The 163,375-nt window shown below is 57.8% G+C and carries 147 protein-coding genes, 4 tRNA genes and 4 pseudogenes (1 of these 155 cut by a window edge); 74 read left to right on the top strand and 81 right to left on the bottom strand.

The window, feature by feature from the left end:
* Window positions 1–499 precede the first annotated feature (499 nt).
* Both iolB and ACOI6Z_RS21100 read right to left on the bottom strand, forming a co-directional pair.
* Window positions 500–1,309, bottom strand: a complete 810-nt coding sequence (gene iolB / locus ACOI6Z_RS21105) for a 5-deoxy-glucuronate isomerase (protein WP_023291777.1) — start codon at window positions 1,307–1,309, stop codon at window positions 500–502.
* A gap of 18 nt (window positions 1,310–1,327) precedes the next feature.
* Entirely contained in the window at window positions 1,328–2,833 is a 1,506-nt protein-coding gene (locus ACOI6Z_RS21100; protein WP_023291776.1) for a CoA-acylating methylmalonate-semialdehyde dehydrogenase, read from the bottom strand.
* Window positions 2,834–3,184: 351 nt separating this feature from the next.
* On the opposite strand from ACOI6Z_RS21100, the gene ACOI6Z_RS21095 reads away from it, so the two are divergent.
* Both ACOI6Z_RS21095 and ACOI6Z_RS21090 read left to right on the top strand, forming a co-directional pair.
* The gene (locus ACOI6Z_RS21095; protein WP_044525212.1) at window positions 3,185–4,006 is read left to right on the top strand and encodes a TIM barrel protein; all 822 of its coding nucleotides are present in this window, start codon (window positions 3,185–3,187) and stop codon (window positions 4,004–4,006) included.
* Window positions 4,007–4,103: 97 nt separating this feature from the next.
* Window positions 4,104–5,606, top strand: a complete 1,503-nt coding sequence (locus tag ACOI6Z_RS21090) for a helicase HerA-like C-terminal domain-containing protein (protein WP_048336515.1) — start codon at window positions 4,104–4,106, stop codon at window positions 5,604–5,606.
* Between the two features lie 50 nt (window positions 5,607–5,656).
* Here ACOI6Z_RS21090 and lptG read toward each other — a convergent pair whose 3' ends face one another.
* Window positions 5,657–6,739, bottom strand: a complete 1,083-nt coding sequence (lptG, locus tag ACOI6Z_RS21085; RefSeq protein WP_002886956.1) for an LPS export ABC transporter permease LptG — start codon at window positions 6,737–6,739, stop codon at window positions 5,657–5,659.
* On the bottom strand, window positions 6,739–7,836 hold the full coding sequence (gene lptF / locus ACOI6Z_RS21080) for an LPS export ABC transporter permease LptF (RefSeq protein WP_023291773.1): 1,098 nt from the start codon (window positions 7,834–7,836) through the stop codon (window positions 6,739–6,741). Before lptF ends, lptG begins: the two co-directional genes overlap by 1 nt.
* Before the next feature lie 389 nt (window positions 7,837–8,225).
* On the opposite strand from lptF, the gene pepA reads away from it, so the two are divergent.
* The 4 genes from pepA (at window position 8,226) to ACOI6Z_RS21060 (ending at window position 13,781) form a co-directional block, all read left to right on the top strand.
* Window positions 8,226–9,737, top strand: a complete 1,512-nt coding sequence (gene pepA, locus ACOI6Z_RS21075; RefSeq protein ID WP_004206531.1) for a leucyl aminopeptidase — start codon at window positions 8,226–8,228, stop codon at window positions 9,735–9,737.
* 121 nt (window positions 9,738–9,858) lie between these two features.
* Window positions 9,859–10,302, top strand: coding sequence for a DNA polymerase III subunit chi (gene holC / locus ACOI6Z_RS21070; RefSeq protein ID WP_048296514.1), 444 nt, complete (start codon window positions 9,859–9,861; stop codon window positions 10,300–10,302).
* Window positions 10,302–13,157, top strand: a complete 2,856-nt coding sequence (locus tag ACOI6Z_RS21065; RefSeq protein ID WP_048336514.1) for a valine--tRNA ligase — start codon at window positions 10,302–10,304, stop codon at window positions 13,155–13,157. The genes holC and ACOI6Z_RS21065 overlap by 1 nt, the downstream gene beginning before the upstream one ends.
* A 120-nt stretch (window positions 13,158–13,277) precedes the next feature.
* A complete protein-coding gene (locus tag ACOI6Z_RS21060; protein WP_064155459.1) occupies window positions 13,278–13,781 on the top strand; it encodes a GNAT family N-acetyltransferase in 504 nt (167 codons plus the stop codon).
* Between the two features lie 283 nt (window positions 13,782–14,064).
* Here ACOI6Z_RS21060 and miaE read toward each other — a convergent pair whose 3' ends face one another.
* Together miaE and rraB are read right to left on the bottom strand one after the other, a co-directional pair.
* Window positions 14,065–14,829: a tRNA isopentenyl-2-thiomethyl-A-37 hydroxylase MiaE gene (gene miaE / locus ACOI6Z_RS21055; RefSeq protein ID WP_065812802.1), complete on the bottom strand. Its 765-nt coding sequence runs from the start codon at window positions 14,827–14,829 to the stop codon at window positions 14,065–14,067.
* A gap of 58 nt (window positions 14,830–14,887) precedes the next feature.
* Window positions 14,888–15,310, bottom strand: a complete 423-nt coding sequence (gene rraB, locus ACOI6Z_RS21050) for a ribonuclease E inhibitor RraB (RefSeq protein WP_023291768.1) — start codon at window positions 15,308–15,310, stop codon at window positions 14,888–14,890.
* A 98-nt stretch (window positions 15,311–15,408) separates the two neighbouring features.
* Here rraB and argL point away from each other — a divergent pair, with 98 nt between their 5' ends.
* Window positions 15,409–15,504 (top strand): putative translational regulatory protein ArgL, encoded by a 96-nt coding sequence (gene argL, locus ACOI6Z_RS21045; protein ID WP_370736902.1) that lies wholly within the window; start codon window positions 15,409–15,411, stop codon window positions 15,502–15,504.
* Window positions 15,474–16,478, top strand: coding sequence for an ornithine carbamoyltransferase (argF, locus tag ACOI6Z_RS21040; protein ID WP_032454662.1), 1,005 nt, complete (start codon window positions 15,474–15,476; stop codon window positions 16,476–16,478). Before argL ends, argF begins: the two co-directional genes overlap by 31 nt.
* A gap of 69 nt (window positions 16,479–16,547) precedes the next feature.
* On the opposite strand, the gene ACOI6Z_RS21035 is transcribed toward argF, so the two are convergent.
* Complete coding sequence (locus ACOI6Z_RS21035) at window positions 16,548–17,000, bottom strand: YhcH/YjgK/YiaL family protein (protein WP_049013635.1); 453 nt, start codon at window positions 16,998–17,000, stop codon at window positions 16,548–16,550.
* Between the two features lie 194 nt (window positions 17,001–17,194).
* Here ACOI6Z_RS21035 and ACOI6Z_RS21030 point away from each other — a divergent pair, with 194 nt between their 5' ends.
* The 4 genes from ACOI6Z_RS21030 (at window position 17,195) to ridA (ending at window position 19,284) form a co-directional block, all read left to right on the top strand.
* On the top strand, window positions 17,195–17,299 hold the full coding sequence (locus tag ACOI6Z_RS21030) for a pyrBI operon leader peptide (protein WP_002886930.1): 105 nt from the start codon (window positions 17,195–17,197) through the stop codon (window positions 17,297–17,299).
* Between the two features lie 35 nt (window positions 17,300–17,334).
* Window positions 17,335–18,270, top strand: a complete 936-nt coding sequence (pyrB, locus tag ACOI6Z_RS21025; protein WP_004206522.1) for an aspartate carbamoyltransferase — start codon at window positions 17,335–17,337, stop codon at window positions 18,268–18,270.
* 13 nt (window positions 18,271–18,283) lie between these two features.
* Window positions 18,284–18,745 carry an aspartate carbamoyltransferase regulatory subunit gene (gene pyrI / locus ACOI6Z_RS21020; protein ID WP_002886927.1) on the top strand — a complete coding sequence of 154 codons (462 nt, stop codon included), beginning with the start codon at window positions 18,284–18,286 and terminating at the stop codon, window positions 18,743–18,745.
* A gap of 152 nt (window positions 18,746–18,897) precedes the next feature.
* On the top strand, window positions 18,898–19,284 hold the full coding sequence (gene ridA / locus ACOI6Z_RS21015; RefSeq protein WP_002886926.1) for a 2-iminobutanoate/2-iminopropanoate deaminase: 387 nt from the start codon (window positions 18,898–18,900) through the stop codon (window positions 19,282–19,284).
* A 73-nt stretch (window positions 19,285–19,357) separates the two neighbouring features.
* On the opposite strand, the gene mgtA is transcribed toward ridA, so the two are convergent.
* Window positions 19,358–22,066, bottom strand: a complete 2,709-nt coding sequence (gene mgtA / locus ACOI6Z_RS21010; protein ID WP_023291764.1) for a magnesium-translocating P-type ATPase — start codon at window positions 22,064–22,066, stop codon at window positions 19,358–19,360.
* 145 nt (window positions 22,067–22,211) lie between these two features.
* Window positions 22,212–22,265 (bottom strand): mgtA regulatory leader peptide MgtL, encoded by a 54-nt coding sequence (gene mgtL / locus ACOI6Z_RS21005; protein ID WP_219340445.1) that lies wholly within the window; start codon window positions 22,263–22,265, stop codon window positions 22,212–22,214.
* Between the two features lie 180 nt (window positions 22,266–22,445).
* Here mgtL and treR point away from each other — a divergent pair, with 180 nt between their 5' ends.
* The 5 genes from treR to nrdG all read left to right on the top strand — a co-directional run bounded on the left by treR (window position 22,446) and on the right by nrdG (window position 30,033).
* Entirely contained in the window at window positions 22,446–23,393 is a 948-nt protein-coding gene (treR, locus tag ACOI6Z_RS21000; RefSeq protein WP_065812801.1) for a trehalose operon repressor TreR, read from the top strand.
* Window positions 23,394–23,523: 130 nt separating this feature from the next.
* Window positions 23,524–24,942 (top strand): PTS trehalose transporter subunit IIBC, encoded by a 1,419-nt coding sequence (gene treB / locus ACOI6Z_RS20995; protein WP_023291762.1) that lies wholly within the window; start codon window positions 23,524–23,526, stop codon window positions 24,940–24,942.
* Between the two features lie 51 nt (window positions 24,943–24,993).
* The gene (gene treC / locus ACOI6Z_RS20990) at window positions 24,994–26,649 is read left to right on the top strand and encodes an alpha,alpha-phosphotrehalase (protein ID WP_044525203.1); all 1,656 of its coding nucleotides are present in this window, start codon (window positions 24,994–24,996) and stop codon (window positions 26,647–26,649) included.
* A gap of 385 nt (window positions 26,650–27,034) precedes the next feature.
* A complete protein-coding gene (gene nrdD / locus ACOI6Z_RS20985; protein ID WP_004206513.1) occupies window positions 27,035–29,173 on the top strand; it encodes an anaerobic ribonucleoside-triphosphate reductase in 2,139 nt (712 codons plus the stop codon).
* Between the two features lie 395 nt (window positions 29,174–29,568).
* Entirely contained in the window at window positions 29,569–30,033 is a 465-nt protein-coding gene (gene nrdG, locus ACOI6Z_RS20980) for an anaerobic ribonucleoside-triphosphate reductase-activating protein (RefSeq protein ID WP_012969085.1), read from the top strand.
* A 3-nt stretch (window positions 30,034–30,036) separates the two neighbouring features.
* Here nrdG and ACOI6Z_RS20975 read toward each other — a convergent pair.
* The 14 genes and pseudogenes from ACOI6Z_RS20975 to pmbA all read right to left on the bottom strand — a co-directional run bounded on the left by ACOI6Z_RS20975 (window position 30,037) and on the right by pmbA (window position 41,403).
* Window positions 30,037–30,321: pseudogene (locus ACOI6Z_RS20975) on the bottom strand (type II toxin-antitoxin system RelE family toxin).
* On the bottom strand, window positions 30,311–30,553 hold the full coding sequence (locus ACOI6Z_RS20970) for a type II toxin-antitoxin system RelB/DinJ family antitoxin (RefSeq protein ID WP_023291757.1): 243 nt from the start codon (window positions 30,551–30,553) through the stop codon (window positions 30,311–30,313). The pseudogene ACOI6Z_RS20975 and the gene ACOI6Z_RS20970 overlap by 11 nt, the downstream one beginning before the upstream one ends.
* Window positions 30,554–30,630: 77 nt before the next feature.
* Complete coding sequence (locus tag ACOI6Z_RS20965) at window positions 30,631–32,541, bottom strand: BglG family transcription antiterminator (protein WP_065812800.1); 1,911 nt, start codon at window positions 32,539–32,541, stop codon at window positions 30,631–30,633.
* A gap of 22 nt (window positions 32,542–32,563) precedes the next feature.
* On the bottom strand, window positions 32,564–33,718 hold the full coding sequence (locus ACOI6Z_RS20960; protein ID WP_065812799.1) for a lactonase family protein: 1,155 nt from the start codon (window positions 33,716–33,718) through the stop codon (window positions 32,564–32,566).
* Window positions 33,719–33,784: 66 nt separating this feature from the next.
* Window positions 33,785–34,525 (bottom strand): 2-dehydro-3-deoxy-phosphogluconate aldolase, encoded by a 741-nt coding sequence (dagF, locus tag ACOI6Z_RS20955; RefSeq protein ID WP_065812798.1) that lies wholly within the window; start codon window positions 34,523–34,525, stop codon window positions 33,785–33,787.
* Window positions 34,522–35,640, bottom strand: a complete 1,119-nt coding sequence (locus ACOI6Z_RS20950) for a DgaE family pyridoxal phosphate-dependent ammonia lyase (RefSeq protein WP_032454655.1) — start codon at window positions 35,638–35,640, stop codon at window positions 34,522–34,524. The genes dagF and ACOI6Z_RS20950 overlap by 4 nt, the downstream gene beginning before the upstream one ends.
* Window positions 35,624–36,757, bottom strand: coding sequence for an amidohydrolase/deacetylase family metallohydrolase (locus ACOI6Z_RS20945; protein ID WP_049013642.1), 1,134 nt, complete (start codon window positions 36,755–36,757; stop codon window positions 35,624–35,626). Before ACOI6Z_RS20945 ends, ACOI6Z_RS20950 begins: the two co-directional genes overlap by 17 nt.
* A 112-nt stretch (window positions 36,758–36,869) precedes the next feature.
* Window positions 36,870–37,514, bottom strand: coding sequence for a DUF4310 family protein (locus tag ACOI6Z_RS20940; protein ID WP_004206504.1), 645 nt, complete (start codon window positions 37,512–37,514; stop codon window positions 36,870–36,872).
* 13 nt (window positions 37,515–37,527) lie between these two features.
* Window positions 37,528–38,304: a DUF4311 domain-containing protein gene (locus tag ACOI6Z_RS20935; RefSeq protein ID WP_002886897.1), complete on the bottom strand. Its 777-nt coding sequence runs from the start codon at window positions 38,302–38,304 to the stop codon at window positions 37,528–37,530.
* A gap of 21 nt (window positions 38,305–38,325) precedes the next feature.
* Window positions 38,326–38,625 (bottom strand): DUF4312 family protein, encoded by a 300-nt coding sequence (locus ACOI6Z_RS20930; protein ID WP_004206503.1) that lies wholly within the window; start codon window positions 38,623–38,625, stop codon window positions 38,326–38,328.
* Window positions 38,626–38,627: 2 nt separating this feature from the next.
* Window positions 38,628–38,990: an SFCGS family glycine-rich protein gene (locus ACOI6Z_RS20925; protein ID WP_032454653.1), complete on the bottom strand. Its 363-nt coding sequence runs from the start codon at window positions 38,988–38,990 to the stop codon at window positions 38,628–38,630.
* 10 nt (window positions 38,991–39,000) lie between these two features.
* The gene (locus ACOI6Z_RS20920) at window positions 39,001–39,339 is read right to left on the bottom strand and encodes a PRD domain-containing protein (RefSeq protein WP_004206500.1); all 339 of its coding nucleotides are present in this window, start codon (window positions 39,337–39,339) and stop codon (window positions 39,001–39,003) included.
* Between the two features lie 288 nt (window positions 39,340–39,627).
* A complete protein-coding gene (gene cybC / locus ACOI6Z_RS20915) occupies window positions 39,628–40,014 on the bottom strand; it encodes a cytochrome b562 (protein ID WP_002886893.1) in 387 nt (128 codons plus the stop codon).
* A gap of 36 nt (window positions 40,015–40,050) precedes the next feature.
* Window positions 40,051–41,403 carry a metalloprotease PmbA gene (gene pmbA, locus ACOI6Z_RS20910; RefSeq protein WP_065812797.1) on the bottom strand — a complete coding sequence of 451 codons (1,353 nt, stop codon included), beginning with the start codon at window positions 41,401–41,403 and terminating at the stop codon, window positions 40,051–40,053.
* 95 nt (window positions 41,404–41,498) lie between these two features.
* On the opposite strand from pmbA, the gene yjgA reads away from it, so the two are divergent.
* Both yjgA and ACOI6Z_RS20900 read left to right on the top strand, forming a co-directional pair.
* A complete protein-coding gene (yjgA, locus tag ACOI6Z_RS20905) occupies window positions 41,499–42,050 on the top strand; it encodes a ribosome biogenesis factor YjgA (protein WP_004206498.1) in 552 nt (183 codons plus the stop codon).
* Between the two features lie 512 nt (window positions 42,051–42,562).
* The gene (locus tag ACOI6Z_RS20900; RefSeq protein ID WP_023291750.1) at window positions 42,563–43,771 is read left to right on the top strand and encodes an aldose 1-epimerase family protein; all 1,209 of its coding nucleotides are present in this window, start codon (window positions 42,563–42,565) and stop codon (window positions 43,769–43,771) included.
* A gap of 42 nt (window positions 43,772–43,813) precedes the next feature.
* On the opposite strand, the pseudogene ACOI6Z_RS20895 reads toward ACOI6Z_RS20900, so the two are convergent.
* Both ACOI6Z_RS20895 and mpl read right to left on the bottom strand, forming a co-directional pair.
* Window positions 43,814–44,105: pseudogene (locus tag ACOI6Z_RS20895) on the bottom strand (hypothetical protein).
* 66 nt (window positions 44,106–44,171) lie between these two features.
* Window positions 44,172–45,545, bottom strand: a complete 1,374-nt coding sequence (gene mpl, locus ACOI6Z_RS20890) for a UDP-N-acetylmuramate:L-alanyl-gamma-D-glutamyl-meso-diaminopimelate ligase (protein ID WP_065812796.1) — start codon at window positions 45,543–45,545, stop codon at window positions 44,172–44,174.
* 175 nt (window positions 45,546–45,720) lie between these two features.
* Between mpl and fbp the strand changes: the two genes are divergently transcribed.
* Complete coding sequence (fbp, locus tag ACOI6Z_RS20885; RefSeq protein ID WP_004206493.1) at window positions 45,721–46,719, top strand: class 1 fructose-bisphosphatase; 999 nt, start codon at window positions 45,721–45,723, stop codon at window positions 46,717–46,719.
* 44 nt (window positions 46,720–46,763) lie between these two features.
* Here the strand turns inward: fbp and yjfF are convergent, their stop codons facing one another.
* The 4 genes from yjfF to ytfQ all read right to left on the bottom strand — a co-directional run bounded on the left by yjfF (window position 46,764) and on the right by ytfQ (window position 51,367).
* A complete protein-coding gene (gene yjfF / locus ACOI6Z_RS20880) occupies window positions 46,764–47,762 on the bottom strand; it encodes a galactofuranose ABC transporter, permease protein YjfF (RefSeq protein WP_002886825.1) in 999 nt (332 codons plus the stop codon).
* Window positions 47,749–48,774, bottom strand: coding sequence for a galactofuranose ABC transporter, ATP-binding protein YtfT (ytfT, locus tag ACOI6Z_RS20875; RefSeq protein ID WP_023291747.1), 1,026 nt, complete (start codon window positions 48,772–48,774; stop codon window positions 47,749–47,751). The genes yjfF and ytfT overlap by 14 nt, the downstream gene beginning before the upstream one ends.
* 10 nt (window positions 48,775–48,784) lie before the next feature.
* On the bottom strand, window positions 48,785–50,287 hold the full coding sequence (gene ytfR, locus ACOI6Z_RS20870) for a galactofuranose ABC transporter, ATP-binding protein YtfR (protein WP_008807146.1): 1,503 nt from the start codon (window positions 50,285–50,287) through the stop codon (window positions 48,785–48,787).
* Between the two features lie 123 nt (window positions 50,288–50,410).
* A complete protein-coding gene (gene ytfQ, locus ACOI6Z_RS20865) occupies window positions 50,411–51,367 on the bottom strand; it encodes a galactofuranose ABC transporter, galactofuranose-binding protein YtfQ (RefSeq protein ID WP_002886769.1) in 957 nt (318 codons plus the stop codon).
* 403 nt (window positions 51,368–51,770) lie between these two features.
* Between ytfQ and ppa the strand changes: the two genes are divergently transcribed.
* Together ppa and ACOI6Z_RS20855 are read left to right on the top strand one after the other, a co-directional pair.
* The gene (ppa, locus tag ACOI6Z_RS20860) at window positions 51,771–52,301 is read left to right on the top strand and encodes an inorganic diphosphatase (protein ID WP_002886766.1); all 531 of its coding nucleotides are present in this window, start codon (window positions 51,771–51,773) and stop codon (window positions 52,299–52,301) included.
* A 74-nt stretch (window positions 52,302–52,375) separates the two neighbouring features.
* The gene (locus ACOI6Z_RS20855; RefSeq protein ID WP_065812793.1) at window positions 52,376–53,563 is read left to right on the top strand and encodes a hypothetical protein; all 1,188 of its coding nucleotides are present in this window, start codon (window positions 52,376–52,378) and stop codon (window positions 53,561–53,563) included.
* 144 nt (window positions 53,564–53,707) lie between these two features.
* Here ACOI6Z_RS20855 and ACOI6Z_RS20850 read toward each other — a convergent pair whose 3' ends face one another.
* The 3 genes from ACOI6Z_RS20850 to tamA are packed head-to-tail and all read right to left on the bottom strand — an operon-like array spanning window position 53,708 to window position 59,561.
* Entirely contained in the window at window positions 53,708–54,052 is a 345-nt protein-coding gene (locus ACOI6Z_RS20850; RefSeq protein ID WP_002886724.1) for a gamma-glutamylcyclotransferase family protein, read from the bottom strand.
* A gap of 2 nt (window positions 54,053–54,054) precedes the next feature.
* Window positions 54,055–57,831 (bottom strand): autotransporter assembly complex protein TamB, encoded by a 3,777-nt coding sequence (gene tamB, locus ACOI6Z_RS20845; RefSeq protein WP_048296487.1) that lies wholly within the window; start codon window positions 57,829–57,831, stop codon window positions 54,055–54,057.
* Window positions 57,828–59,561, bottom strand: a complete 1,734-nt coding sequence (gene tamA / locus ACOI6Z_RS20840) for an autotransporter assembly complex protein TamA (protein WP_023291743.1) — start codon at window positions 59,559–59,561, stop codon at window positions 57,828–57,830. The genes tamB and tamA overlap by 4 nt, the downstream gene beginning before the upstream one ends.
* Before the next feature lie 209 nt (window positions 59,562–59,770).
* Between tamA and msrA the strand changes: the two genes are divergently transcribed.
* The 5 genes from msrA (at window position 59,771) to araC (ending at window position 66,291) form a co-directional block, all read left to right on the top strand.
* Complete coding sequence (msrA, locus tag ACOI6Z_RS20835; RefSeq protein ID WP_002886721.1) at window positions 59,771–60,409, top strand: peptide-methionine (S)-S-oxide reductase MsrA; 639 nt, start codon at window positions 59,771–59,773, stop codon at window positions 60,407–60,409.
* Between the two features lie 180 nt (window positions 60,410–60,589).
* Window positions 60,590–61,927 (top strand): hemolysin family protein, encoded by a 1,338-nt coding sequence (locus ACOI6Z_RS20830; protein WP_023291742.1) that lies wholly within the window; start codon window positions 60,590–60,592, stop codon window positions 61,925–61,927.
* Window positions 61,928–62,127: 200 nt separating this feature from the next.
* Window positions 62,128–63,360: an oligosaccharide MFS transporter gene (locus ACOI6Z_RS20825; RefSeq protein WP_032454642.1), complete on the top strand. Its 1,233-nt coding sequence runs from the start codon at window positions 62,128–62,130 to the stop codon at window positions 63,358–63,360.
* A gap of 18 nt (window positions 63,361–63,378) precedes the next feature.
* Window positions 63,379–65,388, top strand: coding sequence for a beta-galactosidase (locus tag ACOI6Z_RS20820; protein ID WP_117129309.1), 2,010 nt, complete (start codon window positions 63,379–63,381; stop codon window positions 65,386–65,388).
* A 30-nt stretch (window positions 65,389–65,418) separates the two neighbouring features.
* A complete protein-coding gene (gene araC, locus ACOI6Z_RS20815) occupies window positions 65,419–66,291 on the top strand; it encodes an arabinose operon transcriptional regulator AraC (RefSeq protein ID WP_023291739.1) in 873 nt (290 codons plus the stop codon).
* A gap of 61 nt (window positions 66,292–66,352) precedes the next feature.
* Here araC and ACOI6Z_RS20810 read toward each other — a convergent pair whose 3' ends face one another.
* Window positions 66,353–66,559, bottom strand: coding sequence for a DUF1107 domain-containing protein (locus tag ACOI6Z_RS20810; RefSeq protein ID WP_002886707.1), 207 nt, complete (start codon window positions 66,557–66,559; stop codon window positions 66,353–66,355).
* A gap of 323 nt (window positions 66,560–66,882) precedes the next feature.
* Between ACOI6Z_RS20810 and ACOI6Z_RS20805 the strand changes: the two genes are divergently transcribed.
* A complete protein-coding gene (locus ACOI6Z_RS20805; protein ID WP_023291738.1) occupies window positions 66,883–67,440 on the top strand; it encodes a YtfJ family protein in 558 nt (185 codons plus the stop codon).
* Here ACOI6Z_RS20805 and cysQ read toward each other — a convergent pair.
* Window positions 67,430–68,173, bottom strand: a complete 744-nt coding sequence (cysQ, locus tag ACOI6Z_RS20800) for a 3'(2'),5'-bisphosphate nucleotidase CysQ (protein ID WP_023291737.1) — start codon at window positions 68,171–68,173, stop codon at window positions 67,430–67,432. The genes ACOI6Z_RS20805 and cysQ overlap by 11 nt on opposite strands.
* A 192-nt stretch (window positions 68,174–68,365) precedes the next feature.
* Between cysQ and ACOI6Z_RS20795 the strand changes: the two genes are divergently transcribed.
* On the top strand, window positions 68,366–70,270 hold the full coding sequence (locus tag ACOI6Z_RS20795) for a bifunctional 2',3'-cyclic-nucleotide 2'-phosphodiesterase/3'-nucleotidase (protein ID WP_420687511.1): 1,905 nt from the start codon (window positions 68,366–68,368) through the stop codon (window positions 70,268–70,270).
* A 128-nt stretch (window positions 70,271–70,398) separates the two neighbouring features.
* Here the strand turns inward: ACOI6Z_RS20795 and ACOI6Z_RS20790 are convergent, their stop codons facing one another.
* Window positions 70,399–70,770, bottom strand: coding sequence for a winged helix-turn-helix transcriptional regulator (locus ACOI6Z_RS20790; protein WP_087824825.1), 372 nt, complete (start codon window positions 70,768–70,770; stop codon window positions 70,399–70,401).
* Window positions 70,771–70,860: 90 nt separating this feature from the next.
* Between ACOI6Z_RS20790 and ACOI6Z_RS20785 the strand changes: the two genes are divergently transcribed.
* From ACOI6Z_RS20785 to ytfE, 4 genes are all read left to right on the top strand, one after another.
* Entirely contained in the window at window positions 70,861–71,709 is an 849-nt protein-coding gene (locus tag ACOI6Z_RS20785) for an SDR family oxidoreductase (protein WP_087824826.1), read from the top strand.
* Window positions 71,710–71,787: 78 nt separating this feature from the next.
* Complete coding sequence (locus tag ACOI6Z_RS20780; protein WP_023291733.1) at window positions 71,788–72,612, top strand: AraC family transcriptional regulator; 825 nt, start codon at window positions 71,788–71,790, stop codon at window positions 72,610–72,612.
* Window positions 72,613–72,687: 75 nt separating this feature from the next.
* The gene (locus ACOI6Z_RS20775; protein ID WP_420687512.1) at window positions 72,688–73,659 is read left to right on the top strand and encodes a DMT family transporter; all 972 of its coding nucleotides are present in this window, start codon (window positions 72,688–72,690) and stop codon (window positions 73,657–73,659) included.
* 82 nt (window positions 73,660–73,741) lie between these two features.
* Entirely contained in the window at window positions 73,742–74,404 is a 663-nt protein-coding gene (gene ytfE / locus ACOI6Z_RS20770) for an iron-sulfur cluster repair protein YtfE (RefSeq protein ID WP_032454637.1), read from the top strand.
* Window positions 74,405–74,508: 104 nt separating this feature from the next.
* Here ytfE and cycA read toward each other — a convergent pair whose 3' ends face one another.
* Together cycA and fklB are read right to left on the bottom strand one after the other, a co-directional pair.
* Entirely contained in the window at window positions 74,509–75,912 is a 1,404-nt protein-coding gene (gene cycA, locus ACOI6Z_RS20765) for a D-serine/D-alanine/glycine transporter (RefSeq protein ID WP_023291730.1), read from the bottom strand.
* 305 nt (window positions 75,913–76,217) lie between these two features.
* A complete protein-coding gene (fklB, locus tag ACOI6Z_RS20760) occupies window positions 76,218–76,838 on the bottom strand; it encodes an FKBP-type peptidyl-prolyl cis-trans isomerase (protein WP_002886687.1) in 621 nt (206 codons plus the stop codon).
* Between the two features lie 219 nt (window positions 76,839–77,057).
* Here fklB and ACOI6Z_RS20755 point away from each other — a divergent pair, with 219 nt between their 5' ends.
* Window positions 77,058–77,732 carry a LysM-like peptidoglycan-binding domain-containing protein gene (locus ACOI6Z_RS20755; RefSeq protein ID WP_023291729.1) on the top strand — a complete coding sequence of 225 codons (675 nt, stop codon included), beginning with the start codon at window positions 77,058–77,060 and terminating at the stop codon, window positions 77,730–77,732.
* 108 nt (window positions 77,733–77,840) lie between these two features.
* On the opposite strand, the gene rplI is transcribed toward ACOI6Z_RS20755, so the two are convergent.
* The 4 genes from rplI to rpsF are packed head-to-tail and all read right to left on the bottom strand — an operon-like array spanning window position 77,841 to window position 79,279.
* Window positions 77,841–78,290, bottom strand: a complete 450-nt coding sequence (gene rplI, locus ACOI6Z_RS20750) for a 50S ribosomal protein L9 (RefSeq protein WP_004206464.1) — start codon at window positions 78,288–78,290, stop codon at window positions 77,841–77,843.
* 41 nt (window positions 78,291–78,331) lie between these two features.
* Window positions 78,332–78,559: a 30S ribosomal protein S18 gene (gene rpsR, locus ACOI6Z_RS20745; RefSeq protein WP_000135199.1), complete on the bottom strand. Its 228-nt coding sequence runs from the start codon at window positions 78,557–78,559 to the stop codon at window positions 78,332–78,334.
* 4 nt (window positions 78,560–78,563) lie between these two features.
* A complete protein-coding gene (gene priB, locus ACOI6Z_RS20740; protein ID WP_002885722.1) occupies window positions 78,564–78,878 on the bottom strand; it encodes a primosomal replication protein N in 315 nt (104 codons plus the stop codon).
* A gap of 5 nt (window positions 78,879–78,883) precedes the next feature.
* Window positions 78,884–79,279 (bottom strand): 30S ribosomal protein S6, encoded by a 396-nt coding sequence (gene rpsF, locus ACOI6Z_RS20735; protein ID WP_008807174.1) that lies wholly within the window; start codon window positions 79,277–79,279, stop codon window positions 78,884–78,886.
* Window positions 79,280–79,620: 341 nt separating this feature from the next.
* Between rpsF and ACOI6Z_RS20730 the strand changes: the two genes are divergently transcribed.
* Window positions 79,621–79,896: a DUF1471 domain-containing protein gene (locus ACOI6Z_RS20730; RefSeq protein WP_004206463.1), complete on the top strand. Its 276-nt coding sequence runs from the start codon at window positions 79,621–79,623 to the stop codon at window positions 79,894–79,896.
* Window positions 79,897–80,045: 149 nt separating this feature from the next.
* Window positions 80,046–81,239, top strand: a complete 1,194-nt coding sequence (locus tag ACOI6Z_RS20725; protein ID WP_049014180.1) for an MFS transporter — start codon at window positions 80,046–80,048, stop codon at window positions 81,237–81,239.
* 62 nt (window positions 81,240–81,301) lie between these two features.
* Here ACOI6Z_RS20725 and ACOI6Z_RS20720 read toward each other — a convergent pair.
* Window positions 81,302–81,787: pseudogene (locus ACOI6Z_RS20720) on the bottom strand (L-ribulose-5-phosphate 4-epimerase); the annotation flags it as partial.
* A 10-nt stretch (window positions 81,788–81,797) separates the two neighbouring features.
* Window positions 81,798–82,514 carry an esterase gene (gene yjfP / locus ACOI6Z_RS20715; RefSeq protein ID WP_023291719.1) on the bottom strand — a complete coding sequence of 239 codons (717 nt, stop codon included), beginning with the start codon at window positions 82,512–82,514 and terminating at the stop codon, window positions 81,798–81,800.
* Between the two features lie 209 nt (window positions 82,515–82,723).
* Between yjfP and bsmA the strand changes: the two genes are divergently transcribed.
* Together bsmA and yjfN are read left to right on the top strand one after the other, a co-directional pair.
* Window positions 82,724–83,032 carry a biofilm peroxide resistance protein BsmA gene (bsmA, locus tag ACOI6Z_RS20710; protein WP_023291718.1) on the top strand — a complete coding sequence of 103 codons (309 nt, stop codon included), beginning with the start codon at window positions 82,724–82,726 and terminating at the stop codon, window positions 83,030–83,032.
* 137 nt (window positions 83,033–83,169) lie between these two features.
* Complete coding sequence (gene yjfN, locus ACOI6Z_RS20705; RefSeq protein WP_004206450.1) at window positions 83,170–83,445, top strand: DUF1471 family protease activator YjfN; 276 nt, start codon at window positions 83,170–83,172, stop codon at window positions 83,443–83,445.
* Here the strand turns inward: yjfN and ACOI6Z_RS20700 are convergent.
* From ACOI6Z_RS20700 to ACOI6Z_RS20675, 6 genes are all read right to left on the bottom strand, one after another.
* Window positions 83,436–85,073 carry an isovaleryl-CoA dehydrogenase gene (locus ACOI6Z_RS20700; RefSeq protein ID WP_023291717.1) on the bottom strand — a complete coding sequence of 546 codons (1,638 nt, stop codon included), beginning with the start codon at window positions 85,071–85,073 and terminating at the stop codon, window positions 83,436–83,438. The genes yjfN and ACOI6Z_RS20700 overlap by 10 nt on opposite strands.
* 124 nt (window positions 85,074–85,197) lie before the next feature.
* Window positions 85,198–85,929, bottom strand: coding sequence for a 23S rRNA (guanosine(2251)-2'-O)-methyltransferase RlmB (gene rlmB / locus ACOI6Z_RS20695; protein WP_002885669.1), 732 nt, complete (start codon window positions 85,927–85,929; stop codon window positions 85,198–85,200).
* A gap of 79 nt (window positions 85,930–86,008) precedes the next feature.
* Window positions 86,009–88,447 (bottom strand): ribonuclease R, encoded by a 2,439-nt coding sequence (gene rnr, locus ACOI6Z_RS20690; RefSeq protein ID WP_023291716.1) that lies wholly within the window; start codon window positions 88,445–88,447, stop codon window positions 86,009–86,011.
* Between the two features lie 36 nt (window positions 88,448–88,483).
* A complete protein-coding gene (nsrR, locus tag ACOI6Z_RS20685) occupies window positions 88,484–88,909 on the bottom strand; it encodes a nitric oxide-sensing transcriptional repressor NsrR (RefSeq protein ID WP_002885667.1) in 426 nt (141 codons plus the stop codon).
* Between the two features lie 150 nt (window positions 88,910–89,059).
* Window positions 89,060–90,358, bottom strand: a complete 1,299-nt coding sequence (locus ACOI6Z_RS20680; RefSeq protein WP_012543110.1) for an adenylosuccinate synthase — start codon at window positions 90,356–90,358, stop codon at window positions 89,060–89,062.
* A gap of 102 nt (window positions 90,359–90,460) precedes the next feature.
* Window positions 90,461–90,658: a DUF2065 domain-containing protein gene (locus ACOI6Z_RS20675; protein WP_002885664.1), complete on the bottom strand. Its 198-nt coding sequence runs from the start codon at window positions 90,656–90,658 to the stop codon at window positions 90,461–90,463.
* A 223-nt stretch (window positions 90,659–90,881) separates the two neighbouring features.
* Here ACOI6Z_RS20675 and ACOI6Z_RS20670 point away from each other — a divergent pair, with 223 nt between their 5' ends.
* Complete coding sequence (locus ACOI6Z_RS20670) at window positions 90,882–91,172, top strand: hypothetical protein (RefSeq protein WP_117129308.1); 291 nt, start codon at window positions 90,882–90,884, stop codon at window positions 91,170–91,172.
* Between the two features lie 83 nt (window positions 91,173–91,255).
* On the opposite strand, the gene hflC is transcribed toward ACOI6Z_RS20670, so the two are convergent.
* The 9 genes from hflC to nnr form a co-directional block, all read right to left on the bottom strand.
* The gene (gene hflC, locus ACOI6Z_RS20665; RefSeq protein ID WP_004192484.1) at window positions 91,256–92,260 is read right to left on the bottom strand and encodes a protease modulator HflC; all 1,005 of its coding nucleotides are present in this window, start codon (window positions 92,258–92,260) and stop codon (window positions 91,256–91,258) included.
* Between the two features lie 2 nt (window positions 92,261–92,262).
* Entirely contained in the window at window positions 92,263–93,525 is a 1,263-nt protein-coding gene (gene hflK, locus ACOI6Z_RS20660) for an FtsH protease activity modulator HflK (protein ID WP_004206443.1), read from the bottom strand.
* A 65-nt stretch (window positions 93,526–93,590) separates the two neighbouring features.
* Complete coding sequence (gene hflX, locus ACOI6Z_RS20655; RefSeq protein WP_004146725.1) at window positions 93,591–94,871, bottom strand: ribosome rescue GTPase HflX; 1,281 nt, start codon at window positions 94,869–94,871, stop codon at window positions 93,591–93,593.
* Between the two features lie 75 nt (window positions 94,872–94,946).
* Window positions 94,947–95,255, bottom strand: a complete 309-nt coding sequence (hfq, locus tag ACOI6Z_RS20650; RefSeq protein ID WP_002885659.1) for an RNA chaperone Hfq — start codon at window positions 95,253–95,255, stop codon at window positions 94,947–94,949.
* A gap of 92 nt (window positions 95,256–95,347) precedes the next feature.
* Window positions 95,348–96,298 (bottom strand): tRNA (adenosine(37)-N6)-dimethylallyltransferase MiaA, encoded by a 951-nt coding sequence (gene miaA, locus ACOI6Z_RS20645; RefSeq protein ID WP_004206442.1) that lies wholly within the window; start codon window positions 96,296–96,298, stop codon window positions 95,348–95,350.
* A complete protein-coding gene (gene mutL / locus ACOI6Z_RS20640) occupies window positions 96,291–98,150 on the bottom strand; it encodes a DNA mismatch repair endonuclease MutL (protein ID WP_064155439.1) in 1,860 nt (619 codons plus the stop codon). Before mutL ends, miaA begins: the two co-directional genes overlap by 8 nt.
* A 10-nt stretch (window positions 98,151–98,160) precedes the next feature.
* A complete protein-coding gene (gene amiB, locus ACOI6Z_RS20635) occupies window positions 98,161–99,519 on the bottom strand; it encodes an N-acetylmuramoyl-L-alanine amidase AmiB (protein ID WP_117129307.1) in 1,359 nt (452 codons plus the stop codon).
* Window positions 99,520–99,535: 16 nt separating this feature from the next.
* Window positions 99,536–99,997, bottom strand: coding sequence for a tRNA (adenosine(37)-N6)-threonylcarbamoyltransferase complex ATPase subunit type 1 TsaE (gene tsaE, locus ACOI6Z_RS20630; protein WP_032454629.1), 462 nt, complete (start codon window positions 99,995–99,997; stop codon window positions 99,536–99,538).
* Window positions 99,990–101,501, bottom strand: a complete 1,512-nt coding sequence (nnr, locus tag ACOI6Z_RS20625) for a bifunctional ADP-dependent NAD(P)H-hydrate dehydratase/NAD(P)H-hydrate epimerase (protein ID WP_181939588.1) — start codon at window positions 101,499–101,501, stop codon at window positions 99,990–99,992. Before nnr ends, tsaE begins: the two co-directional genes overlap by 8 nt.
* A 13-nt stretch (window positions 101,502–101,514) precedes the next feature.
* On the opposite strand from nnr, the gene queG reads away from it, so the two are divergent.
* A complete protein-coding gene (gene queG / locus ACOI6Z_RS20620) occupies window positions 101,515–102,654 on the top strand; it encodes a tRNA epoxyqueuosine(34) reductase QueG (RefSeq protein WP_032454627.1) in 1,140 nt (379 codons plus the stop codon).
* Window positions 102,655–102,924: 270 nt separating this feature from the next.
* Here the strand turns inward: queG and ACOI6Z_RS20615 are convergent.
* From ACOI6Z_RS20615 to ACOI6Z_RS20605, 3 genes are all read right to left on the bottom strand, one after another.
* Window positions 102,925–103,000: transfer RNA gene (locus ACOI6Z_RS20615), tRNA-Gly, on the bottom strand.
* A 72-nt stretch (window positions 103,001–103,072) separates the two neighbouring features.
* Window positions 103,073–103,148 (bottom strand) — tRNA-Gly (locus ACOI6Z_RS20610).
* Between the two features lie 68 nt (window positions 103,149–103,216).
* Window positions 103,217–103,292: transfer RNA gene (locus ACOI6Z_RS20605), tRNA-Gly, on the bottom strand.
* Window positions 103,293–103,586: 294 nt separating this feature from the next.
* Here ACOI6Z_RS20605 and ACOI6Z_RS20600 point away from each other — a divergent pair.
* On the top strand, window positions 103,587–104,318 hold the full coding sequence (locus ACOI6Z_RS20600) for a transporter substrate-binding domain-containing protein (protein WP_004206436.1): 732 nt from the start codon (window positions 103,587–103,589) through the stop codon (window positions 104,316–104,318).
* A gap of 43 nt (window positions 104,319–104,361) precedes the next feature.
* Here ACOI6Z_RS20600 and orn read toward each other — a convergent pair whose 3' ends face one another.
* The gene (gene orn / locus ACOI6Z_RS20595) at window positions 104,362–104,907 is read right to left on the bottom strand and encodes an oligoribonuclease (RefSeq protein ID WP_420687510.1); all 546 of its coding nucleotides are present in this window, start codon (window positions 104,905–104,907) and stop codon (window positions 104,362–104,364) included.
* A 94-nt stretch (window positions 104,908–105,001) separates the two neighbouring features.
* On the opposite strand from orn, the gene rsgA reads away from it, so the two are divergent.
* The 3 genes from rsgA to mscM all read left to right on the top strand — a co-directional run bounded on the left by rsgA (window position 105,002) and on the right by mscM (window position 110,539).
* Window positions 105,002–106,063 carry a small ribosomal subunit biogenesis GTPase RsgA gene (rsgA, locus tag ACOI6Z_RS20590; protein ID WP_023291707.1) on the top strand — a complete coding sequence of 354 codons (1,062 nt, stop codon included), beginning with the start codon at window positions 105,002–105,004 and terminating at the stop codon, window positions 106,061–106,063.
* A gap of 160 nt (window positions 106,064–106,223) precedes the next feature.
* Window positions 106,224–107,186, top strand: coding sequence for an archaetidylserine decarboxylase (gene asd, locus ACOI6Z_RS20585; RefSeq protein WP_117129306.1), 963 nt, complete (start codon window positions 106,224–106,226; stop codon window positions 107,184–107,186).
* A 23-nt stretch (window positions 107,187–107,209) separates the two neighbouring features.
* Window positions 107,210–110,539: a miniconductance mechanosensitive channel MscM gene (gene mscM, locus ACOI6Z_RS20580; protein ID WP_017900929.1), complete on the top strand. Its 3,330-nt coding sequence runs from the start codon at window positions 107,210–107,212 to the stop codon at window positions 110,537–110,539.
* Between the two features lie 37 nt (window positions 110,540–110,576).
* Here mscM and yjeM read toward each other — a convergent pair.
* Together yjeM and epmA are read right to left on the bottom strand one after the other, a co-directional pair.
* Window positions 110,577–112,078: pseudogene (gene yjeM, locus ACOI6Z_RS20575) on the bottom strand (glutamate/gamma-aminobutyrate family transporter YjeM).
* A gap of 187 nt (window positions 112,079–112,265) precedes the next feature.
* Window positions 112,266–113,243, bottom strand: coding sequence for an elongation factor P--(R)-beta-lysine ligase (gene epmA, locus ACOI6Z_RS20570; RefSeq protein WP_004206428.1), 978 nt, complete (start codon window positions 113,241–113,243; stop codon window positions 112,266–112,268).
* 274 nt (window positions 113,244–113,517) lie between these two features.
* Here epmA and frdA point away from each other — a divergent pair, with 274 nt between their 5' ends.
* From frdA to ACOI6Z_RS20545, 5 genes are all read left to right on the top strand, one after another.
* Window positions 113,518–115,308 (top strand): fumarate reductase (quinol) flavoprotein subunit, encoded by a 1,791-nt coding sequence (frdA, locus tag ACOI6Z_RS20565; protein WP_032454622.1) that lies wholly within the window; start codon window positions 113,518–113,520, stop codon window positions 115,306–115,308.
* Window positions 115,301–116,035 (top strand): fumarate reductase iron-sulfur protein, encoded by a 735-nt coding sequence (gene frdB / locus ACOI6Z_RS20560; RefSeq protein ID WP_048289693.1) that lies wholly within the window; start codon window positions 115,301–115,303, stop codon window positions 116,033–116,035. Before frdA ends, frdB begins: the two co-directional genes overlap by 8 nt.
* A 10-nt stretch (window positions 116,036–116,045) precedes the next feature.
* Window positions 116,046–116,441, top strand: a complete 396-nt coding sequence (gene frdC / locus ACOI6Z_RS20555; protein ID WP_002885530.1) for a fumarate reductase subunit FrdC — start codon at window positions 116,046–116,048, stop codon at window positions 116,439–116,441.
* A 10-nt stretch (window positions 116,442–116,451) separates the two neighbouring features.
* Window positions 116,452–116,811, top strand: a complete 360-nt coding sequence (gene frdD / locus ACOI6Z_RS20550) for a fumarate reductase subunit FrdD (protein WP_002885526.1) — start codon at window positions 116,452–116,454, stop codon at window positions 116,809–116,811.
* 113 nt (window positions 116,812–116,924) lie between these two features.
* A complete protein-coding gene (locus tag ACOI6Z_RS20545) occupies window positions 116,925–117,458 on the top strand; it encodes a lipocalin family protein (RefSeq protein ID WP_117129305.1) in 534 nt (177 codons plus the stop codon).
* Here the strand turns inward: ACOI6Z_RS20545 and sugE are convergent.
* The 4 genes from sugE to efp all read right to left on the bottom strand — a co-directional run bounded on the left by sugE (window position 117,455) and on the right by efp (window position 118,991).
* The gene (sugE, locus tag ACOI6Z_RS20540) at window positions 117,455–117,772 is read right to left on the bottom strand and encodes a quaternary ammonium compound efflux SMR transporter SugE (RefSeq protein ID WP_004206425.1); all 318 of its coding nucleotides are present in this window, start codon (window positions 117,770–117,772) and stop codon (window positions 117,455–117,457) included. The two genes, ACOI6Z_RS20545 and sugE, sit on opposite strands and share 4 nt — an antisense overlap.
* A gap of 143 nt (window positions 117,773–117,915) precedes the next feature.
* Window positions 117,916–118,062, bottom strand: coding sequence for a lipoprotein toxin entericidin B (gene ecnB, locus ACOI6Z_RS20535; RefSeq protein ID WP_004206423.1), 147 nt, complete (start codon window positions 118,060–118,062; stop codon window positions 117,916–117,918).
* Window positions 118,063–118,219: 157 nt separating this feature from the next.
* The gene (locus tag ACOI6Z_RS20530; protein WP_004206422.1) at window positions 118,220–118,351 is read right to left on the bottom strand and encodes an entericidin A/B family lipoprotein; all 132 of its coding nucleotides are present in this window, start codon (window positions 118,349–118,351) and stop codon (window positions 118,220–118,222) included.
* Between the two features lie 73 nt (window positions 118,352–118,424).
* A complete protein-coding gene (efp, locus tag ACOI6Z_RS20525; protein ID WP_004206421.1) occupies window positions 118,425–118,991 on the bottom strand; it encodes an elongation factor P in 567 nt (188 codons plus the stop codon).
* A gap of 41 nt (window positions 118,992–119,032) precedes the next feature.
* Between efp and epmB the strand changes: the two genes are divergently transcribed.
* Window positions 119,033–120,061 (top strand): EF-P beta-lysylation protein EpmB, encoded by a 1,029-nt coding sequence (gene epmB / locus ACOI6Z_RS20520; protein ID WP_117129304.1) that lies wholly within the window; start codon window positions 119,033–119,035, stop codon window positions 120,059–120,061.
* A 129-nt stretch (window positions 120,062–120,190) separates the two neighbouring features.
* On the opposite strand, the gene ACOI6Z_RS20515 is transcribed toward epmB, so the two are convergent.
* A complete protein-coding gene (locus ACOI6Z_RS20515; protein ID WP_044525214.1) occupies window positions 120,191–120,835 on the bottom strand; it encodes a winged helix-turn-helix domain-containing protein in 645 nt (214 codons plus the stop codon).
* Window positions 120,836–121,311: 476 nt separating this feature from the next.
* Here ACOI6Z_RS20515 and ACOI6Z_RS20510 point away from each other — a divergent pair, with 476 nt between their 5' ends.
* The 8 genes from ACOI6Z_RS20510 to yjeJ all read left to right on the top strand — a co-directional run bounded on the left by ACOI6Z_RS20510 (window position 121,312) and on the right by yjeJ (window position 131,301).
* Complete coding sequence (locus ACOI6Z_RS20510; RefSeq protein WP_004206418.1) at window positions 121,312–121,872, top strand: fimbrial protein; 561 nt, start codon at window positions 121,312–121,314, stop codon at window positions 121,870–121,872.
* A gap of 58 nt (window positions 121,873–121,930) precedes the next feature.
* Window positions 121,931–122,617, top strand: coding sequence for a molecular chaperone (locus tag ACOI6Z_RS20505; protein WP_004206417.1), 687 nt, complete (start codon window positions 121,931–121,933; stop codon window positions 122,615–122,617).
* A gap of 35 nt (window positions 122,618–122,652) precedes the next feature.
* Entirely contained in the window at window positions 122,653–125,196 is a 2,544-nt protein-coding gene (locus tag ACOI6Z_RS20500) for a fimbria/pilus outer membrane usher protein (protein WP_048296461.1), read from the top strand.
* 23 nt (window positions 125,197–125,219) lie between these two features.
* Complete coding sequence (locus tag ACOI6Z_RS20495) at window positions 125,220–126,236, top strand: fimbrial protein (RefSeq protein ID WP_048296460.1); 1,017 nt, start codon at window positions 125,220–125,222, stop codon at window positions 126,234–126,236.
* 333 nt (window positions 126,237–126,569) lie between these two features.
* Window positions 126,570–126,920: a hypothetical protein gene (locus ACOI6Z_RS20490; RefSeq protein ID WP_044525178.1), complete on the top strand. Its 351-nt coding sequence runs from the start codon at window positions 126,570–126,572 to the stop codon at window positions 126,918–126,920.
* A 100-nt stretch (window positions 126,921–127,020) separates the two neighbouring features.
* The gene (locus tag ACOI6Z_RS20485) at window positions 127,021–128,307 is read left to right on the top strand and encodes an HlyD family secretion protein (RefSeq protein ID WP_044525177.1); all 1,287 of its coding nucleotides are present in this window, start codon (window positions 127,021–127,023) and stop codon (window positions 128,305–128,307) included.
* Window positions 128,300–130,423: a peptidase domain-containing ABC transporter gene (locus tag ACOI6Z_RS20480; protein WP_048296459.1), complete on the top strand. Its 2,124-nt coding sequence runs from the start codon at window positions 128,300–128,302 to the stop codon at window positions 130,421–130,423. The genes ACOI6Z_RS20485 and ACOI6Z_RS20480 overlap by 8 nt, the downstream gene beginning before the upstream one ends.
* 14 nt (window positions 130,424–130,437) lie before the next feature.
* Window positions 130,438–131,301 (top strand): YjeJ family protein, encoded by an 864-nt coding sequence (gene yjeJ, locus ACOI6Z_RS20475; RefSeq protein ID WP_044525175.1) that lies wholly within the window; start codon window positions 130,438–130,440, stop codon window positions 131,299–131,301.
* 54 nt (window positions 131,302–131,355) lie between these two features.
* On the opposite strand, the gene ACOI6Z_RS20470 is transcribed toward yjeJ, so the two are convergent.
* The 3 genes from ACOI6Z_RS20470 to ACOI6Z_RS20460 form a co-directional block, all read right to left on the bottom strand.
* Window positions 131,356–131,709 (bottom strand): DUF4156 domain-containing protein, encoded by a 354-nt coding sequence (locus tag ACOI6Z_RS20470; protein ID WP_044525174.1) that lies wholly within the window; start codon window positions 131,707–131,709, stop codon window positions 131,356–131,358.
* A 259-nt stretch (window positions 131,710–131,968) separates the two neighbouring features.
* On the bottom strand, window positions 131,969–133,615 hold the full coding sequence (gene groL / locus ACOI6Z_RS20465; RefSeq protein ID WP_025712596.1) for a chaperonin GroEL: 1,647 nt from the start codon (window positions 133,613–133,615) through the stop codon (window positions 131,969–131,971).
* Between the two features lie 37 nt (window positions 133,616–133,652).
* Complete coding sequence (locus ACOI6Z_RS20460) at window positions 133,653–133,946, bottom strand: co-chaperone GroES (protein WP_004152420.1); 294 nt, start codon at window positions 133,944–133,946, stop codon at window positions 133,653–133,655.
* A gap of 233 nt (window positions 133,947–134,179) precedes the next feature.
* Here ACOI6Z_RS20460 and yjeH point away from each other — a divergent pair, with 233 nt between their 5' ends.
* Window positions 134,180–135,430, top strand: a complete 1,251-nt coding sequence (gene yjeH, locus ACOI6Z_RS20455; RefSeq protein ID WP_064155431.1) for an L-methionine/branched-chain amino acid transporter — start codon at window positions 134,180–134,182, stop codon at window positions 135,428–135,430.
* Window positions 135,431–135,480: 50 nt separating this feature from the next.
* On the opposite strand, the gene ACOI6Z_RS20450 is transcribed toward yjeH, so the two are convergent.
* Window positions 135,481–135,957, bottom strand: a complete 477-nt coding sequence (locus ACOI6Z_RS20450) for an FxsA family protein (RefSeq protein ID WP_023291691.1) — start codon at window positions 135,955–135,957, stop codon at window positions 135,481–135,483.
* A gap of 337 nt (window positions 135,958–136,294) precedes the next feature.
* Between ACOI6Z_RS20450 and aspA the strand changes: the two genes are divergently transcribed.
* The 7 genes from aspA (at window position 136,295) to ACOI6Z_RS20415 (ending at window position 144,294) form a co-directional block, all read left to right on the top strand.
* A complete protein-coding gene (aspA, locus tag ACOI6Z_RS20445; RefSeq protein ID WP_004177762.1) occupies window positions 136,295–137,731 on the top strand; it encodes an aspartate ammonia-lyase in 1,437 nt (478 codons plus the stop codon).
* Window positions 137,732–137,845: 114 nt separating this feature from the next.
* Complete coding sequence (locus tag ACOI6Z_RS20440) at window positions 137,846–139,147, top strand: anaerobic C4-dicarboxylate transporter (RefSeq protein WP_023291690.1); 1,302 nt, start codon at window positions 137,846–137,848, stop codon at window positions 139,145–139,147.
* A 94-nt stretch (window positions 139,148–139,241) separates the two neighbouring features.
* Window positions 139,242–139,565 (top strand): divalent cation tolerance protein CutA, encoded by a 324-nt coding sequence (cutA, locus tag ACOI6Z_RS20435; protein ID WP_004206404.1) that lies wholly within the window; start codon window positions 139,242–139,244, stop codon window positions 139,563–139,565.
* Window positions 139,541–141,337, top strand: coding sequence for a protein-disulfide reductase DsbD (locus tag ACOI6Z_RS20430; RefSeq protein WP_065813297.1), 1,797 nt, complete (start codon window positions 139,541–139,543; stop codon window positions 141,335–141,337). The genes cutA and ACOI6Z_RS20430 overlap by 25 nt, the downstream gene beginning before the upstream one ends.
* A gap of 35 nt (window positions 141,338–141,372) precedes the next feature.
* Window positions 141,373–141,948 carry a transcriptional regulator gene (locus ACOI6Z_RS20425; RefSeq protein WP_032429251.1) on the top strand — a complete coding sequence of 192 codons (576 nt, stop codon included), beginning with the start codon at window positions 141,373–141,375 and terminating at the stop codon, window positions 141,946–141,948.
* Window positions 141,949–142,015: 67 nt separating this feature from the next.
* Window positions 142,016–144,103, top strand: a complete 2,088-nt coding sequence (locus ACOI6Z_RS20420) for a DUF1176 domain-containing protein (RefSeq protein ID WP_117129303.1) — start codon at window positions 142,016–142,018, stop codon at window positions 144,101–144,103.
* A 115-nt stretch (window positions 144,104–144,218) separates the two neighbouring features.
* Window positions 144,219–144,294, top strand: a tRNA-Phe gene (locus ACOI6Z_RS20415).
* A 643-nt stretch (window positions 144,295–144,937) separates the two neighbouring features.
* On the opposite strand, the gene ACOI6Z_RS20410 is transcribed toward ACOI6Z_RS20415, so the two are convergent.
* Window positions 144,938–145,228, bottom strand: a complete 291-nt coding sequence (locus ACOI6Z_RS20410) for a PerC family transcriptional regulator (protein ID WP_004153693.1) — start codon at window positions 145,226–145,228, stop codon at window positions 144,938–144,940.
* Window positions 145,229–145,539: 311 nt separating this feature from the next.
* Entirely contained in the window at window positions 145,540–146,106 is a 567-nt protein-coding gene (locus tag ACOI6Z_RS20405) for a helix-turn-helix transcriptional regulator (protein ID WP_065813075.1), read from the bottom strand.
* Between the two features lie 633 nt (window positions 146,107–146,739).
* On the opposite strand from ACOI6Z_RS20405, the gene pgaA reads away from it, so the two are divergent.
* Genes pgaA through pgaD form a run of 4 tightly spaced genes read left to right on the top strand, consistent with a single transcriptional unit; the run spans window position 146,740 to window position 152,978 of the window.
* Window positions 146,740–149,187, top strand: a complete 2,448-nt coding sequence (gene pgaA, locus ACOI6Z_RS20400; protein WP_074423666.1) for a poly-beta-1,6 N-acetyl-D-glucosamine export porin PgaA — start codon at window positions 146,740–146,742, stop codon at window positions 149,185–149,187.
* 8 nt (window positions 149,188–149,195) lie between these two features.
* Entirely contained in the window at window positions 149,196–151,211 is a 2,016-nt protein-coding gene (gene pgaB / locus ACOI6Z_RS20395; protein ID WP_065813076.1) for a poly-beta-1,6-N-acetyl-D-glucosamine N-deacetylase PgaB, read from the top strand.
* Complete coding sequence (gene pgaC / locus ACOI6Z_RS20390; protein ID WP_004206396.1) at window positions 151,204–152,535, top strand: poly-beta-1,6-N-acetyl-D-glucosamine synthase; 1,332 nt, start codon at window positions 151,204–151,206, stop codon at window positions 152,533–152,535. The genes pgaB and pgaC overlap by 8 nt, the downstream gene beginning before the upstream one ends.
* Window positions 152,532–152,978: a poly-beta-1,6-N-acetyl-D-glucosamine biosynthesis protein PgaD gene (gene pgaD, locus ACOI6Z_RS20385; protein WP_023291681.1), complete on the top strand. Its 447-nt coding sequence runs from the start codon at window positions 152,532–152,534 to the stop codon at window positions 152,976–152,978. Before pgaC ends, pgaD begins: the two co-directional genes overlap by 4 nt.
* 47 nt (window positions 152,979–153,025) lie before the next feature.
* On the opposite strand, the gene ACOI6Z_RS20380 is transcribed toward pgaD, so the two are convergent.
* Window positions 153,026–153,811 (bottom strand): DsbA family protein, encoded by a 786-nt coding sequence (locus ACOI6Z_RS20380; RefSeq protein WP_065813064.1) that lies wholly within the window; start codon window positions 153,809–153,811, stop codon window positions 153,026–153,028.
* 225 nt (window positions 153,812–154,036) lie between these two features.
* Between ACOI6Z_RS20380 and ACOI6Z_RS20375 the strand changes: the two genes are divergently transcribed.
* The 3 genes from ACOI6Z_RS20375 to cbpM all read left to right on the top strand — a co-directional run bounded on the left by ACOI6Z_RS20375 (window position 154,037) and on the right by cbpM (window position 156,088).
* Window positions 154,037–154,720, top strand: a complete 684-nt coding sequence (locus ACOI6Z_RS20375; RefSeq protein ID WP_065813065.1) for a TerC family protein — start codon at window positions 154,037–154,039, stop codon at window positions 154,718–154,720.
* A gap of 145 nt (window positions 154,721–154,865) precedes the next feature.
* Window positions 154,866–155,783, top strand: coding sequence for a curved DNA-binding protein (gene cbpA, locus ACOI6Z_RS20370; RefSeq protein ID WP_065813066.1), 918 nt, complete (start codon window positions 154,866–154,868; stop codon window positions 155,781–155,783).
* Complete coding sequence (cbpM, locus tag ACOI6Z_RS20365; RefSeq protein ID WP_020481009.1) at window positions 155,783–156,088, top strand: chaperone modulator CbpM; 306 nt, start codon at window positions 155,783–155,785, stop codon at window positions 156,086–156,088. Before cbpA ends, cbpM begins: the two co-directional genes overlap by 1 nt.
* Before the next feature lie 394 nt (window positions 156,089–156,482).
* Here cbpM and ACOI6Z_RS20360 read toward each other — a convergent pair whose 3' ends face one another.
* From ACOI6Z_RS20360 to ACOI6Z_RS20345, 4 genes are all read right to left on the bottom strand, one after another.
* Window positions 156,483–156,854 (bottom strand): plasmid partitioning/stability family protein, encoded by a 372-nt coding sequence (locus ACOI6Z_RS20360; protein ID WP_017900087.1) that lies wholly within the window; start codon window positions 156,852–156,854, stop codon window positions 156,483–156,485.
* A gap of 9 nt (window positions 156,855–156,863) precedes the next feature.
* Window positions 156,864–157,820 carry a plasmid segregation protein ParM domain-containing protein gene (gene parM, locus ACOI6Z_RS20355; protein WP_032454592.1) on the bottom strand — a complete coding sequence of 319 codons (957 nt, stop codon included), beginning with the start codon at window positions 157,818–157,820 and terminating at the stop codon, window positions 156,864–156,866.
* Between the two features lie 274 nt (window positions 157,821–158,094).
* Complete coding sequence (melB, locus tag ACOI6Z_RS20350; RefSeq protein WP_044525156.1) at window positions 158,095–159,510, bottom strand: melibiose:sodium transporter MelB; 1,416 nt, start codon at window positions 159,508–159,510, stop codon at window positions 158,095–158,097.
* Between the two features lie 93 nt (window positions 159,511–159,603).
* Window positions 159,604–160,956 (bottom strand): alpha-glucosidase/alpha-galactosidase, encoded by a 1,353-nt coding sequence (locus ACOI6Z_RS20345; protein WP_023291675.1) that lies wholly within the window; start codon window positions 160,954–160,956, stop codon window positions 159,604–159,606.
* 239 nt (window positions 160,957–161,195) lie between these two features.
* Between ACOI6Z_RS20345 and melR the strand changes: the two genes are divergently transcribed.
* A complete protein-coding gene (gene melR, locus ACOI6Z_RS20340; protein ID WP_004206385.1) occupies window positions 161,196–162,134 on the top strand; it encodes a transcriptional regulator MelR in 939 nt (312 codons plus the stop codon).
* Window positions 162,135–162,183: 49 nt separating this feature from the next.
* Here melR and proP read toward each other — a convergent pair whose 3' ends face one another.
* Window positions 162,184–163,375 carry the 3' portion of a glycine betaine/L-proline transporter ProP gene (proP, locus tag ACOI6Z_RS20335; protein ID WP_023291673.1) on the bottom strand. Its footprint extends 311 nt past the window's final position, so the window shows 1,192 of its 1,503 coding nt (coding positions 312–1,503); the start codon falls outside the window, past its right edge; it ends in the stop codon at window positions 162,184–162,186.

Here is a 163,375-nt window from a genome sequence, read left to right as displayed (position 1 = left end):
GATTTTGAGGCCGTCAGCACCGGCAGTTTCAGTCGCGCAAGTGGGTAAATCAAGGACAGGTCGCACGACCCCTCCAGGCCGGGTCAGGCGCAGCCGCCACCCGGCATAAAAGCGGCTCCGTACCCGCTGTCATCGCCCGGTGGCGCTGCGCTTACCGGGCCTACGAGGTATGAGCCTGTGAGAGGGCCCCGTAGGCCGGATAAGCGTGGCGCCATCCTGCATAAATACGGCGACGGTGTTTGCGGTGTCCTGCCCGGAGGCGCTGCGCTTGCCGGGCCTACGAGGTATGAGCCTGTGAGAGGACCCCGTAGGCCGGATAAGCGTAGCGCCATCCGGCACGGCCACGGGTACGGTGCCTGACTGCCCGGCGACGCTGCGCTTGCCGGGCCTGGGAGTGGGATTCCGCGGAGCCTTTCGCGAAAAAAAACCCGCAGCCCATAGACAAGAAGGCCGGTTAGCATCGCTAACCGGCCTTTTTTATCGGCGTCTGCGCGTCACGTTAGTCGTGGCGCGGATATTCCGGGGTGTTGATCCAGGCGTGGTCCTCTTCCCAGGTGAACAGCCATTTCCGATCCGGCCCGGCCATGACGTTCAGATAGTAGCTGTCGTAACCGGCAATCGCCGCCACCGGATGGTAACCGCGCGGCACCATCACCACATCGTGGTTATAGGGCGCCATGCAGGCGTCCAGGCTGCGGTCGTCGGTGTAGACCCGCTGGAAGGCAAAGCCCTGCGGCGGATCGAAGCGGTGATAGTAGGTCTCTTCCAGCTGCGTCTCTTTGCCCGGCTGGGCGGTATCGTGCTTATGCGACGGCCACGAGCTGGTGGCCCCTTCGTCGGTGTAGACCTCGACCACCAGCAGGCAATCCGCCTCGGCGCTGTCCGGCAGAATATTATGCACCCGGCGCTGGTTGCGCCCTTTCCCGCGGTGCTCCACGCCGACGTCTTCCGGCCGAATCAGGCGTGCCGGGAAGCTGCCTTTGCCCGGCGCGCTGCACACCGCCAGCTCCAGATCGGAATCGGCGGTCACCTCGACCCGATCCTGCGGCGGCACGTATACCGACCACGGCGGGGTACGTTCAAACGGCGACATCCGTTTACCGAGATTCGGGAAATCGGCCTGCTGCGTTTTCACCGACGCCAGGCCAGCGACCAGCACCAGGCACAGCTCGCGATCGCCGCTCTCCAGCGTCACAGTCTGCCCTTTTTTCAACATCCAGACATCGAAGCCGATATAGCGCCAACCGGCGCTTTGCGGCGTAATATGCTGGATCTGTCCCTCTTTTCGCGATTTAGCCAGTAACGACATGGCGCTCTCCTTCGCCGATTAACCTAACGTCGGCATGCTGAATTCAGATACGGTCTGCTGCCCTGCCGGCCAGCGTACGGTGGCGGTCTTCATGCGCGTGTAGAAGCGCACGCCGTCCGGCCCGTGGACGTTCAGCGCGCCAAACACTGAGCGCTTCCAGCCGCCGAAGCTGTGGAACGCCATCGGCACCGGGACCGGCACGTTCACCCCGACCATCCCCGCCTGCACGTCGTGGACGAATTCACGCGCGGTGTGGCCGTTGCTGGTGAAGACGGCGCTGCCGTTGCCAAACTCGTGGCTGTTGACCAGTTCGAGGGCGCTGTCATAGTCCGCCGCGCGCACAATCCCCAGCACCGGGCCAAAGATCTCTTCGCGCCAGATGGTCATCTCCGGGGTGACGTGATCGAACAGGGTGCCGCCGATATAATAGCCCGCGTCGTAGCCCGGCACGCGCAGTTTGCGGCCATCGACCACCAGTTTTGCCCCTTCGCTTTCGCCTTTATCAATATAGCCGAGCACTTTTTTCTGGTGAGTATCAGACACCACCGGCCCCATCTCGTTCTCTTCCTGGCCGCGCATGCAGCCCGGGCCCACTTTCAGCGCTTCCACCAGCGGCTTCAGGCGAGCGATCAGTTTGTCGGCGGTTTCATCTCCCACCGCCACCACCACCGGCAGCGCCATGCAGCGCTCGCCTGCGGAACCGAAGGCGCCGCCCATAATGGCGTTAACGGTGGCGTCGAGATCAGCATCCGGCATCACTATCGCGTGGTTTTTGGCGGCGCCGAAGGCCTGCACGCGCTTGCCGTGGGCGCTGGCGGTCTTATAGATATACTCCGCCACGCCGGAGGAGCCGACGAAGCTCACCGCCGCAATGCGTGGGTCAGTGTACAGCTGCTCGGCATCTTCATTGCTGCAGTGCACGACGTTAAACACGCCGTCCGGCAGACCGGCCTCTTTCAACAGCTCTGCCAGACGCACGGCGGCCGTTGGCGCCAGCGCCGGCGGCTTGAGGACGAAGCTGTTGCCGCAGGCCAGCGCCAGCGGGAACATCCACATCGGCACCATCGCCGGGAAGTTGAACGGGGTGATCCCGGCCACCACGCCCAGCGGCTGCATCAACGAGTAGCTGTCGACGCCGGTGCCGACGTCAGAGGAGTATTCGCCTTTAATCAGGTGCGGGATCCCGCAGGCGAATTCGACCACTTCCATGCCGCGGGTCAGCTCGCCCAGCGCATCCGACCACACTTTGCCGTGCTCGCTGACGATGATCCCCGCCAGCTCTTCCACGTGCTGCTCCAGCAACATTTTAAAGTTGAACAGCACGCGGGCGCGGCGCAGCGGCGTGGTGCGAGACCAGCTGTCAAACGCATCGCGAGCAACCTGAATCGCCTCAGAGACTTCCTGCGCGGTCGATACCGTGACTTCGCGCACCGCTTTGCCCGTCGCCGGATCGTACACCGGCATCGTTTCGTTGCTGCTGCTGATAACGGTTTTCCCGCCAATAAAGTTTCCTGTGATCGTCATGTTCTCGCCTCATAGTGAAGAGGGCCAGCGCACGCCGGCCCGTCGCTGATTCTGCTGTGCTATAACCGTAGTAAAATGAAATTTATATTTCAACATTGTTGTGAAATGAAATTTCATTTTGGTGATAACAGTCGCATTTTGCGCTCACGCATCGCTTACGCGCTTCCCCCATCGAGCCGCGCCGCCTCGCGATACCTGGCTCCCGGTCCCGGTCGCTCCCGCCGCGGCAGCCGGGAATATTTTGCGAGGCAGCTCAAACAATCATCATTTTCATTCTTGCTTATTTTGGAATAAACGTTTTGACTGTTAGCCAATTGAACGAACCCAACCCTCTTCCGTCAGGAGTGTCCTATGGCCATCGCAATGCAACGTTTTTGTATTAACCGCAAAATCGCGCCAGCGCTCAGCATTGAAGCGTTTTTCCGTCTGGTGAACCGTCTGGGCCTGAATAAAGTCGAGCTGCGCAACGATTTACCCAGCGGGAAAGTGACCGACGATCTGAGCCATCAGCAGGTGCGCGAGCTGGCGGCGCGTTACCACATCGAGATCCTGACGATTAACGCGGTCTATCCCTTTAACCGCCGTAGCGAAGAGGTGCGGCAGCTGACCGAGTCGCTGCTGAAAGAGGCCCAGGCCATCGGCGCTAAATCGCTGGTGCTCTGCCCGCTCAACGACGGCAGCGAGGTGCCGGCCAGCGACACTCTGAGCGCCCTGCGCGACCTGGCGCCGCTGTTCGCCTTCTACGGCATCCACGGCCTGGTGGAGCCGCTGGGCTTCCCGCAAAGCTCACTGCGATCGGCGCACCAGGCGCAGACGCTGATCCATGACGCCCGCGTGCCGTTTAAGCTGCTGATCGACACCTTCCATCACCATCTCTACCCGCAGGCGGCGGACGAGTTCAGCCAGGTGGAGGTGGCGGATATCGGTCTGGTGCACCTCTCCGGGGTGGACGATACCCGTCCGCGCGAGCAGCTCACCGATGCCGAGCGCATCATGCTGACGCCGCAGGATCGCCTCGGCACCTGCGAGCAGGTTAAAGCGCTGGAAGCCCGCGGCTATCAGGGGGTATACGCTTTTGAACCCTTCGCTCCCGAGCTGGCGCAGTGGAGCGAAGCGGATATCGAGCGCGAAATTGAGCAGAGCATTGCGCTTATCCAACGCCACTGCGCCTGAGGCCTCTCGCGACAGCGTGCGCGGCGCGTGACGATTTCCCCAACGCCGGACGACGAGGTTGCCTATAATCGTCGCAGGATAAATGGAGGAATCGATCATGAGCTCACCCCTGTTGATTGCGCGCACGCTGGATAACGCGCTCTATTTGCTGCCCGCGATGGCCAACCGCCATGGGCTGATCACCGGTGCGACCGGCACCGGTAAAACCGTCACCCTGCAAAAGCTGGCTGAGTCGTTCTCGGAAATTGGCGTGCCGGTATTTATGGCGGACGTTAAGGGCGACCTGACCGGCATTGCCGCCGCGGGGCAGAGCTCAGAGAAACTGCAGGCGCGGCTGGAGAAGATCGGCGTCAGCGACTGGGAGCCGCACGCCAACCCGGTGGTACTCTGGGATATCTTTGGCGAGAAGGGCCACCCGGTGCGGGCGACGGTCTCCGATCTTGGCCCCCTGCTGCTGGCGCGCCTGCTCAATCTCAATGAGGTGCAGAGCGGCGTGCTGAACATTATTTTCCGCATCGCGGACGACCGCGGTCTGCTGCTGCTTGACTTCAAAGACCTCCGCGCCATCACCCAGTTTATCGGCGACAACGCCAAATCTTTCCAGAACCAGTATGGCAATATCAGCAGCGCCTCGGTCGGCGCCATCCAGCGCGGACTGTTGACCCTGGAGCAACAGGGCGCCGGGCACTTCTTCGGCGAGCCGATGCTGGATATTGCCGACTGGATGCGCGTCGATGCCAGCGGCAAAGGGATAATCAATATCCTCAGCGCCGAAAAGCTCTACCAGATGCCGAAGCTCTACGCCGCCAGCCTGCTGTGGATGCTCTCCGAGCTGTACGAGCGTCTGCCGGAGGCGGGCGATCTCGACAAGCCCAAACTGGTGTTCTTCTTCGATGAGGCGCATCTGCTGTTCAACGACGCGCCGCAGGTGCTGCTGGATAAAATCGAACAGGTGATCCGTCTTATTCGCTCCAAGGGCGTCGGCGTCTATTTTGTCTCGCAGAACCCGGCGGATATACCCGACGCCGTGCTCGGCCAGCTGGGCAACCGCGTACAGCACGCGCTGCGCGCCTTTACGCCGAAGGATCAGAAAGCGGTGAAAACCGCCGCCCAGACCATGCGCGCCAACCCGGCCTTCAGTACCGAGCAGGCGATCCAGGAGCTGGGCACCGGCGAGGCGCTGATCTCCTTCCTCGATGAGAAAGGCAGCCCCTCGGTGGTCGAGCGGGCGATGGTTATCGCCCCCTGCTCGCGAATGGGGCCGGTCAGCGATGATGAGCGCAATGGCCTGCTGAATCACTCGCCGCTGTACGGCAAGTATGAAGAAGAGGTGGACCGCGAGTCGGCCTTCGAAATGCTGCAGCAAGGGGTGCAGGTCACTACCGAGCAGCAGTCGGCTCCGCCGGCGAAGGGTCAGCAGAGCGGGGATGACGATGGGCTGCTCGGCGGCCTGAAAGATATCCTGTTCGGCAGCACCGGCCCGCGCGGCGGCAAACGCGACGGTATCGTGCAGACCGCGGCGAAAAGCGCGGTTCGCCAGGTCACCAATCAGATCGTCCGCGGCATGCTGGGCAGTCTGCTGGGCGGCCGCAAGCGCTAAAAAAAAGCCCCCTCATCGTTGAGGGGGCTTACGTTCCGTAGCCGAGACCGCTAGGCCTTGCGCATCATCAGCCAGAGGCTTATCAGGAAGAAGCTGGCGCTTGGCAACAGGGCGCCGATGATCGGCGGTATGCCGTACACCAGGGTCAGCGGGCCGAAAATCTGATCCAGCACGTAGAAGATAAAGCCGAAGCTAATCCCGGTCACCACCCTGACGCCCATCGGCACGCTACGCAGCGGGCCAAAGATAAACGACAGCGCCATCAGCATCATCACCGCCACCGACAGCGGCTGGAAGATTTTGCTCCACATATTGAGCTGGTAGCGTCCCGGATCCTGGCCGCTGGACTTCAGGTATTTCACATAGTTGTGCAGCCCGCTGATCGACAGCGCGTCCGGATCCAGGGCTACCACGCCGAGCTTGTCCGGCGTCAGGTTGGTTTTCCAGGTGCCGCTCACCATCTGCGACCCGGTCACCTGCTTCGGATCGGTCAGATCGGATTCATCCACCTGCGACAGGCGCCACACTTTATTCTCGCTATCGAATTTTGCCGAGGCGGCATAGCGCACCGACTGTAAACGACGCTCCGGGTTGAAGGCATAAATGCTGACGCCCCCCAGCTCATCGTTACCTTTTACCCGTTCGATATAGACAAAGTTATGGCCATCTTTCGCCCACAGCCCCTGCTGGGTGGAAAGCAGCGAACCGCCGTACATCTGCTGGGCGCGGTAGTTGCGCGCCATCTGTTCGCCCTGCGGCGCCACCCACTCGCCGATCGCCATGGTCAACAGCACCAGCGGGATCGCGGTTTTCATCACCGCCAGCGCCACCTGCAGCCGGGTGAAACCGGACGCCTGCATCACCACCAGCTCGCTGCGCTGGGCCAGCATCCCCAGCCCCAGCAGCGCGCCAAGCAGCGCCGCCATGGGGAAGAAGATCTGGATGTCTTTCGGCACGCTGAGGATGGTGTAGAGGCCAGCGCCCAGCGCATCGTAACTACCCTGCCCGGACTTTTTCAGCTGATCGACAAACTTGATAATGCCGGAGAGCGACACCAGCATGAACAGGGTCATCATGATGGTGTTGAAAATCGTCTTACCGATATAACGGTCAAGTACGCCAAACGCCTGCATCAGGCCGCTCCTTTATTAAAACGGGCGCGGAAGCGGCGCATCGGCACCGTGTCCCACAGGTTTAACAGCACCGCCAGCGCAAAATAGAGCAGGTTAATCGCCCACATCCAGATAGCCGGGTCCATTTTGCCTTTGCCGCCGTTCGACTTAATCGAGGTCTGCAGCAGGAAGAACACCAGGTAGAGCAGCATCGCCGGCAGCATCGACAGCACGCGGCCCTGGCGCGGGTTGACCACGCTGAGCGGCACCACCATCAGCGCCATAATGAAGACGGTCGCCACCAGCGTGAAGCGCCAGTGCAGTTCGGCGCGCGCACGATCGGTGTGGGTCTGCCACAGGGTGCGCATATCCATCTGTTCGGTGTCGTCCGGATCGGCGGCCACCGCCTGGTGGCCGATAATGGCCTGATAGTTATTGAAGTCGGTGATGCGGAAGTCGCGCAGCATCGCGGTGCCTTCAAAGCGGGTGCCCTTATTGAGGGTCACCACCTGCGAACCGTCTTTCTGCTGCGACAGCTCGCCGGAATCCGCCACCACCACGGAGGGGCGCGCGTTGCCTTTCGGGCGCAGCTGGGCAAGGAAGACGTCATGGAAGCGGTTGCCGTTCACGCTCTCGATAAACATGACCGCGTTACCATCGCTGGCCTGCTGGAACTGGCCCTGGGCCAGCGCGGCCATGCCGGGGTTGGCCTTGGCTTCCGCCAGCACTTCATCCTGATGGCGCGACGACCAGGGCCCTGCCCACATCACGTTGACCGCCGCCACCGCGCCGGTGAACAGCGCGAGGATCATCGCCGCCTTGATCAATACGGCTTTACTCAGGCCGCAGGCGTGCATCACCGTAATTTCGCTTTCGGTGTACAGCTTGCCGAGGGTCATCAGCAGGCCAAGGAACAGACTTAACGGCAGGATAAGCTGCGCCATCTCCGGGATGCCGAGCCCCAGCAGCGAGAGCACCAGATTGGTTGGGATATCGCCATCCACCGCAGCGCCGAGGATCCTGACTAATTTCTGGCAAAAGAAAATCAGTAACAGGATGAATAGGATCGCCAACTGGCTTTTCAGCGTCTCACGAACCAGATATCTTATGATTATCACTATAAATACGCCCGTAAAAACCCGTTTTAGTGCAGGAAAATTGCTTGTTTCATGGCTTAAACGTCATTTATTCTCTTTGGTCGTCGAAAACGTCGCTAAGATTAAATGACTCATCGGTTCTGCATGTCAGGATCTTTTCTGACGAACCCAGGCCTTATTAACGTTAAGATTAACACGAAGTCACCGCAACAGCGGACATGAGTTACGAAAGCTTGCAATTATATACTCAATGGATTTCGAGTTGTAAGAAGGCAGCAGGGCTGTGGCCCCTGGCGCGCACAATGTGCCACGTCAGGGTAAGCAGGCGCAGCCGGCGCATCTGCAACTTGAAAGGCGACGAGTATAGCCGTAGCCACCACTGTTGTCTTTAAGATTCAGGAGCATAGTGCATGGAGTTCAGTGTAAAAAGCGGTAGCCCGGAGAAGCAGCGGAGCGCCTGTATCGTGGTCGGCGTCTTTGAACCACGTCGCCTCTCCCCCATCGCCGAACAACTCGATAAAATCAGCGACGGCTACATCAGCGCCCTGCTGCGTCGCGGCGAGCTGGAAGGCAAACCTGGCCAGACGTTATTGCTGCACCATGTGCCGAACATTCTGTCTGAGCGCATTCTGCTGATTGGCTGCGGCAAAGAGCGCGAACTGGATGAGCGTCAGTACAAGCAGGTCATCCAGAAAACCATCAATACCCTGAATGATACTGGTTCAATGGAGGCAGTCTGCTTCCTGACCGAGCTGCACGTCAAGGGTCGTAACAACTACTGGAAAGTTCGCCAGGCGGTGGAAACCGCCAAAGAGACGCTGTACAGCTTCGACCAGCTGAAGACCAACAAAAGCGAGCCGCGTCGCCCGCTGCGTAAAATGGTCTTTAACGTGCCGACCCGTCGCGAGCTGACCAGCGGCGAACGCGCCATTCAGCACGGGCTGGCGATTGCCGCCGGCATCAAAGCGGCGAAAGATCTCGGCAACATGCCGCCGAACATCTGTAACGCCGCCTATCTGGCCTCCCAGGCGCGCCAGCTGGCCGATACCTATAGCAAAAACGTTATCACCCGGGTGATCGGCGAACAGCAGATGCGCGAGCTGGGAATGAACGCCTACCTCGCCGTCGGCAACGGTTCGCAGAACGAGTCGCTGATGTCGGTCATCGAGTATAAAGGCAACCCGTCGGAAGACGCGCGCCCTATCGTGCTGGTCGGTAAAGGCCTGACCTTCGATTCCGGCGGTATCTCCATCAAGCCGGCCGAAGGCATGGACGAGATGAAGTACGACATGTGCGGCGCCGCGGCGGTGTACGGCGTGATGCGGATGGTTGCTGAGCTGCAGCTGCCGCTGAACGTGATCGGCGTGCTGGCGGGCTGTGAAAACATGCCTGGCGGTCGCGCTTATCGCCCGGGCGATGTTCTGACCACCATGTCCGGCCAGACGGTGGAAGTGCTCAACACCGACGCCGAAGGCCGTCTGGTGCTGTGCGACGTGCTGACCTACGTTGAGCGCTTCGAGCCGGAAGCGGTTATCGATGTCGCGACGCTGACCGGCGCCTGCGTGATTGCCCTCGGCCATCACATCACCGGCCTGATGTCGAACCATAACCCGCTGGCCCATGAGCTGATCGGCGCCTCTGAACTGGCGGGCGACCGCGCATGGCGTCTGCCGCTGGCCGACGAGTTCCAGGATCAGCTGGAATCCAACTTTGCCGATATGGCGAATATTGGCGGCCGTCCTGGCGGCGCGATCACCGCAGGCTGCTTCCTGTCGCGCTTCACCCGCAAGTACAACTGGGCGCACCTCGACATCGCCGGCACCGCCTGGCGCTCCGGTAAGGCCAAAGGCGCCACCGGTCGTCCGGTCGCGCTGCTGTCGCAGTTCCTGCTCAATCGCGCGGGTTTTAACGGCGAAGAGTGATTGCCGTCTGATGCCCGGTGGCGCTACGCTTACCGGGCCTACGGAAAGATGCCGTTTGTAAGCCGGGTAAGCGTAGCGCCGCCCGGCTTTACATTTAAATCCACAACAAGAAGCCCCATATATGAAAAACGCAACGTTCTATCTTCTGGACAACGAAGACACCGTCGAAGGCCTGAGCGCCGTCGAGCAGCTGGTGTGTGACATTGCCGCAGAACGTTGGCGCAACGGCAAGCGCGTCCTGATCGCCTGTGAAGATGAGCAGCAGGCGATTCGTCTCGATGAGGCGCTGTGGTCGCGACCACCGGAGAGCTTTGTGCCGCACAATCTGGCGGGCGAAGGCCCGCGAGGCGGCGCGCCGGTAGAGATTGCCTGGCCGCAAAAGCGCAACAGCAGCCCGCGGGACATTCTTATCAGCCTGCGGCTTAACTTTGCAGATTTTGCCACCGCTTTCACAGAAGTGATAGACTTTGTCCCTTACGAAGAAAATCTGAAACAACTGGCGCGCGAACGCTATAAGGCGTACCGCATGGCTGGTTTCAACCTGAACACGGCAACCTGGAAATAATGGAAAAGACATACAACCCACAAGATATCGAACAGCCGCTTTACGAGCACTGGGAAAAGCAGGGCTATTTCAAACCGAATGGTGATGAAAGCCAGGAGAGCTTCTGCATCATGATCCCGCCGCCGAACGTCACCGGCAGTTTGCATATGGGTCATGCCTTCCAGCAAACCATCATGGATACCATGATTCGCTACCAGCGCATGCAGGGCAAAAACACCCTGTGGCAGGCGGGGACCGACCACGCGGGTATCGCTACCCAGATGGTGGTTGAGCGTAAGATTGCCGCTGAAGAAGGGAAAACCCGTCACGACTACGGCCGCGATGCCTTTATCGACAAAATCTGGCAGTGGAAAGCGGAATCCGGCGGCACCATTACCCGTCAGATGCGCCGTCTCGGCAACTCCGTTGACTGGGAGCGCGAGCGCTTCACCATGGACGAAGGCCTTTCCAATGCCGTGAAAGAAGTCTTCGTTCGCCTGTACAAGGAAGACCTGATCTACCGCGGCAAACGCCTGGTTAACTGGGACCCGAAACTGCGCACCGCCATTTCCGACCTCGAAGTGGAAAACCGCGAATCGAAAGGCTCCATGTGGCATATCCGCTACCCGCTGGCCGATGGCGCGAAAACCGCTGACGGTAAAGACTACCTGGTGGTCGCCACCACCCGTCCGGAAACCCTGCTGGGCGATACCGGCGTGGCAGTTAACCCGGAAGATCCGCGTTACAAAGATCTGATTGGCAAATTCGTGGTGCTGCCGCTGGTTAACCGCCGCATCCCGATCGTGGGCGACGAACACGCCGACATGGAGAAAGGCACCGGCTGCGTGAAGATCACCCCGGCGCACGACTTTAACGACTACGAAGTGGGTCGTCGTCACCAGCTGCCGATGATCAACATCCTGACCTTTGACGGCGACATCCGCGAAAGCGCGGAAGTGTACGACACCAAAGGCAATGAATCCGACGTCTACTCCAGCGAGATCCCGGCGGAGTTTCAGAAACTGGAACGCTTCGCGGCGCGTAAAGCCGTCGTTGCGGCGGTTGACGCCCTCGGCCTGCTGGAAGAAATTAAACCGCACGACCTGACCGTCCCTTACGGCGACCGCGGCGGCGTGGTTATCGAACCGATGCTGACCGACCAGTGGTACGTGCGCGCGGACGTGCTGGCCAAGCCGGCGGTGGAAGCCGTTGAAAACGGCGACATTCAGTTCGTGCCGAAGCAGTACGAAAACATGTACTTCTCCTGGATGCGCGACATTCAGGACTGGTGTATCTCCCGTCAGCTGTGGTGGGGTCACCGCATCCCGGCATGGTATGACAACGACGGCAACGTTTACGTGGGCCGCACCGAAGACGAAGTACGCCAGGAAAATAACCTCGGCGCCGACGTGGCGCTGCGCCAGGACGAAGACGTGCTGGATACCTGGTTCTCCTCCGCGCTGTGGACCTTCTCCACTCTCGGCTGGCCGGAAAACACCGACGCCCTGCGTCAGTTCCACCCGACCAGCGTGATGGTGTCCGGCTTCGACATCATCTTCTTCTGGATCGCCCGCATGATCATGATGACCATGCACTTCATCAAAGATGAAAACGGTAAACCGCAGGTGCCGTTTAAGACCGTCTACATGACCGGTCTGATCCGCGATGACGAAGGCCAGAAGATGTCCAAATCCAAGGGTAACGTTATCGACCCGCTGGATATGGTTGACGGCATCACCCTGCCGGAGCTGCTGGAGAAACGTACCGGCAACATGATGCAGCCGCAGCTGGCGGAGAAAATCCGTAAGCGCACCGAGAAACAGTTCCCGAACGGCATCGAGCCGCACGGCACCGACGCCCTGCGCTTCACCCTGGCGGCGCTGGCCTCTACCGGCCGCGACATCAACTGGGATATGAAGCGTCTGGAAGGTTACCGTAACTTCTGTAACAAACTGTGGAACGCCAGCCGCTTCGTGCTGATGAACACCGAAGATCAGGATTGCGGCTTCAACGGCGGTGAAAGGGTGCTCTCTCTGGCCGACCGCTGGATCCTCGCGGAATTCAACCACACCGTCAAAGCGTATCGCGAAGCGCTGGATAACTTCCGCTTCGATATCGCCGCCGGCATCCTGTACGAGTTCACCTGGAACCAGTTCTGCGACTGGTACCTGGAACTGACCAAGCCGGTGATGAACGGCGGCAGCGAAGCGGAACTGCGCGGCACTCGCCATACGCTGGTGACCGTGCTGGAAGGTCTGCTGCGCCTGGCGCATCCGATCATTCCGTTCATCACCGAGACCATCTGGCAGCGCGTGAAGGTCATCTGCGGGATCACCGCCGACACCATCATGCTGCAGCCGTTCCCGCAGTATGATGCCTCTCAGGTGGATGACGCGGCGCTGGCCGACACCGAATGGCTGAAGCAGGCGATCGTCGCCGTACGTAACATCCGTGCGGAAATGAACATCGCCCCGGGCAAACCGCTGGAACTGCTGCTGCGCGGCTGCAGCAAAGAGGCCGAGCGTCGCGTGAACGACAACCGCAGCTTCCTGCTGAATCTGGCGCGTCTGGAAAGCATTACCGTGCTGCCTGCCGATGATAAAGGTCCGGTCTCCGTGACCAAGATCGTCGACGGCGCCGAGCTGCTGATCCCAATGGCGGGCCTCATCAACAAAGAAGATGAGCTGGCGCGTCTGGCGAAAGAAGTGGCCAAAATCGAAGGCGAGATTAGCCGCATCGAAAGCAAGCTGGCTAACGAAGGCTTTGTCGCCCGCGCGCCGGAAGCGGTGATCGCCAAAGAGCGCGAGAAGCTGGAAGGCTACGCGGAAGCGAAAGCGAAGCTGATTGAGCAGCAGGCGGTGATCGCCGCGCTGTAATCCTCCCGCCCCTTGCCACCCGGCAAGGGGCGTTTTTTATGAAACATCCTCGCTTGCGCTCTCCCCTGCCGCGATGTTATTAACATCATCATTCGTCTTTTTTGGGTAGTGAGTCATTGTATGAATACGAGCGTCCCCGCGGCGACATTGCTGCGTCGCATCACGGTGGCAGACAATCCCGCCATCGCCAGGGTCATCCGCCAGGTATCCGCAGAATATGGCCTGACCGCCGATAAAGGCTATACGGTCGCCGACCCGAATCTCGATGAGCTGTATGAGCTGTACAGCCAGCCAGGCTCGGCCTATTGGGTGGTGGAGAAAGAGGGAGAAGTGGTTGGCGGCGGCGGCGTCGCGCCGCTCGCCTGCAGCGAGCCGGATATCTGCGAGCTGCAGAAAATGTATTTCATGACCAGCGCCCGCGGCCAGGGGCTGGCGAAGAAGCTGGCGCTGCTGGCGCTGGACTACGCCCGCGAGCAAGGGTTTAAACGCTGCTATCTGGAAACCACCGCCTTCCTGACGGAGGCGATCGGCTTATATGAGCATCTTGGCTTCGAACATATTGACGGTCCGCTGGGCTGCACCGGCCACGTGGACTGCGAAGTGCGGATGTTGAAAATGCTGTAACGCCTCGATATCGCAGGCGTCCCCGGTAGCGCTACGCTTACCGGGGCTACAGTTCGGTAGCCCGGCTAAGCGTAGCGCGAGCCGGGGCATGTCCCGGATGGCACCGCTTGCACCTTACCCGTGCTCGCGGTGCCGTTTTTTTGTCGGGTGGCGGCTAACGCCTTACCCGACCTACGGCCCGTACCATGGCGAGCTGAAGCTCTCAACGCTATCTCTCCCCCCATGGCTACTGAGACTGCCGGCGTGAGTGGCGACCGGGGCGACGGGAGCCGAACAGCGTGGGCTACGCCGCCGCCGGCACGCCGCTGTGAAAGCGGAACTCGGCCTCCGGACGGAGGATCAGCGCCGCTTCCGCCTCGCCGAGCTGGCGGACCCGTTCGCTGATATCTTCTCCGGCAATCTTCTGCGCCAGATCCAGGTAGTCCTGATAGTGACGCGCTTCCGAGCGCAGCAGCGACAGATAGAACTTCTGCAGATCGTCGTCCAGCCACGGCGCCAGCGCCGCAAAGCGCTCGCAGGAGCGGGCCTCGATATAGGCGCCGCAGATAAGCTTATCGATCAGCATCACCGGCTCATGTGAGCGCACCTCCCGTCGCATGCCGCGGGCATAGTTGCTGGCGGTGATTTTGACGTAGGGGATATCGTGCGCCAGCATCATCTCCCGCACCTGCCAGAAATGATGCAGCTCCTCTTTAATCAGCAAAATCATGCTGTCCAGCAGCTGACGGCCCCACGGGTCGTCGGTCTGCGGCATGGCGCTTTTGTTGATCCGTTTATGCAGGGCGACAAAATCCGGCTCCGGCCCCCGGCGGTAGGTGAAGTCTTCATACGGCTTCAGGCAGGCCAGCAGCTCGTCGGCGTCGGCTTTATCCGCGACGTAGCGACGCACCAGCAGCATGGCGTTCTGCGCCGCTTTCAGTTCGCACACCATATGGTCGGTCAGCAGCAGCGGCAGGTTTTCCGGCTTGCGGGCTTCGTCAATCCACGCCTGCGGCGTCGGGCAGTGCAGGAAGTTGATAATCGGGGAGAGTATCTGCGGGTAATCCATGGAAGTTCCTTGCTATACGGCGGCTGGCGCCGCCGTATCCATCTACATCATCTGCGACTTAGTGACGAACACCATCGTCGTCTTCATCGACAAAATCTTCGTCATCCTCGCCGTCTTCTTCGCCGTTCGGGTCCTCATAGTAGGTGCCCCAACCGTCATACTCGACGTCAAATTTTTCTGCCAGCGTCATCAGCTGTTCCACCTGGGCATCGATCAGTTCTGCGTTCAGGGCGCATTCGCTCAGGATATCGCAGCAGATGACCACTTCACCCTCTTCCACTTCCAGCTCTTCGGGCTCGGTCACTTCGTAGCCCAGCTTAAACGCTTCCACCGCCACTTTCTCCAGGGTTTCGAAATCGTCTGCAGAGAGGTGATGCTCAATCGTGTACAGTGCGTCCGGATCGCTGCCATCTTCCAGCAGCTCTTCGATAATCAGACGCGTCTCTTCACGCTGTTCTTCCAGGTGTTCCGGGTTTGCCATGGCTCGTTCCTCATAATGTGCGGCAGTTATCCCTATTGTCACATACCGCCGTCATTGCCTCCACTTCTCAGTGAAAGATTTCGATCACAGACTTGCAAATGAATATTCATACATATAAATTGAATTTTAATTCAATTAGTGGCCTATGCCAGGTGAGGGAACCATGTCTGCGTTTTACCAGAAGCATTTTTTAAAGTTACTCGATTTTACGCCTGCAGAAATCACCGCCCTGCTCGAGCTGGCGGCAAAGCTGAAAGCCGATAAGAAAAACGGTATCGAAGTCCAGAAACTGGCAGGGAAAAACATCGCGCTCATCTTCGAAAAAGACTCAACCCGTACACGATGCTCTTTCGAAGTTGCCGCATACGATCAGGGCGCCCGCGTGACCTACCTGGGGCCCAGCGGCAGCCAGATTGGCCATAAAGAGTCGATCAAGGACACCGCCCGCGTGCTCGGACGGATGTACGACGGCATTCAGTACCGCGGCCACGGCCAGGAAGTGGTGGAGACCCTGGCGCAATACGCCGGCGTGCCAGTGTGGAACGGCCTCACCAACGAGTTCCACCCTACCCAGCTGCTGGCGGACCTGCTGACCATGAAAGAGCACCTGCCGGGCAAAGCCTTTAACCAGATGACGCTGGTCTACGCCGGCGACGCGCGCAACAACATGGGCAATTCGATGCTGGAAGCCGCGGCGCTGACCGGTCTGGATCTGCGCCTGGTGGCGCCCTCGGCCTGCTGGCCGGAGGCCGCGCTGGTGGAAACCTGTACCGCGCTGGCGAAACAGCAGGGCGGCAACATCACCCTGACGGAAGATATCGCCGCGGGGGTGCAAGGCGCCGATTTTATCTATACCGACGTCTGGGTCTCAATGGGCGAGGCGAAGGAAAAATGGGCCGAACGTATCGCCCTGCTGCGCGACTATCAGGTTAACAGTGCGATGCTGGCGCTGACCGGCAACCCGCAGGTCAAATTCCTCCACTGCCTGCCAGCGTTCCATGATGACCAGACCACGCTGGGCAAACAGATGGCTGCCGAATACGGCCTGCACGGCGGCATGGAGGTGACTGACGAGGTGTTTGAGTCGGCGGCAAGCGTGGTCTTCGACCAGGCGGAAAACCGGATGCACACCATCAAAGCGGTGATGGTGGCGACGCTGAGCAAATAGTCCTTCGCTCGCCGTCAAATCCCGGATCGCTCGGCGCGTATCCGGGATACCGCTCGTCAGGGCGCTTTGTCACGCCATCAGCATCTTCACCACCGCTTTGCGCACCTTCGCCGGGGCGCCCACGGCGCACAGCGGTTTATGCACTTCGCCGGGATAAAACACCACAAAGTCCCCTGCGTTAAGGATCACCGTTTGCTCCTGCGCCCCCTCCGCCAGGAAAGCGATGTCTTTCTCCGCCAGCCAGTCGGTCTGCGGCTCTCCTGCCGGCAGGGTGCTGAAGGTCATCCCCTCGCTGCCGCGGAGCACAATCTGGATATCGAGATAGCGGGCATGATATTCCGCGCGACGCGCGGCCTGCGGCTCGGTGGTGTCTTCGGAAATCAGATAAAACAGGTTGTTGCCGTCGATATCATGTTTACCCAGCGGCGTCGCCTCGCTGACATGGGCGATAACGTGTTCGATAGCCTCGCGCAGCGCGGCAGGCAGCCATGGCTGCAGATGGTGGATATTGCCAATAATCATCGCTTACCTCAAATATAAAACAACATTTCATTTTTGCGTTTTATACCCCCATCGTCGCTGCCATACCAGTGCAGTTTCACGGTTCTTTGCGCTGGCGCACTTTTCTGCAGGCAAACGATTACCTGTTTGTGAATGAATCGCTTGATCGTCATAACGGTCTGCGTATAATGCCAGTCGTTTTGCCGGGAGGAAGCATGGCCAATTGCGTACGACATTCTGTCTTAGCGCGTCTCAATGCAGACGCTGGCCTGCCGTTTTTCTTTCCGTTGCTCATTGGATTCCCGAAGCCCCTTATTTAAGGGGCTTTTTTTTGCCCAGGCGTCAGGAGATAAGCATGGCTAACCCGTTATATCAAAAACATATCATTTCCATAAACGATCTCAGCCGCGAAGACCTCGAACTGGTGCTGGCGACGGCGGCAAAGCTGAAAGCTAATCCACAACCCGAGCTGCTGAAGCATAAGGTTATCGCCAGCTGTTTCTTTGAAGCCTCGACCCGCACCCGCCTCTCTTTTGAAACCTCGATGCACCGCCTGGGGGCCAGCGTGGTCGGCTTCTCCGACAGCGCCAACACCTCGCTGGGCAAAAAAGGGGAAACGCTGGCGGATACCATCTCCGTCATCAGCACCTACGTTGACGCCATCGTGATGCGTCATCCGCAGGAGGGCGCCGCCCGTCTGGCGACCGAATTCTCCGGCGGCGTGCCGGTACTGAACGCCGGCGACGGCGCCAACCAGCACCCGACCCAGACCCTGCTCGACCTGTTCACCATTCAGGAGACCCAGGGCCGCCTCGAAAACCTCAACGTGGCGATGGTCGGCGATCTGAAGTATGGCCGTACCGTCCACTCCCTGACCCAGGCGCTGGCCAAATTCAGCGGCAACCGCTTCTACTTTATCGCCCCGGACGCGCTGGCCATGCCGCAGTACATCCTCGATATGCTGGATGAAAAAGGTATCGCCTGGAGCCTGCATAGCGCCATCGACGACGTGATGGCGGAAGTGGATATTCTCTACATGACCCGCGTGCAGAAAGAGCGTCTGGATCCGTCGGAATACGCCAACGTCAAAGCGCAGTTCGTCCTGCGCGCCGCCGACCTCGAAGGGGCGCGCGCCAATATGAAGGTGCTGCACCCGCTGCCGCGCATTGACGAAATCACCACCGATGTCGATAAAACGCCGCACGCCTGGTACTTCCAGCAGGCCGGTAACGGCATCTTCGCCCGCCAGGCGTTACTGGCACTGGTACTGAATAGCGAGCTGGCACTGTAAGGGGAAATGAGAGATGACACACGACAATAAACTGCAGGTAGAAGCGATCAAACGCGGCACCGTGATCGACCACATTCCGGCGCAGGTCGGCTTTAAGCTGCTCACCCTGTTCAAACTGACCGAAACCGACCAGCGCATCACCATCGGCCTGAACCTGCCCTCCGGCGAGATGGGCCGCAAGGATTTGATTAAAATCGAGAACACCTTCCTGACCGACGAGCAGGTTAACCAGCTGTCGCTGTACGCCCCGCAGGCGACGGTAAACCGCATTGATGATTACGAAGTGGTGGGCAAATCCCGCCCGAGCCTGCCGGATCGCATCGACAGCGTGCTGGTCTGCCCGAACAGCAACTGTATCAGCCACGCCGAACCGGTTTCTTCCAGTTTTGCAGTAAAAAAACGCGCTGATGACATCGCACTCAAATGTAAATACTGCGAAAAAGAGTTTTCTCATTATGTGGTGCTGGCCAACTAAATGCGGTTGGTATTGGTGGTAGGCCTCCCTATAATGGCTACCACCCTACGCTTCGTCCTTCAGGCGGCGTCTGCGCCGGCGGCACAGCGCTTACCGCCTGGCGGCCACCTGAATGATTTTGCGTAACATTACTCAGTTCATCTGGAGATAACATGAGCAAAACTATTGCGACGGAAAATGCACCAGCAGCGATTGGCCCCTACGTTCAGGGCGTTGACCTGGGCAGCATGATCATCACCTCTGGCCAGATCCCGGTCGACCCGAAAACCGGCAGCGTTCCGGAAGACGTATCCGCGCAGGCGCGCCAGTCGCTGAACAACGTGAAAGCCATCGTTGAAGCCGCAGGCCTCACCGTCGGCGATATCGTCAAGACCACCGTTTTCGTCAAAGATCTCAACGATTTCGCTACCGTTAACGCCACATACGAAGCGTTCTTCACCGAGCACAACGCCACCTTCCCGGCGCGCTCCTGCGTTGAAGTGGCGCGTCTGCCGAAAGACGTGAAGATCGAGATCGAAGCCATCGCTGTGCGCCGCTGATCGCGAACCCCGGCATGAAAAAAGGCAGCCCGCAGGCTGCCTTTTTTACGGGGGTCATCCGCAAACCTTCCCCTCACTGCCAGCCGTAGCGGCGGCTGTAGAAGCCTTTGACCGTTTGGGTCAGCACCATATAGCCCGCCAGGATCGCCACCAGCCATGGGAAGTAGCTCAGCGGCAGGGCCTGCAGCTGCAGATAGCCCGCCAGCGGCGAGAACGGCAGCGCGATCCCCACCGCCATCACCACCAGGGTCATGGCGAACAGCGGCCAGGCGGCGCGGCTCTGGACGAACGGAATGCGCCGGGTGCGGATCATGTGCACGATCAGCGTTTGCGATAGCAGCCCTTCAATAAACCAGCCGGACTGGAACAGGGTCTGCATCTCCACGGTATTGGCGTGGAACACCCACCACATCAGGCCGAAGGTGAGGATATCGAAAATCGAGCTGATCGGGCCGAAGAAGACCATAAAGCGTCCGAGGTCGGCCGGGTTCCAGCGCTGCGGCTTGCGGATCTGTTCATCGTCCACATTATCGAACGGGATCGCCACCTGGGAGACATCGTACAGCAGGTTCTGAATCAACAGGTGCAGCGGCAGCATCGGCAGAAACGGCAGGAAGGCGCTGGCCACCAGCACGCTGAAGACATTGCCGAAGTTGGAGCTGGCGGTCATTTTGATGTACTTAAGCATGTTGGCGAAAGTGCGGCGGCCTTCGATCACCCCCTCCTCCAGCACCATCAGGCTTTTCTCCAGCAGAATGATATCCGCCGCCTCGCGGGCGATATCCACCGCGCCGTCGACCGAGATGCCGATGTCCGCCGCGCGCAGCGCCGGGGCGTCGTTGATGCCGTCGCCCATAAAGCCCACCACGTGGCCTTCGCGTTTCAGCAGCGTCACGATGCGCTCCTTATGCAGCGGCGCCAGGCGGGCGAAGAGCGTGGTGCGTTTCGCCAGCGCCGCCAGCTCGTCGTCGCTCATAGCTTCAATCTGGCTGCCAATCACCACTTCGCCGGCATCCAGCCCCACTTCATGGCACACCTTCGCCGCCACCAGCTCGCTGTCGCCGGTGAGGATCTTCACCGTGATGCCGCTGGCTTTTAACGCTTTCAGCGCCGGGGCGGTGGTCTCTTTCGGCGGATCGAGGAAGGCGATGTAGCCTTCAAGGATCAGGTCCGACTCATCGGCGCGCTGGTAGTCGCCTTCGCGGGCCGGCAGGTACTTGGTCGCCACCGCCACCACCCGCAGCCCCTGTCGGTTGAGGGTGTCAGTGACCCGGCGGATGCGGCGCAGCATGGTGTCGTCCAGCGGCACGATATCGCCGTTGTAGCGCACCTGGGTTGAGACGTTGAGGATCTCCTGCAGCGCCCCTTTGCAGATCAGCTGATGCGCGGCGTCCTCCTCTTTCACCACCACCGACATGCGGCGGCGTTCGAAATCGAAGGGGATCTCATCCACTTTCTGCCAGCGCGCCGCCAGCCCGCGGGCGGCCTCCAGCTCAACGCCCTCCAGCACCGCGGTGTCGAGCAGATTTTTCAACCCGGTCTGGTAGTGGCTGTTCAGCCAGGCGGCATGCAGTACGCGCTCGCTGACCTTGCCGGAGACGTCGGTATGGTTCTCCAGCACAATCTTATCCTGAGTCAGGGTGCCGGTTTTATCGGTGCAGAGGATGTCCATCGCGCCAAAGTTCTGAATGGCGTCGAGGTGCTTCACGATGACCTTTTGCTTCGACAGCTTTACCGCCCCGCGCGCCAGCGTCGAGGTGACGATCATCGGCAGCATCTCCGGCGTCAGGCCGACCGCCACCGACAGCGCGAACAGCGCCGCCTCCCACCAGTCGCCTTTGGTGTAGCCATTGATCAGCAGCACCACCGGGGCCATCACCAGCATAAAGCGGATCAGCAGCATACTCACCCGGCTGATGCCTTTCTGGAAGGCGTTCGGCTCGCTCTCCTGCTCGCTGACGCGGCCGGCCAGTTGACCAAACCAGGTGTGGCCGCCGGTGGCGAAGACGATGGCCTGCGCCGAGCCGCTCACCACGTTGGTGCCCATAAAGCACAGGGTGTCGCACTCCAGCGGGTTCTGCTGCAGCGGATCGCGGCTGCGGGCCACTTTCTCCACCGGCAGCGATTCGCCGGTCAGCGAGGCCTGGGCGACGAACAGATCCCGCGCCTGCAGGATACGCAGGTCCGCCGGGATCATGTCCCCCGCCGACAGCCGGATGATGTCGCCCGGCACCAGCTGGTCGATAGGCAGCTCCAGCCAGCGGCTCTCCCCCTGCTCGTTGACCACCCGCAGCACGGTGGCGGTATTGCTCACCATCGCCTTCAGCGCATCCGCCGCTTTGGTCGAGCGCGCCTCCTGGATGAAGTTGAGCAGCGTCGAGATCCCCACCATCAGGGCGATCACCCCGGCGGCGAACAGATCTTCGGTGGAATAGGAGACGATGCCGAGCACCGTCAGCAGCAGATTGAACGGGTTGCGGTAGCAGGTCCACAGATGCACCCACCACGGCGAGGGCTTCTGCGCCGGGATCTGGTTGTCGCCGTGTTTAAGGATTTTCGCCGCCACTTCGCCTTCATTGAGCCCTTCAGGGTGGCTGTCAAAGGCGCGCCAGATCTCCTGGTCGTCCATCGCCGCCACGTCCAGGCACTGTTTGCCCAGCGACTCAGGAATGGGGCCGCTCGCCAGATGGCGGGCGTCCGGCAGCGGATCGCGCTGGACTAAACGGCGTGGCAGATGGCGGCTAAGCTGTGCGAACAGCTGCCGGGTATAATTTTTCAGCATAAACAGTCCCTCCGCGCTCGCGCAAGCGAACGCAGCGTTGCCGACGGGCGTAGCAAAACCTACCTGTCAGGCATGTTATTTTTATGGCAGGGACATCAAGGACGTCACTGCTTTACGCTTTCCGGTAAAGCAGTGTTAAACAGGCTTACCGGAAAGAAAGGTTGCTCCATCGAGGATGAGGAGTGGGATCGGGGTCCATAACTATCTCCGGTAAGTGAATTTAAACGGCGCGGATTATAGCGCCCTCGTTGAGGATTGTGTGGCAATAATGGCGATGATAAACCCGCGCAACTAAACCGAACGTAAACCAGACTTTGCTCATTGCGGTTTGGTTGAGTAGCATTAGGCTCACTTCTACCCACCCTGACGAGAATTCCGCATGCAGAACCGGCTGACCATCAAAGATATCGCGCGCTTAAGCGGCGTAGGGAAATCAACGGTATCCCGCGTCCTCAACAACGAGAGCGGGGTCAGCGAACGGACCCGCGAGCGCGTCGAAGCGGTGATGCAGCAGCACGGTTTCTCGCCCTCCCGCTCCGCCCGCGCCATGCGCGGCCAGAGCGATAAAGTGGTGGCGATTATCGTCACCCGTCTCGATTCGCTGTCGGAAAACCTCGCCGTGCAGACCATGCTGCCCGCCTTTTATGAGCAGGGTTACGACCCGATTATGATGGAGAGTCAGTTCTCCCCTGGGCTGGTGGAGGAGCATCTCGGCATGCTCGCCCGGCGTAATATTGACGGCGTGGTGCTGTTCGGTTTTACCGGCATCGACGAGGCGATGCTCGCTCCCTGGCGCGACACCCTGGTGCTGATGGCCCGCGACGCCCCCGGCTTCGCCTCGGTGTGCTATGACGACGAGGGGGCCATCACGCTGCTGATGCAGCGGCTCTACGAGCGCGGACATCGCCACATCAGCTTCCTTGGCGTACCGCACAGCGACGTCACCACCGGCGAACGCCGCCATCGCGCCTACCTCGCCTTCTGTAAAAAGCATCGCCTGACGCCCACCGCCGCCCTGCCGGGGCTGGGCATGAAGCAGGGGTATGACACCGTCGCCAGCGTGCTGACGGCCGAGACCAGCGCCCTGGTGTGCGCCACCGATACCCTCGCCCTCGGCGCCAGCAAATATCTCCAGCAGCAGGGCCGCGATGCGCTGCAGCTCGCCAGCGTCGGCAGCACGCCGCTGATGAAGTTTCTCCACCCGGAAATATTGACCGTCGATCCTGGCTATGCCGAGTCCGGACGCCGGGCCGCCCGGCAGCTGATCGAGCAGATCGCCGGCAGCGTCGATCCCCGCCAGATCGTCATTCCCGCCGCCCTCAATTAATCTCGTTCGGGCGATTTATGTGATCGTCGCCGGGTTTCGGGAACGTTCCCATTTTGCAAATCAAGCGGAACGGTTAGGATGCCCTCAAGGTAAAAACGGCATCTCTCCCCTCTGTTTTTGAGGCTTCATCATGAGCAAAGTAAACCAGCAGGACATCGATAAACTGATCGAACTGGTGGGCGGGCGCGGCAATATCGCCACCGTCAGCCACTGTATTACCCGTTTGCGCTTTGTGCTGAACGACCCGGCCATCGCCAGACCAAAAGAGATTGAGCAGCTGCGCATGGTGAAGGGATGCTTCACTAACGCCGGTCAGTTCCAGGTGGTCATCGGCACCGAGGTGGGTGATTACTACAAGGCCCTGCTGGCGACCACCGGTCAGACTTCCGCCGATAAAGAGCAGGTCAAACAGGCCGCGCGGCAAAATATGAAGTGGCATGAACAGCTGATCTCGCACTTCGCCGAGATCTTCTTCCCGCTGCTGCCGGCGCTGATCAGCGGCGGTCTGATCCTCGGTTTCCGCAACGTCATCGGCGACTTACCCATGAGCAACGGCCAGACGCTGGCCCAGATGCACCCGTCGCTGAAAACCATCTATGACTTCCTGTGGCTGATTGGCGAGGCGATCTTCTTCTATCTGCCGGTGGGGATCTGCTGGTCGGCGGTGAAGAAGATGGGCGGTACGCCGATCCTTGGGATCGTCCTGGGCGTGACCCTGGTGTCTCCGCAGCTGATGAACGCCTATCTCCTCGGCCAGCAGGTGCCGGAGGTGTGGAACTTCGGCCTGTTTACCATTGCTAAAGTCGGCTACCAGGCGCAGGTCATCCCGGCCCTGCTGGCGGGCCTGACCTTAGGCTTTATCGAGACGCGCCTCAAGCGCATTGTGCCTGACTACCTCTACCTGGTCATTGTGCCGGTCTGCTCGCTGATCCTCGCGGTATTCCTCGCGCACGCCATTATCGGTCCGTTCGGCCGCCTGATCGGCGACGGCGTGGCCTTCGCAGTGCGCCATCTGTTAACCGGCAGCTTCGCGCCGATCGGCGCCGCGCTGTTTGGCTTCCTCTACGCGCCTCTGGTGATTACCGGCGTCCATCAGACCACCCTCGCCATCGATATGCAGATGATCCAGAGCATGGGCGGGACCCCGGTGTGGCCGCTGATTGCGCTGTCCAACATTGCCCAGGCGTCGGCGGTGGTCGGCATCATCATCGCCAGCCGCAAGCAGAATGAACGTGAAATCTCGGTACCGGCGGCGATCTCCGCCTATCTCGGGGTCACCGAGCCGGCAATGTACGGTATCAACCTGAAGTACCGCTTCCCGATGCTGTGCGCGATGATCGGCTCCGGCCTCGCCGGCCTGCTGTGCGGCCTGAACGGCGTGCTGGCGAACGGCATCGGCGTCGGCGGCCTGCCGGGGATCCTCTCCATCCAGCCGAGCTACTGGCAGGTGTACGCCATGGCGATGGCCATCGCGGTGGTGGTGCCGATTATCCTCACCACCGTGGTGTATCAGCGCAAGTACCGTCAGGGCACCTTGCAGATTGTCTAACTTCTTCTTTCGGGGCGCCTTTGGCGCCCCTCGTTGCAGCAGGAAAGTACTATGAATCATCTCCCCCACTGGTGGCAAAACGGCGTTATTTATCAAATCTATCCGAAGAGTTTTCAGGATACCACCGGCAGCGGCACCGGCGACCTGCGCGGCGTCACCTCCCGCCTCGACTATCTGCAAAAGCTTGGGGTCGACGCCATCTGGCTGACGCCGTTCTACGTTTCACCGCAGGTGGATAACGGCTACGACGTGGCAAACTACACCGCCATCGATCCCTCCTACGGCACGATGGCCGATTTTGACGCCCTGGTGGCGGAAGCGAAGGCCCGCGGGATCCGCATCGTGCTGGATATGGTGCTGAACCATACCTCGACCGAACACGAGTGGTTCCGTCAGTCGCTGAATAAGGAGAGCCCCTACCGTCAGTTCTATATCTGGCGCGACGGCGAACCGGACGCCCTGCCGAACAACTGGCGCTCCAAGTTTGGCGGCAACGCCTGGCAGTGGCATGCCGACAGCGGTCAGTATTATCTGCACCTGTTCGCCATTGAGCAGGCGGATCTCAACTGGGAGAACCCGGCGGTGCGCGCCGAGCTGAAAAAGGTCTGCGAATTCTGGGCCGACCGCGGCGTCGACGGCCTGCGCCTCGACGTGGTTAACCTGATCTCGAAAGATCAGGCCTTTCCCTGCGATGCGGACGGGGATGGCCGCCGCTTCTACACCGACGGCCCGCGGGTGCATGAGTTCCTGCAGGAGATGAGCCGCGATGTCTTCACGCCGCGTCATCTGATGACCGTCGGCGAGATGTCTTCCACCTCGCTGGAACACTGCCAGCAGTACGCCGCGCTGGACGGCCGCGAGCTGTCGATGACCTTTAACTTCCACCATTTAAAAGTCGATTATCCCGGTGGGGAGAAGTGGACCCTCGCCCGCCCGGACTATGTGGCGCTGAAGGCGCTGTTCCGCCACTGGCAGCAGGGGATGCACAACCGGGCGTGGAACGCGCTGTTCTGGTGTAATCACGATCAGCCGCGCATCGTCTCGCGCTTTGGCGACGAAGGCGAGTACCGGGTGCCGGCGGCGAAGATGCTGGCGATGGTGCTGCACGGCATGCAGGGCACGCCCTATATTTATCAGGGCGAAGAGATCGGTATGACCAATCCGCACTTCAACAGCATCAGCGATTATCGCGACGTCGAGAGCCACAATATGTTTATCGAACGTGCGGCGCAGGGGCAAAGTCCGGACGAACTGCTGGCGATCCTTGCCAGCAAGTCGCGCGACAACAGCCGCACGCCGATGCCGTGGCATGGTGGCGAGAACGGTGGCTTTAGCGATGGCGAACCGTGGATCGGCCTTGGCGATAACTACCGGGAGATCAACGTCGAGGCGGCGCTGGCGGACCCTGATTCGGTGTTTTATGCCTATCAGCAGCTGATTACGCTGCGTAAAACCCTGCCGCTGCTGACCTGGGGCGATTATCAGGATCTCCTGCCTGACCATCCGTCGCTGTGGTGCTATCGCCGTCAGTGGCAGGGACAAACGCTGGTGGTCGCCGCCAACCTGAGCCGCGACCTGCAGGCCTGGCAGCCTGAGGACGCCCCGGGCGAGTGGAAGATGATCATCAGCAACTATGCCGAGACCACGCCCCGCCCAACCGGGCTGACGCTGCGGCCGTTCGAAGCGGTATGGTGGCTGCAGGCGTAAGGTGTCCCCTGCCCTCCCGAAATGAGAAGGTCATGCCTGGCGCCGGTGGCGAACGCCAGGCATTTTTGCTTATTTTCCAGCCAGATAAATTTACATTTATCGCCAGCGCCCATCATCCGTACTCTCACCTTTTTACCTTGTTCTGGGTCAATAAAATCGCAAACATCTTTGATGCAAATCACTACATATAGAACTTAAAATGCGTCCCGGCCCTACATGTTGTATTAATCGTCTATTATGTCACCATATCTTGTCGATGTCTGGCGGTGATGAGATGTGGATAAAACGGGCCGGATCTGAAGGCAAACAGCACGAGCCGTAGCGTACAGCGCCTTCGGGATAACCTCCGCCTCTGTGGATAACCTGTTCTATATATGGAGTGATCATGACACCGCATGTGATGAAACGTGATGGCTGTAAAGTGCCGTTCAAGTCAGAGCGCATTCAGGAAGCAATTCTGCGTGCAGCTAAAGCAGCGGGAGTCGATGACGCAGACTATTGCGCCACCGTCGCAGAAGTCGTTAGCCAACAAATGCAGGGCCGCGCCCAGGTCGACATCAACGAGATCCAGACCGCGGTGGAAAACCAGCTGATGTCCGGCCCCTATAAGCAGCTGGCGCGCGCCTACATTGAGTATCGCCATGACCGCGATAGCCAGCGTGAGAAGCGCGGCCGCCTCAATCAGGAGATCCGCGGCCTCGTCGAGCAGACCAACTCCGCGCTGCTCAACGAAAACGCCAACAAGGACAGTAAAGTCATCCCGACCCAGCGCGACCTGCTGGCCGGTATCGTCGCCAAGCACTACGCCCGGCAGCACCTGCTGCCTCACGATGTGGTGATGGCCCACGAACGCGGCATGATCCACTATCATGACCTCGATTACTCGCCCTTCTTCCCGATGTTTAACTGCATGCTGATCGACCTGAAAGGCATGCTGACCCAGGGCTTTAAGATGGGCAACGCGGAGATCGAGCCGCCGAAATCTATCTCTACCGCCACGGCGGTGACCGCGCAGATCATCGCCCAGGTCGCCAGCCATATTTACGGCGGCACCACCATCAACCGTATCGATGAAGTGCTGGCGCCGTTCGTCAGCGAAAGCTTTAACAAGCATCGTAAAATCGCCGAAGAGTGGCAGATCCCGGATGCCGAAGGCTATGCCCGCGCCCGTACCGAAAAAGAGTGCTACGACGCCTTCCAGTCGCTGGAGTATGAGGTTAACACGCTGCATACCGCCAACGGCCAGACGCCGTTCGTCACCTTCGGGTTCGGTCTCGGCACCAGCTGGGAATCGCGGCTGATCCAGCAGTCGATTCTGCGCAACCGCATTGCCGGCCTCGGTAAAAACCGTAAGACCGCGGTGTTCCCGAAACTGGTGTTCGCGATCCGTGACGGCCTGAACCATAAGTTCGGCGACCCGAACTACGACATCAAACAGCTGGCGCTGGAGTGCGCCAGCAAGCGCATGTACCCGGATATCCTCAACTACGACCAGGTGGTGAAGGTTACCGGGTCGTTCAAAACGCCGATGGGCTGCCGCAGCTTCCTCGGGGTGTGGGAAAACGAGAACGGCGAGCAGGTGCACGATGGGCGCAATAACCTCGGCGTCATCAGCCTCAACCTGCCGCGCATCGCCTTGGAAGCGAAAGGCGACGAAGCCGCCTTCTGGGCGCTGCTGGACGAGCGCCTGCAGCTGGCGCGCAAAGCGCTGATGACCCGCATTGCCCGCCTGGAAGGGGTAAAAGCGCGCGTGGCGCCGATCCTCTATATGGAAGGGGCCTGCGGCGTGCGGCTGAAAGCCGACGACGACGTCTCCGAGATCTTTAAAAACGGCCGGGCGTCGATTTCGCTGGGCTATATCGGTATCCATGAAACTATCAATGCGCTGTACGGCAACCAGCATATGTACGACAGCGAGGCGCTGCGCGAGAAGGGTGTGGCCATCGTCCAGCGCCTGCGCGACGCCGTCGATTTGTGGAAAGAAGAGACCGGCTACGGCTTTAGCCTGTACAGCACGCCGAGCGAAAACCTGTGCGACCGCTTCTGCCGTCTCGACACCGCCGAGTTTGGCGTGGTGGAGGGCGTGACCGACAAAGGTTACTACACCAACAGCTTCCACCTCGACGTGGAGAAGAAGGTCAACCCGTACGACAAGATCGATTTTGAAGCGCCGTATCCGCCGCTGGCTAACGGGGGCTTCATTTGCTACGGCGAATACCCAAACATCCAGCACAACCTGAAGGCGCTGGAAGACGTATGGGATTACAGCTATCAGCATGTGCCGTACTACGGCACTAACACGCCGATCGATGAGTGCTACGAGTGCGGTTTCACCGGCGAGTTCGAGTGCACCAGCAAGGGCTTTACCTGCCCGAAATGCGGTAACCACGACGCCTCCCGCGTTTCCGTTACCCGCCGGGTGTGCGGCTACCTCGGCAGTCCGGACGCGCGTCCGTTCAACGCCGGCAAGCAGGAAGAAGTGAAGCGCCGCGTGAAGCACCTGGGCAACGGGCAGATCGGTTAATTCCAGCTGGTTTAGCCCCTCCCCCTCTCCCCAACGGGGAGAGGGAACCGGCCCCGTAGCCGTTTGGCCACTAAGGCGCCGTTCCCGGATCGCGGCGCAAAGCGCCTTATCCGGGCTACAACCGCGTATGCGGCTTTTCGTAGCCCGGGCGAGCGCAGCGACGCCGGGAGCCGTTCCCTTTACAAATGCACAGCACCTCCGTTTTCGCAAAGCCATTAGCGTCAGAGCAAGGCGGCAAACGAGGGAATCCCAAACAGCCAGGTGGGTTTCCTCAAATCAGTTGGCGTTGTAGCAAGGCGGCAAACGAGTAAGTCCCGGGGAGCTTACTGGAGTAAGTGACCCGGGCGAGCGAGCGCAGCCAACGCCGCTACATCGGCAAATGAGAAGAGGAAACAATGAATTACCATCAGTACTACCCGGTAGATATTGTCAACGGCCCCGGCACCCGCTGCACCCTGTTTGTCTCTGGCTGCGTCCATGAGTGCCCCGGCTGCTACAACAAAAGCACCTGGCGGGTGAACTCCGGCATGCCGTTTACCGCCGAGATGGCCGACCGCATCATTGCCGATCTCAACGATACCCGCATCAAACGCCAGGGGATTTCACTCTCCGGCGGCGATCCGCTGCATCCGCAGAACGTCGCGGAGATCCTCAAACTGGTTCAGCGCGTGCGTGCCGAATGCCCCGGCAAAGATATCTGGGTCTGGACCGGCTATAAACTGGATGAGCTGAATGAGGCGCAGATGCAGGTGGTGAACCTGATCAACGTGCTGGTCGACGGTAAGTTTGTGCAGGATTTAAAAGACCCGGCGCTGATCTGGCGCGGCAGCAGCAACCAGGTGGTACATCATTTGCGATAGCGTTTAGAGCCGTTTATTCGCCTGATGATAAACGGCCGCTTTCTCTCTTTTGCCAATGGCAATAACGTAAACCACCACCACACTATCCCGTACTTGATACACCAACCGATAACCTGACGCCTTAAGCTTGATTTTGTAGCAATCCGGTAAATCACTCAGACTGGCCGATGCAATTCGCGGATTCTGCACAACCTGCTGGAGCTTATTTTTGAACTGTTTTTTGATCGTCTCGCCAAGCTTCTGCTATTCGCGCCAGGCACGCGGATCAAACGCCAGTTCATAGGTCATCCAGACTCACCTTCACCTCCGGCTGCGGGTTTTCCAGCCGCTCGCGGACGGTGCGTAATAATGCCGCTTCGCTATCGCTGATAGTCATACTTTTCACTGGCATGCGGCCATTTTCCGCAATGTATTGAAACAGCAGGCGCACCGCCTCCGTTGGCGTCATATCGAGTTTCTCCAGCACGGCATAAGCCTCTTTTTTGAGTTTATCGTCCAGTCGAACGTTGAGCGTGGCCATTATGCCTCCAGAAAGGGATATTTTGTAATGCATTATAGCATTACATTTGCATTACACTCGAATCTGGAAAACGCCTCTCAAAACCGGCTGACGCACTCCATCGCCACCGTTTTAAACTCATCGAAGCTGCGGGTCGCGGCGAGGCGGCTCATGGCGCGCTCGCGCAGGAAAGTCACGAAAATATCGTAGATCGCCATCGCCTCTTCATACTCGCGCTTGCTGATAGCGAGCAGGAAGATGATATGGGCGGTTTCGTCACCCCAGGCGATGCCCTGCGGGGCAATGACGGTATAGACCACCGTCTTTTTCGCCAGTAGCCCCAGGGAGTGCGGCAGCGCAATGCCATCGCCGAGCATGGTGCTGACAATCGCTTCACGCTCCACCACCGAAGCATGAAACTCGGCGTCAACAAAGCCTTCTTCCAGCAGCTGCTGGCACAGCTCGGCGAACAGCGTTTGCTGATCCATCGGCGTATCGACCACCCGGAAGTGGGCGGCATCGAAGTACTTATTCAGCATCCATGGACGGGTACGGTCCACCAGCACCAGCTTGCCGATCTGATCCAGTTGATAGTCAGTGGGGAACGGCGCGATGGTCACTACCGGCTTGTCTTTTTCGCTGATCCGCACCGTGGAGATAACAAAATCCGCCTCGATCGCGTCCCGCTGTTCGTATTCGCGCTGGGAAATGGTGGCGGCGATCTCCAGCTGCGGATATTTGCGCTGCAGGATCGCCTCGATCATCCGCACCATCGCATTGCTGGTATCGCACACCAGCAGCACCTGCGGCTGACGCTGGTAGCCGATGTTGTAGTGGCGCTCCAGCCCGACGCCGATATGCAGCACCAGAAAGCCGATTTCGTTTTCGCTGATGGTGTACGGAGTATATTTGCCCCAGCTGGAGACCGCGGCGAGGGTCATATCCCAGGCCATCGGGTAGTGCTGTTTGATGTTATCCAGCAGCGGATTAGGGATCATGATCTGGTAGCGTACGCGGGTGATCATGGTCTTTATGTGGGTCAGCAGATCGGCGTGCAGCTGGGCATCGTCCAGCAGGTTGTAGTTATACTGGCTGTTGATGTAGCGCAGGATGTAGTTGACCAGCGCTTCATCATCGTCGGCGCTGATGGTTTCGGGGTCCACGTCCTGTACCTGACGGGCGGCGATATGCACGCACAGCCACTCTTCTTCCGCGGGCGATAAAGGTTTACCGGCCAGCCGCTGCAGTTCGCCCGCCAGATCGCGCACGGCATCGCGGACGTTCTGCGCCACATCTTCAGCACTAAAATCCGCCAGCGGGTAGCCTTCGCTGACGCGACGCACCACCACCGCCCCGTACAGGCAGATAAAGCGCTCGCCGACGTCGGTGAGACGAATATGGTGGCGCGTGAGCGTCTCCTGCAGCACCGGCTCCAGCAGCGCAGGCACCTCCTCTGCAAAGGCCTCGGCGCCGATCGGCGGCGCAATACTGCCCTGCTGGGTTAGCTCCCACAGCAGGTCGGTGAGGCAGGCGCGAACCGATACCTCGCTACCGAACAGCTTCATGCCGTGGCGCGGGCGGGTTTCAAGGGTTAGCTGATAGCGCTGGAAGCGCTCGCGCACCTCGACCATATCATTTTGCAGCGTGGCGCGGCTGACGAACCACTCATCCGCCAGGTCTTCCAGCTTGATCGAGAATGCCGACGTCAGAAAACGCACCAGCAGGAAAGTGATGCGATCCTGGGCGGTACGCGGGACATGCTGCGCCTTCGGCGCCGTCTCCTCCAGCGCCTGAAAGCTCGCCGGGTTATCAATTTTCAGCTGATAACCGCTGCCGCGGTTAAGGATAAACTGCGCGCCATACTGCGCCAGTAGCGCATTCAGGGCGGTAATATCGGCGCGCACGGTACGGGTGGAAACCGACAGGCGTTGCGCCAGCTCATCCTGCGGCAGCGTTTCATTCCGCAGCAGGGTGAAGAGTTGCGCTAAGCGTTGGTTGGGAAATCGCATGTCAGTTCCTTGTGGTTACGGCTCAGGGTTGGGCGGAAATCACCATCTGCGATGGACTGCCGACCGGCGTGTAGTCTGAGACAAAGGTCAATTTGCCATCCTTCGGCGCCACGCTGAAGCGGGTAATATTATCGCTACGCTGGTTCATGACGTACAGCCACTGCCCCTGATTATCCAGGGTCAGCGTGCGGGGGTAATCTCCGCGCGTCCAGATATCCTCCTGGTGGCGCAGGCGGCCGTCGGCCTGCACCGTAAAGTGGGCGATGCTGTTATGCAGACGATTGGCGACGTACAGCTGTTTGCCGTCGTTGCTCAGCGCCAGGCCGGCGGCAAAGCTGGTGCCCTTATACTCTTTCGGCAGCGCGGAGACGGTTTTGCCTTCGCGCAGCAGGCCGCTTTGCTGATCCAGATGATAGAAGGTCAGCGTCGACGCTTCCTCGTTAATCAGCCACAGACCGTCGCCCTTTGGCGTGAAGACGAAGTGGCGCGGGCCGGCTCCCGGCGACGAGGCGGCGATAAACGGCGGATCGTTCGGCGTCAGCTTGCCGCTGGCGCTATCCAGCCGATACTGATAGATCCGATCCAGCCCCAGATCGGTGGAGTAAACAAATCTCCCGCTGGGATCGGCGGCGATCATATGGGCGTGCGGGCCATTGTGATCGCTGATGGCGAAGCTGCCCTCGACGGCCGCCGCCGGGCGTTCGGCGCCTGCCGGGCCTTCATCCTGATGCCTGTCCACCGCCTCACCCAGGCTACCATCCTCTTTCACCGGTAGCACGGCGATGCTGCCGCTGACGTAGTTGGCCACCAGCAGCTGTTTACCGTTCGGCGTCAGGGAGAGATAAACCGGACCGGCGCCGCCGGAGGCGACCTGATTGAGTGCGGTCAGCTCGCCGTTCTTCTCAATGCGCCACGCCTGCACCACGCCTTTCTCCACTTCGCTGGCGGCATACAGCGTCTTGCCATCGCGCGAGACGGTCAGCTGCGCGGCGTTCGGCAACGAGCTCACCAGCGTCCTGTCACGTAGCGCGCCGGTTTGGCTATCAACGGTAAAGCGGTACAGACCTTCGCCATTGGGATTATAGGTGCCTACCCAGGCATAGTGAGTTTGCGCGGCGCCGGCGGCGGCGGCAAACAGGGACAGTGAAGCGACAAGCAGATGACGAGCGACAGGCATAGCAACTCCTTGATGGTTCAGTGGGATAAGCTGCCCCTCACCCTTTGAGGGCGAGGGGCAAGGGCACTACTTCACTAACTGTTTGGTCATCTCCAGCAGCTGGCGAACATCGGCCGGGCGGGTGTTGCCGCTGGCCTTATCGATAATCGAGCTGTAGATATGCGGGATGATTTTGCTCACCCCGGCATCGAGGGCGATCTTCAGGATCGCGCTGTAGTTTTCCAGATCGATACCGCCGGTCGGCTCCAGCCAGAAATCGTGCGCGGCGCAGGCTTTGGCCACCGCGTCGAACTCGTCGCGGTGCTTCAGGCCGCCCATCGGGAAGTATTTGATGGAGCTGCCGCCCATATCTTTTAACAGCGCGATGGCGGTTTCCAGCGGCACAATCCCATCCGCCGCGCTGCTGCTCAGCGGGCCGGTGGAGATCTTCACCATACCCGGGGTGCCGGTGGGCGAGACCAGGCCGTTGACCACCGTTTCGTTCTGCCCGAGCAGCGCGCGGCTGGTGGCCACGCCGGTGAAGACCTGATTGACGTGCTGCGGCTGCACCTGGCGCGAAATCTCGCTTACCATCGCCGACTGATTCGGATCCCCTGCGCCCAGCCCGACGGAGAGGGCGTTATCAATCAGCTTCGCGTAGTCGCGCATATCGGCCACCGCGCTGGCGACGTCCGGGTAGTTTTTGGAGAGCACGCCGACCAGGACATGACCTTCCGCCGCGTCGTAGATTTCCCGGGCGTTGTCTTTGCTACCCGCCAGGACGTTCAGGCACACGCGGTCACGGTAAAAGTTTGGGGTCAGTTTCATGCTTGTTTCTCCTTGTTCAGAACTTCCGCGATACGGCGGGCGACTACCGCCAGCTGCTGGGCGTCAACGCTGCGGACATCGGCTTCGATAATGCCTTCATTCGCTTTATAGCCGCGGAAGTAGATGGCGTATTCGCCCTGCTTCAGCGCGTTAACCAGATCGCCGGTCTTCACGCCGGTCACCGCTTCGTCGAATTTGATTTCGGCGCGGGCGATATCGCGGCCGGCGCTGTCCCATACCACGCGGGCAGTGACGCCGTTGAGGGTATTGAGCTGTTCGATAAACGGCGTCATCTTCGCCACCATCTCTTCACCGCTCTCTTTGCTTGCCGTCAGGTAGTGTTCAATGGCGCAGGTCAGGCCGAGGATCCCCTCTTTACCCACTTTCATCGCCCGGCCAATCCCCATCGACTGGCGTTTAACCCACTCGACGTACTGCGTTTTGCCGATCACCAGCCCGCTGGTCGGCCCTTCAATCGCTTTCGCGCCGCTGTAGATCACCAGGTCGGCGCCCATGCGGTAGTAGCCCTGCAGATCTTCCTCCGCCGCCGCGTCGACGATCAGCGGTAAATGATGCTGACGCGCCACTTCCGCGGCCTGCGCCACGTTGAGCATGCTTTTCTGCACGCAGTGGTGGGATTTGATGTAGAGGATCGCCGCGGTGCGCGGGGTGATCGCCGCCGCCAGCTGTTCGGCAGAGCATTCGTTGGCGTAGCCCGCTTCCACCAGCCTGCCGCCGCCCAGCGCCACCATGGTGCCGACCGGCGCGCCGAAGTTGACGTTGTGGCCCTTCGGCAGGACGATTTCGTTATGCTCTATCGGCGTGACGTGCAGGTTCTCCAGCAGCCAGTCGCTGTCTTTCACCAGCACCGCCGCCACCGACTGGGCAATCCCTGCCGAGGCGCAGGAGACCACGGTCGCCCCTTCCACGTCCAACAGCCTGGCGATGTACTCGCCGGTTTTATTCACCAGATCTTTCATTTCAAAGTACTGGTTCATGCCGGCCATCGCGGCGTCCACCACTTCCGGACGCGGCGTGGAAACGCCCAGCGCCGTCATCCGGCCGGAAGTGTTAATAACTTGTTTTAAATGGTATTTTTCAAAAATCGAAGGCATGTTCCGCGCTCCCTTGTTCGGTCAGATAGCCTTTGCCCGCGCGGATCGCGGCCAGCGGCACCAGAATGTTGTCTGCCTGGAGGCTCTCTTTTTCGGCATCCACCAGCAGCGTTGGCTGGCGCTCCAGGCGAAATAGCGTGAGATCGGCGTCGAAACCCACTTCCAGCCGCCCTTTATGCGACAGGCGCAGCCCCTCGGCAGCGCTGACGGTCACGCAGGCAATCACCTGCGGCAGGGTCATGCCAATGGCGAGAAATTTCGACATCACCAGCGCCAGCGAACGCACCGGGCCGTCGATGCGGTTACGGCAGTAAATATCCGAGCTGATGGTGTGCGGCAGAATGCCCAGCGCAATCGCCCGGCGCGCCACTTCAAAGCTGAAGCTGGCGGTACCGTGGCCGACGTCGAGGCGCACGCCGCGCTGCAGGGCGCGAGTAATCGAACTGCGCAGTTCGCCGGCAGGATTCAGAATGCGGTTCGGTTTGCCGTTATAGCAGTGGGTAATGATGTCGCCGCGGCTCAGCAGATCGGCGATTTCATCGAGGTTCGGCGGATTGTTGCCAATGTGCACCATCAGCGGCAGATCGCCGTTTTCCTGCTGAATCGCCTTGGCGCGCGCCAGCGGCGTAATGCCGTTTTCTCCCACCACGCTGCTGCTCATCCGCGCCTTCAGACCAACGATAAAATCGGGATGACGCTGCACCGCCTGCTTCACCGCCTCGGCGTCAATATTGGTCATATTGGCCAGTTCATTCTGGGCAATCAGCCCGACGCGGGAGATATTGAGCAGGGCATAGACTTCCGTCGCCGCTTTACGGGTCAGTTGATAGAACTCATCGACATCGTCGGCGCCGGTGCTGCCGGCATCAATCACGGTGGTGACGCCGGTGGCGATACCGACGCTGTCCGGCTCATCGTGATAAATTGGCGAATTCGGGTAGCAGTGAACGTGGGAGTCAATCCAGCCGGCGCTGACGTAGCTGTTGCCCTGCAGATCGAGGGTTTTGCGGGAGGGCGCGCTAATCTCGCCCAGCGCCGCGATTTTCCCGTCCTGAATGGCGATATCAGTCAGGGTATCGTCGACGAGGCGCGCGCGGCGCAGGAGTAAATCAAACATAGCTATCTCCTGATGAAAGTGTGAATCTGTTGCCGGATGGCGACGTACCGCCTTATCCGGCCTACCAATCGCGCTGACGTGTAGGCCCGATAAGCGCCGCGCCATCGGGCGATTAGCTAATCGCCACCGGGAAAATGGAGCCGAGGATCATCGCGCCGAGGATGGCGCCGCCGGTGATCGGTTTCTGCCAGATGTAGAACAGCAGGGCGCCAACCAGCGAGCCGATCCCGATAGGAATCGAGGCGGTCATTGCGCTGAGGATGATCAAGGGGCCGAGGAAGCGGCCGGAGGCATTACCGGCCCCCATCATCACGTCGGCGCCGTAGGTAGAGTCGCTCTGGTTGATGGTGAACTTACGCGCCAGAATGATGATGTAGCCCACCGCCAGGCCGAGGATCAGGCCGGTTGCCAGCGAGGCGGCGAAGTTCGCCACCGGGAAGACAAAGCCCGCGCCGAGCAGCAGCGCCGGGACGCCAAGACCGATCCCGGTCTGAATAGCGCCGCCGATATCGAGGATCCCCACCAGCGACCCTTCGATGATGCGGGCGAACAGGAAGCTGGCGCCAAACGCCGCCACCGCGCCGTAAACGCCGGTATCAATCCCCGACTTCAGCATCGCCACGAAGGCGACTTCGTTAAAGGCGCCGATGCCGTACAGGTAGTACATGTGGGTCCCGGCGAAGACGCCGGAGGAGAGCAGGCCAACGAAGATCGGGAACGACCAGTCGGCATACCAAAAACCTTTATTCTGTTCCATTATCAGGCTCCCGTTACTTGCCGCTGAGTGAGTTGTGGATCATGTCCAGCCAGTTCGGCACGGTCAGATGGAAGGATTCGATCATCTTCATGTCGAAGCCGCGGAAGAAGCCGCTGAGGACGAACAGGGCGACAATGGCCACCATCATCACTTTGGTGACCCGGTTCCAGCCGCTCTCTTCAACGCCTTTGCCGATCAGGATGCCCAGCACCAGCCCCGGTACGGCGTTGCCCATAATCAGCTGCGCCGCGCCGCCGAAGATAGTCGCCCAGAAGCCTGATTTTTTACCGGCGTCGATCGCCGCCAGCCAGAAGATCACCGGCATCACGGTGTTCACCAGCAGGTTTGCCGCCGGCACCAGTACCTTAACCGCGGTCACCTGCAGCGCTTCCGGTACGGACGAGGCGGTGAGGTTAAGGAAGGCGACGACGATCATGCCGATGATGCCGCAGGAGATGGCCATTTTTTTCGGATCGTGCAGCGTTTCGCCGACGTTACGATTTTTCAGCATCAGCGCCGCCGCGCCCCAGTTGGGGATAATGCGGTGGTCAACATCCTGGGTGAAGGAGCCTGCTGCAACGGAAGAGGCCCAGGCGTTAAAGAAGAAACCGAGGCCAAAGGAGAAGTGGGAAGCCGGATCGCCCTCACAGGAGTTCAGCTCGCCCAGGGTTCGAAACGCCCCCATCCCCTGGGTGGTAGGGGCATGAAACATGCGTGCCGCTCCGGCGCCCACGCCGACGCCGACCAGGCCGCCGATGATAAGCGATTTTATTAATATTATCAGGAACATAGTCAGACCCTTTGCTAACAATCAGGTTTGCGTGACGAAATCCACTTTATCGAGATCGATGGCGGTCACGTTGACGGTGACGTCCAGCTCCACGCTGTAGGTCCGTCGTTCACGGCGCAAAAAGAAAAACAGGAAGGCCTCTTTTCGTACCGCTTCGCGCGCATGAACAACCGTCACGTCCTGTGGCTCAATACGCAGCAGAATGTGCGATGACGTTTTCATCACCGCAGCCTGCACATGGTTCAGGGCATCGGCGAAGGCCCGTGATTTGCTTTCGCCTTTGCCGGCAACCCTCACCGTGGTGGTGAATTGCTCTTTCATACTTATGCGCCGTATTTCTTTTTCCAGGCCTCTACCAGCCGCTCGCCCAGCTCTTCTTTATCCATAAAGCCGAAGCCCAGCACGTTGCAGCCTTCGTTGATGGCGGTGACGCCCTCTTCCACGGAACGCATGCCGTATTTCGCTTTGTAGCCGTGTTTGGTCTGGGCGGTGATGGCGCCGGCGCCGCCGCTGCCGCAGAAGGAGATGCCGAAGGTGGCGTTTTCCGCTTTCATCATGTCGCCAAGCTTCATGTCGGCAGCAACGCCAGGGACGACAACTGCACGTGCGCCGGCTTTCTCTGCGCCTGCGGCGACTTTTTGGCCTTTACCCAGACGGTCGCCAATAACTACGGTGATTTGTTCCATGTTTTGCTCCTTACAGGTTTTCTTTTGCGACTTCGAAATGGACGGAGAGCAGCCAGGCCTCTTCATCAGGCAGGTTGCCGAACTGCGCGACCACTTCGCGGGCCAACGTCATTGAATCTGGTGAAATCTCTTCGAACAGGCTGGCATCCACTTCCGGCAGCGGTTCCCCGCTGATTGACCGGTGGGCCATCGCCCGCACGTGGGAGGTCAGCATTTGCTCCTGAACGTCGTTAGGGACGATGCCGTGACGGCTTAACAGGGCAAAAACCTGCTGCAGCATCTTGTCAGCCAGGCGTTCGGTCTGCGCTGCCTGCTCCCCTACGTCGTGTATTACCGCTCCGTTATTCACTTCTGATACCCCGCTGATGTCTCTAGGAATCAAAGTAGCGCCGGGGGATGGGAGTTTGTAGCGAGTTGTTTTCCACTTCGAAGTGGAAAGGGAGACGGCAGGCGTGATCGACCCCACACATTCACTGGAAAAATGAAAAAACAGCAATTATGGCGTGAGACGTATCACAACAATGCGCGTGAATGCGCAGCCCGCGGCTGCGGAAAGGCCGGAAAAAGAGATCGAAAAGTGTGATATCGGTAGGCTTTCAGGCGGGAGACATCGGCTGATGCCTCCCGAAAACGGCAGTTAGCGGTACTTCTTATGGTAGGTGTTGCGGGTGGTTTTAAACTCCTCCGCGGCGGCCTGCGCCTCTTTCACCTTGCCTTCATTCGCCAGCTTCAGCGCGCCGTCGATCTGGCCGATCAGAATATCCAGACCGTGACGGTAATCTTTCATCTCAGCGCTGTCGGCCGCTTTGCCTTCCAGCTTCGGCGGCGTCTCTTTCTGGGCATCAACCGCGGCGGTACGCATCTTATTCAGCGCCGCTTTCAGCTCGCCGGCGTCGGAGGTTTTCTGTACCACTTGCAGATTTTCTGCCAGAGTGTCCATGTCTTCGCCCAGGTCGGCAAAGGCCGAGGCTGAACCGAGCGCAAAAGCAGAGACAGCCAGCATCGCTAACAGTTTTTTACGCATTGCTCACTTCCTTTTTATTATTTAAGCAAACAGGTGTTATTGCCCGGCGATTTTCATCTCCGGCAGCAGCACAGAACCGCACTGAATGTTGCTGCGCGTTTCAATATCATCGCTGATGGTCACGATATTACGCCACATTTCTTTCAGATTTCCTGCAATGGTGATCTCACTGACAGGATATTGAATTTCGCCATTTTCTACCCAGAAGCCGGATGCGCCGCGTGAGTAGTCGCCAGTGACGCCACTGACACCCTGCCCCATCAGTTCGGTAACCACAAGACCGGTGCCCATCTCTTTAAGCATCTTTGCAAAACTCAGGCCGCGGCCGTTGATGCGCCAGTTATGGATGCCGCCGGCGTGGCCGGTGCTTTTCATCCCCAGCTTGCGGGCGGAGTAGTTGGTCAGCAGCCACTGGGTCAGCACGCCGTCTTTGACGATATCGCGACGCTCGGTGCGCACGCCTTCGCTGTCGAACGGCGTGGAGGCCAGTCCTTTACGCAGGTGCGGATGCTCTTCAATGGTCAGCCACTCCGGCAAAATTTGTTTGCCCAGCGAATCGAGCAGGAAGGTGGATTTGCGGTATACCGAACCACCGGCAATCGCTCCGACCAGGTGGCCAAACAGCCCGGTCGCCACTTCATTGGCGAAAATCACCGGCGCCTTCATGGTCGACAGCTTACGCGGCGCGAGGCGCGACAGGGTGCGGCGGGCGCACTCTTCCCCGACCCATTCCGGGGACTGCAGATCCTCGATCGCCCGGCCAATGGTATAGGCGTAGTCGCGTTCCATGTCGCCGTCATCTTCCGCGATCACGCAGCTGGAAAGGGAGTGGCGAGTCGAACAGTAGCTCTGCAGCATGCCATGGCTGTTGCCGAACACTTTGATGCCGTAGTGGCTGTTAAAGCTGCCGCCTTCGGTGTTGGTGATGCGTTTATCGGCCTTCAGCGCCGCTTGCTCTGCGCGGGCGGCCAGTTCGATGGCCTCATCCGGGGAGACCTCCGCCGGGTGGAACAGGTCCAGATCCGGGGCGTCAAAGGCCAGCAGCTCTTTATCCGCCACGCCGGCGAAGGGATCCGGGGAGGTGTAGCGGGCGATATCCAGCGCCGCCTGCACGGTGCGGGCGATGGCGTCCGGGCTGAGATCGGTGGAAGAGGCGCTGCCCTTGCGGTTCTGGTGGTAAACCGTGATGCCTAATGCCCCATCGCTATTGAATTCTACATTCTCCACTTCGCCATAGCGGGTGCTGACGCCGATGCCCGTTGTCTTGCTGACGGAGACTTCCGCGCCATCGGATTTACCTGCCGCCAGTTCCAGCGCCGTGGTCACGGCCTCTTCCAGCGTCTTACGTTGCTGGGCAACTTGAGAGATCACTTTCATTGCTAATGCCATAATGTAAGAAGGAGTTAACTGAAGTCTAACAGAGAACCGTTTTTCAGTGCGCGCCTTAACTGGTAACATTAGCCTCTTTTTTTAAGGAGCCTGAGATGACAAAGCAGCCCGAAGACTGGCTCGACGACGTTCCCGGTGATGATATCGAGGATGAAGACGATGAAATTATCTGGGTCAGTAAGAGTGAAATTAAGCGCGACGCGGAAGAACTGAAGCGTCTTGGCGCGGAACTCGTTGACCTGGGGAAAAACGCGCTGGATAAAATTCCGCTGGATACTGACCTGCGCGACGCCATCGAACTCGCCCAGCGAATCAAAAAAGAGGGTCGCCGCCGCCAGCTGCAGCTTATCGGTAAGATGCTGCGCAATCGCGATGTCGATCCGATTCGTCAGGCGCTGGATAAGCTGAAAAACCGCCACAACCAGCAGGTTGCGCTGTTCCACAAGCTGGAGCAGATCCGTGACCGACTGATTGACGACGGGGATGACGCCGTAGCTGAAGTGCTGAACCTGTGGCCAGATGCTGACCGTCAGCAGCTGCGTTCCCTGATCCGCAATGCGAAGAAAGAGAAAGAAGGCAACAAACCGCCGAAATCCGCGCGCCTGATCTTCCAGTATCTGCGCGAACTGGCGGAAAACGAAGGCTAATTCCCGCCGCTTTTGCCGCACAAGTCACCCGGATGGCGGCGCGCTGCGCCTTATCCGGGCTACTCCGCTTTGTCTGGTGGGTGGCTAACGCCTTATCCGGCCTACGGAAGGCTGCTGAACCTGAGTTATCAAACAGTTGTTCAACTCCGCAGGCCCGCGCAAGCGCCGCGCCGCCGGGCAGGCTGTATCCGGCCCACCTTCCCCTTCTTCAACGCAAGCATCGCGCCAGCAGGGGGTTCCCCGCTGCCTCCCCTGAACCCCCAAGTCCACACAACGAGACTGTCGTTTATTGCCTTCTCTAAAGCTGAATCGTTAAAGCTAAAAGCAATGCAGATCACATCTTGTGGTGATAATTAAGCATGGTTTATCACAATAATACGACGCCTATCGCATTTAACATCTTAAAAACGGCCACTTTCTCACCAGGTGAGGCGCTTCACATTTTAATCACCCCCATGCCGGTAGATTTCACACGTCAATGACACAATCGATTCAGCAAAAAGGGAATAAAAATGAAAAAGACACTGGTTCTGACGGCTATCGCTCTGCTGGTTTCTGGCTCCGCCGCGGCAAAAACATGGGTGCTGACGAATGCTGAAGAAGGCATGGATAAGGGAAACTGGCAGATCGGCAGCGATCAGCTGAAGGTGAAAGACCATGCGTTCAGCATTGAGCAGAAAGTCCTGCACGGCGGCAAGCAGGAAGGCAGCAAAATCCTCACCATTCGCAGTAAAGACGGCCTGACCATCACCCTCAGCCCGACGCGCGGCATGAACTTGCTGCGAGTGGAAGGCTTCGGCAGCCGGATGGGTTGGGATTCGCCGGTCAAAGAGGTTGTTAACCCGGCCTTTATCAACCTGGAGAGTCGCAACGGGCTCGGCTGGCTGGAAGGGTTCAACGAAATGATGGTCCGCTGCGGCTACGAGTGGACCGGCCATCCGGTGACTGCGGACGGGCAAATTTATACCCTGCACGGCAAGGCAGGCAACACGCCGGCCTCTCTGGTGGAGGTAGAGGTGGCCGACAGCGCGCCGTATGAAATTCGCGTCCGCGGGCTGGTGAAAGAGAGCACCTTCAAAAAAGCCGATCTGCAAACCATGACTGAGCTGCGCTATATCCCGGGCAGCAACAGCTTCAGCCTGCACGATGTCTTAACCAATCACGCCGACTATCCGCATGATTACCAGATCATCTACCACAGCAACTTCGGCACCCCGATCCTGGAAGAAGGCGCGCGTTTCCTCGCCCCGATGTCCAGCATCAGCCCGTTCAATGATTACGCTAAGAGCGGATTAAAAACCTGGCAAACCTATCAGGGGCCGACCAAAGACTTTGACGAGATGGTGTTTAATATTCAGCCGCTGGCCGATGAAAATCACCAGACGCTGGCCGCCGTGGTCAACAAAGCGGGCGATAAAGGAGCCTCCATTCAGTTCGACACCCGCCAGCTGCCGGTCCTGACGCTGTGGAAAAACACCGACACCGTCAAACAGGGCTATGTCACCGGTATCGAGCCGGGGACCAGCTACGCCTATCCGGTGACCATTGAACGCGAGCAAAAACGCGTAAAACAGCTGCAGCCGGGCGCCAGCGCGCAGTTTGATCTGACCTACACCCTGCTGCATGACAGTGCCCAGGTGGCCGCCGTCGAGCAGAAAATCGCGCAGATTCAGGGCGACAATAAAGTGGCGGAGAACGACACGCCGATCGCCAAAGAGTAAAAATACCCCAGCCGAACGCCCGGAGCGGTCCGCCGCGCCGGGCTACGCCCGCCCCATCACCTCGCGCCCGAGATCCCGGGCAAACTGCTGATACTGTCGCTCATCGATCGGCTGCGGGTAGCTCAGCACCAGCAGTTCATGATCCGCGATGCCCTGATGATAGGTCGGATGACGATGCGCCCAGGGGTTAGCGTGGAATCCCATCGACTGATAAAAGCGCAGCCGTTTATGGGCGATCTCGCTGCTCGTGCCAAGGAAAGGCGCGCGCGTAGAGCGCGTCCAGCATGGCGAAATGGGGCGAGTCGGTAGAAAGTACGCTTTCGCGGGTAAGCATCACACCATCCCTGTTGGTAAAAACAAAACTGCCCTCACGCGGAGGGCAGTGACCGGAGGCGGGACGTTACTCTGTCGCGGCCGCTTTTTGCGCCAGTTTATCCAGCAGCTTTTGATGAATGCCGCCGAAGCCGCCGTTGCTCATCACCAGGATATGGTCGCCAGGATGGGCGGTTTTGACCACCATCTCCGCCAGGGTATCGACGTCGGCGCTCCAGTGAGCCGGCTGGACGCAGGCTTCCGCCACTTCCGCCACCTGCCACGGGATATGCTGCGGCTGCAGGAGGAACACCTCATCGGCGCGGCCAAGAGACGGCGCCAGATCGTCTTTGCAGACGCCCATTTTCATGGTGTTAGAGCGCGGCTCCAGCACGGCGAGAATGCGCGCGGTGCCGCCCACTTTGCCGCGCAGCGCCTGCAGCGTAGCGAGGATGGCCGTCGGATGATGAGCGAAATCGTCATACACGGTGACGCCGTTGGCTTCGCCGCGCAGCTCCAGGCGACGGCGGGCGTTGATAAAGCTGCCCAGCGCGTTCGCGGCATCCGCCGGCAGTACCCCGACGTGACGCGCCGCGGCAATGGCCATCAGGCCGTTATGCATATTATGCTCGCCGACCAGCGCCCACTTCACCTCGCCGACCTTTTCACCGTCGAACAGCACTTCCCACTGCGAGGCGTCAGCGTTCAGCTTCTTCGCCTGCCAGTGGCCCTGCTCGCCCACCAGCTCCTGCTCGCTCCAGCAACCCATCGCCATCACCTGCTTCAGGTTGATGTCGTTCTCCGGCAGGATAATTTTGCCTTTGCCCGGCACGATGCGCACCAGATGGTGGAACTGCTTCTGAATCGCCTTCAGGTCGTCAAAGATATCCGCGTGGTCGAACTCAAGGTTGTTGAGGATCAGCGTCCGCGGGGAGTAGTGAACAAATTTTGAGCGCTTGTCGAAGAAGGCGCAGTCGTATTCATCCGCTTCAATGACGAAGAACGGGCTGTCGCCCAGGCGCGCAGAGACGTCAAAATTGCCCGGCACGCCGCCGATCACGAAGCCCGGCTGGTAACCGCAGGCTTCAAGGATCCAGGTCGCCATGCCGGCGGTGGTGGTTTTGCCGTGGGTCCCGGCGACGGCCAGCACCCAGCGATCGCGCAGCACGAAGTCGTGCAGCCACTGCGGGCCGGACATATAGGGAATATTGTTTTCCAGCACCGCTTCAACGCACGGGTTGCCGCGAGTCATGGCGTTACCGATGATCACCAGATCCGGCCGGGGCTCCAGCTGGCTGGGGTCATAGCCCTGAATTAAATCAATCCCCTGGTTTTCCAGCAGGGTGCTCATCGGCGGATAGACGTTAGCATCCGACCCCGTTACCTCATGACCGAGGGAGCGCGCCAGCATGGCCAGGCCCCCCATAAACGTGCCACAGATTCCTAAAATATGAATGCGCATTCGTCATTTCCTTCTCTTATCCGGGGCACATTTTACCCATATCCCGGGCCCTGGCGAAATGCATTTCAGGCGAATCTGTATTTTGCTGGCGCGATTCACTAGTGCGCACTTTTTTGATTCTTTGTTAAGATTGTTGCGTTCGTTTTACTCAACATAAAAATGCAGGGAACGAGTTATGAAAACGTTAGGTGAGTTTATTGTTGAAAAGCAGCACGAGTTCTCCCACGCCACCGGTGAGCTGACTGCTTTGTTGTCAGCAATAAAGTTGGGCGCCAAGATCATCCACCGCGATATCAACAAGGCCGGTCTGGTCGATATCCTGGGTGCCAGCGGTGCTGAAAACGTTCAGGGCGAGGTGCAGCAAAAACTCGATCTGTTCGCGAATGAAAAATTAAAAGCCGCACTGCGAGCACGCGATATTGTTGCCGGGATCGCCTCTGAAGAAGAAGATGAGATTGTCGTCTTCGAAGGGTGTGAACACGCCAAATACGTTGTGCTGATGGACCCTCTGGATGGCTCCTCTAACATCGACGTTAACGTCTCTGTTGGTACGATCTTCTCTATCTACCGCCGCGTGACGCCTGTTGGCACGCCGGTGACAGAAGAAGATTTCCTGCAGCCGGGCAACAAACAGGTGGCAGCGGGCTATGTGGTCTATGGCTCTTCGACGATGCTGGTGTATACCACCGGCTGCGGCGTCCACGCCTTCACCTACGACCCGTCCCTCGGCGTCTTCTGTCTGTGCCAGGAGCGCATGCGCTTCCCGGAGAAGGGCAATACCTACTCCATTAACGAAGGCAACTACATCAAATTCCCGCAGGGCGTGAAGAAGTACATTAAGTACTGCCAGGAAGAGGACAAAGCGACTCAGCGTCCCTATACCTCACGCTATATCGGCTCGCTGGTGGCGGACTTCCACCGCAACCTGCTGAAAGGCGGCATCTACCTCTATCCAAGCACCGCCAGCCACCCGGACGGCAAGCTGCGCCTGCTGTATGAATGCAACCCGATGGCCTTCCTCGCCGAACAGGCGGGCGGTAAGGCCAGCGATGGTAAAGAGCGTATTCTGGATATTGTTCCGGAAAGCCTGCACCAGCGCCGCTCCTTCTTCGTCGGCAACAACCACATGGTGGAAGACGTCGAGAACTTTATTAAGTCGTTCCCGGACGCCTAAGCGCCCTGCCCGCTCCTCCCGCGCCTGCGGGAGGAGCCTCTCTTTTAGCGACTCCCCGCCCCGCTCACCCGCGTGACCGCCGCATTCTGCCGGTTTTCCCACAGCACGGTCAGCCCACGCTGCAGCGCGATAAAGATAAACAGCAAAATGCCGATGGCGATTTTGGTCCACCATGAGCTGAGGGTGCCGTCGAAGTTGATGTAGGTCTGAATCAGCCCCTGGATCGCCACCCCGAACAGGGTTCCCAGCACAGTGCCGACGCCGCCGCTAAGCAGCGTGCCGCCGATCACCACCGAGGCAATGGCGTCCAGCTCCACGCCGACGCCCGCCAGCGCATAGCCCGCCTGGGTATAAATGGAAAAGACGATCCCGGCCAGCGTCGCCAGCCCGGTGGAGAGCATATAGATACGGATCGTGGCGCTGCGGGTGGAAATCCCCATTAAATTCGCCGACGTCGCGTTGCCGCCAATGGCATACACCTGGTTGCCGAAGCGGGTGCGGTGGGCGACAAAAATACCGGCCACCACCACCAGCAGCATCAGCAGCCCCATGGCGCTGAGGCGTCCGCCGCCGGGAATGGTCCATGCCAGCCCGGACAGGGTGTCGTACACCGGGTGGTTAATCGGAATCGACTCCTCTGACACCAGATAGCTCACGCCGCGCAGGAAGAACATGCCGGCGAGGGTGATGATAAAGGCCGGGATCTTCAGGGCGTCAATCAGCAGCCCCATAAACGCGCCGAAGGCGCAGCCCATCACCAGCACCAGCGGAAACGCCACCAGCGGTGATATTCCCCAAAAGCCAATCGCTTTGGCGAGAAAGACGCCGGTAAAGGCGATCACCGACCCGACAGACAGATCGATCCCGCCGGAGAGGATCACGAAGGTCATGCCCACGGCGATGATCCCGAGGAAGGCGTTATCCGTCAGGATATTGCAGATCACCCGCGTCGAGGCAAAGCCGGGGAATTGCGTCAGGCAGTAGAGATAGCCCAGCACAAACACCGCGAGGGTGATCATCAACGGTAAATTACGTTTTATCATGGCCGCGTACCCCTTTCAGTAAACCGATAAAGCGCGGCGACTGGACAATCAGTACGCACAGCACCACCACCGCTTTCACCACCTGGTTGAGCTCCGGCGGGAAGCCGGAGAGCAAAATCCCGGTGTTCATTCCCTGGATAATCAGCGCCCCCACCACCGACAGCAGCAGGTTGAAGCGCCCGCCCATCAGCGAAGCGCCGCCGATGACCACCGCCAGAATGGCGTCCAGCTCAAGCCATAGCCCGGCGTTATTGGCATCCGCGCCGCGGATGTCCGCCGCCACGATGATCCCGGCGATCGCCGCGCAGACGCCGCTCAGGACATAGGCCAGCATCACCACGATGCGGGTATTGACGCCGGCGTTTTTCGCCGCGCGGATATTGATCCCTACCGCTTCGATAAACATGCCCAGCGCCGTTTTGCGGGTAAACAGCCAGAACAGCAGCAGGGTCGCGGCGGCGATGATCACCGGCGTCGGAAACAGGAGGAACGATCCGCTGCCAAGCCACGCCAGCGCCGGGGAATCAAAGGTGACGATCTGCCCGGCGGTGATCAACTGCGCCACCCCGCGTCCGGCCACCATCAGGATCAGCGTCGCCACAAAGGGCTGGATCTTAAGGACCGCCACGAGAATGCCGTTCCACAGCCCGGCCAGCGCGCCCGCCGCCAGCGAGGCCAGCAGCACCACCGGCAGGCTGTGACCGGCGACGGTCATCGAGGCGGCCGTCGCGCCGGCTATCGCCATCACCGCCCCCACCGACAGGTCGATGCCGCCGGTGGCGATCACCAGCGTCATGCCGATGGCCAGCAGCGCCACCGGGGCGGCGCGGTTGAGAATATCGATTGGGCTGCCAAACAGGCGGCCATCCTGGAGCACCACCTGATAAAAATGGGGCGCCACCAGGCTGTCGACCAGCAGAACCAGCAGCAGGGCAATGATCTGCGGGGTGCCCTTCGGCCAGGTGAAGCGTCGCTTCTCCGGGCCGGTTTGCGAAAGAGATCGAGGCATCATGGGTTACTCCTTATGCCGCAATTGCGTTCATGATCGCCGGTACAGAGAGCTCGGCGAGCGGGATCTCGGCCACCTGCCGGCGATCGCGCATGATAATGACCCGATCGGCGTAACCCACCAGCTCCTCCAGTTCAGAGGAGATGACCAGCAGCGCCAGGCCATCGGCGCAGAGGGTTTCAATCAGGCGAATGATTTCCGCATGGGCGCCGACGTCGATGCCGCGGGTCGGCTCATCGAGGATCAGGAACTGCGGTTTGGTCAGCAGCCAGCGCGAAAGCAGCACCTTCTGCTGGTTGCCGCCGGAGAGAAACTCGATCGGCTGCTCCGCGCTGGGGGTGCGGATCCCCAGCTGGCGAATAAAGCGCTCGGCGATCTCGTTCTGTTCGCGCCGGGGTATCGGCCGCAGCCAGCCGCGCTGCGCCTGCAGAGCGAGGACGATATTTTCCCGCACCGAGGCGGCGGCGATAATGCCGTCGGTTTTGCGATCCTCCGGACAGAAGCCGATCCCGAGGCAGGAGGCCTGATGCGGAGAACGCAGGGTTTGCGGTTTGCCTTTGATCCACGCCTTCCCGCTGTCCGCCGTTTTAATACCGAAGATCACCTCGGCGGTTTCCGTGCGGCCGGAACCCAACAGGCCGGCGAGGCCAACGATTTCGCCCGGACGCACCTGCAGGTCGAACGGGGCGATGGTGCCTTTTTTACCGTAGCCTTCAAATGCCGCCACCGGCTTATCGCTCAGCAGGGTTCGGCCCGCCCGCTGCAGGGCGTTGTGGTCCAGTTCGCGGCCCAGCATCATTTTCACCAGCTCAATCTGCGGCAGTTCGCGGGTCTCGCGGCAGCCGACGAAGCTGCCGTTGCGCAGCACGGTAATGCGGTCGCTGACCGCATAGACCTGGTCGAGAAAATGGGTGACGAAGATCAGGCTGACGCCGTTATCCCTGAGCTGGCGCATCAGGGTAAACAGCATCTCCACCTCCTGGGTATCGAGGCTGGCGGTGGGCTCGTCGAGGATCAGCACCTTGGCCGACAGGTCGATGGCCCGGCAGATAGCGACGATCTGCTGCATCGCCACTGAAAAGCGGTTCAGCGGCTCGCGCACATCGAGGGAAAAGCCGTAGGAGGCCATCAGCGCCGTCGCCCTGGCCTCCATCTCTTTCCGCCGCAGCAGGCCAAACCGCCGCGGCTCACGGCCGATGAACAGGTTATCCGCCACCGACATATTGGGCAGCAGGTTCACTTCCTGGTAGACAGTGCCGATCCCCAGCTGCTGGGCATGGGCGGTATTTTTCGGGGAAATGGCCTGGCCTTCCAGCCAGATAGTGCCGCGATCGGCATGGTAAACGCCGGTAAGCGCTTTGATCAGCGTCGATTTCCCGGCGCCGTTTTCGCCCAACAGGGCCATGATTTCGCCGCGCCGCAGGCTAAAGTTGACGTTATCCAGCGCCTTAACGCCGGGGAAGAATTTACTGAGTCCTTCGGTGCGAAGGATCTCCTGGTGTGCCTCGGCGCTCATAATCGATATCACCTTCAAATGATGTCAGGTTGCCCCGGTTCGCGCTGTGCTTGCCGGGGTTGCTGGAACGCTGCCTGTTACCCTCTCCGGCTGAGGAGAGGGGCGGGATGAGGGGCTATCCACTCAGTAGCCCATATTTTTCTTCTTCTCTAACTCTTCTTTCGCCGTATCCGGCAGATACAGCGTCGATTTGGTAATGGTCAGCTTCTCCGGCAGGGTGCCGTCTTTTTTGTATTTCTCCAGCGCATCAAACGCCGGGCCGGCCATATTTGGCGTCAGCTCGACGCTGGCGTTGGCTTCGCCGGCGATCATCGCTTTATAGATATCCGGCACGCCGTCGATGGAGCCGGTCAGAATATCTTTGCCCGGCTTCAGGCCAGCTTCTTTAATGGCCTGGATGGCGCCGATGGCCATATCGTCGTTATGAGCGAATACCATGCAGATGTTTTTGCCGTTATTCTCAGCCTTGATAAAGCTCTCCATAACCTCTTTCCCTTTGCTGCGGGTGAAGTCGCCGGACTGAGAGCGGATGATTTTGATATTCGACGCTTTGGCGATGGCGTCAGCGAAGCCTTTCTTACGGTCGATGGCCACGCTGGCCCCGACGGTGCCCTGCAGTTCCACGACGTTACACGGCTTACCGTCGACGGTTTTCACCAGCCAGTCGCCAATCAGTTGACCTTCCAGCACGTTGTTGGCGGTCACGGTGGTCATGTAGAGATCTTTATCTTTCACATCAATAGAACGGTCGAGGAGGAAGACCGGGATTTTGGCCTCTTTCGCCTCTTTCAGCACCGGCTCCCAGCCGGTAGCCACCACCGGCGCAATGAAGATCGCGTCTACCCCCTGGGCGATAAAGGAGCGCACCGCTTTGATCTGGTTTTCCTGTTTTTGCTGACCATCGGCGATCTTCAGCGTGATACCGCGCTTGGCGGCTTCCTCTTTCGCGACGCTGGTTTCTGCCGCACGCCAGCCGGATTCAGAACCGACCTGCGAAAAACCTACGGTTAGCGGGGCAGCTATCGCCATAGACGACATAGCTGCGGAAACTGCTGTGACAAGAAGTAAGCGCTTCCACATAAGGGTATCCTCGTAGGGTTATTGTTGGTTAAAGTCTCACCTGCGGACAAACTATAGACAATCGGTGATGTAACTGAATGCGTTACATCACACTTCAAAAAAGTAAATGAGATGTTAATGACGGCCCCATTGCCCAGCGGAGAGCCGATAAGGCTTCGCAGGGAGCGCGGCTGTTGCGGTTTATGACGTTTTTTTAAGCGGTTTGATAAATCAATCACATGCAATGAAAACGGTTACATAAATTTATTCATGATGTGGCTATGTTTATGGATTTTCATGCCATTATTGCGCGCAAAATTCAGAGCACTCCACGGCGAGATCGGGAAAAAGAAGCGAAGACATTCGATGTGAGTTGGCTATAATACCGAGCACTTGTTTGCCATACATTTTAAAGGAAACAGACATGAGCTTACTCAACGTACCTGCGGGCAAAGATCTGCCGGAAGACATCTACGTCGTGATCGAGATCCCGGCGAACGCAGATCCCATCAAATACGAAGTCGACAAAGAGAGCGGTGCACTGTTCGTTGACCGTTTCATGTCCACTGCGATGTTCTATCCGTGCAACTACGGCTACATCAACCACACCCTGTCTCTGGACGGCGACCCGGTTGACGTGTTGGTCCCGACCCCGTACCCGCTGCAGCCGGGCTCCGTGATCCGCTGCCGTCCGGTTGGCGTTCTGAAGATGACCGACGAATCCGGTGAAGATGCGAAACTGGTTGCGGTACCGCACACCAAGCTGAGCAAAGAATACGATCACATCAACGATGTGAACGACCTGCCGGAACTGCTGAAAGCCCAGATCACTCACTTCTTTGAGCACTACAAAGATCTGGAAAAAGGCAAGTGGGTTAAAGTCGACGGTTGGGACAACGCAGAAGCGGCGAAAGCTGAAATCGTTGCCTCTTTCGAGCGCGCTAAGCAGAAGTAATTCTGTCTCAGGCAGGGTCATACCCTGCCTGATTGCGGCACGGATAGCCGCGATAACACCATGGAGGGTGTCCCGTGAAAAGCGTTCGCTATTTCACTCTTAACTTTTCTGGCTTCACAACCGCCGCCTCTGAAAAACAGGGGTATCTGCGCCTTATCGCCGGCGACCATGTCTTTTATACCGATAAACGCTATTTTAACGCCCCCTCGCTTTTTGACCGCCTGAAGACCCATCAGCCTCTGTATCTCGGCGCCCGCCGCCTGGACAACGGCAGTTACTGGATCCACTGGCTCAGCGATGGCGAAACGCTCCTTGAGCCCAGTCAACGCGTCAAGCGCTGGGCCCGGCCGCTGCTAATTATCAGCCTGCTGACGCTCATCGTCTCCCTTATTCCGCTCCTGGTGGGCGCCTCAGAATGGGCAAAATTCGGCTGCGGCATTATCGCGGTACTGGCCTTCATCGCGCTGTTAACCGGGCTCTGCGAGCGACTGTTCCACCCGGCGCTAAAACGGCACCCCGCCATGCGCGATCTGCTGGCGAAGATGGCGCAGGCCCGCCGCCGCGACTTTTCTTTTTGCCAGCCGCTACCCGCAACGCCGCGGGCCGTCCGCCGGTCGGCGATGCCTTTTACGCATGCCCTGCCGGAACGCTATGCGGTTAAGACAGACATCATCACCGATACCCACTTTAAGAAGTGGTATGCGGGCAATCCTACGCGGGAATATCACGGCCTCGGGATACAATGCGGTTCCCTGCCGCTGGCCTTCTGGTGGCAGGCTGGCTGCGCTAATTTCGCGCTGCATCCTGTTCTCTATCGTCGTCAGCCACCGTTTCTTGCCACTGGCGATCGTATCGTCGCCGTATACGAGCGCGACAGCCGGGCGATCCATGCGCTATACAATGCCAGCGACGGCGCGGCTTATGTAAAAAACCATCCGCTCTATCCTGGACGCAGACAGCTGTCGCTGCTTTATTACCTGTTTTACGGCCTAGCGCTGGTGATGTATCTGCTATTTCTCGGGGTAGAAATCATCAGCGCCCTTCAGTCAGGCCGACGCGTCTGGTGGCAGGTTCAGGATTCACTGGACATGCTGTCCTTATTGTTACTCTGCTTTGGCGGGATACTGGCGGTACTGGAGCTGATTGGCCCAACGGCCTGGTTATTGTCACACCGGGTGGCTGACTGGCTGAAGCTGCGATCGGCGATGCGGCGTTACCTGCGGGAGGCAGCCCCCCAAACCACGCCCGAGGAGGTCATGTAATGTTCAGCACCCCAACACGACGATTATTATTCCTCGCGCTGACGACGCTGGCTTCCACGATGTGGCTGGCGAGAGATTATCTGCCGCTCTGGTAAGAGGCGGGCGCAGAAAAAACAACGCCACCCGAAGGTGGCGCTGTCGTGGTTAATACTGGTCGCGATCCAACCAGTTGCCGTTCGCTATCAACGTACAACCCTCAACGGAACGTTGATAGACATACATCCATGCGCTGCCGTAAGGCGTCTGAATCAGGTGGCGCGCATACTCGCCCCCCTTGGTGCGGAGCGCATCCAGTTCGGCCAGCGTCGATGCATCAATACGATAAACTTCACCATGTACTGTGCCTTCGCCGGGCACCGCGCCTGGATAGTGGCCCAGGCTGTACAGCTGATAATCGTCGACACTATGAGCGCCCAGCCACTGGGCGTTGGTCATCCAGTGGCTGTTGCCTTGTTTGCGTCGTAAACTGCCGTAAACAAATATTCGCATTGCTAAAACTCAAACTGATAGAGCAAATCGAGCGCCTGGTCGATGCCAGACACCGCTTCCACATATAGCTTAGGCATCAGGCGATAACGTAAAGTCAGCGTCGCCAGGGAATCGAAGATACCGACCCCGTATTTTACCTGCAGACCCGGCAGTACATAGCCGCTGACCACCACCTGGGAAGAGTCGCCTACCCCTTCGGTGTCCAACGCCAAATTGCTTACGCCAAACGTCTCGCCGATTTTACCCACAACCTGACCACTTTGTGCAACCCCCATACCAATAAGCATTGAGGTCATCGCGGCGCTATCGCTCTGTCCGCTGCTCAAACCCTGGCCGCGCAGCAGATAAGACAGCGCTTCCTGCTGGGACATAACCGGGTCGGAGAAGATCTCCGCTTTCGGCTGATCGGCGGAGCCGGTGACGCGAACGCCAGCGATCACGTCGTCTTCGGTGGCATCCGGGTTACGAATCGCTTCGATATTCAGCAACGGCTGATCCGGCGGACCGGAGAACAGCAGCTCCCCTTTGCGCACAATCAAATCCTGGCCATAGGCGTGGAAGCGGCCGTCCGGAATATTGATCTGCCCGTTGAGTCCCAGCCCCTGCTTGTCCTGCGCCACTTTCAGATCGCCGGTCAGACGCGCTTTCAGACCGAAGGCTTCCAGACGAACGTTGTTGCCGACGTGGATCGTCAGGTTGCTGTTGATCGGGATCCCGGCGCTCTGCTGCTTAATCGGCTTGAGGTTTTTGTCGAGCATCACTTCGTCCGACGACACGCCGACCGCGCTCTCCGGCACCTCGTTGACCACGATCCGCGCCCAGGGCACATCCACCTTGCCATCGAGGTTGAACAGGCTTGGAGTGGCGGTAAACACCACGTCCGGCGATACATCGAGACGGACCATCGGCGGCACGGTGATCCGCACCCGGCTGCCTTTCGCCGCAATCTGCGCCCGCCAGTTATCGATCTGCGTCCAGTCGGCGTTCCCGCTAAGGGCGATTTGCCCCTGACGGGTGTTCACCGTCCCCTGCAGGGTCGAGCGCGTACCGTTGAAGTTCATCGCCAGCTGGCTCGGCTGCATATCAAACGGCATAAAGTTGCCGTCGATATCCACCCCGCTTAGCTGCATCTGGCCGAACAGCTGCGGACTTTTCACGTTGCCGCCCAGGCGCAGACGGGCGTTGAGCCGTCCCTCCGCCTTTTCACCGCGGGCGAAAATCGGGTTGATCATCGCCAGCGAGAAGTTGCTGATATTGACGTTGCCGCCGAGATTACGCCGCCCCTGCGGGTCGGTGACCTGCACCTGCCCATCCAGCTGGCCATTGTTGGTCAGGCGGATAAGCCAGCCCAGCTCCGCGCGATTGTTGTGCAGATCGGCGCTGAGGTTCAGCGTATCGAACGCCACCGGCAGCGGGGCGTCATTGACCACCTGGGTCACTTTGACGTTGCGCCCGCTGAGGGTCACTTTGCCCTGCGGCAGCCCCTCTTTGGTGGTGTCCCAGCTGACATCGGCATTACCGGTAAACACGCCGCTGGCCTGGGTCGCCTCCGGCATAAACGGCTTAAGCATCGCCAGGTCGAAGCGGTTGAGATTCACCCGCGCCCGCCCGCTGGCGCCCGCGTCAATGGTCTCAGGCACGCAGAGTTCGGCGTTAGGGTTGGTCCAGCAGTGTGGCCCGATGCTGATTTTCTGCTCCTGGTTACGGTAGTCCAGCGCAATACTGCGCGTCAGCGCTACTGGCCCCACCGGCGTCTGGAAGCGGGTATCGCTTAGCGCGCCTCTCCAGCGCTCGGCCTGACGATCGAAGCTGCCCGCCAGCGCCAGCTGGCCGGAAACCGGATCGCCCTGCACCCGCAGCCGCAGCTCATGTTGCTTCTCAGTGCCTTTGGCATTGAGCTGCACCAGGCTGATATTCACCCCCGGCTGGCTGATGCGATCCACCCGCACGTCCAGGTTGCCGCCAATCTGATCGGTGGATTTCACATCCCCTTTGACGTTGACCTGGGCGATGCTCAGCTCCTGCCAGCGCAGCGCCCGGGCGGTGATGTCCGCCAGCAGCTGCGGCGCATCGACAGTGCCGCGCACTTTCACCAGCCCCTTCGCCGTCCCGCCGAGCCCCGGCAGCGCATTATCCAGGTGCGGCGCATCGATGGTGGCGTCGAGATTCAGATCCTTCACCCCCAGCTCGCCTTTGATATCGGCGCTGTTCGGGCCTAACGCCAGATGCAGCCCCGGGATCTTCCACTGCAGATAGCTGTTGCCCTGCAGCGAGCCGGAGACATCCACCTTGTTCTGTTTCACGTTGCCGGTAATTTTCAGCTCCGGCACCGACATCTGCCAGCTGCCGCCGTACAGGCTGCCCTGGGTCTTGATCCTGCCGTTGAGCTTCGACGGCCAGTCCGGCACCTCTTTGGCGGTGTTGATGCCGTCGAGGGTCAGCTCGCCGCGCCAGCTGATCGCCTGCTGCCAGTCGAGGAGCGCCTTCAGCTCGGTTTTCCCTTCCAGGGCATTGACCGTCAGCTTGTCGAGATTGATCTGCCGCTCATTGCCTTTGGCGTTGAGGGCGATTTTCGCCGGCGGCAGCGACTGGCCTTTCACCGCGGTGGAGAAGGCCAGCGCGTAGTCGGTCATTTTGCCGCTGAACTTCAGCTGGACGTCGTCCGCCTGGAACTGCTTCTCGCCGCTGAACGGCCAGGCGAGCTGCTTGCTCTTCAGCTCCATATTGAGCGGCAGCCCGGCCTCCGCCAGCTGCGCGTCCGCCCGCAGCGTGGCCGCTACCGGCCCGCTTAAGTCCACCCCGACCTTAAGCGTTTTACGTATCTCGCCGCCCACCTTCAGCTGCACTTTCTCCCCTTTCATCGGGTCGACGTTCAGCGTTCCGGCGAGGGTGATGTCTACCGGCCAGTTATCCTGCAGCTGGGCGCTGCCCGAGGCGGTGACTTTGCCCTGATCGGAGTCGATGTCGAGGGCGTCGAGCTTCATCTGCCCGTCGATACTGCTGACTTTCAGCAGCAGGTTATACACGGTGATATCGGTATCGCCGGTGAGGCGCAGCTGCTCGCCGCGGAACGCCTCAATATTGAGGTTCAGCGGCAGATGGACGTCGGTCATCGCCGGCAGCACCGGCTGCGAGAAGAGGTCGGTCATCGTCTCGCCGAGCGGTTTTTCCTGCGGCTGCGGGTTGTCGATTTTCGGTTCAACCACCTGCTCCTGCGCCACTTTCGCCACCTTCGGCAGGGCGATCAGCAGCCCCTGCAGCGAGGTCGGCGTCAGGGTCAGGTTTTTCTCCTGCCAGTTCAGGCCGGTGGAAAAATCGCGCACAGAGACCGCGGTATCGTCGATTTTGACGTTGACGTTATGCAGCGCGACGCGGCTGAGGGCGATCGGATAAGGGGTGGAGAGATTCAGCGGCCCGCTGTCCTCTTCCTCGACCGGCGCAGAGGGCGGCATCTTCTTCGTATCGACGGCGACGTAAATATCGCGCAGCGAGATGTCGTTTACGCACAGACTGCTGTCCCACAGGCAGCGCAACCTGACGCTAAGATGAAACTGGCCGGCGGTGACCGCCACGCCGGGCTGCTCATAGCGGACATTATCGAGGGTTAAATCACGCCAGCCGCCGGTCACTTTGCCGATTTCCAGCCCCGGTACCCAGCGATCCGCCGCTTTGAACACCAGATGCAAGCCGGTGGTAGTGCCCACCAGGAACCCGACGGTGCCCAGCAGGAGGACCAACACGATTAAGACGCCGAGGCTTATCTTCTTCCATAAACTCATAATTCAGGCCCCAGACCGATGTAAAACTGTAAACCATGCTCTTCTTTGTCGCCGATTGGCCGGGCGATATCCAGCTTGATCGGCCCCACCGGCGACTGCCAGCGCACGCCCACCCCGGCGCCGGTTTTAAAATCACTTTCGCGAATATCGCTGACCGCTTCGCCGCTATCGACAAACACGGCGCCCCACCATTTGCCGCTGACGTTGTACTGATATTCCAGCGAGCCGGTGGCCAGCTTCGAGGCCCCGATCAGCTTGCCGTCATCGTCCTTCGGCGAGATGGATTTGTATTTATAGCCGCGAATACTGCGATCGCCCCCGGCGAAAAAGCGCAGGTCCGGCGGCACCTTGTCAAAGTTGTCCGCTTCGATCCAGCCCAGGTTGCCGCGCACCACAAAGCGGTGGCGGTCATAGAGGGTACGGATCCAGACGTCCTGGGCCTGCATCACGATGAAGTTGATGTCCGAGCCCCACATGGTGTTGGAGTAGTCCACCGAGTAGCGCTGGGAATCGCCCCAGGTGGGCATCAGGCCGCCGCGGGAGCGAGTGCGGTTCACCGAGACCCCGGGGTAAATCAGCATGGTGGTGTTGGTGACGTTCGCCTGGGTAAAGTGGTCCAGGCTCCAGCGCAGGTTGATCGCCCGCTGCCAGCCGCTCGACATCTCCCAGAAACGCGACAACCCAAGGGTGGTGGAGTCAGCCTGGGTGTCATTGAGATCGGTACGCTTAAAGCCGCCCTGCATCAGATAGTACTGCTCGAGCGGGCTCTTGAGCAGCGGGACTTTATAGGTGAAGTCGAACTGCTGCTCCGGGGCGGAGAGGCTGACGCTGGAGGTCAGGCTGTGGCCATAGGAGTTCATCCACGGTTTTTTCCACGTGGCTTTTACCCGCGGACCGACGTCTGTGGAGTACCCTACCCCGGTTTCCACGGTGTTCTCTTTGCGTGGCGAGACAACGCCCTGCAGAGGCAGCACCTTGGTTTTCCGTGATTTAGCAAAATCAGGCGCCACCACCACCGAACTGAACCACCCGGTCGCCGCCAGGCGGCGGTTTAGCTCGGCCAGGTCCTGAGAGGTGTAGTAGTCGCCCTCTTTAAACGGCACGAGGTTTTGCAGGTATTCATCACGGATTTGCGATCCGGAGAAGGTGACGTGGCCAAAGCGATAGCGTTCGCCGCTGTCGTAATCGATATCCCAGAACGCCTGATGGCGGTCGAGGGAGACCCCCAGCTGGCTTTTATTGAACTCGCTGTCAAAGTAGCCTTTGCGCAGGGCGACGCGGGTCAGGGAGCTCTTGAAACCGTCGTAATCGCCGTGGTTGAGCACCGTCCCGATGGCCGGGCGGGTTTTCAACAGCGCCAGATAGTCGCTGTCGGTGCGGGCGCCGCCGCGCAGAATCACCTCGGTGCCGCCAATGCGCACCGGCTCACCCGGGGTCACTTTGGCGATCAGCACCTGACGGCCCCTTTTCGGCGGCGGACGAAGATCAAATTCAATCGTCGGCTCGTAATACCCCAGCGCTTTCAGACCTTCGCGAATGGCGTCATCGACGCGCGCGCGAAAGCGACGATCCGGCGTGACCTCATCACTCTGGATGGTGGAAAGCTGGGCGCGAACGTTTTTCTCCAGCTCCCCGGATAATCCTTCAACCTGCAAACGCACATTCGCTGCGCTGGCGATCCCGCTGACCAGCAAAAGGCTGGTGACACATAACTGGCGGATTTTTAGCACATTTTCTCCTGAATATCCCTGTTTCCCCCTACAGGAAACACTGGCGCCGCTCCACGGCTTAACAAAACCCTAACAACGTAGGGTTGAAAAAGTGGCAATAACCCAAATAATTCTTATGTATTAATCTAGACGTATTACGCGTATTTATTGTGTTAAAAGACACGCTTCGTTACAACCTTAACGACGATTTCTGTATTGAGAGGCCCACCGTGAGTCTATTTGATAAAACGCATCTTGTCGCCCAGGCGGATGCGCTGCCTGGACGCAATACCCCGATGCCAGTGGCGACGCTCCACGCAGTTAACGGCCACTCGATGACCAACGTCCCGGCGGGGATGGAAGTCGCGCTGTTCGCCATGGGCTGCTTCTGGGGAGTTGAACGTCTGTTCTGGCAATTGCCGGGGGTTTACAGCACCGCCGCCGGCTACACTGGCGGCTATACGCCCAATCCGACCTATCGCGAAGTGTGCAGCGGCCAGACCGGTCACGCGGAAGCGGTGCGCGTGGTCTACGATCCGCAGGTCATCAGCTATGAGCAGTTATTGCAGGTGTTCTGGGAAAATCACGACCCGGCGCAGGGAATGAGACAGGGTAACGACCACGGCACCCAGTACCGTTCGGCGATTTACCCGTTGACGCCGGAACAGACGGAAGCGGCAAAGGCCAGCCTCGCGCGCTTCCAGGCGGCGATGAACGACGCGCACGATACCCGGCACATCACCACCGAGATCGCCACCGCCAAACCGTTCTACTATGCCGAGGACGATCACCAGCAGTATCTGTATAAGAACCCGCACGGCTATTGCGGCATCGGCGGCATTGGCGTCTGCCTGCCGCCTCAGGCGTAATTCTGATTTCCGCCTCAACAGCGAGGCGGTTAATGAACGCTCTGGCGGCTTTACATTCCCTTACGCTATACTACCCAGTGTGACAGCCGGTCCAGCGCCTTCGGACCGGTTTTTTATGTATTCCACATTTGAGTTATCAACTTCCCTTCCGAGGATCTGACCTCAACGGTCAGAAAAGATATGTTAAACAGTATTTTAGTAATACTCTGTCTGATAGCCGTCAGTGCCTTTTTTTCGATATCGGAAATCTCACTGGCCGCCTCACGTAAAATCAAACTGAAACTGCTGGCCGATGAAGGCAACGTCAACGCACAGCGGGTGCTGAAGATGCAGGAGAACCCGGGCACCTTCTTTACCGTTGTGCAGATTGGCCTTAACGCCGTCGCCATTCTGGGCGGTATCGTGGGCGACGCGGCCTTCTCCCCGGCGTTTTATAGCCTGCTCAGCGGGTATATGTCACCGGAGCTCTCCGAGCAGCTGAGCTTCATCATCTCTTTTACCCTGGTCACCAGCTTGTTCATCCTGTTTGCTGACCTGACTCCGAAACGCATCGGTATGATTGCGCCCGAAACCGTGGCCCTGCGCATCATCAACCCGATGCGCTTCTGCCTGTTAGTCTTCCGCCCGCTGGTGTGGTTGTTTAACGGCATGGCTAATATGATCTTCCGCATCTTCAAACTGCCGATGGTGCGGAAAGACGATATCACCTCCGACGATATCTATGCCGTGGTTGAGGCCGGCGCGCTGGCCGGGGTGCTGCGCAAGCAGGAGCATGAGCTGATTGAGAACGTGTTCGAGCTGGAGTCCCGCACCGTTCCTTCCTCCATGACCCCGCGTGAAAGCGTCATTTGGTTTGATTTGCATGAAGACGAGCAGAGCCTGAAGAATAAAGTGGCCGAGCATCCGCACTCGAAGTTCCTCGTCTGTAATGAAGATATCGACCATATTATCGGCTACGTCGATTCCAAAGATCTGCTGAACCGCGTGCTGGCGAACCAGAGCCTGGTGCTGACCGGCGGCGTGCAGATCCGCAACACGCTGATCGTCCCGGATACCCTGACCCTCTCCGAAGCGCTGGAAAGTTTCAAAACCGCCGGGGAAGACTTCGCGGTGATCATGAATGAATATGCGCTGGTGGTCGGGATCATCACCCTTAACGACGTGATGACGACTTTGATGGGCGATCTCGTCGGCCAGGGGCTGGAAGAGCAGATCGTCGCTCGCGATGAAAACTCGTGGCTGATCGATGGCGGTACGCCGATTGATGACGTGATGCGCGTGCTGGATATCGACGAGTTTCCGCAGTCCGGGAACTACGAGACCATCGGCGGCTTTATGATGTTTATGCTGCGTAAAATCCCCAAGCGCACCGACGCGGTGAAGTTCTCCGGCTATAAGTTCGAGGTCGTGGATATCGACAACTACCGTATCGACCAGCTGCTGGTGACCCGCATCGATAACAAGCCAACGGTGCTGGTGCCCAAGCAGTCGGAAGCGGCGGAAAGCCAGAACGCCTGAGCATCATCTTTTCTCTCTCTTAAGGGCGGATGATCATCCGCCCTTTTTATTGCCCGAATGTGAAGCGGCTCACGCCCCTCTGCCGATAGCAGATTATTACTGCTCCATAGCGAAACGTTCATGACTCCCCCGTGCGCAAAAAGGTAACGTTGCTCGCGTCTACACGATCATATTCCTGAATAAAGGAAGCGAGGGTTACCATGATAACGTCGAATAAAAATTACTTTATCAGCTGTCTGTTTTTCCTGTTTTTCTTTATAGGCTGGGGATGCTGCTACCCCTATTTATCACTGTGGTTAACGGAAACCATCGGTATTAACTACACGGACGTCGGTCTGGTTTATTCTTTCACCGCCATTGTGGCCGTCTGCGTTCAGCCATTATTCGGTTTTATATCGGATAAGCTGGTGTATCGTAAGAATTTGATGTGGATGCTGGCGATCATTATCACCTTATTCGCCCCATACTGGATCTATGTCTTCGCGCCTCTGTTAAAAATAAATGTGTTCCTCGGCGCACTGGCTGGCGGCCTCTATATTGGCATGGCCTACGGCGCAGGCTGCGGGATTTGCGAAGCCTACATCGATAAGGTCAGCCGCGCCTCCGGCTTCGAATTTGGTCGGGCGAGGATGTTCGGCGGCATCGGCGCCGCGATCGGCACCTTTGCGGCAGGAAAGCTCTACGGCATCGATCAGAACATGATTTTCTGGCTGGCCAGCGCGGCAGGTGTCTGCCTGCTGGTGATTGTCTGGAAAATGCAGATCAGCACCCATCAGCAGCAGGGGCTACTGTCTGGCAAAACGTCTCCGGTCACCCTCCGCGATGCCGCCTCGCTGCTGAAAATTAAAAAATTCTGGTTCTTCGCGCTCTATGTGATTGGCGTGGGCGCGGTCTATGAAACCTATGACCAGCAGTTCGCTATCTACTACAGCCACTTTTTTGAGAGTAAAGCCCGGGGCGCAGAAGTCTTCGGTTATTTAACGACAGGACAGATTTTCCTTGATGCCGTCGTCATGTTCTTTGCGCCGTGGTTTGTGAATAAAATCGGCCCCAAAAATGCGCTGTTATACTGCGGGCTGATTATGAGCTTGCGCATTATCGGTTCCGCGTGGGCTATTGGCCCGATATCCATCAGCCTGATTAAACTTCTCCATGGATTTGAAAGCTCGGTGTTACTCGTCGCGGCGCTTAAATATATTACCGCTAACTTTAACCCCCTGCTTTCAGCGACGGTTTACTTAATTGGTTTTCAGTTTTCAAAAAGCTTTAGCTCTATTTTCCTCTCCACCGGCATCGGCCATATGTACCAGAGAATGGGCTTTACCAGCAGCTATATCGTGCTGGGAAGTATCGCCCTGTGCTTCACGCTCATTTCGTTTATCACGCTGGATAAAGCGCGCGTGTTCTCTTCACAACCTGTGCCCGCGAATTAATGTCAGGAGGTAGTCTGCATGTCTCAGTTATTTTATGGCGTGGCGTATTACGATGAATATATGCCGGAAGATCGGCTGGCCAAGGATATTGCCTTAATGCGCGAAACCGGCATTAACGTGGTGCGTATCGCCGAGTCCACATGGAGTACGCTGGAGCCCGAAGAGGGCCAGTACAATTTCTACCATATCGACCGGGTGCTGGCGGCGATGCATGAGGCCGGCATCGCGGTCATCGTCGGGACGCCGACCTACGCGGTCCCGGCCTGGCTGGCGGCGAAACATCCCGATATTCTGGTCACCACCGTCACAGGGCAGCAAAAGTATGGCCCACGGCAGATCATGGATATCGTCAACCCGACCTTTCGCCGCTATGCCGAAAAAATTATCCGCACGCTGATGGCGCATGTGCAGCACCATCCGGCAATTATCGGCTGGCAACTGGATAACGAAACCAAGCATTACGACAATATCGGCCGCTATATGCAGGAGGGCTTTGTGCGCAGCCTGCAGGAGAAATATCCTGACCTCCGGCAGCTAAATCACGATTTCGGTCTGGATTACTGGAGCAACCGCATTGACCGCTGGCAGGATTTTCCGCCGGTGGAAAATACCATCAACGCCAGCCTCGCCTGCGCCTTTTTCCGTTATCAGCGCCAGCAGGTCACCGAGTATCTGGCCTGGCAGGCGGAGATCGTGCGCGAGTACGCCCAGCCGCACCAGTTCGTCACCCACAACTTCGATTTTGAATGGCGCGGTTACTCTTACGGCGTGCAGCCGCGGGTCGACCATTTTGCGGCAGCGCAGGCACTGGATATCGCCGGTGTTGATATCTATCACCCGAGCCAGGCGCACCTGACCGGGCGGGAAATCGCCTTCGGCGGCGCCATCACCCGCTCGCTTAAGCCGGGCCAGAACTACTTCGTGCTGGAAACGCAGGCGCAGGGTTTCGCCCAGTGGACTCCCTTCCCGGGCCAGCTGCGCCTGCAGGCGTTCAGCCATATCGCCTCCGGCGCCGCCATGGTCTCCTACTGGCATTGGCATTCAATTCATAACGCCTTCGAAACCTACTGGAAGGGGCTGCTCAGCCACGACTTCTCGCGTAATCCGACCTGGCAGGAGGCCACCACTATCGGGGCTGACTTTGCCCGCCTGTCGCCGCAGCTGGCGGAGCTGAAGGCCGAAAACGACGTTGCGCTGCTGATAAGCAATGAGGCAATGGACGCCCTTAACCAGTTCCGCCCCGGCGACGCCGAGGGCAATATTTATAACGATATTTTCCGCCGCTTCCACGATGCGCTGTATGACCACAATATCAGCCTCGATATCATCCACGACGTCAACGAGGAGACTTCTCGCTACCGGGTGCTGATCGTTCCCGGCCTGTACGCTGCCGATGATGGCCTGCTGGCGCGTATCAACCACTATATCGCCGAGGGCGGCAGAGCGCTTATCGGCTTTAAATCGGGCTTTAGCGATGAAAACGTCAAAGTGCGCCGCAGCGCGCAGCCTGGGATCCTGCGGCAGAGCTGCGGCGTCAGCTACAGCCAGTTCACCCTGCCGGAAGGGACAACGGTAAGCTCATGCTGCGCGGATATTGATTGCCGCAACGACAATCAGGCGGAGCTGTGGATGGAGCTGCTGACGCCCGATGCCGGGACCCGCACTCTGCTGCGCTATCAGCATCCGGCATGGGGCGAGTACGCGGCCGCCACCGAAGCGGATTATGGCCGGGGACGAGCGATGTACGTTGGCTTCCTGCCGCAGAAGCGATTGATTAGCCAGCTGTTTGATGTACTCACTGCCGATCTCGCATTGTGCTCGCGCACTTCCGCCTATCGCTACCCATTAGTGGTCAAAAAGATGCGTAATCGCGCCGGGAAAACCATCCACTTCCTGTTCAATTACTCTGGCGAGACGCTCGATTTCGGTAGCGAAACGGCGGGGAACGACCTGCTGAGCGGGAAAACAGTGCGCTGCGGCCAGCCGTTGCGCCTCAGGGCATGGGAATTTACTATCATCGAAAGGTAATGACGCTGCGACGCTCAGGTGGGAGAGAGAATGGAACTTGATATCAATGAGCTACTCAATTTCTCGCCATTGATGAAAACCTTTACCTTCAATGCCTGGGTTGTCGCGGGCTTCACGCCGATCACCCGCGGCTCCAAACTGGACTACTACATTAATCGTCCGCAGGGGATGAAAGGTTACATCATCAATCTGACCCTGCGTGGCCAGGCGCGGGCGAAAGCGGGCGATGGCTTTCTTCTGTGTCGGGAAAACGATCTGCTGCTGTTTCCCCCCGGCGTGCCTCATCATTACGGCAGAGACGAACACAGCGAGTATTGGGACCATCTCTGGATCTACTTTATTCCCCGCCCCTACTGGATAGACTGGCTAAAATGGGACCAAACCACGCACGGCATCGGCAAAACGACCGTTGCTGACCCCGACCAACTCCAGCACCTGCGCGATCTGTTCCATGAAGTGATACGCCACCACTCGGCCTCCGCGCCGCTGTCGGAAGCGCTGGCGATGAACGCCCTGGAAAGGTTGATCCTCCGCTGTTTTCAGCAACAGCCCATCAGCAACCGCCACGCCCACGATCCGCGAATTAACGCCGTCTGCGACTACCTTAACGCCCATATCGCGCAAGAGGTAAAAATCGAGACCCTGGCGGCGATGGTATTTATCTCTCCTTCACGTCTGGCGCACCTTTTCAAAAATGAGCTGGGGCAGACGGTATACGCCTGGCGGGAAGCTCAGCGCATCAACCGCGCCAGGTGGCTCATTCAGAGCACCACACTCCCGCTTAACAAGATTGCCTTATCGGTGGGTTACAGCGATCCGGTCTATTTCACCCGCTTGTTCCGTAAACATAACGGCATTCCACCGGGGGAGTATCGCAAACGCTATGCGGAGATGAAGGGCTGAAAACATCAACGGCCCCCATCGGGAGCCGTCTTTTACCTACTACGTACTGCTACGTGTCAGGTTATGCCATCTCAGTTTGCAGACGCAACACCTGACGATTGACTTCGGACATCACTGACAGATGCAGCTTGTCCTTGACCTTCGGGATAAGGATTTTGCCCTTATCAAATTCAAATGCGCCAACGTCCTTGATGTACAACCGTCCACGAAACAGGATCTTCACGTACTTCGCCACTTGCAGCGGATTGTAGCGTTGGAAAATTTTCATTCTTCTCTCCTGCCAGGGTTACGCTCCTGTGGTGCCACAGTTAGCCCACGTATCGGGAGCGCAAATTTTAATGCCCTAAAACTATAGTCCAGAATCTCAGAGGGACCCAGTGTGTATAAGTTTATTTACCGTTTGATGACAATAATTCAGAATTTTCGTTTCGGACATACGATGAAGTAAGTATAAGTCGCCGTTTTTCGACTAATTTGTGCGTCAACACGCAAACTGGCATCCTCATTGCGGGTAATCGTCGCCAATCGCACTTATCATTAAACGAGACCAAGTGGTCGGATCACCTGCACAAAAATGATTAAGGATTCCGCATGACCCTACGTAGCATACTGGCCGCCTCGTTACTCCTCTTCCCGCTGCTGGCCTCAGCGCATAACTTTGTCGACGGCCAGCGCGTGGCGCCGGTCGGCGTCGCGGATCGGGGCGAACTTATTCTGGATAATGATAAGTTTAGCTATAAAAACTGGAATAGCTCTCAGCTGGTGGGAAAAGTGCGAGTCATCCAGCACATCGCTGGTCGCTCGTCAGCAAAAGAGAAAAATGCCAACCTGATCGAGGCGATTAAAGCGGCGAGTTTCCCACACGATCGCTATCAGACCACCACCATTGTCAATACCGACGATGCCATCCCGGGCACCGGCATGTTCGTGCGCAACAGTATCGAGAGTAATAAACAGCTCTTCCCGTGGTCGCAATTTATCGTCGACAGCAACGGGCTGGTGCGGAAAGCCTGGCAGCTGGACGAGAAGAGCTCCGCGATTGTGGTGCTGGATAAGAGCGGGCGCGTACAGTGGGCCAAAGACGGCGCGCTCACCCAGCAGGAGGTGCAGCAGGTGATCGACCTGCTGCGTAAGCTGCTTAATAAATAGAGACCCGGAAGCCGGGGTTGAGGAAGGATTCACGCGGCGTGTAGTCGAGGGTTTTCCCCTGCCAGTCGTGAACATGCGCCCCGGCGGCGACCGCGACCGCATGGCCGGCGGCGGTGTCCCAGGTGCTGGTCGGCCCGAAGCGCGGATAGAGCTGGGCCTGACCTTCCGCCACCAGGCAGAACTTCAGCGAGGAGCCGATAGAGGTGGTCTGGTGCTCGCCCAGCTGCTCAAGGTACTCCTGCAGCTCCGGATCGTTGCCATGGGAGCGGCTGATCACCACCAGCGGCGGACGGGCATCGCGGACCTGGATCTGCTTGCGCACGCCGCACTCTTCTTTCCAGGCTTTGCCTTTTTCCGCGCTGTACATCACTTTCATCACCGGCGCGTAGACCACGCCCAGCGTCGGCTTGCCGTTTTCAATCAGCGCGATATTGACAGTGAACTCGCCGTTACGCTTAATAAATTCTTTGGTGCCGTCCAGCGGGTCGACCAGCCAGTAGCGCTGCCAGTGCTGACGCACTTCCCAGGCCGGCGGGTCCTCTTCCGACAAAACAGGAATGGTGGCATCCAGCGCCTGCAGGCCGCTGACAATGACTTTATGCGCCGCGATATCCGCCGCCGTGACCGGAGAATCATCTTTCTTGCTGGCGACGTTGATCGGTTGGTTTCCATCGTAAACTTCCATGATGGCATCGCCCGCGTTCCGTGCAAGCTGACATACTTGTTCTAACATTCTCCACCTCGTCTGGTTACAGTGGCGTTAACTCGTTGTTTTATTTATATCGCATCACCGCAAGTTCCGCTATCTGTGATAACGATGGCGGTTTCGCTGCCCACTTTTCTGGCAAGATTCACATTTCTGTAAGCAACAGAATATAAATACATTTTCTTCTGTGCTATCGCTCATAAAAAAAGGACGCCTCTGATGATTAAGTTTAGCGCAACGCTCCTGGCCACGCTGATCGCCGCCAGCGTCAGCGCCGCAACGGTCGACCTGCGGATCATGGAAACCACCGATCTGCACAGCAATATGATGGACTTTGACTATTACAAAGATGCCGCCACGGAGAAATTCGGCCTGGTGCGTACCGCCACCCTGATCGAACAGGCGCGGGCAGAAGCGAAAAACAGCGTACTGGTGGATAACGGGGATGTGATCCAGGGGAGCCCGCTGGGCGACTACATGGCCGCTAAGGGGCTAAAAGAGGGCGATGTTCATCCGGTGTATAAGGCGATGAACACCCTGAATTATGCCGTCGGCAACCTGGGCAACCATGAATTCAACTACGGCCTCGACTTCCTGCACAAAGCGCTGGCCGGGGCGAAATTCCCCTACGTGAACGCCAATATCATCGATGCCAAAACCGGCAAACCGCTGTTCACCCCCTACCTGATCCAGGACACCCCGGTTCAGGACAGCGACGGTCAATCCCATACCCTGCGCATCGGCTATATCGGCTTTGTGCCGCCGCAGATCATGACCTGGGATAAAGCCAATCTTAGCGGCAAAGTGACGGTCAACGACATTACCGAAACCGCGCGCAAATATATCCCGGAGATGCGGGCGAAAGGCGCCGACCCGTATCAGGCGATGGCCGAGAACTCGGTCTACTACTTAAGCCAGGTGCCCGGCGTTGACGCCATCATGTTCGGCCACGCCCACGCGGTGTTCCCCGGCAAAGACTTCGCCAACATTAAAGGCGCGGATATCGCCAGAGGGACGCTGAACGGCGTGCCGGCGGTAATGCCGGGAATGTGGGGCGATCACCTCGGGGTGGTCGATCTGGTGCTGAACAACGACAGCGGAAAATGGCAGGTGACTCAGAGTAAAGCGGAAGCGCGGCCAATCTACGACGCGGTGGCGAAGCAATCGCTGGCGGCGGAAGACGGCAAGCTGGTGGCGGTGCTGAAAGCCGATCACGACGCCACTCGCGAGTTCGTCAGTCAGCCGATCGGCAAGTCCGCCGACAACATGTACAGCTATCTGGCGCTGGTGCAGGACGACCCGACGGTGCAGGTGGTCAACATGGCGCAAAAAGCCTACGTCGAACACTACATTCAGGGCGACCCGGATCTGGCGAAACTGCCGGTGCTCTCCGCCGCCGCGCCGTTTAAAGTCGGCGGGCGTAAAAACGATCCGGCGAGCTTCGTGGAAGTGGAAAAAGGCCAGCTCACCTTCCGCAACGCCGCCGACCTCTATCTCTACCCGAACACCCTGGTGGTGATGAAGGTCAGCGGGAAGGAGGTCAAGGAGTGGCTGGAGTGCTCGGCCGGGCAGTTTAACCAGATAGACCCGGCCAGCAGCAAGCCGCAGTCGCTGATCAACTGGGACGGCTTCCGCACCTATAACTTCGACGTGATTGACGGGGTGAACTACCAGATCGACGTCAGCCAGCCGGCCCGCTACGACGGCGAGTGCCAGATGATCCATCCGCAGGCAGAGCGCATCAAGGGCCTGACCTTCAATGGCAAACCGGTCGATCCGCAGGCCACTTTCCTGGTCGCCACCAATAACTATCGCGCTTACGGCGGTAAATTCGCCGGCACCGGCGAAAGCCATATCGCCTTTGCCTCACCGGATGAAAACCGTTCGGTGCTGGCGGCGTGGATTGGCGCGCAATCGAAGAAGGATGGCGCGATCCATCCGGCGGCGGATAACAACTGGCGCCTGGCGCCGATCCACAGTAAGACGCCGCTGGATATTCGTTTTGAGACCTCGCCTGGCGACAAAGCCGCGGCGTTTATCAAAGAGAAAGCCCAGTATCCGATGCGCCAGGTGGCCGCCGATGATATCGGCTTCGCCATTTATCAGCTGGATTTGAGTCAGTAATGCCTGTTCCCCGGTGGCGCTGCGCTTACCGGGGCTACAAACCGGAGCTGACGGGTAGCCCGGATAAGGCGCCAGCCGCTATCCGGGTACATCTCCCCGGTGGCGGGGCTACAGGGAGTGATACATTTTCACTCCCCGTGGCTCGCCAGCACCGCGGGCAGATTAACCTCGATCCAGTCCGCCAGGGCGGCCACCTTATCGCTCACCTGCAGACCGAGCGGCGTCAGGCTATATTCAACGTGCGGCGGCACCACCGGATAAGAGACGCGGTCGATAAAACCATCCTGCTCCAGGGCCTGCAGCGACTGCGCCAGCATCTTTTCGCTGACCCCGCCCATTTTGCGCCGCAGATCGCTGAAGCGATGGGTCCCCTCGCGCAGCGCCACCAGAATCAACACGCCCCAGCGACTGGTGACATGTTTAAGCACATCGCGCGACGGGCACTGTTCCGCAAACAGGTTGCCGTTGCGCAGTTTCTCGCTCAGCGTCGGTTCGGCCATTTTCACACTTACCTTTTTGTACGTACTTACTAAAAGTTAGTTAAGGTGTTAGCTTACCACAACTGCCAATAAACACGAAGGAGAAGACCCATGATCGCCCTTACCGGTGCCACCGGCCAGCTTGGCCACTACGTTCTGCAAGACCTGCTTAAAACCGTTCCTGCCAGCCAGATTGTGGCGATTGTCCGCAACCCGGCCAAAGCCCAGGCGCTCAGCCAGCAGGGCGTCGTCGTCCGCCAGGCCGACTATAGCGACGAAGCGGCATTGACCGCCGCGCTGCAGGGTGTGAATAAACTGCTGTTAATCTCCTCCAGCGAAGTCGGCCAGCGTGCCGTACAGCACCGTAACGTCATCAACGCCGCCAAAGCCGCTGGGGTGACATTCATCGCCTATACCAGCCTGCTGCACGCCGACACTTCGCCGCTGGGCCTGGCCGCAGAGCATATTGAAACCGAGCAGATGCTGGCCGACTCTGGCATCGCTTACGCCCTGCTGCGCAATGGCTGGTATACCGAAAACTATCTGGCCAGCGCGCCGCCGGCGCTGGAGCACGGCGTGTTTATCGGCGCCGCCGGCGAAGGTAAAATTGCCTCCGCTACCCGCGCGGATTATGCCGCCGCGGCCGCCCGCGTTATCGCCGGTGAAGGCCATGCAGGGAAAGTTTACGAACTGGCGGGCGATAACGCCTGGACGCTGAGCGACCTGGCTGCCGAGCTGAGCACGCACAGCGGGAAAAACGTGGTCTATCAGAACCTCAGCGAAGCCGACTTCGCCGCCGCGCTGAAAAGCGTCGGCCTGCCGACGGGTCTGGCGGATATGCTGGCGGACTCCGACGTCGGCGCCTCGAAAGGCGGGCTGTTTGACGACAGCCACACCCTGAGTACATTGATTGGCCGTCCGACCACTTCCCTTGCCGAAAGCGTGAAAGGCATGCTGTAACCGCCCCTCTCAGCTTTTGCGGTTGCGTCCCGGCGGTTCCTCTCTCATATTGAAGAGATCAACCGTCGGGAGGCAGGCATGCAGGGCGTACCACCCCAATTTAGTGATGAAAAAGATCGTGCGCGCTTTCGCCATCTCGAACAGCTGCCCGGGGTGGAGCTTTACCACGCCCATATCTCCCGCTACGCCTTTGAACCCCATACTCACGAAGCCTTCGGCATCGGCGTGATTGAGCAAGGCGCCGAGCGCTTTCGCTACCGTGGCAGCCAGCATATCGCCGCCGCCAACGCTATTGTCACCATGAATCCCGACGAGCTGCACACCGGCGAAGCGGAAACCGCCGACGGCTGGCGCTACCGGATGATTTATCTGGAGCCGGACCGTCTGGAAGCCATCACCGGGGTGCGCGACTGGTGGTTCAGCGAGGTGGTCCGCGAGGATCCCCTGCGGTCCCGGCGGATTGGCCAGCTAATATATGGCCTGTGGCACAGCGACGATGCGCTGGCCCAGCAGGGAATGCTGCTCGACCTCATCGACACCTTCCGCCCTCTGGCCCACCATGCCTCGGCGCAGGGCGAGACAGGACATCGCTTCGACCGCGTGCGCGACTACCTGCACGATAACTATATGCGCCCCATCACCCTCGACGAGCTGGCTCAGGTGGCGGCGCTTAGCCCGTACCACTTTCAGCGCCAGTTTAAAGCCCACTATCATGTGACGCCCCATCAGATGTTGATGGCCATCCGCCTGTGGCGCGCCAAGGCGTTTCTCACCCACGGCATGCCCGCCGCCGAAGTGGCGATAGCCGTCGGCCTTACCGACCAGTCTCACCTGACCCGCGCCTTCACCCAGCGTTACGGCATTACGCCGGTACGCTATCAGAAGCAGGTCGCCAGGCGCTGATGCGCAATCTCATACAATATTCCCGCCCGCCCTCCTTCTACACTGCAGACAACCGTGATGACAATGGATGCAATGATGATTAGTGGTGTGTTGTACGCCCTGCTGGCGGGGCTGATGTGGGGATTAATCTTTGTCGGGCCTTTGCTGGTGCCCGAGTATCCGGCGATGCTCCAGTCGATGGGACGCTATCTGGCGCTGGGTCTGATCGCCCTGCCGCTGGCATGGCTCGGGCGCGCGCGTTTGCGCCAACTGAGCCGGAACGACTGGTGGACCGCGCTGGGTCTGACGATGATGGGAAATCTTATCTATTACGTCTTTCTGGCCAGCGCCATTCAGCGCACCGGGGCGCCGGTCTCTACCATGATTATCGGCACGCTGCCGGTGGTATTGCCGGTCTTCGCCAATCTGCTCTACAGCCAGCGCGACGGAAAGCTGCCGTGGCGGCGCCTGTTTCCGGCGCTGGTCTGCATCGCCGTCGGCCTGATCTGCGTTAACGTCGCGGAACTGCGCCAGGGTTTGCCTGATTTTAGTCCGTGGCGCTACGGCTCCGGCATTGCGCTGGCGCTGGGGTCGGTGGTCTGCTGGGCCTGGTATGCGCTGCGCAACGCCCGCTGGCTGCGGGAGAATCCGCATCAACCGCCGATGATGTGGGCTACCGCTCAGGCGCTGGTGACGCTTCCGGTTTCGCTGGCCGGTTATCTCGCCGCCTGCGCCTGGCTGCACGGTCAGCAGGCCGGGTTCCCCCTGCCCTTCGGCCCGCGCCCGGCGGTGTTCATTACGCTGATGCTGGCCATCGCGGTGCTCTGCTCATGGGTCGGCGCGCTGTGCTGGAATATTGCCAGTCAACGGTTGCCGACGGTGATCCTCGGGCCGCTTATCGTTTTCGAAACCCTGGCCGGGCTCCTGTATACCTTTCTGCTGCGACAAAGCTTACCGCCGCTGCTGACCCTGAGCGGTATCCTGCTGCTGGTGCTCGGCGTGGTCTCCGCCGTACGCGCCAGGCCGGACAAACCGACGTTGCAACCGCTGACGCACGAAAAAAAGTAGCCGGGCCCTCTTAAGGGGTATTCCCTCGCCATAAAGATGCATTTAAAATGCATCTTATATTCCTGATGACGAGGTAACTGCTATGGCTTTCCGTGACCAACCTTTAGGCGAGCTGGCGCTGACCATCCCGCGCGCCTCCGCCCTGTTCCGTCAATACGATATGGACTACTGCTGCGGCGGCAAACAGACGCTGGCGCGCGCCGCATCGCGTAAAGCGCTGGATGTCGCGGTGATCGAAGCCGAGCTGGCGAAACTGGCCGAGCAGCCCGTCACCCACGACTGGCGCGCGGCGCCTCTCGCGGAGATTATCGATCATATCATCGTTCGCTATCATGATCGGCACCGCGAACAGCTGCCGGAGCTGATCCTGCAGGCCACCAAGGTGGAACGGGTCCATGCCGATAAACCGAACGTGCCGAAAGGGCTGACGAAGTACCTGACCATGCTGCAGCAGGAGCTCTCCAGCCACATGATGAAAGAGGAGCAGATCCTGTTCCCGATGATCAAACAGGGGATGGGCGCCCAGGCCGGGGGCCCCATCAGCGTGATGGAAAGCGAGCATGACGAAGCGGGTGAACTGCTGGAGGTGATCAAACATATCACCCATAACGTGACGCCGCCGCCGGAAGCGTGCACCACCTGGAAAGCGATGTATAACGGTATCAACGAGATGATTGACGATCTGATGGAGCACATCAGCCTGGAAAATAACGTGCTGTTCCCGCGTGCCCTCGCAGGAGAATAACGAAAAAGGCGCCCGCAGGCGCCCTCGACATTGTCCGTCTTATTTGGCCACTCCGGGTGGCCTTTTTTATGACGGTCCGTTGCAAGCAACGTTAAAATGCTCTTTTATTTCGCCAGACGTTTTTTGCCGGCAAACAGCCAGCCCGCACCCAGCAGAACGAACCACAGCGGGGTGACCATCAGCGCTTCACGGGTGTCATCTTCGAGGGTCAACAGCACCAGTACGAAGACGAAGAAGGCCATGCACACCCAGCACATTAATTTGCCCAGCGGCATCTTATATTTGGACTTCTCGTGCAGCTGCGGACGCTTTTTACGGTAGACCAGATAAGAGCAAAGGATAATGGTCCAGACGAACATGAACAGGATCGCCGACACCGTGGTGATCATGGTGAACGCGGCGATCACGCTCGGGTTGACCATCAGCATCACCACACCGCCCAGCAGGCACATGCAGGAGAAGGTTAAGCCCTTCGCCGGCACCGCACGCTTCGACAGCTTGGCGAACATCTTCGGCGCCTGACCATCCTGCGCCAGACCGAACAGCATACGGCTGGTGGAGAAGACGCCGCTGTTGGCCGATGAGGCTGCGGAAGTCAGCACCACGAAGTTAATCAGGCTCGCCGCCGCCGGCAGACCAACCAGCACGAACAGCTCAACGAACGGGCTCTTGCTTGGCACCACGGAGCTCCACGGCGTCACCGACATAATCACAATCAGCGCGAAGACGTAGAACATAATGATACGCAGCGGGATGGAGTTAATCGCCCGCGGCAGGGATTTTTCCGGGTCTTTGGTTTCGGCCGCGGTGGTACCGACCAGCTCAATCCCCACGAAGGCGAATACCGCAATCTGGAAGCCGGCGAAGAAGCCGCTCAGCCCTTTCGGGAACCAGCCGCCGTCATTCCACAGATGCGCGAAAGAGGCCTCGACGCCGGTCGGCGATTTGAAATGCATCATGACCATCACCAGGCCGACCACGATCAGCGCCACGATGGCGACGATTTTGATCATCGCGAACCAGAACTCCATTTCGCCAAACATTTTAACGGTGGCAAGGTTCAGGCCCAGCAGCAGCAGGATCACCGCCAGCGACGCGACCCAGTCGGAGAGTCCGGGAAACCAGAACTGCGCGTAGGCGGTGATCGCCACCACGTCCGCCATCCCCGTCACCACCCAGCAGAACCAATAGGTCCAGCCGGTAAAGTAGCCCGCCCAGGGGCCCAGCAGATCGGCCGCAAAGTCACTGAAGGATTTATATTCGAGGTTCGACAGCAGTAATTCGCCCATGGCTCGCATAACGAAAAACAGCATAAAACCGATAATCATATAAACAAAAATAATGGATGGCCCGGCAAGGCTGATGGTTTTGCCAGAACCCATAAATAATCCAGTGCCGATCGCCCCGCCAATTGCAATCAGCTGAATATGTCGGTTTGTGAGATTTCGCCGTAGCGATTGTTCAGTCGGCTCCTGCTCGACAGCAGCGACTTTAACCTGATCTACCATGTGATTTCTTCCTGTTGTACCTGTCTGTGTTGTTCAGGCTCTGATGGCCTGTCGTCTGTCATTAACCCCAGCAAGGGCTAGTCGATATTAGGTAAGAATCGGAGGGATGAATACTATGATTTAGATATAATGTTAATTTTATGTTTAAAGTGAGTGTTATATCACTCATCTAACGCGAAATAGCTCACAAAAATACACCCATACGCGATGAATGCAAAACATAATTCCAATTAATTTTTAACTTAAGGATTTTACGCTATTTTTGTGGCTTCCCCCGCCGCCGGGGAAGAGGAAGCCTCTGCTGTTTAGATAATATCCAGCAGTTCAACTTCGAAGATCAGGGTGCTGAACGGAGGGATCGACGCGCCAGCGCCGCGCTCGCCGTAGGCCAGGTTGTGCGGGATGGTCAGTTCCCATTTGGAACCTACCGGCATCAGGGTCAGCGCTTCAATCCAGCCGCCGATTACGCCGGTCACCGGGAACTCTGCCGGTTCGCCGCGGGCGACGGAGCTGTCGAAGACGGTGCCGTCGATCAGTTTACCGGTGTAGTGCACGCGTACGCGGTCGGTACGGGCCGGGATCGGGCCTTCGCCCTGGGTCAGCACGCGGAACTGCAGACCGGACTCGGTGCTGTTCACACCCTCTTTCTCGCGGTTTTCATCAAGGTATTTCTGGCCGTCAGCGGCCATCGCCTGGAAACGCTCGCGACGCACGGCGTCGGCGCGCTCGTGGATTTCACGCAGCGCACGGTGGACGGCTTCTACCGGCACCTGCGGCTGGTTACCTTCCAGCGCATCGGCGATACCCGCCACCAACGCTTCCGGCAGCAGCCCCTGCAGGCCGGATTCGCTCAGCTGTTGTCCAACCTGCAAGCCGATACCGTAACTTGCCTGCGCTTCGATAGTGTCAAAAGTTGGGGTTGCCATCTTTGTTCCTTTTTTGGGTGATAAACATCAAGAGAAAAGCGTCCGGAAGCATAACAGCCATAGCGAAATGGGTAAAACTTTGTCGGCGGATGATGACAAATCTCAGCGAAAAAGAAACAATAGGCGGCATCAGGTTAACTTCACTTTGTTCCGGTCATCAGGACGTTAGCCATCTATACTCATAGGCAGGATAAAAATATGCGGAGCAGGAGGAAAGCCATGCCCGGGCGCTTTGAACTGACATCTACCCTGGCGAAAATCTGGCACGCCCCGGATCATTTTCGCCTCCTGGACCCACTGCCCCCGATGCACCGCCGGGGAATTATCGCTGGCTTCCTGTTGGTGATTATCGGCATTCTGCTTCCCTCAGACGATAGCCAAAACCCGGCGTCCACCAGCCGTGAAGCAAACCTGAATCTGCAGTCGCAGTCCCAACCGCAAGCTGGCGGCAATCAGGCCGTTCCGCTGCCGCCGATCACCAATACGCCTACCGTGAGCGATGCCGACCAGATGGCGCCGGTCGCCCCGGAGCCGATTCAGGATGAGCAACCGGACCAGGCGCAAACGCAGCAGCCCGCCGCCTCCCAGCCCTATCAATCCTCATCGCAGCAGTCCGCGCCGGGCATTGAACAGCAATGGCGGACCTATCGCATCGAGTCAGGCAAAACCCTGGCCCAGCTGTTCCGCGATCATGGGCTGCCGGCCACCGACGTTTACGCCATGGCGCAGGTTGAAGGCGCAGGTAAACCATTAAGCACGTTGCAGAGCGGACAGACGGTGCAGATTCGGCAGAACGCCAACGGCGTGGTCACCGGGCTCACTATTGATACCGGCAACGGACAGCAGGTGCTGTTTACCCGCCAGTCGAACGGCAGCTTTGTGCGCGCGCGCTAGCAGCGAAGACGACAGCGAGCGTTACGCCGCCGCAAAATGAAAGGCGCTAAAAAGCAAAACGCCGGCACAAGGCCGGCGATTTGTTGTTACCAGAACGTCAGAGGCCGATTACTCAGCAACCACGTTGATGATAACTTTAGCGAAAACTTCGCTGTGAACCTGGAAGTCCACTTCGTGCTCGCCAACGTTACGCAGAACGCCGTTCGGCAGGCGAACTTCGCTCTTAGCAACTTTAACGCCTGCTGCAGTGACAGCGTCAGCGATGTCGCGAGTACCGATGGAACCGAACAGTTTACCTTCGTCGCCAGCTTTAGACGCGATGGTTACGGATTCCAGGGCGTTGATCTGCGCAGCACGAGCTTCAGCAGCTGCCAGAACGTCAGCCAGTTTGGCTTCCAGTTCAGCGCGACGTGCTTCGAAGAATTCAACGTTTTTCTTGGTAGCAGGAACAGCTTTACCCTGCGGGACCAGGAAGTTACGAGCATAGCCCGCTTTAACGTTAACCTGATCACCCAGGCTACCCAGGTTTGCTACTTTATCAAGCAGAATAACTTGCATTACCTTATCCTCTCAAAGTCGTATTAATGGACCGTGACCGATTACTGATGACGATCAGTGTACGGCAGCAGGGACAGGTAGCGAGCGCGTTTGATAGCGCGAGCCAGCTGACGCTGGTATTTTGCACGGGTACCGGTGATACGGCTCGGGACAATCTTACCGCTTTCGGTGATGTAGTTTTTCAGCGTAGCGATATCTTTATAGTCGATCTCTTGAACGCCTTCCGCGGTGAAACGGCAGAACTTGCGACGACGGAAATAACGTGCCATATGGCTAGTCTCCAGAATCTATCAATTCAATCTGCTCGGCATGCAGAACCATTTTGCTCAAGCCGTTCTTTGCCTTATGGCAAGAGATGAACCCTCGAACGGTTACTGCGCTACCGACCGTTATACTGTGAGTAATGGCCTGGTTCTCGTGACCGCTAATAATAACGGGCATTTGACACCATGCCTGCCGGTGAAAACCGGCTTCCTCCTGCACTGAACGATGCTCAAGCACGAACTGGCAGTGAGGAATTCCTGACGGGCTGACCTTACGAAGTGGAGTCCTGCAAATAATGCCGGACAGCTCCAGACGGTTGGTCATCAGGATTACTCTTCAGAATCCCCAGCTTCAGAATCATCTGCGGTTTCGTTGGCGAAATCTTCGCGACGCTCACGGCGCTCGTCTTTCGCTTTAACCATCGGAGATGCTTCGGTAACAGCGTGCTTAGTACGCATTACCATGCTGCGGATAACGGCGTCGTTGAAGCGGAAGTTAGTTTCCAGCTCATCGATCGCTTCCTGCGGCGCTTCAACGTTCAGCAGAACGTAGTGAGCTTTGTGCAGTTTGTTGATCGGATAAGCCAGCTGACGGCGGCCCCAGTCTTCCAGACGGTGGATCGTACCTGCTGCTGCAGTGATTGCACCAGTGTAACGTTCGATCATGCCCGGAACCTGTTCGCTCTGGTCAGGATGGACCATAAAAACGATTTCGTAATGACGCATCGAATTGCTCCTTACGGATTATTCAGCCTCCTGTCTGGGTCAGCCGCGGCCCATGGAGGCAAGGAACGTGTTAAAGGGCGGCTGAAAAATTGACGCGTCATTCTAATGGCGGCCCCCCAGGAACACAAGCGCATTTGCACAAATAATTCGCACTAAGCGCCAAGTGGCGCTAAGTGGGTGATTTAAAATTAACCAGCAAAGGAAGCGGCATTTTTTTGAACAACTGCATCAGAAAAGGTCGCGATACGCCGTTCAATCAGCGATTACACTTAAATCAGAAACCCAATGACCACAGGAGAGCCCCGAGTCAGCGTCAGGACTGTCAGTCAGGAGCGTAGTATATGAAACTGAAAATCATCGCCATGATGGCTGCGCTTTTCTTCAGCGCCAACGCGTTGGCAGCTATCCAAATCACCGAACGACAGGCCCGCAACATGGACGATGTGCAGAGCCTCGGCGTTATCTATATCAATCACAATATGGCCACTGAGCACGAGGCCGAACAGGCCCTTAGCCAGTTGAGCGATGCGCAGGGGGCGAAATATTTTCAGCCCATCCTGATGCACGAACCAGAAACCAACGGCCCGCTTCGCGCCAGCGCGGTGATTTACCGCTAATGTCGGGCCCATTCTTCGCCTCTCCTCGCGAGGGGCGAAGCAAGGCCAGCGGCTAAACGCAATTGAGAATAATTTTATAAATCAACTTATCAGCGTCATCGCAACCTGATTTAATCAGCCACTCGCCATTTGATATTCAGGAGTGATTGATGGTTCCGCGTTTCGCCACCTTAGGCCGCATCCCCAAAGGCGTTTGGGTACTCGGCGGCGTCAGCCTGCTGATGGATGTGTCGTCCGAGATGATCCACAGTCTCTTACCGCTGTTTATGGCCACCACCCTCGGCGCCAGCGTGATTATCATCGGTCTTATCGAGGGGCTGGCGGAAGCCACCGCCCTGATCCTGAAAATCTTCTCCGGCGCGATCAGCGACTACGTCGGTAAGCGCAAAGGGCTGGCGCTGCTGGGCTACGGCCTGGGCGCGCTCAGCAAGCCGCTGTTTGCCATCGCCCCGACCGCCGGCGTGGTGTTTAGCGCCCGCATGATCGACCGCGTAGGCAAAGGCATTCGCGGCGCGCCGCGCGACGCGCTGGTCGCCGACGTCACCCCACCGGAGATCCGCGGCGCCGCCTACGGGCTACGTCAGGCGCTGGATACCGTTGGCGCCTTTCTCGGCCCGCTGCTGGCGGTGCTGCTGATGTTTATCTGGGCCAACGATTTTCACGCTATATTCTGGGTGGCGGTTATTCCCGCCGTGCTCTCTATTCTCCTGCTGGGTTTTGGCCTGCAGGAGCCAAAATCCGCCATCGACCATCAACGCAGTAATCCGCTGAAGCGCGAAAATCTGCAAAAGCTCTCCGCCGCCTACTGGTGGGTAGTCGCCATCGGCAGCATCTTCACCCTCGCCCGCTTCAGCGAAGCCTTTCTGGTGCTGCGCGCCCAGCAGATGGAGATCCCGCTGTTTACCATTCCGCTGGTAATGGTGGCGATGAACCTGGTCTACAGCGTTACGGCCTACCCGTTCGGCAAGCTCTCTGACAACATGAGCCACAGCAAACTGCTGCAGTGGGGACTGCTGGTGCTGATCCTCGCCGATATCGTGCTGGCCCTCAGCGCCCACTGGAGCACGCTGCTGGTCGGGGTCGCGCTGTGGGGAATTCATATGGGGATGACCCAGGGGCTGCTGGCGGCGATGGTCGCCCATACGGCGCCGCCGGCGCTACGCGGCACGGCGTTCGGTATGTTCAACCTGATGAGCGGCCTAGCGCTGTTGCTGGCCAGTACCGGCGCAGGCGTGCTGTGGGAAACCTTCGGCGCCGCTTCGACGTTTTACGCTGGCGCGATAATTTGCGTGGTCACGCTCATCGGCATGCGCGCTATGCCGTCGGCTTATCGTCAGGGCTAAAAACGGCTCCGGGGCCAGACCAGTTGCTTCACCGTGACGGTGAAAGCCCCGGAGCGCGTCGTTTACTTCTGCCCGTAGTAGGCGTTCGGCCCGTGTTTACGCAGAAAATGTTTTTCCATCAGCCAGCTGTCAATCGGCTGCAGCCGCGGATTAATGCCGCGGGCAATCCACGCCATGCGCGCCACCTCTTCCATCACCACCGCATTGTGCACCGCCTCGTGGGCGTCTTTCCCCCAGGAGAACGGCCCGTGCTGATAGACGACGATCCCCGGCGTATGCAACGGGTTTGCCTCGCCCAGCGTTTCGATAATCACCTTCCCGGTGTTCAGCTCGTAGCCCTCATCCACCTCCTGCGCGCTAAGCGCCCGGGTGCAAGGGATATCACCGAAAAAGTAGTCCGCATGGGTGGTGCCGAGCGCCGGGATCGCCAGCCCCGCCTGCGCCCAGGCGGTAGCGTGCGTCGAATGGGTATGCACCACCCCGCCAAGGCCGGGATAACGGCGATAGAGCGCCAGATGGGTAGCGGTATCAGAGGAGGGACGCCAGCGTGATCCGCGTTTAAAGATGCTGCTGGAAAAAGGCGACCGTCGTGGCCAGCGCCTCCGGGGTTATGCGATGGCGGACGCCTTTCTGCCAGACGCAGGTCAGCCTGGCGGCAAGATCGCTCTGCCTGAGCGCCTGCTCAAGCCGGAAGGTCTCTGCCGGCGGCACCACGTCGTCGGCATCGCCATGCCAGAGCAGCAGCGGCCGCCGGGCGAGCGACGCCAGCTGATGACTGACATCCCACTCGCTGAGGCTGTCGCCATCAAAGCCAGGCGAGGGAAACAGGGTTTGCGACAGCGAACGAAAATAACCCGACCCCATCAGGCAGGCGACGCTGTTCAGCTCGGGATGATGCGTCATGATACCCAGGGCCGTCATTCCCCCCATCGACGCCCCCGCCACCGCCAGTCGCTCTCCTTCCAGCCAGCCTTCGGCGATAATCGCCTCGCGCAGCGCGGGAAACTCTCTGAAATTCTGCTGCAGGATCGGCCAGAAGCGCTGCATCCGCCCGGTCTCATCACCGTGATAGCGCGCGCCATGCTCCGGCGCGTCCGGCATAATCACCCGGAAACCCGCCTGGGCCAGCGCCACTGCAAAGTAGCTGTAAACCAGTTTTGACGAGGTAAAGCCATGATAAAAGACGATACAGGGCAGTGGCTTATCCAGACTCTCCTGCGGGCAGGCATGCAAAATTTCGCCACCGCCGAGGTTGCGCATTTCGAGTGCAATCATTTATCGTCTCCCTTCTCTATTGTGGTTAGGCAGCATGGGAAAATGCATTCACCAGGCAACCCCGTTTGCTACGATTCATAATGTTGAGAACCCGGTTACGCTTTCACAACATTTTCATTCGAAAATCGCGTCAGAGATAACAGTTCGGGAACATTCCCCGGAAATCCTGTTAAGGCTACCACTACACTATCACTATCAGGAAACGAGATATGGTTATGCGCAGGTTTTGTCCGTGGTTACTGGCTATCGTCCTCAGCGGGTGTAGCGCTCTGCAGGGAACGCCGGAAGCCCCGCCGCCCGCCACCGACCATCCGCAGGAGATCCAGCGCAACCAGACGGCTGGCCTGCAGAAAATGGCCACGGTGAGCGTACTGATGTACGGTTCGCCGATGGATGTCGAAGCGGCGCTGAAGGCCAAAGCAGAAGCGGCCAAAGCCGATTACTACGTCATCATCATGATCGATGACACCATGGTACCCGGCCAGTGGTATTCGCAGGCGATCCTCTATCGTCGATGACGAGACGGCGTCTTTAAATCTGCTTTACACAGCTTTGCGTCCATTCACGTTCTCCTGTGCATAATAACGTTCGGCCAGCCACCTGGCAGGACGTTAGCAACGGACTGCCCTTGGGACTACGTGAAATGGAGCTGACGATGAAACGATCTTTTACCCTATCCAGCCTGCTGTTAACCACTGCGACGGCCAACACCTCCGCGCAGTCAGCCGAATTCGCCAGCGCGGATTGCGTCACCGGCCTGAATGAAATCGGTCTGATCTCCGTCGCTAATCTTTCCGGCAGCCAACAGGATGTGGAGCACGCCATTGCCCGCAAAGCGGACGAGCAAGGCGCCTCCTGGTATCGCATTATTCAGATGTACGAGGAACAACAGCCGGACAGCTGGCGCGTGCAGGCCATTCTCTACGCCTGAGGCGCCTGGCGCCCCCGCCCCATGGCCCGCAGCAGCAGGTCGTCGAGGGTCGGCGCGTCAAGACGTATGCCGCCGCGCGTGTCGAGCATCATCCGGCACCAGGCTTCGGCCAGCGGCGGCGAAGCGAAACGCAGCATCTGCGCCCCCGCCCCCAGACGATAGACCAGCCGGGCAATCTCTCTGCCCTGCTCTTCGGCGGGTCGTTTCAGCAATTGCTGCAGCTGACGCCATGCGCGGTCGAGATGGCGGTTCTGTCCTTTCACCTCCGCACACTCCGCGGCCAGCAGCTCCATCGCCGCCGGCTGCTTGCTCAGCACCCGCATCACATCGAGGCACATAATATTGCCTGAGCCTTCCCAGATGCTGTTGACCGGCATCTCGCGATACAACCGCGGCAGCTCACTCTCCTCGCAATAGCCGATCCCTCCCAGGACTTCCATCGCCTCAGCGACGAACGGGATGCCGGCCTTGCAGATGGCAAACTTGGCCGCAGGCGTAAACAGACGCGCCCAGGCGCTTTCCCGGGCATCATCCCGACGGTCCCAGGCCCGCGCCAGACGAAACAGGAACGCGGTTTGTCCTTCAAGACGGAGCGCCATTTGCCCCAGCAGCTGGCGCATCATCGGTTGATCGACCAGATTTTTACCGAACGCCTGGCGCTGTAGCGCATGATACAGCGCCACCGAGAAGGCCCGGCGCATCAGGGCATGGCTGCCCAGCGCGCAGTCAAAGCGGGTCAGGCCGCCCATCCTGAGGATCTGCCGCACGCCGTCGCCCTCATCGCCCACCAGCCAGCCGCAGGCGTCATAAAACTCCACTTCGCTACTGGCGTTGGAGCGGTTGCCGAGCTTCTCTTTTAAGCGCTCCAGCCGCACGCCGTTGCGCTGTCCGTCGGGCAGCAGGCGCGGCACAAAGAAGCACGACAGGCCCGCTGGCGCCTGGGCCAGCACCAGGTGGGCATCGCTCTGCGGCACCGAGAAGAACCATTTGTGTCCCACCAGCCGGTAAAACCCTTCCGCCGTTTTCTCCGCGCGGGTGGTATTGCTCAGCACATCGGAGCCCCCTTGCTTCTCGGTCATCCCCATGCCAATCAGCAGGCCGCGCTTCTGGCCGCCCGGCGCGAGGTGGGGATCGTAACGGTCGCTCAGCAGCGGCGACAGCCAGTCGCCAAAAGGCGCAGGCAGGGCGTGCTGCAGCAGGGGCGTCGCGGCGAAGGTCATGGTAATCGGGCACAGCGTTCCGGCCTCTACCTGGGCGTGGAGCAGAAAGCGAGCGGCGCGCGCGACAAACGCGCCTTCACGGGCCTCCTCCTGCCAGGCGAGATTATGCACCCGGTTCGCACACAGCCCCTGCATCAGCAGGTGCCAGGCGGGGTGGAAGCGAACGTCGTCCAGTCGGGCGCCGGTGGCGTCATAGCGCAGCAGCTCCGGCGGGTTGCTGTTGGCCAGGCGTCCCAGCTCCAGCGATTCTGCGGTCCCCAGCTGCTGGCCAATGCTGGCGAGCAGATCGCCATCCCAGCCGGCGCCTTCACGGACCACCGCTTCACGCAGGGCGGTATCAGACAGGAACAGATTGCTGTTATTCAGCGGGGTCGGTTGATTAAAAACGGTGTGCGTTTGCCAGTGCATCGTGTCTCCCTCCATCAATGGCGATAACCATAAGTATGGTTATCCGGGGAGATACTCGCCCGCGAGAGCGGTCACAAAAAAGCCATCCCGGAGGATGGCTTTTCAGTTCCGTCAGCGGATCAGCTTAGCTGCGCTGGCGTACCGCCTCAAACAGGCAGATACCAGTGGCCACCGAGACGTTCAGCGAGGAGACGCTGCCCGCCATCGGGATGCTGATCAGCTCATCACAGTGCTCGCGGGTCAGGCGGCGCATACCTTCGCCTTCCGCGCCCATCACCAGCGCCATCGGCCCGGTCATTTTGCTCTGGAACAGCGTATGGTCGGCTTCACCTGCGGTTCCGACGATCCAGACGTTCTCCTCCTGCAGCAGGCGCATGGTGCGCGCCAGGTTGGTGACGCGGATCAGCGGGACGTTCTCCGCCGCGCCGCAGGCCACTTTCTTCGCCGTCGCATTCAGCTGCGCGGAACGATCTTTCGGCACAATCACCGCGTGCACGCCGGCAGCATCGGCGCTGCGCAGGCAGGCGCCGAGGTTATGCGGATCGGTCACGCCGTCAAGGATCAACAGGAACGGCTGATCGAGCTGCGCCAGCAGATCCGGCAGATCGTTCTCCTGATACTGACGCCCCGGCTTCACACGGGCAATGATCCCCTGGTGTACCGCGCCTTCGCTCTTCTCATCGAGGAACTGGCGGTTGGCCAGCTGAATCACCACGCCCTGCGCTTCCAGCGCGTGGATCAGCGGCAGCAGGCGCTTATCCTCACGGCCTTTCAGAATATAAACTTCCTGAAAACGCTCAGGTGCGCGCTCCAGCAGTGCCTGCACCGCATGGATGCCGTAAATCATTTCACTCATTGATGTACTCGTTTTAGGTTCTGTTATCCGCCCTTCACCCCGTTCTGCGTCAGCAGACTTCAGAGTGAAGGGTGGTCAATCACTCGGCGCTCTTCTTCTTTGCCGCGCGCTTGGCTTTGGTCGCGGCGGCGATTTTCTGCGTTTTCGCCGACGGTTTTTTCGCTTTCTTCTCGCCTTTCGGCTTCGCTTTCGCCTGGTCTTTTTCTTTGCGGAACGCGCTGTCCGGCTCGAAGTTCACCTGCTTACCAACCTGACGACGACGGCCGCCCGGTTTGCCGGAGGTGCTCTTTTTCGCTTTCTCACGGGCGGTTTTGCCGACATTACGCGGCGCGCGCTCGCTGGAGATCAGGGTAAAGTCGATTTTACGCTCGTCCATGTTGACCGCTTCCACACGGACTTCCACGCGGTCGCCCAGGCGATAGGTCTGCCCGCCGGACTCGCCGATCAGACGCTGCCCCACCTGGTCGAAACGATAGTAGTCGTTATCGAGGGAGGAAACATGCACCAGGCCGTCGATAAACAGATCGTTGAGACGAACGAAGAAGCCAAAGCCGGTTACGCTGGCGATAACCCCGGAGAAGATATTGCCTACCTGATCCTGCATGAAGTCACACTTCAGCCAGTCGGAGACTTCGCGCGTCGCTTCATCGGCGCGACGTTCGGTCATCGAGCAGTGCTCGCCCAGCTGCAGCATCTCTTCCATGCTGTAGTGCCAGCCGCCGGTCTCCGTGCTATTGCCTTTATGCCCCTGCTCTTTGGCCAGCAGATATTTGATGGCGCGGTGCAGCGACAGATCCGGGTAACGACGGATCGGCGAGGTGAAGTGGGCATAGGACTGCAGCGCGAGGCCAAAGTGGCCGCGGTTTTCCGGATCGTAGACCGCCTGCTTCATCGACCGCAGGAGCATCGTCTGCAGCATTTCCGCATCCGGGCGATCGGCGATGGAGGTCAGCAGTTCGGCGTAATCGCGCGGCTCCGGCTTGTTGCCGCCCGGCAGTTCCAGACCCAGCTCCGCCAGCACGCTGCGGAACGCGGTAATCGCCTCGGTGCTCGGCTTATCGTGAATACGGAACAGCGCCGGCTCCTGCGCCTTCTCAACGAAGCGCGCAGCGGAGATGTTCGCCAGGATCATGCACTCTTCAATCAGCTTGTGCGCATCGTTACGCTGGGTCTGTTCGATACGCTCGATACGGCGCTCGGCGTTGAAGATGAATTTAGCTTCTTCACTTTCAAATGAGATACCGCCGCGCTCTTCGCGGGCGCCATCCAGCACCTTGTAGAGGTTATGCAGTTCTTCAATATGCTTCACCAGCGGCGCGTAGTGCTCACGCAGCTCCTGGTCGCCCTGCAGCATATGCCACACCTTGGTATAGGTCAGGCGAGCATGTGAACTCATCACCGCTTCATAGAATTTATAACCGGTCAGACGGCCTTTTGACGAAATCGTCATCTCGCACACCATGCACAGGCGATCGACCTGCGGGTTCAGCGAGCACAGACCGTTAGACAGCACTTCCGGCAGCATCGGCACCACCTGCGACGGGAAGTAGACCGAGGTTCCGCGGCTGCGCGCTTCAGCGTCCAGCGGCGTCCCTGGACGCACGTAGTAGCTGACGTCGGCAATGGCTACCCACAGGCGCCAGCCGCCGCCGCGTTTCTTCTCGCAGTACACCGCGTCATCGAAGTCGCGGGCATCTTCGCCGTCAATGGTGACCAGCGGCAGGGAGCGCAGATCGACGCGCCCGGCTTTCGCCTCTTCCGGCACCTGCTCTTTCAGGCCGGAAACCTGGTTTTCTACCGCCGGCGGCCAGACGTATGGAATTTCATGGGTGCGCAGCGCCATATCGACGGCCATGCCGGTACCCATGTTGTCGCCCAGCACTTCGACGATTTTCCCCACGGCTTTGGTGCGGCGGGTCGGGCGCTGGGTCAGCTCGACCACCACCACGTAGCCCATCCGCGCGCCCATAATCTCTTCCGGCGGGATCAGGATATCGAAGCTCAGGCGACTGTCGTCCGGGACGACGAAACCGACGCCAGCGTCGGTAAAGTAGCGGCCAACAATCTGGCTGGTTTTCGGCACCAGGACGCGGACAATGCGCGCTTCGCGGCGGCCCTTGCGGTCCGCGCCCAGCGGTTGGGCCAGCACCTGGTCGCCATGAATACAGGTTTTCATCTGCTCTGACGACAGGTAGAGATCGTCTTTGCGCCCTTCAACACGCAGGAAACCATAGCCATCACGGTGGCCGATAACGGTTCCTTTGAGGAGATCAAGGCGCTCCGGCAGCGCATAGCACTGACGGCGGGTGAAGACCAGCTGACCGTCGCGCTCCATCGCGCGCAGGCGGCGGCGCAGCGCTTCGGTTTGCTCTTCGCCCTCGATATTTAACTCGATGGCCAGCTCATCGCGGCTGGCAGGCTTTTCCCGTTTGGTTAAATGTTCGAGGATAAATTCCCGGCTCGGGATTGGGTTCGCGTACTTCTCAGCTTCGCGTTCCTGGAATGGATCTTGTGACATATCGGTTCCTCCGTTGTCATCTCCGGCAGAGTGGCGTCACTCCACCAGCAATAATTTATAAAGCGGTTGATTCTTCTCAACCAAATCAGCCAGCGTATAGTTATCCAGTTCCTTGAGAAAACTCTGCGCGGCTTCAGCTAGCGCCTGTTTCAAACGACAGGCTGGTGTAATGTGGCAAAACTCGCTGCTGCAGTTGACCAGCGATAAGGGTTCAAGGTCGCGCACCACGTCACCGACGCGGATCTGTCCTGCTGGTTTGCCGAGGCGAATGCCCCCGTTCTTCCCCCGCACGGCAGTTACGTAGCCCATGCGACTTAACTGATTGATTATTTTAACCATATGATTACGGGAGACGCCATAGACCTCGGTCACTTCCGAGATACTGGTCATCCGTCCTTCCGGCAGCGACGCCATATAAATCAGCGCCCGTAGTCCGTAATCGGTGAAACTCGTTAACTGCACATAAACCTCAGGGAAAAGAAAACAGGGTATGTCGAGCGACATCATTATTATTGATGATAAACCAGCCAGCGCTCAGGCCGCTAATTTATTTAAAATGGGGCGGGCGAACAGCAAAAACAAGGGCGCCCGAACGGCGCCCCTTGCGAGTGATTATGCGTCGAACGGGTCGCGCAGAATCATGGTCTCGGTACGGTCTGGACCGGTAGAGATGATATCAACCGGAACGCCGGTCAGCTCTTCAATACGCTGGATGTAGTTCAGCGCTGCCTGCGGCAGGCCGCTGCGCTCTTTCACGCCGAAGGTGGTTTCAGACCAGCCCGGCATGGTTTCGTAGATAGGCTCGATACCTTCCCAGTTGTCGGCTGCCAGCGGAGTGGTGGTCACTTCGCGGCCATCCGGCATACGGTAGCCAACGCAGATTTTCACTTCTTTCAGGCCGTCGAGGACGTCCAGTTTAGTCAGGCAGAAGCCGGACAGGGAGTTAATCTGCACCGCGCGACGAACCGCGACGGCGTCCAGCCAGCCGGTACGACGACGACGACCGGTGGTGGCGCCGAATTCGTTACCCTGCTTGCAGAGGAACTCGCCGGTTTCATCAAACAGCTCGGTCGGGAACGGACCCGCGCCTACGCGAGTCGAGTAAGCTTTGATGATACCCAGAACGTAATCCACATAACGCGGGCCCAGGCCGGAGCCGGTCGCCACGCCACCGGCGGTGGTGTTGGAAGAGGTTACGTACGGATAAGTACCATGGTCGATATCCAGCAGCGTGCCCTGCGCGCCTTCGAACATCACGAAGTCGCCGCGTTTACGCGCCTGATCCAGCAGGTCGGAAACGTCCACCACCATGCCGGTCAGGATGTCGGCAATCGCCATCACATCGTCCAGCACTTTCTGGTAGTCAACGGCTTCTGCTTTGTAGAAGTTCACCAGCTGGAAGTTGTGATATTCCATCACTTCTTTCAGTTTATCGGCGAAGGTTGCTTTATCGAACAGATCGCCAACACGCAGACCGCGACGAGCGACTTTATCTTCGTAAGCCGGGCCGATGCCGCGACCGGTGGTGCCGATCGCCTTCGCGCCGCGCGCTTTTTCACGCGCCACGTCCAGCGCCACGTGATAGTCAAGGATAAGCGGGCAGGCTTCAGAGAGCAGCAGACGCTCGCGAACCGGGATACCACGGTCTTCCAGGCCCTTCATCTCTTTCATCAGCGCAGCCGGAGACAGCACGACGCCGTTACCGATGATGCTGGTGACGTTTTCACGCAGAATGCCTGATGGAATAAGATGGAGAACGGTTTTTTCACCGTTGATTACGAGAGTATGGCCGGCGTTGTGACCACCCTGGTAGCGCACAACATATTTAGCCCGTTCTGTCAGGAGATCGACGATCTTCCCTTTACCTTCGTCACCCCATTGGGTGCCCAGTACGACGACGTTGTTACCCATTTTTCAAAATCACCGTTTGCTTAAAAATGGATTCTACCATCGCTTTTTCAGAGTTACAGCACTTTTTGCATCCAAAATAAGGCAAATCCGACCACTTTTTGATCAGCCAATCGATTTCCTCAACATGTAGTAGATCACAATCCCGGCAACCACAAGTCCGCCGCCAAAGCGCCGCAATAAATTATCCGGGAGCTGGCTCAGGCTGGCGACCATCTTGCGCCAGGCGCGCGGATAAAGTAGCGGGCCAAGCCCTTCGAGTACTAAAACCAGCGCCAGCGCCAGCCAAATGGTGGAGTTCATCGTCAACCCTAATTGAAAAGTATCATCGCCGCCTTCGCAGGCGTCATCGGCCAGCACAGTGAATTCATTCACTCATTTCACATTGTCCCGTATTTCAGCTTCATTATGAACCAGCAAAGTGAAACATAATTCACAACTAATTGTATTGATGGATATTTTTTAAACTGTAACTATGCCGTCGCGTACTACAACCCGGTACGTCTACATAATCAGGAAGATTATCATGAGAGAATTAACCGCATTTGAAATCGAAAATGTGAGCGGCGCAGGTTGGTTACAGGATGGCCTGACCTCCTTAGGTAGTAAGGTCGGCGCCGCCGTATGGACGATGGGCACCGATGCCCTGAGCATCAACCTGCCGCTGCTTGGCACCATTAATCTGGCCGATCTGGCGCCGGACCTGGGCAAAACCCTGGGCGAAAGCGTTGGCTCATCTATCGGCGGCACCATCGAGAGTACGCTGGCGAGCCTGCCGGTGATCGGTGGCCTGCTGAACAAGCTGCTCGGCAACTAATTCACGCCGTCGTAGCATAAAAAAAGGCGCCTGTCTCAGGCGCCTTTTTGCATTAACCACTGTAGGTTACTGTCATCTTCGACTTATTTACGCACCGAATCCGGTGAACGCATATAGCGGAAGAAATCGCTATCCGGGCTCAGGACCATGACATCCTGATTGCTCTGGAAGCTCTTCTCATAGGCGCGCAGGCTACGAATAAAGGAATAGAAGCCCGGATCCTGGCTGAACGCGTCGGCAAACAGTTTTGCCGATTCCGCATCGCCTTCACCACGCAGGATACGGCCCTGGCGCTCGGCTTCCGCCAGCGTCTTGGTGACTTCATAGTCCGCGGTCGCGCGCAGTTTTTCCGCCTCTTCCTGACCCTGTGAACGGTGGCGACGAGCAACCGCTTCACGCTCCGCGCGCATACGGTTGTAGATCGCTTCCGACACTTCCGCCGGCAGGTTGATCTGCTTGATACGCACGTCGACGACTTCAATACCCAGCGCCGCCATACTGTTCGGGTTGATCACCTGCACTTTGCCGTTGGTTTCAGCTTCCACGCGCTCTGCCGCTTTGGCAATCGCGTCGTCAGCTGCCGGCGTGCTAACCTCGTCTTCCGTACCGGCCGACCCTGAGTTCAGCGCATCACGCACTTCCAGCGTCAGACGGCCACGGGAGTCGGTGACGATGTCTTTCACATCCAGACGGCCGATTTCAGAACGCAGACGGTCCGAGAATTTACGCTTCAGCAGCACCTCTGCCTGGGAGACGTCGCCGCCGCCGGTGGCCAGGTAGTAACGGCTGAAGTCGCTGATGCGCCATTTAATATAGGAGTCGACGATCAGGTCTTTCTTCTCTTTGGTGACAAAACGGTCAGCCTGGTTATCCATGGTCTGAATACGCGCATCCAGCATTTTCACCGATTCGATAAACGGGATCTTGAAGTGCAGGCCTGGCGCGTATACCAGCGGCTTGTTTTCGTCGTCGCGCAGAACTTTACCGAAACGCAGCGTGATACCGCGCTCGCCCTCCTTCACGACAAAGACTGACATGTAGAGCACTACCAGCACGATGACAATGATCGCGATAACAGATTTACGCATCGTTATTCCCCCTGACGCTGGTAGTCGTTACGCTGCGCGTTAGCGCGGCGTTGGTCCATAATGCTACCCCCGGTTGAGCTCGAGGTTGATGAGGTGCTGGCGCTGCCAGTGCTGGATGCAGGCGGCAGACGCAGCAGATCGCTGGCGTCACTGCTATCGCTCTTTGCTGCCGGCGCAGCGGCGCCTTTCAGCATCTGGTCCAGCGGCAGAACCATGAGATTGCCGTTTTTGCTGTCATTAACCAGCACTTTACGGGTGTGGCTCAGCACTTTTTCCATCGTTTCGATGTACAGACGCTCGCGGGTAATCTCCGGCGCGGCTTTGTATTCCGGCAGGATCTTAGCAAAGCGAGCCACTTCACCCTGGGCTTCCAGGACGGTCTGGGTCTTATAGGCGCGTGCCTCTTCGAGGATACGCTGCGCCTGACCATTCGCGCGCGGCTGGACTTCGTTGGTGTAAGCCTCCGCTTCACGAATGTACTGCTGTTCGTTCTCACGCGCGGCAATGGCATCGTCAAACGCGGCTTTCACCTCTTCCGGCGGACGTGCCGTCTGGAAGTTGACGTCCAGCAGAGTGATGCCCATGTTGTACGGGCGAATCGTCTCTTCCAGCTCACGCTGAGTATCGCTACGGATCACGGTACGACCTTCGGTCAGAATGCGATCCATGGTGTATTTACCGATCACCCCGCGCAGCGCGCTGTCGGTGGCCTGACGCAGGCTGTCGTCCGCGCTGGTGACGCTAAACAGATAGCGCTCCGGATCGGTGACGCGGTACTGCACGTTCATCTCAACGCGCACCACGTTTTCGTCAGAGGTCAACATGACGCCGGACGCCGCCAGTTCACGTACCGACTCCACGTTTACTGCCTGCACGTTATCGATAAAGGTCGGCTTCCAGTTCAGGCCCGGCTCAACCAGATGGCTGAACTTACCAAAACGGGTGACCACGCCGCGTTCGGCTTCTTTAATAGTATAGAAACCGCTGGCCGCCCAGATAATCACTGCCGCCGCGGCAACGATGCCGACAATACGCCCGCCCATCGGTCCGCGAGGTCCCTGCGCGCTATTGCCGCCGCCCAGTCCGCCCTTGCCGCCGCCGAGCCCGCCAAGTTTTTTACTTAACTTGCGGAAGATATCATCCAGATCCGGCGGCCCCTGCTCGCGACCGCCTTTGTTGCCATTTCCCTCAGAGTTGCCGCCAGGTTTGCTGCTCCCCCACGGGTCGCGGTCCTGTCCGTTATTACCGGGCTGATTCCACGCCATGTATATGCTCCATATTTGTTTTTGATATCCCCACAGGGGTCAATATCTTCAGGCAAGCTGCAAGGTCAAACCACATAGTCAACAAGCGTTGGCTCTTGCTTACAGAGGCGCCGCCAGTCAACGATCGGCATGCGCACCTGCAGACTCACGCTGCCGTCATCCTCCATCCACTCTTTTTCTATCGCCTGAAGCTGATAGAAACGGCTTCTCAGTCGCCCTTCTTTCGGCGGTAAGCGCAGCGTATGCTGGGCCACTTCACCGGAAAGGCGCTCCGTTAACGCCTGAAAAAGCAGTGGTACGCCAACCCCGGTCTGAGCGGAAAGCCAGACCCGAATCGGTTTATTTTCATCGTCGCGATCGATGCGCGGTTCAAAATCGTCCAGCATGTCGATTTTGTTCATCACCAGCAGCGCCGGGATCTCATCGGCCTCAATTTCAGCGAGAACCGTATTTACCGCATCAATGTTTTCCTGCACGCGGACATCCGCCGCGTCAATCACATGCAGCAGCAGCGTCGCCTGACGCGTCTCCTGCAACGTCGCTTTAAACGCGGCCACCAGATCGTGCGGCAGGTGGCGAATAAAGCCGACGGTATCGGCCAGCACCGTTTCGCCGACGTCAGGGACGTCAATGCGGCGCAGCGTCGGGTCCAGGGTCGCGAACAGCTGGTTCGCGGCATAGACCTCGGCGGCGGTGATCTGGTTAAAGAGCGTTGATTTTCCGGCGTTGGTGTAGCCCACCAGCGACACGGTTGGAATATCGGCTTTCGCGCGCGACCGCCGCCCCTGCTCACGCTGTTTTTCGACTTTTTCCAGCCGCGACAGGATCTGCATGATGCGGTTACGCAATAAACGACGGTCAGTTTCGAGCTGGGTTTCACCCGGGCCACGCAAACCGATCCCGCCCTTTTGTCTTTCAAGGTGGGTCCAGCCGCGGACAAGGCGGGTCGCCATATGGCGCAGCTGCGCCAGCTCGACCTGCAGTTTCCCTTCATGGGTGCGCGCGCGCTGAGCGAAAATATCTAAAATAAGACCGGTACGATCGATAACCCGGCATTCGCACAGGCGTTCCAGGTTGCGTTCTTGCGCCGGACTCAGGGCATGATCGAAGAGCACGACCGAAGCGCCGGTCGCTTTAACGGCTTCCGCAATTTCGACTGCCTTACCTTCACCAACAAAATACTTCGGGTGCGGTGCTTTACGGCTACCGGTAATCACCTGCATTGCTTCGACACCGGCGGAAGAGGCCAGAGTTTCAAACTCCTGGAGGTCTTCCATATCTTTGTCTTGCGAAAAATAGATGTGTACCAGTACCGCCTGCTCACCGGCGTCATAACGGTCAAACAAGCGTAAACCCCTTATAAAATACCAGCGGGGAACGCAGAAAACCTGGCTCCCCGGCGTGGAAAAACAGCACTAGCCTTATTCGGCGTCGTCGCTGTCTTGTTGTGGCGCAGAAGAGCCCTGCGCGCTACCACCGTGGTGATAGTTACTGGAACCGCCGCCAGCATTGTTGCTGTGGTGAGACACCGGGCGAGACGGGACAACAGTAGAAATTGCGTGCTTATAGACCATCTGGCTGACCGTGTTCTTCAACAGGATCACGAACTGATCGAAAGACTCAATTTGCCCTTGCAGCTTGATACCATTCACCAAATAAATAGAAACCGGAACGCGTTCCCGACGCAAAGCGTTCAGGAACGGATCTTGTAAAGATTGCCCCTTAGCCATTCTCTCTTTTCCTTATATGTATGCTTGTTTTGTACTCAGAACCTTACGATTCTCAAAAAAAATTACGCACGATACCGTTTAATTGTACACGTTCAGTTCTGGCTCGCACCAACAACCTGTAATACTTTGTTGAGCGCTTGTTCAGGTTGTTCACTGTCTAACCAGTGCACACCTTCCCAACCGCGCAGCCAGGTGACCTGACGTTTGGCTAACTGTCTCGTGGCGCAAACACCTCGATAAACCATCTCATCATATGGGATCTCGCCATTGAGATATGACCACATCTGGCGGTATCCGACACAACGGATGGAAGGCATATCCGTATGCAAATCTCCGCGGGCAAAAAGCGCCCGTACTTCTGCTTCAAAACCTGAAGCTAACATCTGATGAAAACGCTGTTCTATGCGTTGATGGAGCAGTTCACGGCTCGCCGGGGCGATGGCGAACTGATGCACCTGATATGGCAGAGCGTCTCCTGACGTTTGCGTCAGTTCCGTTAAAGTTTTACCCGAAATGAAAAAAACTTCCAGTGCCCGGGAAAGCCTTTGCGGATCATTTGGATGAATACGCGCAGCCGCCACGGGATCGATCTCCTGTAACTGCTGATGTAACGCGTTCCACCCCTGCTCTGCGGCCTGTTGCTCAATCCGCGCTCTGACCTCTGGGTCAGCGGACGGTAAGGGCGACAATCCTTCCAGCAACGCTTTGAAATACAACATCGTCCCGCCGACTAACAGCGGAATTCGCCCGGCGGCGACAATTTCCGCCATCGCCGCCAGCGCATCGCGGCGAAAATCCGCCGCGGAATAGGCCTCTGCAGGATCCAAAATATCCAGCAGCCGGTGCGGCGCGGCGCTCAGCTCTGCGGCATCCGGTTTGGCGGTGCCAATATCCATTCCCCGATAAATGAGGGCGGAATCAACACTAATCAACTCTACTGGCAAAACTTTACGTAAGGCTATCGCCAGCGCGGTTTTGCCGGAGGCCGTCGGGCCCATTAAAAAAATTGCCTTGGGCAGGCTCGCCTCGGTTACATCATTCATCTTTCAGGGCATTCATCGCCGAATGGAGATCTACAGGTTGTAACAGGCCACCCGGCGGCGTTCTCACCAGCTGCGGGCAAAGACGCTCAACGTCCGCCAGCAGCGCAATCGCCTGCGCCATATTCCATGACGTCTGTTCGCTCGTCAGATTACGCGCCATCCATTGGGCGATATTGCCGACGTCGAATGCGTTTTGCTGCGCCAGGTAGCCTATCAGTTCAGGAATCAAGATTTGTAAATTTTGTTGTCTTAAGGGTAAAGGGACCGCGCGCACCGTCACGTGCAGGGCATCGGTATGCATATCGATACCCAGCTGCGTCAGCGCCGACTGCGCGGCGGCCAGCGCCTGTTTTTCCCCTTCCGTCACTTTTAACCGCAGGGGGATCAGCAGCGGCTGGGCACAGACGGCCTCTGCTCCCGGGGTTAACTGCGCCTGGCGCAGCCAGCGCTCGGCAACGGTCAACGACAGCAGCGCCAGGCCGCCCTCGCGCTCCAGTAGCGCGCAGTCACGGCTCACAATCGTCAGCACTCTGCCAAAGCTCTGGCTGTGACCGGCCAGTTCCGCCGTGCCCGGAGTCTGTAACGCGGGCTTTGGCGCCGTCGGCGTGTCGAGCAACTGACGATAAAGCGCCCCTTGCTGCTTCTGGTAACCCGGCTGCGCGTGCGGCCAGCTCGCGCCGCCCGGCCTGCCGCTGGAGGCCGCAGACTCACGCGATGGCGTGATGCTGAAACGGGTTGCCGGTTCACGCGCTTCCGACGGCCGCGCAAACTGGTTGCCGCCCGCCGCGATCCGGTTCTCCGGCATCGCACGGGGCGCCGGCGGGTCGTCTTTTTCCGCCAGCGGCGCGTCAAGTTGCTGCTGCAGCACGCTCAGTACGCCCTGGTAGATAAAGTCATGCACCAGGCGCGACTGATGGAAACGCACCTCATGCTTGGCCGGGTGGACGTTCACATCCACCTGATGGGGATCGATCTCCAGATACAGCACAAACGCCGGCTGCTGATCGGCCCCCAGCTTGTCTTCACAGGCCTGGCGGATAGCGTGGTTGATCAGCCGGTCGCGCATCATCCGCCCGTTAACATAGCAATACTGAATTTCCGCCAGCGCAGGGGTGGTATGCAGCGGATCGGCGACCCAGCCGCGCAGGGTCAGATCGCCATGCTGCCACTCAATCGCCAGGGCATGTTCAAGAAAGGCGGCGCCACAGATGGTTCCCAGCCGCCGCTCCCGCTGGCCATCCTGAGCGACTGCCCGGTACTGGCGCATCACCTTGCCGTTATGGCTGAGGTTGATGGTGACGTCGAAGCGCGCCAGCGCAATGCGGCGGACCACCTCGTCAATGTGGCCGAACTCGGTCTTTTCGGTGCGCATAAATTTGCGCCGCGCCGGGGTGTTGTAGAACAGATCGAGGACTTCCAGGGTGGTGCCGACCGGATGCGCCGCCGGCTTCACCGTCACCGCCTGATCGCGGCCTTCGGCATACGCCTGCCAGGCTTCCTGCTGTTCCGCCGTGCGCGAGGTGAGCGTCAGACGCGCCACCGAGCTGATACTGGCCAGCGCTTCGCCGCGAAAACCGAGGCTGATAATGGCTTCGAGATCGTCGAGCGAGGCGATTTTGCTGGTCGCGTGGCGAGCCAGGGCCAGCGCCAGCTCGTCTTTTTTGATGCCGCAGCCGTTATCGCGAATGCGAATGAGCTTCGCGCCGCCGCGTTCGATATCAATATCAATTCGCGTGGCGCCCGCATCAAGGCTGTTTTCAACCAGCTCTTTCACCACCGACGCGGGCCGTTCCACCACTTCGCCGGCGGCAATCTGGTTTGCGAGCTGCGGCGGCAGAACCTGAATCGGCATCCCCTGCTCCTTAGTTAATCAACATCCCGCCTGGCGCTGCGGCGCTGGCGGTCTGCGCCGCCTCGCCGCGAGGCGCAGACTGCAGCGGATGCTGCATAAAGTAGTTGCGCAGACCGTTGTAAATCGCCTCCGCAATCTGCTCCTGGTAATCATCGCTCCCCAGCAGCCGTTCTTCCCCGTTGTTACTGATAAAGCCTGTTTCCACGAGGATCGACGGAATGTCCGGCGAGCGCAGTACGCCGAGGCTGGCATGCTCAGGACGGCGCTTATGCAGATTGCCAATCCGCTGCAGCTGGCTGAGCACGTTGGTCGCCACATCGTAGCCGACGCGCTGGGAGTGACCGAACTGCAGATCCAGCACCGCCTGGCTCAGGTAGGGATCGGCCTGGCTGTTCGCCAGCACATCGCCCGCGCCGCCGAGCAGTTCAGACTGCTTCTCATGCTGCTCCAGCCAGCCGGCCATTTCACTGTTGGCGCGACGGTTCGAGAGCACCCATACCGAGGCGCCGGTGGCATCGCGGTTTGGCGCGGCGTCGGCATGGATTGAGACGAGGAAGTTGGCGTTTTGCTTACGCGCCACATCCGAGCGCCCCATTACCGAAATAAAGTAATCCCCGTCACGGGTCAGCACCGGTTTAAACTGCGGATCGGCGTTCAGCAGCGCCCGCAGCTTGCGCGCGATAGCGATAGTCACGTTCTTCTCTTTGGTGCCATTCGGACCAATCGCGCCAGGATCCTGACCGCCGTGCCCGGCGTCGATGGCGATAATCACCTTATCCTGCGCCGACACCGTGCGGGCCGCCGGACGGGTCACGGTCTGATTGTTGGTCATCGCCGGCTGAGAGGGGGTCATCACCGTCTGCCGATCGTGGCCCGACGAGCTAAACGGATTGCGTCCCGCCGTCGCCGTCCGGGAAGGCATTACCGGCGGCGGATCGGCCCGTTTCACCACCACAGGAGGCGGCGGCGGTGGCGGTGGCGGCGCGTCGGCATTGATGGTAAAGACCACCGTGTAATTCGCCCCGTTCTGCTGCTTCACCGCCCGGGTTTTGCCATCTTCCGTCAGATCCACCAGCAGACGCAGCGTCTGCGTATCCTGCGGCGTACCGGCGCGAATACTCTTCACCAGGTTGCTGCCGCTAAATTTCAGCGGCAGTCCCTGCAATACGCCGGTCTGCTTGATATCCAGCGCCACCAGTCGTTTGCCCTGCGTGGTAAAGGAATACTCCGGTTCACCGACAAAGCTAAGAGTAATACGGGCCTGCTGGTCTCCATTGGAGACCTGGATATCGGATAAACTCGCCGCAGTGGCGTGAAGACTCGACAGCATCAGCGCAGCGGCAAGCCAGGTGGTTATGCGATACTTCATCCCGTCATCCTTCAGGCTAAATGGCTAAACGCGCCAGTAAAGATTCACCCCGTGAGGAGATCGCGGTCATGCGCGCCTCACGCCCTTGTGCCTGGTAATCAAGGTGAATTTCAACGTCCGGGTCAGGCAGGACACCTGCGCCTTGCTGCGGCCATTCCACCAGGCAGATGGCATCGTCGGCAAAATAATCGCGGATCCCCATAAATTCCAGCTCCTCAGGATCCGCCAGGCGGTAGAGATCGAAGTGATACACCATCAGTTTGTCGAGGGTGTACGGCTCCACCAGGGTATAGGTTGGGCTTTTGACATTGCCGCGGTGACCGAGCGCCTGTAAAAAGCCGCGGCTAAAGGTGGTTTTCCCCGCGCCTAAGTCACCATACAGGTAAATCACGGTGGCGCCGGTACAGGCCTGCGCAATACGGTCGCCCAGGGCCAGCGTGGCCTGCTCATCGGGTAAAGGAATCACTCGGTTAATCATGGTCTACGTCAATCACATCCGGGTTAACAACACGCCTGAGCGTGGAAAAGAGATCGGTCGCCAGCATGCCACGGGTGCCCTCGCGGGCGGCCAGTCGGTCGGCGGCATCGCCATGCGCGACGCACCCGGCACAGGCAGCATCATACGGCGTCAGGTGCTGTCCTAACAATGCGGCGATAATGCCAGTGAGCACATCGCCCATTCCGCCGCTGGCCATCCCGGCATTGCCGGCGTCGATAATGCCCATCGCCCCGCTTTCACTGGCCACCACCGTGCCCGCGCCTTTCAGCACGACCACGCCGCCATACCGTTTTACCAGACGCTGCGCAGAAAGTAAGCGATCGCTTTCAATTTCTGCCACGCTGACGTTCAGCAGACGGGCCGCTTCGCCGGGGTGCGGCGTCAGCACGCGATTGTGACGTTTATCGGGATTGAATGCCAGCAGGTTCAGCGCGTCTGCGTCCCAGACCATCGGTTTGTTAACACTTTCCACCATGCGCAGGGCGCTGCGTCCCCACTCGTTCTGCCCCAGTCCCGGGCCAATCGCCACCACATCCGCCCATTCCAGCGCGGCTTTCAGGGTCTGCGGCGTCAGTTCATCCACCATTAATTCCGGCCGGGCAGTGACAATGGGCGCCACGTTCTCAGAGTGAGTGAGTACTCGCACCAGCCCTGCGCCGGCGCGTAAAGCCGCTTCACCGCACATGCGAATCGCGCCTGCCGTGCCGCGATCGCCGCCGACGATCGCCAGCTTGCCGTGATCGCCCTTATGGGAGGTAGCCCGGCGCGGCGGCAGCCAGTCGGCAAGGTGGGCGGCGCAAAATCGCGTCAGGGGAGTACTTTGTCCGGCGAGCCAGCGCTCAAGCCCCAGCGCATGATGGTGGAGCTGCCCGACGACATCCCGCGCCTTGCCGGTCAGCAGCCCCGGCTTGAGCGCAATAAACGTCAGCGAATGGTCGGCCTGAATGACCGCCCCCGGCGTCGCGCCGGTCTGCGCATTCAGACCGGAAGGGATATCCAGAGCCACCACCGGCGCAGGATGGTGGTTCGCCTGGTGGATGAGCGCCGCGATGGATTCGCGCGGCGCACTGCGCAACCCGGTGCCAAGCAGGCCGTCAATAATCAGTGAGATATCGTCTGGCCAGGGGACAGTGTCCGCATGGATCACGCCGCCGGCGTTAAGCCATGCCTCCCGCGCCGCCTGCGCCTCTTCCGGCAGCGGGTTGTCACTCTCCACCGCCAGCAGCGTCACCCGCCGCCCGGCGGCCTGGGCCAGACGCGCGACGACATATCCGTCGCCGCCGTTGTTGCCATGCCCGCAGAGGATCAGCCAGTGCGCGCTGTCAGGAAAAGCGCGGCTGGCCAGCTGGAACGCCGCCTCGCCCGCGCGCTGCATCAGTTCAAACAGCGTCAGTCCCAGGCTGTCCGCCGCCTCTCGTTCGGCCAGGCGCAGCGCCTCCGCAGGCCAAATGTTGTATGGTATACTGTCAGGGTTTTTCGTCATTGTATGGTCCATCATGTCACAGCCCCTCGATCTCGTTCAGTTAGCGCAACAAATCAAACAATGGGGCACAGAGCTCGGGTTCCAGCAGGTCGGTATCGCCGATACCGACCTTAGCGCCAGTGAACCCAAACTGCAGGCATGGCTGGATAAACAATACCACGGCGAAATGGAGTGGATGGCCCGTCACGGTATGATGCGCGCCCGCCCCCACGAACTGCTGCCCGGTACGTTACGCGTCATCAGCGTGCGGATGAACTATCTGCCCGCCAACGCCGCCTTTGCCCGCACCCTGAAAGATCCCGCGCTGGGTTACGTCAGCCGTTATGCCCTTGGGCGTGATTATCATAAGCTGCTACGTAATCGCCTGAAAAAACTGGGTGAGAAGATTCAGGAACAGTGTGCTTCGCTCAATTTTAGACCTTTTGTCGATTCCGCGCCTATCCTGGAGCGGCCCATCGCAGAAAAAGCGGGCCTTGGATGGACAGGTAAGCACTCACTTATCTTAAGCCGCGACGCCGGATCCTTCTTTTTCCTCGGCGAACTGCTGATTGACCTGCCCCTGCCGGTCGACAGCCCGGTCGCGGAGGAGTGTGGACGCTGCGTCGCCTGCATGACCATCTGCCCCACCGGGGCCATCGTCGAGCCCTATACCGTCGACGCCCGCCGCTGCATCTCCTATCTCACCATCGAACTGGAAGGCGCGATCCCGGAGGAATTCCGTCCGCTCATCGGCAACCGGATCTATGGCTGTGACGACTGCCAGCTCATCTGTCCGTGGAACCGTTTCTCACAGCTCACCGATGAAGAGGATTTCAGTCCGCGCCAGGCGCTGCATGCCCCGCCGCTGGTGGAGCTGTTCGCCTGGAGCGAAGCGTGGTTTCTGAAGGTGACCGAAGGGTCGGCGATTCGTCGCATTGGTCACCTGCGCTGGCTGCGTAATATCGCCGTCGCGCTGGGTAATGCGCCCTGGGATGAAGCCCATCTTCGCGCGCTGGAGAGTCGCCTGGGCGAGCACCCGCTTCTCGACGAACACATTGAGTGGGCGATGGCCCAGCAGCTGAAAAAGCGGAGCGCCGACGCCGTTGAAGTACAGCTGCCGAAAAAATTACGTCTGGTCAGGGTGGTAGAGAAAGGGCTGCCGCGCGACGCCTGATTCATTCACAGGCTGTGAATAAAATCTAAAACACATTGCGTTTCAAGGCGCAGACCGAGGTCAAGTGATCGGATTAACATTTCGAAATGAAATTTAATTGTTAAATTTCAATTAGATATAAAGATATTATTTACAAAGCGAAGCATTTACGCCGTCAGAGACGAAACGACAACCTGTGGATAACTCTGTTCACAGTATTTCTGCAGACCAAACGAAAATCATCCCCGGCGCTGGATTGCACTGTGGATAAATAAGAGATGGAAGAAAATTTGGAGCGGGAAACGAGACTCGAACTCGCGACCCCGACCTTGGCAAGGTCGTGCTCTACCAACTGAGCTATTCCCGCTTAATCATCGTCATTCAAGCTACTGTGTAGCAACCTGAAAACTGCGACTGGTGTGGTGTGACATTCAAATTTTGGAGCGGGAAACGAGACTCGAACTCGCGACCCCGACCTTGGCAAGGTCGTGCTCTACCAACTGAGCTATTCCCGCTTAATCTTTGGCTTTCGCCCCGCATCTGCGAGATGAAATCCTTTGATCAGGATGGTGCTTTCAAATTTTGGAGCGGGAAACGAGACTCGAACTCGCGACCCCGACCTTGGCAAGGTCGTGCTCTACCAACTGAGCTATTCCCGCGTTACTGCATTTTTTGCCATATTTTGATGGCGTCGTAATTTGCATTTCTGCGTCGTTACGGGAGGCGCATTATACGAGAATTCGATGCACCTGCAACCCCCTGTTCATCACTTTTTTGCGTTTTTTGTTTAAATGGATATTTTCTCGCCACCTACGCCGCTGAATTGTATAAATAAGCGTCATTTCGGGCAAAATCGCTTTTTCCGCCCGCCTGAATGACGCAAAATCGCTCGCATCATACAGCGGTGGCGCGACGTAAAACGAGGCCACCACGCCGCCAAACAGGGAATTAGCATGAGAAAAGTCCTCACCGTCCTGCTGCTGAGCACGCTGGCCATTGGAACCGCGTCAGCCGAGACGCTCCATTTTGGCACCAGCACGGCCAATCCGCCGTTTGTCACCGCCAACGGCAAAAATCAGCCTGTCGGCTTCGATATCGATCTTGCCCAGGCCCTGTGCCAGCAGATGCAGGCGCAGTGCCAGTTCACGGCGCAGCGTTTCGATACGCTGATCCCGGCTTTACGCTTCAAGAAATTTGACGCGGTGATTGCCGGCATGGAAGTGATCCCGATGCGTGAGAAGCAGGTCGCCTTCAGCCGTCCCTATCGCCAGGCGCTCTCCGGGGTGGTGATCGTCAACAAAGATGTCGCCCATACCTTTGCCGACCTGAAAGCCAAAAAAGTCGGCGTGGTGAAAGGCACACTGCATCAACACTATCTGCGTGATAAACAGAAAGCCGTACAGGCTGTTCCTTACGACGACGTCGCCAGCGCCCTGGCCGCGCTGAAGGCCGGGCAAATAACCGGCGTCATGGGCGACTTCGCCACCCTCGACGCCTGGCAGCAGGAGAACCCTGACTACGCCATCATGGATGAACGTGCCACCGACCCGGCTTATTACGGTAAGCAGTATGCAATTGCGGTGCGCAAAGACGATCCGGAGCTGCTGAATGCGATCAACGATGCCCTGACCGCGGTCATGGCGACGCCTGACTTCCAGCAGATGCAGCAGAAGTGGTTTAAATAACGCAGAAAGGTGTACCGGGCCGCGCACAGGGCCCGGTCGCGGTTTACAGCTTAATGAAATGCTCGCGGTAGTAAGCCAGCTCGGCGACTGACTCGCGGATATCGTCCATCGCCTGATGGGTACCCTGCTTTTTAAAGCCGTCGAGAATTTCCGGCTTCCAGCGACGCGCCAGCTCTTTCAGCGTGCTAACGTCCAGATAGCGATAGTGGAAATAGGCTTCCAGTTGCGGCATGTACTTAAACAGGAAGCGACGATCCTGGCCGATGCTGTTGCCGCAGATCGGCGACTTGCCCGCCGGCACCCACTGCTTAAGAAACTCAATGGTCGCCAGTTCGGCGTCGTGCTCGCTGACGGCGCTGGCCTTCACGCGATCCATCAGCCCGCTGCCGGTATGCGTCCGCACATTCCACTCGTCCATCAGCGCCAGCTGGGCATCCGATTGATGCACCGCGATGGTCGGCCCCTCGGCCAGAATGTTCAGGTTGGCATCGGTCACCAGGGTGGCGATTTCAATAATGCGATCGCGCTCCGGATCCAGCCCTGTCATCTCAAGATCGATCCAAATGAGGTTGTTTTCATTTGCACTCATGCTATTTTCCACCCTTCTTGCGTGACTATATTCATCTAAAATAGCGTGTATCATAGAGGTTTTGCCCCATCAGGGCGACCAGGAGCCAGTTCGATTGAGTAAAAATAAACTCTCCAAAGGCCAGCAGCGCCGCGTCAAAGCCAACCACCAGCGCCGTCTGAAAACCACTGCGGAGAAGGCCGACTACGATGACAACCTGTTTGGCGACACGTCGGAAGGCATTGTCATCAGTCGCTTTGGCATGCATGCCGACGTCGAATCCGCTGACGGCAGCGTGCATCGCTGCAATATCCGCCGGACGATCCGTTCGCTGGTCACCGGCGACCGCGTGGTCTGGCGGCCGGGTAAAGACGCCGCCGACGGCGTAAGCGTCAAAGGGATCGTCGAAGCGGTTCACGATCGCGCCTCCGTCCTGACGCGCCCGGATTTTTACGACGGCGTGAAGCCTATCGCCGCCAATATCGACCAGATCGTGGTGGTTTCCGCGATCCTGCCTGAGCTGTCGCTGAATATTATCGATCGCTATCTGGTGGCCTGCGAGGCGCAGGATATCGAGCCGTTAATCGTCCTGAACAAAATCGATCTGCTGGATGACGATGGCCTGCGCTTCGTCAATGAGCAAATGGACATCTACCGCAACATCGGTTACCGCGTACTGCTGGTCTCCAGCCGTACTCAGGACGGCCTCAAGCCGCTGGAAGCGGCCCTGACCGACCGCATCAGCATCTTCGCCGGGCAGTCCGGGGTGGGTAAATCAAGCCTGCTGAACGCCCTGCTGGGGCTGAATGAGGATCAGATCCTCACCAATGATGTCTCGGACGTTTCCGGCTTAGGCCAGCACACCACCACCGCGGCGCGCCTCTACCACTTCCCGCACGGTGGCGATGTGATTGATTCACCGGGGGTACGTGAGTTCGGCCTGTGGCATCTGGAAGCGGAACAAATCACCAACGGCTTTGTCGAATTCCATGATTATTTAGGCCGTTGCAAATATCGCGACTGTAAACACGATACCGATCCTGGCTGTGCGCTTCGCGAAGCGGTAGAGAGCGGCAAGATCGCCGAAAGCCGTTTCGAGAACTACCACCGCATCCTGGAAAGCATGGCGCAGGTACAGGTAAAAACGCGTAAAAACTTTTCCTCGACCGATGACTGACTATTAAGCTGAGCGTCACGTCAGGCGCTGCCGGGCTGCGGTGATGACGCGGCTTACGCGGATGCCATTTGGCGAGTTTTACGTATAGAATCGTCCCCTTTTTTCAGGTCCCCGCCCGCAGGCGGGGTCAGGAACGACATATCATGGCCTGGAGGCTACTTTGTTAAACGATCTTAAACTTTCACTGCAATACATTCTGCCTAAACTGTGGCTCACCCGCCTCGCAGGCTGGGGTGCGAGCAAACGCGCAGGTTGGCTGACGAAGCTGGTCATCGATCTGTTCGTGAAATACTACAAGGTCGATATGAAAGAGGCGCAGAAGCCGGATACCGCGGCCTATCGCACCTTCAACGATTTCTTTGTGCGCCCGCTGCGCGACGACGTTCGCCCGCTGAATACCGATCCTAACGTACTGGTGATGCCGGCCGACGGCGTGATCAGCCAGCTTGGTGCCATTGAGAACGATAAAATTCTGCAGGCCAAGGGCCACGACTACAGCCTGGAAGCCTTACTGGCCGGCAACTACCAGATGGCCAACCTGTTCCGTAACGGCAGCTTCGCCACCACCTATCTGTCGCCGCGCGACTATCACCGCGTGCACATGCCGTGCAACGGTATCCTGCGCGAAATGATCTACGTTCCTGGCGACCTGTTCTCCGTTAACCATCTGACGGCGCAGAACGTGCCGAACCTGTTCGCCCGTAACGAGCGCGTCATCTGCCTGTTTGATACTGAGTTTGGCCCGATGGCGCAAATTCTGGTGGGCGCGACTATCGTCGGCAGCATCGAGACCGTGTGGTCCGGCACCGTAACCCCGCCGCGCGAAGGCATTATTAAACGCTGGACCTGGCCCGCTGGCGACAGCGAAGGCTCCGTCGCCCTGCTGAAAGGCCAGGAGATGGGCCGCTTCAAACTGGGCTCCACCGTGATCAACCTGTTTGCCCCGGGCCAGGTGAAGCTGGTCGACACGCTGCAAAGCCTGTCCGTGACTAAAATCGGCCAACCGCTGGCGACAACGGTGGAAGCAACCACCGCCGCTGAACCGGCGCCGTTACCGGAAGAAGAGATCCGCGCCGAACATCGCGCCAGCCCGCTGGTTGACGATAAACAAGACCAAGGTTAATTCTTCAGCAAAAGGGTTATGCCGTGCGCCTGATATACACTTTCCTGTTGGCCTTGAGCCTCAGTTTCGGGGCGTACGCTGCGACAGCCCCGGATGCTAAACAGATAACCCAGGAACTGGAACAGGCGAAGGCGGCAAAGCCCGCCCAGCCTGAAACCGTTGAAGTTCTGCAGTCCGCCCTGAACGCGCTTGAGGAGCGAAAATCGTCTCTCGAGCGCGCCCGTCAGTATCAGGACGTTATCGACAATTTCCCCAAACTGTTTCAAAGCCTGCGTGCCCAGCTCAACAATCTGAGCGAAGAGCCGCGCCAGGTGCCAGTCGGCCTGACCGCCGATGCGCTGAACCAGGAGATCCTCCAGGTCAGCAGCCAGCTGCTGGAGTCAAGCCGTCAGGCGCAGCAGGAGCAGGATCGCGCGCGTGAAATCGCCGACTCCCTGAACCAGCTGCCGCAGCAGCAAACCGACGCCCGGCGTCAGCTCAATGAGGTTGAGCGCCGCATCGGCACGCAAACCGGCAACAATGCTCTCGCCCAGGCGCAAAATCTTGCCCTGCAGGCGGAATCGGCGCGCCTGAAGGCGCTGGTGGATGAGCTCGACCTCGCCCAGCTTTCCGCCAATAACCGCCAGGAGCTGTCGCGCGCCCGTTCTGAACTGGCGCAAAAGCAGAGCGAGCAGCTGGATGCCTATCTGCAGGCGCTGCGTAATCTGCAGAACAGCCAGCGCCAGCGGGAGGCGGAAAAAGCGCTGGAGAGTACCGAACTGCTGGCGGAGAACAGTGAAAACCTGCCGCCGGACATCACCGCCCAGTTTAAAGTCAACCGCGAACTCTCCCAGGCGCTGAACCAGCAGGCGCAGCGTATGGATCTGGTGGCGTCCCAGCAGCGGCAGGCGACGAATCAAACGCTGCAGGTGCGCCAGGCGTTAAACACCCTGCGCGAGCAGTCGCAGTGGCTGGGCTCCTCTAATCTGCTGGGCGAAGCCCTGCGCGCCCAGGTGGCGCGGCTGCCGGAGCGCCCTCGCCCGCAGCAGCTGGATACGGAGATGGCGCAGCTGCGCGTGCAGCGTCTGCGCTTTGAGGATTTACTCAGTAAGCAGCCGCAGCTGCGGCAGATCCGCCAGGCCGACGGCGAACCGCTGACCAGCGAGCAGAACAAGATCCTGCAGGCGCAGCTACGCACACAGAACGAGCTGCTGAACTCGCTGCTGCGCGGCGGCGATACCCTGATGCTGGAGCTCACCAAGCTGAAGGTCGCCAACGGCCAGCTGGAAGACGCGCTGAAGGAGATCAACGAAGCCACCCACCGCTATCTGTTCTGGACTTCGGACGTCAGCCCCATCGGCTTCTCCTGGCCGCTGGAGATCGTCCAGGATCTGCGGCGCCTGATCTCCCTGGATACCATCAGCGAGCTGGGTAAAGCCAGCGCGATGATGCTCACCAGCAAAGAGACCCTGCTACCGCTGTTTGCCGCCCTGCTGCTGGTTGGCTTCAGCATCAGCTCCCGGCGCCATTTCACCCGCTTCCTTGAGCGCTCCAGCGCTCGGGTGGGGAAAGTCACCCAGGATCACTTCTGGCTGACGCTGCGCACGGTCTTCTGGTCGATACTGGTGGCTTCGCCGTTGCCGGTGCTGTGGATGACGCTCGGCTATGGTCTGCAGTCCGCCTGGCCCTTCCCGCTGGCGGTGGCGATTGGCGATGGGGTCACCGCGACGGTGCCTCTGCTGTGGGTGGTGATGATCTGCGCCACCTTCGCCCGGCCAAACGGGCTGTTTATCGCCCACTTCGGCTGGCCGCGTAACCGCGTGGCGAAAGCGATGCGCTACTACCTGATGAGCATCGGACTGATTGTGCCGCTGATAATGGCGCTGATCATGTTCGATAATCTTAACGACCGCGAGTTCTCCGCCTCGCTGGGCCGCCTGTGCTTCCTGCTGATCTGCGGCGCGCTGGCGGTGGTCACCCTCAGCCTTAAGCATGCCGGCATCCCGCTCTACCTGGATAAAGAGGGGAATGGCGACAACATGGTGAACCGCCTGCTGTGGAACCTGATGCTTGGCGCCCCGCTGGTGGCCATGCTGGCGGCCGCCGTCGGCTACCTCGCCACCGCTCAGGCGCTGCTGGCGCGTCTGGAAACCTCCGTCGCCATCTGGTTCCTGCTGCTGGTGGTCTATCACATTATCCGCCGCTGGATGCTGATCCAGCGGCGCCGACTGGCCTTCGACCGGGCCCGCCATCGTCGCGCGGAAATTCTCGCCCAGCGCGCCCGCGGCGAAGATGAGCCTGTTCACGTCAGCAGCCCGGAAGGATCGGTGGAGACGGAGGTCAGCGAGGTCGATCTCGATGCCATCAGTACCCAGTCGCTGCGTCTCGTGCGCTCTCTGCTGATGCTGATCGCGCTGCTGTCAGTCATCGTGCTGTGGTCGGAAATTCACTCGGCGTTTGGCTTCCTCGAGAATATCTCGCTGTGGGACGTCACCTCGACGGTGCAGGGGGTGGAAAGCCTCGAGCCCATCACCCTTGGCGCAGTGCTGATTGCCATTCTGGTGCTGATCATCACCACTCAGCTGGTGCGCAACCTGCCGGCGCTGCTGGAGCTGGCGATCCTCCAGCACCTCGATTTAACGCCCGGCACCGGCTACGCCATCACCACCATCACCAAGTATTTGCTGATGCTGATCGGTGGGCTGGTGGGCTTCTCGATGATTGGCATTGAGTGGTCGAAGCTGCAGTGGCTGGTCGCCGCGCTGGGTGTGGGTCTCGGGTTTGGCCTGCAGGAGATCTTCGCTAACTTTATCTCCGGCCTGATTATCCTGTTTGAAAAGCCGATCCGCATCGGCGATACGGTCACCATCCGCGACCTGACGGGCAGCGTCACCCGCATCAATACCCGCGCCACCACCATCAGCGACTGGGACCGGAAAGAGATTATCGTGCCGAACAAGGCGTTCATCACCGAACAGTTTATCAACTGGTCGCTGTCGGACTCGGTCACCCGCGTGGTGTTGACGGTGCCGGCTCCGGTGGACGCCGATACCGAAGAGGTGACCAAGATCCTCATCGCCGCGGCGCATCGCTGTTCGCTGGTCATCGATACCCCGGCGCCGGAGGCGTTTCTCGTCGACCTGCAGCAGGGGATCCAGATTTTCGAGCTGCGTATTTTTGCCGCCGAGATGGGGCACCGCATGCCGCTACGCCATGAGATGCATCAGCTGATCCTGGCGGGCTTCCGCGAGCATGGCATTGATATGCCGTTCCCTCCGTTCCAGATGCGGCTGGAAAGTATCGACGGCAGGCAAAGCAGTAAAACCATGACCTCGGCCGGGAAAACCAGCCGACGTACGGCTGGCAGCCTGTAGGCCATACCCTGCCCGGCGGCGGCGCCGGGCAGGCTTTCTAGCTCTCCATTACCAGCACACCGGACGCCAGGCGCCGACGGTAGCTTTCGTAAATGGCCAACGCCAGCAGCGAGAAGAAGATCGGCCCACCGACCATCCACAGCGTGCTGTTCCAGTCCCCGCTGTCGATGACCGGCTGAATAATGGTGAAGATATTGGCGAAGGTCACCACCAGTAGCACCACGCCGGTCGCCAGCAGCGTCGACTGGCGGTTTTTGAAAATCACGAACGGCCGATCGAGATGCGCTTTTGACTTGAAGAACGGGAAGGCGATGGTCAGGAGCAGGTAAGGCAAAGTCATGGAGACATTGGCCATCAGCGTCAGCTTGTTATAAAACGCGGAAGCGCTGTCCCCACCGAACGACACCATGATAATAAACACCCCGACCAGCAAACACTGCAGCCACATCGCCGCGGCGGGCATACCATTAACGTTGAGACGGGTCATCACCGATGGCCAGAGCGCTTTTGGCGTGCCCTGGATAATCGCTTTCAGCGGCGAATAGCTGAGAGTGAAAAACGCGCCGGTATAGGCGAGAAACATCGACAGCCCGGTAATACGGGCGAACCAGATCCCGGTCAGGGCTGCCGCCTCTGGCGTCATGTGCAGAGCCTGGCCGAGCGTGTTCCCGAGGCTGGTCATCAGCACATAGGTGATGTTGCCGAGGTTAGTTGAACGCGCGCCGAGCACCTGCTGCCAGTTGGCGCTCACGCCCCAAAGCACAATCGCCAGCGAATAACCAACCGAGATTACGATCGCCGCGATAATAATCCCTTTGGCAAAGTTCTTTTCCGGTTTATCGGTTTTATCCACTAAGCCGCCGACTGCCTCAATTCCGCCATAGGCGAAGATGGCAAATACCACAAATGACAGCATGGCCATACCCGACTGATAGCCCGGATTAGGCGAAAGGGCGAAGTTTAACGGTTGGGCGAAATGGCCGCCGTTGAGCAGCAGGATCGCCCCGCTCACCAGCAGCAGCACCAGATTAAGCCCCATCACCGCGATACCGCCGACGGCGGTGATCCTGGCGATTTTATTGATCCCTTTGACGGCAATAAAGGTCACGACGACCATCCAGCAGGCCGCCAGAATGCCCACCGTCTGCGTCGGGGTCAGGCTACCCAGCGCCCAGCTTTGGGTTTTGTCGGCACCAAACAAAAAGGTAGATAGCGGCACCCAGATCTTAGCCGCGGTACTCACCATCCAGACGATATACGACGCAAACCACATAAAGGTGCCGATAAACGCAAAGCGCGGCCCGACGCTGTGGTTCATCCAGGAGTAAATGCGCCCTCTTCCCGACGAAAGGCTGAGCCCATCTCCGCCATCATCAGCGCAAACGGAATGAAGAAAAAGAGTGCGGAAAAAAGATAAAACGGCATAGCGCTGTAGCCCATCAGATAAAACGCCGACGGGCTGTTGGCAAAGCCAAACACCGAGGTGAAGATCATCAGAATCAGCCCAATCAGGCTCATCTTCTTGAGTTGTTGATGCATAAACCTATCCAAACGTGAGCATCGCCCGACGGGCAACGCCTGGTCTCATAAAAAGAGCGCGGATAGTAGCAAAAGCACGGAGAGAGATTGTGGGTATTCGGGCGAATGCCGGGATACCGTGCGAGGGATAGGTCAGGAGAGGCCTGTCACCTCCCTCGCCCGCAGGCGGCGGGAGGTGACAGCGCCATCAGGCGCGGTCGACCGTAAAGGCGATCACTTCGCCGATGCTTTCAGCGCCCAACGCCAGCATCACCACGCGATCAACGCCCAATGCCACGCCGGAGCAGTCCGGCAGACCTGCCTCCAGCGCCGCCAGCAGGTTGTTATCGATGGGCTGCTGCGGGAGGCCGCGCGCGGCCCGCTTGCGGTTGTCCTGCTCAAAGCGCAGGCGCTGCTCATGGGCGTCGGTCAGCTCGTGGAAACCATTCGCCAGCTCAATTCCTTTGTAATAGACCTCGAAGCGCTCAGCGACCCGATGATCTTCCGGGCTGATCTGCGCTAAAGAGGCCTGAGTTGCCGGGAAATGATAAATGAACGTCGGCCGATCTTTGCCGATGTGCGGCTCCACGCCCATGGTGAACAGCAGTTGCAGCAGCGTGTCGCGATCTTCTTCAGTATCGGCGATATTGCTCAGATCCAGCTTCGCCGCGACTTCGCGCAGCTGCGCTTTATCGGCAGAGAGCGGGTCAATATCCAGATGACGCTGGAACGCCTGCTGATAGGAGAGGCTTTCCGCCGGCTGGCACTCCAGCACCTGCTGCAGCAGATCGTCCACCTCGTTGATCAGACGATACATGTCATAGCACGGACGATACCACTCCAGCATGGTGAATTCCGGATTGTGATGCCGCCCCATCTCTTCATTACGGAAGCTGCGGCACAGCTGGAAAACCGGGCCGCAGCCCGCCGCCAGCAGGCGCTTCATATGGTATTCCGGACTGGTCATCAGGTACAGATTGAGTCCCTGTGAGTGGCCCGGGCCGACGAAACGGGTTTCAAACGGGAACAAATGGATATCCGTTACCGTCGCCTGACTCATGCAAGGCGTCTCCACCTCCAGCACGCCGCGATCGGTAAAGAACCGGCGGATTTCCGCCATCACCGCCGCGCGTTTCAACAGATTGGGAATGGGTGCGCTCGGCTGCCAGGTTGCCGTCTCGCTCATGGTACTTTCTCCGATTGCAAACAAGGGCACGAAGTCTACTCGCAACCGGCGAGTGAAACAAATTTTGTGCAATCCCCGGCAGATTACATGCCATTAATCTATCGTTAACCTAAATGCATAAATATCACTGATAAATAACCGCACATACCGATAAAAAAATCGAACACGTCAATTTTCCATACTGACCCTACGGCTATACTCCTGTACCTATAAAGGAGCAGTGATACTTTTTCGCCAGCCCGGCGGCGAAATACACTAAAACTGGAGGAATGTCGTGCACACTTTTCAAGCCGATCTCGCCGTAATTGGCGCCGGCGGGGCAGGCCTTCGCGCCGCTATCGCCGCCGCCCAGGCCAACCCCAATGCCAAAATCGCCCTGATTTCTAAAGTCTATCCGATGCGCAGCCATACGGTCGCTGCAGAAGGGGGGTCCGCAGCCGTTGCCCAGGATCACGATAGCTTTGAGTACCATTTTCACGACACCGTCGCCGGAGGCGACTGGCTGTGCGAGCAGGATGTCGTCGACTATTTCGTTCACCACTGCCCGACGGAAATGACCCAGCTGGAACAGTGGGGATGCCCGTGGAGCCGCCGCCCTGACGGCAGCGTTAACGTCCGGCGCTTCGGTGGCATGAAGATCGAACGTACCTGGTTTGCCGCCGATAAAACCGGCTTCCACATGCTGCATACCCTCTTCCAGACCTCCCTTCAGTTTCCCCAAATTCAACGCTTTGATGAACATTTCGTCCTTGATCTGCTGGTCGATGACGGCCAGGCCCGCGGCCTGGTGGCGATGAATATGATGGAAGGCACGCTGGTGCAGATCCGCGCCAACGCGGTGGTGCTGGCCACCGGCGGCGCCGGACGCGTCTATCGCTACAACACCAACGGCGGCATCGTTACCGGTGACGGGATGGGGATGGCGCTGGGCCACGGCGTGCCGCTGCGCGATATGGAATTCGTGCAGTATCACCCGACCGGCCTGCCGGGCTCCGGGATCCTGATGACCGAAGGCTGCCGCGGTGAAGGCGGGATTCTGGTCAACAAAAACGGCTATCGCTATCTGCAGGATTACGGCATGGGCCCGGAAACCCCGCTCGGCGAACCGAAGAACAAATATATGGAGCTGGGCCCACGCGACAAAGTGTCCCAGGCCTTCTGGCACGAATGGCGGAAAGGGAACACCATTCCCACGCCGCGCGGCGACGTGGTCTACCTCGATCTGCGCCACCTCGGCGAGAAAAAGCTGCTGGAGCGCCTGCCGTTTATCTGTGAGCTGGCGAAAGCCTACGTCGGCGTCGACCCGGTGAAAGAACCGATTCCGGTACGCCCGACCGCGCACTACACCATGGGCGGCATCGAAACCGATCAACAGTGCGAAACCCGCATCAAAGGGCTGTTTGCCGTGGGCGAATGCTCGTCCGTTGGTCTGCACGGCGCCAACCGCCTGGGCTCCAACTCGCTGGCCGAGCTGGTGGTCTTCGGCCGCCTGGCCGGGGAACAGGCCATGCAACGCGCCGCGCAAGCGGGCGAGACGAACGGCTCCGCCCTTGATGCGCAGGCTGCCGATGTGGAGCGTCGTCTGAAAGATCTCGTCAACCAGGAGGGTAACGAAAACTGGGCGAAAATCCGCGACGAAATGGGGCTCTCGATGGAGGAAGGCTGCGGCATCTACCGGACGCCAGAGCTGATGCAGAAAACTATCGACAAGCTGGCTGAGCTGCAGGAGCGCTTTAAGCGCGTGCGCATTACCGACAACTCCAGCGTATTCAACACCGATCTGCTTTACACCATTGAGCTGGGACACGGTTTAAACGTTGCCGAATGTATGGCGCACTCGGCCATCGCCCGTAAAGAATCGCGCGGTGCGCACCAGCGTCTGGATGAAGGCTGTACCGAACGCGACGACGTCAACTTCCTCAAACATACGCTCGCCTTCCGCGAGGCTGATGGCACCACCCGCCTGGAATATGGCGATGTGAAGATCACCACGCTGCCGCCGGCGAAACGTGTCTATGGCGCTGAAGCGGAAGCGGCTGAGAAGAAGGAGACCACCCATGGCTGAGATGAAAAAACTGAAAGTCGAAGTGGTGCGTTACAACCCGGAGGTCGACACGGCACCGCACAGCGCGTTCTATGACGTGCCTTACGATGAGCAGACCTCGCTGCTGGACGCGCTGGGCTACATTAAAGACAACCTGGCGCCCGACCTGAGCTACCGCTGGTCCTGCCGGATGGCGATCTGCGGCTCCTGCGGCATGATGGTCAATAAGGTACCGAAGCTGGCCTGTAAAACCTTCCTGCGGGATTACACCAAAGGCATCAAGGTTGAAGCGCTGGCCAACTTCCCGATCGAGCGCGATCTGGTGGTGGATATGACCCACTTTATCGAAAGTCTGGAGGCCATTAAGCCCTATATCATCGGCAATAACCGCACCCCGGACCAGGGACCAAACAAGCAGACGCCGGCCCAGATGGCCAAATACCATCAGTTCTCCGGCTGTATCAACTGCGGACTGTGCTATGCCGCCTGTCCGCAGTTCGGCCTGAATCCGGAGTTTATCGGCCCGGCGGCGATCACCCTCGCCCACCGCTATAACGAAGACAGCCGCGACCACGGCAAAAAGGAACGCATGGCGCAGCTTAACGGCCAGAACGGCGTCTGGACATGTACTTTCGTGGGCTACTGCTCGGAAGTGTGTCCGAAGCACGTCGACCCGGCGGCCGCGATCCAGCAGGGCAAAGTGGAAAGTTCGAAAGACTTTCTTATCGCCACCCTGAAACCACGCTAAGGAGTGCATTATGACGACGAAACGCAAACCCTACGTGCGGCCGATGACCTCCACCTGGTGGAAAAAGCTGCCGTTTTATCGCTTCTACATGGTGCGGGAAGGCACGGCGGTGCCGACGGTCTGGTTTAGCATTGTGCTGATTTACGGGCTGTTTGCCCTCAAGCACGGCGCCGAAAGCTGGGCGGGATATATCGGATTCCTGCAAAATCCAGTGGTGGTGATCCTCAATCTGATCACCCTGGCGGCGGCGCTGCTGCACACCAAAACCTGGTTCGAGCTGGCGCCGAAAGCCGCCAACGTCATCATCAAAGGCGAAAAAATGGGGCCAGAGCCGGTGATTAAAGGTCTCTGGGTGGTGACGGCGGTGGTCACCGTGGTGATCCTGTTTGTCGCCCTGTTCTGGTAAGGAGGCTGAGATGATTAATCCCAATCCGAAACGTTCCGATGAACCCGTTTTCTGGGGGCTGTTTGGCGCTGGCGGCATGTGGGGCGCGATTGTCGCGCCGGTGATGGTGCTGCTGGTGGGCATTTTGCTGCCGCTGGGGCTCGCCCCGGCCGACGCCTTCAGCTATGAGCGCGTGCTGGCCTTTGCCCAAAGCTTTATCGGCCGCGCGTTCATCTTTCTGATGATTGTCCTGCCGCTGTGGTGTGGGCTGCATCGTATTCACCACGCCATGCACGACCTGAAAATCCATGTGCCAAACGGCAAATGGGTCTTCTACGGTCTGGCGGCGATCCTCAGCGTCATTACTCTCGTTGGCGTACTGTTTATCTGATCCTGCAAGAGCCCGGCAGCAATTCTGCTACCGGGCTCGCTTCATAGAAAAATCTTGCCGCCTTTGCCCTGCCGGACTCTACACTTAGCTTAAAAGCCAGCAAGGAGCATACCATGCGTATCCTGCCGATAATCACCGCGGTCGCCGTCTCGTTCCTGTCTGTCGCCTGCAGCACCCCTGCCCCGCCGCCGGGCGTCACCGTGGTCACCCCCTTCGACGTTCAGCGCTATCTGGGTACCTGGTACGAAATCGCCCGCTTCGACCATCCTTTTGAAAGCGGGCTTGAAAAGGTCACGATCGCCTGGCAGCCGCGCGATGACGGCGGTCTGGACGTGGTCAATAAAGGCTATAACCCCGACCGCGACATGTGGCAGAAAACGGAAGGGGTGGCGTATTTTACCGGCGAACCCAGCCGAGCCGCGCTGAAGATCTCCTTCTTCGGCCCCTTCTATGGCAGCTATAACGTCATTGCTCTGGATAAGGAGTATCGGTACGCGCTGGTCTGCGGCCCCGACCGCGACTATCTCTGGCTACTGGCGCGAGCCCCCACCATCGCCCCGGAAGTCAGGCAGCAGATGCTGGATATTGCCAGCCGGCAGGGTTTTGATATCAGCAAACTGGTCTGGGTCAATCAGCGCTACAACTAGTGCGCGCTGATCTTCAGGCCAATGATGCCGACCACGATGCAGACAAGACTGGCGATACGCATAGCGCTGGCTGATTCACCTAACAGTACGATACCGGTCACAGCGGCGCCCACGGCGCCGATCCCCGTCCAGACGGCGTAAGCGGTACCCACCGGCAGGGTTTTCATCGCCCATGAAAGCAGCGCCATGCTGACGACCATCGCGACGATGGTGATGACGCTGGGAACCAGGCGGCTAAAGCCATGGGTATATTTCAGGCCGACGGCCCACACCACTTCCAGCAGGCCAGCGATAAATAAGACTATCCAGGACATAAGGCTCCTTTGCTGGGGCCGTCCCCGGATGAGAAACGCTTACGGGTCGTCCCGTAAGGTGGATGAAAAGTCGTAGTGAGTATATCCAACAGGATGGGGGAAGTGAAGAACGGTACGGCGCAAAACCGTACCGTCGAAGGCTGTTATTGCTGAGCTTTGGTTGCTGCGCCAGAGATTGCGCTGCCGCCCTCTGAAATATCCTGGCCCACACCGCGCGTGGTGTTACAAGCGGTCAGTGCTGAAGAGAGGACCAAAACCGTAAAGAACGCTGCAATCGTTTTTTTCACCATAATGTCATCCTTAGTGTCAGTTTTGTTTTCATGCCCTATAAGCATAGACAAACCGTCCACAGATGAAGGGATCTTTGCGTTTTTTAAGAGAAAAGGAGTATTCGTGGAGGAAGCAGGCGCACCGGAAGGCGATCGCGGCAGGCGAAACGGAAGGAAGTCAGCTTACAGCGCGAGAGATGGCGTGACCCAGGCCCTGAATATCTTCACCGAAACCGCGGGCGGTATTGCAGCCAGACAGCAGTGCGCTGCTCAGAAACAGTAACGCCAGGAGTTTTACGCTGCGCTTCATGTGTCGTGCTCGTCGTGCCAGTACAGAAAGAGCGGCGCAGCACAGAGGCTGCGCCAGTCATCATGACGTGAAATTACTTCACGCGGGATACGTATTCGCCAGAGCGAGTATCCACTTTAATTACTTCGCCAATCTGGACGAACAGCGGCACTTTAACCACAGCGCCAGTAGACAGGGTCGCTGGTTTACCACCGGTACCCGCGGTGTCGCCTTTCAGACCTGGGTCGGTTTCAACGATTTCCAGCTCAACGAAGTTCGGCGGGGTGACCGCGATCGGCTGGCCGTTCCACAGGGTCACGATGCACTCAGCCTGATCCAGCAGCCATTTGGCATTGTCACCGATCGCTTTCGCGTCAGCAGACAGCTGTTCGAAGGTTTCGTTGTTCATGAAGTGCCAGAACTCACCGTCGTTATACAGGTAAGTCAGGTTCATATCGACAACGTCCGCGCCTTCTGCAGAATCAGTAGATTTGAAGGTTTTCTCAACGCGGGTGCCGGTCAGCAGACGGCGCAGCTTAACGCGCGCAAACGCCTGGCCTTTACCTGGTTTAACGAATTCGCTGGCTTCTACCGCATAAGGTTCGCCATCTAACATGATTTTAAGACCAGCACGAAAATCGTTGCTATAGTAAGTCGCCATAAGGCCCTCTGAAATTGTTTAACTGGTAGCTAAGCCACAAAATGGCGCATATTGTAACCCTAAATACCCCATCCAGAGAAGATTGGATAACGCAACTTGCCAATGTTGTGACCAGTCCTGATGAACTGCTGCGTCTTTTAAATGTAGACGCTGATGAAAAACTGCTCGCCGGACGTGAGGCCAGACGCCTGTTCCCGCTGCGCGTCCCGCGCGCGTTTATTGCCAGAATGGAGAAAGGCAACCCTGACGATCCGCTGCTTCGTCAGGTACTTACCGCCGAAGAGGAGTTTATCGTCGCCCCCGGCTACTCCACCGATCCGCTGGAAGAACAGCACAGCGTCGTGCCCGGCCTGTTGCACAAATATCGCAACCGGGCCCTGCTGTTGGTGAAAGGCGGTTGCGCGGTCAATTGCCGTTACTGCTTCCGCCGCCACTTCCCTTATGCCGAAAATCAGGGCACCAGGCGCAACTGGCAGACGGCAATGAACTATATCGCTGAGCATCCGCAGCTTGATGAAATCATCTTCTCCGGCGGCGACCCGCTGATGGCGAAGGACCATGAGCTTGACTGGCTAATGACCCAGCTGGAAGCCATTCCGCACGTTAAGCGTCTGCGTATTCACAGCCGATTGCCAATCGTGATCCCGGCGCGCATCACCGAGACGCTGGCCAGCCGCTTCCACCGTTCGTCGCTGCAGGTGATCCTGGTTAACCACGTCAACCACGCTAATGAAATTGACGGCGAGTTTCGCGCGGCGATGGCCATGCTGCGTCAGGTGGGCGTCACGCTGCTTAACCAGAGCGTGCTGCTGCGCGGGGTGAACGATAACGCGCAAGCCCTGGCCGATCTCAGCAATGCGCTGTTCAATGCCGGGGTAATGCCCTACTACCTGCACGTGCTGGACCGGGTACAAGGGGCGGCACACTTTATGGTCAGCGATGATGAAGCCCGTGAAATCATGCGTGAACTGTTGACCCTCATCTCCGGCTATATGGTGCCGAAGCTGGCGCGAGAGATCGGCGGCGAACCCAGCAAGACGCCGCTGGATTTAGGACTGAAGCAGCGTTAGCTCCCCTCCCTTGTCTGCCAGGTCGTGCTGGCAGACATCTTAATATGAATACACCGCCAGGTTGGGACTAACATACTCGGCAATCCACTTTACCGTTACCTTCTCGATATAAACCCCAGCGGCGGCGTATTATCGATGTAACACGATCAGTACGATAACATTGATAACTATCATCACGACAATCAGCGCGATTAACCAGGTGGGAACTTTAAAGGTTATATGTAATCGTTCCGATACTTTCTCTGCCACCTTCACGCTATTTTCCCGCCTATCATTCTCCTGGATTGCTAAATTCACTGGTAGTGGAAGACTTAATTTATGGTCAATTTTCCCAGTATCATTGAAAATGACATCAGCAGTTTTACTACTGTGAAAATGCGTTAATCTTTCCCGATTCATATTCTCGCACTCTTCATCCGAGAGCGGGATAACTAAAGTATCCGGGGCGACGCTAAAGCCTTTTTGTCTGACGGTGATAATGATATCCTCAGATAGTCCGGCTTTGAGCAGCGATTTTCTCAACAAAGAGATATTTTGATAAAATGTATTTTGCGAAACTACCACTCCCCGTGTTTCCCATACAGCCGCCAGAAATTCATCCCGAGAAATCACTTTGCCGCAATTCTGCAATAGCAGCAGCAAGCATCTGGCGGTAGGCGCATTGAGGCTGATGCTCTCCCCATTCCCGGCAAGCGGTCGCAGCTCATTCATATTGGCATTAAATATAATCTCCTGATTAATTATACAGCCATTAAATAATGCAATGTCATCCATATCCTTGCCCCACGCAACCCTATTATCCATAACAAAAATAAATAATCCCAGCTAAACCATGGCGTGAACATTATCGCTTCAGACAGAAGCGGGGTCAGTTCACATTGACTTCAGCTTTGAGGATACCGCATAAAAAATGACAAGCGATAGTTATCTTGTTTAAAAGCCACATTTTCGGATTAAATTTATCTCAACCTAACTCAACATCTCATTAGAAAAGGTCATTATTAAATTCACATGTGCTTCATCAAGAATTCACAAGCATTTTTTGCACCAGACTTTTAAATTACCCCCGCTTCTCCATGGTTCGCTATGGCAAGTGATATTGTAGCGTCGTTCAACAGGAAGGTAGGTTTCAGCACTATATAAGGAATGCTGGCGCTTATTTTCAATATCAATAGGAATGTATACTCCATTCCCATGATAACTGTTATCGATTCTACACAGGACTAAGTATCTATATATGGATTAATTAAATGAAAAAGACAATCGTAGCTGTAATGGTCGCTGCTTCTGCAGTTCTGAGTGCTCAGGTAATGGCAACCAACACCGCTCAGGTAACTGTACTGGGTGAAGTCTCTGATGCAGCTAACTCTTGCGTCGTGACTCCGACGGGTACCCTGAACAACGGTATCGTTCAGCTGATGACCGTGACCACTACCGAAGCGAATGCTGAAGCGGCTGGTGCTCTGTTTAAAACTCAGGACTTCGGTTTTGACGTGAAAGACTGCGCACAGGGTAGCGCCACTCCGGTTACTGCTGTAACCGTCAATGTGACCGGTGCCTCCAGCAACGCTAACATCCTGGACAACACCGCACCTGGCGGCGCTACCGGCATTGGTATCGGTATCCAGCGCGTACGTGATGCACACCGCGTAGGCTTCGACGGTTCTGACCTCATGACCGAAAGCTACACTGCAGCTGGCGGCACTCAGCTGAAGTACACCACTGGTTATGTGAAAGTGAACTCCGCGACTCCGGTTACCGAAGGTCCGGTTAAAGGTGTTGCGACCTTTACTATCGATTATACCCTCTAATTTTTCCCCGAAGGGCTCCGCTTCACGGCGGGCCCTTTTTCGCATTCAGAGAAAAACCATGTTCAGGAACTTATTAAATATCACCGCATCCTGTGCATTACTCCTCAGTAGTATTGCCCATGCTGGTATTGTGATTGAATCCACCCGCTACCTCTATAAAGAAGGTGCGCGTGAAATCACCGCGCAAATCGAAAATAAAGATGACATCCCTTATCTGATTAAATCCTGGGTTGAAGCGCCGGCAGGGAAAACGCCCTCTTTTATGGCTACACCTCCGTTATTCCGCCTTGAGGGTAAGCAGCAGAATACCGTGCGTCTATTTTCTACCGGAAACGTCAATGCCCCGAACGACCGGGAATCCATATACTATTTTAACGTGATGGCCATCCCGCCGGCGGACGATGAGAAAGCCAACGCCAATACTATTCAACTGGCGGTCCGCCACCGCATGCGTCTGGTCTATCGTCCAAAAGCACTTTTCGACCTTTCTCCAAACATTGAAGCCAAAAAACTCGAATGGCGGAAATCAGGCACAAAACTGACGATTAAAAATCCAACACCGTTTTTCTTCTATTTCCATAGTGTTCAGATTGGTAGCAAAGAAGTGAAGCCGGAAGTCAACTCGGTCGCTCCAATGACGACCAAAGAAGTGACATTAAAAGAAAATATCAATGCCTCCAGCGTCAACTGGAAAGTAGTTAATGATTATGGCGGAGCAGGATCGCTCTATTCCTCATCGCTGTAATAAGAATTTTATTTTATCATTATAGGGATGTGTCTATGCCAAATAAGAATAATGGATTATTCAAACTATCCGCGGTCTTCCTCGCAATGCTTCCGGCATTGCTTTCTGGTTTGAATAATAAAGCGCAAGCACGTGACTTTTTCGATCCTTCATTCATTAGCTCATTGAATGGTAGCGATCCATCAACCACTCCCGACTTATCTATTTTCCAGACGCAGAACGCACAGGCGCCAGGGGATTATCGGGTAGATATCATGTTTAATGGTCGCTATCTGGATACCAGGACAATGAAGTTTGTTGCGAATAGCCGTGCCACTGGGAATAATCGAGAGCCCGCCCTGGTGCCCTGTTTGAGCCTGAAAACATTGGCAGAGTATGGCGTACGGGTTAAAGCCTTTCCCGAACTGGTCGAGGATAAAAACGGCTGCGCCAATCTTTCAGTCATCCCGGATACCAAAGCGGATTTCGACTTTACCGTCCAGCGCTTGAATATATCCATTCCGCAGGCGGCACTATCTACCACCGCACAGGGATATATTCCACCGGATCAGTTTGATGACGGCATCAACGCCCTGCTGGTGAACTATCAGTTCAGCGGCTCAAACGACATGCAGGCCAATGATGAATACTACAGCCTGAACCTGCAGTCTGGCCTCAACGTTGGCCCATGGCGTATCCGTAACCTCAGCACCTGGAATAAAAACAACGGCGATGCGGGTGATTGGGACTCAGCCTATCTCTACATGCAGCGCAGCATTCGTCCCATCAACAGTAACCTGGTGATGGGCGAGAGCTCGTCACTCTCAGGCATCTTTGACAGTGTACCGTTTACCGGTATTCAACTGGCCACCGATACATCAATGTTGCCGGAAAGTATGCGCGGCTATGCGCCGATTATCCGTGGTATCGCCAAAACCAACGCCCGTGTCTTCATTAAACAAAACGGCTACCAGGTATACCAGACCTACGTGGCGCCTGGCGCGTTTGAAATCACCGATATGTACCCGAGCGGCGGTAGCGGCGACCTTTACGTCACCGTGGAAGAGTCCGACGGTTCTAAGCAGGAGTTTGTCGTACCGTTCGCTACGCTGCCGGTGATGGTCCGTGAAGATCAGCTGGAATATGAAATTACGTCTGGTAAATATCGTCCTTACGACGGCGGGGTCGATGAAACGCCCTTTACGCAAGCTACCGCGACCTACGGTGTCTCCAGCAGCCTGACGCTTTATGGCGGGGTGCAGGCCGCATCGCGCTATCAGGCGCTGTCAACAGGCCTCGGCTATAACCTCGGCGAGCTTGGCGCCGCCTCGGCAGACGTCACCCAGGCCTGGTCAAAAATGAAAGACGACGAAAAGACCTCTGGGCAGTCATGGCGTGTCCGTTACGGGAAAAATATTATCGAAACCGGTACAAACGTGACTATCGCTGGCTACCGCTATTCCACCCGCGGATTTAATACCCTCTCTGAAGTGTTAGATAGCTATTCTAATGATGGCAAGTATACTCCTCGCTCGCTGCGCAACCGCACCAATCTGACGCTGAATCAAAGCCTGGGTAAAGGCCTCGGCAGTCTGTCTATCAGTGGATTGATTGAAGATTACTGGGACGATAAGCGCACCAACAAGTCGATTAGCGTGGGGTACAACGGTGGCTTCCGCAATGTAAACTACTACCTCGGGTACAGCTATAACCGCTATACCTGGAGCGGGAATAACTCCGGGAAAGACGCCCAGGACGATCAACGTATCTCGCTGACCGTCACGCTGCCGCTGAGCAACTGGCTACCGGGCACCTATACCAGTTATCAGTTAACCAACAGTAATCCGGGGTCTACCGATCAGTCGGTCTCCATCGGTGGTAACGCGCTGGATAACGACAGCCTGGAGTGGAGCCTGCAGCAAGGATACAGCAACCGGGAATACTACAGCGGCGATATGCGCGCAACCTATAACGGTGCTCGCGGCAGCGTCAATGCCGGTTACAGCTACGATCGCGGTAGCGAGCGTATAGACTATGGGGCCAACGGCAGCATTGTCGCTCATGCCGATGGGGTCACGCTTGGTCAGGACATCACCGATGCCGCCGTACTGGTTAAGGCCCCAGGTTTGGATAACGTCAAGCTGGCCAACGATAACACCATCACCACCGACTATCGTGGTTACGCCATCGTACCTTACGTTACGCCTTATCGTCGCACCGATATCACCCTCGATAGTACTTCGCTTGGCGAAGATATGGAGCTTCCGGAAACCACGCAGAGCGTCGTTCCGACACGCGGCGCCATCGTGCGGGCCAATTATGCCGGTAATATCGGCCAGCGCGCATTTGTCCATCTGAAAACGGCCAGCGGCCAGGACGTGCCTTATGGCGCGATGGTGCTGCTCGCCGGCGACAGCAAGTCGCAGCCAAGCATCGTCAGCGACGCCGGGATGGTCTATATGTCCGGCCTGCAGCAAACCGGAATACTTAACGTGCAATGGGGCAAAAGCGCGGCGCAGCAATGCAATGCTTCCTTTACTTTACCGGCCAGGGAAGGCAAAGCGTCTGGCATCAGTCAAATCGAAACGGTTTGTCGCTAATATCGACCAAGGAACAATAAAGAATGAGAAAAATACTTGTTTTTTTATGTCTACTATTTTGCTGTAGTGAGGCAGTTGCAAAATGTGATTATTTTGATTCTACTGGAACGGTGTTATTCAACCTAAGTCCGAAAATCGCAACGGATCCAACAATACCAGTAGGTACAGTTTTGTATACCAAAAAAGTCGGTACCGGGCACTATAAAACCTTTGAGTGTAATAAATTACTGGGGGATCAATACATTGTTGATTCAACCGCACCTGAGGTGCCAGGCGTCACGGGTATCATGGGTAAGCCGGTTTATGAAACAGGGATTGATGGTATTGGTTTTCAATTTTCAGATATTCTGGACAGCAAACATGGGTCAATTAAACCAGCAGTTGCTCAATCAATGATTGTACCTATAAAGAGATCTAATGATGATTATAGATTCATGACAGTATGGTTAATCAAAACGAAGCCTGTCATTGATACATCCGGTGTCAGTACCAATCCGGTATTTAAATTCTCTGCGGGTAACTTAAACACCAACCCCAGGCCATCTGACCGCCTTTTGCTCACAGCGACCCTAAAGTTCAAGAGTATTTCGTATAGAGCAACCTCATGTGACATTTCAGTATCAGGGCCTAGCCAAATCACCTTAAATACAATTGAAAAAAATACATTAATGTCAATCCCTCGGGGCGGCACAACCCCATCACAGAAAACTATCACAATGGACGTTTCATGCCCAGCGGGTTCAATTGGTAATAAACTTTACTATTGGTTTAACCCAGTTGGTGGCACCAGCCCTGCGGGGAATGGTATCATCGATAATCTGCTAACAGGAAGCGGAGCAGCAAGCAACGTTGGCATTATCTTCAAAAAAGATAATAGCCCGGTTATATTTTATGATGCAGAGACATACAGTTTTGCCAGCGCTCAAGCATCGCAACAATTTAAATTCACCGCCGATTATTATCGAATGAGCGATAATAGCGCTGAAGTCACGGCCGGGCATGTAAAAGCGATGCTTGAGGTGGTTATTCAGGAAGAATAAACAAAATTACAATCGCATAAAAGGTGGATAATGATATCCACCTTTTTTATTCCCTTGTGAATAACCAAATGCACTGTAATATGTAAATGTGTAAAAATAAGGAGATATCATCGGGAGCACATCAATAATAACAGAGTGATTTCACATTCTAAAATGAATTGCTAAGTCGTGAAGCTAAAAGTATAGAGTATTAATCGAGCATAAATTTTAAATTTCATCAACAATTCACATTAAGTTGAGTTGATTCATACTACAGCAACGACTATCTTCTCTGCGGACCAACTTCTGGTCTGGAATGAATATATAATTTTAATTTTAGTTAAAGGACTAATCATGCATCAATTAACTGTATTTGAAATGGAAGAAATTTCTGGTGGCGCGCTGACTGATACTTTATCTGATATCGCAACCTGGGCTTTTCAAGAAGTTAGCGCCATCGCGCTTGGGGCTTCTCTGGGAGCTCTTGCAGGTACAGCATTTGCAGGCCGCTGGGGTGGCGTAAGCGGTGGTATCTTTGGTATCGGCTCCATCGGGCAGGGCGTGGGAATGATCGCCGGGGTTATCCTTGGTGGTGTTTGCTTTGGTATTGCAGCAGGTGTTGTCGGTTGGGATTTGACCCTCGAGTATGCAAAAATGGGCGTTGGTGGCGTGTTCGACGGCACCTTTAATTTCTGGAGCAACTAAGTTTTAGCGCTCATAACTGATTCAATATTTTGTTGACATCAGCCGACTATTAAATAAGGCCTGGAGTTTCAGGCCTTTTAACTTCTCGTAAGTGAATACCATGTTGAAAAAAATCTATCGCAAGGAAGCGATCGAATACAAAAAGCATCACTGGAAAGGAAAGGCTTTGCTGCTAGCAGGGCTTCCAGCATGGCTTATTGCATTACTTTCTTTTGCCTTTTTAGCCATTCTAATAACCACCACAATATTTTGTACCTTTACCCAACGCATTGATGTTCGTGGGGAAGTTATTACTTTACCTCATTCTGTCAATGTTTATGCGCCACAGCAAGGGTTTGTTATTTCCCAATATGCAAAAGTCGGTGACCTTGTCGCCAAAGGACAGTCTTTATATGAAATTGACATCTCCCGAAATACAACAACAGGCAACGTCAGTACGGCGCAAATAGAAGTCATTAATGAAAAGATTGCGAACGCTGAAGATATCATCACCAAACTTTCTCATAATAAAGAAGAAACTCGCTTATCTTTAGATAAACAGCTAAAAACCATCAATGATTCGTTAAAAGAAACTAACCGCATGCTGGTTAATGCGCAGACTGGTTTAAAGAAAATGCATGATAATCTTTCCAGTTACGATAAATATCTTCGTGATGGCCTTATCACCAAAGATCAGTATAACTATCAGCATTCATTATACTTTCAACAACAGAGTACCTATCAGTCTTTGGTCAGTCAGAAAATGCAACTGGAATCCCAGGTAACCCAGTTAAATAGCGATAAAATCACAAAAACGGCAGATTTTGACAACCAAATATCATCTCAGGAAAACCAGATTAATGATTACAAAAACCAGTTGGTTGAATCAAATGCCAATGGTAATGTCATTATTAAAGCAACCACAGAAGGACGCATTGAATCGCTGGCTGTAACAAAAGGACAAATGGTCGACAAAGGCAGCAGTTTAGCGCAAATCAAACCCACTGGTGATATAGAATATTATCTTATTTTATGGTTACCTAATAATAGCATACCTTATGTCAAACCGGGTGATGTCATTAACATCCGCTATGATGCTTTCCCATCCGATAAATTTGGGCAATTCCCGGGAAAAATACTTTCAATATCTTCGGTCCCGACATCCCGACAGGAACTGTCTGAATACACTAATGTTAATAATGGAACGAATCAGCAGGAACTGGCACTCTATAAAACCATTGTCAAAATTGAAAACAAAACCTTTAATTACAATGGTAAAACGCTTTCGCTTTCGAATGGACTGAAGGCTCAAGCCGTTGTATTTCTCGAAGAGCGCCCACTTTATATGTGGATGTTTACCCCTGTGTATAAGATAACTCAAAGCATTACTGGGCCAATCCATGACTAACGAACTGTTCAAAACCATTGTTGCAAAGCTAAATTTTTCTCTGGTTAACAAAACGCCTGTTATTCTACAGTCAGAATCATCGGAATGTGGAGTTGCCTGTCTGGCGATGGTCTGTGGTTATTATGGGTTAAATATCGATTTATTTAATTTTCGTCAACGATTCGGTAGCCCCTCACAGGGCTCCTCACTGCTGTCTCTAAGCAAAACAGCCGAGCAGGCTGGTTTAAAAAACCGTGCGCTAGCGCTCGACCTCGATGAAATAAAACAGCTTAAGCTTCCCTGCATCATCCACTGGGGAATGAACCACTATGTAGTCCTTACAAAAGTAAAGAAAAACGGATTTGTGATTCACGATCCCGCGCTGGGTAAACGAATCATTGGCATCAGTGAGATGTCAAATAATTTTACCGGCGTTGCGCTTGAACTCTGGCCTGATCATAACTTCCAACAAGAGGAGGCGAAATCCCGTTTACGACTCCTGGATTTAATGCATAAAATTGTTGGTTTAAAATCGGCGCTGATTAAGATCTTTGCTTTCTCTGTTGTGGTAGAAGCGATTGGCCTCCTGTTGCCTATTGGTACACAGTTAGTAACTGACCATGTCATTATGGCGCACGATGAAAGTTTACTCTCTGTTATTTGTATTGGTTTAATATTTTTTACGCTATTCCGCACGTTTATTAGCATGCTCCGAGCATGGACGTCGTTAACGTTGAATACGTTGACAAACATTCAATGGAAAACAACGCTATTCGATCATTTGGCAAGTTTGCCATTATCTTTTTTCGAGAAAAGACACTTAGGTGATATCCAGTCTCGTTTCTCGTCTCTGGATACCATTCGTTCAATTTTTACCAACAGTATTGTCACTGGCATCATCGATTCGATAATGACGATCGGTTTGTTAGTCATGCTGACATTATATGGCGGCTGGTTAGTCTGGGTCGTCATTGGCTTTACCGTCTGCTATGCGATTATGCGCTTCGCTACCTATAGTTTTTATCGACGCGTAACGGAAGAGCAGGTCGTTAAAGGGGCACGTGCTAACTCTCACTTTATGGAATCACTTTATGGCATTTCCACGATCAAAGCATTAAATTTAAAAGAACGTCGCTCGCAGCATTGGCTGAATCTTAACGTTGATGCCAGTAACGCAGGTATTAAGCAAACTCGCTTTGATATGATGTTTGGTGGGATTAATACCTTTATCACCTCTATCGATCAGGTGGTGGTACTGTGGTTGGGTGCCATTATGGTAATTGATAATGAGATGACGCTCGGTATGTTTATGGCATTTAATGCTTATCGAGGCCAGTTTTCTCAACGTGCATCGAATCTCATTGATTTGGTGATGCAGCTTCGTATGCTCTCGCTTCATAATGAACGTCTATCTGAAATCGCCTTTAGCGAACCGGAAAAAGAACTTCCATCCCGACGTGTGTTTACAGAAAACACCGGCGTGAAACTTGAAGTCAGGAACCTGAGTTATCAATACGATCCTTTTTCACAACCCATTTTTACCAATCTGAATATAACGGTTGCCCCAGGCGAGTCTGTCGCGCTAATTGGCCCATCTGGCGTTGGCAAAACCACGCTGTTGAAAGTCATGTGCGGTTTGCTTTCACCTGACTCCGGCGAAATACTGGCGGATAATCTGGAGATTCAAAAAATTGGTTTAAATAACTATCGTCTCGGTATCGCCTGCGTACTTCAGGAGGATCGTCTCTTTTCAGGTTCACTTATCGATAATATCAGTGGTTTTGATGATAACCCCGATTTGGAATTCGTAATGGAATGTGCCAAACATTGCAACATCCATGATGAAATCATGAAGATGGCGATGGGATACGAAACCATTGTCGGCGAACTGGGGCTGGGCATTTCCGGCGGTCAAAAGCAGCGTATCCTGATCGCTCGTGCTTTGTACCGTAAACCGAGTATTCTGTTTATGGATGAGGCAACTAGTCACCTGGATCTCAGAAATGAGTCGGTCATCAATCAGTCGATTTCAGCGTTAAGTATCACCCGAATTATTGTCGCGCACCGGCCATCAACCATTGCATCAGCCGATCGCGTTATTGACCTCTCACAATCGAAGTCGATGGCTACCGCTTAATAAAGGAGAAGATTATGCAAGGAACGTTTATTGGTTTTAATACTGCAGGAATTACTTTTGAAGAGCGTTTCCTGGCGCTGTTACTTAAGGTCAAGAAAGCGAATGATACCTGTGAGATTTTCTATCTTCAGGCACCCGTATTATCCGACCTGCTTCTGATATTGCAAAGTAGAATGGCCTTAATTTTTCAGCGACTTGAAAATAAAGGCGAGGCTTACAAAGATGAGATTATCGCTTATAACGAAACACTCGTAACCCATATCCCCACGGTAGAAATGGCTGAAATACAACAGCCTTCTCCTGAGCGGCGTATAATGTCTATTACGCTTAAACCTGGCGAAACGCAGTCAACGCTGATCCTGGTATTTCAGGATGAGCAAATTAAGACGTTAACTATTGATGACCGACAGGTTGAAGCCCTGATAATCGGTATTCAACAGGCATTAAAAACAGTCGGCGATCAGGAACTTATCCAGTATTTAAGTTCAAATATGGATTTTTTAATGTGCTACAGCGTCGACTTAACTACTCAGCCGAATATTGATTACCAGCAGTATCCCCAGGAAGAATGGAAGCTAAACCTGTTTTCCCATTATCTGGGCGTGCTCTATTGCTGCGAGACGGACGAAGGCAAGAAAATTGTCTCCGGAGCGGTGGTAAAAACCAGTGCGCCACATTTATCTGAAATGGAAAACAGCGTGGTAGTACGCCTTATTGAGAAAAGCCCCAAGCTTAAGGCGATGCACACGGCGCTGGCGCCATGCCAAATCTTCAGTACCATTATTCCTTCCCAGCCAGGAAGAATGCTCAGCCTGGAAGAGTGTCTGCGTCCCCTGCATGCCTTCTATCTGGAGAAGAAAGCGGAGCTTAACGCCTGACCCTCTTCTACCGGTCACGCCTCTCTCTACGCTCGCAGAGAGAGGCATCGCGCATCAGTTCGGGCACTTATAAACCTGGCCGTTCATCTCGCTGTCGGTGGGCACAAAGCTCGACAACAGATTTTGCGTCGGGCTGCTGACGCCATAAATCACGTTGCCGCCCATGGCTGCTGCCTGGTTACGCAGAGCGTTCGCCGCACCGCGCATGGAGCCACCCTCATCGCCATTCTGGCCGGAGAGCCAGTTGCTCTGTTTACCCGTCGCGGTCCCTAACAGCTGACACTCTGCGCCCGGCTTATCCTGCACGAAGCGCACATTCTGGCCGGCAGAGGTTAATTCATTGCTGGAACTGCAACCTGCCAACAGTAAGGCTGCGCCGACAATCCCTGCTAAATATTTTACCTGCATGTTAATCCCCATGATCGATGAGCTGGACGCACTGGCCCGGATGTAAACCTGTCATCCTTCAAACTGCGTCGGCATGAGCCGCTTTCATTCCTTAGCCGGTCGCGCTAGTTAGTCGCTTCCGATACGGAGGTGCTTGCCGCTCTGATGCAGCTTAAATGATTTTTATGTATAAGCCTTATACTAAAAAGCGCGCCAAAAGAAAAACCCCCAGCCATTACTGGCCAGGGGTTTCTGCTTTTTTATGCCGTAGAGCGCACGATTACATCATGCCGCCCATACCGCCCATGCCGCCCATACCGCCAGCAGCACCTAAATCAGGCGCGTCGCCTTTCGGCAGGTCGGTCACCATGCACTCGGTGGTGATCATCAGGCCAGCCACGGAAGCCGCGTACTGCAGTGCAGAACGGGTGACTTTGGTTGGGTCCAGGATACCGAAGTCGATCATGTTGCCGTATTCTTCAGTTGCCGCGTTATAACCGTAGTTACCGTCGCCGGCTTTCACGTTGTTCGCCACAACAGACGGCTCTTCACCGGCGTTGGACACGATCTGACGCAGCGGCGCTTCCATTGCGCGCAGCGCAACTTTGATACCGACGTTCTGATCTTCGTTCTGACCGGTCAGGCCAGTGAGTTTCGCTGCAACGCGAACCAGCGCTACGCCGCCGCCAGCCACCACGCCTTCTTCAACCGCAGCACGGGTTGCGTGCAGGGCGTCGTCGACGCGTGCTTTTTTCTCTTTCATTTCAACTTCGGTAGCCGCACCGACTTTGATTACTGCCACGCCGCCAGCCAGTTTAGCGACACGTTCCTGCAGTTTTTCACGGTCGTAGTCGGAGGTCGCTTCTTCGATCTGCTTACGGATCTGAGCAACACGGCCCTGGATTGCGGATTCTTCGCCAACGCCATCGATGATGGTGGTGGTGTCTTTGTTGATAACCACGCGTTTCGCCTGGCCCAGGTCTTCCAGAGTCGCTTTTTCCAGCTCCATACCGATCTCTTCAGAGATAACGGTACCGCCAGTCAGAGTGGCGATATCCTGCAGCATAGCTTTACGACGGTCGCCGAAGCCCGGTGCTTTCACCGCAGCCACTTTAACGATGCCGCGCATGGTGTTAACCACCAGGGTCGCCAGCGCTTCGCCTTCAACGTCTTCAGCGATGATAACCAGCGGTTTGCCCGCTTTCGCTACGGCTTCCAGAACCGGCAGCATTTCGCGGATGTTGGAGATTTTTTTGTCAGCCAGCAGGATGAACGGGCTTTCCAGCTCAACGGCACCGGTGTCCGGCTTGTTGATGAAGTACGGAGACAGGTAGCCACGGTCGAACTGCATACCTTCAACTACGTCCAGTTCGTCTTCCAGACCAGTACCGTCTTCAACGGTGATCACGCCTTCTTTACCAACTTTATCCATCGCTTCCGCGATCAGTTTACCGACGGTTTCGTCGGAGTTAGCGGAGATAGTACCAACCTGAGCAATCGCTTTAGAGTCGGAGCACGGTACGGACAGCGCTTTCAGTTCTTCAACAGCAGCAACGACAGCTTTGTCGATACCACGTTTCAGATCCATCGGGTTCATGCCCGCAGCAACAGCTTTCAGGCCTTCGTTCACGATAGCCTGAGCCAGTACGGTTGCGGTGGTGGTACCGTCGCCTGCCGCGTCGTTCGCTTTAGAGGCAACTTCTTTCACCATCTGCGCGCCCATGTTTTCGAACTTGTCTTCCAGTTCGATTTCACGTGCAACGGAAACACCATCTTTGGTGATGGTCGGCGCACCGAAGGACTTATCCAGAACCACGTTACGGCCTTTCGGGCCCAGGGTTACTTTAACTGCATCTGCCAGTACGTTTACGCCGCGCAGCATTTTTACACGAGCGTCGTTACCGAATTTTACGTCTTTTGCTGCCATTTCTTATATTCCTCAAATTCGTTCAGGGTCGTGCGAATTAAGCTTCAACAATTGCCAGGATGTCGCTTTCGGACATGATCAGCACTTCTTCGTTGTCAATCTTCTCAGTCTTCACGCCGTAGCCATCGTTGAAAATCACGATGTCACCAACTTTAACGTCCAGCGGCTGCACGGTCCCGTTTTCCAGGATGCGGCCTTTACCGACAGCGATGATTTCGCCACGCGTTGACTTAGCTGCTGCAGAACCGGTCAGAACGATGCCGCCCGCAGATTTGGTTTCAACTTCTTTACGTTTGACGATCACACGATCATGTAACGGACGAATACTCATTGATAGCTCTCCTTCGAGAAAGTCATTATCAGTTATGGGTGACGCCGGGCCGAACGCGGTTTACCGGCTAGTGCAGAGAGAGATGGGGATGGCCATTTCCCGCTTCAAGGGCAAAATTAAAAAAAAATTTTTACCTTTGCGCTGGCGCGCAAAAAGCGGCGCCACCGGGCAACCGGTCATAAGGAAAAGCGATTGTGATACTCTCTTTCTTTTCACTGGCGCAGGATGGAATCATGAGTGGTTTAAAACAGGAGTTAGGGCTGGGACAGGGAGTCGGGTTGCTTTCCACCTCACTGCTGGGCACCGGCGTTTTCGCCGTTCCGGCGCTGGCGGCGCTGGTCGCTGGCGATAACAGCCTGTGGGCATGGCCGTTGCTTATCCTCCTTGTTTTTCCGATTGCCATCGTCTTCGCCCTGCTGGGCCGCCATTTCCCCAGCGCGGGCGGCGTGGCCCACTTTGTCGATATGGCCTTTGGCCCACGTCTGGCCAGCGTCACCGGCTGGCTGTTTTTATCGGTTATCCCGGTCGGACTCCCCGCAGCCCTGCACATCGCCACCGGCTTCGGTCAGGCGCTGTTCGGCTGGCATGATGCGCAGCTGCTGCTGGCGGAGCTGGGTACCCTGGCCATCGTCTGGTGGGTCGGTTCACGTGGCGCCAGCTCCAGCGCCAACCTGCAGACGCTGGTTGCCGTGCTGATCGTGGCGCTGATCGTCGCCGTCTGGTGGCGCGGTGGCATAAGCCCGGCGCAGATCCCCTTCCCCGCCCCGGCGGAGATCGACCGCGGCCAGCTCTTCTCCGCGCTGTCGGTGATGTTCTGGTGCTTTGTCGGCCTGGAAGCCTTTGCCCACCTCGCCTCGGAGTTTAAACACCCCGAGCGCGATTTTCCCCGCGCGCTGATGATAGGCCTGCTGCTTGCCGGCTCGGTCTACTGGGCCTGCACCGTGCTGGTGTTGCACTTCCACGCCTTTGGCGAGGAGATGGCGGCGGCGGCGTCATTACCGAATATCGTGGTCCGCCTGTTCGGCGTCGAAGCGCTGTGGGTGGCCTGCGTCATCGGTTACCTCGCCTGTTTCGCCAGCCTCAACATCTATATTCAGAGCTTCGCCCGCCTGGTCTGGTCGCAGGCGCAGCATAAGCCACAGAGCTACCTCGCGAGGCTGTCGCCGCGGCAGATCCCACGCAACGCCCTCAACGCCGTGCTGGGCTCCTGCGTGGTCAGCACCTTGTGTATCTATTTTCTCGATATCAATCTGGACGCGCTGATCGTCTATGCCAACGGCATTTTCATCATGATCTATCTGCTGTGCATGCTGGCGGGCTGTCGTTTGCTGCGCGGGCGCTATCGGCTGCTGGCGGCGGTGGGCAGCATTCTCTGTCTGCTGCTGCTGGCGATGGTCGGCTGGAAGAGTCTGTACGCGCTGGTGATGCTGGCGGTGCTGTGGTTGTTTTTACCGAGACGTAAGCTGGCGACAGGAAGCGCATAGGCGCAAAAAGAAAGCGGCCCGGTCGCGTCTGCAGACCGGGCCGATAAACGTTAATCGCGGCGATCGTCCTTGTGGTCCAGACGGTCGCGCTGTTCATCCTTGCGCTGGTATTCCCCTTCGAAGGTCTCTCCGCCGCCAGTCCCGGCGCTAAAGCCGCCACCCGGCATCCGGCTGAAGCGCAAATGCGGCATCAGCTTCATCGTCAGGTGCTTCTGCACCGGGGGCAAAAGCAGCAGCAGGCCGAGGAAGTCGGTAAAGAACCCCGGGATCAACAGCAGCAGGCCAGCGATAATCAGCGAGACGCTCTTGATCATCTCCGCCGCCGGGCTCTCGCCCGCGGCCATCTTCTGCTGCATCAGCAGGAAGTTTTTGAAGCCCTGGTTGCGCACCAGCGACATCCCCACCACCGAGCTAAAGATCACCAGGATCAGCGTCATAAAGACGCCCAGCACGTGCGCGACCTGGATAAAGATCGATATCTCAATGTAAACGTAAAGAAAAAAGGCAATAAACGGAATCCAACGCACCGGCGTCTCCTTCATCGACAGGCGCCGAATTCGGCCCCCGTAGTCATCAATTTGCTGATCGCATCCCACTAAGATGGGGATGCTGAGCGCCTTTTCAATCAGCGGAAATGCTTATTTTTTCCAAGAATAGGAAAGCGGTGACCCATTTCACAGATTAATAAATCTTCTCACACCCGCGATGTAATAAGTGATCAAGCTTACTGATATTCGCTATCATCAGCATATGATCTTGGGCACCGGGCCGGTTAAGGAAATAATCGTCGGCCAGAAAATATACTGAATCCTGGATATTCTGTGTATTTGGTGAATTCATTGGCAGCTTGAAAAGAAGGTTCACATGTTAAACAACATTCGTATCGAAGAAGATCTGTTGGGCACCAGGGAAGTTCCCGCGGACGCTTACTACGGCGTTCATACTCTGCGAGCGATTGAAAACTTCTACATTAGCAACAGCAAAATCAGCGACATACCAGAATTCGTGCGCGGCATGGTGATGGTGAAGAAAGCCGCCGCGCTGGCGAACAAGGAGCTGCAGACCATTCCTAAAAGCGCGGCAAATGCGATTATCGCCGCCTGTGACGAAGTCCTGAATAACGGCAAATGCATGGACCAGTTCCCGGTCGATGTCTTCCAGGGCGGGGCCGGCACCTCCGTAAACATGAACACCAACGAAGTCCTGGCAAACATCGGCCTCGAGCTGATGGGCCACCAGAAAGGCGAATACCAGTACCTGAACCCAAACGATCACGTCAACAAATGCCAGTCCACCAACGATGCCTACCCGACCGGGTTCCGCATTGCGGTGTATGCCTCTATCCTCAAGTTAATCGATGCGATTAAGCAGCTGGGCGAAGGTTTCCAGGCGAAAGCCGAGGAGTTCCAGGACATCCTCAAGATGGGCCGCACCCAGCTGCAGGACGCGGTGCCGATGACCCTCGGTCAGGAGTTCCATGCCTTCAATGTGCTGCTCAATGAAGAGACCAAAAGCATTCTGCGCACCGCGGAGCTGCTGCTGGAAGTGAACCTGGGCGCAACCGCCATCGGCACACGCCTCAACACCCCGGACGGTTATCAACAGCTGGCGGTGCAGAAGCTGGCGGAAGTGAGCAACTTACCGGTCGTTCCGGCGGAAGATCTGATTGAAGCCACCTCGGACTGCGGGGCGTACGTCATGGTTCACAGCTCGCTGAAACGCCTGGCGGTGAAACTGTCCAAGATCTGTAACGACCTGCGCCTGCTCTCTTCCGGACCGCGCGCGGGCCTCAACGAAATTAACCTGCCTGAGCTGCAGGCTGGCTCTTCTATTATGCCGGCGAAGGTAAACCCGGTGGTGCCGGAGGTGGTCAACCAGGTCTGCTTTAAAGTGATCGGCAACGACACCACAGTGACCATGGCCTCCGAAGCCGGGCAGCTGCAGCTGAACGTGATGGAGCCGGTGATCGGCCAGGCGATGTTCGAGTCTATCCACATTCTGACCAACGCCTGCTACAACCTGCTGGAGAAATGCGTCAACGGCATTACCGCCAACAAAGCGGTGTGCGAAGGTTACGTCTATAACTCCATCGGCATCGTCACCTACCTCAACCCGTTTATCGGCCACCACAATGGCGATATCGTCGGCAAGATCTGCGCCGAAACCGGGAAGAGCGTGCGGGAAGTGGTGCTGGAGCGTGGGCTGCTGACGGCGGCGGAGCTGGATGACATTTTCTCCGCGCAAAACCTGATGCATCCCGCTTATAAAGCGAAGCGTTATACCGATGAAAGCGAACAGTAATCTTTCCGGATAGTCATTCAAAGGCATGTCAGCGATGACATGCCTTTTTGCTTTTTAGTTTTACTAAAATACAACAATCCAATATCAACTTGTTAAAAAACAAGGAAGGCATATATGTTTGGTGCAGAACTGGTTATTGTCCTGCTGGCGATTTATCTCGGCGCCCGGCTCGGCGGCATCGGTATCGGCTTTGCCGGTGGCCTTGGCGTCCTTGTCCTGACGCTTATTTTTCAAATTAAACCGGGTGCGATCCCCTTCGACGTTATTGAAATCATTATGGCGGTGATTGCCGCTATCGCCGCCATGCAGGTCGCAGGCGGAATGGATTACCTGGTCAGCCTCGCCGAACGGATGCTGCGTCGCCACCCGAAATATATTACCTTCCTTGCCCCGCTGGTGACCTGGTTTATGACCGTACTCGCCGGCACCGGCCATACCGCCTTCTCCACGCTGCCGGTGATCACCGAAGTGGCCAAAGAGCAAGGCATCCGTCCGTCCCGTCCGCTGTCGATTGCGGTGGTGGCCTCCCAGATAGCGATCACCGCTTCGCCCATCTCCGCCGCGGTGGTGTTCTTTGCCGGTATCCTGGAGCCGCTGGGCGTTAGCTACCTGATGCTGCTGGCCATCTGTATTCCGGTCACCCTGCTGGCGGTGATGCTCACCGCTATCGTCTGCAATTTCCTCGGCTGCGAACTGAAAGACGACCCGGTTTACCAGGAGCGGCTGGCCAAGGGTGAGGTCAGACTGCGCGGCAGCCAGGTGTTTGAGCTGAAGCCGCACGCCAAACGTTCCGTTCTGCTGTTTCTGATCGGCATCGTGGCGGTGATGTTCTACGCCACGGCCATCAGCGATACCGTCGGTCTGATCAAAAACCCGGTACTACCGCGTAACGAGGCGATCGTGGTGTTTATGCTGACCATCGCCACGCTGATCAGCATCACCTGCAAAATCGACACCGGCGAAGTGCTCAATGCCAGCACCTTTAAGTCCGGCATGAGCGCCTGCGTCTGCGTGCTCGGCGTCGCCTGGCTGGGGGATACCTTCGTTAAAGCGCATATCAGCGATATCCAGGCCGTGGCCGGCGACCTGCTGCATAACTACCCGTGGCTGCTGGCGGTGGTGCTGTTCTTTGCCGCCACGCTGCTCTACTCGCAGGCGGCCACCACCAAAGCGCTGATGCCCGCCGCGCTGATGCTGGGCGTGAGCCCTCTCACTGCCATCGCCTCGTTTGCCGCCGTCTCCGCCCTTTTCGTTCTCCCGACCTACCCCACCCTGCTGGCGGCGGTCGAAATGGATGACACCGGCTCCACCCGCATCGGTAAATACGTCTTCAACCACGCCTTCCTGATCCCCGGCGTCATCGCCATTACGCTGTGCGTGATCCTCGGGTTTATTTTTGGCGGCATCATGCTGTAAATCTCTTCAAATTCGGGCCAGATCCTGGCCCGTTTCGTTAATCCTCCCCACCTTGCGTGCTATAGTGCCTCTTTTCGCTGATACGAGGTTCATGATGACTACGCCTGATGCTGTTGTTGTGCTCTGTACCGCGCCGGATGAAGCGACCGCCCAGGATCTGGCGGCAAAAGCGCTGGCCGAAAAGCTGGCCGCCTGCGCCACGCTCCTGCCGGGCGCCACCTCGCTCTATTACTGGGAAGGGAAGCTGGAGCAGGAGTATGAAGTTCAGATGCTGCTCAAAACCGATCTTGCCCATCAGCAGGCGCTGCTGGACTGCCTGAAGTCTCACCACCCGTATCAAACCCCTGAACTGCTGGTTCTGCCCGTCACGTATGGAGACAACGATTACCTCTCATGGCTTACCGCATCTTTACGCTGATCCTGCTGCTGTGCAGCGCGTCAGCCACCGCCGGGTTATTCGACGCGCCGGGGCGCTCGAACTTCGTGCCTGCTGACCAGGCCTTCGCCTTTGACTTTCAGCAGCAACAGCATGACCTCAACCTGAGCTGGCAAATCAAGGATGGTTACTATCTTTATCGTCAACAGTTTACCTTCCGCGCCGCCGGGGCGACGATCGCCGAACCGGCGCTGCCGGCGGGCGAGTGGCATGAGGATGAGTTTTACGGCAAAAGCGAGATCTTTCGTCAGCGCCTGACTGTCCCGGTCACGGTGAAGCAGGCGGACAAAGACGCCACCCTCACCGTCACCTGGCAGGGCTGCGCCGATGCCGGATTCTGTTATCCGCCGGAGACCAAAGTGATCCCGCTGAGCGCCGTGCTGGCGGCTTCGGCAGATGGCCGGGCGACCACCATTGCCCCTGCGCCGCCGGCGAGCAGCCGTCCGGCGTTCAACCCGCCGCTGCCGGTTGAGCCGCGTCCGGTCCCGGAGGTCGCCACTTCACCTGCGCCTGCCTCAGCGCCGCCCGCTGACGCCCCCGCCCGCCTGCCTTTCACCGCCCTGTGGGCGCTGCTGATAGGCATTGGTATCGCCTTCACCCCCTGCGTGCTGCCGATGTATCCGCTGATTTCCGGCATCGTGCTGGGCGGCAAACAGCGGCTTTCCACCGCGCGCGCCCTGCTGCTGGCCTTTATTTATGTCCAGGGGATGGCCTTAACCTATACCGCGCTGGGGCTGGTGGTAGCCGCCGCCGGGCTGCAGTTCCAGGCGGCCCTGCAGCACCCGTATGTGCTGGTGGGTCTGTCGGCAGTGTTTATACTGCTGGCGCTCTCCATGTTCGGCCTGTTCACGCTACAGCTGCCCTCCACGCTGCAGACCCGACTGGCGCTGCTCAGCAATAAGCGCCAGGGCGGCTCGCCCGGCGGAGTCTTTGCGATGGGCGCTATTGCCGGGCTGATCTGCTCCCCCTGCACCACTGCGCCGCTGAGCGCCATCCTGTTATTTATCGCCCAGAGCGGTAATCTGTGGCTGGGCGGCGGCACGCTGTACCTCTACGCGCTGGGCATGGGCCTGCCGTTGATTCTCGTCACCGTGTTTGGCAACCGTCTGCTGCCGAAGAGCGGCCCGTGGATGAGCCATGTGAAGACCGCCTTCGGATTCGTGATCCTGGCTCTGCCCGTTTTCCTGCTGGAGCGCATCCTCGGCGACCAGTGGGGATTACGTCTGTGGTCAATGCTTGGCGTCGCCTTCTTCAGCTGGGCGTTTATCACCTCGCTGGGCGCGACCCGGTCGTGGATGCGGCTGGCGCAAATCATTCTTCTTGCCGCCGCGCTGGTCAGCGCCCGTCCGCTGCAGGACTGGGCGTTTGGCGCCCCGGCGCTCGAGCAGCAGGCGCATCTGGCCTTCACCCGCGTCAGCTCGGTAACCGAGCTTGATCGGGCGCTGGCGCAGGCAAAAGGCCAGCCGGTGATGCTCGATCTCTACGCCGACTGGTGTGTAGCCTGCAAAGAGTTTGAAAAATACACCTTTCGTTCACCTGACGTGCAGCAGGCGCTGAAAGGCGTCGTGTTATTACAGGTTGATGTGACAAAAAACAGTCCGCAAGACGCCGCGCTGCTGAAGCGCCTGCAGGTGCTCGGTCTGCCGACGATCCTGTTCTTCAACGCGCAGGGCCAGGAACAACCCGACCGGCGGGTCACCGGCTTTATGGATGCTGCGGCATTCAGCGCCCATTTGCGCGATTGGCAAGCGTGAGCGACACTTTAGGAGGAAAGATGGAGGAGAACACCGTGCTACGTGAAGACGTCCTGGCAGAAGCCATTAAAATTCTTGAAATTGAAGGTATCGCCAACACGTCGCTGGAGATGGTCGCTGAGCGCGTGTCCTGTCCGACGAGCGACCTGAAACGCTTCTGGCCCGATCGCGAAGCGCTGCTCTACGACGCGCTTCGCTATCTGAGCCACCAGGTGGATGCCTGGCGCCGTCAGCTGCTGCTGGACGACACCTTAAGCGCAGAGCAAAAGCTGCTGGCGCGCTATAGCGCGCTTACCACCTGCGTCAGCAACCAGCGCTACCCCGGCTGTTTATTTATCGCCGCCTGCACCTTCTATCCGGATGCCCAGCACCCGATCCACCAGCTGGCGGAACAGCAGAAGCAGGCTTCGCTGGCCTACACCCATGAGCTGCTGACCCAGCTGGAGGTGGATGATCCGGAAATGGTCGCCAAGCAGATGGAGCTGATTGTCGAGGGCTGTCTGAGCCGTCTGCTGATCAAGCGTAGCCAGACGGATGTCGATACGGCGCGGCGGCTGGCAGAAGATATTCTGCGCTTCGCCCAGTGCCGTATGGGCGGGGCCTTAACCTGATTCTGATATCCTAACCGCCACGTCGCGCCTATAATTTCCCCCTCACTGATTGCTGACAGGGATTGATATGCGCGCGTTCTTCTGGGCTGTCTGGCTGGGGCTGTGCTCCACACCTCTGCTGGCGGCGCCCCTGCAAGGTTTTTCCTTTGCGCAAAAAGACTGGGAGCTCGCCTGCGATAACACTGGCACCTGCCGGGCGGCAGGTTACGGCGTCCGCATGGGCGAGGTCAGCGTGCTGTTGACCCGCAACGCCGGCAGCGAACAGCACCTCACCGCTACGGCCACCTTCGCGCAGATCGAACACGATATCCCCGCCGACTCCACCGCCAGCCTGCTGATCGACGACCGGGACCTCGGCTCGCTGGATGCCTTGGATGACAGCCACTTCCGTCTGGACAGCGATCAGACCTCCGCCGTGCTGCAGGCCCTGGCGAACCAGCGCAAAATCGAATTCACGCTTAACGGCCAGCACCTGCCGCTTTCCAGCGCCGGCAGCCGAGAGGTGCTGAGTAAAATGGATGCGTTTCAGCGACGAACCGGCACCGCCGACGCGCTGCTGGATAAAGGCGACGCGGGCGACGATGCCATTTTGCCCGCTGCCCCCGCCCCGGAAATCATCGCCGCGCCGGTGATCCACAACGCGCAACCTGTACCGCTGAGCATGCTCCAGCGCCAGAAGCTGTTGCCCGCCCTGACGCCGCTGCTGAACCAGCGCTGTGAAGACTGGCAGAACCCGGCCATTCCGGCGGCAGAGCGCCAGATCACCCTCACCGCGCTGGATAAAACCCATTCGCTGGCGCAGGCGCTCTGCTGGCGAGCGCCCTATAACGATGGCTATGCCCTGTGGCTGGTCGATAACGCCCAGTTGAGCAAACCGCGGCTGCTCACTACCGAGGCCTCCAGCTACGCCAACGGCACGCTGGTCTTCCTGCACAAAGAGCGGGGCATGGCCGACTGCGTAACCGGCGAGACGCGCGTCTGGGAGGGTAAAACCTTCGTTCCCAGCCTGAAGTACAGCACCGGTATGTGCCGGGAAATCACCCCGGGCGGCACCTGGATGCTGCCGACCTTTGTCAGCCAGGTGATCCCGAAGCAGCAGAAAGAAGCGGATAACCTGGCCCTGCGAACGCTGTACAACGCGGTGCTGAAAGCGCAAAAAAGCGATCCGGAACTGGCGCTGAACCGGGTCGCCGAGCAGTTTCCGTTAACCGGCCATATTACCGACTTCACGCTCACTTACGCCGATGACAGCCTGGTGACGACCAGCAAACCGTCCCCGGATATCAGCGATGACGAGTGGCAGGCGTTTCTGCGCTCCGCAATTAGCGCAGATTCAGAAAACGGTAAAGTCAGCTTTACGCTTATCGACCTCGACGGCGACGGCAAACGCGATCTGATCATCGACAGCTACGTGGGCGGCACCGGGCTCTTCAGCTACACCGGGGTACTCCGGCGCGGCGATGATGATTTTGCCGCCGTCAACGATAGCGACAGTGATAACGGCGATGATTTCGATGCCGGGGTGCCTGGCGCCCTCTTTTCGATCAATGGCCGCGGGGCCAACCAATGGAACCACTGGGTCAAAATCAACGGCCAGGTGTACGCCCTGTGGTACAACGGCCAGTTTGGCGAAGATAATCTCTATCTGCTGCGCCCGTTCAGCACCGCCAGCCAGACGCCCGCGGTGACGGTTCGCTACCGCTATACGCTGAACAGCATCCGCTCCCCGGAGAAAGACCAACCGCTGACCCCCAGCCTGAGCGACAGCGATAAAGCGGATCTGCTGCGCTCGCTGGAGGTGATGCAGGGCAACCTGCTGAAAGACAAACCCGCCAGCGACAACGATGCGCCGATCTGCCCCATTCCGCCCGGCGCCTCCGCCGACGAGGCGGACAACTATTACAGCGGCGTTGCCGTTAACTATATCTATGAGACGGTGGCCTATATTCCGGTCTGGCTGAACGGAAAATGTTATATCGGCACCATTTTCAGCCATCATGGCGCCTATCGTCACGGCGTGGATGCGGAAATTACGCTGAGCTCGCCGCGGGAAGATGAAGAGGTCATTGGTGATTACCTGATCTCCGGGTTGCGCCACGTTATCTCCGTCACCAGCGGCTGGAAAAGCCGTGAAGGCGATAACGGCATGCAGTGATATTGAGTCAAAATGCGCCTTTGAACGCGGAATTGCCGCAAAGATAAGCAATCGACAAGTAATTTAAGAAATTTGGTTGACGGGGTGGGCGGATTACGGTTTAATGCGCCCCGTTGCCCGGATAGCTCAGTCGGTAGAGCAGGGGATTGAAAATCCCCGTGTCCTTGGTTCGATTCCGAGTCCGGGCACCACTTATTCAGAGAACCCAGCCTATGGCTGGGTTTTTGCTTTTCTACATCCGGACTCTTCATCGAACTCCACTCTATGATCCCCTGCCCGGCGGCGCTGCGCTTGCGCGGGCCTACGCTGTTTGAGCCTGCGGCAGGACCCGTAGGCCGGATAAGGCATTTATGCCGCCATCCGGCATAACCGCGGGTACGGCGTCTGATGTATATCACCCGGCGGCGCTGCGCTTGCGCGGGCCTGCGCTGTTGGAGCCTGTGAGAGGACCCGTAGGCCGGATAAGGCATTTATGCCGCCATCCGGCACAACCGCGGGTACGGCGTCTGATGTATATCGCCCGGCGGCGCTGCGCTTGCGCGGGCCTACGCTGTTTGAGCCTGCGGGAGGACCCGTAGGCCGGATAAGGCATTGATGCCGCCATCCGGCACAACAGCGGGTACGGCGTCTGATGTATATCGCCCGGCGGCGCTGCGCTTGCGCGGGCCTGCGCTGTTTGAGCCTGTGGGAGGACCCGTAGGCCGGATAAGGCATTGATGCCGCCATCCGGCACAACCGCGGGTACGGCGTCTGATGTATATCGCCCGGCGGCGCTGCGCTTGCGCGGGCCTGGGGGTCAATGAAACGTCTGCGCAAACGCAGTGAAGAAAGGTATTACTCGGCGGCGGTTTTCCCTTTGCCGGGCAGCCTGAACGCTTCGCCATAGGGCTTCGCAATGCCCATGCGATACTGCGTCTCCTTTGCCGCCTGGTGGAGATCAGCGAACTCCTCTTTCGGCGCCGGCGGACGTTGCGCCTTTTTCAGACACTGATTGCGATGGTGACGGATCCACTCTCGGTCCTCATCGTCCAGGCAACGCTGCATCACCTCAATCCATCTGGATGCCGCCCGACGGTAGAGCCCACAGGCTTCTAACCGCTCCGCAATACTGTCCCTTATTCTCATCCACCTCGCTCCTCTGATGCTTTCACGATATCTCATGGTATTCCGACGCGTGAGTCGGAATACCATGGTAGAGTTAATTTATGACAAAACTATTCCTCTGCGGCGCAAGGAATATAATCATTATAATAATCGCTGTGCATAGCAAACCGCCATGGCGGTAATTACTTCCAAAGAGCTCCGGAATTATATGCCGGGCGCCGCCCTGGATACCGACTGGTATCGACGGTTGTACCTATCAATATCTATTTAATTTATTACATTTCCATCGTCACATACCTTGCGATATCACCTGTTCCCTGTACAACCACGCCTTATGGCGATCGACCGGACTGGTCCAGCAGTTTATTTTTGAAGATAAATAAGCAGGCTTCATTAAAATTATCTAACCCCAGACGCTCATAAAGCGCGGTCCGCTTGCGGTAAAGGCTTTTTAGCGAAGTATTCAGATTCACCGCCACCTCCTCCATTGTCATCCCCGCCTCAAGAAAACGCAGCATCAGCTGCTCTGTCATACTTAAGCGCAGATTGTCGAACCACTCTTTGGTCAGCCGCTTGCTCTTCATCTCCAGAAAAAGCCCAAATAAGGTCGCCATATCGGCGGGTGATAATGACATGTTTAAAAACGATTTCAGACTGAGTAAATGCTCTTCCCGATGGCGCATATCGAGGACAATACAGCATATTCGCTTTCTGGATTGTGCCGCCTCCATGACAAGATAATCGTAATGACAAAGCGGCGAACGGCTATCAACCAGCAGAGAGAGTTCATCAACCTCATTATCTAAAATCGCTTTTCCGCTAGAATCTAACTGAATGATATCAGGAAAGAAATTCTTAACTCCTTGAAAAAGATAGTGATCCTGGGTAACTAATATCATTGAATTTGCCACAAGTCTTCCCTTTAACATTTAATCAACAAATTCTCGTCAACCAGACGTTTTCCTTGCCCCTGGGGAACGCTCCGCATGGCGGTAAAAATAACGAGATCTGTGATTTATCATTAGCGCGGCATCTGAATCTGGCTGTGAAAAACCTCCCTGGGTGCGGACAGAAAATAAACGGATTAATTATAAATAAAAAAATCCCACAGAAAAGATGCTTTTTTTGCTATTGAGAATTTTTGTCAGAAATCATCTTAAATATCCATGAAAAACCTTTCTCCTCACTGCAATATAAGCCACCCAACAAAATTAAAACAAAATTTCAGCCAACTCCATTTTTTATTTATTTCAGTAAGTTAAAGGAACTCGCTTCAACATGGCGATTCGAATTAAACCATTTTTACAGATTTATCTTAAAACGCAGTTCGTCATTTAACCATATTTATCCGCTGCGGTATCGGGTATAAATTATCCATTCAATTATCCACAGGAGATATGTTTATTACTTTGCAATAAGTCATTCACCCGCAGTGCCAGTCAGCTAAATGGGACCATCCTCATCCTTTAACTCACCGTCAAAGGACGGTCGTGTTGTGCAATGGATTCTTGATGAACATATGGCAAATAGAAATGGAAAGATCACCTTATTCAAATACGTTATTGTTTAATCGCAACACGAAACTCTCGCTGTCAATCGGTGTGCTTTTGCTCTTCCCGACGCTGGTTCAGGGAGCGGACTCGCTCTATGACCAGCAGATCCTGCAAGCGCGTCAAGGCCAGTACGCCCCCTTTCTCTCATATCTTCAGCAATACCAGCTGCGGCATGCCTTAACCCCTTCTCAGGTTGCAGACTGGCTGCAGGTAGCCCTCTGGGCCGGCCAGGACGACGAGGTGGTGAAAGTCTGGCGACGCTATCAGGTCTATATGCCGCTTCCCGCACGGGGCACCGCCGCCGCGGCGCAGGCGATGCGCAACCAGAAACAGTGGCAAGCCTCGCTCCTCCTCTGGCAGCAGGCTCTCAGCCAGGCACCCGACAGTGACGACTATCGTATCGGCTATATCAAGACGCTGGCCGATGCCCGCAAGGACGGCGAGGCGCTCAGCGAAGCGCGTCGCCTGGTGGCGGAGCAGGCGAGCATTGCCCACCTGCAGACCCTCTCTTATGTCTACCTGCGGCTTGGCAAGAGCTGGGACCAGCTGCTGGTGGACACGCAGATCCTCGATCGCGAACCGCAGAATAAAGCCGCGCTGGCGAGCCTGATGGCGACCCTGACCCGCAACCGGATCGACTCCCCCGCCCTCGGCCTCGCGAATAGCGTCGAACTGACGCCCGCGGAAAAGCGCAACCTGCAGCTGAACGCCGCCGCCGAACTGGTGCGCCTTGCCGATACGCCTTCCCGTGAAGAAAATGCGCGTTACGCGCTGGCCCGCACGGCGCTGGCGCAATACGACGCGATGATCGCCGCCTGGCGTCCCGACCCGCAGGCCGCCCCGGACATCATCCGGGCGCGCATTGACCGTCTGGGCGCGCTGTACGCCAACGCAGACTACGCGCAGGTTATCCGCGAATACCAAAGCCTGATGGCGCAGCAGCAGGCGGTTCCCGACTGGGCCATCGGCTGGGTTATCTCCTCTTATATCGCGCTTAAGCAGATTGAGCCTGCGTTGACGCTTATTCATCAGCATCCCTCGTGGCTGACGAGCCAACAGAATGAAGAACATGAGCTTTTCTTCGCCCTGCTGGACACCGCTCAGTACCCGGCGGCGCAACGGTATGTCGCCCGACTCACCCGGAATGCGCCCTATATCCGTCATCTCTACGGCTCGCCGACGCCCCAGCCGAACGACGACTGGCTCACCGCGCAGTCGCTTAACGTGCACTATCTCTCCGCCACCAACGCCCTGCCGCAGGCCGAAGCCCGCATGCAGCGCCTGGCGGCGACGGCCCCCGGCAACCAGGGGCTGCAGATCGACTATGCCGCCCTGCTGCAGGACAGAGGGCTGCCGCGGGCAGCCGAACGCCAGCTGAAAGCGGCGGAAGCCCTGGAGCCCGCCAGCCTGCAGCTGGAGCGCCAACAGGCCTGGGTCGCCCTCGATCTGCAGGAGTGGCGGCAGATGGATCTGCTGACCGACGACGTTATCGCCCGCTCGCCACGGGATCTAAATACCCAGCGCCTGGCCAGAGCCCGCGACATCCATCATTTCTCCGAGCTGCGCCTGAGCGTCGGCAAAGGGCTGCATTCCGACAACCCGGTGAGCGGTACCCACGACCTCAGTTTTGAGACGGCGATCTATAGCCCGCCGATAGCCGACAGCTGGCGATTGTTCGGCGGCCACCGCTTTGCCCAAGGTAATTTTGAAGAGGGGAAAGGCAGCCGTCGCCAGCTGTTCGCCGGTATTGAATGGCGTCCGCGCGACGCCTGGGGAGAACTTGAACTCTCCAGCGTCAATTTTCACGGCGAGAATAAGCCCGGCGTCCGCCTTTCCGCCGCGCACGACGTCAACGATCGCTGGCAGCTGGGCGGCGAGCTGGAGCGGATTTCGCAGCAGACGCCGCTGCGCGCGTTACGCAACGGCGTCAGCGCCAACCGCGGCGAAGGCTGGCTGCGCTGGTATCAAAACGAGCGTCGGGAGTACCGCGTCAGCGCGGCCGCCAGCCGCTTTACCGACCACAACCGTCGTCAGGAGTACACCCTCTCCGGTAAAGAGCGCCTCTGGCAGACCCCGTGGCTAACGCTGGATCTGCAGCCCGGTCTGTCGGCCAGCGCCAATAGCCGCACCGACACCGCGTATTACAGTCCGGCCCGCGACCTCGCGGCCACCGCGGCGCTGGCGGTCGATCACACGCTTTACCAGCGGTATGACACCGTCTGGAGTCAGCAGCTGCTCGCCGGCGGCGGCAGCTACTGGCAAAAAAATCACGCCGCCGGCGCGATAACGACGCTGGGCTACGGGCAGCGTCTGCGCTGGAACAACCTCGTCGACGCCGGGGTGATGCTGAACTGGGACAAACGCCCCTACGACGGTAAACGTGAAAACAACCTCGCTATCACTGTTGATGCAAACATACGGTTTTAAGGATGACCATGCTGAACACGACCCTGCGCAACGGCCTGATGCTTCTCGGCTGGCTGTGCCTTATCTTCAGCGTGCGTGCTGAGGAGGTCCCCTTCCTCGCCCCGCAGCAACGACCCCAGCTGGAGGCCAATAACCCCTGGCCGGCGGATCGCTTTCTGGTGCTGGCCTATCATGACGTCGAAGACGACGCCGCCGACCAGCGTTATCTTTCGGTGCGTACCAGCGCGCTTAATGAGCAGATCGCCTGGCTGCTGCATCACGGCTACCATGCCGTGAGCGTTCAGGACATTCTGGACGCGCATCATGGCCTTAAGCCGCTGCCGCCTAAGGCTTTTCTTCTCAGCTTCGACGATGGCTATAGCAGTTTTTACACTCGCGTCTGGCCGCTGCTTAAAGCCTGGAACGTTCCGGCGCTGTGGGCGCCGGTGGGCAGCTGGGTGGACACCCCCGCCAACCAGCCCGTTAATTTTGGCGGCCTGATGACGCCGCGCGATCGCTTCGCCACCTGGGAGATGGTGCGCGAGCTTAGTCGCTCGCCGCTGGTGGAGATCGGCGCGCACACCTGGGCCTCGCACTACGGCCTGCCGGCCAATCCGCAGGGCAGCCGCGAGCCCGCCGCCGCTAACCGCGGCTGGGATAAAACCACCGGCCGCTATGAAAGCGACGCGCAGTTTACCCGGCGAATGGCCGATGACGTGCAGAAAGTGACGGCGAAAATCCACGACGTCGCCGGGAAAGCGCCGCGCGCCTGGGTGTGGCCCTACGGCGCCGCCAGCGGCAGCACCCTGGCCATCGCCAAACAGCAGGGGTATCAACTGGCGTTTACGCTGAACGACGGCCTGGGCAACGTGAAGGATCTGGATAATATTCCGCGCATGCTGATCGCCGGTAACCCGTCGATCAAGGCCTTTGCCAACGCAGTGGCGCAGATTCAGGAAGCCGATCCTGTTCGGGTGATGCATGTGGATCTGGACTATGTCTATGACCCCAATCCCGTCCAGCAGGCAAAGAATATCGATAAGCTGGTGCAGCGCGTCTATGACATGAAAATCAGCCACGTCTTTCTGCAGGCCTTCTCCGACCCGCAGGGTGACGGCACGGTCAAGTCGCTCTATTTCCCCAACCGCTGGCTGCCGATGCGCGCCGACCTGTTTAACTTCGTCTCCTGGCAGCTGCAGACCCGCGGCGGGGTGAAGGTTTATGCCTGGATGCCGGTGCTGGCCTTCGATCTCTCGTCCGATCTGCCGCGCGTTCAGCGCTGGGATCCGCAAACCGGGAAGGCGTTACTTGCCCGTCAGCCCTATGTCCGCCTGTCGCCCTGGGATCCCCGGGTTCGCCAGCAGATCACCGACATCTATGAGGATCTGGCCCGACACGCCAGCTTCAGCGGGATTCTGTTCCACGACGACGCCGTGTTGACCGATTTTGAAGATGTGAGCCCGAAGGCGGTCGCCGCCTGGCGGCAGAGTGGCCTGGCGCACGATGCCGGCCCGGTGCCCCAGCATCCACAGGAGCGTGAGGCATGGATGCGTTTCAAAAGCCAAACCCTGACCCGCTTCACTCTGCAGCTGCGCCAGTCGGTGCAGGCCATCCGCGGCCCGCAGGTAAAAACGGCGCGTAATCTCTTCGCCCTGCCGATCCTTGAGCCGCAGAGCGAAGCCTGGTTTGCGCAAAATTTGGATGACTTCCTTGCCGCCTATGACTGGACGGTCCCCATGGCGATGCCGCTGATGGAGTCCGTGCCGATTGACGCCAGCCAGGCCTGGCTGACGCGGCTGGTGCAGGCCGTCGCCCGCCGCCCGGGCGCGCTGAAGAAAACCATCTTTGAGCTACAGGCCAGAGACTGGAACCGACGCCAACACAACGCCATTCCCGACCAACAGCTGGCGGACTGGATGCATTTGCTGCGGCTAAACGGCGTCAAAAATTACGGCTACTACCCAGACGATTTCATTAACAATCAGCCAGATATCTCCCGTATCAGACCGCAATTTTCTTCCTGGTGGTACCCTGACCATGACTGATCGCATTATCGCATTGTGCATTTTATGCCTCGTTTTCGGGCTGCCGTTAGGCGTCGCAGCGGCGTTTACCGGCGAGCTTATCCTCGACTTTGTCTTTTTCTGGCCACTGTTTATGTCGGTGCTATGGATCACCGGGGGTCTGTACTTCTGGTTCCAGCTGGAGCGCCACTGGCCGTGGGGGGAGGATACCCCGCCGCCGTCGCTGCCGGGCAATCCGCTGATCTCGATCCTGATCCCCTGCTTTAACGAGGAGAAAAACGCCCGGGAGACCATCAGCGCGGCGCTGGCCCAGCGTTACGCCAACCTCGAAGTGATCGCGATTAACGACGGCTCTTCGGACAACACCGCCCAGGTGCTGCAGCAATTGGCGCAGGAGGAGCCAAGGCTGCGGGTGATCCACCTGGCCGCCAATCAGGGAAAAGCGGTGGCGCTCAAAGCGGGCGCCGCCGCCGCGCGCGGCGATCTGCTGGTCTGCATCGATGGCGACGCCCTGCTGGACCGGGATACCGCAGCCTGGCTGGTCGCCCCGCTGATCCACTACCCGCACGTCGGGGCGGTCACCGGCAATCCGCGGATCCGCACCCGATCCACGCTGATCGGCCGCATTCAGGTAGGGGAGTTCTCGTCGATCATTGGCCTTATCAAGCGGACGCAGCGGATCTATGGCCGGGTCTTTACTGTCTCCGGCGTGATCGCCGCCTTCCGGCGTCAGGCTCTGGCGGACGTCGGCTACTGGAGCCCGGATATGATCACTGAAGATATTGATATCAGCTGGAAGCTTCAGCTCCGCCACTGGGACATCTTTTTCGAGCCGCGGGCGCTGTGCTGGATCCTGATGCCTGAGACCCTCAAAGGGTTATGGAAGCAGCGTCTGCGCTGGGCCCAGGGGGGAGCCGAAGTCTTTCTGGTCAACCTGCGCCGCCTGTTTCACTGGCAGCATCATCGGATGTGGCCGCTGTTTCTGGAGTATGCCTGCTCCACGCTGTGGGCCTTTGCCTACGCGGTCACCATCCTGCTGTTTATCCTCAGCCGCCTGATGCCATTGCCGGACAACCTGACCGTGCACAGCCTGTTTCCGCCTGAGTTCACCGGCATGCTGCTCGGCCTGATGTGCCTGCTGCAGTTCGTCGCCAGCCTGTATATCGAACGGCGCTATGAGAAAAAGGTCGCCAAATCCCTGTTCTGGGTGATCTGGTTCCCGATGGTTTACTGGATGATCGGCCTGCTGACCACGCTGGTCGCTTTTCCGAAAGTGATGTTGAAACGTCAACGTTCCCGCGCGCGCTGGGTGAGCCCGGACCGGGGAAAAGGAAGCCTGCGATGAATGAAAATACGCTCATCTTAACCGAACACCGCGTGCTGCCCCGGCTGGTGGACGCCGGCTTAACGCTGCTGGCCTGGCTCGGTTTTCTGTTCTTTCTCTACGCCAATTTGCTGATGCAGTTCATCGCGCCGCCCTCCCCGCGCTGGTCATCGTTGATGGACTCCCTGAATACGGCGCTGGTGTATTTATTGATTGCCGCACTGAACGGCTGGCTGCTGATCCTCTGGTACCACTATAACCGACGCCGCGCCCATACCCGGCGTCACACCGCGGTGCTTACCCTGCGAGATGAGGAGCTGGCCAGCAGCTTTAACGTCGCCCCACAGATCATCTCCGAAATGAGTCGCTATAATTTGCTGACCGTTTACCACGATCACATTGGCCAGATTATTGATTTAAAAAGCCACGCGCTGCCGCCGCCCGAGGAGAGGGATCAGGAATGATAGCAGGGCCGCCCCCGGCGGCCCTGACTGGGTAACGACGCCGCCGATCAGCCGCCGGCCTTTTTAATGGCGGCTTCGAGCGAGGCTTTATCCGCCAGCCCCGGGAAGACGGTGATGCTGGCTTCCGTGGCGCCAGTAGTCGGCATCACGATCACGCCCGGCGTGCCGCTGAGACCAATCTCCTGCGCCAGGTCGTTAATGCTCTGCAGCACCGGTTCGACGTCGTTGGCCTTCTTCGCATCAAAGCCGGCTTTCTTCGCCTGCTGCTGGATATCCGCCGTCGTCAGCTTGCCTTCGTTATGTCCGGTGGCGTAGATCCCGTTATGGTAGGCCAGATAGGCATCCGCCCCTTTCTGCTGATAGATCTGCAGGCCGGTTTTCGCTGCTTCCAGCGAGCTTTCCCAGCGGCCGCCGAAGATAGGCCACTCTTTAAAAGCGAAGCGGGTCTGCGGATGCGCTTTAATCACCTGCTCCATCACCGGCGCCAGCCGACTGCAGTAGACGCACTGGTAGTCAAAGAACTCAATCACCGTGACTTTGCCGTTGGCCGGGCCGTAGGTCGGGGTATTTTTATCCTGGGTCAGCAAGGCGGCATTCTTCAGCACCGCCTGGGTGGCCGCGCTGGCCTGCTGCTCAGCCTGAATTTGCTGCAGTTTCTGGCTTGCCTGCAGGAGAACTTCCGGGTGGGCGACCAGGTAATCGGCGGCAATTTTGCCGATTTGCGCCTCCTGTTCCGCGGTGAAAGTCGCCGGCGCGTCAGCGGCAGAAGCCATCGCCGGCAGTAAGACAGCGCTCAGCAGGGCGACAGAGAGGTATTTCTTGTGGCCAGACATAGTGGGGATCCTTGCGATAAGTGAACAGCAGGTGAGTCTGTATGACAAAATATCACCCTTTTTCGCCGAAGCCTTGCCCGACGGCGCGTTGATTCGTAACTTTATTTTTCAGGCTCAGGTTTCCCGCGCGACGGCGCGGACCGGCGCCAGTGGTCAACGCTCCCCGGGCGGAGCCCCCGGCGCAACGGCTTTTCGTGGTATTTATTTCAGGTGGTTTCACTCGATATGTATGCGTTTCTTCAACAATGGGACATGGCGGTGATTATGCTGCAGATTGTCGCCATCGACTTACTGCTGGGCGGCGACAACGCCGTGGTGATCGCCATGGCCTGTCGCAAACTGCCGCCACAAAAACGCACCAAAGCGATCGTCATCGGCACCGTAGGCGCCATCCTGGCGCGCATCCTGCTGCTGGCGATCGCCCTGTATCTCCTGTCGCTGCCGTGGCTGAAAATAGTCGGCGCGCTGCTCCTGATGTGGATTGGCATCAGGCTGGTCAGTAATGAGGAGGACGAGAGCGAGGTTGCCAGCTCCGGCAGCCTGTGGCGCACCGCAGTCACCATCATCGTCGCCGATGTGATCATGTCGCTGGATAACGTGCTGGCGGTGGCCGCCGCAGGCAAAGGACACATTGCGCTGGTCGCCCTCGGCGTGGCGATCAGCATTCCGGTTATCGTCGCCGGCAGCAAGCTGGTGCTGGCCCTGCTCACTCGCTTTCCAGCGGTGGTGCTGCTGGGCGGGATGCTCATCGGCTGGATTGCCGGGTCAATGCTGGTCAGCGACCCTACCCTTCGCCAGCTGTTTCCCACCGCCGGCGACGGCATTGCGCGCCTGGCCGGCGCCATCGGCGCGCTACTGGTGCTGTTCGCAGGCTGGCGCCGTCGTCCGCGACCGCAGGTGAAAGACTAGCTGCGCCCACGACGCCGTTGACCCCGACGGCGTCAAGTTTCCGCCACTTTTCTTCCCCTTCAGGGCGCATTTGCCCTACGCTTTATACAGACGCCTGATCCAGGGAATATGTAACCACCGCACTGAGCATAGATGAGATAACAGCATGGAATTGAAGGATTATTATGCCATTCTCGGGGTGCAACCAACCGACGATCTGAAAACCATCAAGACCGCCTACCGCCGCCTGGCGCGCAAGTACCACCCCGACGTCAGTAAAGAAAACGATGCCGAAGCCAAATTTAAGGATCTCGCCGAAGCCTGGGAAGTCCTGAAAGATGAGCAACGGCGCGCGGAATACGATCAGCTCTGGCAGCATCGCAACGATCCCGGGTTCGGTCGCCAGCAGCAGACCCACGAGCAGAGCTACAGCCAGCAGGATTTCGACGACATCTTTTCCTCCATGTTTGGCCAGCAGGCGCATCAGCGTCGCCGTCAGCACGCGTCGCGCGGCCACGACCTGAAGATCGAGGTCGCGGTGTTCCTTGAAGAGACGCTGGCTGAGCAGACCCGCACCATCAGCTATAACCTGCCGGTGTATAACGTGTTCGGCATGATCGAAAGCGAGACGCCGAAAACGCTGAATGTGAAGATCCCCGCCGGGGTGGCCGATGGACAGCGCATCCGCCTGAAAGGCCAGGGGACGCCGGGCGAAAACGGCGGGCCGAACGGCGATCTGTGGCTGGTGATCCACATCGCCCCGCACCCGCTGTTCGACATCGTGGGACATAACCTGGAGATCGTCCTGCCGCTGGCGCCGTGGGAGGCCGCGCTGGGCGCCAAAGTCACGGTGCCCACCCTGAAAGAGAGCATTCTGCTGACGGTGCCGCCGGGTAGCCAGGCAGGGCAGCGCCTGCGTATCAAGGGCAAAGGGCTGGTGAGCAAAACCCACACCGGCGATTTGTTCGCCGTTATTAAAATTGTGATGCCGCCAAAACCAGATGAAAAAGCGCGTGAGCTCTGGCAACAGCTGGCCACCGCCGAAGCCAGCTTCGATCCGCGTAAGACATGGGGGAAAGCCTGATGGCTACAGTAACAGTGACGTTTACCATTACCGAATTGTGCCTGCGTACCGGGGTGTCGGAAGAGGAGCTGACGGAGATTGTCGGCTTAGGCATGATTGAACCGCACCAGCCGCAGGCGGACGCCTGGCTGTTCGACGACAGCGCGGTGACGATCGTCCATCGCGCGGTGCGCCTGCGTAACGAGCTGGAGCTGGACTGGCCGGGGATTGCGGTGGCGCTGACGCTGCTGGATGAGAATGCGCGGCTGACCCGCGAAAATCGCCTGCTGCAGCAGCGCCTGGCCCGCTTTCTCGCCCACGGATAGGGGCGACATCCCGGGTGGCGGCGTTCCGCCTTCGTGCCGGATGGCGGCTACGCCTTATCCGGCATACAAACTAAGCACAGCGCAAGCCGGGGAATTTCCCGGGTCGCGGCGTTCCGCCTTACCCGGGCTACCGGACTAGGCCCACCATTGCACTGGATCCGTAGGCCCGCGCAAGCGCAGCGCCGCCGGGCATGGCCACAGCCAGGGAGCCGCCTGTATGCCGGGTGGCGGCTACGCCTTACCCGGCCTACAAACTAAGCACAGCGCAAGCCGGGAAATTTCCCGGGTCGCGGCGTTCCGCCTTACCCGGGCTACCGGACAGTGTAAACAGTAGCCCGGCTAAGCGCAGCGCAAGCCGGGGAGTTTCCCGGATAGCGCAAACCGCGAATAGCGCTTAGTCCGGCAGCGAACCGGCGAGGTTGCGCGCCGAAACGCTCTCGCTGACCGGCGCGGGCGGCTCCGGCGCCTTAGCCGGGGCGGCCGCTGGCGCGGCTGTCGGGGCGGAAGAGGCCGGCTGGATCTCAAGGAACGAGGCCAGCATCTTGCGCAGCGTTTCCGGTTTAGTGTCTTCCGCCAGCAACGCCGCCAGCATCGACGGCAAGCGGCTATCGACTTCCCCTAACGCCAGCCCCGCCAGCAGCGCCGTGCGCGACATATCGCCACGGTCGCCGCGATGGTGGGCCTCAATTTTTGCGTCCGCGAAGCGCTCGCTGGCGCTGATATCCGGGCGCAGGTAAATCAGCACTTTTCTGCGTTCCAGAGTCATAGACGCTCCTTAGCCAATAATTTTCAGACCACGCACCAGGGCGAACTGCGGCTCTTCAGCCACCACGAAACGGTCCTCACGCAGGCCCATACGTTCACGAATGGCATCGGCAACCAGCGGCGCGCCGCCGCCAATCACGATGGCATGCGAGTAGCCTTTAAAGCTATCGATAGCCGTCAGGACGCGGGTGGTCAGACGTTCGATGCTGTTAGTGATCACCTTTTTCACCTCAGAAACCGCATCCGGATCGTTGATGTTATCGGTCAGGTACGCTTCGTCATGGCGATTGATAATGATCTGGTCGACGTTATAGCTTGAGGTATCGGTATTCGCCCGCGCCAGCGCCAGCTTAACGGCGTCGGTCACCAGCGATACGCCCAGCTTCGGGTCGCCGTAAATGCGCGAAACCGAGGTCATCTGCCCGGCGACCATCGAGATATCGAGCGTGGTGCCGCCGAGGTCGATAATCAACACCGAATGGGAGGGCTTGAGTTCATCGCACAGGCTAATGCCCGCCGGAATCGATTCCGGGCGCACGGTGACTTTGGTGATGTTGAACACCACGCCTTTATTCAGCTTAACTTCGCGCAGCAGGCTCTTTTTCTTACGCTCAATGTTGTCGAGGCGATATTGCGCATCCTCGTCATAAAATTCAGTCAGCGGCAGCGTCACAACTATTTCAACGTCCTGTGGCTCAAGACCGCTGGTCAGCAGCGCGTGATGGACAGCGATGGAGTTCAACGGGCTGTACTGCCAGTCAATATTATTGGTCGGGAGCGCATCGGGAGTGATCAGGTCGAATGAGTACTTTTCATCATCCACGGTGTAGTTAAAGGGCTTCCCGGAACCGAAGGTGGCAGACCAGCCGCGTTTAAAACTATTGGGGCTGATATGGGTGAAAGTTTCGCCATCTTGCTCCCACAGCATTTTGATATTGGTTGAACCATCATCGATAAAAATGCGCATCGCATTGCTCCATCACTGAGACAAATAAGAGAAAAATGTAACACCCAAAAGAGTAGCAAGAGTTAAAAAGCAGCGCAAGAGCACGAAAAAGAGACAATTCCGAGTTTTAATTGAGAACAATTGGAGCAAATAACAACTTCATGAACCTAGATAGAGAACATTTTGAGACAAATTAGAGAAATACGTTTTCTCTTTTCATCCGCTTTCAACGCTCATTTTTGTCCAAAAAAGAGAGTATCCCTCCCCTCTTTCGTCAGCTGTTTTCGAACGCTTTTTACACCTGGTTGGGTACCACAATGGGCCGTTCCGGCTCAGCCACATTTTCCGGTACCCGACGATATTTATCCAGCAGGTGAATCTGAATGCGACGCAGCATATCGCCGTTGAGCTTGTAATAGCGGAAATAGAGAAACAGCGTCAGGGCAAAAAAGAGCGTCGGCAGCGCAATCATAATCGCCTGCATCCCCAGCAGCGTCTGGGACGACTGGGCCACATTCGGCACATAACCGATGATACCGAGCACGATGGCGATAAACCAGGCCGCGAACGCCGAGCCCGCTTTCACCACCAGCGTCTGCACCGAATAGGCGATACTTTCGCAGCGGATGTTCATCGTATATTCGCCGTAGTCGACGGTATCGGCCACCATAATAACCTGCAGCACCCAGAACAGCGCGGTGCCGATATTCAACAGCACGCCGGCCAGCGAAATCAGCGCGACGTTGTAGACCCCGCTCAGCGCCATCAGCAACAGCACGCCGCAGCCCAGCACCGGCATGATCGAAGCGCCCGCCCACAGAATGCGCCGCGACAGCCCTTTCACCAGCCGCGGAAACAGCACCAACGTCAGCAGGTTCGCCGCGCCGGCGTAGGACATGTAATACGGGAACATCTCCGCGCTGCCAATCACGTAGGTAAAGTAGTAAATCGCAAAGCCAGCGATAATATTCGCCGCCGTGTTATAGGCCAGCGCCATGCCCAACAGGCAGGCCAGCTGATCGTTTTTATAGATCAGCGCCACCATCTGGCGCAGTGAGAGATGGCTGGCATCCTCGCTCACGCCGCTATCCGAGGAGTAAACCTCGTGGACGTTACGCAGCGTGACGAGGGTGGAAACCACGAAGAAGGCGATCAACACCAGGGTGAACATCTGGAAACCGAAACCGCGGTCGGCGCCGCCCACGGCGCTGACAAACGGCAGCGTGACGCCGGCAGTGACGAATCCCGCCAGGCTGGCGAAAAAGCGTGGATACGGCACCAGCTGTTCACGTTCGCGTTTATCAAGGGTAATGGTCGGCACCAGCGACCAGAACGGCACATCCATGATGGTGTAGGTGAACCCCCACAGCAGGTAGGTCAGCCACACCCATGCCAGCAGCGCCCCGCCGGAGAAGTGATGGGCGCTGAACAGCATATACAGCACCACCGAGTTGGTTATCGTGCCAATCAGGATCCACGGTTTGAATTTCCCCCATCGCGATCGCGTACAGTTGACGATCCAACCCATGATCGGATCGGCTATCGCATCGAGGATCCGCGCCACCAGAAACAAGGTGCCGACCACCCCAACCGACAGTCCAACAATATCGGTGTAGTAATACATCAGGTACATGTAGACGATACCGATAGCGAAATCTTTACCAAAGGCACCAAATCCGTAGCTGAGCTTTGTTGTCATTGAAATACTCATAGGGTACAGGTCGCTGTCGCCAGCGCCTCCTTCAGTGTTTGATAGAGCATGCAGGACGCCGCCAGGGTCGTTGCCCCCGGCGGCATGAGAAGATTAACGATGCAGCCAGGACGGCAGCCAGTCGCCGTGGCTGGCGATCAGATCGTCCACCAGCGCGTAGATCTCTTCGATCCCCAGCACCGCGGCGGTGTGCGGATCCATCATCGTGGCATAATAGACGTAATCGCGATTTTCGGTGAGGATCGCTTCCGTGAGCAGCGTCTGCACGTTGATGTTGGTCTGCATCAGCGCCGCCAGATGCGCCGGCAGCGCGCCCACTTTGGTCGGCTGAATGCCGTTGGCGTCCACCAGGCAAGCCACTTCCACGCAGCAGCCCTGCGGCAGGTTGTCGATAAGGCCGTCATTGCGTACGTTGCCATACACCACGCTTGGCTCGCCGGTCCAGATGGCGTTCATGATGGTGCTGGCATACTCACGGGATGGCTTCACCTCGATGCGCTCGCCGCGCTGATAGCTCTCCAGCTCCTGATGCCAGTTGGCCAGTTGCTCGACGCAGCGTTTCGGGTATTCATCCAGCGGCACTTTATAGCGGGCGATAAGGTCCTCGCGGCCCGGCTTGATAAACCATGGCGTGTATTCGGCAAAATGCTCCGATGACTCGGTCACAAAGTAGCCGAGCTTTTTGAACATCTCATAGCGGACGATGTTTTCGCAGCGCGGGTTGCCGTGCAGGTTAGGCTTCGGCGCGCGCCCATCGGCGTAGGCCTGCAGCAGGTCGGGATAGAGGCTGACATAGCTGCCGTCGGCGAGCTTTTTCTCCAGCGAGAGATAGAACGCCATATGGTTAATCCCGGCGCAGCGGTAGCGTAAATCCGCCGGGTTGAGGTCAAGATCGCGCGCCAGTTCTTCCGCCGTTCCCTGCACCGAGTGGCACAGGCCAACCTGTTTAATATGCGGGTAGCGGGCGTACATGGCCCAGGTGTTCATCGCCATTGGGTTGACGTAGTTAAGCAGGGTGGCGTCCGGGCAGACCTCGGTCATGTCGTCGCAGATAGCCCACAGGTGAGGTATGGTGCGCAGGGCGCGCATAATGCCCCCCGGACCCAGCGTATCGGCGATGGTCTGCTCCAGGCCATGGCGTTTACAGACCTCAAAATCGGTGACGGTACAGGGCTCATAGCCGCCAATCTGGAAGGCGACCACAACGAAATCGGCGCCCTGCAGGGCGGTTTTGCGATCGCGATGGCAGCTGATTTCGCCCTTCGCGCCGACGGAATCCATCAGCTTGCGCACCACGGTATGCGACTCTTCCAGCCGGGTGTCATCGATATCCATCAGCGCGACATGCGCCGATTTCAGCGCCGGGCGCTGGAAAACATCACCGAGAATATTTTTAACGAACACCGTCGAACCGGCGCCGATAAAGGTAATTTTTGGGGCGGTCATTACGCTCTCTCCATCTGGTCATTGAACCCTTGCAGAGTGGCACGCCGTTCAGCGTTGCGCTGCCCTGTTCCCACCGGAGCATTCCCAAAAGCTCAGATCGGCCATTAAGCGCCACAAAATCTGAGTTTTCGGGAACAGATTGCGCAAAAAGGAGAGAAAATGGGCCGATTCTTCCGCTAAGCTGTCGTCAGTTCTGGCGAAAAATGCAGCCACTCTGACAATTCAGGAATACGCTAACGATGGAATACCGCTTCACCTCCCTGCCCCCCGATCCCTTTATGTGCAGCAGCGATGAAAAGCAGAGCCGCAGCCCGCTGGCGCTCTACTCTGAGTATCAGCGTATGGATATCGAGCTGCGCCCGCCGCACGCCATGCCTACCAGCCACTGGCATGGCCAGGTGGAGGTCAACGTGCCGTTCGATGGCGACGTGGAATATTTGATTAATAACGAAGTGGTGCGCATAGAGAAAGGCTATATCACCCTGTTCTGGGCCTGTACGCCGCACCAGTTGACCCGCCCGGGGGATTGTCAGCAGATGGCGATCTTTAACCTGCCGATGCATCTGTTTCTCTCATGGCCGCTGGACCGGGAGCTGATCAACCACGTCACTCACGGGATGGTGATTAAATCCCTCGCCGCCCAGCAGCTGAGCGCCTTCGAGGTGCGCCGCTGGCAACAGGAGCTGAACCACGACAATGAACAGATTCGCCAGCTGGCGATCGATGAAATCGCCCTGATGCTGAAGCGGCTGAGCCTCGCCGGCTGGCAGCCGATTCTGGTCAACAAAACCTCGCGCACCCATAAGAACAGCGTCTCGCGCCATGCGCAGTTTTATGTCAGCCAGATGCTGGAGTTTATCGCCGCCCACTACGACCAGGCGCTGACCGTCAATGCCGTCGCCGAGCACGTTAAGCTCAACCCGAACTATGCGATGGGGGTATTCCAGCGAGTGATGCAGCAAACCATGAAGCAGTACATTACCGCCATGCGCATCAATCACGTGCGGGCGCTGCTGAGCGATACCGACAAGACCATCCTGGATATCGCCCTCACCGCCGGTTTCCGCTCCAGCAGCCGCTTCTACAGCACCTTTACCCGCTACGTGGGGATGCCGCCGCAGCAGTACCGTAAACTTAGCCAACAGCGTCGTCACGGTCTGGCCTTGCCGGAGGCATAAAAAATGCCGCCGGGGTTTCCCCAGGCGGCATGATTAGCAGTGAAAACAGTTAGTCGTTGATACGCGGATGCTGCTGCACCAGACGCGACCGTTTTGCCTGCAGATCGGCGATCTCCTGATCGATATCTTCGATTTTTTGCTCGATATTATCGTAGTGCTCGCCAAGGATTTCTTTCGCTTCCTGAATATCCGACGCCGCCGGGGTCGCCCCTTTCAGCGGACGGTTAGCCGTCTCTTTCATCGACAGGCCCGTCGCCATACCCACCACCGCGATTACCATCAGGTAGTATGCTGGCATCATCAGGTTCTGAGTGGTTTCCACCAGCCACGCCGCCAGGGTTGGCGTCAGACCGGCAATCAGCACCGAGATGTTAAAGGCGCTGGCCAGGGCGCTGAAGCGGATGTGCGTCGGGAACATCGCCGGCAGCGAGGAGGCCATCACCCCGATAAAGCAGTTCAGCACCACCGCCAGCAGCAGCAGACCGGCGAAGATCAGGCTCGTCACGTTGCTGTTGATCATAATGAAGGCCGGGATCGACAGGGCAAACAGCGCCACGCTACCAATCAGGATAAACGGGCGACGGCCGAAACGGTCGCTAAGCATACCGATAACCGGCTGTACAAACAGCATCCCGACCATGATAGCGATGATGATCAGCACCCCATGGTCTTCCGAGTAGTGCAGGTTATGCGACAGGTAGCTCGGCATGTAGGTCAGCAGCATGTAGTAGGTCACATTGGTGGAAATCACCAGACCGATACAGGTCAGCAGGCTGCGCCAGTGCTTCGTGGCAATCTCTTTAAAAGAGACCTTCGGCCCGTCCTGCAGACCTTCACGATCGCCCTGCTCCATGGTGTCCACATGCTGCTGGAACGCCGGGGTCTCTTCCAGCGCATGGCGCAGATAGAGGCCGATGATGCCTAGCGGCAGCGCCAGGAAGAACGGGATACGCCAACCCCACTCAAGGAAGTTCTGTTCCCCCACCACGCTGGAGATCAGGACCACCACGCCGGCCCCCATCACAAACCCGGCGATGGAGCCAAAGTCCAGCCAGCTGCCCATAAACCCGCGTTTACGGTCAGGGGAGTATTCCGCGACGAAGATCGACGCCCCGGTATATTCACCACCGACCGAGAAGCCTTGCGCCATTTTACACAGCAGCAGCAGGATCGGCGCCCAGATACCTATCGTGGCATACGAAGGAATAAGGCCGATACAGAAAGTACTTATCGACATGATC

It is taken from the genome of Klebsiella sp. C239, from assembly GCF_048822715.1.
In the GTDB taxonomy this organism is placed as follows: Bacteria; Pseudomonadota; Gammaproteobacteria; order Enterobacterales; family Enterobacteriaceae; genus Klebsiella; species Klebsiella quasipneumoniae.
This window is presented reverse-complemented; position numbering and strand designations above follow the sequence as displayed.

Coding starts and splice junctions, on each gene's coding strand:
- yjeH (WP_064155431.1), top strand. CDS start 134,180: ATGAGTGGTTTAAAACAGGAGTTAGGGCTGGGACAGGGAGTCGGGTTG.
- sugE (WP_004206425.1), bottom strand. CDS start 117,772: ATGTCCTGGATAGTCTTATTTATCGCTGGCCTGCTGGAAGTGGTGTGG.
- frdD (WP_002885526.1), top strand. CDS start 116,452: ATGATTAATCCCAATCCGAAACGTTCCGATGAACCCGTTTTCTGGGGG.
- cbpM (WP_020481009.1), top strand. CDS start 155,783: ATGGCTACAGTAACAGTGACGTTTACCATTACCGAATTGTGCCTGCGT.
- ACOI6Z_RS20545 (WP_117129305.1), top strand. CDS start 116,925: ATGCGTATCCTGCCGATAATCACCGCGGTCGCCGTCTCGTTCCTGTCT.
- nrdD (WP_004206513.1), top strand. CDS start 27,035: ATGACACCGCATGTGATGAAACGTGATGGCTGTAAAGTGCCGTTCAAG.
- yjeJ (WP_044525175.1), top strand. CDS start 130,438: ATGCAAGGAACGTTTATTGGTTTTAATACTGCAGGAATTACTTTTGAA.
- yjfP (WP_023291719.1), bottom strand. CDS start 82,514: ATGATTGCACTCGAAATGCGCAACCTCGGCGGTGGCGAAATTTTGCAT.
- epmB (WP_117129304.1), top strand. CDS start 119,033: ATGGCGCATATTGTAACCCTAAATACCCCATCCAGAGAAGATTGGATA.
- pyrB (WP_004206522.1), top strand. CDS start 17,335: ATGGCTAACCCGTTATATCAAAAACATATCATTTCCATAAACGATCTC.
- epmA (WP_004206428.1), bottom strand. CDS start 113,243: ATGAGCGAGACGGCAACCTGGCAGCCGAGCGCACCCATTCCCAATCTG.
- yjfN (WP_004206450.1), top strand. CDS start 83,170: ATGAAACGATCTTTTACCCTATCCAGCCTGCTGTTAACCACTGCGACG.
- queG (WP_032454627.1), top strand. CDS start 101,515: ATGTCACAGCCCCTCGATCTCGTTCAGTTAGCGCAACAAATCAAACAA.
- cysQ (WP_023291737.1), bottom strand. CDS start 68,173: ATGTTAGAACAAGTATGTCAGCTTGCACGGAACGCGGGCGATGCCATC.
- ACOI6Z_RS20795 (WP_420687511.1), top strand. CDS start 68,366: ATGATTAAGTTTAGCGCAACGCTCCTGGCCACGCTGATCGCCGCCAGC.
- fklB (WP_002886687.1), bottom strand. CDS start 76,838: ATGGCAACCCCAACTTTTGACACTATCGAAGCGCAGGCAAGTTACGGT.
- ACOI6Z_RS21030 (WP_002886930.1), top strand. CDS start 17,195: ATGGCCAATTGCGTACGACATTCTGTCTTAGCGCGTCTCAATGCAGAC.
- dagF (WP_065812798.1), bottom strand. CDS start 34,525: ATGAAACTGACCCCAAACTTTTACCGTGACCGCGTGTGCCTGAACGTC.
- ACOI6Z_RS20460 (WP_004152420.1), bottom strand. CDS start 133,946: ATGAGTATTCGTCCGTTACATGATCGTGTGATCGTCAAACGTAAAGAA.
- ACOI6Z_RS20970 (WP_023291757.1), bottom strand. CDS start 30,553: ATGGCCACGCTCAACGTTCGACTGGACGATAAACTCAAAAAAGAGGCT.
- ACOI6Z_RS21090 (WP_048336515.1), top strand. CDS start 4,104: ATGAGCTCACCCCTGTTGATTGCGCGCACGCTGGATAACGCGCTCTAT.
- holC (WP_048296514.1), top strand. CDS start 9,859: ATGAAAAACGCAACGTTCTATCTTCTGGACAACGAAGACACCGTCGAA.
- amiB (WP_117129307.1), bottom strand. CDS start 99,519: ATGAAGTATCGCATAACCACCTGGCTTGCCGCTGCGCTGATGCTGTCG.
- mgtA (WP_023291764.1), bottom strand. CDS start 22,066: ATGCTGAAAAATTATACCCGGCAGCTGTTCGCACAGCTTAGCCGCCAT.
- ACOI6Z_RS20925 (WP_032454653.1), bottom strand. CDS start 38,990: ATGGAACAAATCACCGTAGTTATTGGCGACCGTCTGGGTAAAGGCCAA.
- ACOI6Z_RS20380 (WP_065813064.1), bottom strand. CDS start 153,811: ATGTCTGGCCACAAGAAATACCTCTCTGTCGCCCTGCTGAGCGCTGTC.
- rpsF (WP_008807174.1), bottom strand. CDS start 79,279: ATGCGTCATTACGAAATCGTTTTTATGGTCCATCCTGACCAGAGCGAA.
- argL (WP_370736902.1), top strand. CDS start 15,409: ATGAATATTCATACATATAAATTGAATTTTAATTCAATTAGTGGCCTA.
- ACOI6Z_RS20850 (WP_002886724.1), bottom strand. CDS start 54,052: ATGCGAATATTTGTTTACGGCAGTTTACGACGCAAACAAGGCAACAGC.
- ACOI6Z_RS20495 (WP_048296460.1), top strand. CDS start 125,220: ATGAGAAAAATACTTGTTTTTTTATGTCTACTATTTTGCTGTAGTGAG.
- rpsR (WP_000135199.1), bottom strand. CDS start 78,559: ATGGCACGTTATTTCCGTCGTCGCAAGTTCTGCCGTTTCACCGCGGAA.
- ACOI6Z_RS20930 (WP_004206503.1), bottom strand. CDS start 38,625: ATGAAAGAGCAATTCACCACCACGGTGAGGGTTGCCGGCAAAGGCGAA.
- araC (WP_023291739.1), top strand. CDS start 65,419: ATGGAACTTGATATCAATGAGCTACTCAATTTCTCGCCATTGATGAAA.
- pepA (WP_004206531.1), top strand. CDS start 8,226: ATGGAGTTCAGTGTAAAAAGCGGTAGCCCGGAGAAGCAGCGGAGCGCC.
- tsaE (WP_032454629.1), bottom strand. CDS start 99,997: ATGATTAACCGAGTGATTCCTTTACCCGATGAGCAGGCCACGCTGGCC.
- ytfT (WP_023291747.1), bottom strand. CDS start 48,774: ATGATGCCTCGATCTCTTTCGCAAACCGGCCCGGAGAAGCGACGCTTC.
- nrdG (WP_012969085.1), top strand. CDS start 29,569: ATGAATTACCATCAGTACTACCCGGTAGATATTGTCAACGGCCCCGGC.
- argF (WP_032454662.1), top strand. CDS start 15,474: ATGTCTGCGTTTTACCAGAAGCATTTTTTAAAGTTACTCGATTTTACG.
- cutA (WP_004206404.1), top strand. CDS start 139,242: ATGACTACGCCTGATGCTGTTGTTGTGCTCTGTACCGCGCCGGATGAA.
- orn (WP_420687510.1), bottom strand. CDS start 104,907: ATGAGTGCAAATGAAAACAACCTCATTTGGATCGATCTTGAGATGACA.
- ACOI6Z_RS20830 (WP_023291742.1), top strand. CDS start 60,590: ATGTTAAACAGTATTTTAGTAATACTCTGTCTGATAGCCGTCAGTGCC.
- pgaB (WP_065813076.1), top strand. CDS start 149,196: ATGCTGAACACGACCCTGCGCAACGGCCTGATGCTTCTCGGCTGGCTG.
- bsmA (WP_023291718.1), top strand. CDS start 82,724: ATGGTTATGCGCAGGTTTTGTCCGTGGTTACTGGCTATCGTCCTCAGC.
- melR (WP_004206385.1), top strand. CDS start 161,196: ATGGAATACCGCTTCACCTCCCTGCCCCCCGATCCCTTTATGTGCAGC.
- ACOI6Z_RS21060 (WP_064155459.1), top strand. CDS start 13,278: ATGAATACGAGCGTCCCCGCGGCGACATTGCTGCGTCGCATCACGGTG.
- mpl (WP_065812796.1), bottom strand. CDS start 45,545: ATGCGCATTCATATTTTAGGAATCTGTGGCACGTTTATGGGGGGCCTG.
- rnr (WP_023291716.1), bottom strand. CDS start 88,447: ATGTCACAAGATCCATTCCAGGAACGCGAAGCTGAGAAGTACGCGAAC.
- cycA (WP_023291730.1), bottom strand. CDS start 75,912: ATGGTAGATCAGGTTAAAGTCGCTGCTGTCGAGCAGGAGCCGACTGAA.
- ACOI6Z_RS20480 (WP_048296459.1), top strand. CDS start 128,300: ATGACTAACGAACTGTTCAAAACCATTGTTGCAAAGCTAAATTTTTCT.
- ACOI6Z_RS20960 (WP_065812799.1), bottom strand. CDS start 33,718: ATGCCTGTCGCTCGTCATCTGCTTGTCGCTTCACTGTCCCTGTTTGCC.
- ACOI6Z_RS20675 (WP_002885664.1), bottom strand. CDS start 90,658: ATGAACTCCACCATTTGGCTGGCGCTGGCGCTGGTTTTAGTACTCGAA.
- ACOI6Z_RS20790 (WP_087824825.1), bottom strand. CDS start 70,770: ATGGCCGAACCGACGCTGAGCGAGAAACTGCGCAACGGCAACCTGTTT.
- ACOI6Z_RS20900 (WP_023291750.1), top strand. CDS start 42,563: ATGAAAAAGACACTGGTTCTGACGGCTATCGCTCTGCTGGTTTCTGGC.
- ACOI6Z_RS20470 (WP_044525174.1), bottom strand. CDS start 131,709: ATGCAGGTAAAATATTTAGCAGGGATTGTCGGCGCAGCCTTACTGTTG.
- ACOI6Z_RS20825 (WP_032454642.1), top strand. CDS start 62,128: ATGATAACGTCGAATAAAAATTACTTTATCAGCTGTCTGTTTTTCCTG.
- nnr (WP_181939588.1), bottom strand. CDS start 101,501: ATGACGAAAAACCCTGACAGTATACCATACAACATTTGGCCTGCGGAG.
- ACOI6Z_RS20755 (WP_023291729.1), top strand. CDS start 77,058: ATGCCCGGGCGCTTTGAACTGACATCTACCCTGGCGAAAATCTGGCAC.
- ACOI6Z_RS20440 (WP_023291690.1), top strand. CDS start 137,846: ATGTTTGGTGCAGAACTGGTTATTGTCCTGCTGGCGATTTATCTCGGC.
- ytfE (WP_032454637.1), top strand. CDS start 73,742: ATGGCTTTCCGTGACCAACCTTTAGGCGAGCTGGCGCTGACCATCCCG.
- ACOI6Z_RS21100 (WP_023291776.1), bottom strand. CDS start 2,833: ATGACGATCACAGGAAACTTTATTGGCGGGAAAACCGTTATCAGCAGC.
- ACOI6Z_RS20940 (WP_004206504.1), bottom strand. CDS start 37,514: ATGGAACAGAATAAAGGTTTTTGGTATGCCGACTGGTCGTTCCCGATC.
- ACOI6Z_RS20805 (WP_023291738.1), top strand. CDS start 66,883: ATGACCCTACGTAGCATACTGGCCGCCTCGTTACTCCTCTTCCCGCTG.
- ecnB (WP_004206423.1), bottom strand. CDS start 118,062: ATGGTGAAAAAAACGATTGCAGCGTTCTTTACGGTTTTGGTCCTCTCT.
- iolB (WP_023291777.1), bottom strand. CDS start 1,309: ATGTCGTTACTGGCTAAATCGCGAAAAGAGGGACAGATCCAGCATATT.
- ACOI6Z_RS20965 (WP_065812800.1), bottom strand. CDS start 32,541: ATGCGATTTCCCAACCAACGCTTAGCGCAACTCTTCACCCTGCTGCGG.
- treB (WP_023291762.1), top strand. CDS start 23,524: ATGAGCAAAGTAAACCAGCAGGACATCGATAAACTGATCGAACTGGTG.
- ACOI6Z_RS20420 (WP_117129303.1), top strand. CDS start 142,016: ATGCGCGCGTTCTTCTGGGCTGTCTGGCTGGGGCTGTGCTCCACACCT.
- pgaD (WP_023291681.1), top strand. CDS start 152,532: ATGAATGAAAATACGCTCATCTTAACCGAACACCGCGTGCTGCCCCGG.
- pgaC (WP_004206396.1), top strand. CDS start 151,204: ATGACTGATCGCATTATCGCATTGTGCATTTTATGCCTCGTTTTCGGG.
- ppa (WP_002886766.1), top strand. CDS start 51,771: ATGAGCTTACTCAACGTACCTGCGGGCAAAGATCTGCCGGAAGACATC.
- ACOI6Z_RS20485 (WP_044525177.1), top strand. CDS start 127,021: ATGTTGAAAAAAATCTATCGCAAGGAAGCGATCGAATACAAAAAGCAT.
- ACOI6Z_RS20935 (WP_002886897.1), bottom strand. CDS start 38,304: ATGTTCCTGATAATATTAATAAAATCGCTTATCATCGGCGGCCTGGTC.
- ACOI6Z_RS20725 (WP_049014180.1), top strand. CDS start 80,046: ATGGTTCCGCGTTTCGCCACCTTAGGCCGCATCCCCAAAGGCGTTTGG.
- ACOI6Z_RS21035 (WP_049013635.1), bottom strand. CDS start 17,000: ATGATTATTGGCAATATCCACCATCTGCAGCCATGGCTGCCTGCCGCG.
- pyrI (WP_002886927.1), top strand. CDS start 18,284: ATGACACACGACAATAAACTGCAGGTAGAAGCGATCAAACGCGGCACC.
- rraB (WP_023291768.1), bottom strand. CDS start 15,310: ATGGCAAACCCGGAACACCTGGAAGAACAGCGTGAAGAGACGCGTCTG.
- groL (WP_025712596.1), bottom strand. CDS start 133,615: ATGGCAGCAAAAGACGTAAAATTCGGTAACGACGCTCGTGTAAAAATG.
- fbp (WP_004206493.1), top strand. CDS start 45,721: ATGAAAACGTTAGGTGAGTTTATTGTTGAAAAGCAGCACGAGTTCTCC.
- ACOI6Z_RS20810 (WP_002886707.1), bottom strand. CDS start 66,559: ATGAAAATTTTCCAACGCTACAATCCGCTGCAAGTGGCGAAGTACGTG.
- ACOI6Z_RS20360 (WP_017900087.1), bottom strand. CDS start 156,854: ATGACTCTGGAACGCAGAAAAGTGCTGATTTACCTGCGCCCGGATATC.
- frdB (WP_048289693.1), top strand. CDS start 115,301: ATGGCTGAGATGAAAAAACTGAAAGTCGAAGTGGTGCGTTACAACCCG.
- ACOI6Z_RS20780 (WP_023291733.1), top strand. CDS start 71,788: ATGCAGGGCGTACCACCCCAATTTAGTGATGAAAAAGATCGTGCGCGC.
- hflC (WP_004192484.1), bottom strand. CDS start 92,260: ATGCGTAAATCTGTTATCGCGATCATTGTCATCGTGCTGGTAGTGCTC.
- mutL (WP_064155439.1), bottom strand. CDS start 98,150: ATGCCGATTCAGGTTCTGCCGCCGCAGCTCGCAAACCAGATTGCCGCC.
- treC (WP_044525203.1), top strand. CDS start 24,994: ATGAATCATCTCCCCCACTGGTGGCAAAACGGCGTTATTTATCAAATC.
- ytfQ (WP_002886769.1), bottom strand. CDS start 51,367: ATGTGGAAGCGCTTACTTCTTGTCACAGCAGTTTCCGCAGCTATGTCG.
- ACOI6Z_RS20950 (WP_032454655.1), bottom strand. CDS start 35,640: ATGCCTTCGATTTTTGAAAAATACCATTTAAAACAAGTTATTAACACT.
- yjgA (WP_004206498.1), top strand. CDS start 41,499: ATGACAAAGCAGCCCGAAGACTGGCTCGACGACGTTCCCGGTGATGAT.
- pmbA (WP_065812797.1), bottom strand. CDS start 41,403: ATGGCATTAGCAATGAAAGTGATCTCTCAAGTTGCCCAGCAACGTAAG.
- priB (WP_002885722.1), bottom strand. CDS start 78,878: ATGACCAACCGTCTGGAGCTGTCCGGCATTATTTGCAGGACTCCACTT.
- hfq (WP_002885659.1), bottom strand. CDS start 95,255: ATGGCTAAGGGGCAATCTTTACAAGATCCGTTCCTGAACGCTTTGCGT.
- melB (WP_044525156.1), bottom strand. CDS start 159,510: ATGAGTATTTCAATGACAACAAAGCTCAGCTACGGATTTGGTGCCTTT.
- ACOI6Z_RS20945 (WP_049013642.1), bottom strand. CDS start 36,757: ATGTTTGATTTACTCCTGCGCCGCGCGCGCCTCGTCGACGATACCCTG.
- ACOI6Z_RS20600 (WP_004206436.1), top strand. CDS start 103,587: ATGAGAAAAGTCCTCACCGTCCTGCTGCTGAGCACGCTGGCCATTGGA.
- ACOI6Z_RS20530 (WP_004206422.1), bottom strand. CDS start 118,351: ATGAAGCGCAGCGTAAAACTCCTGGCGTTACTGTTTCTGAGCAGCGCA.
- ACOI6Z_RS20410 (WP_004153693.1), bottom strand. CDS start 145,228: ATGAGAATAAGGGACAGTATTGCGGAGCGGTTAGAAGCCTGTGGGCTC.
- cybC (WP_002886893.1), bottom strand. CDS start 40,014: ATGCGTAAAAAACTGTTAGCGATGCTGGCTGTCTCTGCTTTTGCGCTC.
- tamB (WP_048296487.1), bottom strand. CDS start 57,831: ATGAGTTTATGGAAGAAGATAAGCCTCGGCGTCTTAATCGTGTTGGTC.
- cbpA (WP_065813066.1), top strand. CDS start 154,866: ATGGAATTGAAGGATTATTATGCCATTCTCGGGGTGCAACCAACCGAC.
- ACOI6Z_RS21065 (WP_048336514.1), top strand. CDS start 10,302: ATGGAAAAGACATACAACCCACAAGATATCGAACAGCCGCTTTACGAG.
- ACOI6Z_RS21095 (WP_044525212.1), top strand. CDS start 3,185: ATGGCCATCGCAATGCAACGTTTTTGTATTAACCGCAAAATCGCGCCA.
- ACOI6Z_RS20500 (WP_048296461.1), top strand. CDS start 122,653: ATGCCAAATAAGAATAATGGATTATTCAAACTATCCGCGGTCTTCCTC.
- ACOI6Z_RS20730 (WP_004206463.1), top strand. CDS start 79,621: ATGAAACTGAAAATCATCGCCATGATGGCTGCGCTTTTCTTCAGCGCC.
- ACOI6Z_RS20785 (WP_087824826.1), top strand. CDS start 70,861: ATGATCGCCCTTACCGGTGCCACCGGCCAGCTTGGCCACTACGTTCTG.
- ACOI6Z_RS20820 (WP_117129309.1), top strand. CDS start 63,379: ATGTCTCAGTTATTTTATGGCGTGGCGTATTACGATGAATATATGCCG.
- efp (WP_004206421.1), bottom strand. CDS start 118,991: ATGGCGACTTACTATAGCAACGATTTTCGTGCTGGTCTTAAAATCATG.
- miaE (WP_065812802.1), bottom strand. CDS start 14,829: ATGGATTACCCGCAGATACTCTCCCCGATTATCAACTTCCTGCACTGC.
- pgaA (WP_074423666.1), top strand. CDS start 146,740: ATGGAAAGATCACCTTATTCAAATACGTTATTGTTTAATCGCAACACG.
- ACOI6Z_RS20375 (WP_065813065.1), top strand. CDS start 154,037: ATGTATGCGTTTCTTCAACAATGGGACATGGCGGTGATTATGCTGCAG.
- parM (WP_032454592.1), bottom strand. CDS start 157,820: ATGCGCATTTTTATCGATGATGGTTCAACCAATATCAAAATGCTGTGG.
- ACOI6Z_RS20680 (WP_012543110.1), bottom strand. CDS start 90,358: ATGGGTAACAACGTCGTCGTACTGGGCACCCAATGGGGTGACGAAGGT.
- ACOI6Z_RS20430 (WP_065813297.1), top strand. CDS start 139,541: ATGGCTTACCGCATCTTTACGCTGATCCTGCTGCTGTGCAGCGCGTCA.
- ACOI6Z_RS20405 (WP_065813075.1), bottom strand. CDS start 146,106: ATGATATTAGTTACCCAGGATCACTATCTTTTTCAAGGAGTTAAGAAT.
- ACOI6Z_RS20515 (WP_044525214.1), bottom strand. CDS start 120,835: ATGGATGACATTGCATTATTTAATGGCTGTATAATTAATCAGGAGATT.
- ACOI6Z_RS20700 (WP_023291717.1), bottom strand. CDS start 85,073: ATGCACTGGCAAACGCACACCGTTTTTAATCAACCGACCCCGCTGAAT.
- rlmB (WP_002885669.1), bottom strand. CDS start 85,929: ATGAGTGAAATGATTTACGGCATCCATGCGGTGCAGGCACTGCTGGAG.
- lptG (WP_002886956.1), bottom strand. CDS start 6,739: ATGCAGGCGTTTGGCGTACTTGACCGTTATATCGGTAAGACGATTTTC.
- rplI (WP_004206464.1), bottom strand. CDS start 78,290: ATGCAAGTTATTCTGCTTGATAAAGTAGCAAACCTGGGTAGCCTGGGT.
- ACOI6Z_RS20510 (WP_004206418.1), top strand. CDS start 121,312: ATGAAAAAGACAATCGTAGCTGTAATGGTCGCTGCTTCTGCAGTTCTG.
- frdC (WP_002885530.1), top strand. CDS start 116,046: ATGACGACGAAACGCAAACCCTACGTGCGGCCGATGACCTCCACCTGG.
- yjfF (WP_002886825.1), bottom strand. CDS start 47,762: ATGATAAAACGTAATTTACCGTTGATGATCACCCTCGCGGTGTTTGTG.
- ACOI6Z_RS20775 (WP_420687512.1), top strand. CDS start 72,688: ATGATTAGTGGTGTGTTGTACGCCCTGCTGGCGGGGCTGATGTGGGGA.
- ACOI6Z_RS20670 (WP_117129308.1), top strand. CDS start 90,882: ATGAGAGAATTAACCGCATTTGAAATCGAAAATGTGAGCGGCGCAGGT.
- treR (WP_065812801.1), top strand. CDS start 22,446: ATGCAGAACCGGCTGACCATCAAAGATATCGCGCGCTTAAGCGGCGTA.
- ACOI6Z_RS20345 (WP_023291675.1), bottom strand. CDS start 160,956: ATGACCGCCCCAAAAATTACCTTTATCGGCGCCGGTTCGACGGTGTTC.
- aspA (WP_004177762.1), top strand. CDS start 136,295: ATGTTAAACAACATTCGTATCGAAGAAGATCTGTTGGGCACCAGGGAA.
- hflK (WP_004206443.1), bottom strand. CDS start 93,525: ATGGCGTGGAATCAGCCCGGTAATAACGGACAGGACCGCGACCCGTGG.
- miaA (WP_004206442.1), bottom strand. CDS start 96,298: ATGAATGATGTAACCGAGGCGAGCCTGCCCAAGGCAATTTTTTTAATG.
- ytfR (WP_008807146.1), bottom strand. CDS start 50,287: ATGAGCGCCGAGGCACACCAGGAGATCCTTCGCACCGAAGGACTCAGT.
- ACOI6Z_RS20505 (WP_004206417.1), top strand. CDS start 121,931: ATGTTCAGGAACTTATTAAATATCACCGCATCCTGTGCATTACTCCTC.
- ridA (WP_002886926.1), top strand. CDS start 18,898: ATGAGCAAAACTATTGCGACGGAAAATGCACCAGCAGCGATTGGCCCC.
- ACOI6Z_RS20490 (WP_044525178.1), top strand. CDS start 126,570: ATGCATCAATTAACTGTATTTGAAATGGAAGAAATTTCTGGTGGCGCG.